This is a genomic window from Morganella morganii (assembly GCF_041099235.1).
Taxonomy (GTDB): domain Bacteria; phylum Pseudomonadota; class Gammaproteobacteria; order Enterobacterales; family Enterobacteriaceae; genus Morganella; species Morganella morganii_E.
Window position 1 is genome coordinate 428,453 of record NZ_JBFZSO010000001.1, and the last position, 230,686, is coordinate 659,138.

A 230,686-nucleotide genomic window follows, 5' to 3' on the forward strand; every position below is an offset into this window, starting at 1 on the left:
GTACTGACGATACCCACCGGTTTATTGAGGGCAATCAGCACCAGATCATCCTGCTCCCGCGCCTCAATCAGCTGACCGTTGACTTTAACCACATCACCCGGCATCACCTGTGAGCCGATAGCCGCACGTTTGCCGTTGATCAGGACCAATCCCTGCTCAATGTAGCGGTCCGCATCCCGGCGGGAGCAGATGCCGCTTTCGCTGATGTATTTATTAAGACGCACAGATGAACCCGTTTCCATATCTTCCCCCCTGAAAAGCGCGCAATATACACCAATTATCGTGCGATATCACCACCACTGATAAAAATGGTGAACCGGACCATGTCCGTGGCCCACTTCGAGGCTGTCTGCCGCCGCCAGCGCCCCGTGCAGATACTGTTTTGCCGCCTCCGTGGTTTCCGCCCAGTCCGCACACTGAGGCCGCAGCGCCGCCATTGCTGCAGATAATGTACAGCCGGTGCCGTGGCTGTTTTTGGTCGGAATACGGGTTGAGGTAAAGCGGTGACGGCCTTCCGGCAGAAACAGCCAGTCAGGGCTTTCAGCGTTATCCAGATGCCCGCCTTTCAGCAGAACAGCATTTGCCCCGGCAGCCATCAGTGCCTCGCCCTGCTGCTGCATCATTTTTTCATCTGTGGCGACAGCCGTTTTCAGTAATGCTGCCGCTTCGGGAAGATTGGGGGTAATAATCGAAACGTGAGGTAATAATTCAGAGATCAGTAAATCAACCGCTTCGGCTTTCAGCAGCGGATCGCCGCTTTTCGCCAGCATCACCGTGTCCAGCACCACATACGGCACAGAATACTGACGCAATTTCTCAGCCACGGTGCGGATCACGCCGCCGTCAGACAACATACCAATCTTGGCACTGTCAATTCTGACATCCGTCAGTACCGCATCCAGTTGCGCCGCAACAAATTCCGGCGGGACAGAATGAACAGAATTTACGCCGCAGGTATTTTGTGCCACCAGCGCCGTCATCACCGTGGTGCCGTAAACGCCCAGTGCGGAAAAGGTTTTTAAATCTGCCTGAATACCCGCGCCGCCGCTCGGATCTGTTCCTGCAATGGTTAATGCGTTGATTCTCACCTGATATCTCCTGTTTTGCTGTACCGCTCTGTATAGTGAATTATACGCATCCGGTGACAGGAAACCACCACAGAACAGGCAATAAAAAACCCCATGCCCGTAAGGGCACAGGGTCTGAATTTGCGTCAGTGATATACACTCGTTATTGAAACGGCTATCAGGCTGTCGCGTTGACCACGCTGGTAAAACCAACTATCAGAGGCAGTATTGCTGCCGGAGATAATTATGCTTTAGTGACGTTGGCAGCAGCAGGGCCTTTAGGACCATCCTGCACTTCAAATTCAACTTGTTGGCCTTCAGCAAGTGTTTTGAAACCATCGGTCATGATTGCAGAGAAGTGTACGAACACGTCTTTGCTGCCATCAGCTGGAGTGATGAAACCAAAACCTTTTGATTCGTTAAACCACTTAACGGTGCCTTTAAGTTTAGCCATTGATAAAATTCCTATCCTACAAATTTGCCGATAACCGGCGTATACAAACTAGTCGTTACTGCTTAAAAAACAGAAGCGTACCTCGTTTACCCATTTGAGTTATCACATAGGACAGGTCGGAAATCAAGCGATTTTTTCAGCGGGAAGATCTGGTGCACATATTTAGAAATATTAATAACATGTTCCGATAAATTTATACGCAAAATTGATAACCGCTTGTGTTTAAACATATAAAAAAATTACAACTTTGTTCTTTTCCTGCAAGAACGATAAGCTGCTTTACTTCATTATTACCACACTAAGAATCTGCCTGGTTCCGGCGTCCGTTGATATTTTGTTTAGATTTAAGCCGGATTGGCAGTATAAAAATAATATGAAATCTATGTTACTATAATTGCCATCTATTAATTAGCATCATTTGTTATGAGCAAGATAATCGTTTTAGGATAAATGATTATTGTCACACCAGGAGTCATTCATGAAGCTTTCTCTGAGCACAATCAGCACCCTGACGCTCACCTCCCTGCTGATGGCCGCACAGCCCGCAGCAGCACAGGAACAGGACACATTAAAAAGTGACAGCGTCACAAATGATACTGCGGCTTCAGAAGGACTGTGGGGAACGTTTAAACGCAACGTCACCAACGTCTGGCAATCAGACCAGTATGATTTATATGTTCCGTTCTGGACGTGGCATAACCGCCTGACCTACGACAAAGAAAAAACCGATAAATACAATGAAAAGCCGTGGGGTGCCGGGTTCGGTAAATCCTACTATGATGAGGATAATGACTGGCACAGCCTGTACGCCATGGCATTTAAGGATTCACACAATAAATGGGAGCCGATTGTCGGTTACGGGTTCCAGAAGATGTGGATGCCGCACGGGCAGGACGGTTTCAAAGCCGGTGTCGGCTTTACCATTGGTGTGACCGCGCGGGATGACTATCACTATATCCCGATCCCGGTACCGCTGCCGCTGGCATCGGTGGAATATAACCGCCTGGCGATTCAGGCCACTTATATTCCGGGCACTTACAATAACGGTAACGTCCTGTTTATGTGGGCCCGCTGGCAGTTTTAAGTACTTTTGAACATAAAAAAACCGGGGATTTTTCCCCGGTTTTTTATTATCTGCAGTTATGCTTTCGCGGCACGGCGGCGTTCATAATAGCGGTATGTCAGCCACAGGAAGCCAATCCAGAACGGCAGCAGGATCACTGAAATCCGCAGACCATCCATCAGGGCAATCAGCACCAGGATAAAGGCCAGGAACGCAAGACAGATATAGTTGCCCCACGGATACCACAGTGCCTTAAAGAACGGCTCCACGCCCTCTTTCATCTTCGCCTGACGGAATTTCAGGTTGGAGATACAGATCATGATCCAGTTAATCACCAGCGTGGTGACCACCAGCGACATCAGCAGCGAGAATGCCTCTTTCGGCAGCAGGTAGTTGATCAGGATCCCCACGGAGGTGACCAGGCCGGACAGAATAATCGAGTTCACCGGCACACCGCGCGGACTGATGCGTTTCAGGAATGCAGGCGCATTACCCTGACGTGCCAGGCTGTAGAGCATCCGGCTGTTGCTGTAAACACCGCTGTTATAAACGGAAAGCGCGGCAGTCAGTACCACCACGTTCAGCACATGAGCAATCCACAGATTGATATTGCCCTGCACAGAATCCGCAGCACCAAACGCATGGCCGATTTCACGGAAGATCAGCACAAACGGGCTGACGTTCTCGACAATTTTTGTCCACGGATAGAGAGAAAGGATAACGGTAATGGAGCCGATATAGAAAATCAGGATACGGTAAACCACCTGATTGATAGCTTTCGGAATGCTGTAACGCGGATTTTCTGCTTCCGCTGCCGCCAGGCCGACCAGTTCGAGTCCGCCGAAAGAGAACATAATGATCGCCATCGCGAAAATCAGTCCGCCCCAGCCATGCGGCATAAATCCGCCGAATTCCCAGAGGTTGCTGACAGAGGCCTGCGGGCCGCCGTTACCGCTGATCAGCAGATAGGCACCAAAGGCAATCATACCAAGAATGGCCACCACTTTGATCATAGCAAACCAGAATTCAGTTTCCCCGTAAACCTTGACGTTCACCAGGTTTACCAGGTTTATCAGCACAAAGAAGATCGCTGCAGAAACCCAGGTCGGAACATCCCACCAGAATTTAATATACTCGCCGACCGCCGTCAGTTCTGCCATGCCCACCAGAACAAACATCGCCCAGTAGTTCCAGCCGGATAAAAAGCCGGCAAAACCACACCAGTATTTATGGGCAAAATGACTGAATGACCCGGTAACCGGCTCTTCCGCCACCATCTCGCCAAGCTGGCGCATGATCAGAAACGCAATAAAACCGGCGACTGCATAACCGAGCAGGACAGAAGGCCCCGCCATCTGAATCGTTGTGGCTGTTCCCAGAAACAGCCCCGTACCCACAGCACCACCCAATGCGATAAGCTGTATGTGTCTGTTTTTTAATCCGCGCTTGAGCGTCTGCTCCTGCTGTACTTCTGACATTAGATCCTCTGTAACGGCTATATTATTATTCTGCGTCGTGCATCACTGCATCCTGAAAAGTTTAAGCCCGTTATTAAAACATCATTTTGCTGCCTTGAATACCGTTAGCAACAAGATAATCAGAGGGAAAAGGCAAAACTCAGCCCTTGTCTGACGGAATAAATTTCGTAATCTCACAGATTCCCAGCATAAAATCCTCGCGCTGATCACAGTACTTATCGAGCGCCGCAATATAAAAAAATACACCGGCAACAATCAGCAGCAGGATAATTATGATTTTTTTCATGTTTCGCCTATTTTCATCTGAATTATACCCGTTAACAAGATTTCGTTACATTCCGGTATCGTTACATACTTTAACGGAATGAGTGTGCTGTTTCACAAAAAAATTCATTTCATCAGCAGGAAGCGCATAAACAGATAACACCCTGTTTTGTCATAATGAAATAAACTTGTATACTTGGAAAACCCTGAAACTGAGCCGAAATCATCAATGCCGCAAGATAATCATGTCGCACTTGTGTGCGCACTTAGTAAATGGATAGAAAACCACACGGGTCGTGTTATCCACCTCGAAGAACTGGCTGCCTATTCCGGGTACTCGCTCTGGCATATGCAGAAAATCTTCAAAGAAGTTGCCGGGATCTCGCTCGGCAAATACATCCGTCAGCGCCGTCTGGCCGGTGCGGTTAACGCCCTGCGCCGGAGTGAACAGACTATCTTTGATATCGCCCTTGATTTCGGTTTCGGGTCGCAATCTCATTTCACCTATATGTTCCGCAAAGAATATAACATCACCCCTTACGACTACCGCCAGAACCCGGATATCACTCTGGATATCAAAGAGCCGTGGCATTTCAGTCACGACTGTAACTAAGGCAACTTAAACAATTAATAACAAAACTATATTTAGCCATATGATTTTAACTATCTTATTGTGCATTCGGATCGGCAGGACAAATCCCTGCCGCAGCACAACATATAGTGTATCCGGCTGTTTTTGATGAATAACGGCAATCTTATCCCGCAACAGGCGGTTTTATTGACATCGCCCCGAAATGGCGGCATAACATTTTAACTGTCTGTTATTTTGTTGCCGCTGTTTTCAGGAGCCTGCATGTCCGTAAAACTTATCGCCATTGACCTCGATGGTACCCTGCTTAACTCTCACCATCAGATTACCCCCGCTGTCAGTGCTGCTGTCACCCGCGCAAAAGAGAAAGGTCTGCATATTATCCTGACGTCCGGCCGCCCGTTTAACGGCATTCTGCCCTACCTCCGGGAGCTGGGGCTGGATAAGGAAAATCATTACTGTATCAGTAACAACGGCGCGGTGATCCATGATGCCGAAACCGGCGAGCCGGTGATTGAAACCCTGATGGACTTTGAGGATTACCGCTATTTTGAAGCGCTGGCCCGTGATATTAACGTGCATTTCCATGTGCTGAGTAACGGCGAAATGTTCACCACAAACCGTGATATCAGCTACTACACCCTGATGGATGCCTACCTGACACAAACACAGCTGTACTATCGTCCGCTGGCGGAAATGGACAGCGAAATGCAGTTCAGCAAATTTATGATGATTGATAACCCGGTGCGCCTGAATGAAGCCGCAGGGTATATCCCGCAGGTTTCCTTTGACAGCTACAATATTCTGCGGACAGCACCGCATTTTGTGGAGATTTCGGCCAAAAACGCCACGAAGGGACAGGCTGTTGCGCTAATCACCGAAAAACTGGGGCTGACACCGGACAAAGTCATGTGTATCGGCGATCAGAACAATGATATTTCCATGCTGGAGTATGCCGGGGTAGGTGTCGCCATGGGCAATGCCGCCGACCACATTAAGCAAAAATCCGGATATATAACGGCCTCAAATGATGAGGATGGTGTGGCGGCAGCCATAGAAAAGTTTGTGTGACCGGGATTATATTTTTTCAAATTCCCCTAATTAATGAATTTGTTCCGTTTACTCTTCTGAGTCTTTTAATCAATCTGCATTTTGTTACTATTTTAACGGTTTCATTTAAAAAATAACTAAATCACAGTATTTAATTTTAACATGTACAGGTTGTTTTATGTTTTCAACAAAAGACATGCTCGTTCTCGGGATGATGGTTTTTGCACTTTTCCTGGGTGCGGGCAACATAATTTTTCCGCCGATGGCGGGTTATCACTCGGGAACTGACTGGTTCAGTGCCTCCCTCGGATTTATCGTCACCGGCGTGGTTCTGCCGTTCCTCACCCTGATTACTGTTGCGGTCAAAGGCCGTGGTGAGCGGCTTTCTGTCGATCTGCCGCGCTGGGTTTCTGTGACATTCTGGGTGGCGCTCTATCTGATCCTCGGCTCAACATTCGCCATGCCGCGTGTCACCAACACCGCCTATGAGCTGGGTTTTCTGCCGCTCGGCTTCGTGGAGAAAAGCACCGCCAGCCATCTGATTTTTGCCTTTGTGTTTAACTTTGTTTCTATGTTTTTTATGCTTAAACAGGGAACGATGATCAGCGCTATCGGTAAGTTTATGACCCCGGCCCTGCTGTTCCTGCTGGTTGCCGTGGGGATCGCCGTGGTGCGCACCCCGCTCTCCCCGATTAATGAACCGATCAATCAGTATGTGGATTTTGCGTTCTTCTCCGGTATTGTCGATGGTTATCAGACCATGGATGTGCTGTCCGCAATGGCGTTCGGCGGTATTGTTGCCCGTGCTCTGGCCTCACGCGGGATCACTTCGCCGCAGGACGTGGTGGTTATCACTATCAAAGCCGGGCTGATTGCGGTCGGCCTGCTGGCTGCACTCTACATCTGCCTGTTTTATCTGGGTGCGACCAGTGATGCGGTTTCACAGACAGCCACCAACGGCGGACAGATTTTCTCCCGCTATGTCGATGCCCTTTACGGTGCGCTCGGGACCTGGCTGATGTGCGGTATCGTACTGCTCGCCAGTATGACCACCTTTGTCGGCGTGACCAGTGCCTGTGCGGACTTCTTCGCGACATTCAACCCGCGCCTGGACTACCGTTTCTGGGTGGTGGTATCCACACTGCTGACCACCATTGTCTCCACCTTCGGTCTGGATACGCTGCTGCGTGTCACCATTCCGGTGCTGCTGCTGATTTATCCGACCACCGTTGCGCTGGTGTTCCTGCAGTTTGCCCGCCGTAAAATGCGTAACCCGCGCTTTACCTACGGCTTTACTGTCGCGGTACTGGTGGTGATGAGTGCGTTCGACACCCTGAACAACATCGGTCTGCTCAGTGAAAATGTGCTGGCGGTGTTACACCGGATGCCGTTGTTTAAAGAAGGGATCGGCTGGTTATTGCCGGGCGTGATTGCCTTTATCATCTCGTTTGTTGCCGGCAACATGAGACCGGCAAAACCGCAGCCGGATGTGGCTGCGTAAGCACACAAAAGCCCGGTTATCTGACCGGGCTTTTTTTTTCCGTTATTCATGATGTGCGGCGGTTCAGTATGCTCCCGCCTGTTCCAGAGCAGCGGCCAGATTACGGTAGCCATGACGTTTTGCCAGGGTCAGTGGTGAATCACCGGAAGGATAACAGGGTTATTGTGCGCCGTATTTTTTCAGAAGGGCTTTCACCAGCGCCAGGGTCTCCGCATCCGCTTCCCCGCTGACTTTATGAGAACGGAAATGCATCTGGAACGCTTTGATCACATTGCGGGTTTTTCCGTCCGCCTTACCGGTCAGCGGGATCTCATAACCGTATTTTTTCAGTGCCTGCTGTAGCTCACCGACACTGATTTTATCCGACGGATGCCGGTTGCCGAGAAAACGTTTCACATCAGAAGCATCCGGCCAGGCACCGACCCCGCGTTTTGCCAGATATTCCCACGGGAACATCGGGCCCGGATCCAGTTTGCGCTGCGGCGCGATATCACTGTGTCCCACCACATTCTGCGGGGCAATGTTATGCCGCGCTATCACATCCTGTGCCAGTTTTACAATCAGATCTATCTGGGCAGTCTGATACGGCACCCAGCGCTGCCCGACAGACATTTTCACTGTGCCGGGATTGACAATTTCCACGCCGATTGAGCTTTTATTCAGGCTGCTTTCCCCGCGCCAGTGACTTTTTCCTGCATGCCAGGCTTCACTGCCCTCCGGCACCAGCTGCAATACCACCGGCTTACCGTCACGCACCGCAGGGATTGTCGGTACCAGATACTGAACACTCACCCCGCCGGCAGTCAGCACACGCAGCGATGCCTCATCATTCAGTGCGGTATAATGGAAAACCAGATAATTATTCGGTTTGGATAACCACGGCTCTTTGATATTTCGCTGATCAACAATAAACTCACCGCGATCAATATACTGGCTCTGATTACTGCATCCTGTTAGTATCAGCGCGCACACCAGACACACACTACGCCACATCTTTTTTTGTCCTGTACAATGTTATCCGGCACGATGCCGGTACAGCCCCTTGCCCGGAAAATATCACGACCGCATTATTCACAACGGACATAATATCACGGCTATGTATTATGACGACTTCACTGCGGCAGTGCTATGCTCTGAACGTGGATCATCATGATGTTTTTCTGCAACTGGCAGCTGAAAACGCACGATAAAAATACCCGCCGCAGCGGGTATTCAATCATGTATTTACGGTTGAATGCTGTTTTGCGCCTTGTCATACTGCTCTGATGCCGCTTTCAGCCCGGCCAGATCTGCGGAGCAAATCAGTGGCTTAAGGGCATCAAACTTCGCCTGCGGCCAGTCATAAAGCGACAGGGCCAGCAATTCGCTGATGGTATTTTCATCAAACCGGCTGCGGATAAAGGCAGCCGGGTTACCGCCAACAATGGCATAGGGTGGTACATCGCGGACAACCACACTGTTCGCGGCAATCACCGCGCCCTCCCCGATAGTCACACCGGCCATAATCATGGCCCGCATACCTATCCAGGCACCGTCGCCAATCCGGGTATCCCCTTTACCGATATAAGCCTCATCAATCATATCCGGAAACGGATAGAGGCTGAACCAGTCATGGCGGTGCGTATGATTACCGCCCATCAGGATCACGGCTTCAGCTCCGATGCAGACATAATCCCCGATATACAGCTCATCCACTTTCCAGCTGAGCTGCCAGTCGCGGCTGGTTTCATCGCCCTGTAAATAGCGGACAACGGAGGCTTCAAAACCATTATCCCAGCAATCGCTGTAATAACTGTGTGTACCTTTGATATGAATATTCGGGTTTGTGACGGTTTCATGCAGCCGTTCGCAAACGGACCAATGCTTTTGTTTCATGGTAAATCTCATTATTTAATGGATAGTTACCACAGAACGCTACTCTGTGGTGATGCACTCGCGTTCAAAGCACATCACGCCGGGTTATCCTCGCCCGTTTCAGCCGGGGATTGTCCATTATTCTCTCCCATACAGAAAAACACCCGCTTGCGCGGGTGTGAGATTGCAGACAAAGCAGGATAAAACGTGGTTTTTCCTGCTTTGTGTTATCAGCCGAAAATCAATGGATTGATTTTCCTCGTTTATTTTTACAACCTCTGTCGGTCGTCGCCACCCCCTGCGGGTTTGTCAACGGCCTGACACCCGCTTTCGCGGGTGTCATCATCAGTTAACCTTTTGTTCAACCAGCGGTTCCGGTATTTCTTCCCAGATACCGTCTTCGACCTGTTTACGGATTTCAGGATAAAGGTTGATATCAAACTGCGGTAATTTCCCCGTTTTGCGCTGTTGGTTATAATCTTTCGCCAGCTTAAATGCAACGCCGGATAACAGCAGAATCGCAATCAGATTCGTCACCGCCATCAGCCCCATCGAGAAATCTGCCATTTTCCAGACCAGCGGCATTTCTGACAACGCCCCGAACATCACCATTCCCAGCGCCGCCAGACGCAGCACAAACAGCCCTTTGGTGTGTTTATGCTCGAGGAACACCATATTGCTCTCCGCATAAGCATAATTGGCAATAATGGAGGTAAAGGCGAAGAAGAAGATAGCCACCGCCACAAAGGTGGATCCCCAACTGCCGACAACCGAGCTCAGCGCCAGCTGTGTGATCTCAATACCGTTAATATCGCCCGGCGGATTATCCAGCACCCCGGAGGAGAGAATAATCATCGCGGTGGCACTGCAGATAACCAGCGTGTCCATAAAGACCCCCAGCATCTGCACATACCCCTGAGAAACCGGATGCGGCGGGAACGGTGCCGCAGATGCGGCGGCATTCGGTGCAGACCCCATACCGGCCTCATTCGAGAACAGACCGCGCTGTACGCCGTTAATCATGGCCTGTGCCACACCGTAACCGACAGCACCGGAAACCGCTTCCTGTAACCCGAAGGCACTTTTGATAATCAGCATAAAGACGTCCGGCAGACGCTCAGCGTAATGCCCCATCACCCAGAAAGCGAGGATAAGGTATGCAACCGCCATCACCGGTACCACCAACTCTGCCACACGGGCAATGGAGCGCAGACCACCGAAAATAATCACGCCGCAGATAACCACCAGCAGGGCACCGACATAACCGGCATCCGCACCAAAGGCCATTTTGGACGCCTGGGCAATTGAGTTGGCCTGAACCGCGTTAAAGACCAGCCCGAACGCGATAATCAGGAAGACAGAAAACAGCACGCCCATCCAGCGGGCTTTCAGTCCGCGTTCCATATAATACGCCGGTCCGCCGCGATAATTTCCCTGATCGTCCCGTGTTTTATAGAGTTGTGCGAGTGTGCTTTCAATAAAGGATGTTGCCATCCCGATCAGGGCGACAACCCACATCCAGAAGATAGCACCGGGGCCACCTGCAGTCAGGGCTATAGCCACCCCGGTCAGGTTGCCGGTACCGACCCGCGCGGCCAGGCTGGTACAAAGCGCCTGGAACGGCGAGATGCCGGATTTATCCGATTTCTTACTGTGCTTTAGCACGCTGAACATGTGTCCGAAGTGACGGAATTGGATAAATCCGGTACGAAATGTGAAGTACAGTCCGATACCCAGTAATAAATAGATGAGCAGGTGGTTCCAGAGCAGTCCGTTTAATGTATTAATTATATCGGTCAAAGTTATACCTCTTATATTGCTGTGCTGATTTGCGGCGAATAAGCCCCTTAACGAATGACAGGTAATATCCGTATTGTCATATCTGACGGTGATTGTTTAAAAAAAAGACACCCCTTATTAAGAACCAGCCCGACTTTACCATAAGAAATATTTCCCTGTATATTTTTTTATTTCTTTTTTTTGTTCTATTTATCAGCGTTACTTTTTCGCATTAATACCGCGTTTAATCCGAACTATTAACTCAATGCAACCCATCCAAAAAAAGCACATAAAATCTTTATTTTCATAATGTTATGATTATTTTACCTTACTGTGTTTATTCATTCTCTGATACTTTCAATTTACCGCCTTATTCTGTTTTTGCACCTGACATTAAAACACCTGATTAAATCCGGATTAAAACACCCTGATTAATTAACATCTATTATTACAACATGGGGTAATTTAAAAAACCCCGTTAAACAGAACAGAAACTATAATAATGAAATTCAGATGATAAATTAAACCGTGAAATAAAAAACCAGGTTATTACAGAATAATATAATTATTTTTTATTACCGGAAACCTGCCGCAGCACCGGGGCTGCCCGTCATCCTGCCGATCACCGTTCATCTCAGGCAGGCTCTGATTCCGGGGCAAACTTTGCTCTGTGACACACTACGGTGAAAAAAAGCTTTCACCGCAGACCCGTTTCCGCTAACATAGCGCTATATAATCTGTTATATACCGGATTGTATACATTGCTCTTAATATATTTTTGCCGGTCAGCTGACCGGCAATTTTTTTGACTGCTGTTTCTGATTACGACGACTGAAAATGTGATCCCGCCCGATATTCAGCATAAAGACAGGAATAACCGTGTAGTAATTTTGTCATTAATCATTATTATCAGAACAGATAATCGTGCATTTCTTCGTTATTTTTCTTTATTTTTGCTCCCTTACGGGAGCATTTTCTTATCAGCCGGGCTCTGAAACGCCGCTGCCGGCACAGGAGATCATAAAAATTCCTGTACCGGCAGCAGATCCGCCATGATTTATCACGCGGGGTGAGGTACACTACCCGCATCAGTTTAACTAATGTAACCGTTATGTCCTCTGCACAAATTTTACTGACTATCTACGCAACAGGTGGTCTTCTTTCATTCATTCTGACTTTTTTCCTGACAAAAGATCCGAACCCGTTTTTCCGCCTGCTCAGTTGCCTGCTGATAGCCCTGACCTGGCCGATGTCATTACCGGTGGTCATTTTATTCTCTCTGTTCTGACAGGTTTTAAATCCACAATACTCCCGCAGCCATCACCAGACAAAAAAGCATCAGCCGCCCCCATGTCAGAGAACTGCCATGCTGCTGCCATAATGCATTTATTTCAGGTGCCAGTGCGTAGCCGCGCTGACAAATACGGCGGCGGATATGGCGGGTAAGGAAAAAACGGAATAATAAAAGAGAACCGCAACCACAAAAAGGGAGGAATTATGCGGCAGAGTTCTCCTATACTCAGAATTATTACTGATAGCAATCAGTCCAGTGCATTAATGGCTTTTTCATAGATGACATTCATAAAGTCATCATTCTGCTGTTCCCAATATATTTCCAGCATCACCTGAATGGCTTCTTTAGTAACCGGCTCGCCACTTTTGCATAAAAGGACAGCGGCTCTGCCGATTGCCTGGCAAATTTCGCCATAAACATATGCGTCGCTAACTCGTTCTGAAATCATATCTGTGCCTTATTATTTTAATATAACTACTACCCGTCCGTCTTTACTTAAGACATCAAGGCATTGCTGTTGACTGACACCCCGGTAAGAATTATCTAAAAATTCCCTGTGATTTATTATCGTCACATTACGTTTAATGTTCAAAGAAAAACATATTATTCCGGAGAATATTTTTTTAAAAACATCGAAAAGTGACTAGTATCAAATAGTTATGCTGGTTTCGTATTATCATTGCTACGAATTGTTACTTTTCCGTTGTTTATTGGTTAATACTATATCATGCGATATGTGCTTTTTCGCTATTAAAATACATAAATTTATAAATTTTTACCTGCATAAATAACGTCCTTTTCATCCGGAAAATAAAATATATTAAATCACTTCACCATACTCATTTATGGATTATTATAATCATATAAAATCTCAATGCTCCCTCAACAGGCAGTGATTCACATTATTCCTTTACTCTTTGTGTGGAAATAAAGGTATTTACACAATATACGCATATAAGTATTAACCGATATATGCAACTCGTTTAATACGTAGTTATGATGATTTATTTAATCATTCTTTTATTAATAACAGTAATAAATAAATCGTGCCATGCTATTATTTTTATTTCCTTATTTAAATAAGATAATAAAATGTTTCATCGTAATTACGCCTAATCATAATTTGAATACTCTTATTACCGGTCAAAAAAACAGGTTATTTTGATCAGCGGACAACCCCCTGATTCGCCATATTTTTAAACAAATCTGTCGTAAACAAGACATCTTGTTTTACAAAATATTAATATTTAACATTTACCCTGCAAAAATCAGTTTTTTATAGTTGTATTTCTGTACATTTCCCCTTATCATCCGCGCCTTTGAATAGTGTGTCTCTCCTTTATTTATCTGATTGAGGTTCTATGAGCTCTGACCGTATTGCGAATCCAGGCCCGCTGGGCTTACTGGGATTTGGTATGACGACTATCCTGCTGAATGTCCACAACGCCGGATTCTTCCCGATGGCTTCTGTTATTCTGAGCATGGGGATTTTCTACGGTGGTATTGCGCAGGTCATCGCGGGTATTTTTGAATTTAAGAAAGGAAATACGTTCGGTGCGACTGCCTTTACGTCGTATGGCTTTTTCTGGATAAGTCTGGTCGGCATACTGCTGATGCCGTCAATGGGATTCGGTGAAGCAACCAGTCATGAATTCCTTGCTGTCTATCTGGCACTGTGGGGCATTTTCTCGTTCTTTATGTTTATTGCCACACTAAAAGCAAACCTGACACTGCGCGCGGTTTTCTTTTTACTGGTGATTTTATTTGCCCTGCTCGTTATCGGTAATGCTACCGGTAATGCCGCATTACTGAAATTTGCCGGTTATGAAGGTATTTTATGTGGTGCGACTGCATTTTATCTGGCAATGGCTGAAGTTCTGAATGAACAGTATGGCCGGACAATTTTACCAATCGGTGAACGTCACGCCTGATAACACGATTTCTGTATAAAAAACCCGTTCAGTGAACGGGTTTTTTTGTCTGTGAAACGGGGATCAGAAACTCAGACCCGCGCCCAGATAAGCGCCATCCGCGATACGGTTTTCATGACCGTTATTAGATTCAACTTCAATCTTACGGTAACCGGCTTTCACATTCAGCGGGGCAAATACAGTCCAGTTTGCACCGACATCTGCTTCTTTATAAGAGTCGTTACCGGAAGTCAGACCTGACGGTGCGCCGTAAAACTCACCATAAACACGCACTGACGGCAGGATGCTCCACGCCACACCGACACCCGGTGCAACGGCCATGCCTTTTTTACCCACTTCCGGATCCAGATAAACAGCTTTACCGCCGACACTCGCAGAAACCGGGCCCAGCGGGAAAGCAAATTTGGCACGTGCGCCGCCTAACTGTCCCTGGTGATCACTGCGTGCCCAGTTACCGTCAAATGACAGACCTGAGTACGGGTCACCAAAGCCCACATTGATATCGGTAAATTTCTTACCGGCTTCAACATCCATAGAGATTGCGTTTGCAGCGCCTGCCGCAAACATCAGTGTTGCAGCCACAGCCGCTTTATATTTTTTCATTTTTGCCACCACATAAATTCAGACAGGGTTTCGGGCATTCTCCCCGAAACTGTCACCGTTTGAAAGTTAATATTCTGATTTTTATGTAAAGTTATCTATATCTCCCATCAATAGGTCACACCAATCCATCAAATCGACACATTCTTTTTATGACAGTGCTATATTTTATACCAGGTCATAAAGACAGATAAAAACAACAACCCTCAGTGCAATTTATGACTCACCATGCTGATTTTGCACATCGCGCCAATTTCTGCAATCAGTGCTTTTTTCCTTTACCGACTGGAGATATGTGATGAAAAAGAAAGGATTAACAACGGCTGCGGGCGCACCCGTCGTTGATAACAACAATGTCATGACTGCCGGAAAACGCGGCCCGATGCTGTTACAGGATGTGTGGTTTCTGGAAAAACTGGCGCATTTTGACCGAGAAGTGATCCCTGAGCGCCGCATGCACGCCAAAGGCTCCGGTGCGTTCGGTACATTTACCGTCACCCATGACATTACCCGTTTTACCCGCGCAAAAATTTTCTCTCAGGTCGGTAAAAAAACCGATATGTTTGCCCGCTTCTCCACCGTGGCCGGTGAGCGCGGCGCGGCAGATGCAGAGCGGGATATCCGCGGCTTTGCCCTGAAGTTTTATACTGAGGAAGGTAACTGGGATATGGTCGGTAACAACACGCCGGTGTTCTACCTGCGTGACCCGCTGAAATTCCCGGATCTGAACCACGTGGTAAAACGTGACCCGCGTACCAATCTGCGCAATATGGCGTATAAGTGGGATTTCTTCTCTCATCTGCCTGAATCCCTCCACCAGCTGACCATCGATGTCAGTGACCGTGGTCTGCCGCAGAGCTACCGCAATATGCACGGTTTCGGCAGTCATACTTACAGCTTTATCAACGGTAATAACGAGCGTTTCTGGGTGAAATTCCATTTCCGCTGCCAGCAGGGTATTGCCAACCTGATGGATGATGAAGCAGAACAGTTAATCGGAAAAGATCGTGAAAGTTCACAGCGTGATCTGTTCAATGCGATTGAAAAAGGCGATTATCCGCGCTGGAACCTGCAAATTCAGGTGATGCCGGAAACCGATGCGGCAAAAGTACCGTATAACCCGTTTGATCTGACCAAAGTATGGCCGCATGCAGATTATCCGCTGATGGATGTCGGTTATTTCGAGCTGAACCGTAACCCTGAAAACTATTTCTCCGATGTGGAACAGGCGGCATTCAGCCCGGCCAACGTGATTCCCGGCATTGGTTTTTCGCCGGATAAAATGTTGCAGGGGCGTCTGTTCTCCTACGGTGATGCTCACCGCTACCGTTTAGGGGTCAACCACCATCAGATCCCGGTCAATAAACCGCGCTGCCCGTTCCATAACTATCACCGTGACGGCGCAATGCGTATCGACGGTAACAGCGGTAATGCGGAAACGTATGAACCGAACAGTGCCGGTCTCTTTCAGGAACAGCCTGATTTCAGCGAGCCGCCGCTGTCTGTTGACGGTGCCGCCGACCACTGGAACCACCGCGAAGATACCGATTACTTCAGCCAGCCGCGTGCGCTGTATGAATTACTCAGTGACGCCGAACATCAGCGTATGTTTGCCCGTATCGCCGGGGAACTGGTGCAGGCAGCCGAAGAAACACAAGCCCGCCAGATAGCGCTGTTTAAACAGGTGCATCCGGAATACGGTGCCGGTGTGGAAGCTGCGATCGCAAAACTGAAAAAATAATCGTGTGATAACACAACAAAACCGCTGCAGTCAGTGACCGCAGCGGTTTTTTTATATGAACTCAGCGGGTATGAAAACGATCCTGCGCCATCTGAATCAGTGGTGCACGGGTGCGTTTGATACCGCTGCCCGCATCCGCTTCCGGTAATGCATAGCAGGCCGCCGGACGCATAAAGGCAGGCAATTCCGCCAGACACCAGTCACTGAAATGCTGCCGTTGTTCGTCTGTCCAGTCATCATAATCACGGATCAGATACACAGGCACAGCACCGAACTCGTCACTGCTGACCGGTACCACCAGACACTCCGTGATCAGCGGATAGTGCATCAGCTGTTTTTCTGTCACTTCCGGCTGCACATTCTCGCCGCCGCAGCAGAAAAGATTATCCAGCCGGCCGTCGATCACCAGCTCACCATCCTGCATATGGCCTTTGTCACGGGTCGGATACCAGCCGTCATGGGACGGCAGTGTATGCAGAGCACCATTCAGCCGGATACCGGCGGCAAAGCTGTCGCCTTTGATCAGGATCTGCTGCTGTTCATCCAGACGGATGTTTTTACCGGACAGCGGATTTCCCACCCCGGGTTTGCCGTCTGCCCGTTTTGCGCAGACTGTCGAGGCAAATTCTGTCATGCCGTAACCACACCAGCAGCGGATACCCCTGGCTTCTGCCGCTTCTGTCAGCGCAACAGGAATAGCCGCACCACCAAGCAGAACATCCCGCAGCGGCGGCAGAGTTTCCGGTGATTGCAGCAGACGCCATAGTTGTGTCGGCACCAGCGAGGCGTGCGTGCACCCGCGCAGTGATTCTGCCAGCGTTTCACCGTCTGCCCGCACCACCATTTCACCGCCCTGTAACAGCCAGCGCCAGAGAATCCCCTGCCCGGAAACATGACACAGCGGCAGCGATAACAGCCAGCTGTCACCCGCCTGATAGTTCAGCAGTGAGACCACGCCCTGTGCCGCAGCCAGATGCGCGACCGGACGGTGGGCAATGGCTTTCGGTAACCCGGTGGATCCGGATGTCAGAATCAGTGTTGCCAGCCGTTTCGGATGAGGGATCACGTCCGGCGGTGCTGTGCCGGTCACGGACGGATCCAGTGTTTTCAGCGGCAGCGCGATTGTGCTGTCGCTCCGGTCACACACATAATCCGCATCGAGTGACGCGACCAGTTCTGTCTGTAATCCGCGCGGCAGTGCGGGATTGAGTGTCAGAATCACCGCCCCGCAACGCAGCAGCGCCAGAAAATCAATCACCAGTTCTGTGCTGTTTTTGCCGCGCAGCACCACGCAGTTACTTTCCCGCAATCCCTGCTGATAAAACCCGGCGGCGCGGGCATCCGCGAGAGCCGTCAGTTCTGTCCATGTCAGCGATGAGTCCGCACAGCGCAGCGCCGTTTTGTCCGGTGCCTGCTGAGCATGTGCAACCCACGGCCATTGTGCTGCCGTCATTACCATTGTCCTGTCTGAGTTAATTGATCTGCGGTTATCAGTGCCAGTGTGCTGCCCGGCCACGGACGCACCAGTTGTGATTGCATCAGAGAGAGCGTATCCAGCCCCGGCAGAGTGTCCGGGGTCAGCCATCCGGCGAGACGCGCCAGTTGTGTCAGGCCGAAACTGCTCTCCACCGAGGAGCTGATCACCGCCTGCAACCCTTCGCGGTGCGCCGCTGTGATCAGTTCACGGCAGCGGGCGATACTGCCCGTCAGCGTGGGTTTGATCACAATTGCTGCCACACCGGGCTGTGCTGTTACCGTAAAACCCGGTTCACGGACAGATTCATCCCAGGCAATGGCAATACCGGTGTCCTGCGCATAACACAGGGATTCTTCCGGCGTTTTGCACGGCTCTTCGAGAAAATCAATCCGGGCGCGGTGTTCCGGTGCCACATATTTCGCAAAGCCGTCCGCTTTGGCACGGGTCCAGCTGCGGTTGGCATCCAGGCGCAGACGCAGATCCGGCACTGCCTCCAGAAGCAGATTCACCACCATCCCGTCCCTGACAGCCTCATACAGCCCGACTTTCACTTTGGCAATTTTCTCACCGTCCATGGCATCGAGCGCAAGGATCAGGTCATCCGGGTCACCGGTACAGAGCGGCGCTTTGCGGGTATTGAGGATCTGCGGTAGCGTATCGTCCAGCTCGGCGAGTGCACAGCTCAGCCCGAATGCGACTGACGGCAGCGGACTTTCCGCCGGATCACTGCCCTGACACCAGGCCGCTACCCACGCTTCTGCCGCCTGATGTGCTTCGGCGAGGGTTTCACGGCTGAATTCCGGCAGCGGGGAGATTTCCCCCCACCCTTCGCGGTCATCCTCCCGCAGACAGACCAGCAGTCCGTCGCGGGTTTTCAGGCGCTGATTACGCAGAATAACGCCTGCCTCCATCGGCAGGCTGAAACTGTATAATGTGGCGTGGCGCATTACGGGTTACGTTTGAATTTAGAGAAATCCGGTGAGCGTTTTTCGTTGAATGCGTTACGCCCTTCCTGACCTTCTTCGGTCATGTAGAACAGCATGGTGGCATTACCCGCCAGCTCCTGCAGACCGGACTGACCGTCACAATCCGCATTGAGTGCCGCTTTCAGACAGCGCAGCGCCATCGGGCTGTTTTCCAGCATCTCACGGCACCAGCGCACGGTTTCTTTTTCCAGATCCGCGTAAGGCACCACGGTGTTGACCAGTCCCATATCCAGCGCTTCCTGTGCATTGTACTGACGGCACAGGAACCAGATTTCACGCGCTTTCTTCTGGCCGACAATCCGCGCCATATAAGAAGCACCCCAGCCGCCGTCAAATGAACCGACTTTCGGCCCGGTCTGACCGAACACCGCATTATCCGCCGCGATGGTCAGGTCACAGATCATGTGCAGCACATGGCCGCCACCGATAGCATAACCCGCCACCATCGCCACCACCGGCTTCGGACAGGTACGGATATCGCGCTGTAAATCCAGCACATTCAGGTGATGTGTACCGCTGTCATCACGGTAGCCGCCGTAGTCACCGCGGATTTTCTGGTCACCACCGGCGCAGAAGGCTTTTTCGCCCTGTCCGGTAAAAATAATGGTACCGATGCCGTCATCATAACGGGCATTCGCCAGCGCACTGATCATCTCTTTCACTGTTAACGGACGGAACGCGTTGCGTACCTGCGGACGGTTAATGGTGATTTTGGCGATACCGTCTTTTGATTTATGAAACAGAATATCCTGATAATCGCCGGTGCAGTCGACCCATTCAACCGGGGCAGAGAGCTTTTCTTCGCTCGGATACATCATAGCGGTGAGTTCCTTAAACAGAATGTAATGATAAAAATGTCCGGACTGCCTCCGCAAACGCGGCGGGATTTGCCTGATGGGTGTTATGCCCGGCATATCGGATAGTCCGTAACGGAAAATGGTGTGCCTCCGCAATGGCGCGGAATTTGCTGTCCCGTTCACCACAGAGATAGAGCAGCGGCAGATTCAGGGCGTGCAGTTTTTCCGCCAGCTGCGGCTGATGCCCGAGGGAAGTGTCCGATAGCATATCCGCGATCGCAAAAGCATTATGATGCAGATGCTGTTCCACCCGCTGCTGCCGCTGAACCTCATTGAGATCGGCAAAGACGCCCTGACGATACCAGTCATACAGGACAGACGCCAGCGGGCGTTCACGTAACTGTTGTGCCTGGCGGTTATCATGCAGCAACCGGGCATTGCGCTCGTCCAGTGTGGCAAGTCCGGGATTTCCGGCTTCAATAATCAGCCCGCGCAACCCTGCCGGGTCGCCGTAAGCGGCGTGATACATAGCCAGCCGCCCGCCGAGGGAATAACCGATCAGCCAGTAGTCATCTATCTGATGCGCGGCCAGTGTCTCCGCAATCAACTGACTGACATGCGGAAAGTTTTTGGCGCGGACGGATTGTGAGCCGCCGTGGCCGGGTAAATCAATCAGTAATGAGGGAAAGTGTCCGGCTTCTTCTGCCGCCGTCAGCCACTCTTCTTTATTTCCCCACAGACCGTGCAGCCAGACCAGCCACGGGCCGGGCCTGTCCGCATAACAGCGCTGTGCGGCCAGAACCGTCATTGTGCTGCCTCACGGACCAACTGCTGAAGGTATTTTGCCCCTTCGTCGCCGTTTGTCACCACCTCAATCACTGTCGCGGCATGCTGTGACCAGGCTTTGCTGACCGCGGCTTTCAGTGACGGCCAGTCCTGCGGGGCACTGTAGCTGAGGCCGAACATCTGCGCCGCACCGGCAAAACTGACCGACTGCGGCATACAGTAGAAGCGCTGACGCTCCTGCTCCGGTGTCGGCAGCATGGAGAAAATTTGTCCGCCGTTATTATTGACGATCAGCAGCACAAACGGCCCGGAGGTATAACGCAGCAGTGCCAGGCTGTTGAGATCATACAGCGCGGAGATATCCCCGACGACAGCAAGTGCCGGTTTGGCACTGCCGCGCTGAACACCGGCAGCGGTGGAAATCAGGCCGTCGATACCACTCGCGCCCCGGTTGCTGTACACCGGATAGCCGCACGGCAGCTGAGCAAAAGCATCAATCAGCCGGACAATCAGGCTGTTCCCGGCAAATAATACCCCCTGTGGCGGCAGCAGTTCCGGCAGGCGGCAGGCAATCTGCGCTTCGCCCCAGCCATCGCCCAGAGTTTCTGTAACATGGATGTTCAGTGCCCGCGTCCATTCCGCCAGTTGCGGTGCCCACGGTGTGCGGGTTTGTGCCGGGTGGTCATCCAGCCATTCGCTGACACTGCATTCAAATTTGCGGCCCCGGTGATTTGCCGGGTCCAGCCGTCCCGGAATGGTATCCACAATCCAGTATTCCGGCGGTGTACACGCAGCCTGCCACTGTAAAAGCCGTTTGCCGGTCAGGCTTGAGCCGAACTGGATCACCACATCTGCCTGAGCCAGTACTTCGCGGTAACGCGGGGACGCCAGCCAGAGATCGGCATGCGGCAACAACTGACCGGTCTGGGAGAGCACGTCGCTTATCAGCGGCCAGCCGAGGCATTCCGCCCACTGGCGCAACTGTTTACCTTCGGCGGCCTGCATACGTCCGGCAATAATTACACCTTTTTTCTGCCGCCAGAAGAACCAGTCATCCACGCTGATCACAGAGGTACAGCGGGTCTGCTGTAACCACGGCTTATCACTCTGCCACCAGTTGCCGAGTTGTGCCTGCCATTCCTTACCGGTCTGTCCGTCATCATCATACAGCGGCTCGGCAAACGGGCAGTTAATATGTGCTGCGCCGTGCTGAAGACGGTTCATGATGTCATCGAGGGAAGAGACCAGCCAGGACGCGGGGATATCAAAAACCGGACGCGGCAATGCCAGTGCGGCAAACGGATGAGAGGAAAAAATACCGGGCTGGCGGATAGCCTGGTTTGCGCCGCAGTCAATCAGTTCCGGCGGGCGATCTGCTGTGAGAAAAACAAGGCGTTCGCCGGTCAGTCCGGCCTCAATCAGTGCCGGATAAAGATTTGCCACCGCCGTACCGGAAGTGACAATCACCGCCACCGGCAGCCGGGTGCTTTTCGCCAGTCCCAGCGCCAGATGCGCGAGCCCGCGCTCATCAAAATGGGTGTGACAGATAAATTTGTCATCGGCGGCAGCAGCCAGTGTCAGTGGTGTTGACCGGGATCCCGGCGCGATACAGATATGGCGTAACCCGTGACGGCTCAGCGCCTCCAAAATCACTTCCGCCCAGCGGCGGTTCAATGCACTGTTTGACATAGCTCACCTTTCCTGACCTGTAGTTCTCCGTAGTCTACGGATTGACTCAGGAAATACCTTAATGTAGTTCAATAAACCGGTAGATTATTTCACGGTTTCTGCCCCGGTAAGCAGAAAGTTGCACAATCAGTGAGCGTCGCTCTCCAGCAGTGTTCTCAGACCCGCCGCTTTATTTTCGATTTCACACCACTCTGCCTGCGGATCCGAACCGGCGACAATACCTGCCCCGGCATACAAATCCACCCTGCTGCCGCTGATTTTCGCACAGCGCAGCGACACCGCAAATTCGCTGCGGGACGGGCTGCAATAGCCGCCGCTGCCGGCATACCAGTCACGGTCAAACGGTTCGTTATCCCGCAAAAAGGCCAGTGCGGCACTGCGCGGCAGACCGGCAACGGCGGCCGTCGGCTGAAGACGCTGTAAACAATCGCTGTCACGGGGGGCATATAACGCGGCAGAAATAACACGGTAAAGATGCTGCACTTTGCGCAGGCGGATCACCGCCGCCGCACTCACATCCAGCGCACTGACCGCCCCCTGCAGGCGCTGACAAATATCATCAACCACCACACTGTTTTCATGCACATTCTTTTTATCAGCCAGAAGCCATTGTGCCGCTTGTTCCGCACGGTCATCTTCCGGATAATTCGCCACTGTTCCCGCCAGCGCTTCGGTATACAACTGAGCCCCAGCTCTGAAATAGAGGCGTTCAGGCGGCGAAGCCACAAAAGCCGTGTCCGGTCCGGTGGCAAGCATATAGTGAAAACAGTGGTGATTGCAGTCACAACTGGCCTGCATAAAGGCTGCCGGAGAGACCGGCGCGGAGAGTTCCAGTGCGGTTTTGCGGGCCGTCACCACTTTTTCCATCTCTCCGCCGGTAATGGCAGTCACCGCATCCGTCACCAACTGTGTCCAGCCCGCTTCATCCGGCTGGTGCCGGGCACTGATAACCGTGCTGTGCAACGCCGGAAGTGCAGTTTGCCAGACCAGTGAATGCAGAAATTCCGTGGTTTCTTCCGCCGGGCGGCGGCTGTCAATATTAACCAGAAAGTGTGTTTCACTGCCGGATATCCGCAGTTCGGCGCGGGGAACAAACAGATAACTGCCGCCGGTGCCCTGTGCCGGAGACGGGGTATCAAACTGCCAGCTGTTCAGCCCCCAGATCCGGATTTGACTCTGTGCCGGTAAGGTATCCAGCAGCGCCTGTGCCCCGCTGATATGCGTGAAACGACACACTTCCCCGCACACCGCTGCTGTTTCTGTGCCGTCGCGGTGCTGCCAGTAAAACTGCGGCCAGCAGGTCTGGGCATTCAGCCAGCCGGTCAGAGCCGGCGGGGATAATACTGCCGCCAGTGACGGCGGCAGAGTCACCGCGTACTGATAAATACCATCGGGTTTATTTTTGTTATTCGTTATTTCAGTACAGACCTGAGAAATAAAATCAGAAAAAAGAGTCACTGCTTGCTCCGGATATGCAAAATGCGCGGGTCACTGTGATTATACGGTGAGATAAAAATTATTAAAACCATCCTTCTTTTTTATCCTTGTCACCGCTGTGCATTTTAAGCAATTAATGCGGAAACCGATGCTGTTTCGGCCCCATTCACCACGGAGTTATGTATCTCATCACAGGGAGATATTTATGCACACACAAACCATGCCGGCTGACCGGCTTATTACAGCTGATGAAATAGGCCCGGCCACATTAAAGTTACTTCTCAATGAAGAGGAGGATACTTTCCGGGCTGCAGGTATATTCACACATAATGATCTGGTTCATATCAAACGCTACATTAATTACGGGATGACACTTCCCCGGGAAAAAGAAGATATTATTGAGTTTATAGGCTACCGCAATACTGATCTGCCGGGATTTGAACCCCATAATATTCAGCGTCTGTTTTCTCATATTTATCAGCATGCACTGAGCTGGGAACAGGTTGAATCCATGACCAAACAACAGGCGATTGATCTTGAAATTGCCGGTGCCGGTATCACGACGACCGGGGATTATATTCTTAATGCAATAAATGAAATGCCGGTTATTACCCAGGCAAACATAATGATGCAGGATACACCACCGTCAAATTTAAAAGATATTATCTATAAAAGACAGGACCGGATTATTTCCGGTGAACTGACAAAGATATTAACCGTCATGCGGGATGATATCGCGGAAGAAAGAAAAAAGACACAGAGGGTAAAAAATTGTATCGCCAGATTCCGGCTGGAACTGATCGGGGGTATTGATGATTCCGGCAATGAAATTCCGTCGCTGATCTATGAAGTAAAACGTAAACAGAAAGTCTTATTAAAAAATCAGACTGACGATAACACCTCAGATTTGCAGTCACAAATCCGGGTCAGAAACGATGAGATTGAGATCCTCAAACGGGAATACAGCCAGTTTGTGAAGCTGTCCTTCGCCGGACTGGTCGGCGGTATTATCGGGCTTATCATCACCGGCGGTATTTTCGGCTACCGGGCCGAACAGGTCAGGCGGCGTAAAAATAAGCTGATTGAGGAAGTCGCGGATCTGGAAGAGCAACTTATCACTCAGCAAAACATACAGAAACTGATTATTAAGCTGGATAAAGAACTGAATACCCTGGACAGCTATTTTGCTGATGCCCATATTGCCGTCGATCATCTGGATTTTATGTGGCAGGTCATGCTGACTGAAATTAATGAATCCCTCAATACCTTTATGCAGATAAATGATGCATACAGCCTTTTACAATTTTCATTACAGCTGAAAAAAATCACTCTTCCCTGGCAACGGGTCCGAGGTTATGCCAGAGAACTCATTGCTATTTTTGATACCGCTAATCTGGAAGCATAATAAGGAAAATCACATGACGCATTCTGACATTAATCCTGAACATATTACTCTTACACACTTAAGAGCTAAAAATCATGATATCAGTACCGATGCCGAAACATTATCATTGCCCGCAGCGGATCTGCATTTTCAGATCCGTGATATAAAAAAATGGCAGACCAGAATACTGAATATGATTTCCGCTGAGTCTGCGATTATTTATTCTCATCTTCATAATTTTGATCTTGAAAATTTACTCGGCACATTTCCTCCGGATACGGGGATGAATCTGTTTTCACTTCCCCATGAAAAACAAATTTATGAATTTTTAACTAACCAGATGAATACGATTTATCATTCGGTGAACAGCATTAATACCCTGTTTAATACTGAATTTGATGCCACCGCTATTCCGCTGTTACAGGGCGGGCTATTGCACCATCAGTCTTATCTGGACAAGGCTATCAGCAATGCACTGCCGGATATTGATAAATTTAAATGCGATAAACTCTATTGGGAGGAAAAACTGGCAGTCATTATTCAGTCTGAGGAAATTATTCATCAGCGCGGATTCCAGTCACTTTTCGGCACCACCACGCTGCCGACAACCGAACAGCTGAAGAATGTGGAGATGTCCTCTTCCGAGCGGTTTATTATGGATGAGCTCCACCGGATTATTTCAGCGGTTATCAATACATTAACCGAAGGGCTGAGTTATGTTCAGCTGGTCGAAACCCGGACGACACTCAGTCAGCGGATCTATGACCTCAGCAAACTTATCCGTAATCTGAAAAAAGACCTGAAGCAGTTGCAGGATCATATGCAGGAAATCAGCAGTGCCCTGACATTGCTTCCGAAACTGCGGGAATTTAACAACCGGATCAGTGCGGTACTGTTATTCTGGCTGCAAAGTGTCAGACAGTATGAGCCGTATTTCAGTCAGGATGAGCCCCTTCCCGGGCTGGATGATCTTATCCTTGCCCAGCGCCGCTACTTTTCGGCATTTATCGGGATGGCATAAAAAAACCGGGCTGATTTCAGCCCGGTTTTTCTCAGTACAGATATCAGTAACTCAGTACTGCGTAGCCGGTCAGGGTGATAAACGGCTGCGGCCAGATACCGAGCACGACAACAATAATCGCGGAGAGCAGCACCACAATACCACCGGCACTCATCGCCCAGTTGGACGGTGCCATACGGGCCGGTGATTCCGAACCGCGGATATAGAGGCTGATCATCATTCGCAGATAGTAATAAAGACCGATTGCACTGCCGAGCACCACAGCGGCTGTCAGCCACCACAGTTCCGCATTCACGGCGGTTGCCACCACGAAGAACTTACCGATAAAGCCGAAGGTCATCGGGATACCCGCCAGGGACAGCATCATCACGGTCATGACCGCAGCCAGAACCGGCTTACGCCAGAACAGACCGCGATAGGCATGCAGGGAATCCGCATCCGGCCCGGTGTACGGACTGGACATCAGACTGACCACACCGAACGCGCCGAGGCTGGCAAACAAATAACCGGCCAGATAGATACCGGCGGTCTCTTCCGCCAGTTTCGGATCATTCACCGCGATAAAGGCCACCAGCAGATAACCGAGGTGTGCGATCGAAGAATAACCCAGCATACGCTTGATGCTGTTCTGGGTGATCGCCATCAGGTTACCGAACAGGATTGAGGCAATCGCAATCACCGTCAGGACAATCTGTAATGTCCCGGAATCCGCCATCGGTGCCAGTACCAGCAGGCGCAGCACAGCGGCAAAAATCCCGATCTTGCTGGCGGTCGCCAGGAAGGTGGAGACCGGTGCCGGGGCACCCTGATACACATCCGGTGTCCATAACTGGAACGGGAACAGTGACAGCTTAAAGCCGATACCGACAATCATCATCCCCAGACCGGTCAGAACCAGCGGCTGGTGAATCTGACTGTCCGCCAGACTGCGGCCTAAACCGGCAAAGGATAAATCACCGGATTCCGCGTACAGCAGCGCCATCCCGAACAGCAGAAAAGACGACGCCGCCGCAGACATCAGCATATATTTGATGGACGCTTCCAGTGAGCGTTTCTGGCGGAAGGCATAGCCGATCAGCCCGAACAGCGGCAGTGTCAGCAGTTCAATCCCGATAAAGAAGGACGCCAGGTGATCCGCCCCCGACAGCAGAATGCCGCCGAGTGTGGCAATCAGTACCAGCAGATAGAACTCTTCTTTGTTATCCGGATAGGTCTCCAGCCACGAATAGGCAAAGGTCGTGGTGGCCAGTGACGAAATCAGGATAAGCCCGGTGTAAAACATGCTGTAGCCGTCGATATGCACCAGCGGTGTCACATCCATCGGCTGCTGCTGCCCGACAAAGTACAGAGACAGCAGCGCAAGGTTCAGACCAACGACGGTCAGTGTGGCATTAATAAAGTGATCGCGTCGCCACGCAATGGACAGCATCACAACCACCACTGTCAACCCGATAATCAGCAGTGGTGAGAGTGCGATCAGTTGTTGAGGAGTTATTGTCATGGCGCGTTACAACCCTGTATTTGAAATTGAAGCAGTGTACCACTGCTGAATGTTTGCCATCGCCGCTGACGAGGTATCCAGCACCGGCTGCGGGTAAACACCCAGAATCACCAGTAAGACCACCAGCAGCATCACGATGGAAAATTCACGCAGATTCATGCCCGCGATAGGCTCTTCCGACTTCGGTGCACCGTAATACGCCTGCTGCATCATCCACAGCGCGTAAACGGAGGCAAACACCAGACCCGCCGAGGAAATCACAGTGATCAACGTGTAGCTGCCGAAGCTGCCGAACAGGATCATGAATTCACCGACGAAGTTACCGGTGCCCGGCATCCCGAGCGTTGCCACCGCAAAGAACAGTGACAGAGCAGGCAGGAACTTAATCCGCTTCCACAGACCGCCCATCTGGCGCATATCACGGGTACCGAGGCGCTCATATAACTGACCGCACAGAATAAACAGACCCGCCGCAGACAGACCGTGTGCAATCATCTGCACTACCGCGCCCTGATACGCCAGCATACTCGCCGAGTAAATCGCAATCAGCACGAAGCCCATATGCGACACACTGGTGTAGGCGATCAGACGCTTGATATCGGTCTGCTTAAACGCCATCCACGCGCCGTAGAAGATACCCGCGACACCCAGCCACATCGCGATGGGTGTGAAGTCCGCAGAGGCTTCAGGGAACAGCGGCAGACTGAAACGCAGCAAGCCATAAGCAGCGGTTTTCAGCAGAATACCCGCCAGGTCGACAGAACCGGCCGTCGGCGCCTGACTGTGTGCATCCGGCAGCCAGCCATGCAGCGGCACCACCGGCATCTTGACCGCGAACGCGATAAAGAAGCCCAGCATCAGCATATACTGCACACCATAGCTCATCGGCGTGTTCAGCAGATCTTCATACGCGAAGCTCCACTGGCCGGTGGCGTTATAGTGAACAATCGCCAGTGCCATAATGGCAATCAGCATCACCAGACCGCTCGCCTGGGTATAGATGAAGAACTTGGTCGCTGCCCCGATACGGGTTTTGCCGTCGGAACCGCTGTGTCCCCACAGTGCGATCAGGAAGTACATCGGCACCAGCATCATTTCCCAGAAGAAGAAGAACAGGAAAAGATCCATCGCCAGGAACACGCCCATCACACCGCCGAGGATCCACAGCAGGTTCAGATGGAAGAAGCCCTGATACGGCTGGTTTTCACCCCAGGAACAGAGGATAGCCAGCAGGCCGAGCAGCGCGGTCAGCACCACCATCAGCAGTGACAGACCATCCAGAGCCAGATGAATATTGATGCCGAAACGCGGGATCCACTCCAGGAAATACTGCTCCTGCCAGTCCGGAACACCTTTCGGGTTAACTAAGCTGTAGTTCCCCTGCATCCACAGATACAGAGAAAGAAATAACGTGATCCCCATCGCCAGCAGCGCGATCCAGCGCGGCAGCTTAGTGCCGAAGCGCTCAGCCTGCCAGCACAGCAGGCCGCCGATGAAGGGAAGTAAAATCAGCCAGGGTAATAGCATGGCGCAATGTGTCCCTTATTTAAACCAAAAACAGCAGAGCGAGAACCAGCACTGCACCCAGCCCCATAGAGGCGATATACCAGCGGACCTGTCCGTTTTCACTCAGGCTCAGTCCTTTGTTACTCCAGCGGGCAAACAGCGCAGGCAGATTCATCAGGCTGTTCAGCGGGTCACTCTGCAGCAACCAGCCCACCGCTTTGAACGGCTTAACAAAAATCGCATCATACAGGTCATCAAAGCCCCATGCGCGGAACCACCAGGCCGAGAAGAAGCGTCCCGGCGCGGAATTCGCGACCGCTGTCACCAGCGTGCGACGACCCAGCCAGAGCATTGCGGCCAGCACAATCCCTGCCACAGCAACCACACCGGAAATAATTTCGGTGGTCAGTTTGCCGTCGGCAGAACCGGTCAGGGTTTCCGCCGGGAACACGCCGTGCAGCGGCTGCGGGATAAAGGCACCGGCTGCGGTGGACAGCACCATCAGCACCAGTAACGGGAAAGTATGGGTAAAGCCTTTCACCGCATGCGCCTGTGTATGTTCTTTGCCGTGGAACACGATGAAAATCATCCGGAAGGTATAGAGCGATGTCATAAAGGCACCGACCAGACCGGCGATAAACAGCGGATTCTGCCCCTGAACCACCGCACCCCACAGGATTTCATCTTTACTGTAGAAACCGGCGGTGATGAGCGGCAGTGCGGCCAGTGCGGCACCGCCGACCAGGAAGCAAAGATAGACAAACGGAATTTTTTTCCGCAGTCCGCCCATCTTAAAGATGTTCTGCTCGTGGTGGCAGGCCAGGATCACCGAGCCGGAGGCCAGGAATAACAGGGCTTTGAAGAATGCATGGGTCATCAGGTGGAAAATCGCCGCATCCCACGCCTGCACACCGAGCGCCAGGAACATATAACCAATCTGGCTCATGGTGGAGTATGCGAGAACACGTTTGATATCCGTCTGCACCAGCGCAGCAAAACCGGCCATCACCAGAGTGACAGCACCGACCACACCGACTAAATGCAGCACTTCCGGCGATAACAGGAACAGCTCATGGGTACGGGCAATCAGATACACGCCCGCGGTTACCATGGTCGCGGCGTGGATCAGTGCCGAAACCGGTGTCGGACCGGCCATGGCATCCGCAAGCCAGGTCTGGAGCGGTAACTGCGCCGATTTACCGACCGCACCGCCGAGGATCATCAGGGTCGCCCAGAAAATCAGGTCAGAACCGGCCGCGATATGCTGAGGAGCCAGAACCGCCAGTTCACGGAAGCTCAGGGTGCCCAGTTTATCCCACAGGATAAACATGCCGATCGCCAGGAACACATCACCGATACGGGTGACGATAAAGGCTTTCATCGCCGCCGCGCCGTTGGCCGGATTGGTGTAATAGAAGCCGATCAGCAGATAACTGCACAGCCCCACCCCTTCCCAGCCGAGGTACATCAGCAGCATGTTATCGGCCAGCACCAGAATCACCATGCTGGCAATAAACAGGTTGGTGTAGGCGAAGAAGCGGGAGTATCCCTCTTCACCTCGCATATACCAGGAGGCATACATGTGGATCAGGAAACCGACGCCGGTAACCACGCCCAGCATGGTCAGCGACAGGCCGTCCAGTACCAGGGTGACCGGGATGGAGAAGGAAGCGGTATCCATCCATGTCCACAGTGTCTGCTGATACACCCCGCCGCCGTTGGCGAAGAAATCCATCCCCGCCCACAGCGCTGTGAGTGCCGCCAGTCCCACCGAACCGGTACCGATGGTGGCTGACACATTTTCTGACCAGCGGCCGCGTGAAAAGGCTAATAACAGAAAGCCAATCAGCGGCAGCAAAATGGTTAAAAAGAGTAAGTTCATCCGCGCATCTCACTGACTTTATCAATATCCAGATCCTGACGCTGACGATGCAATTGCAGCAACAGTGCCAGCCCGATACTCGCTTCAGCCGCCGCCAGACTGATGGCCAGGATATACATCACCTGTCCGTCCGGCTGGTTCCAGTAGCTGCCGCCGACGACAAACGCCAGAGCCGCCGCGTTAATCATCACTTCCAGACCAATCAGCATAAACAGCAGATTGCGGCGGATCACCAGACAGGTGAAACCGAGGATGAAGAGCACAGCCGCGAGAATTAATCCGTGGTGCAGAGGGATCATGCTTTTTCCTCCGTGTTGCGCTGACTGACAATATCGCCGCCCGCTTTTTCGTCACGCCCGATGTGGTATGCCACCACCAGACCCGCCAGCAGCAGGAAGGAGGCCAGTTCCACCACCAGAACATACGGGCCGAACAGACTGATACCCACCTGTTTCGCGGTAACCACCTCACCGGCGATACCGTTATCTTTCAGAGAGCTGATGCCGTAAATCATCACGCCGAGCAGAACCGCCGAGAGCAGGCCCGGTCCCATCCAGACAGACGGGGACAGCCATTTGCGCTCCTGGTCGGCAACTGCCCGCCCGAGGTTGAGCATCATCACCACAAACACGAACAGCACCATGATGGCACCTGCGTAGACGATAATCTCCAGTGCCCCGGCGAAATAGGCGCCGAGGGCAAAGAAGACCGCAGAGAGTGCCAGCAGTGAGGTGATCAGATACAGCAGCGCATGCACCGGGTTGGTCTGTGTGATCACACACAGCGTGGCCAGAATGGCGATCAGTCCGGCGACATAAAAGGTAATTTCCATGTATGTTCTCCCCTTATGGCAGCAGACTTTTCACATCAATCGGCCTGGCTTCATTGTCGGCTTCGCCTTTGGCTTTGCCCGCAACCGCCATCCCGGTTTTGTGATAGAAGTTATAGTCAGGATATTTACCCGGACCGGAGATTAATAAATCCTCTTTCTCATACACCAGATCCTGGCGCTTAAACTCACCCAGTTCGAAATCCGGCGTAAGCTGGATTGCGGTGGTCGGGCAGGCCTCTTCACATAATCCGCAGAAAATGCAGCGTGAGAAGTTGATGCGGAAAAATTCCGGATACCAGCGGCCGTCCTCATGCTCTGCTTTCTGCAGAGAGATACAGCCGACCGGACATACCGCGGCGCACAGGTTACAGGCAACACATCGCTCCTCCCCGTCCGGGTCGCGCGTCAGCACAATCCGGCCGCGGTAGCGCGGCGGCAGGTAAACCGGCTCTTCCGGGTACATCTGAGTTTCGCGTTTATGGAAGGCATGAAGCCCTATCATCCAAATACTGCGTACCTGGGTGGCGAAACCAACCACTAACTCTTTCAATGTCATGGTTCAATCACCCCTTATTGAGCTATCAGGATCACGGCTGCTGTTACCAGCAGGTTTATCAGTGTCAGCGGCAGACACACTTTCCAGCCGAATGACATCACCTGGTCATAACGCGGTCGCGGCAGCGACGCACGGATCAGGATAAACATCATCATAAAGAAAGCGGTTTTCAGCGCGAACCAGACAAACGGCGGCAGGAATGGTCCGTGCCAGCCCCCGAAGAACAGCGTCACAATCAGGGCGGAAACTGTCACGATACCGATATATTCCCCGACGAAGAACAGACCGAACTTCATCCCCGAATATTCAATGTGATAACCGTCCGCCAGTTCCTGCTCAGCTTCCGGCTGGTCAAACGGGTGACGGTGACACACTGCCACACCCGCAATCGCAAAAGTGATAAAGCCGAAAATCTGCGGAATGACGTTCCAGACTGTGGTCTGGGCGTTGACGATATCCAGCAGGTTAAACGACCCTGCCTGCGCCACCACACCAAGAACCGAGAGTCCCAGGAACACTTCATAACTGACCGTCTGAGCCGATGCACGCATTGCGCCGAGCAGTGAGTATTTGTTGTTACTCGACCAGCCCGCAAACAGCACGGCATACACCGCCAGTCCCGCCAGCATCAGGAAGAACAGGATCCCGATATTGAGATCCGCCACCACCCAATCCGGGCTGACCGGCACTATCGCAAAGGCCAGCAGCAGCGAGGTAAATGCCACCATCGGTGCCAGGGTGAAGATAAAGCGGTCAGCGAATTTCGGTGTCCAGTCCTCTTTAAAGAACATTTTGATCATGTCCGCGACCAGCTGGAGCGACCCGCCCCAGCCCACACGGTTCGGCCCGTAGCGGTTCTGGAACAGCCCCAGCAGGCGGCGTTCACCGAAGCTCATAAAGGCACCGCAGGTCACAACCACCAGCAGGATCACAACGGCTTTGAGAACATTAATCAACACATCGATTAATTCAGGCGTAAACCAGCTGCTCATTGTGCCACCTCCTGCAGATTAACCACCGCACCCGCCAGTACCGGCGAAATGCCCGGCATGCCCAGCGGCAGACCGATTTGCCCGGCTGTCAGTTGTGTGCTGATGCGCACCGGCAGTGTCAGTGTGCCGTCAGACAACTGTACCGACAGAATCTGACCTTCCGCCACATTCAGTTGCAGAGCATCCTGTGCATTTAACATCACGTAGCTGTCCGTCATCCGTTCCTGAATCACCGGTGCCCGCTGTGATAACTCCTCACTGCCGAACAGGTGATAATACGGTGCAACCGTCCAGACATTCTGCTGCGGCACAAATGCCGCCGGAATGGTGCTGAAGTAATCCATACCGCCGTCTTTTTCGCTGAACAGACGCACCCCCGGATCACCGAAACGCAGATGACCGCCCACTTCCGCCTGGAATTTGTTCCATGCCTGCGGTGAGTTCCAGCCCGGCGCCCAGGCAAACGGAATTTGCTGACGCGGTGCTGACGGGCTGTTGTTCCCTTCCATCGAGAAAGCAAACGCCGTGTCTTTATCCTGCGGCTGACGCTGCTCATGAACACTGATATTCGCCAGCATCGCGGTACGTCCGCTGTAGCGGTGCGGCTCACGGGCCAGTTTCTGTCCGCGGATACGGAATGCAGCATCCGGTGCGGCATCTTTGATCCCGGCCAGGTGCGGCATCTGCTCAATGCAGGCATCAATCACATGATCCAGCTGTGACCAGTCACGGGTGTTTTCATTGAGGTCATTGTACAGCGCCGTCAGCCAGCGCCAGCTTTCATGCATAATGATCGACTTATCGTAGAAGGATGGCTCATAGACCTGGAAGAAACGCTGCGCGCGGCCTTCGTGGTTGATGAGTGTGCCGTCACTTTCCGCAAAACTGCTGGCGGAGAGGATAAGTGAGGCTTTATCCATGATGTCAGTGCGCTGATGATCCAGCACAATCACATTCGCGGCGGCATCCAGTGCGCGGTCAACGGCGGCTTTATCCGCATGGCGGTAAAGGTCGTTTTCCATCACCACCACGGTATCCGCACTGCCGTCTGCCAGCAGAGCCAGTGCTTTATCCAGCGGCTGTGCTTCTGTCATGGCAACACCAAAGCTGTTGGCTTCCGCGCCGACAAAAGTCAGTCCGGCGTCAATACCTTTATCTTTCAGTGCCCAGGCCACGTTTGCCGCCGCCTCAATCAGGGCATCACTGCCCGGGTTGCTGCCGCTGATGATCAGCGGTTTTTTCGCACCGTTCAGCGCCTGTGCAATCATTTCTGCCTGTGCTTTCACATCCGCAGGTAAATCCGCCACAGCCGGCGCGGTGTTATCAATGATATTGGCAACGGCAAAGCCCAGACGCGCCTGATCATCCACCGGAGCGTTGTAGTGCAGTGCCGCCACGTCTGCCAGACGAGTGGTATCCACCGCCGTGACAAACAGCGGGTATTTCGCACGCTGGCCGATATTCTGGATAGCGGCAATCTGCCAGTCCGCCACTTTCTGTGCAGCAGCCATTTCGCGGGCTTTGCCCTTCACGGCCTGACGGACAGAGAGTGCCACACGGGCAGCGGTTTGAGTCAGATCTTCACCCAGTACCAGCACCGCATCATAGTTTTCCATCTCACGCAGTGACGGCGTATAGATTCCGCCCTGCTGTAAGATTTCCAGCATCATTCCCAGGCGGTGCTGTTCACCGGCTGACAGGCCGCTGAAGAAGTTTTCCGCCCCGACCAGTTCACGCAGTGCAAAGTTGCTTTCCACGCCGGCACGCGGCGAACCGATACCGATGGTGCGTTTCGCGTGATACAGCATATCTGCCGCCGCACGTTCTGCCTGTTCTGCATTGATGGTGATCCAGTCATCACCACGACGCTGCTGCGGCTGACGCGGACGGTCATCACGGTTGACATAACCGTAACCGAAGCGGCCTTTGTCGCACAGGAAGTAGTGGTTGATGGTGCCGTTATAACGGTTTTCGATACGGCGCAGTTCGCCGTAACGCTCGCCCGGGCTGATGTTACAGCCGACGCTGCACTGCTGGCAGACACTCGGTGCAAACTGCATATCCCATTTGCGGTTATAACGTTCAGAGTGGGTTTTATCGGTAAAGACCCCGGTCGGACAGATTTCGACCAGGTTACCGGAGAATTCACTTTCCAGCGTGCCGCTTTCCGGACGCCCGAAGTACACGTTGTCGTGTGCGCCGTAAACCCCGAAATCCGTACCGTCCGCATAATCTTTGTAGTAACGGACACAGCGGTAACAGGCGATACAGCGGTTCATTTCATGTGCAACAAACGGCCCCAGCTCCTGATTCTGATGAGTACGTTTTGTGAAGCGGTATTTGCGCACTGAATGCCCGGTCATGACGGTCATATCCTGAAGATGGCAGTTACCGCCCTCTTCACAGACGGGACAATCGTGCGGGTGGTTGGTCATCAGCCATTCCACCACACTTTCCCGGAACTGTCTGGCTTCTTCATCATCAATCGAGATAAAGGTGCCGTCCTGTGCCGGTGTCATACATGACATTACCAGACGACCACGGGTGTCATCGGCATTCTGATATTGCTTTACCGCACACTGGCGGCAAGCGCCGACGCTTCCCAGCGCCGGATGCCAGCAAAAATACGGAATATCAAGTCCGAGCGAAAGACAGGCATGCAGCAGGTTATCCGCGCCGTCGACTTCATATTCTTTGCCGTCTACATGTATTGTAGCCATAGTCAGCATGCTTCCAAAAGGCCTGCTATGCAGGCGTTAAACGAAAATCCGTAAGGGATCACCAGCGCTGCTTCAGCAGATTCGGCTGGATCCCGGCAATGGTCTGCACGTTGCCGTAAACCGGCTGTACGATCCCCGCTTCAAATTCATCGCGGAAATATTTGATCGCACTCTGTAACGGCTCTACCGCGCCCGGCGCGTGTGCGCAGAAGGTTTTACCCGGTCCCAGGAAACGACATAATTGCTCTAATGTCTCAATGTCTCCCGGCTGGCCTTCCCCTTTTTCTATTGCGCGCAGAATTTTCACGCTCCACGGCAATCCGTCACGGCACGGTGTACACCAGCCGCAGGATTCGCGGGCAAAAAACTCTTCGAGGTTACGGGTCAGTGACACCATGTTGATTTCATTATCCACCGCCATTGCCAGCGCCGTTCCCAGACGGCTGCCCGCTTTGCCGATATGCTCAAAATCCATCGGTAAATCAAGATGATCCTGTGTCAGGAAATCGGTTCCCGCACCGCCCGGTTGCCAGGCTTTTAAGGTCAGCCCGTCACGCATGCCCCCGGCGTAATCTTCGAGGATTTCACGGGCGGTGGTGCCGAACGGCAGTTCCCAGACACCCGGATTTTTCACGCGGCCGGAAAAACCCATCAGTTTGGTCCCGGCATCGGTACTTTTGCCTTCACTCAGACCGATGTACCACTCTTTGCCATGTGCCAGAATCGCCGGTACGTTACACAGGGTTTCGACGTTGTTGACACAGGTCGGTTTTCCCCACACCCCGGAACTGGCCGGGAACGGCGGTTTGGAGCGCGGATTGGCGCGGCGGCCTTCCAGGGAGTTAATCAGCGCGGTTTCTTCCCCGCAGATATAACGCCCGGCACCGGTGTGCACAAACAGCTCGAAATCAAACCCGCTGCCGAGGATATTTTTCCCCAGCAGACCGGCGGCTTTCGCTTCTTCAATGGCATGACGCAGGTGTTTCGCTGCCTCAATGTACTCGCCGCGCAGGAAGATATAGCCCCGGTATGCTTTCAGGGCGAAGGCGCTGATCAGCATCCCTTCCACCAGCAGATGCGGCAGTTGTTCCATCAGGAGCCGGTCTTTGTAGGTACCCGGTTCCATTTCATCGGCGTTACACAGCAGGTAACGGATATTCATGCTCTCGTCTTTCGGCATCAGGCTCCACTTCAGACCTGTGGAGAACCCCGCACCGCCGCGGCCCTTCAGACCCGCGTCTTTGACAAGACTGGTGATCTCATCCGGTGCCATGCCTTTCAGGGCGCGTTCCGCCCCCGCATAACCGTTTTTGCTGCGGTATTCATCCAGCCACACCGGCTGATGGTCGTCGCGCAACCGCCAGGTGAGAGGATGCGTTTCCGCAGTACGGCAAACCGTTTTCACTGTCATGGATACTGCTCCAGTAACGTTTCAATGGCTTCAGGCGTAACGTGACTGTGGGTATCTTCATCAACCATCATGGTCGGCCCTTTGTCACAGTTCCCGAGGCAGCAGGTCGGCAGCAGCGTAAAGCGGCCGTCGGCGGTTGTCTGTCCCGGCTGAATATTCAGTTTGCGTTCGAGTGCCGCCTTGATCCCCTGGTAACCGGTGATGTGGCACACCACGCTGTCACAGTAACGGATCACATGGCGGCCGACCGGCTGACGGTAGATCTGGCTGTAGAATGTCGCCACACCTTCCACGTCACTCGCCGGGATACCCAGCACATCGCTGATGGCGTAAATCGCGCCGTCTTCCACCCAGCCACGGTGCTTCTGCACAATTTTCAGCGCTTCGATGGAGGCGGCCCGCGGATCTTCGTAATGGTGTTTTTCCGCTTCGATTTCGGCGCGCTCTTCGTCACTCAGCACAAAATCAGGTTGTTTTCCGGCTGGCTGCGCCGCATTCACTGCGCCTTGCAGTGCTTTTTTTGCTTCAGGGTTCAGTTCTTGCATAATCAGCGATCCACATCCGACATAACGAAATCGATACTTCCGAGGTACACGATCAGGTCAGAGACCAGGCTGCCGCTGATCACCGACGGGATCTGCTGCAGATGGGCATAACTTGGTGTACGGATTCGGGTACGGTAACTCATGGTGCTGCCGTCACTGGTCAGGTAGTAACTGTTAATCCCTTTCGTGGCCTCAATCATCTGGAAAGATTCCTGAGCCGGCATCACCGGACCCCATGACACCTGAAGGAAGTGGTTAATCATGGTTTCAATGTGCTGTAACGTGCGCTCTTTCGGCGGTGGCGTAGTCAGCGGGTGATCCGCCTTGAACGGCCCTTCAGGCATGTTTTTCAGACATTGTTCCAGAATGCGCAGACTCTGGCGCACTTCTTCCACTTTCAGCATCACGCGGTCATAGCAGTCGCCGTTGGCGGCAACAGGTACTTCAAAATCGAAATTCTCATAACCGGAATACGGACGCCATTTACGCACGTCGAAATCAATCCCGGTGGCGCGCAGACCGGCACCGGTCACACCCCAGTCGAGGGCTTCTTTCGCGTTGTAAGCGGCCACGCCGACGGAACGGCCTTTGAGGATGGAGTTTTTCAGTGCGGCAGTGACATAGGATTCCAGACGTTTCGGCATCCAGTCGAGGAAATCACGCAGCAGGCGATCCCAGCCTTTCGGCAGATCGTGCGCCACACCACCGATACGGAACCAGGCCGGATGCATACGGAAACCGGTAATGGCTTCCACCACATCATAAATTTTCTGGCGGTCGGTAAAGGCAAAGAAGACCGGCGTCATCGCCCCGGTATCCTGAATAAACGTACTGATATACAGCAGGTGACTGTTAATGCGGAACAGTTCAGACAGCATCACGCGGATCACATCCACACGTGCCGGAACCTCAATCCCCGCCAGTTTTTCCACCGCCAGCACATACGGCATTTCATTGACGCAGCCGCCGAGGTATTCGATACGGTCAGTATACGGAATGTAGCTGTGCCAGGACTGACGCTCACCCATTTTTTCCGCGCCACGGTGGTGGTAGCCGATATCCGGCACACAGTCGACAATCTCTTCACCGTCAAGCTGAAGGATGATACGGAAAGCACCGTGAGAAGACGGGTGGTTCGGGCCGAGGTTCAGGAACATAAAGTCCTCGTTCTCGTTGCCGCGCTTCATGCCCCACTCTTCCGGTTTGAAGGTCAGCGCCTCCATTTCCAGATCTTCTTTCTGTTTGGTCAGGACAAACGGATCAAATTCCGTTGCCCGCGCCGGATAATCTTTACGCAGCGGATGCCCTTCCCAGGTCGGCGGCATCATAATACGGCGCAGATTCGGGTGTCCGTCGATAATGATACCGAACATTTCCCAGGTTTCACGCTCATACCAGTTTGCGTTCGGGAATGCGGAAATCACCGTCGGCACATGCAGATCGTTTTCACTCAGCGCCACTTTGAGCATGATATCGCGGTTACGCTCAATGGAAATCAGGTGATAAAACACGGAATAGTCCGCCGCAGGCAGACCTTCGCGGTGGGTGCGCTGGCGCTCATCCGTCCCGTGCAGATCAAACAGCATCACATACGGTTTCGGCAGCGATTTAAGATAAAACAGTACTTCCAGAAGCTGCTCACGCTTCACCCAGACGACCGGCATCCCGGTACGTGTCGGCTGAACCGTAAATGCGTCAGGACCGAACTTACGGCGCAGCTCCTCAATTACCGGATCATCCAGGTAATCGTGAGTCTGCCACGCGGGACGCTGTGCGGTCTGCGTATTACTTTCTGTCATCATTCTTCACCACAACAGTTGTTCAGGGTTCAATGGGCGCAACACATTGCAAATATTGCGCCCGGTGGCCCGAAAGCCTTAAATTTCGTCCGGGGAGCGCAGATTGGTCACCGCAATCCGTTCACCGCGTTTTCGTTCTTTTTCTGACTGCATATTGGCGCGGTAAACGCCCTGATCACCGACCACCCACGACAGCGGGCGGCGCTCTTTTCCGATAGATTCCTGTAACAGCATCAGTGCCTGCATATAGGCTTCAGGACGCGGCGGGCAGCCCGGGATATACACATCCACCGGAATGAATTTATCCACACCCTGCACGACAGAGTAAATGTCATACATACCGCCGGAGTTGGCACAGGAGCCCATAGAGATAACCCATTTCGGTTCCAGCATCTGGTCATACAGGCGCTGAATTACCGGGGCCATTTTGGTAAAACAGGTTCCGGCCACAACCATAAAGTCCGCCTGACGCGGGGAGGCACGCAGCACTTCCGCACCGAAACGGGCAACGTCGTGCACCGCCGTAAAGGAGGTCACCATCTCTACATAACAGCAGGAAAGACCGAAGTTATACGGCCACAGGGAGTTTTTACGGCCCCAGTTAACCATATCGTGTAATGCATGTTCGAGTTTCCCCATATACACGCTGCGGTGAACGTGCTGCTCAAGCGGGTCACTGACAACCTCTTGTTTTTGCAGGGGATAACGGTCATTCTCACCGTTTGGATCGATGCGGGTGAGCGTATAATCCATCTTGTGCCTCACTATTGACTACGGTTGATTGTTATTGATTTTGTTCACAACGCTCGGGTGTTTCACCTCGCGGCGCGAACGTGCAGGTGTCCAGTCCAGCGCGCCGATACGTGCCAGATAGAAAAGACCTGCCAATAACACCAGAATAAAGATCGCGGCTTCGGTGAACCCTATCCAGCCCGATTCTCTGACCGAAACAGACCAGGCGAAAAGGTATAAGGCTTCAACATCGAAAATCACGAAAAACATGGCAACCAGGTAGAACTTTGCAGACATCCGCAGACGTGCGCTGCCGACCGGGTCAATACCTGATTCGTAAGGGAGATGTTTGGCGCGTGCTTTTGCACGGCCCCCGAGATAACGGGCGCCCAGCAACATAAATGCACATAACCCGAGAGCACCTAAAAGATAGATGGCAAATGCCCAGTTATGGGCCAGAACTTCAGTGGCTGTTGACATACTCATTGCTTACTCATTAAAGGTGGTGTTGCCTGCCGTACCTGCATACAGCACCACAGCGACACACGAGAGGAACAACTCAGTGGCGGATACAGCACTTATCGTGATGAGAAAGCCGGTAACCCGGATTGTTCCCCGCTCTTCCCAATTTTGTTACAAACCGTCAACTTAAGATTAACCCGTTGTGCGACTTTATCGCTAAAACGTGTCAGTAAGTAACTAAATTGAAAATTAACTTTATTATATTAACGGATACATCGCTTTTACTAACCCATTATCTCAGGAAAAACCTGTCTTTCCATCGGTAAACAGGGGCAATATTTTTGATCTCAATCACAGTTTGGCTGAAAATTATTTAACAAATGATTAATTCATAACCATTTATAAAAACCTGATAAATACAGTCAGGTTTTTAACAAAGTTTTATTGCAATGTAATGAGCGCTGTTAATTTTGGCAATCACAGAACATGAGTTTTGTTAACATTGTAACAAACAAGTAAATAAAACTGCGATGCGGCGCTTAAAACGGCATCAAAAACCTGAACACGGCGTGATGCTGTTAACATTTATATGATATTTCCGCACAGGGGGGAGAGGATACAAAAAAGCCGGGGGAAATGATCCCCCGGCGGTGTGTCTGACTGTCACAAATTATGTCAGCTGCACGTCAGATTATGACAGCATTACTCCGCTGTTTTGTCATCATCAACCGGCGTGACAGTATACGGTGTCTTCTTGTTTTCAATGGCCTGATACACCGTCAGTACTGACTCGCTCTGTTCGTCACTGTTACGGTATAACCAGTACTGAATTTCCGGCAGGCGCGGCAGCCCTTCGCTGACACTCAGAATGCGCAGGTCGGCATTCTGCATTTCCAGCGGACGGGCGGTGATCCCGACTTCGGCATTCACGGCTGCGCGGACAGCAGAAAGTGATGCGGCCTCGTAAGCAATCCGCCACTGCACCCCTGCCTCATCCAGGGTTTCAGCCGCGAGATGACGGAACGGGTTGGTTTCGTCCATCACCACCAGCGGAATCGGCTCATTCGGCTGTAACTGAAAATCCGGCGCACAGTGCCACAGCACCGGCGCGGTACGCAGAGCAGTACGCGGGTGATGGGCAATACGCGCGGTGGTCAGCGCCAGGTCAATCTCGTGGTTATCCAGCATACCTTCAATGTACTGGCTGCGTTTGATGCGGACATCAACCGCCATACGCGGGTATACCGATGCAATACGGTTGAGTAAGAAAGGCAGCAGTGAGTCAACGGAATCATCGGATGCACCGATGCGTAACTCCCCTTCTGCGTCGTTGTAAGCCAGTGATGCGGTGGCATCATCATTTGCCCGCAGGATCTGACGGGCGTAACCTAACAGTTGTAACCCATGGTCGGTCAGTAATTTGTTACGACCATGACGCGCAAACAGTTCGCGCCCGACAAGCTGCTCGAGGCGCTGCATTTGCTGACTGACGGCAGACTGGGTGCGGCATACTGCCGCAGCTGCCGCTGCGAAGGTATTCAGATCCGCGACTGCCACGAACGTCCGCAGCAGATCGAGATCCAGGTTTAATACTGGACGGTTTGAATTTATCATTGTTTTTTCTTCACTAATTTTGATTTTTAATAACTACCTGGTGTTTATTGGCGTGAAAAATTGCTTCGCCAACGAAGACATTACCCTATACATCAGGGTAGAGTAAAACATAACTAACACTAACAAAAATACGTAACTGTGAGTAACTCCATTATGTAATGCTGCATACTAAAACAGCAGGCCGCCTGTACAAACACACAAATTTTTCGTATCTTACAACACTGTTTTCCGAATATTACGAAATAAGACAATTTGTAACTGACGAAAATGCATGCTGCCAATAAGCCTTGCTGCAATATAAACCTGATTATTCTGCAACTTTAAGGTCAAATACTCTGAAAACCACATTATGCCGTAAAATCCTATTAGTTATACTACTAATAATTACCAGCATCAGGGTTTAATATATAAGAAAAGATTATACAATTTCAACAACTGCTGACTATTTAGTAAAAACACTGTATTACTTTACCAATTATGATCTTCCGATAGATAACTTTACAAAACTCAATACCCCTCCTCCCACCAGCTTTAAGCTCTGTATTAATCACAATTCCAGGCATGATAATCTGCCATATCAGTAATTAACCGGCACTCCCGATCCTTTCCAAAACAAATCCTGTTGTTTTTAACCAAAAGACGTTTACTGTCTTCAAAACCCCGTACGGTAAGAGTAGAGTGGGTTATAACGGGTTTTACCTGATAAAATATAAGATTAACGCGCTAAGGTCCTGAACAGATGAATATAATAAAGAAATCCAGCAAACTCGATAATGTCTGTTACGACATTCGCGGGCCGGTGCTCAAAGAGGCTAAACGTCTCGAAGAGGAAGGCCAGAAAGTTCTCAAACTGAATATCGGTAACCCGGCGCCGTTTGGTTTTGATGCCCCGGACGAAATTCTGGTTGATGTTATCCGTAATTTACCAAGCTCCCAGGGTTACAGCGATTCAAAAGGCCTCTATTCCGCCCGTAAAGCCATTGTCCAGTTCTACCAGGAACGCGGCATGCGCGATATGACGGTGGAAGATGTCTATATCGGTAACGGGGTTTCTGAACTGATTGTGCAGTCCATGCAGGCGCTGCTGAATAACGGTGATGAAATGCTGGTGCCGGCACCGGATTACCCGTTATGGACCGGTGCGGTCTCCCTCTCCGGCGGTACTGCCGTCCACTATATGTGCGACGAAGAACAGGGCTGGATGCCGGATATTGAAGATATCAAAAAGAAAATCACCCCGCGCACCCGCGGTATTGTGGTGATAAACCCGAACAACCCGACCGGGGCTGTCTACAGCAAAGATTTGTTACAGGAGATTGTCGAACTCGCCCGTCAGAATGACCTGATCATTTTTGCTGACGAAATCTACGACAAAATTCTGTATGACGATGCCGTCCACCACTCTATCGCCGCGATGGCGCCGGATCTGCTGACCGTCACCTTCAACGGCCTGTCAAAAACCTACCGTATCGCCGGTTTCCGCCAGGGCTGGATGGTACTGAACGGGCCGAAGAAACACGCCAAAGGGTATATCGAAGGACTGGAAATGCTCGCCTCCATGCGTCTGTGTGCCAACGTGCCGATGCAGCATGCTATCCAGACCGCAATCGGCGGTTACCAGAGCATCAACGAGTTTATTCATCCGGGCGGCCGTCTGTATGAACAGCGCAACAAAGCCTGGGAACTGATTAACCAGATACCGGGCTGCTCCTGTGTCAAACCGATGGGCGCACTCTATATGTTCCCGAAATTTGATGCCAAGCGCTTTAACATTCACGATGACCAGAAGATGATCCTCGACCTGCTGTTACAGGAAAAAGTGCTGCTGGTACAGGGTACTGCCTTTAACTGGCCGGAACCGAACCACTTCCGTATCGTGACACTGCCGCGCGAGGATGACCTGGAGATGGCAATTAACCGCTTCGGGCGTTTCCTCTCCCACTACCATCAGTAATCGTTTCTGCTGTCAGCGGCTTCCCCCGGGAAGCCGTTTTTATTTACATCCGGCCCGGAACACCGCAGAATATCCGCTCTTGTTATCAACAGATTGCCGCCAGGAATGTTGTCTATGAGTTACTTTTTTGCCCACCTTTCCCGTCTGAAACTAATCACCCGCTGGCCGCTGATGCGCAATGTGATTCAGGAAAACGTGTCTGAACACAGCCTCCAGGTGGCGTTTGTGGCACATGCACTGGCCGTGATTAAAAACCGCAAATTCGGCGGCACACTCAATCCTGAAAAAATCGCCCTGCTGGCGATGTACCATGATGCGAGTGAAGTGATCACCGGCGACCTGCCGACACCAATCAAGTATTACAATCCGCAGATAGCCCATGAGTACAAAAAAATTGAGCGCATGGCGCAAAAGAAACTGATTGCCATGATCCCCGAAGAGTTACAGGCGGATTTTGCTCCGCTGATTGATGAAGATGCCCACTCACCGGAAGATGCGGCAATCGTCAAACAGGCCGATGCCCTGTGTGCCTATCTTAAGTGCCTGGAAGAAATTGGTGCGGGTAATACCGAGTTTCATCTGGCGAAAGCACGGCTGGAAAAAACCCTCGGAGAACGCCGCAGCCCGGAAATGGACTATTTCCGCGACGTGTTTATTCCGGGATTCAGTCTGTCACTGGATGAAATCAGCCAGTAAAACCGGGCAGTTGCGCTTTCATCAGGACACGCCGTCAGAACGGAAAGAGTAACGGGATCACCGCGATACTGATTGCCATGACCACCAGCGTAAACGGCACGCCGATTTTGACGAAATCCCCGAAGGTGTAATTTCCCGGCCCGAGCACCAGCGTATTAACCGGCGAAGACACCGGTGTCATAAAGGCCGCCGAGGCCGCCACCCCCACCACCATCGCAAACGGCAGCGGCGACACCTGCATTTCATATGCCGCCTGGATAGCAATCGGTGCCATCAGAACCGCTGTTGCGGTATTCGAGATAAACAGCCCGATAGTCGCACACAGCACAAACAGCGCTGTCAGCATCACATGCGGCCCCAGATCACCGGCCACATCCATCAGCCCGCTGACAATCAGCGTGATCCCGCCGGTTTTCTGTAACGCCAGCGCAAACGGCATCATCCCGACAATCAGAATGATGCTTGGCCAGTGGATCGAGCGGTACGCACTTTCCATATCGATGCAGCGGAATTTCCCCATCAGCAGACAGGCAATCAGTGCGGCGATAAAATTCGGGATTTCGTTGGTGACCATCATCGCCACCATCAGCGCCAGACAAAACAACGCATGCGGCGCCTGGGAGGCGGCCGGTACGACAGCTTCCGCTTCCGCCGCCAGGTTGAGCACTATAAAGTGACGCCGTTTGGTCGCCAGCACACGGATAATTTTCCAGTCCCCGACCACCAGCAGGATATCCCCGAGCTGCAGCGGTTCATCCACAATATTGCCGTCAAGCGCGGCCCCGCCCCGGCGCAGACCCAGCACATTCAGCCCGTAACGGGTACGGAAGCCGATATCCCGCAGACTTTTGCCGATAAGCTCACTTTCCGGGTTCAGGGACACTTCCGCCATACCCACGTTACGGGAGTGTTCGGAAAAATATTCGCCGCGCAGGATCATCGGCTCCAGCATCTGCTCGGCACAAAATTCGCGTAAATCCATATCACTGGCTGACATATCAATCAGCAGCACATCGCGATCACGCAGTTCCATACCACCGGTTGCGCCGACCATCACCCGCCGGAAACGCCGCCAGCGCTCAATCCCCACCACATTGGCACCATAACGGGTACGCAGATGCAGTTCATCCAGTGTTTTACCGATCAGCGGTGAGCCGTTACGCACAGCAAGACGCCGTGCACGACCGCTCAGTTTGTAGTCACGGATAAGATCACGAAAGGTACGCTGTACATTATCCCCTGCTTTCTCCGGCTGTTTGCTGCCCAGCCAGTGGCGGGCAATCAGCATATAGCCGACACCGGCCAGCAGGATCAGTAGTCCGATAGGGGTAATCGAGAAGAAATTAAAGCCTTTGATGCCTTCCATTTCCAGGACACTGTTCACCACCATGTTCGGCGGTGTTGCCACCAGAGTCATCATGCCGCTGATAAGCCCGGCGAAGCCGAGCGGCATCATCAGCCGTGAAGGGGAGATTTTCATACGTGCGGAAACACTGAGCACAACAGGGATAAAAATGGCTACCACGCCGGTCGAACTCATAAACGCGCCGAGCCCGGCAACACTGACCATCAGGAATACCAGCAGGCGGGTTTCACCTGAACCGGCCACCCGCACCAGCCAGTCACCCATCTGATAGGCAACCCCGGTACGCACCAGCCCTTCCCCGATCACAAACAGAGCAGCAATCAGCAGAATATTGGGATCACTGAAACCGGCGACGGCTTCATTAACCGTCAGCGTGCCGCTCAGTACGAAGGCGGTGATCACCAGCAACGCCACAACATCCATCCGGACTTTGTTGGTGGTAAATAAAACAATGGCGATAAACAGCAGGGTCAGCACCCACACGAGTTCCGTATTCACCAACGTCCTCTTTCGTCAATGCCCGGACAGCGAACATCCTGTCTCATCGTTTTTGTTAACGCACAACCCGTTTTCCCTCATCGTCTGATCGGTGCTGTGCAGCGGTGTTCCGGCCGTCAGCCGGGACGGCGGGTCAGTGTTACCGTACCGTCCGCCGCTTTCTCAACCTCAATTTCTGTCAGTGAATCCACCCGCATTGCCAGTTCATCCGTGCGCGGTGTTCCGGCCGGAACATGCACGGCAATCACCTGACAACCGGCATCCAGCCCGGAAAGCAGACCGGCGGTAGCATCCTCAAACACAAAACAGTCGCGGGGAGCCAGCCCCAGCTTTTCCGCGCCCAGCAGATAGGGCTGCGGATCCGGTTTGCCGCGGGTGATATTATCCGCCGTCACCCAGGCATCCGGCTCCGGCAGATTTGCCGCACTGTGACGCGGACGGGCTATCGCCACCGAACCGGAGGTGACTATCGCCCACGGAATTTCAAGAGAAACCAGACGCGCCAGCAGTGCCTGCGCACCGGGCAGATCCGTGACCTGATCACTCTCCCTGATTTCCTGCTCTGTCACCCACGCCAGCTGTGCGGCGATTTCGTTCTCATCCGCATCCGGCAGAAAATGGCGGATGGACTCAACCGCCGGTTTGCCGTGAATAAAATGTTTTACTTCATCCTCATCCGCACCAATACGGCGGGCAAACGCCAGCCAGGCACGCTCCACCACATGCAGGGAATCGGCCAGTGTGCCGTCCAGATCAAACAAAAAACCTTTTGCAGTCAGTGCCATGCGTGCCTCGCCGTTGCGGATGCCGGAATATTATGCGTTAAGGATCTGATTAATTTCCACTTCACTCAGGTGATACTGGCGCGGGCAGTTATGCCATGCACCCAGCATACGGACATATTTATCCCACATCGGCGTCTGGGAGTTAAAGCCGTGACTGCCGCTGTCAAAGTGGGTATAACGCCCTTCCGTATTTACCAGAAAACGCACATAACTTAAATAACGTGCTTCAGTCGCCGCATCAAAACCTAAGAAGTGGATACGGCGCGGGTCGATATCTTTTGCTTCTTTCAGGTTATCGAAGGAGATACGCAGTGCGTGGTACATTTCCATCATATCAATCACACGGCGGCAGATTTCTTCCGGCAGCTCGCCGAAATCGCGATCCAGTTCGCGCATCTGCAGCCCGAAGCCGCGCTCAATAATGGTCTGCTGGCGGCGGTAGCGCTCGGCATTATCCGGATCCAGCATAGCCATCATTTTATACTGGTTAGAGAGGATAAGGCGTTGTGCGTTGGTCATTTCCATGGTGTATCTCCTGAAAAAGTAATCCGGGGTATGGTCAGAATCATCGCATTACTCAAATCTATAAGATAGTGAAATACACACCTTTTTTGATCTCAGCGGGGAATTTCGCCCGGGTAATTTTACGGAGAGGAAAAACAGGAGGTTACAGAAGCTGAATCGATTAATAAAGGAAGGGGTTCTTCCGCCCGCAGCCGCGGGCGGAAAACAGCGCAACTTACAGGTCATCCAGAAAAGAGTTATCCAGCTGCTTAAAAGCGCGTTTCAGTAACTCGGCCAGTGCCATATAATCCGGTGTGCCTTCAACCGGCGCAATCGCGATCCCGGCTTCGGCAAATTTTGCGCGGATTTCGTAAAACCAGCTGAGCAACCCGGCCGGTAAGGGCGTGGCGGCGCGCCGTCCCAGCCACCATAACCCCTGCAGCGGCAGCGAGCAGGCAAACAGTGCGGTGGCGACTGCGGAACCTAATGCCCCGCCGAGGGCTATCTGCCATGTCAGGGTAAACACCGACAGCGGCGGCATAAAACGGATACCGAACTGTGTGGATTTTATGACACGATTCTCCGGGAAAACCGGGGCGAGCTGCTTCACGGCCGGCCAGGTGGCGGCGTAACGTTTGCCGAGACGCAGTGCGCGGAACAGACCCGGTTTTGCCGGTGTGTTATCAGGCATTATGACCTCAATCAATAAAAAACATAATAATTAAAATATGGCTACATTCAGTCAAAATATTTTTGTAGGATTAAGTATATTTTGAAATTGCTGTCATCTGCGGGTATGCTACGCCCGTTTAATCACGGTGAAATAATCCTGAGTTAATTATTTTGTCTGATGCCGCCTTTTTCAAGGGCAAAATGTGTGTTTTTACACCATCCGGCGTCAGACAACAGATTGCAGCGATGATTTATCGTTCAATATAAAAATTGCATGATGTTAATCATGAACGGCGCTGAAATATTGCGCTACGCTTAGTTAGATTACGTTTTAACCACTGTCTTAATACATAAGACTTATCCACAACAAGATTATAGGTAATTCCATGTCAAGTAAGCTGGTACTGGTACTTAACTGCGGTAGTTCTTCACTGAAATTTGCGATCATTGACCCTACAACTGGTGATGAATATCTGACGGGTCTGGCAGAATGCTTTAACCTGCCGGAAGCACGTATCAAGTGGAAAATGGATGGTGCTAAACACGAAGCACAATTAGGCGCGGGCGCTGCTCACAGCGAAGCACTGCGTTTCATCGTGAAAGATATCATGGGCGACAAGCCTGAGCTGTCCGCACAGATCGGCTGCATCGGCCACCGTCTGGTTCACGGCGGTGAGAAATTTGCTCACTCTGTTATCGTCACTGACGAAGTTATCAAAGCAATGGAAGAGTGCTCTGCCTTTGCTCCTCTGCACAACCCGGCTAACCTGTTAGGCGTGGAAGAAGCACTGAAAGCCTTCCCTCACCTGGCTGATAAAAACGTTGGTGTTTTCGATACCGCTTTCCATCAGACCATGCCTGAAGAAGCTTACCTGTATGCCCTGCCGTACAGCCTGTACAAAGACCACGGTATCCGCCGCTATGGTTTCCACGGTACAAGCCACTACTTCGTCAGCCGTGAAGCCGCTAAAATGCTGAACAAACCGGTTGAAGAACTGAACGTGATCACCTGCCACTTAGGCAACGGTGGTTCTGTTGCAGCTATCGTTAACGGCGAGTGCGTGGACACCTCTATGGGTCTGACTCCGCTGGAAGGTCTGGTCATGGGTACCCGTTCCGGTGATATCGACCCGGCTATCATTTTCCACCTGCATGATTCAATGGGCATGAGCGTTGAGGAAATCAACAAAATGCTGACCAAAGAATCCGGCCTGCAGGGTCTGACTGAAGTCACCAGCGACTGCCGTTATGTTGAAGAAAACTACGGTAAACAAGCTGATGCGACCCGTGCAATGAACGTATTCTGCCACCGTCTGGCGAAATACGTCGGTGGTTATGCAACACTGATGGAAGGCCGTCTGGACGCTATCATCTTCACCGGCGGTATCGGTGAAAACGCAGCGATGGTTCGTGAACACACTCTGGAGAAACTGGCTCTGCTGGGCTTCAAACTGGACAACGAACGTAACCTGGCTGCCCGTTTCGGTAACGCAGGTAAAATCACCACTGACGACAGCAGCATTGCCCTGGTGATCCCGACTAACGAAGAATTAGTCATCGCACAGGATGCAGCCCGTCTGACTGCATAATCTTTGCTCTCCGCCGGCCCCCGCCGGCGGATTTATTTTGAACACCGAATTGTGAAAAAATAAGAGGTTCATGTGTCCCGTACTATTATCCTCATTCCTACCGGCACCAGTGTCGGCTTAAGCAGCGTCAGCCTCGGGGTTGTCCGCTCAATGGAACAAAAAGGCGTCAGCCTGAGTTTCTTCAAACCGGTTGCACAGCCGCGCCGTGCAGGTATTGAAGATCAGACCACCCAGATCTTACGTGCTCACTCTTCCCTGAAGATGGCAGAGCCGCTGGATATGGATTATGTCGAAACCATGCTGACCACCAATCAGAAAGATATTCTGATGGAAGAAATCGTTGCCCGTTACCACGAGCATACTCAGGGTGCGGAAGTGATCCTGATCGAAGGCCTGGTACCGACCCGCAACTACCCGCATGCTCAGTCCCTGAACTACGATATCGCCCAGACTCTGGGTGCGGAAATCGTATTCGTGACAGCACCGGGCAATGACACCGCAGCGGAAATCAAAGAGCGTCTGGAACTGATCCGCAATGAATTCGGTGGTCACAAGAACACCAACATCGCCGGCGTGATCGTTAACAAAGTTAACGCACCGGTTGATGAGCAGGGCCGTACCCGTCCTGATCTGTCTGAAATCTTCGATGACTCATCCAAAGCGACTATCGCTCACCTGAGCGCGGATGATCTGAAATCCCTGCCTCTGCCGGTTGTCGGCAGTGTACCGTGGAACTTCGAACTGATTGCCACCCGTGCAATCGACATGGCGAACCACCTGGGCGCGAAAATCATCAACGAAGGCGATATCAAAACCCGCCGCGTGAAATCTGTGACTTTCTGTGCACGCAGCATTCCTCATATGCTGGAGCACTTCCGTCCGGGTTCTCTGCTGGTGACCTCTGCTGACCGTCCTGACGTGCTGGTTTCTGCCTGCCTGGCAGCGATGAACGGCGTGGAAATCGGTGCGATCCTGCTGACCGGCGGTTATGAAATCGACGACAGCATCGCCAAACTGTGCGAACGTGCGTTCGAAACCGGCCTGCCAATCTTCACTGTGAACACCAACACCTGGCAGACCTCGCTGAACCTGCAAAGCTTCAGCCTGGAAGTCCCTGCTGATGACCGTGAGCGCATCGAACTGGTTCAGAACTACGTGGCAAGCCACATCGATACCAAATGGATCGATTCCCTGGTTGCGGATTCCGAGCGTCCGAACCGTCTGTCACCACCGGCATTCCGTTACCTGTTAACCGAACTGGCACGCAAAGCGAAAAAACGCGTTGTTCTGCCTGAAGGTGATGAGCCGCGTACTATCAAAGCCGCCGCTATCTGTGCTGAACGTGGTCTGGCGACCTGCGTACTGTTAGGCGATCCGGAAGAAATCCGCCGCGTTGCAGCTGCACAGGGCGTGACTCTGGGCACCGGTATCGAGCTGGTTAACCCGGCTGACATCCGCGAGCTGTATGTTCCGCGTCTGGTTGAACTGCGTAAAAACAAAGGCATGACCGAAGTCGTTGCCCGCGAGCAGTTACAGGATAACGTTGTACTGGGTACAATGATGCTGGAGCAGGATAAAGTTGACGGTCTGGTTTCCGGTGCGGTTCACACCACTGCGAACACCATTCGTCCGCCGTTACAGTTAATCAAAACTGCACCGGGCAGCTCACTGGTTTCTTCCGTGTTCTTCATGCTGATGCCTGAAGAAGTGCTGGTCTACGGTGACTGCGCAATCAACCCGGCTCCGAACCCTGAACAGCTGGCAGAAATCGCAATTCAGTCTGCTGACTCTGTTAAAGCATTCGGTATCGACCCGCGCGTTGCGATGATCTCTTACTCTACCGGGACTTCCGGCCAGGGTGACGATGTTGAGAAAGTCCGCGAAGCGACCCGCATTGCTCAGGAAAAACGTCCTGACCTGTGCATCGACGGTCCGTTACAGTACGACGCTGCTGTGATGGCTGACGTTGCGAAAACCAAAGCACCGAACTCTCCGGTTGCAGGTAAAGCAAACGTCTTCATCTTCCCTGACCTGAACACCGGTAACACCACTTACAAAGCGGTTCAGCGTTCAGCAGACCTGGTCTCTATCGGACCAATGCTGCAGGGTATGCGCAAGCCGGTTAACGACCTGTCCCGTGGTGCGTTAGTTGACGATATCGCGTACACCATCGCACTGACTGCTATTCAGGCAGCGCAGGACGAAGCGAAGAAAAAATAAGTTCTGCTGACTGAAAAGTTACAGACAATAATCCCGGCCGGGTTTCCCCGCCGGGATTTTTTTATACATCCTGTCAGAAAAACCGCCTTGCGGCGGTTCCCTGTATTTCAGCAGAAAAATTACTGCCGCAGCTCGTGCTTCACATGTGCCGTCTGCAACTGGCTGTGCACCAGTTCCGATAATTCCTGAAGGGATAATGATTTGCCCTGCCAGATCCGGACACCCGCCATCACAATCATCAGTTTTTGCTTTTTGGCATCATATTTAAAGAAACGGCTTTTTACTGCCATGCCCGGTGCAGGTGCCCCGTCAGCCACATGCAGTGTGAGTGTCGCCACACCGGAGGTTTCCGCAATGTCATAATCAACGATGTAGTGCAGCGGATACGGCTGTGTCAGCTTATCACTGACCAGCTGACCGTGACGGAAAGCAAACAGTGGTGCTTTACCTCTGTCGCGGTACATAAAGGCCACACCCCAGAACAGCAGTAACAGCCAGAAGCCGTGAACCGCACCGGATGCGATCAGATTTTCCGCACCGAGTTTCACCGTGGCAATCCCCATCCCGGCCGCAACCACCAGGCCAAAGATGAACATCATCCGGAACATTTTCCGCCGCTCGGTGATGATCACTTCCTCTGCCGCATCAGATTCATGCAACATGGTTTCCAGTGCCGCTGTCCGCTGGGTGGTGTACTCAGCGACCATGCCGGAAAGTGACGCCGTCAGCATCATGGAAATCGCTTTGGCATCCGTGAACAGATCCGCGATATTGCCGTAATCATCTGACTGCACTTCACGGGAAGCAGCGGCCAGCAGATCATCACTGATATCCTGAGACAGCGCTTCAATACGGGTACGGGTCTGCGGATGCGTGTCGCTCGGGTGACTGGTTGCCTCATTCAGGAACTGTCCGGCTTCCGGCATACCACGCTCACGCAGTCGCGCCATCACCACCGGCAGTAAATCATCCGTTTTCAGGGTGCCTTCATACAACTCACCCAGCGTTTCCGAAATCACTTCACTGACCGCAGAGATACGCAGCAGTGACGATGCCACCGCCGCCGGTGAGCTGACCGATGCCCCCGCTTTATCCGCTTCCAGCTCACGGATACGGCTCCAGTGACTGACAGCGAAATCAAACTGCTCGAGGAAGAAGATCCCGAGATACACCGACGGGCTCATAATCACTTTACTGTAGTAATCCTGTACCTCGCTGGCCACCAGCGAAATACTGTGGCTCATTCCGGCATAGATTGGCGCAAAGTTCAGACTGTAAGTGGTATCTTCGCCGGTGAAGTGCCCCAGTTCGTGCCCGATAACCGCACTGGCTTCCTCACGGTTGAGCAGTGCGGAATAGAGCAGCGGGAAGTACAGCGTTTTCCCTTCAATCAGCTGATTTTCATTCAGGCTGATACTGTGGGATGTCACATAAAAACACTCTGTCATACCAACAACAATATGATCCGGTGACGACGTGCCGACTTTCGCGGCAATGTCATCCACCCACTGCCACAGCCCCGGCGCTTCCTCCCGGCTGACGGCATGCCCTGTCACATCCGACGGTTCGCTGCGGAACATGGCAAAGCTCTTGCGCAGCTTAAACAGCCCTTTGATGATGTACCAGATAATCAGCAGGATACTGATCAGAATAAAGATCATGATCTTCGCACCGCCGCCGCTCAGCACGAAATTACCGGCGAACCACAGCGCTTCATACGCCATCACACAAATGATACTCAGGCCGACCAGCGTCATCTGCCCGGTCAGGATAAACGGCAGCATTTTGCGGCAGCGGGCAAAGACGTTCAGCAGCGTATCGCGGGAGCGCCGGGCAGCCCGGCCGCTGCTGATGCAGAGATAAATCGCCCCTGCACCAAACAGCAGCGATAAAATCCCGGTGGCGATAGTCCCCAGGCTGACACCCGCCCCGGCCAGAATCATGGCAATCTCACTGCTGTATTTATTCAGATCACGGTTAATCATGCCCAGTTGCTGACCGGCAGACACGGTTTCCCCGTCATCGTAGGTAATCTGTGTATTCGGATCTTCAGCAATCAGACGCTGAAGCTCCGCTTTTTCTGACATAATATACTGGTAAGCCTGATATTCATCGCTGATGCGCCAATACTGAAATGCACCCCATGCGGTGAGCAGCAGTGGTAATAACAACAGCCATCCTGCTAATTTATTTCTCATCATTATTCTCGTTCAGGTTGTATTTTATTATCTTCCGTTTATTTCCGGATAATTCTTATTAACCGGGATTTGTTATTTAATGTTTCTTTAATAAAGCATAAATAAAATTACATAAAATCATTGTAATTCATATAGTTAACGGACATTTTTATGGTTTTAAATTATTATCTGTACTCAGAACGGCATTCTACAGGAAAATGATTAAAGCCAGAAACCGGAATAACAAAAATTATACTGAACTATCTCTGATGATATTCTTTTTTACCGATATATTTACTGCCTGCGTTTTATTTCACCCTGTTTTAAATATAAAAAAGCCTGCATATTGCAGGCTTCTCCGGTTTTTATTCTTTTTTTATTCGCTGTCGCTGCTCATTTCAGCTTCAGGCGTTGCAACCGGCTTCTGCCGCTCTGCCGGGGTATAATTCTGATTATTCCGGGTCAGCCAGAGAGAGAGAGCTTTCAGTGAATCGGCCGTAAATTCGTCACAGCGGGCTGTGATTTCAGCCGGAGTCAGCCAGGTAACCTCCGATACTTCACTTTCCTGAAGTGCGAACGGCCCGTGTGTCACACAGCTGAATAACCCGCCCCAGACACGGCAGACCGGCTCTTCATAATAAAACAGGCCGTGCTCGGCAAACGGCACACCGGCGATCCCGAGTTCTTCCTCTGCTTCGCGCCGGGCAGAATCGAGCATCAGCTCGCCCTGCTGCACCACGCCGCCGGCAGTGGCATCCAGCAGACCCGGGCAGTAGTCTTTGTGCTCAGTCCGGCGCTGGACAAGAATTTTTCCCATGCCGTCATGCACAACGATGTAGGTTGCCCGGTGACGCAGGTTTTCCGCCCGCATCTGCTCGCGGGTCGCCTGGCCGATGACATCATTATTTTCATCGACCACGTCCACCCACTCGATAGCGCTTTCTTGTTCCATCCTCTAACCTTTTCTTTTTATCAGCATTCCGGATGCTGTTTCTGTTTTTTTCAGTGACACACGCTGTTAATCCGCGGGCCGCTGCTTTATACCGCTTTTATATACCAAACTAATAATGATAGTGTGCCATTATGGTCATTGAATCAGTATATCAAGAATTGATAGCGGTTCTATGATTGTTTTTCTTTCTTGCCGATCACATCCCCCGGCGGCAAAAACTGCTATAGTCAGAGAAATCTACCGGCAGAAGGAGCATCTATGCGTATTCTGATCACAGGCGGCACCGGGCTCGTCGGAACCCCGCTGGTGCAGGTACTGATTGCCCGGAAATATCAGGTGGTGGTTCTGAGCCGCTCACCGCAGAAAGTTTATTCCCGTTTTTGCTCAGCCGCAGAAAATCTCAACTCACTCAATGATATAACACATCTGAACGACATCGATGCGGTGATTAACCTCGCCGGTGAGCCTATCGCGGATAAACGCTGGAGTGAAGAGCAGAAAAAGCTGCTGTGTGAAAGCCGCTGGCAGATAACCGAACGGCTCAGTGAGCTTATCAATGCCAGTGAAACGCCGCCGGCGGTGTTTCTCTCCGGCTCTGCCGTGGGCTGGTACGGTGATCAGGGACAATCCGTCGTGACGGAGGATGATGAACCAAATCCGGAATTCACCCACACTTTGTGCGACCGCTGGGAATCCCTGGCGATGAAAGCACAAAGTGAGAAAACCCGGGTCTGCCTGCTGCGCACCGGTATTGTGCTCTCCCCGGAAGGCGGCGCGCTGGCAAAACTGCTGCCGGTCTACCGCGCCGGTCTTGGCGGCCCCATTGGTAACGGCCGTCAGTATATGCCGTGGATCCATATCAATGACATGGTCAGCGCTATTCTGTTTCTGCTCGACGATCCCGCACAGAACGGCCCGTTCAATATGACCGCACCTTATCCGTCTCATAACGAGCAGTTTGCGGCGGTACTGGCGCAGATCCTGCACCGCCCGCATCTGCTGCGTGTTCCGGCATTTGTGGTGAAGGCGCTGATGGGAGAAGCGGCGGTACTGGCACTCGGCGGTCAGAATGCCCTGCCGAAACGACTGGAAGAAGCCGGGTTCAGCTGTCAGTTTATTAATCTGGAAGAAGCTCTGCGGGATTTGCTGGACAGTCCGGCGGACTATTAATACAGAACCCGGCCGGAAACAAACGGCCGGGTGATTCAGATTACGGCTGTACAGAGCGGGGATTTTTCGCCCCGCTCCAGCGGGTAAATAAATCTTCCGGTAATTCAATATCAAACTGATCGAGTACCCGGTTGACCGTCTGGTCAATAATATCCTGCACGGTTTCCGGCTGATGATAAAACGCAGGCATCGGCGGCATAATCACCGCACCGATTTCCGCTGCCTGTGTCATCAGCCGCAGATGTCCCAGATGCAGCGGCGTTTCACGAACGCCCAGCACCAGTTTGCGCCCTTCCTTAAGCACCACATCCGCGGCACGGGTCACCAGGGTGTCCGTGTAACTGTGAACAATCCCTGACAGGGTTTTCACCGAACAGGGCAGGATAACCATCCCCAGTGTTCTGACAGAGCCGGAAGATATACAGGCGGCGATATCACGCTCATCATGTACCACATCCGCCAGTGCCTGCACATCACGCAGACTGTATGCTGTTTCCAGCGCCAGTGTCTGCCGGGCCGCCTGACTGACAATCAGATGGGTTTCCACTTCCGGCACCGTTTGCAGGACCTCCAGCAGCCGCACACCATAGACAGCACCACTTGCGCCGGTCAGCCCCACAATCAGTTTTTTCATAACATCACCTGACAAAAAAGAGATTAACCCTCATTATATATCTCAAGGTTCTCAATTTCGTTATGATCCCGCAACTTTAATTCATCATCCTTGCGCAGGTTTTCCACATAGTCGAGATAATCCTGGTCGATATCTTTGGTGACATAGATACCATCAAACACCGATGCCTCAAGACCGCGGATATCCGGGTTCTCTTCACGCACTGCATCGATAAGGTCACTCAGATCCTGGAAAATCAGGGCATCCGCGCCAATCAGACGGCAGATTTCATCTGCTTCGCGACCGTGAGCGATTAACTCGTTGGCATTCGGCATATCGATACCGTAGACATTCGGGAAACGCACTTCCGGGGCCGCAGAAGCGAAATAGACTTTCTTCGCCCCGGCTTCCCGTGCCAGTTCCACAATCTGCTCTGACGTGGTGCCGCGCACAATGGAGTCATCCACCAGCAGCACATTTTTCCCTTTGAATTCGGTGCGGTTGGCATTGAGTTTGCGGCGGACAGATTTTTTCCGCTCCTGCTGACCCGGCATGATAAAGGTACGTCCCACATAGCGGTTTTTCACAAACCCCTGGCGGTACGGTTTATTCAGCATATGGGCGATTTCCAGTGCGCTGTCCATCGAGGTTTCCGGGATCGGGATCACCACATCGATATCCAGGTCTTCCCACTCGCGGGCAATTTTGGCACCGAGCTTCTGCCCCATACGCAGACGGGCGTTATAGACAGAGACTTTATCGATAACGGAATCCGGGCGGGCGAAATAGACAAACTCGAACAGGCACGGTGTCAGTGACGGATTCGCCGCACACTGGCGGGTGTAGAGCTGCCCGGTTTCAGTGATATACACCGCTTCACCTGGTGCCACATCGCGCAGATATTCAAAACCGAGGGTATCCAGCGCAACACTTTCAGACGCAACCATGTACTCTTCGCGGCCATCATTCAGGGCACGTTTACCGAGCACCAGCGGACGGATACCGTTCGGGTCACGGAACGCCAGCAGGCCGTGGCCGATAATCAGTGCCACACAGGCATAAGCGCCGCGGATTTTGGTGTGCATCGCGCTGACAGCAGCAAAAATATTGTCCGGCTCCAGCGGGTGCGCATCAAAGCGATCCAGCTCATACGCCAGCACGTTGAGCAGGATTTCAGAATCGGAGGTGGTATTAACATGACGGCGGGCTGTTTCAAACAGCTGATGTTTCAGCGTGTGCGCATTGGTCAGATTGCCGTTATGCGCCAGGGTGATACCGAACGGTGAATTGACATAAAACGGCTGTGCTTCCGATGCACTGGAGCTGCCTGCGGTCGGGTAGCGGACATGGCCAATCCCGAGTGTGCCCTGCAAACGCAGCATATGGCGGGTTTCGAAAACATCTTTCACCAGTCCGTTGGCTTTACGGAGCCGGAAACCATTGTTACTGTCAATGGTTGCGATACCGGCTGCATCCTGGCCCCGGTGCTGTAACACCGTGAGCGCGTCATAAATTGATTGATTGACTTGCGTAAAACCAACGATACCAACAATACCACACATGTAGTTTTTTCCTCATCAGCCGGGCGGAGAAGGAAAATTCTCCGGCAGGAAACTTGACGCATTCTGGAGGTAGTCAAAGAACCACCTGATAACATGACTGAATTGGGGGATGAGTTGTGACTGCTGCCAGTCGCTGCTCTGACTCATCTGCGTGAAGCTGTCGAGGAAGAACAAAATTGCCGCCACGATCAGCACCCCGCGCAGAGCACCAAAACAAACCCCGAGAACACGATCTGTGCCTGATAAGCCTGTCCGCTGAACCAGTGAACCGATAACATGGTTAATCACCGAGCCGACAATCAGTGTCGCAACAAATAAAATCGCAATGGCGATTCCGTTGCGGACCAGCGGGTCATCAAAGCGCGTAAAATAGTCCGCCAGCAGCGGGAAAAACTCGCTGGCCACATAAAACGCACAGACCCAGGTCACTAACGATAAGGCTTCGCGAACGAAACCACGAACCAGGCTGACTAATGCCGAGAAAGCAATAATTGCAATAATTGCGTAATCAATCCAAACCATATCACTATCCAAATTGATGCCCCGGCATCAGTGACGGGCGCATTCTAACAGAAAACGAAAACGTTTGCGTAACGGATTTTTGCTCCATCCGAAAATAAATTGCGGCGAAATAAAAAATTATAATCGCCGCAAAGAGTTAACTGATTTTATTAACGGATATTGCTAATTCCTTAAATTCGCTACGGTTTATAAGACTGCACCCGGCCATCCAGCCCGGTAAGCTGTCTCAGTTCCCCCAGCGAGGACTTCAGCTCAGCCTGCGAGGCTGACGGCCCGACCATAATCAGCGTCAGTTTGCCGCGCGGCACGGTATACACCTGATAACCGGATAACCGCAGTGTGGCGACAATCTCCTCCACCTTACGGGCATTGGATAAAGCACCCAGCTGCACAACATAAGCCTGTCCCTGCGGTGCTTTTTCCGGTTTGGGTTCCGGTTTCGGCTCAGGTTTTGGTTCCGGCTTAGGCTCCGGTTTTGGTTCAGGTTTCGGTTCCGGCTTAGGCTCCGGTTTCGGCTGCGGTTGTTTATCCGGGATCACCACCGGCGGCAGCGGATCCGCACCCGGCGGCACATTAGAGGTGGTACTGCTGCCCGCAGATGCTTCCGCAGGGGCTTCTTCCGTCCCGGTTTGTGCCGCTTCGGTAATCATGGCGCTGGATGCCCCTTCTGACGGCATCGTCGGCATAGTCTGATTGATCGGATTCACCGCATCAATCTCATCCTGCTCCCCTTCTTTCGGGATAAGCGGGATGGCTGCGAACTGGTCTTCGTTATATTTCTTATCGCCGTCCAGCAGCACCGGCAGGACAATCACACCCACCGCCACCAGGATAATGGTTCCGACTAAGCGATTCTGAAATTTACTGGCCACCCGCACCTTCCTTCGCTAAAACATCCATAACATGAGCCACTGTGTGGAATGACCCGCACACCACCACGATATCCTCCGGTGAGGCATCACGGCGCGCCTGTTCCCAGGCACTTTCCACATCGGCAAACTGCTGCGGGTTGGTCAGATGCTCCGCCAGCTGTTCTGCCGGGGCTCCGCGCAATTCGGTCAGCGGCGCGACATACCAGTCCGTCACCTGCTCACCCAGCACCGCCAGGGTGCCTTTGATATCTTTGTCGCCCAGCATACCGATCACCGCACGGACACGGCTCTGCGCAGTGCGCGGCAGCTGTGCCAGTTTTGAGACCAGATAACCGGCAGCATGCGGGTTATGTGCCACATCCAGCACGGTCAGCGGTTGTTGTGAGACAATCTGAAAACGGCCCGGCAGTTGTGCCTGACGCAGCCCGGTATCAATCGCCTCACGGGTGATGGCGCGGCCGGTTTTGTCTTTCACCTGACGCAGATTGTGGATCACCGCAAGAGCGGTCGCGGCATTTGCCAGCGGCACATTCGGCAGCGGCAGATTTTCGAGGGTTTCATCCTCACACTGCCACGTCCAGTGGTCGCCCTGCTCTTTATAAGACCAGTCATCGGCACGGCAGAACAGCGAGGTTTCCAGCTTATTTGCCACGTCGGCGATGGTATAAGGCGCGTCCGGTTCACCGATCACCGCCACACAGTGCGGGCGGAAAATCCCGGCTTTCTCGCGGGCGATATGCTCGCGGTCAGCCCCGAGCCAGTCGGTGTGATCCAGTGCGATACTGGTAATAGCCGTGATATGAGAATCGACGATATTAGTGGCATCCAGACGCCCGCCGAGGCCGACTTCCAGAATCACCACATCAAGGCTGGCTTCGCGGAACAGCTGCAGTGCTGCCAGTGTCCCCGCTTCAAAATAGGTCAGAGTGATATCGCCGCGCTGCGCGTCAATATCCGCAAAGACACGGCAGAAATCCGCCTCAGGCGGGTTTTGCCCCTGAATCCGCACCCGTTCGGTGTAATTCACCAGATGCGGGGAGCTGTACACCCCGACCCGCAACCCTGCAGCCAGCAGGATGGATTCGAGCGTATGGCAGGTGGTGCCTTTGCCGTTAGTTCCGGAAACGGTAATGACTTTCGGGGCGGGATAGCGCAGATTCATGATATCCGCCACCGCACCGACACGTTCCAGTCCCATATCAATAACCTGCGTATGCAGATCACCCAGATAAGAAAGCCACGTCATCATCGATGACGCGGCTGTCGGTCTTTCTCGCTTATCAGACATCGTGTTTTTTGACATCAGTCTCTGTTTCGGAAGATAAGTCGGTATCAGCTTCATCCGCGGTCAGGATTTCAATGATTTCACCTTCCTGCGGGAACTGATAGTTCGTCAGTTTTGACAGAATTTCCGCGACGGTATCACGCATTTCCGGGCGGCGGACAATCATATCGATCGCCCCTTTTTCAATCAGGAACTCACTGCGCTGGAATCCCGGTGGTAATTTCTCACGGACAGTCTGCTCGATAACACGCGGACCGGCAAAGCCGATCAGGGCTTTCGGCTCGGCGATATTGATATCACCCAGCATAGCCAGACTCGCGGAGACACCGCCCATGGTCGGGTCAGTCAGCACAGAGATATACGGCAGACCGCGCTCCTGCATTTTGGCCAGCGCCGCACTGGTTTTGGCCATCTGCATCAGCGACATCAGCGCTTCCTGCATACGGGCACCGCCGCTTGCGGAGAAGCAGACCAGCGGGCAGTTATCTTCCAGCGCCTGTTCAACCGCGCGGACAAACCGTGCACCGACCACAGAGGACATTGAACCGCCGATAAAGGCAAATTCAAACGCCGCCGCGACAACCGGCATGGTTTTCAGGGTGCCTTTCATCGCAATCAGGGCTTCTTTTTCCCCGGTTGTCTTCTGTGCGGAGACCAGGCGGTCTTTGTATTTCTTGGAATCACGGAATTTCAGGACGTCTTTCGGCTCCAGATCAGTTCCCAGTTCCGTGGTGCTGCCTTCATCCAGAAACGTCAGCAGGCGCGCACGTGCAGGGATCCGCATGTGATGATCACATTTCGGACACACCTCAAGATTACGTTCCACCTCCTGGCGGTACAGTACCTGACCACAACTGTCGCACTTCGTCCAGACACCTTCAGGAATGCTCGCCTTGCGTGTCTGGTTCATTGGGGTCTTATTCAGAATTTTTTCAATCCAGCTCATTAATGACCTTTCCGTCTGAAATCTGGCTCAGCCAGTGTAATTATTATCTGCCATTAAACCACATTGCTTATGCACTGTGGATAAAAAACTGCTCAAACCACTCAGGCGTCATCACGTTTCTGTGCTTTTTTCGCCGCACGGCGGTGACGCCATACCTCGATAATACCGGGCAGCATGGAGATGAAAATAATCGCCACGATAAGTAATTTCAAGTTCTTCTGTACAATCTCGGTTTCCCCGAAGATATACCCGGCATAGGCAAATAATACCACCCATACAATTGCACCGATAACGTTAAACATCGCAAAATGGCGGTAGGACATTTTACTCATACCGGCCACAAACGGGGCAAATGTCCGCACGATCGGAACAAATCGCGCCAGAATAATCGCTTTACCACCATGGGTTTCGAAGAACGCATGGGTCTTGCGCAGATAGCTCTGACGAAAGATTTTTGAGTCCGGATTGCGGAAAAGCCGCTCCCCGAAAAAGTGCCCGATAGTATAGTTAACCGCATCACCGATAATTGCCGCTGCAATCATCAGCAGCACCATGATATGAATATTCAGGTCGTTAGTCGGCAGTGCCGCCAGTGTCCCGGCCACAAACAGCAACGAGTCTCCCGGCAGGAACGGCGTGACCACAAGCCCGGTCTCACAGAACAGGATCAGGAATAAAATCGCATAAACCCAGATTCCGTATGCCGCGACCATCTCCTGCATATGCAAATCAATGTGCAGAATAAAATCAATCAGAAATTTAATATATTCCATATTTCACCCCGCCGGATGCAGGCTTCTGCTTCTCCGGCTAATAAATTAATCTGCCAGGAAAAGCGGCCCCATCGCCGGTGACGGCAGGGCAAATTCTTCCGGGTAATCCACAGAAACCAGATACAAACCTTCCGCCGGTGCTGTCGCCGGTGCCAGTGTCCGATCTTTCAGTGCCAGCAGTTCCGCCATCCGGCTGACCGGTAAATTACCGCAGCCGACCTCCAGCAGAGCGCCGGTGATATTGCGCACCATATGATGCACAAAAGCATTGGCTTTGATATCCACAATCACATACTGCCCCTGACGGGTGACGTTCACATGCATTACATTACGCCACGGGCTTCTGGACTGACACTGCGCCGCGCGGAAAGAGGAGAAATCATTCTCCCCCAGCAGGCTCTGTGCCGCTTCATGCATCCGCTTTTCATCCAGCGGATAATGAAAGTGGGTCACACCCTTACTGAGAATAGCCGGACGAAAGCGGTGATTGAAAATCACATAGCGGTAACGCCGCGCTGTGGCACTGAACCGGGCGTGGAAACTCTCCGGCACGGTTTTGACCCAGCGCACCGCGATATCCGGCGGCAGATGAGTATTCACGCCCATCGTCCAGGCCGCATCTTTACGGACAGCTGCCGTATGAAAATGCACCACCTGGCCGGTGGCATGCACCCCGGCATCGGTCCGGCCGGCACAGAAAACCGAGATCGGCTCTGCGGCCACTTTTGACAGGGCTTTTTCCAGACAGCCCTGCACACTCGCGACTTCTGACTGACGCTGCCAGCCGTAATAGCGGCTGCCATCATATTCAATACCCAGCGCGATCGTGGTTTTACCCTCTTCCGCCGGCAAAATCACCGCTGACATCAGTAAAACTGCTCCTGCGTCAGACGTTCGGCAATTTCGACTGCCATCAGTGCGCCGCCGAACTGAACGTTATCCGCCACTGACCAGAAATGCAGAATTTCCGGGATACCGTAATCATTACGCAGACAACCAATATTCAGCAGATGATTGCCGGAGGCATCTGTCACCTGAGTCGGAAACTCCTGCTCGTCAGAGAGCTGAATATCCTCTGCCCGTTCCAGTTCATCACGGGCTTCCTCACTGCCGAGCGGGCGCAGTGTTTCCAGCTGCACGATCTGCGCGTTGCCGTAAAACACCGGGGACTGCACACAGCTCACGCTGATCGGCAGACCGGCATCCTGCAGGACTTTGCGGGTTTCTTCCGCGATACGACGCTCTTCTGACACACTGCCCTGCTCATCGGTCAGCAACGGCAGCAGATTAAACGCCAGCTGTTTACTGAAACGACCGGCTTCCGGCGGGATACCGTTAAGGAGTTTTGCACACTCCCCGGCCAGCTCTTCCACCGCACTTTTCCCGAAACGGGAAACAGAGAACAGGTTGGTCAGATTGATACGGGATAACCCGGCGCTTTCCACCAGCGGACGGATAGCAGTCAGTAACTGACTGACGGTGCTGTCTGCCAGCGCAATCAGGTTACGGTTACGGTATTCGCTCAGTGCCTGCGGGTTCACCGACGGCACCACCAGCGGCACGTCAGGCTCCAGCGCAAACAGGCCGCTGCTGTCAATCACAATACAGCCGCTGTCTGTCGCCGCTTCATAATACGCAGCGGTGGCTTCCGCACCGGCCATGAAAAAGGCCAGCTGCACCTGTGACCAGTCAAAATCACGGGCTTCGGTAACCAGATAGCTTTTGCCGTTCATGCGCACCGATTCTCCCGCGCTGCGCTCCCCGGCCAGTAAATACAACTCTCCCACCGGAAATTCACGCTCTTCCAGTAATGACACCACGGCGCTGCCGACAGCACCGGTCGCACCCAATACGGCAATATTCCAGCCTTCTGACATAGTTATCTCCGGAACAAAGACTGCACCGCGTCAGCGCGGTACAGTCAGAAAAAGAATGATGAAAAAAATGATTTTATGCGCGGTATTCTGCCGTGAAACCCAGGTCAGACAACAGCGCCGCACTCTGTGCATCATCACAAATAACAGTCAGTGATGACCACTCGCGGCGATCCGGGTAAAACTTACGCAGTTTATCAAACTCACCCGGCACACCGGCCACCACGCGTAATGCCGCATCATCACGGCGGACATCATAAACCAGATGCATTAAACGTTTGAGAATACTTTGCGTTACTTTACCTGACAGTGTGATACAGCCGAATTCCGGTGCCGGTAACAGTTCGCTCAGCGCAACCTGCTGCGGTTGTCCGGTAAATTCCGCAAAGGCTTCAAAGACCTGCGTAGTACCACGCGCCTTGCCTTCCAGGGTATAACCGGCAATATGCGGCGTACCGATATCCGCCAGTGAAAGCAGTTCAGTTGACAGATCCGGCTCCGGTTCCCACACATCCAGTACCACACTCAGCGGCTTGCCGCCTGCCAGTACTGATAACAGCGCCCGGTTATCCACCACCGCACCACGGCTGGCGTTGATCAGAATGCCGTTGTCTTTCATGGCATTGAGACGGGTTTCATCCATCAGATGCAGTGTGGTGTACGGCCCGGATTTATTCAGCGGGGTATGGAATGTCAGGATATCAGCCTGTGCCACCAGGGTATCGATATCATAAAATTCCCCGGCATCGCCGTTATCCGCACGCGGCGGGTCACAGATAAGAATATTAACACCCAGTGCTTCCAGACGCTTCGCCAGACGGCCGCCGACATTCCCGGCACCGATAATCCCGACGGTTTTATCCGTCAGCTGAAAACTGTCGCGCTCCGCCAGCAGCATCAGGGCGGAAAAGACATATTCCACCACAGCAATCGCGTTACAACCCGGTGCGGAGGAGAAACCAATTCCCTGCTCTGCCAGCCAGGCTTTATCCACATGGTCAAAACCGGCGGTTGCGGTTCCGGTGAATTTCACCGGGGTATTTTCCAGCAGCTGTGCATTCACTTTCGTGACAGAACGCACCATCAGTGCGTCAGCATCATCCAGCACCCCGTCCGGTAACGGACGTCCCGGCACCGCCACCACGTCCCCGAGACGGGAAAACAGGGTTTCGGCGTAAGGCATATTCTCATCTACAACGATTTTCACGGGCTTCACCTTCATACTGTCGGCGGCCGGCGGAGACCTGTCGGTGCGGCGGCACAACCGGAATTGAAACGGATGGCCGCTATTTTGCCACTTCTGCGGGATAAAACCTACGCCCGGAACACCGATTGTTGCTAAAGAGAGCAATTAAGGCTGATGACGAAAGCGTTCCGGCGTGACACCGGCCAGCTGGGAAAACATGGCAATAAAGGCGGAGGATGAGCTGTAACCCACATCCAGCGCGACATTCTGCACGCTGCGGCCTTCCTGTAATAACGCCACCGCCCGCAAAAAACGCAGGCGCTGACGCCATTCGCTGAAAGACATTCCCAGTTTCTGCTGACAGCGTCTGGATAATGTCCGCTCTGAAGTAAAGCGCCGCGCCGCCCACTCCGCCAGCGACGTATTATCAGACGGATCGTTCTCCAGTGCACTGAGTACCGGAGCCAGCAGTTTATCATCCGTGACCGGCAGATAGGTCGGCTGACAGGGCGACAGCAGCAGTTGATCGGTCAGTACCAGCGCCAGCCGTCTGTCCGCGTCAGTTTCAGGCTCCCGGACTTTGCGGCCGAACAAATCCTGCATCACGGCACTGAACACCGGCGTCAGCTCTATCACACAGGCCATCTGCGGTAACTGCGGCGCCCACTGCGGCGAGATATCAATAATTTTGAAAGAGGCGCAGGCTTTGTTATAACTGGCATGTTCCGTTCCCGGCGGGATCCAGATACAAAAGCCGGCGGGGGCAAGATAGCGTTGTCCCTCAACGGTCATCTCCATCACACCACTGGCGACATACAGCAACTGGCCGAAGGGATGATGATGAAGGGCAAATTCCGTTTCCGAATAAAACTGTTCATGACGGCAGATTAATGTCACCGGGTCTTTCACGCCCAGTGATGAAATATCTGACTTACGGGCCATCTTGTCAGATCCTCTCTATAAATTGGCGGGATATCGTTATATAGAATAATTAAGACAGATTACACTACACCACCTGCCTGATAATGAAAATGAGTTTAAGAATGAAAAACCTGCTTTTACCCCTCGGGGCTGTATTAATCTGGTCTGTGAATGCCGTGGTGAATAAACTGGCCGCCGGTGCCATCGCCCCCGGAGCGATTTCCTTTTACCGCTGGGCACTGGCGCTCGCCGTGATGACGCCGTTCCTGATTATGCCAATCTGGCAGCAGCGCGCGGTGATCAAACAACACGCATGGAAACTGTTTATCCTCGGTTTTCTCGGCATGGGACTGTATCAGAGCCTGGCGTATTACGCGGCGTATACCGTCAGCGCTACCTTTATGGGGATTATCACCTCGCTGATCCCGCTGCTGACCGTGGTGTTAAGTATTCCGGTACTGCGGATCGCACCGACCATCGGTATTGTGCTCGGCACAATTCTCTCCCTGAGCGGCCTGACCTGGCTTATCAGCAAGGGACATCCGGCAGATTTACTGCATCAGGGGCTGGGTCAGGGTGAAATGCTGATGTTTATCGCCGGTCTGGCTTATGCTTTCTACGGCGTGCTGACCAAACGCTGGGCGATCCCGCTGTCGAGCATTCACTCGCTGTATATGCAGATTGTGTTTGGCGTACTGCTGCTGATCCCGGTCTTCCTCAGCGCCGGGGATGTGACACTGAACCGCGATAATATCGGGCTGGTATTGTATGCAGGGATTGCAGCTTCTATTTTCGCACCGCTGCTGTGGATCCTGGGCGTCACCCGGCTGGGCGCAAACGCCGCTTCTATCTTTATGAATCTGGCGCCGGTACTGACTGCCATTATCGCCGCAGTCTTCCTGAAAGAGGAACTGCACAGCTACCATATTATCGGCGGCGGCGTGGTACTGATCGGGGTCATTATGGCGCAGCGTCTGCGCACACCACTGACACAGATTATCCGCCGCAAAAGCAGGAAATCGCAGCCACAGCGATGTGAGGCCGGGGAATAGGTAAAAACAACGTCAGGGCCCGGCATTTCAGGGATAACCAACAAAAATAAAAAGCATTAATTCATTGATGAATCATATAATTTTCTTTTGTTGTTATCCCTTTTTTACTAACTTTATCAATGCGTTATTTTTACTCTGCTATTTTTTAGTATCTTTGCAATTTTTCATATCCGTCACAAAGTGACAAAACAGCATCAGTATTGATTCTTATTATCATATATGACTATGTTAAAGTCCTGTCAATGGCACACCAAACGACGGAATACCATACAGTGACTAAAAAATATTATATTCAAAATATGTGCTGGGGCTGGTTTTATACTTCTATTTTCTTTTACTATTGCTGGAATGATAATTTTAAATACAGACTGATCTTTTTGCTATTATCCATATTTGGATTTATTTTTTATCCTGTTGCAAAATGGATAACTGAATACTTTTTCCTTAAATTCACGACACCACAATTCTGGAAAAGTGGTTTTTTCATTGATACACCGGGAAGAACTGGTTTATTGGCCATATATGGTTGCTCTGTATTTTTATTATCACTGCCTATAATAATAATTTTTATTATTGCTATTCTTATAAAAAGGCTACCACAGAAATAGGCAGCCTCTGTTTTTATAAATTAAATCCCCCAAAACAGATTAGCTTTTTCAGCCAGTTCATCATCAATCAATACTCCGGTGCCGGCCATTATCAAGCCATAGCCTATAAGGCCGACGGGATTTCCCAGCAATACACTGAAGATGAATGCAACTACAACAGTCGCAGCATTCCCGGCTGCGATGACTTCGGTTTTAACAAAAAATGGCCGCCAATTATCTGTTTTTACAGATTTAATCAATTCACCAACCCAATCAAATGCATTGATTGCATGACTCAGAACTCCCATACCCTTGCTGAATTTTGTAAAATTTTTTGCGATTTCTGCTGACTTGATTGACTCTAACGCCGCGACAATAGCCCTGCGATCTTCAGAATTCATTTTCTTATTAAAGTTATTCCTATATTTTTCGTAAGCTTTCAATGCATCATCAATATCCCGGATTTTCTTCCCTTTTGCCTGCTCTGCCAGAGTACCAGCTAATTGTTCCGCCTTGTCTCCGTATACACTGAACACTTCTTTATAAAAATCTGCTGTAAATTTCACGGCTGTTTTAACCTGGCTGAACTCATCTTCTTCTTTTATTACGTCATTTTCTGCTGCTTTTATTCGTTCATCCTGTAAAACAATTTCTTTTGTTATACTCTTTCCTTTTTCCCATTCTGTTTTTATCTCACCCAGGGTTTTATCCTGCATACGCCTGTTAAGCTCACTGTTATAAAACCATGCCTCATCACTTAATCTCTTTCTTTCAGCGTCAGATTTTCTTTTTCTTGCTTCATTCAGTAAATTAATTATCTTTTCTTTTTGTAACTGAAATTTTTTCACAATAACGTTTAGTGTGGCACTTTCCAAAACATCACTTGCGTTCTTTATTTTTTCATTTACCTCAGTTATATTTTTTATTATCTCACTGATGTCTTTATTTATATCTTCTTCAAGCTTTGTTAAGTATTTTAATTTCCTTGCCGACCCTTCACGGCGTTCCTTTCTGATTTCTTCATCCACCGGATGCATCCAGCCATCATCGGCATCATCCCATACAGGATTGGGGGATGTGTTCATATCCGCAATATTCTGATCCCAGATATGCGTTATCCTGCTGCTGTCTGCCGGGATATCGTAATAAGAACTGAAATAAGTTATCCGTAAGGCTCAGCGCAATCCCCGGGTATGCGTTTTCGCTGACCAGCTGTATGTTTCTGTTCCGCTGCCGGGTTTGATTTTATCCTTTTTTTTCTGTGCTCTGACTTTGGCGGCAGCGGCATCCACTTCTTTGGAAATCTCGGTGATAATCTGATCTTTGACTTTATTCTGCTCCGCATTAGTCAGCGGACGCCCCAGTTTTTTCTGTTCCTGAGCCAGCCGGGTGCGGACACGGATTTTCTGCGGCTCAGTCATCTCTGCGATAGTCAGCTTTTTCATTCATCACCCCTGTGGCAGTAAAAAGATAAACAGTACGGTTATACCCTGACAGACTTTGCCGCAAAAGAAAATGCCCCGGTGATTAAACCGGGGCATTTATCTGATCAACAGGGCAAAATCAGTTCTGATATTTGCGCATAACCAGTGTGGCGTTGGTGCCGCCGAAGCCGAAGCTGTTGGACATCACAGTGGTCAGTTCGCGTTCGGTCGGTTCGGTGATAATCGCCATACCTTCCGCTTTCTCATCAAGGTTTTCCACGTTGATGCTCGGCGCGATAAAACCGTGCTCCAGCATCAGCAGGCTGTAGATAGCCTCGTGAACACCTGCCGCACCCAGTGAGTGACCGGTCATGGCTTTGGTCGCTGACAGTGCCGGGGTATGGTCACCGAAGACTTCACGGATAGCTTCCAGCTCTTTGGTATCACCGACCGGTGTGGATGTGCCGTGGGTATTGATGTAATCAACCGGCGTATCCAGGCCATGCATCGCCATCTGCATGCAGCGGACCGCACCTTCACCGGATGGGGCAACCATGTCCGCGCCGTCAGATGTCGCGCCGTAGCCGACCACTTCCGCGTAGATATGTGCACCGCGCGCCAGTGCGTGCTCCAGCTCTTCCACCACGACCATACCGCCGCCGCCTGCGATCACGAAGCCGTCACGGCCCTGATCATAAGTACGGGACGCTTTGTCCGGTGTTTCGTTGTATTTGGTGGACAGTGCGCCCATAGCGTCAAATTCGCAGCTCATTTCCCAGCACAGTTCTTCACCGCCACCGGCAAATACCACATCCTGTTTGCCCAGCTGGATCAGTTCCACCGCGTGGCCGATACAGTGTGCAGAGGTAGAGCAGGCAGAGCTGATTGAGTAGTTCACGCCTTTGATTTTAAACGGTGTCGCTAAGTTTGCGGACACACCGGATGCCATTGCACGCGGCACCAGGTAAGGACCGACACCACGCAGACCTTTGGCACGCATGCCGTCAGCCGCGATAGCCTGAGTGCGCGGGGAACCGCCGCCTGAACCGGCAACCACACCGGTACGGTAGTGAGACACCTGCTCTTCTGTCAGGCCGGCGTCTGCAATGGCCTGCTCCATGGAAAGATACGCATAGATAGAAGCATCACTCATGAAACGGACAGTTTTACGATCAATAAGACCGGCAGTATCCAGTTTGACGTTACCCCAAACCTGGCTGCGCATGCCGATCTCTTTAAATTCTTCTGAGAATGTGATCCCGGAACGACCTTCTCTCAAAGAAGCCAGTACTTCCTCCCGGTTATTACCGATACTTGAGATAATCCCCAGACCGGTGATTACTGCACGCTTCATTCAATACCTCTGTCATTTTAAGTAGTACGGGATTTTAGCGATACTTTAGCTTACACCTGTAAGCTGAACAAGTCCGATCAGACGTTTTTTCGCATCTTTACATACCGATGTTGTGCTGTGTCACATCCGGCATGGCAGTACAGCGCAAAGCAGAGTAAAATCAGGGAAAACTGAACAGAATCCTCAGGCCGTAACGTGAAAAAAACTGCAATTGAAACTGCACATTTAACCTGGAATGAACAGGGTACACCTGTTTCGCAACATTTTGATGACGTCTATTTTTCGAACGATGACGGGCTGGCGGAAACCCGCTATGTGTTTCTTAACGGAAACGGTTTTCCGGACAGATTTGCACACATGACCACCACGGTCTGCACTGTCGCAGAAACCGGGTTTGGTACCGGACTGAATTTTCTCACGTTATGGCATAGCTTCCGGGCGTTCAGGAACACCAATCCTACGCATCCGCTGAATCGTCTGCACTTTATCAGTTTTGAAAAATTCCCGCTGACCGTGGCTGATTTACAGGCCGCCCACCGCCACTGGCCGGAGTTCGCGGATTTCTCCTTACAGCTGTGCGCTCAGTGGCCGCAGCCGTTACCCGGTTGTCACCGTATTCAGCTGTCCGGCGGTGAAATTACCCTCGATTTATGGCTGGGAGATGTTAATGAACTGCTCCCTTCCCTCACTCATGCGCTGGACAACAAGATCGATGCCTGGTTTCTTGACGGTTTTGCGCCGTCCAAAAACCCGGATATGTGGCAGCAGTCGCTGTTTGATTTGATGATTCGTTTTTCAAAACCGGGCGGTACCTTTGCCACCTTTACCGCCGCCGGGTTTGTCCGCCGTGGTTTGCAGCAGGCCGGGTTTACCGTTGAGCGCCGTAAAGGCTTTGCACATAAGCGGGAATGCCTTGCCGGGATAAATCACCGTAAAGCAGCACCGTCCGTGACACCGTGGTTTGATCGCCATCCGGCTGCCGCCCGGCAAAAGATAGCGGTCATTGGCGGCGGGATCGCCGGAGTACTCTCTGCCCTCGCCCTGCTGCGCCGTGGTGCGGAGGTGTCCTTATATTGTGCGGATGCAGCTCTGGCACTTAATGCCTCCGGCAACCGCCAGGGCGCGCTTTATCCGCTGCTGACCGGACGGGATGATCCGCTTGAGCGCTTTTTTACCGCCGCATTCCCGTTTGCCCGCCGTACATACGATGCACTGTCAGTTCAGGGCGTGAAATACGACCATGACTGGTGCGGCGTGATCCAGCTGATGTATCACGAAAAAAGCAGTAAAAAAATCAATAACATTTCATCTGTCACATGGCCGGATGAGATGGTGCAGCGCCTGTCACGGGAACAGCTTTCTGAACTTGCCGGAACCGATGTCAATTTTGACGGCCTGCACTATCCGCAGGGTGGCTGGATCTGCCCGCAGGAACTGGTGCGCAATACCGCAGAACTGGCACAAAAAGAAGGACTTCATCTGCATTTAAACTGTGAGGTGAAAGCGCTGATCCCGGCAAAACAGGGCTGGCAGCTCCGCTTTGCGGATAACAGTACGGCAGAGGCGGATGTAGTGGTACTGGCCAACGGCCACTGCATCACACAGTTCCCGCAGACCGCTCCGCTGCCGGTCACGCCGGTGCGCGGCCAGGTCAGCCATGTGCCGTCGGTACCGGCGATTGCCGGGCTGAAAAAAGTGCTGTGTTATGAAGGCTATCTGACCCCGGTGAATCCGGCTGACGGCCTGCACTGTATTGGTGCCAGCCACCAGCGCAATGATTTGGGCACGGAATACCGCGAAGAGGAACAAACTGCCAACAAACAGCGGCTGCTCACCTCGCTGCCCGATGTCAGCTGGCCGGAGATGGTGGATATCAGCGCCGGGGAGTCCCGTCAGGGGATCCGCTGCACATTACGCGATCATCTGCCTCTGGCCGGAAATGTTCCTGATTTTGCAGAATTAACAGCGCGTTATACGCATCTGGATGAACAAAAATCATCCCCGGAAACCGTATGCAGTGTTCCGCATCTGCCTCAGCTATTTTTGCTGGCCGCACTCGGCTCACGCGGATTATGCACCGCTCCGCTGGCGGCTGAAGTGCTGGTGGCACAGATTTTCGGTGAGGCGCTTCCGCTGGATGATGAAACACTCGCAGCCATCCATCCCGCCCGTTTCCATGTCCGCAAATTACTGAAAGGCCGTCCGCTGCCGCAAAAATCATAATCCGCACCTGACCGGCCACCGGGCCGGTCTTCATCACATTATTGATATTTTTTCCGCCGGTGAAACGGAATTTCATCAGCAGACTTTATTGATCACCGCCACAAACCCGGGTCATTTTGTGTTCATTCTCACAAAAACCGGCTCAGTTCGCCTGTCAGCGGCAATTTCTCTTGCCCAATGATCAATTTACAGAAAAGTCAGTGCGCCTATACGCTTCATCCGGAAATAATAACCGGAGAAGATTATGAAGAATAAAATAGTTATAGCCTTAACCTTTTCGCTGTTTTGTTTTACCTCTGCCTACGCAAAGAACAATAATATTCCCGATAATACTGTTCGCTACGATACGATTGCTGAGCAGGCATATCAGAAATTCAAAAGCGAAAAAACCGGTGACGTGGCGGATTATATTCCGGCTCTCGCCAAATACAGCCCCGATAATTACGCCGTTGTGATTGCCACGGTAGACGGAAAAATCTACAGCGCCGGGGATAAAGATAAGCTGTTCCCGCTGGAATCCCTGTCAAAAGTCTTTACCCTCGCAATGGTGATGGATCAGCAGGGTTCAGAGGTAGTTCTGGAGAAACTGGGTGCCAATGCCACCGGGTTGCCGTTTAACTCAGGACTGGCGATTGAGCTGCGACCGGATCGCCCGCAGAACCCGCTGGTCAATGCGGGGGCTATCAGCGCAGTCAGTCTGATTAAGGCCAAAAACCCGGACGACCGCTGGCAGCAGATTATGGAGAACATGGAAGCTTATGCTGACACAAAACTGACGGTGAATGATGAAGTATACCGCTCCGAATCCGAAACCAACCAGCACAACCAGGCACTGGCGCGGCTGATGCAATCTTACGGTATGTTATACGGCAATCCGGATGAAGCGGTTGACCTTTATACCCGCCAGTGTTCTGTGGATGCCACAACGGTTGATCTGGCAAAAATGGGAGCTGTGCTGGCTAATCACGGTAAATCCCCGTACAACGGCAAACAGTTACTGAGTGCCGAAAACACCGGCAAAGTACTGGCAGAGATGGCCATTGCCGGGCTGTATGACGGTTCAGGTACCTGGTTGTATCAGGTCGGTATTCCGGCGAAAAGTGGTGTCGGCGGCGGTATTCTGGCCGTGGTTCCGGGTAAATATGCCGTGGCGGTCTATTCCCCGCCGCTGGATAAAGCAGGCAACAGCGTCAGAGCACAGGCGGCTATCCGCTATATTGCTCAGGAAACCGGCGCTGATTTGTATCAGTAATGTGACATAGAAAAAGGATCATCAGCATTGCTGCTGATGATCCGTGATCGTCTCTTCTTTATATTTATCAGTCCGCGTGACGCGATCCTGTTTCTGTCAGGCGTTCAGAGCAACCACGCTTTTCGCGCATTTATCCTCTGAACGGTACAGCGAATCTAATTCCCGTTTGGCATTAAAAATTATTAATCCGGTAAATAAAATCATACCGATGGAAGGGACTGCTCTTTCAATGACGCTCATTCCGTCAAGTTTAAACCAGAAAGAAAATAACAGTGCCAGCAAGACCACCGCAGCAACCGCTATCTTGGTGTAAATAGTCACAGCCTGTTGTGCTGCGTTTTTCGGTTGTAATTCAAACATAATCAATACCTGTGTTTTGTGGGGACGAACACATTCTGACACAACCAATGTTAATAGCAAGTTAATAGTTTATGCTATTTACTCAACATATCTGCGTAGTTGTTGACTTTATAGCAACAAAAGAGACTGTGGTCTCAGAAATAAGCATCATATTGTATATACGGAAAACGATTAAAAATCATTCTGTTGAACAGAAAAATCTATAATCTGATACAAAACTCAGCGCTGAGACATAAAAAAACGGCACTATTTTCGCCGTTAATATCACAATCACAAGTTCTTTTATTATTATCTGTTCACATGTTAATAGTTAGATAATTAACCCGCTATAAATAAAAAAGGCCACATATTAATGCGACCTTTTCTCATTACTTCCGATATTCAACTTTTTCAAAAAATCCGGTAAATCATGGAACAGCGATCACAGAATTGCAGCCCGTATTCTGCCTCTTTCAGCATAACAGCCTCAAGTGCCGGAGCGCGGGAAACATCGCACACCTCGAAACCAAGATGCTCATAATAAGGCCGGTTCCAGGCCACATCCCGGAATGTGGTCAGCGTAACTGCCGCACAGCCGCGTGCAATCGCCACATTCTGTACCCGCTCAATCAGCTGACGTCCCAGCCCCTGCCGCTGATGCGCCGCAGAGACAGAAAGCTCATCAATATGCAGCCCGGTACCGAGGTTGGAAACAAGCACAAACCCGGCCGGCTGATCCTGACTGTCCGCCACCACCCACGCATTACCGTTGGCGATATAATTGCGGAATGCCGTTTCGGAATGGCCTTCACTGTGCGCTATCCATTCATAGCCCGGCACTGCCGCAAATAACGCACCGGCAGAGGATTCAACAGCCGGTAACAATGCGGCGTCCGCCGGACGCGCCTGCCGGATGCGGTATTGCGGTTTGGTTGTCATTCCCGCTCCTGCGCGGTTTTCAGCAGGCGTTTCCAGGTTTCCAGCACCAGCACCTGATCCGGAGGTGTCAGTTCTCCGGCACTGATTGCCTGACGGATACTCTCCTCCACCCGGTTGTGAAGCGCCTCAACAGAGTGATCACCCGACTGTTCCAGTTCTGCCACCGCGAGGGTCAGATGCCCCTGCAGATAGCCGCCCGCAAACAATTCATCGTCTGTGGCATGTTCGACCATGTCATCAATCTGGGCGAGGATACGCGTTTCATAATCCGCAAGCATGTTTGTTCCTTAAAGTTCAGTCACCGGAATCGTTTGTCAGGCAAACGGATCTTCCGGCCATGGAAATTGGTCCGCAGTCAGCGGCGGCGTATTGTAGAACGATTGCAGGGCATTAATAAACCTTGCTGCACGCGGGGGTATTGAGTTCTGTGCCAGATACTCCATCACCTGCCCGTGGACAATACGCCGGAATTTGACGCGATCAGGCTCGAAATCGCCGTCAAGATTGTCACAACTGACGTTAAACGGATAACCGGCAGCCTGACAAAATAACCAGTCCAGCGCCTGTGGTTTTATTTCGACAACCTCAAATTCTGACTGCGTTTGTGCGTCCCGGCCATCCGGACAGTACCAGTAACCAAAATCGACCTGCTTTCTGCGCTCTTTCCCGGCAATGCACCAGTGCGATATTTCATGGATCGCACTGGCATAAAAGCCGTGAGCAAACACGATACGGTTATAAGGCGCTTCATCATCTGCCGGCAGATAAATCGGCTCATCGTCGCCTTTAATCAGGCGGGTATTGAAATCAGCAAAAAATTCGTTATCAAAAATTTCAATTAACTGCTGATATTGATGTGTACTCATTGATTATATGAACCACTAATAAAAATTAAAAAAGCTGAGACAGCCACGTACTGATAGTATCGCCGTGATTGTCATAAATCAGTTTGATGCTCATCAGGAAAGAGACAGTTACCAGCATCGGCCTGATCAGTTTTTGTCCGCGGCTCAGCACCATACGGGCACCGAGGCGGGCGCCGATAAGCTGTCCGCCCAGCATGGCAAAGCCCATCAGCCAGATAACATGACCGCTGAAAATAAAAAATGAGAGTGAACCGACGTTGGAGGCAAAGTTCAGCACTTTGGCGTGAGCCGTGGCTTTTGCCAGATTAAAACCGGCCAGAGTCACATACGCCAGTGCATAGAAAGAGCCCGCGCCCGGCCCGAAAACACCGTCATAGAAACCGATGCCGATACCGGCGGTACAACCGAAAGCAAACGGCATCAGGCGCTGTTTCTGGTCAGCGGCACCAATGGAGGGTGTCAGCAGGAAATAGAGGCCGATGGCAATCACCAGCAGCGGCAACAGCTGACGGAGGAATTCCGGGTTCACAAACTGCACCAGCCCGGAGCCGATAACAGCGCCAATCAGCGTCATCATTATCGGCACCCGTTGCCCCACAAGATCCACTGCTTTGCGCCGGACAAAATAGAAACTGGCAGAGAAAGAGCCGCCCACCGCCTGTAATTTGTTGGTCGCCAGTGCCTGCACCGGCGGTACGCCGACCGCCAGCAGCGCCGGGATCGTCAGTAATCCGCCGCCTCCGGCAATCGCATCAATAAACCCGGCAATCAGCGCAACAAAGAACAGCAATACATAGATTTCAACACCGAACTGAAACCATTCCATTTTTTACCTGCCAATAAAATCCCGGGCGCAATACCCGGGACGTCTGTTTAAATCATGACCAGGCCGGTAACGGCGGCGTGACGTCCGCACATTGTCCGCGGTGACGCAGAAGGTGATCGAGCAGCACAATCGCTGTCATTGCTTCGGCAATCGGCACAGCACGTATCCCGACACAGGGGTCATGACGCCCTTTGGTGATCATAGCCACCTCTTCGCCCTGCCGGTTCAGCGTATTACCGGGAACGGTAATCGATGATGTCGGTTTCAGGGCAATATGTGCGATGATTGGCTGGCCGCTGCTGATGCCGCCGAGAATACCGCCTGCGTGATTGCTGGTAAAGCCGGTCTGATAAATTTCATCCCGGTTTTCGCTGCCTTTGAGGTTAACCACACCGAATCCGTCTCCGATTTCGACGCCTTTCACCGCGTTGATGCTCATCAGCGCATGCGCCAGATCCGCATCCAGACGATCAAAGACCGGTTCACCCAGACCCGCCGGGACGTTCTCCGCCACTACCGTGACTTTCGCACCGATGGAATCTCCCTCTTTTTTCAGGCCGCGCAGTAATTCATCCAGCGCATCCAGCTGACGTTCATCAGGACAGAAAAACGGATTTTGCTCCGCCAGTGCCCAGTCGCGGATATCACATTTGATATCCCCCATCCGGGTCAGACAGGCCCGGACTGTCACACCGAATTTTTCGTGCAGATACTTTTTGGCGATAGCCCCGGCCGCCACGCGCATCGCCGTTTCACGGGCTGATGAGCGGCCGCCGCCGCGGTAATCACGAAAGCCGTACTTCTGCTCATAGGTGTAATCCGCATGCCCCGGCCGGAAGAGATCTTTGATGGCACCGTAATCCTGTGAGCGCTGATCAGTATTTTCAATCAGCAGCCCGATACTGGTTCCGGTGGTTTTTCCTTCAAACACCCCTGACAGAATTCTGACCTGATCCGGCTCACGGCGCTGCGTGGTATAGCGGGATGTGCCCGGACGGCGGCGGTCGAGATCTGCCTGCATGTCGGCCTCGGTCAGCGCCAGTCCCGGCGGTACGCCGTCAACAATACAACCCAGCGCCGGGCCGTGTGATTCACCAAAGGTGGTTACGCGAAAAAGTTCGCCGATACTGTTTCCGGCCATCGTGTTATCCTGTCTCTGATTGTATGCAAGTGAATGGTTTTAACCTGTTTTTATGTTTCTATTCCTACAGGAGGAACGGTTATTTGAAAAGTTTAAAAGCGTCATGATGTTCTGCTAATTGATCACGAGTTAACATAAAGACACCGTCACCCCCGTTTTCAAACGACAACCAGATAAACGGCACTTCCGGGAATTCGGCCATCAGATGTACCTGACTGTTACCGACTTCACAAATCAGCACCGCATCTTCCGACATATAATCCGGTGCATTGGCGAGGATCCGGCGCACCAGTTTCAGTCCGTCACTGCCCGCAGCCAGCGCCAGCTCTGGTTCCACGCGGAATTCATCCGGTAAATCACTCATATCTTCCGCATCAACATACGGCGGATTGGTGACAATCAGGTCATATTTCACCGCCGGCAGATCGTTGAACAAATCTGAACGCATCGGCACCACACGGTGAGATAAGCCATGATTCTCAATGTTCATTTCTGTGACTTCCAGCACATCGGCTGAGATGTCTGCCGCGTCCACTTCCGCATCCGGGAACTCATACGCACAGGCAATTGCGATACAACCGCTGCCGGTGCAGAGATCGAGAATCGTTTCCGGTTCAGCATCCAGCAATCCTGCAAAGTGATTGTTAATCAGCTCACCAATCGGTGAACGCGGGATCAGCACGCGCTCATCAACATAAAATTCATGACCGCAGAACCAGGAACGGTTAGTCAGGTACGGCACCGGCACCCGTTCGGTGATCCGGCGCAGTACGCGCTCCACAATGCGGTGACGCTCTGAGGAGGTCAACCGGGACTGATACAGTTCAGCGGGTAAATCCAGAGGCAGAAACAGTGTCGGCAATACCAGCTGGAGGGCTTCATCCCAGGCATTATCTGTGCCGTGGCCATAGTAAATGTTGGCCGCATTAAAACGGCTCATTGCCCAGCGCAGCATATCCTGCAGCGTGTGAAGCTCACTGACGGCTTCATCAACGTAAATTTTATCCAAAGTGCCTCCGGCGGGGTAAAACAAAATAAAATATCTGATAGCGTAGTTTGCCATGAAGTCGCTGCTAAATCAGCATATCTTGTGAAATGCGCGGCAATTTTCCGGTGACTCCCGTCAGCTGTGACCGGCAGTATAGCGTCAACATCCGTAAAAAAATCAGTTACACTATGGAAAATACTGAGTGATGAGATGTTATGAAAAAGAAGACGCCCCTGACTGATGATGACCTGAGCCTGTTTAAAGAGGCCATCAGCGGGACACGTAAAATCAGACAGGATATTGTGGTGCACCCGAAATCACGGACAAGTGTGACCAAAATTGCGCCTGAACGGCTGTTGCAGGATCAGATTGATGCCAGTTTCTATTTCTCTGATGAATATCGCCCGAACCTGGATATGGACGGCCCGGCGCGCTATCTGCGGGAAAATGCCAGCCCGTATGAGCTGAAAAAGCTGCGTCGAGGGGATTATGTACCAGAGCTGTTTTTGGATCTCCACGGACTTACTCAGCTTCAGGCCAAGCAGGAAATTGGTGCACTGATAGCTGCAGCCCGCCGCGAAAACACCTATTGTGTCTGTATTATGCACGGGCACGGCAAGCATGTACTGAAACAACAGACACCGTTATGGCTGGCACAGCACCCGGATGTGATCGCCTTTCACCAGGCCCCTAAGGAATGGGGCGGTACTGCCGCATTACTGCTTCTGATTGAGATTGCTGAAACCGCCCGGCGCGAGTAATCAGCCGATCTGTCCGGGACCGCGGTGCCAGAGCAGTGTGCCGCGTCCGTCATCATCCAGTTCAATACAGGCAACAGACGATGTTGCAAACATCGGTGCTGTTTCCTGCGGACACAACGCCGCCACCAGATAACCGACCAGCGGCAGATGCGATACCACCAGCCCCCCTTTGTGCCCCTCTTCCGCCAGAAAACGGATATAATCCGCCACGCTCTCCGCATTCCCGGAGGGCGTCAGCCCCGGCATCACCTCTTCCTGAGCCGGTAAACTCAGCGCATCACGGATTTCGGTCAGTGTCTGCTCTGCCCGCAGATACGGGCTGACCAGAACGGTATCAATCTGAACGTGCTGCCCGGCGAGCCATTTTGCCATGCAGCGGGAATCTGTTATCCCTTTTGCGGTCAGGGGCCGGACTGAATCACTGGCGGCCTGCAAAGCAGCATCGCCATGTCGCATAATAAGAACTTGCATACGTCACCGTCTGAACAGGACGGATACGGTCATGTCTGAATCCCCGGGCCGTATCACATCAAAGAATGATCTGTTTAAAATTATCGTTATTTCTGTGTCCCCGTCAGGGGAGGTGAAAGGCATTCTGCCTCAAATTAATCATAATTAAAATGATTCAGCACAGAGATAAACCTGAATTTTGTTCAGAACCTGTTCAGAAAAATAAAACAACCGCCCCGTATTCTCAGTGGCTTCACAGCACTTTATCAGTAAAAACAGCGCTTATCCGCAGCCCGTTGCTGTAATGCCTCACACGGTGTGAAGCGATCACCGTAACGGGCAGCCAGTGCCGTCAGTTTTTCTGTCATAACGACGGCTGACATACTATCCATATAGTAAAACGGTCCGCCGAGGAACGGCGGAAAACCAATACCAAACACCGCACCGATATCCCCGTCCGCCGGTGAACGGATGACCTGTTCATCCAGCGCCCTGACGGCCTCATTTAACATCATCATCAGGCAGCGCTCTGTAATTTCCTGTGATGTCAGACGCTCCTGCACGGTGATATCCAGCAGCGGGTAAATCGCTTTATCCGCCTTACGCGGTGCCTTGCGGACACAGCGTTTCCACCACGGCAGTGGGGTGTAATCATAAAATCCGCGTTTGTTTTTCCTGCCCAGGCGGTTGTCACGGAAAAGCGCCTCCAGTTGCGGCGGCAGTGCAAACCGCTCACCAAATGCGGCTTCCAGTACCGGCATAATTTTCGTGCCGACATCAATGCCCACTTCGTCCAGCAGCGCTACCGGCCCGATCGGGAAACCGAAATCAGTCAGTGCCTTATCAATTTTTTCCGGCGGTTCACCTTCAGTCAGACAACGCAGCGCTTCCGTAATATAAGGAGCCAGAATCCGGTTAACATAAAACCCCGCTTTATCACCGACCACAATCGCTGTTTTTCCCTGTCTGCGCGCCAGTTGCAGCGTGGTTGCCAGTGTCATGGCATCTGTGCCTTCATGGGGAATAATTTCCGCCAGCGGCATTTTTTCGGCCGGGCTGAAATAGTGCAGTCCGATGACTTTCTCCGGCCGTAATGCTTTGGCGGCAATATCACGGATAGGCAGTGACGACGTATTCGAGGCAAAAATAGTCTCCGGTGATGTCACTGTCTCGATCTCAGCAATCATCTGTTGTTTAAGTGCCAGGGATTCAAACACGGCTTCTGCCACAAAATCAATCCGGTGAAATCCCCGGTAATCCGTGGTGCCGGTCATGCCGCCCGCCAGTTGTGTCCGCTCCCGCGGGGAGAGTCGTCTGCGTTTAACCTGTTTGCTCAGGTGCTGCCAGAAAAAAGCCAGAGCTTTATTTGCCCCTTCCTGCGAAACATCTTTGATTCTGACCGGTAACCCCGCACGCTGACGGGTAATCGTGGCAATTCCCGCCCCCATCAGCCCGCCGCCCAGCACCGCCACATGATGCAGTTCTGCGGGTTTCACGCTATCCGGTGCCTCTTTTTTCAGTGCGGTTGAGGCAAAAAAGAGATGACGTAGTGCACCGGATACCGGAGTAACCACCAGTTTACCGAATGCAACGGCTTCGGCTTTATACCCGGCCTCCCGGCCTTTTTCAAGGCCGCACTGCACCACGTCAATAATCTGTTCAGCCGCCGGATAGTGTCCGCCGCTGCGGCGGTGAACCTGTTTGCGGGTCATACGGAAGATGATATCCCGCAGCCCCTTCATTTTTTCCAATTTCTGCCGGAAAGGTACCGGAGCCCGTTGTGCCGGGTTTGCCGACAAAGCACGGGTTACCGCGGTTTCCAGTAAAATGTCCGGCGGAACAATATCATCGGCCAGCCGAATTTTGACTGCCTGTTTTGCCCGTAACTGCCGTCCGGTCAGCATCATATCCAGTGCAGCCACCAGCCCGACCAAAGCAGGAAGACGTTGTGTACCACCGGAACCGGGTAACAGCCCCAGCTGAACTTCGGGCAGCCCGAGCCGGGTTTTATCGCTGTCAGTGACAACACGGCTGTGGCAGGCCATAGCCAGCTCAAGTCCGCCGCCGAGACAACTGCCGTGAATCGCTGCCACAACCGGCAGAGGATAGTTTTCAATCAGATTAAATAACCGCTGCCCGGATTCCGACAGTGCCTGCGCCTGTGCGGCCTCTGTGCATCCGGCGATCATATGAATGTCCGCACCGGCGATAAACATATCCGGCTTACCGGAGATAATCACCATTGCCCGTAACCCCGGAATTTGCCGGGCATCACGCAGTACGGCCTCAAACTGTGCGGCAAACTCCGCCTTCAGGGTATTCACTTTTTCACCCGGGACATCAATCGTGATGACCCCGGTGTGATCCGGACGCACAGTCAGGCGGAAGGCCGAAGGTGTTTCATCATGTTGTGTCATCATCAGTCTCCCGTCTTATTCTGTTTCCCAGATCATCGCCACGCCGAGTCCGCCCGCAGCACAGGCCGTGGTCATTGCAAAACCACCGCCCCGCCGCTGCAACTCCCGTAATGTCTGCGTCACCATCCGGGCACCGGTAGCCGCAAAAGGATGCCCGTAAGCAATTGACCCGCCGAGTACATTAAACCGCGCCGGATCCACTTCTCCCAACGCGGCTGTCCGGTTGAGTTTTTCACGGGCAAAGTCCCTGCTGGCAAAACAGTGCAGATTAGTCAGAACCTGGGCTGCAAAAGCTTCATGCATATCAATCAGTGTCAGATCAGATAATGTCAGACCAGCGCGATCAAGAGCCAGCGGTGCGGCATACGATGGTCCCAGCAGCATATCTTCCTGCACTGCATTGCCCGTGAATGCATAGCTGCGCAGGTAACCCAGCGGTGTCAGCCCGAGTTCACGTGCGCGGGTTTCAGTCATCATCAGTACGGCTGCCGCGCCGTCTGTCAGTGGTGTGCTGTTTGCCGCAGTCACCGTGCCGTGACGTTTATCAAATGCCGGTTTCAGTTGTGCATAGCTGCCGGGCAGTGAATTTTTCCGTAACGTATTATCTTCTTCACAAACCCGGCTGAACGGCGGGAAACGGGCTGTCATCACCTCATCGCGCAGGACACCCGATGTCCACGCCTGCGTGGCGGCCTGGTGTGAGTGATGGGCAAATGTATCCTGTGCCTGACGGCTGATATGGTAACGTTTTGCCATCTGTTCGGCGGTATCACCCATGCGCAGGCCGGTGGAGTATTCCGCCACCGCAGGGGCAACAGGCAGGAGATCACGCGGCCGCAGTGAGGCCAGCAACCGGAGTTTCTGCGATAATTTTCGGGCTTTACTGAGATCCAGCAATACACCCGCCAGTTTGCGCGATACACCAATAGGGAGCACAGAGGCAGAATCCGCCCCGCCTGCGACAGCTATCTGGTTTTGTCCGCACTGTATCGCCTGTGCCGCATTAGCAATAGCCTGAAAACTGGTGGCACAGGCACGGGTCACTGAATACGCATCGGTGGTCACCGGCAACCCGGTACTGAGCACAATTTCACGGGCAATATTAGGCGCGGCAGGCATTTGGATCACCTGACCGAAAACGACAAGGTCAACCAGCTCTGCCGGAAACGACTGGCGAAAAAGAAGTTCCTGCACCACCGCCCGGCCAAGTTCAACCGCCGGGATATCACGGTATACCGTGGACTGCCGTACAAACGGCGTCCGTAATCCGTCAACAATTGCAATGCGTTCTGCCTGTGCCTGCTTCATTCGTTCATCCTTACATGATGAGAGGTTATCACGAACCGCCGGTGGTCTGACCTGCTGACATTGTTAACATCGTGTTGCATTCACGCAATGTGAATAACTGAAAACTGCGAGGTGGCTCAGGGAAATAAACTTTTTATAACAAAAAGACAATAAAAAAAGGCCCCCGTATTCACCGGAGGCCTGAATTCAGTTTGCGTATTGTTCTGATGAATTAACGCAGACCCAGTTCAAAGATCAGTGTTTCAGCCTGGCAACTGAACGTGAAATCCGCTTTCAGCTCAACGCCGTCAGCCGTTTCTTTATATTCGCTGTGGATTTTGCATGGCTCAGATGCTGCTGCATTTGCTTTGGCAGTCAGTGCTGCCATCATCTGCTCAGCATCTGCTTTAGATGCAAATACGCGCTCGAAAGAAGAAGTGCAGCTTTCGTTATCAATAATCGTGCCTACATCCACACAGCAGCATGCTGCGGTTTCTTCTGCGCTGCACAGTTTTTTTTCGTCAGCCATTTCAGTCTCCCGTTAGTTAAAAATAGCCTGCAGTCTTAGTACTGAATCATACCATTTATCAAAGTAAACCATAAAAATTCAATCTATTGTTTGATCTACTCGGGCTAAAGCCACTTTTCGCCCTGAAAAAAACCACAAATGTTAAAATTTTGTAATCCAAATCGCATTTTCACATCTCAATTCGCTTATTTCAGTACAAAAAAATAACATTTCAGTGTACTGATTCTATACTCTCTCAACTGGTCTGATTTGTCATATTCACAAGCAAACATACAATCCAGCGCTACTTCTAACTACCAAAGTAGTACATAAACAAAATAAACAAGAGGGTTTTGGTCATGAACCAGAAAAACCTGTTCACTCGTTCAGCATTAGCAGTGGCAGTTTCATTAACAGCAACTCAGGCTTTTGCGGCGGGTTTTCAATTAAATGAGTATTCCACGTCTGCACTCGGACGTGCGTTTTCAGGGGAAGGTGCCGTGGCAGATGATGCCAGCGTCGGCAGCCGCAACCCGGCAGCAATGACATTATTTGATCGCCCGTCCATGTCCGCCGGTGCGATCATGATCAATCCCGCAGTAGATATCAAAGGAAAATCCCCGCTGACCGGCAACAGCACGGATGCCAAAGATATCGCACCAAATGCGGTTGTCCCGAACCTGCATTTTATTACACCAATTAATGAAAAATGGTTTTTTGGTGCCTCCGCCACATCCAACTTCGGTCTGGCGACAGAGTTCAAAGATAACTATTCGGCCGGTGCTATCGGCGGCAAAACCGATCTGATGACTGCTAACTTTAATATGGCAGGGGCTTACCGCCTGAATGACAACTTCAGTTTTGGTCTGGGATTGAATGCGGTTTACGCTGATGCGGAAATTTCGCGTCATACCGGTGAGATGGGTCCAGTGGCAGGCGGTGTACTACAAAAAATGGCTGCGCAGACACCTGATCAACTCAAAAGAGAGCGATTGCTTGCAATGGCAAAAGGTATGGCAGCAGTCCCGGCGGATTCAAATCTGGCTAAACTCAAAGGTGACGGCTGGGGCTATGGCTGGAACGCCGGTATGTTATATGAACTGGATAAAAACAATCGTTTCAGTCTGACATATCGCTCTAAAGTGACTGTGAAATTTAAAGACGGTGATTTCACCCAAAACATTCCGGGGGTGGTTGACCGTTCCACAAAAGGTAAGCTTGATCTGAATTTACCGGATATCTGGGAATTCTCCGCTTATCACCGCGTTGCACCAAAATGGGCGGTTCACTATACCTTTGCTTACACCGGCTGGGATTCATTCCAGGAGCTGAAAGCAACAGATAAAGGAAACGGCAACGTTCTGTTTGAAAAGCATGAAGGTTTCAAAAATGCCTACCGGGTGGCATTAGGTACCACTTATTATCATGACGATAACTGGACTTTCCGTGGTGGTATTGCCTTTGATGATAGCCCTGTCCCGGCAAACAACCGCTCTATCTCTATTCCGGATCAGGATCGTATCTGGTTCAGCCTGGGTTCAACCTATGCATTTAATAAAGACGCGTCTGTTGATGTTGGTGTCGCCTATATGCACGGACGTAAAGTCAATATTTCTGAACCGTTGTTATCAAAAGATCAGCTCAACACATTGGGCAGCAAAGTGCCGGGTATGGCTGATATGCAGTTACCAAACTACGAATTCAGCTCCTCCGGCAAAGCCTGGTTATACGGTGTTAACTTTAACTACAGCTTCTGATTTTCCGGTCTGAATGCATAAAAAAAGTTCTGGTCACTGACCAGAACTTTTTTATTTGTCTGCCACCAGCACATTATTCGCTGTCGATAGAATCCAGTTCATCAGCAATCGCTGCCGCATTCGGGTTTTCCTGCACTTTCAGTGCGCCACCGGAAGCCAGGAAATCATTACGCTGGAAGTAGGCTTCACGCATCATCAGATACGGATCGCTGGAGTTATGCAGCACCCCTTCCGCATCCAGTGCCTGAGCACGGTTATCAATCCCTTCGATAGCCCATTTACCGACCCCCATCCAGATAGTCAGATAACTCAGCATCGGATATGTGGTATCCAGCCAGTCGCCGCCATCCACACGCGGCGTTGCGCCACCATAACCCGGAATCACCACATACGGACCATAACCCATACCATAATAACCCAGGGTATTACCAAACCGGGCCGGTTCTGTTTTCGCCAGTTCAGGGTTCGCCATAGACGCGACATCAATCAGGCCGCCCAGGCCAAAGACCGTGTTGAGGAAGAAGCGGTTAAAGTGCTTAAATCCCTGGTAAAAATCCCCGCGCAGAAAGTTGTTGACCATACTGGCCGGTTCTTCGAGGTTACCGAGGAAGTTGATGGTGCCGTTTCGTGCCGGTGTCGGCACATAATCACGCCAGGCAACCGCCACCGGTCTGAGCACGTAAGGATCCAGCACGTTATAGTTAAAATTGAACATTGAGCGGTTAAATCCTTCGAGCGGATCACTGCGCGTTCCCGGTGTCTGATCCGAACTTGCGCACCCGCCAATCAGCAGCACCGCAGCAAGTGTCAGGCCACTTACCTGATACTTCATATGTTTCTCCATGCCAGAACGTGAGCAAAATTTACAGTTTCACGTATTTATAATAGGTCAATATTACCCGGATTTTGTATATTTGTGTATGTAAATCATGCCGAAATTACCGGGTTACCCCGGCGGTGCAGAGTGGTATCCTGCTCTTCCGGTCAGTCTTTATCAGCAATACAGGAGCCATCATGAATAAAAAAGTCGGATTTATTGGTTGCGGAAATATGGGGAAAGCCATCCTTAACGGCCTGATTTCAGGAAAAATTATTTCTCCCGATACTGTTTTTGTGCATAACCACAGCCCGGCCAGTACCGACCGCGTGGCGCAGGAGTTCGGTGTTCACGGCGAGGCACAGGCTCAGCGGGTGGCGGAACAATCCGATATTATTTTTATAGGTGTAAAACCTTATGCCGTTCCCGGTGTATTGCGTGATATTTCCCCTTGTCTGAAAGCGGATACCCTGATTGTTTCGATGGCCGCCGGTGTCACACTGGAAGTTCTGGAAGCCGCCCTGCCGCCATCATCCAAAGTGGTCCGCCTGATGCCGAACACCCCCGCGCTGGTCAATGCCGGGATGACATCCGTTACCGTGAATGGTTATCTGACAGATGCAGAAACTGAGCTGGTGATGTCACTGTGCCGCAGTTTCGGCCGCGCTGAGTTAGTACCGGAATCACTGATTGATGCCGTGATTGGCGTCAGCGGCTCCGCTCCTGCATATGTTTTCATGTTTATTGAAGCAATGGCAGATGCGGCTGTGGCCGGCGGTATGCCGCGTAAACAGGCCTATGAATTTGCAGCACAAACCGTTATGGGCGCAGCAAAAATGGTTCTCGAAACTGGTAAACATCCGGGTGAACTGAAAGATATGGTCTGTTCGCCGGGCGGCACCACAATTGAAGCGGTCACCAAACTGGAAGAAATGGGTTTACGTCAGGCGGTGATAGCCGGTGTCCGCAGCGCGACAGAAAAGTCACAGGAAATGAGCCGTAAATAATCACCTGATACCGGAACCGGCAACAATTACGCCGGTCCCGGTCTGTTCAGTTAATCACCGCCCTGTCAGTTACCTCTGGCCTGTGATAAATATTTCTGCATCTCATCTTCCGGAACCATGCCGCCGCCGGTTGCCCAGACCAGATGCGTGGCATTTGCCATCACTTCCGGTGTCAGGGCGTTAGCCTGTAAATAGGCTTCATTCCGGGTCACATGCACACAACCGGGCATGCCCGCTAACGCGGAAGGTTCCAGCCTGATGGCTTCAGTCTGATCAAGCAATCCTAACAGGCTATACATTTCCGCATCATCAATAGTGTAATAACCGTCGATCAACCGCTCCATTGCCCGGCCGACAAATCCGGATGCCCGGCCGACCGCGAGACCATCTGCCGCAGTAATATTATCAATACCGATTTCCTGAACAGAGACGGCATCATGAAGACCGGTATGCACCCCGAGTAACATACAGGGTGAATGCGTCGGTTCTGCAAAGAAACAATGTACCGCATCCCCGAATGCCAGTTTTAATCCGAAGGCAACGCCTCCGGGCCCCCCGCCGACACCGCAGGGCAAATAGACAAACAGCGGATGCTGCTCATCAACGGTAATTCCCTTTTCGGCAAATTGCTTTTTCAGCCGCAGCCCCGCCACCGCATAGCCCAAAAAGAGTGTGGAGGAGTTTTCATCATCAATAAAGAAGCAGGACGGATCTTTTTCCGCCTCTTTACGCCCCTGCTCCACCGCAATACTGTAATCCTGCTCATACTCAACAACATTGACACCATGAGAACGTAATTTGTCTTTTTTCCATTGTCTGGCATCCGCAGACATGTGCACACTGACACTGAAGCCCAGTTTCGCACTCATAATACCGATGGACATTCCTAAGTTACCGGTTGATCCGACGGCAATACGATACTGACTGAAAAACTGCCTGAATTCATCAGAAAATAACACCGCATAATCATCACCGGTTGACAGCAACCCGGCTTCCAGCGCTAATTTTTCCGCATGAGTCAGCACTTCATAGATCCCGCCGCGCGCTTTTATTGAACCGGAGATTGGCAGATGACTGTCTTTTTTGAGATACATTTTCCCTGTCAGCGGAGTCTGATAACGCGCCGCAAGAGCGGCCTGCATATCAGGAATCGCTACCGTGTCAGATTCAATGATCCCCTGCATGGCCTGCGTTTCAGGAAATGCTTTCATCAGATACGGGGCAAAGCGGGCTAAGCGGGCCTCCGCGTCCTTCACATTCTCAAGCGTCAATCCCACATACGGTAAACCCGCTTCCGTGGTCGTTACGCCGGGGTTAAACCATGCCACCTGTTTTAAATCAATCAGTTCCTGAACTAATGGATAGTCAGCAATTAACTTTTCAATATTAATCTGAGTCATCATTACTCTCTTTTAAATCACATAGGAAAGTGCAAAAGTGCCGGCCAGCGCGACAACGGACGCAATCAGCGTGGCAACACTGTAATAACGAAACGTTTCCGTCAGCGTGGCATTGCAATATTGTTTAACCAGCCAGAATAAGGAATCAGTCACAATGGTGCAGCCGATTGCCCCGGAGCCGATAGCCAGCGTCATAATTTCAGGGCTGATGTGCGGGTACAGCGGCATCAGCGGAGCCACGATTGCAGTCGCGCCCATCATGGCAACCGTTGCTGATCCGACTGCGGCATGAAGAATGATAGCCACCAGCCAGGCAAGTAAAATAGGATGTATATCGATACCGGACAGCACCAGCGCGAGAGAATCACTCAGCCCGCTGCCTTTCAGGATGCCGTTAAATGCACCTCCCGCCCCGATAATCAATAAGATATTCGCAATCGAGCTAAAGCTCTCTTCCGTTTTGCTGAGCAGCACGCTCATTCCCATATTTCGGCGGATACCCAGGACGTAATAAGCGGCAAACGCGGCGATAAACATCGCAGTTATCGGATTACCGATAAACTGTAAAAAGGTGAATAACGGGCTATCTTTGCTCATGTTTAAATCAGCGGTTGTTTTAATCAGCATGAGCACAATCGGCAGCAGAACCGTAAATAGCGCCGCGCCTAATGAGGGTAAATCTTTTTCTTCACGCACTTTCAGGTCAGCAAACGCAGCCGGCACAACTTTGAACGGTAAACGATCTCCCAAAAATTTCAGGAACAGCGGTCCGCCAATCAGTGAAGCAACCAGCCCCACTGCTAACCCGGCCACAATAACGGTGCCGATATCCGCACCGAGCTCATTGGTGACAAACAACGCTGCGGGATGCGGCGGAATAATGCAGTGTACGGCCATCAGCGCTGTACATAACGGAATCGCCAGTTTTAATAATGAGGTATTTGTTTTTTTGGCAATCGAAAATGCCAGCGGGATCAGTAACACAACCCCGACCTCAACAAACAGCGTGATACCACAGATAAGGCCGATCAATATCATAGTGACATCCGGACTTAACCAGCGGCACTTTTCCAGCGTAATCCCGATTCGCTCAGCAGCGCCGGATATTTCCATCATCTTTCCGAGTATGGTCCCCAGTCCGATAATCGCCGCCAAAAATCCGAGTGTCCCGCCGATTCCGCTTTCGATGGCGCTGACCATATCCTGCGGTTCCATATTCATGGCGATACCGACAAAAAAGCTGGTGAGCAATAATGCTAAAAACGGATGAAACTTAAATTTAATAATTGAAATAATGATCAGCAAGATACTGAAAACCAGCGTGCCGATCATCCACATTACAGAGTCCATATCCTACCCCTGGTTATATTGTTGTTGTGCATTCATTGGATAATAAATATTCAGGAGTGACAAACGATGAAACCAGGGCTTTGGATTAGCTGTATTAACTCAAATGCGTGACATTCGTCAAAATCAGCACTTTTTTCGTGAATTGCATCATATAAATTCACCTTAAACGCAGTATTCTTTATGCAAAAAACATCCTGCGTAATAAAAAGAGAGCGAGTATGTCATCAGATATAAACCGGTATGAACCATCAGGATCCCTGCGGCGAAACAAGCGGGTATCAAGCCATCAGCTGTCACGTCTGCATACTTTCGAAGCGGCGGCACGGCACAGTTCATTTGCTCTGGCAGCACAGGAACTGGCGCTGACGCCTGGTGCGGTAAGCCACCGTATCAACACCCTCGAAAGTGAACTGGGTTTCCGGTTATTTGAGCGTTTTCACCGGCGGGTTGAACTCACATCAGATGGTGAACGCATCTACTGGGCATTACGGAAAAACCTGGATGATATAAACCAGGAAATTATTGATATCAAAAATCAGGAAATTTCCGGCGAGTTAACGGTCTATTCCCGCCCGTCACTGGCGCAATGCTGGCTGATTCCGGGGATCGCGGATTTCACAGAGCAGTATCCTGCTATTCAGCTGAACCTGCTGACAGGCAATGATGATGTCAATTTTCGCGGCTATGGCATTGATATCGCAATTTATTACGATGATATATCAAGACCTAATCTCTGTTGCGAAGATTTGATGTCAGAATCGATCGTGCCGGTATGCAGCCCGGAATATGCAAAACGCTATGAGCTGCATAACAATATTCATCAGCTCAGGAACTGTATGTTATTGCATGACCGCCAGGCATGGAGCAGTAACTCGGATTACGACGAATGGAAAGCCTGGAGTGAACACTATCAGCCTGATTTATTCCCTCACCGGCGCAATCTGTGTTTTGATCGTTCAGATTTGGCGATTGTGGCCGCGATGAATCATGCCGGTGTCGCGATGGGGCGTAAACAACTGGTGGAAAAACGTATCCGGAGCAGGATGCTGGTAATGCCCTTCGGCGATATTTCACTGACATGCAGTCAGCGATATTACTTTGCTATGCTCGGAGACAGGCGCAATCCGAAAGCAGATATTTTTATTTCGTGGCTAAAACAAAAGGTTACGAAAACATTACCATAAATATAATCAGACACCCCGGAGCCCGCAGGTAATGCACTCAATCTGTACATCCGGGACCGGCGCACCACATAAAAAATGCACCGGTAACCGGAAACGGAGAAAAAACAAAGCGGAAATAAAGACTTGATAGAATGCGGGGTTGAGCGTTAACATATGACCCGCCGCAAAACCGGCCATACCATCAGACATCATGTCCTCTTAGTTAAATGGATATAACAAGCCCCTCCTAAGGGCTAATTGCAGGTTCGATTCCTGCAGGGGACACCAGAACACCATTCCTCTGTCCGTGATCCGGCAGTTATAATCTATCCTCCGGATAAAAAAGCCCCGCTGTTTAGCGAAGCTTTGCTGATTTAATGCTTAAAACTATTGCTGCATCAAAAATCGATCGTAATCCCATCTGTAAATGTTGGTGTTGTTGGTGTCAGCGGTGTCTCCGGTGACGGTGTTGTTGTTGCCCACGGTGTATCCGGCGGTGTACATGTCGGCGTTACCGGCGGACACGTCGGTTCCGGTTTTTCCGGCTCTTTACATTCACACCCGCATTTGCAGCAGTTATTAACAACAATGCTGATAACCGTTTGCCCATCCTCACAGCACATTTCCTTTGTCACTTCTGTCATTTTTTAGTCCTCAAATAACATTGTTCAACATTGAACTGTTTAAATATACAGCATCATTGAAATGCCTTATAATCCGCTCCGGAAGCCCGTATTTGCTCAAACTCCCGTATCGCCCGCTTATCGTGATTACAGTCCGCGATTGTTTTCATCGCATCCGTCAGCAACAGGATCGCGCCGCCGTAAGTCAGTTCATCGGGGATAACCGGCAGCGGGCAGTCAGCGAGAAGATGAGCCGGAACCGGCACCACCGGCGCGGGTACGAATATCTCTTTCGTATTGCTGCAACCCGCCGGTAATGCCACCAGGCACAGGAACGGCAGCACATTCATCCTCTTTAAGTACGGTTTTAATAATTGTCTTAACATTGATATGTTCCGCCTCCTCCGCCTGCTTTGCTCTGATATTGCTGAGCGCAATATGATGCCCGGCCATAAACATCATCCGGGTCAGATTATTGACAGCCAGTTGCCGGTCATACTGATCTTTCAGTATCAGGTAATTACCTTTTGCACCGCTGTACAGATGCAGTGTCAGCAACAGGCCGGTCAGTATCACAATGCAGAGACCGGCCAGTATTTTTGTCAGCATATTCATAGGGTTTCACACTGATAGTGGATAACAGCCGCCTGCGGATGTCCCGGCAGCGGCTGACAGTATGAGAATCGCAGCAATGATCAGCACTACAGGGTTGCACGACATACCGCATTCTCCGTTTCACGCCGGTTAATCAGCCCCTGCCACTGCCGGCCGCCGGCAAATGTCCAGCGTTTCATTTCCTCACAGGCACCGGCAATATCACCGTTGTTCAGTTTTCGCAGCATCGAAGAGCGGGAAAACGCTCCCGGACCGACGTTGTAAACAAAGGAATAGATGGCCGCCCGGGTGGTGTCATCAACCGACACTTTGATCATCGGATCAACCGCACGGCGGATTTTATCCAGATCACGATGCAGCAGCGCCCGGCATTCATCCGCCGTATAAATCTTTCCGGCCTGAATATCACTGCCGGTATGCCCGTAACAGACAGTCAGCACCCCGGCCACATCGCGGTAAGGCCGGTATTCCACCCCTTCATAAGCCGGAATCAGCACCAGAGCGGCAGAAATTGCGCCGCCTGCTGCTGCGGCAATCACTTTTTTGCTCAGATTATTCTTCATGGTGATCTCCGGCTTTTATCTGAAACTCTTTCCGCCGGTAATACCAATTGATAAAAAATGTACCGATGGTGCAGATAATCCCGATAAGGACTGCCCACTGATCCAGCGATAACACACCCAAAACGGAAGTGATAAGCCCCCAGGTATATGCTGCGGGCCCGGAATATTTATCTGACATGCTCATATACACTCCCTTGCAGAGTGTTCCGTAAATATTATTGAAAGGTAAACTCAGATAATGTATGAAATATAAAAATTAATGTAAAATCGTTTCCGGTTCTTTATTTCTTACTGCTTTTAACCGTGAATCAATATCGGTAATTGCAGAACGTCCGAATCCCGGTGAAATAAAGGCTTTATTTACCACCCGCCCGCAGAATTTAATCCGTTTCATTCCCTTTGACGGACATTTCATTACCGGTTCGGGTTCAGGTTCTCCTCTTATTTCAAGGACATAGCGGTACAGACGCGTGACAGCATACGGTGCCACCGCATATTGTGGTATATAATGCCGCCCCTGCTTAACCATCCCTATTTTTATCAGACTGCCGATTTTATGCAGGATCGTGGTATATGTGCGGATAAAGATTTCAGATGTCTCCGTATATCGCGCAGCATCACTGTTGGTAAAACAATCATAATCCCGGCAGGCCCGGATAATATTGACGTATATTTTAAGTTTTTCCTCAGTCATAATATATCCTCTGAAGTATCATCCTGTAATTACCGGTTGCGCCGCATATTAAACGAGGCCGTGCCGGATGTTATTAAATAAAAATAATGTGCAGGGCAAATTTAAATAAAGTTACTGAACATAAATAGTGCCGGAGAATACCGGCGACCATCCCGCTTACGGGATGCTTTTTTGATAGCGATGCATTCAGCATCGCCGGAGCCTGTTCACACCTGTGGCGTGATTCCGGCTGTTGGTGCGCATTTTTCAGCGCAGTCTGTTAAAGAGCGGGACAACATCACTGTTGACAGACAAATAATACCATAACTATTAAACATGTCAATATCTTTAGTATTGACAAAAAATCTGATTTTGGTATTAATATTGTATGAATGAAAAACGACAACTGACGACAGAACAGCTGGCAGACTGCCGAAGACTGAAAGCTTTGTATGAGTCAAAGAAAAAAGAGCTGGGTATCACCCAGCAGAGCATTGCTGACATACTGAATATCAGCCAGGGCGCCGTCGGTCACTATCTTAACGGCCGTAATGCATTGAATTTACAGACAGCAAGTGTGTTTTCCGCACAACTCAATGTCCCTATTTCTGATTTCAGCCCGTCTCTTGCCGCAGAGGCACAGGCACTGAGTGCCGCTATTGACAGCAATATTTCCGGCCTTCGCCCTTACAAACCCTCCCCGAGATATCCGTTAATCAGCTGGGTACAGGCGGGTGCCTGGAATGAGGCGAATGAAGCTTACGGGTTGGATCAAATCGACGAATGGTATGAATCGGAAACCCATGTTCAGGGAGCCGCATTCTGGCTGAGAGTCGAAGGCGAATCCATGACCGCACCGACCGGCAAGAGTGTGCCTGACGGTTCACTGATCCTGATCGACACCGGCAAAGATTCCGAAAACGGTAGCCTGGTCGTCGCAAAGCTGACGGATTCCAACGAAGCAACGTTCAAAAAACTGGTGATCGATGGCGGCAACTGGTATCTGAAAGGACTCAACCCGACGTGGCCGGCCATGAAAGTTAACGGTGACTGTAAAATTATCGGTGTTGCCGTTCAGATGATGATGAAACTGTAATCATCTCCTGCCGCCCTCCCGCCGGAGGGCATTTTACTGATTACAACCAATATCTTTAGTATTTATTTTTCAGGAAAAATAATACCTCACAATAATACCATAAGTATTTTTATACTGATAACTCAGAAATAGAGGGAGGTAAAAATGAGTTGCCGCGGATATCAGTGCGCCAGAGCCCGCCGGGCTGCACGCAGACAACAACTACAGGCGGAATACCGGCTCAATGCAGCGCTGAAAGCCGCCATCAACGGAGAATGCAATGAAAAACCGCCGGTCTTATCTCTGAACAGACATCCGATGGACAGAGTCACAAAAGCACTCTCTGTCCGCCGCACTTAACTCTGTAAATTCGTCCGGCATTGACAACATTACCCGACCGAATGCAGTTTGACGTGTGAACCGGGATATTCCCGCTTACGCTGGTTATCAGCTGCTTTGTAGCATTCAGGATACAGTGCCATATCAAAAGCGACCCGCTCTACCGGATTATATTCTGGTGAAAAGATTTTATTTGGCATATTATTGCTTCGTTTATCATTGATAAATAACAACATGCATTACTTATCATTATGCAGGCTTCCGAAATGAGTATATCGGAATATTTGCCTGAACAGGTCAGTAACTGCGTATTTGTTCAATACAACGGCCATTTTCCGGTTTGCTATATTCTTTTTTTCTCATCATGATAACTTTCGGATATTAATGTGCGATCTGTCACACTTTGTCATGGTTTGCTGACAAATCCCGATAATACATTAATCAAGCTTTAAAAAGCCGGACACTACTACACATCCGCTCCGGTATAGTAAGTTCATCCAAGTAGAGAGTACCCTGAAGAAATGTTGTGATTATGCCCGCGGATTGCGGGCTTTTTTTTATTTCTGTCAAGATGAAATTTTTGCATCACCCTTCCCGTTGACCTTTCTTTCATTTTACCGCTATTTACTGGTACATACTTTCAGTAAACAGAATGGTGAACATAATGAAAAAGCAACTCTCTCTGTTTTTTTCCGGTGCCGTTTTAGCACTGGGATTTTTACTGTCAGGTTGTGATAAGGGCACAACTGACATGACAAAAATTAAAGTTGGTGTGATTAATGGCGCCGAGCAGGATGTGGCTGAGGTCGCCAAAAAAGTGGCCAAAGAAAAATACGGGCTGGATGTCGAACTGGTCGGTTTCAGCGGTTCATTGTTACCGAATGATCCGACGGCCAATGGTGATCTTGATGCCAACGTCTTCCAGCATCGTCCGTTCCTGGCTCAGGATAATAATGCCAGAGGTTATAACCTGGTCGCCGTGGGGAATACCTTTGTATTTCCGATGGCCGGTTATTCCGATAAAATTAAAAATATCAGTGAATTAAAAACCGGGGATACCATTGCCATGCCAAATGACCCGACAAACCTGGGTCGCGCATTATTATTAATGGAAAAAGAGAAGCTGATTAAATTAAAATCCGGCACCGGTTTATTACCGACCGCGCTGGATATTACCGAAAATCCGCTGAAACTGAATATCATGGAGCTGGAAGGCGCTCAGTTACCCCGTGTGATTAAAGATCCGAAAGTTACAGTCGCCATTATCAGTACCACCTATATTCAGCAGACTGGTTTATCACCGGTAAAAGACAGTGTGTTTATCGAAGATAAAGAATCACCATACGTTAATATTATTGTGACCCGTGAAGATAATAAAGACGCGGAGAATGTACAAAAATTTATTAAAGCTTATCAGTCACCGGAAGTTGCCAAAGCCGCAGAAACGCTGTTTAACGGCGGCGCCGTTCCCGGCTGGTAATCACGACAATACAGTGCCGGATACTCTCCGGCACTGTCATTCACGCCTCATCCAGTCCCAGTGCCCGGCAGGAAAGCAGTACAATCTGACCGGTGATTTCCGCCAGTTCATCCTCACTGACAGATTCCGCTTCACTGCGGCGCAGATACGCTTTCTGTGCCACCACAAACCCCAGAATCTGCCCTATCAGAGCATGCGCCCTGATAATGGTTGCTTTTGTTTCCGCCTGAGGATCCGCAAGCTGTGCCAGCAGGGAGAGACGCTGATGAAAAGGTTCAATAAATGACTGATAAATAACATCATAATTTTCAGTCTGCTCCAGCTGTTCCCGCAGGATCAGTGTGCCATACAGAGCGTGTTCAGGCGATAACAAGGCCTTGCACAGCCCTGTGATCATACTGACCAGTACTGTTTTCAGTGCTGTTTTGCCCGGCTGCGCCTGTGCCGTCAGTGCCTCTGTGGCAGCATCGATCCTGCTGACATCCGTCACCGCGGCCAGGTCATCAGTGATTTTCCGGATCACTGCCGCATACACGCCTGACTTACCGCCCAGATGATACGGAATAGCTGACTGATTCACACCCGCCTCTTCCGCCAGCTGCCGGGTCCGGACACCACTGACACCACTGAGGGCAAACAGGCGGATCCCCGCCTGTATCAGTTTTTCTCTGGTCTGCTCTGAGGAGAGCGTATGTTTATTCATCTTTTCCGTCATCTGCGGGATTCACCGGTTTAATCAGAGATCAGCACGCATCAGCCGGGTGGAATTATCATTAAGCTCAATTCCGCCGTTTTTCCCGACAATGACCGTACCGCCAAGGTTACACAGATGATAACCAAAGGCACAATTCGGTTCAAATGCAAAGCTCATCCCCGCTTTCAGCACCAGTTCCCGGCCGGGATTCGGCAAACGCTCCACTTTACGGTAACGGGATACCAGCGGCAGAGACTCAATGCCCGGTGCAGTACCGAAACCAATCGGGCCGTACGGATTGATACTGTGAATAAGCGGGTGAACGTGCCATCCTCCGGAGGCCAGCAGCGGTTTTTCCATTTCATCCACCACTTCTCCGAATGTCACCCCCTCTTTCAGATACGACACACCAATGTCATAACATTCCCGGGCAACCTGTGCAGCTTTTTCCAGTTGCGGGTGAATTTTTCCGACCGCAACTGCTGCCTGATGCTGCGTTTCATACATTCCGTACAAAGCAAAGATCTCTGACAACACAATATCACCGCGCTCAATTTCTCTCGGTTTTTGTGAACGGTACTGCCAGGCAGGCTGTCCCCAGCCGATATATTCCGGGCCGGACCCCATCAGGATCTCTGCGGTAAACCCTCCGGCGGATAAACAGGTGGCCGTCACCGCCGCTGCAATATCCGCTTCACTGCTTCCGGGAACGGCTGTCATACGCATCGCTTCGCTCATGGCTTCACCGATAGCCGCAGCGTGACGGATATGAGCCAGTTCTTCTTCACTTTTCACCGACGCACGGACAAAAAAGTCACGGTAAACCGGCACAATCGCCGCCTGCGGATACGCTTCTTTAATTCCGGTCAGGGTATTGAACGGCATCGCACCATCAAAATAGAATGGCGGATACGGCTCCAGCCCGATCACCCCGATTTGCGCCGTCGCCGGTACATTCATCTCCCGGAGCAGTGCCCCGATATTACGTCCGGTTTTACCGACCATAATCTGTGACGGCGACAACCACTGATTATCCCCGCGTAATGCGGCCTGCATATGATCGGCAATCATCATCGGCGCAAATGTCACCACAACCGGGTCATTGTCCTGATAAAAGATCACCACAGATCCGAGGCGGTCATTGGTAAAATAGTGATCCACGCAGAACGGTGCCGGAGCAGCAGATTCCCGGTCACCATAAACAATCAGAACATCCAGATTACGCTGGCGCATGATGTCACGCGCCAGATCCCAGCGGCGATCCCGCTCCTGTAAAGAGAACCCGGCCGGTATTGCTGTATTAACTGTTTTCATAAGTCACCATTATTAATTCATTTGAATGAATTAATATAGTAGTGAGTGATCTGAAATACGTCAATGACAAGATCCGGATCAACACCCGGCTTCCCCGCTACGCGGTGCTCGTTCACCCGATGGAAATGCGCGAAGGCGGATTATGCAATGTGGAAAAACGGATTTTCTTATTTAACTTTTCACAATAATCCTCTCCGGAAAAAAGAAAATGAAGACTCCCTTAATTCTTTATGATGAACCGGATTAATTCAATTTAAGCTATTAATTACTATTTTTTCTGATAATAGTAATAACACAGGCGCTGTAAAGGAAAAACAATGAATACAAATCAGAGTGATATCGATAAAGCCGCAGCAAAAATCATCAAAGGCATGGAGCGCATTAACCGCTTCGCGGATAATTACACTGCATATCTTTCAGAAAAAGACAAGATGCAACTGGTCCGGCTGACAGAAGAATTACAAAAAAAACTTAATCCGGGAAAGTAATAAATTTATTTCCTGTTGATGATTCGTTTAAACTCCAAAAAACACCAACATAACAAACTGATTTTAAACAAAAAACCTCAGATCATTAACTATGGTGAAATATCAGGATTTGTCAGTTTTTTGGAGATTTGAAAATATTGCCACTGTTTATGTATATCCCGTTGTGCGGCGAAAAAAACAGGAATATGTTTCATCCATACCCGCTGAGCAGGTATAAATACTCCCGTAATCCTGAGGATATCATAATGAAACATTCAGCCCTTATTGTTGCAACTCTGGCCGGTTTATTCTCTTTCGGTGCAATGGCATCGACTCCGGCACCGGCAGTTTCCGCTGCGCATTCCGGTATTACCGCCACTAAAGCGGACAGCCATGCGAAAGCCGTAAAACATGAAGCAAAAGTAAAAAGTGAAAAAGGGAAAAAAGCGAAAAAAGTTAAAGAGGAAAAACAGGGCGCAATCTGATCATTATAACGGTGTTATCCGCGGATTAAACCGGCGCCATACCGGGGCCGTAAAAAAACCTCCCGTTCACGCGGGAGGTTTTCCTTTCTTCTTCATTACCCGTCATCAAATCACTAACGCAACAATAAAGATAATGAGTGCCATGCAGGTGAAGAAACCAATAGGGTATACCATCGTACTTTTCGTCATTGGTGACATGATCGAATCTCCTGTAAACCTTACTTAGTATCTGACAAACAAAGAACCCGCAGATATTTAAGGACATCCGGAGATATAAGTAAAGCTGATAGATCACAAAATCAACCGGCAACCCGTACTCTGTTAATTTGCTGCATATTATTACTTTTCGGCGGAGATATCCTGCTTACTGTACAATCACCATCACCAGCAGCACAAATATCAGCAGTGCCAGATAAGATTTAGCATAGAGTTTATCCGGGATCCGGCCAATCAGCGGCGCACTGAGTTTCTGCCCCAGCCAGGAACCGGCAATCAGTAAAATAAAAGCCTGAATATCCACATAACCGGCAAAACCGCTGCCGAATCCCGCCGTCTCATGGCGGGCCAGCAAAATATAAGTCAGTGTACCGGTCAGTGCCATCGGCAAAGACAGCGGATTGGCCATTGCTGTCGCCTGTGCCATTTCCGCACCACGGCGGCGCATAAGCGGAACGGTCATCACACTGCCGCCCACCCCCAGAAACGCTGCCACCACACCAATCACAGTACCGGCTGCCGCAGTAGTACCCGCTGACATTATCCGCAGATGAGATTCTGACTGCGTCATAAACCCGGGGCGGAAAATACTGTCCAGAATAGTGATGGCAAGGTAAGCAATAAACATCCACTTAACCCATATCCCCTGAACCGCAATCGCCAGCAATGCACCAGCCACGGCACCGGCAGCAATATATCCCGCCAGCGGCCGCACCTGCGGCCAGTTAATCATTCCGGCGCGGTGCTGACGAAGGGTTGCCATTGATGCGCTGAATATCATCACCCCGGTGGATGTCGCCACTGCAATATGCATGGCCGCCGCCGCGGTATGGTTGTCTGCCGTGGTTGTTAACAATGCATAAAGCAGCGGAACAATAAAAAATCCACCACCAAAACCAAACAATACCGTTGTCGACCCGACAATACAGCCACACACAAATAAGAGTAAAAACACAGAAACCGCCCCGCTGAACATAATTGGTACCCATACTATAAACAGCTGACGGGCAATCTGCTTTTGCATGCGGGACAACCGGTATTGTATTTCAGCCAGGATGAATTCAGCAGAACAGGAAAAAGAAAAGGCCCGCTGATGTGCTCAGGGGCCTTAATAAATCTGCTGCTTATTGATCAGGTCAGATCTTTAATGACTTCAGAAGGGCCATTTTTCTGTACAGACGCGATACCATTCATTGCCCCCTGCTTTGAGGCATACATTTCGCTGGTGGCGATAATTTCATGGTTTCCGGCTTTAAGAACGAAATAGTACGGCTGCGGTGTATCTTTGGTTGATTTTTTTAACTCGTAATACCCCATAACAAGCTCCTCGGTTGAAAATCATGTTAATACGGCAAATCATAATGACGATTTCAGTATAGTCACTAATACGTAAAAACAGGAAATAAAAACCGGAAAAGATAAAATCCGCTGATATTCAGCGGCCAATCATCAGCAAGTAAGGGGTATTATCACAGATAAAATGACCGGCTTCTTTCATACCGGATTTCAGATGTGCACGAACCGAACGTTCATTATCCTGATTAATAAAGGCGACCGGTTTTCCGCTGTTTTCCGCACATAACCGCTGATACAGCGCCGGTAAAATGCCTTGTCCGCGATAATCCGCCGCAATACAGACCGGGCCGTAAAACCAGTTATTTTCCAGTAACTCACCGAATTGCCGCGAAATCACCGCTGTCACCGGCGATATTTGTGCGGACTGCACCGGAAAACTGAACACCACCCCGGCAATCACGTCATCATCCTGCGCAATAATCACCGTCAGTGCATGCGCAAACATATTTTCAACTTTCTTCAGGGGATATTCCCCCAGCAATCCGCCCTGCCGCGACTGCGCATTCTCCTGCAATAATGCCGCTACCTGCCCGCAATCTGTATTAACCATCTGCCGGTAACAAATCATTTATTCCTCCTTTTTTGTCGCTGTAAACAAAAAGCCACCGGATTAACCGATGGCATATTAAGGAAATTCAGTCATCTTCCGGCGGATCTTTAAGAAGCTGGTGGATTTCTTCTTTCAGGCGTAATTTCTGTTTTTTCAGTTCCACCACTTCCTCACTGTAGCCGCTTCTGTCTGATTTTTCCAGACGGGCAATTTCATGATCGAGTTGGTTGTGTTTATCAAACAGCGTGCGAAACTGATGACTATTCTGGCGAAGATGGGAAATCAAATCACGGTATTCCGGAAACATAACAACTTACCTCCTGTCAGTGACTATAGTGCCATCATCTGCGATTTCAGTTCGCAAATCAAAGGCCGGATTTAAAAAATTTGACATAGGTTTGCGGTTTAATACCGTATCCGTTTTGTACGAAGATTATGCAGCGACCGGCCGGACAACAAATCAGGTGGTTATTGTTAAGGTCATGCTGGCTGATGGTTTTACTTCATAGAGCTGTTTTTCACTATTCCAGACAAATTCCGGCGATGCATACTGGCCATATGCATAAGAAGGAAATTTCGCAGGCTTATAAGAAAAATCACTATCGATGCCGGTATTTCTGCTCTCCTTTAATCCGGCTTTAAAAAGTTCATTCTGTTTATTTCGGCTTTTCTCTGCATCCTGTTCAAATTTCGAATGCCCGGCAAGCATATAGGTCGGCTTACCGGTCGGCTTATTCATAAGATTTTCAGGTGTTTGTTTGGTGGCGACGGTTAATTCCGCGTTAGTTTTATTGCCTGCTTCAGCACATCCGACAAGAAGACATAATGACAAATGAGATATAACTACATAATGCATAAGGTTAATTCCTGATAATTGAACCCAGGCATTATTACATAAGATTATTTTATATGTAAACACAATGAAAAATAACATCACGTTATCAACTGATAATACCACCTGATGCTAAGTAAAATATAAAATGAATTCCACCACCATTACTTCTATCTATAAAACAAATAACTTAAGCTTATCCATTTAGCAGACGATTGCTTCGCAAAAATAAGTCTTTTAATATTTTAATCAGTTATAAGGATTTCCTGTTCCCGCTTGTGAGATTATTGCGTTCTGCTATACGCCCGCACAAACATATTCGTCATATATAAGCTGATACTGATAGGCCTGAGCATTCCAATGCTGTTTATTTCAATATGTTGCGGGATTATGGGGGCACTTGGCTACGGTACTGTATTAATAAACGGGGAGCCAGTCACCGGTATTACGGCTCTGCCGGCTTCTGTGCTGATTGGGCGGTGTTTATTGGTGCGTTTACTGTTATTTCCGTCCTTTAAAAATAACCGTTATTGACTGATGTAAAGCCGGATAAGACACAGAAAAAGCCTCACCGAAAGTGAGGCTGATTTCTGGTGTATCGATGACGCTTACGGATGTTTTGCAGGACATCCGTTTGTCATGGCAAATTCGGCCAGAATACCATCAACGTCATTAATAAATTTTTGTCCGTCCGCGAAAACTAATACAGGCAATGACTGGTTTTCTTCCCCGATAAGCTCCACCAGCAGTTTTCTTGGTTTTTCAAAATCAACATAAACAACATCTGTTGATTCACGCAATTCAGGATTCGTGGCAAGAACGCCTTCTAACAGCGTGCAGTCAGGGCAAAGAAAGAGACTACCGGGATAATTTAAGTCAGAAAATCCCATTTTTAAAAGATACAGTGTATTTTTCATGTGTTCCTCCGGTTTGTTATAGAAATAATCTACCATTCATCCGGCGGAAATAATTTCCATAACTCACTCAGATCCAATGAAAAAAAGGATAAATATTCTCTTTCCGCAAAACAGGTTCAGTAGCGGTCAAATACCTCATAATCAGGGCGCTCCCCTCTCATAACAGCCCGCTGCTGTTCATGCACCGGTGCCCTGTCAGCCCTTTTCTGCTCCGCTGTACGTGAATTTTTATGGGGTTGCGGCCACTCCGTTTTGTTGTGCCCGACCTCCGGCCAGGTGGAACATCCTGTCAGCACGGCCAAACAAATCAGTGAAACAGCAGCTTTATGCATAACATATTACTCATTTTAAGATGTATTCCGGAAATTTATCAGACCCGGATGGTTATAACAACCATATGAATAATAAGGAATAATATAAATTGCATTTCAGGAAACTGAAAAGACAGTTCTGAATATATTAAGCAGCGCCGGAAACTCAGTATATCCTTCCCTGTCCAGAAAATGTCCGGCGTTATTTTCAATAATAACCTGAGTCTGCAACGACTCCGCCAGCGTTTTCGATGCCTGCGGGCTGACCACCCAGTCGTCAGAAGATATGACTGAAATTCTTTTATCGGAAATCGCAATCAGTTTAGTGTAATCCGGCGGATACTGAACATGCGCCTCCAGCTCAGGTAATGTTTCCTGACTGCAATCAAAACCGGAGACTAAAATATAGCCACCTAATTTTGTCCCTTCCGGAATATGTTCAGCGATATATCGCAGTACCGTAATACAACCAAGACTGTGTCCGACAAAAATTGTATTTTCATCCGCGATTAGATTGTTGCCGATAAGGCATTGCTGCCATTTTTGCGGATCAGGAGAATGCGGTTCCGGCATCGCAGGAACGGCAACTGTGGCACCAAGCAATTCCAGCTCTTTTTTTAACCACGGAAACCAGTTATCTGCCGGTGATGCAGTATAACCGTGAACAATAATAACGTTTTTTCCTTTCACTCTCAGCCCCGGTCTTCAGGTTGAATTTTCAACATACTGATTTTATCAGATTGTTTTAATATAACATTTTCTGTCATATTTTTAATTGCTTCAGCTAAGAGATATAAAACTATTTTCAATGAAAATTTGTTGTGATTCCGCCTGTAACAGGTAATCAGCAAAAGCCTGAGCTACCGGTGATATTAAAGCCATACAATATATTGCCTTAATATTATCTGCCTCCGGGATAGCTATGGTCGCGAGCCCGGGAAGTTCTGACGTTTTTTTCTGATAGTGCCGGTATCCAATAAATACATCTGCCTGATGAGAATAAATCAGCCACTGAGACGCCATTTGTCCCGCAGGGATCACAGGGGAATTTTTTCCGCCCACCAGATGCCGTGTACGATTGCGGATATTTTCCGCCAGTTCCGGATGGTTTTTACTGAGCTCCGAATAGAACTGCGCCACATAATCCCCGCAGGGATCATCAACCGGTGTTGAAGTACCGATAATTAAATCCGGAGCACTGAGTAATTGCTGCCAGTCCGGATACTGTCCGGCTAATTCAGTAGTGGTGGTAATTCCCAGGTAATTGGCAATAAAAGGCTCAACCCTGAATGCTATCTTATTCCGGAGTAATGCTTCCGGATGTGCCCGATCCGCAGACAAAAACAGATCGCACTTTACCCCGGATTCAATCTTTTGCCGCAATAAGCCGGCCGGACCAAAATCACAGGTTACCGGTGGTATTTTATTAGCAGAATAACGGGCTAAAATGGCAGTCAGCGCTCCCCGCAGACTGCCGGCCGCCATAATATGCATTAATGACCGCCCTGATATTGAGTGCGGTAGAATTTCTGATACCAGTTATTAACATCAGTATCCACGTCAATATCGGCAAATTTCTGCGGATACAATTTAGCCGCCATCCATAATTCACCAATCGCCATCGCTTCCGGCATCGGATATCCCCATGCTTTGGCATATTCCGGCATTAAATAGACACGTTTATTTTTCACTGCATCAATAACCTGCCAGCGGGGATCGTTATTAATTTCGTCAACAACACCCGGGTAGCGATCCTGAATAAAAATAACTTCCGGGTTCCAGCTGATAACCTGCTCGAGAGAAACCTGTTTATACCCTTTAATGGTCGCAGCGGCGACATTCATTGCGCCGGCGTGCTGCATCATTAAACCGGTATATTTTCCTGATCCGTAAGTGGTTAAATCCGGGTTTGCCATATAAGCCCGGACACGCTGATTTTCAGGAATATCTTTCAGGCGACGGGCAACTATATTCCTGCTGTCAAAGGTTTGTTTAATCAGCTCTTTTGCATTGTCCGGCTTATTAACGATATCACCTATCAGGGTAATCCCTTCTTTCAGCCCGTCATTGTAGGCTTGCTCTTCATTATCAAGCTCAGGATTCACATTATTTTTGGCGTGGCTGCTGTTGTCTTTCTGTAATGAGATGGCAACAACCGGGATGCCAACCTGCGTGATTTTATCGATCATTTCCTGTGGCGCATAATTAGTAACAAAAACCACCTGTGGTTTCAGCTGTACCAGACTTTCAAGATTGACACTTTTCAGATCGCCCACATTGGGCACTTTCACTAATTCAGGTGCCAATCGTTCATAATTCTGACCAAGCTGCTCACGCCAGTTTCCCATCACGCCCACAATTTTGTCTGTTGCATCCAGCTGAACCAGTAAATTCAATGTCTGATGCTGAAGAACAGCTACCCGCTCAACATGATCATCAATAACAACCTTGCGCCCCAGTTGATCTGTAAACTCCCGCGCCGCCTGGCCGGAGAACGAAAAAATGACAGCAATAAAACCAATCAGATACTTTTTCATCATTATTACCCACCCCAATCGATATATACTTTGTTATATATCGATTGATTTCATGGGTCAACTGTTTCCGGGGGTATTACCAGATGTGCGGACAAAAATCGACACATCGTTCTTATATTAAGGGATAATGTGGTGGTTTATACAATGGCATCGGGAATGAAAAAGGTCACATAATATGTGGCCTGAATAATAATCACTTGAAACAACCCCTGTAACACCCACGTTAATTTCTCAGTTCTACATTTGTTATTTCCCAATAATCATTATAATAGCTGAAATAAATACACACCGGATGCTTTAACATATACGCCAGGTTAAGTACTTGTGCTATATCTTTGTCTTTAGCTGTAAATGACCAGTCATTGCTTTTTTTGATATTTACTCCGGCCGCATCAACAACACGGAACCTGTAATTACCATTTTTTAATTGGATACTTTTAATATAAGCCGAGCAACTATTACCCTTATCGCGAGCATAAACTGAAGACGGAGAAATATAAAACAATAACAAAATAATCGTGATAATATTTTTCATGTAAACCTCGATTGTCAATTTTTAATCTATAGTACTTATTTTTTCAATTAAGTTGAATTTATTCAACCCTGCCGCATATTCTATCTCTATTGATTTCTTTTGTGTGTATACTGTAAAAATATATAACAAAGCATCACTTGATTTTTTCAGATAAAACTCAGAATCCGTTGTTGCAGTACCAACAGGCGTTTTTATCCAAATATATCCGGGACGGCTATGAGCTGAATCATATCCAAACTCTATGATCCTGACTTTATCTCTGATTTTTCGGGAATTATCCTGAGAAATACTATCAGCGAATACAGAACTTACCGAAAATACAGTAAGAAAAAATATAAGTGTAATTTTATTCATAGTTCATCCATTAGTTATGCACTAAGAAAAAGAATAAAAAGACGACCATTCAGCTCATCTATTATACTTTCCCTGAATAAAGAGTAAGATACGCTTTTACATGCAGAATCTTTCTTAGGTAAATTAAGGCAACCATCCAACGAAAAAGGCAAACTGGTCGGGTCATCTTCATAATCTCTGAAATAACCAACCGACAGATTGGTAACCTCCTGATTAGGCACTAAATAATTGGCATTGAGTGTGGGAAATAAATTATCGCCGACATTTGGATTATCTCTGATTTCTCCGTTATGCATATCAATCGAACCATTAACCCATCTGATCTGCCTCGCATTAATTATGGTGCTGCGGTCAATATGTCCCGCAGCATTCACATATTCATGTTACCAACCAAATCGGGTATGCATATTCAGACTCTGATTACGAACAGATTCAGGCAGATTAGGATTGCTGTACGCATTTAATAATGAACCATTTATTTCATAAAAATTGTCTCCCGGAACTGTCGTATATAACCAGACAACATCATCATCCAGAGGCATGATATATTGTGCTATTCTTTCAATAGCACTTACATTTGATGATGTGGATATTAATCCATCAGTGTGGTTCCTGGATGAATCCCCGACAAGATGTGGCTATAACTCTCTGTTATTCCACCAGGAACTGAATCCGGAATTAAAAATTTCATCCGGAGATCTTGAGTCCAGGCGATAAACTACTTCAGGTACCGGTGGCACAGCAAAAGATAAGGCAGAATTTATTGCTGAAAAGAAAAAAAGTAAATAACTAATCAATCTATTCATCATGGCATTTCATTTCCGTATTTTGTCCGTACTATATAAATTACATAACACGAAATATAAATATATTCAGTGCCAGTCAGCGTCATAGCCCATATAGGTTCTATTCGGTTTCAGTACTCTCTCTGTCACATAGAATTTAATAATGTTTATTACAGTCACCTCCTCTTATAAAAAAATATACAATTCGTATTTATAAATTCACAGCGAAATGACAGCAAATAATAACCTACCACAGAGATATACCGGATACTTTTTCATTATTTATAATTACATTCTCTTTTTATATGATTTTAAAACTACCGGAGAATTACAGCAGTAACCGGGCACACGAAAGTCTGAATAATCTTCTGCCTGAGCTTTACCGGAAGTAACCTTAAAACTCTAATCCGGACTGTTTCAGATAAGGGGAAGTGAGTAATAGTGAAAGTTATAATACTGGACGACTCAAAGAGCTATTTAAATTATTCGCATACAAGCCCATTCCGAGCTTGTATATCTATGTTTACACAGTTAATTATAGCATCCTCGCCCACCATCTGAGTATGAATCCTTGTACACCTTTGTATACTTTCCTGAATCAACATCACTGAGCGGTAATCTATCAATCTCTATTGCAAATGTAGTGAACGCCTGGCTAAAACTTCCATTTTTGTATTGATAAATATCAACTTCTGTTTTGCCATCATCAGAACGCCATATTGTAGTTGTGAGTTTAGCGGTTGGATCAGCCGCATTCGCCCGATACAAGCGATATGTTTTTCCCTCGATAACCAAATCCCCGCTTCCGGTAACATGCTGTGGCAACGGAGACACATCAGGACACACAAAAGGCTTTGTAAGGCTAACCTTCGAAGCCAGAGTCATTGAGCTAAACAGCAATGCACTCATAGTTAAAATTAAAAAAGTTATTTTTTTCATTACAGTACCTATAAAAATTAATATCTGACAGATACTACGCCATATTCATCGTAGTTGTAACCCAGTCTTTAGGTTTTACGTTAACAGCATTTTTTGTGCCGGTTTCTATATTAGTCAGAACGATTCCCAATGTGATTGCCGGATGCCGTGATCTGTATGTCAGCAAATATTTAGTTCACTACACACGAAACACATCACAGTCACAGCCCGGCGGCCAGGTAACCGCAAATACCCTGACCACCAACTTTAAAAAAGCCAGGGATAAAACCGATATCGATTGGGGAGAAGGCACTCCTGCAACATTTCATGAAATGCGATCATTGTCAGAACGTTTATACCGGGAGCAAGGCATTAATACCAAAAACCTGCTGGGTCATAAAAACCAGCAGCAAACGGATGAATATCATGATGATCGTGGCAAAGATTGGATCAGGGTGTTGGTATAGTGTTTTATATATCTATAGTTAAGTCTGTGTCTTACTCTCGGAGTTATATACTGAATTTCCACCATCATCTGACATTAAAGCATCACAATGTATTCATTAGAACTGTACGGAACAGTCACTTATTTCAGATTACATATACTGAATTTGACTAATGGGTCATTTCGATTGATAATTCACATAGATACATGATATCCGATATATTACTCTTGATTATGATGATTTTCACCACACTCTACTTCATGCTGTGTGGTGACAGAGAGGCAGGTATTTCTTGATTGATATAATAAGAGTTTGGCTAATTTCCCAATCTTGGTTTTGGAAGTTAAGAACTAGACTTGTAAAAATTAGCTTTCTTGTCGAACGTAGCGCGTACAAACGCCGTAAGTATATTTCCAAAGGGAAGGCTAATGTACGAATCCTTGGTTCCTTCACATGGATTGGCTTAAATAGCCTATTCTGGGTTGCATTAGCATTATCAATTCTGGGTTTCTCTGAGGATTACATTAGGAAAAATACAACCTTACTTAATTCATTTAGTTCATATGATAAAAAGTTTATTATCGAACAGCTCAGACTATACGCACAACTACTTACAGCTATATTCTCCATTTACTTTGCAACTATTGGCATCATACTAAGTACTGGTTACACCAAACTCAGGCGGGACATTATACAACTACTCACCACCGAACAAGTTGGCAGTGTTTATTCGCAGGTTCTGGTACTTTCAGCGGCTTTCTGTCTCAGTGCAACTGCTCTCCAGTTGTTCGGATTTGAACCCGGCATCTTTATTTATATTCTGGGTACATTTTTAACACTTATAAGCTCTCTAGCTTTATTTCCATTAGGTCAAAGGCTATTCAATTTTTTTAATCTGAACCAGTTGGTGCGCAGTGAAATACTCCCAAGAATTGCACGTCACATTGAGGGAGCGGCCAATCCCAATAACTCAGTCTCCCTAGCTAATCATCATTCGAAAGCAGCACACTCAGCTATTGAGCAACTCTGCTACATTGATGACCGTATGAAAGGAGATAAAGCAGGGCTTGGTGACAACCTGCCAGCTTTGAGTGATAACTATATAGCATTGCTTTTACACTATCTTCATCAAAAACACAGAATCAATAATAAAAGTTATTGGTTCCCCAGACGAAAAAAACATAAACAATGGTTCTTAGTTGGTGATACTGCAACGACTACAGCTTTAAAAACAAGTAGCCAATTAATGATCGAAGAAGATGCAGATCACCAATGGCTAGAAAATGTGATCATTGAAAGATTAACCGGTCACATCGAGCTTGCATTCGAAACTGGCAACTTTGAACTAGGATTAAATCTTATCAGTCGACTATCATTGAGAATATCAACTTATGCTGAGCAATTCCAGTTCGATATTGGGATGCAAGAACTTCAGAGAATAAAAGAGCTTATTGAGAAAGCTTTTTATTCGGAAGGTATTGCCACGAATAATGAAAAAACAACCCTGCAGATTGAAATTGCAGATTCGTGGGCCGCTCTAGGTAGCAATCTTTGTCTTGAAACATTGCGCCGCATGATAACTTTTGAAAAGGAACTGAGACAGTTTTTTGATGACGATGTCTGGACGACAACATCCCTACAAATTCTACCTCCTTTTTTACAAGTTGAGCTAGAATTTATTATTGAACATATCGATTTTGAACGAAAGATCGAAGGGCAAAGGTTGTCTAAACCAAAATATATCCAGCAGTTGGCAGTCCAAAAATTATTACAAAAATACGCCAAGTTACTACCAAAAATATGTAGTTTTTACGAAAGTATGGTGCCGAGTTTTATTAACTCACTGACAAAAATGAAGATGTCAGAAGCTGCAACTCAAGTGATTCTCGCCAGCCTACATAGTCATTGGAAATTACCGCACTGGTTTGATGATATTTCCCAAATTCTTATAAGATATGAGGAGTACGAACACTATTCCGAAAAATACTACTTGCTGCCAAAAATTGATACTACTGATATGATCAACCGCCTTGTATCTACACGCAATGAAGCAATTATAATGCTTAGTAAAGCAGAAATTATTGAGCATATTTTTGAACAAAAATACAATGATAAGATACCAGACCATTTTGGGCAGATATACTTCGAGTTAGCAGAAGCGTGTATCCACGCACTTGAGCTGAACGACGAAGATAGATTCATAAAAATTTTCCCAATGTTCATGTCGCTATCCTTACTCGCCTCAGACAACAAATTTATTGACCCTGAACTCAATGTAAGTGAAGAGTTCCGATTGCATCTTATTTCAACAACGTTCAACGATTTAGCGTCAGTATTAGGCTTTGCCATTCTTTATAGTGCTTACTTTGATAATCCTAAATTGTCTGAAGTAGCAGTCAAACAGTTCGAATTATTTATCGCTCAAAGAACAGATAAACAACATTATCTAAAGAAAATGATCCTATTATCAAATTCGTACAGTTTTAGCTGGAGTACCTCACCTAGAAATATAATTCGGTTAAACTGGAAAATGGCATTTGAGCAACGAGCACAACACGATGGATTCTTAGATCGAATCGGAATTAGTAGTGAAAAAATACATAAAAATAAGATTGTTAGAGAGTTTCTCATTTCTCGTTCAGATGCATCTCATTTATTTTTTGCCTTACAAATTCTTCCACAACTTGACTCAATTGACTTTACGGTTGACGATAAAATCACCTCCCTATCCCGTCGTTTGAGCAAAGAAAATAAAGAGGATTCGTAATGAAGGTTATCAAAGCAGCTCCAATTTACCGATATCACTTTGATGATAATCATCTCAATTTTATAGACAAACTTTTTATCCAATCTAAATATAACTCTTCTGATTTCTATCAAAGAATGTTTAATGAAGATTTTGTAAACATTTTTCGTTCGACATCCAGACAAAAAGAAAATATTTTCAGTATCGAGTCTAATGACAATGAATTAATACAAAGATTGTTTGAAAATATACGAACAAGATATAACACTAATTGTATTGATGAAATAGTGCGTGAGTTAGTTGAAGAAATAGCTCAGTCATTGGTTTGGTTTGGAAGAGCTTACTATTTTCTTCAAGATTTACCTGAAAAGAAAAAGATCTATATCAAATCATTCAATACTAACGGTATCTTCCGTTTTTTTAAAACCTATTGTCAATGGATACCGAAACGACGTGAAGAATACCATAATAGTAATATAGAACTGTTACCCAGAGAAATACGTATCTTGGATAAAAATAAATTGATGTGTTTTAGTATGCCAAAATCAATTAGACAAATACTTTCTGCACAGAATCGAACTTTGGCTGCTTTGGATAAACACCAATATGATGGAATTCAATTCTATCCTAAAGCAACACATGAAAACCCAACCCCAAAGAACGACTTTGATTTTCGTGTCTGGCAAGATACGAAAGAGCAGATATTGTATCGAGCCACACGGGATATGGGATGGAATGGCAGGAACTCTGATTCGTCAAAAATTTCAGAATTCTTCGTTTATCAACGCTTAATCCGGTTTCGGAGAAATCAATTGATTTTGCGTAACCATATACTAGGTCAATTAAGTAGCGAATTTACAAGGGTAGGCCGTCAATACAATGCAGAATTCCACATTACGATTCTACCGACAAATAATCTTCCTCAAGTCGATAAACTTGATGATCTTGAAATTCGGCTGTCGAGAGAAGAAGTTAGTTTCACCGAAGTGTTAGACTTCTGCTACGAACGCAAAACGTACCATAAACCTCCCTCAAATAACTAATGGATAACCAATGCTACATATGAGATAAAAATTCGAACAAAGGTAAATTGCCTCTAGGTCTACTAAATAAGCGCAGTTCTAATAGTGTTAATACTTACTCTTCACACAAAGCACCTCCTTAATTAAAAACCCTACACATCTCAATCTCAAACCACCCACAATCTATACAAATTTCATACAATTTTGCTAAATCATTTTGCAAACTTTTTGATAACCATTTCAGGCTGGACAATAAAAAACGGGAACTAATAAGTTCCCGTTAACTATTTCGCCGTAAACTTAATTACATGTGTTTGATGATTGCGTCACCAAACTCTGAGCATTTCAGTAGCTTAGCGCCTTCCATCAGACGTTCGAAATCGTAAGTAACGGTCTTGGCAGCGATTGCCCCTTCCATTCCTTTAACGATTAAGTCAGCAGCTTCAAACCAGCCCATGTGGCGCAGCATCATCTCGGCTGAGAGGATTTCTGAGCCCGGGTTGACTTTGTCCTGACCCGCGTATTTTGGTGCGGTGCCGTGGGTGGCTTCGAACAGTGCGCATTCATCACCGATGTTCGCGCCCGGTGCGATACCGATACCGCCGACCTGTGCCGCGAGGGCGTCAGAAATATAGTCACCGTTGAGGTTCATACAGGCGATAACGTCATATTCTGCCGGACGCAGCAGGATTTGTTGCAGGAACGCATCCGCGATCACGTCTTTGATAATGATCTGTTTGCCGGTTTTCGGGTTTTTCAGGCTTAACCACGGGCCGCCGTCCAGTAACTCGCCGCCGAACTCTTCACGTGCCAGTTCGTATCCCCAGTCTTTGAAGGCACCTTCGGTGAACTTCATAATGTTGCCTTTATGCACCAGGGTGACGGAATCACGGTCGTTATCAATAGCGTAGTTAATCGCAGCGCGGACCAAGCGTTTTGTCCCTTCTTCGGAGCACGGCTTGATACCGATACCGCAATCCTGCGGGAAGCGGATTTTGGTTACGCCCATTTCGTCCTGCAGGAACTTAATCACTTTGTCTGCTTCCGCAGAACCGGCTTTCCACTCGATACCGGCGTAGATGTCTTCCGCGTTTTCACGGAAAATCACCATATCAGTCAGTTCAGGCTGTTTTACCGGGCTTGGCGTGCCGGCGTAATAACGCACCGGCCGCAGACAAACATACAGATCCAGAATCTGGCGCAGTGCCACGTTCAGGGAGCGGATACCGCCGCCGACCGGGGTGGTCAGAGGGCCTTTGATAGCCACGCGGTAGTCACGGATAAAATCGAGGGTTTCATCCGGCAGCCAGACATCACTGCCATACAGTTTAGTGGATTTCTCACCGGTGTAGATTTCCATCCAGGAGATTTCACGCTTGCCGCCGTAGGCTTTTTTTACAGCAGCATCAACAACTTTAATCATTACAGGCGTTACATCAGCCCCGATTCCGTCCCCTTCAATAAACGGGATAACCGGATTGTCCGGAACGATTAATTTGCCTTGTGCGTCAATGGTAATTTTAGCGCCTTTCGCCGGAACAACTACTTTGCTTTCCATCAACCTCTCCTTAATGTTATGTAAGCGCAATGCTTTGTTAATTTTTTGTAATGGCCCTGTCAATACTACTTGAATAATTGCATCACGCAAATCCTAACTGTTTTAAGCTATAATGTAAGTCTCATTTTTTATAAAAAAGATATCATGGCTGTCAAAACTCCCCGAATCCGTACGACCGGAAAAAAACATTCACACCCGGCGGCACAGCGCCATCTGAATAAACCTGTCCGTCAGCGCGGTCCGCGTAAAATGGTTTTGTTTAACAAGCCGTTTGATGTACTGCCGCAATTTACCGGTGAACCCGGGCAGAATACGCTGAAGGACTATATTCCGATCAAAGATATTTATGCCGCCGGTCGTCTGGATCGCGACAGCGAAGGTTTATTAATCCTGACTAATGACGGTGTGTTGCAGGCCCGGCTGACACAGCCTGATCATAAAGCAGAGAAAGTGTATTACGCTCAGGTGGAAGGGATACCGGATGAGGATGCGCTGAATCAGTTACGTAACGGTATCACTCTGAATGATGGCCCGACCCGCCCGGCAGGGGCGGAGATTGTTGCTGAGCCGGAATGGCTGTGGCCGCGTAACCCGCCTATACGTGAGCGTAAATCCATCCCTGTTACCTGGCTGAAACTGACACTCAGAGAAGGCCGTAACCGCCAGGTGCGGCGGATGACCGCACATATCGGACATCCGACTCTGCGTCTTATCCGCTGGCAGATCGGCGACTATACCCTGAACGCACTGAAACCCGGTGACTGGAGAAGTATTAATGACATTTAAGCCTCATATTACCGTGGCCTGCCTGGTCAGCGCCGGTGAGAAATTTCTGGTGGTGGAAGAAACCGTTAACGGCAAAGCGACCTGGAATCAGCCCGCCGGGCATCTGGAAGCCGGAGAATCCCTGATTGCCGCCGCAGAGCGCGAGCTGTATGAAGAAACCGGGATCCATGCAGCGCCCGATGCCCTGCTGAAAATCCATCAGTGGGTTGCGCCGGACGGCACACCATTTATCCGTTTCCTGTTCCGCGTGCAGCTGGAGAGTGAGTGTGAAACACACCCGCAGGACAGCGATATCGACTGCTGCCACTGGGTCAGTGCGGATGAGATTATTCACAGCCCGATCCTGCGCTCCCCGCTGGTAAAAGAAAGTATGTTTGCCTGGTTTGCCGCCGAACCGCAACCGCTGTCTCTGCTTGGAACGTTCGGCGACGGATTCGGGGAACCGGTCACACCGTAATACTTTGCGAAAAAAGTGCCGAACCCGCACCTGAGTGATGCGCCGCTGTGCGTATCATGGTAAAGTACGGCGCTTGTTTTTTTCCCCGGTTCTTCTTCGCGTCACTGTTTGCGGAGCAGACCGAATCGCCGCGAGATCAGCCATGTCAGATAACAGCCAGAAAAAAGTCATCGTCGGAATGTCCGGCGGTGTGGATTCCTCCGTCTCAGCCTATTTACTGCAACAGCAGGGTTATCAGGTGACCGGGCTGTTTATGAAGAACTGGGAAGAGGACGATGATACCGAATACTGTTCCGCTGCCGCCGACCTGGCAGATGCGCAGGCCGTTTGTGATAAACTCGGCATTGAGCTGCTGACCATCAACTTCGCGGCGGAATACTGGGATAATGTGTTCGAGCATTTCCTGGAAGAATATAAAGCGGGACGCACGCCGAACCCGGATATTCTGTGCAATAAAGAGATCAAATTCAAAGCGTTCCTGGAATATGCCGCAGAAGATCTCGGGGCAGATTATATCGCCACCGGGCATTATGTGCGCCGCCGTGATATCAACGGTACCACACAATTACTGCGCGGCCTGGACAGCAATAAAGATCAGAGCTATTTCCTGTATACCCTGAGTCACGATCAGGTGGCACAGAGCCTGTTCCCGGTCGGAGAACTGGAAAAACCGGAAGTCCGCCGCATTGCGGAGCAATTAGATCTCATTACCGCGAAGAAAAAAGATTCCACCGGCATCTGTTTTATCGGCGAACGCAAGTTCCGTGACTTCCTCGCCCGCTATCTGCCGGCTAAACCCGGCCCGATCATGACCGTTGATGGTCAGGAAATCGGTCAGCATGACGGCCTGATGTATCATACGCTCGGCCAGCGCAAGGGGCTGAAAATCGGCGGAACCCGTGAAGGTTCAGACGAGCCGTGGTATGTTGTCGATAAAGACGTTGAAAACAATATTCTGATTGTCGCACAGGGCCATGAACACCCGCGTCTGATGTCTGCCGGGCTTATCGCACAGCAGCTGGACTGGGTATCGCGGGAGCCGCTGACACAACCAATGCGCTGTGTGGTGAAAACCCGTTACCGTCAGGAAGATATTCCCTGTACTGTCACCCCGCTCGGTGATGACAAAATCAGTGTCCGGTTTGATAATCCGGTTGCTGCGGTCACGCCGGGTCAGTCCGCTGTCTTTTATCAGGATGAAGTCTGCCTGGGCGGCGGCGTCATTGAAGCGCGTATTACGGAGTGATTATGGCTAAAAATTACGAAGACATAACCCTCGCCCTGGCCGGGATCTGCCAGGCCGCGCGCCTGGTGCAGCAGCTGGCGCATGAAGGTCAGACAGATAATGATGCGGTTGATGTGATGATCAACAGCATCATCAATAATAATCCGTCCTCTGTCCTGAATGTCTACGGCGACAATGTGCAGAACCTGCATACCGGCCTGTCCGCGTTTGCCGGGATGTTCAATATGACCGGTTCTCAGGGGCTTAATGCCGAGCTGACCCGCTATATGCTGGGTGTGATGCTGCTGGAGCGCCGCCTGAACAAAGCGCCGGGCGCGATGGACGAACTCGGCCGCCGTATTGATAACCTTGAACACCAGCGCGACCATTTTGGTCTGTCACAGGAAGCGATGCTCAATACCATCGCCGGTATCTATGTGGACAACATCAGCGGCCTCGGCCCGCGCATCCAGGTGACCGGCTCGCCGGAGATCCTGCGTAACACCCTGATTCAGGCTAAAGTCCGCTCACTGTTACTGAGCGGGATCCGCAGCGCCGTGCTCTGGCGCCAGGTCGGCGGCAACCGTTTACAGTTGCTGTTTTCCCGTTCACGCCTGGTGGACACCGCTAAATATCTTCTCGCTCAACACTAAAATTACCGGGAGTTGCAACCAATGGAATTATCCTCACTTACCGCCGTTTCCCCTGTCGATGGCCGTTATGGTGACAAAACACGCGCACTGCGCGATATTTTCAGTGAATACGGTTTACTGAAATTCCGTGTACAGGTCGAAGTGCGTTGGTTACAAAAACTGGCGGCGTGTGCAGACATCCCCGAAGTTCCGGCTTTTGATGATGACGCAATCGCTTACCTGGATGCAATTGTCGCGAATTTCGGCGAAAAAGACGCAATGCGGATCAAAGAGATTGAGCGCACCACCAACCACGATGTGAAAGCGGTGGAGTATTTCCTCAAAGAAAAAGCCGAAGCCGTGCCTGCCCTGCACGCGGTGTCTGAATTTATCCATTTCGCCTGCACATCCGAAGATATCAATAACCTCTCTCACGCCCTGATGCTCAGCACCGCCCGTGAAACCGTGCTGCTGCCGGCATGGCGTCAGATGATCGATACTGTCCGTGCTATGGCGGCGGATTACCGCGATCTGCCGCTGCTCTCCCGTACCCACGGGCAGCCGGCAACCCCGAGCACCGTCGGTAAAGAGTTTGCCAACGTCGCTTACCGGATGGAGCGTCAGTACCGCCAGTTACAGCAAACCGAAATCCTCGGCAAAATCAACGGCGCAGTCGGCAACTATAACGCGCACTTATCTGCCTATCCGGATATTGACTGGCATAAATTCAGCGGTGACTTTGTGACCTCGCTGGATATTCAGTGGAACCCGTACACCACACAAATTGAGCCACACGATTATATCGCCGAGTTTTTTGACTGCGTGGCGCGTTTTAACACCATTCTGATCGATTTCGACCGTGATATCTGGGGTTACATTGCCCTCAATCACTTCAAACAGAAAACCATTGCCGGTGAAATCGGTTCTTCCACCATGCCGCACAAAGTCAACCCGATTGATTTTGAAAACTCAGAAGGTAACCTGGGTCTGGCTAACGCCGTACTCGGCCACCTGGCGACCAAACTGCCGGTGTCCCGCTGGCAGCGCGACCTGACAGACTCCACCGTGCTGCGTAACCTGGGTGTGGGGATCGGTTACTCGCTGATCGCTTATCAGTCCACGCAAAAAGGTCTGAGCAAGCTGGAAGTGAACGAAAAACATCTGCGTGATGAACTGGATCAGAACTGGGAAGTACTGGCAGAGCCGATTCAGACCGTTATGCGCCGCTACGGTATCGAAAAACCGTATGAAAAACTCAAAGAGCTGACCCGCGGTAAACGTGTTGATGCGCAGGCGATGCAGGTCTTTATCGACGGACTGGATCTGCCTGACGCAGAAAAAGCCCGGCTGAAAACCCTGACTCCGCAAAACTATCTCGGGGACGCCATCCGTCTGGCAGATGAGTTATAATTATTAACTCACTGATAATTAATCACACAGAGGCAGAAGATATCTGCCTCTTTTTTTATGATTAAACGCATATCGCGCGTATTATTTGGCGTACAAGTTCCCTATCCTTCATGTAAACTGTTACAATTCACATCGTTTCCTGTTGGGATATCTGTCTTTGTAAGGAATTATGTATGCGCGTGCTCATCGTGGAAGATAACAATTTACTCCGCCATCATCTGACGGTTCAGATCCGCGACCTCGGACATCAGGTTGATGCGGCCGAAGATTCAAAAGAAGCAGACTATTTTCTTCAGGAAAGTCAGCCGGATATCGCGGTGGTTGACCTCGGTCTGCCCGGTGAGGATGGCATGGTGATGATCGCCCGCTGGCGTCAGCAGCAGGTCAAAATCCCGATTATGGTGCTGACTGCCCGTGAAAGCTGGCAGGAAAAAGTCGCCGCGCTGAATGCCGGGGCGGATGATTATGTAACCAAACCTTTCCAGCTGGAAGAGATTGTCGCCCGTATGCAGGCGCTGATGCGCCGTAACAGCGGCCTCGCCTCCCAAACCCTGGAACTGGGTATTTTTGTTATCGACCTTTCCCGCAAAGAATTTCTTGTTGATGGTAATGCCGTTAAACTCACCGCGTTTGAATACACCATTATTGAAACACTGATGCGGAATAATGGTAAAGTCGTCAGTAAAGATTCCCTGATGCGCCAGCTCTATCCGGATGCCGAACTGCGTGAAAGCCACACCATTGATGTGCTGATGGGCCGTCTGCGCAAGAAAATCCAGGCAATTACCGATATTGATGCCATCGTCACTGTCCGCGGACAGGGCTACCGTTTCGACGCCGGGAAGTAACAGACGCCACTTAAGCCACTGAGGTATTGCGCATGACCAGGCGGACAACGCGCCCTTTCTCTCTGCGGACCCGGTTTTTACTGGCAACGTTTGCCGTGATCCTCGCCATGACGCTCTCTTACGGCGCTGTGGCACTGGTCGGTTACCTGGTCAGTTTTGATAAAACCACCTACACCATGCTGCGCAGCCAGAGCAATCTGTTTTACAGCCTGTCGCAGTGGGATGACGGTAAACTCAATATCCGTTTTCCGCCGAATTTCTCCCTGAATGCCCCGTCCGTGGTGCTGATTTATGATGACAATCAGAATCTGCTCTGGCGGCAGTATCATATTGACGCGCTGGAGAGAGCCATTCCGGCCAAATGGCTGACCAAAGAGGGGTTGTATGATCTGAATACCTCGCTGGAAGCCACCAAATCCCTGCTGGTGAATACCCCGCTCTTTGCCACGGAAGATATCCGGATTAATGACCTCGATGATGATCACGACGGGCGGATGATCCACTCCGTGTCTGTCAGCCGTTACGGCAAAACCGACACCCTGCCGCCGCTGACGATTGTGGTGGTGGATACCATTCCGCAAAATCTGCAGAAGACCTTCCGTGTCTGGGAATGGTTCGGTTACGTGGTGCTCGCCAACCTGTTTCTGCTCACACCGCTGATCTGGCTGGCGGCACACTGGAGCCTGCGGCCGATTAATGCCCTCAGCGGGCAGATCAGTGCTCTGGAAAAAGGTGAGCGGGAAGATCTGGATGAAACCCCGCCCAGCGAACTGCGCGGATTGGTGCGTAACCTGAATCTGCTGCTGCACAGTGAGCGGGAGCGCTATACCCGCTATCAGCGCACGCTTTCTGATCTGACACACAGCCTGAAAACCCCGCTGGCGGTGTTGCAGAGTACCCTGCGCTCACTGCGCGGCGGTAAAGATATGACGATTGAAACCGCCGAGCCGGTTATGCTTGAGCAGATCGGGCGGATTTCCCAGCAGGTCGGTTATTATCTGCACCGCGCCAGTATCGGCGGTGATAATACCGTGCTGATGCGGGACGTTTCCTCCGTTCCGGCGCTGATCGACAGCCTCGCCAGTGCACTCTCTAAAGTATATCAGCGCAAGGGCGTGGATATTACCGTCGATATTCCGCCTGATATCACCTGGCTGGGACAGCAGAATGACTTTATGGAAGTCATGGGCAACATTATGGAGAATGCCTGCAAATACTGTCTGGAGTTTGTCGAGGTGACGGCGCAGTGGCAGCATGATGCAGTTATTCTGATCGTCGATGATGATGGCCCGGGTGTGCCAGAAGAGAAACGGGAACTGATTTTCAGCCGCGGTCAGCGGGTTGATACCCTGCGGCCGGGTCAGGGGCTGGGGCTGGCGATTGTCACCGACATTCTGGAGCAGTATGACGGCGGCGCAGTTGTCACCGAAAGCCCGCTGGGCGGTGCCCGTATTACCGTGACGTTCCGGCGTCAGACTGTTCACGACGAAGACACAGACTGAGAGCCAGTCTGTTGTTGCCGGCAAGTTATGAATATATGCATGAATATAATATGTCTTTTTCCGTTATACTCCCTTCATCTGCCTGATCACGGCGTTTATTGAGGACGAACACATGGATTATGAACTGAATTTAGACTGGCAGACCTTTATGGAAAGCCACTGGCAAAAACGTCCGTTACTGATCAAAGGCGGTTTCCGTAATTTCCGCGACACCATTTCCCCGGATGAACTGGCGGGTCTGGCAATGGAAGATGAAGTCGACAGCCGCATCGTCACCCGTTTCAGCGGAAAATGGGATGTGCGCCACGGGCCGTTTCAGGCGTTTGACGGGCTGGGTGAGAAAGACTGGTCTATTCTGGTTCAGGCCGTTGATCACTGGCATTTTCCGTCCGCTGCACTGATGAAGCCGTTCCGCTGCCTGTCTGACTGGCGGATGGATGACCTGATGATTTCCTATTCTGTGCCGGGGGGTGGTGTGGGTCCGCATCTGGATCAGTATGATGTGTTTATTATTCAGGGCCAGGGCCGCCGCCGCTGGCGTGTCGGGGAAAAAATCCCGATGAAACAGCACGCACCGCATCCGGATCTGTTACAGGTGGATCCGTTTGATGCCATTATTGATGATGAAATGGTGCCGGGCGATATCCTCTATATTCCGCCGGGATTCCCGCACGAAGGCTATGCCATTGAGGAATCACTGAACTATTCTGTCGGCTTCCGCGCCCCGAACGCCCGTGAACTGTTCAGCGGCTTTGCCGATTATGTGATTGCCAATGAACTCGGCAGTTACCGCTACAGCGACCCGGATCTGGCGTTCCGTGATAACCCGGCACTGATACAGCAGGGCGAACTGACCAAGCTGCACGGTATGATGCAGGATCTGCTCGACCAGCCGGATGTGTTCCGCAAATGGTTCGGTGAGTTTATTTCCCAGTCCCGCCATGAGCTGGATCTGGCACCACCGGAACCGGCGTACAGCCCGGATGAAATTCAGGAACTGCTGTCACAGGGGGAATCCCTGTTCCGCCTGAATGGCCTGCGGGTACTGCGTGTCGGTGATACCTGTTTCGTTAACGGCGAAGCCCTGATAACCCGGCATATCGAAGCGGCGGATGTGCTTTGCCAGTATGATGAAATCAACGCCGCCATGCTGGGGGATGCGTTCAGTGATCCGGAATTTGTCACCCTGCTGACGCTGCTGATTAATAATGGCTACTGGTATTTTGATGATTAATCAGCCATAAAATAGTCTTCACTGTTCAGATAAAAGCGCTGCACCTGACGTGCAGCGCTTTTTTTACTGGTAACGGATGGTGTAATTCAGGATCGTTTCCGCTGTGCCCGGCCCGATATTATCTTTCGTCTGCACAAAGGCAGCCTGCAACCGGAGCACAGCCCGCTGAGCAGTGACTTCATCAAACAAAAGCGGCTCGCCGAACGTGACCGGTCTGCCTTTATGCAGCAACCTGACACCCACACCTGAGGCACTGCCGTTTTTCCGCAGCAGCTTTAGTGTTCCGGGACTGTTACGTGCGGCAAATGCATTGCCGGTCAGACGAATATCCGCCTGTGTCAGTTTGCTGCACCGCAGTGCGATGGCCAGATTACGGACACTTCCCGGTGCAACAGTGCCTTTACCGCTGAAGTCTGTCCGCGATACCGGTCCTAAATCCATCTCTGTGTCTGTCTGCGGATCAAGATCACAGGAATTTTGCCGGACCGTAAATCCGCCCAGATGTAACCCGGATTCAACAATATGATACCGTTCCCACGGCCATTGTCCGTCAACACGCATTGAGACCTGCCCCAGGTAGCCCCCGGGATGATGTGCCGTTATTTGCGGCTTCAGCTTATAAAGGGTGACCACAACCCGGACCCGGTATGGCTGAGACGGATCCATTCCGTTGCTGATCGTACACAGCCGTTTATTGGCGGTGTTGTTGTCCGGTGAATCACGACCGTCCACATAGTGCGACGATTTCATACATTCCGGATGCTCCGCCACCGCCCCCAGACTGTAGCCGATCCCTCCGGAGAGTTCATAAATCGTGTGTCCGGATACATTTTGTGTTCTGTTACCCGGCATGCCGCCCACCAGCACAAATTCAATATTTTTACCGGACTCAATCCGGCACTGATAAATATCAATACTATCAGACAGTATTATCTCCCCGATAACGCCGCCAACCGGCACATGATGTGCCGCGTTGATAACCCCGCCGGGAATACGGAGTGTGGTTTCCGGTGTCATCAATGTACAATTTTCCTCTGCGGTGGCAGACAAGCTCAGTCCGGCTGTCAGACACAGAAAAAGCCCGGCACGGCATAATGCGTTGATCTGAATAAACATTGAAATTCCTTTACTGACACATCAGCGGGAAAGTGATCAATCCCTGCTGTTCCGGCGGGATTGAAAAATCCGCTTCACACTGTTCGTGCACTCCTTTACCCCAGACAGCCTGTAAGCGCCCCTGCGCCGGTAATCCGCTGAGATACACCTCCCCGTCCTCACCGGTAATACCACTGACGCTGCTGCCGTCTGCTTTTCTGATTTTGACACGGGCAGCGAACGGTACGGCACCCTGCGGGGTTCTCAATGCAAAAATTGCACGGAAACCGCTGTTCACCGCAAAACGGACTGGTACCACTGCACCTTTTGACGGGATCACCTGAACGACCGGGTCATCCGCATCCGCATTATCCGGCAGGGTTTCCGGATCGATACGGACAATATTCTGATGATAATGATTCAACTGAGGAATGACGCTGAACCCGGCATGGTCAGTCCGTGCGGCTGTCCGTGAGGTCAGGCTTACTCCCCCGGTGCCGCCGGTATCCACCAGTCCGCTGGTTTCCCCCGGCGGGCGTGACAGCGTGATCCCGTTGTCATGAATAATCAGGCCGCCCTGAATATCCCCGCTCAGGGTATTGTGTCCGTGACTGTGACTGATACGCCCCCGGATATCCGCCAGATCATGTCGCCAGCGCAGTTCCGCCCCCCGGTAATGTGCTGTACTCTGCTGCTGATAACTGTGTGTAACTGAGTACGCAAAGCGCTGCTCTTCACCCAGCAAACCATTAACAGATGTTTGCAGAGAGGATTTACCTGCCCGCCGGTGGTAATGAAAATGGCTGCGCGCCTGCTGACCGGCAAAATCCAGCGGTACTGACAACGAAAAAGAGACTCGTTTATCCGCTTTCCGAAACTGCCCGCCGGTACGGTATTGTGCATGCACACCATAATGTACCGGGCCAATATGACCGGAATAGCCGGCATCCCTGCTGATCAGTACCCGGTATCCGCGCCCGTCATGGCCGGTACGGTTGTAGTCATATCCTGACGATAACGCACCGTTATCTCCCGGCAGCGGTTGCAGCAGCCTGACCTGCCATTGCCTTGATTGCTGATCATGAGTCGCCCCGCTATTAAGTAACGTTCCGGTCAGCGGAAAAAAATTCTGATAATTCAGCCGGTAACGCGGATAGTGTTTTGCTGTTGTGTGATGCATCAGAATATCAGCGGAAACCCCGCCTGCCGCTCCCATATTGACACCCGCCCCCACACCGCTGCTCAGGGCATGCTGTGCCGCATAACCACCACCGTACAGCGTCAGGACAGAGTTAATGCCGTATGCCGCCGTACTTTTCACAAACAGATCCTTGTTATTATTTCTGTTCCCGCTGTATCTTCCTGCATCCAGCGTGTAGCTGAGCCTGCCTTCCCGTTGCATGACAGGAACTGCGGCTCCGTGCCGGGTAAAATGCTGTACAGTGCCGTCAGCCTCCTCAATGGTGACATCCAGTTCCGTTCCCTGAAAAGACGTGTTCAGATCATCGATAACAAACTCACCGGCCGGTAGTGTTTCACGGCGGATAACCATACCCTGCTGCCTGATAGTCAGTTCCGCACTCTGCCCGGCGATACCACTGATAACCGGTGCATACCCCTGCTGATTCAGCGGATACATATCCCCTTGTGAAGCCAGCCTGATCCCTCTGAATGCGCGGCTGTCAAACAACACATCACCGCTGAACAGCTCCCCCAGCTGTAACTCACTGCGCAGAGGTGCAATAGCGCGGTACATCCACAGCCGTTCTGACTGCCATGTCATTTTCCGGTTCCGGTATTCTGCTCTGCTGTGATGGCGAAGCCGCCAGAATCCGGTATTAAAACCACTCTGCAGTAACAGGGTATGTCCGGTGTGATCACTGAATCTTCTGCTCTGCCGGGAGACACGGTAATCATAATTGAGCATAAATGCAGTAATCCCGGGTTCCCATAATGAAGCATCCGCTGCCCGTTGTTCATCTGTCAGAAAAAATCGCTGCGGGATCGTAATATCCAGAGCCTGTTGTACCGCATCAAAATTCAGCACAACACCGCTGACCAGCCCGGTAATATCCGCAACCGGTGCCGTGTTTTCCGTTTCAGCAAATGCCGGCGATGCATCAGGCCGTAATCCCCAGATCAGCCATTGTTTTCGGGTGACTTGCGGCAGCAACTTTTTGTGTTGCGGATGATAATGAAATTCCAGCCAACCGCTGCTTACTCTGCGCTGATTAACCCTGACTGACACAAAATAGCGCCCTTCTTCCTGAAACTGCCGTTCACGCAGATACTGAAACTGCACGGGATCCATCACCGGGTTATCACCGTTCAGACCCAGTGCCGCCGGATTAAAATACGGTGCCGCCCGGGTCTTTCCGGAAAAAAAAACAGGAAGCAGCACCAAAAGAAAAAAATAAGGTGTTTTCAGTTGCATAATAATATTATTATTTTTTAAACGTCACTGGTTTAGAAATAATTCCGCCGAAATCAGAAATATAACTGGCTGTGATCGTGTCATTATGATGAATAGCCGTTACCGGTACAGTTAATGATTCAAATGGAACAATCATGTCTGAAACAGTATGTTCTTTATTATTAACGGTGATATCTCTGACAGTGATATGAAAAGGTGTGTTATTAATGATTTTAATTTTATTTCCTTTTCGTTCATATATCAGGTTATTATAATCAGGCTCGGTTAATTCTGCCGGGCGATAAAAAAATTTAAATTTTGAGTTGATAACAACCTGAAGTTTATTTTCTCTGTGTTCGTCAGTTTCCGGGATCCCGCGGACATTCAGCCAGAGTAATGTTTCTCTGTCATCCGGAAAAGCAGCTTGTTTAAGCATGACACGCAGGATACCTTTTTTTCCCGCATCCAGCTGAAAAATAACCGGAGTGAGAATAAAATCCTTGCTTTTTGTAATGCCATCCTCTTTTTCAATCCAGCCCTGGATTAAATACGCTGTTTTTTTATCGGTATTATCAACAGGGATAGTGATCATTTTTTTATCCTGAGGATAAATAAACCGGGTTCCGCCAACGACGACCGCTGCGGTTGCCTGGCTTATTGAAAGGTATATAAGAATAAAAAAAGTGAAATAGTTTTTCATGGTGCGCGTTATCCGTGGCGGCAATAATAATTGCCGCCGGTATCAGCTGTTACTCGTAAGAAACGGTGTAATTAATGGTAGCATTACCTGTGCCCGGTGTTGCCAGTCCGGTAGCCTGATAGGCTGCACGATAGGTCAGCGTGTAGTCCCGTGAATCATTTTTCAGTGTAATATCCTGGTAAGCCGCGCCCGGTATTACCGGCTGATTCTGCTTGTCGATTACAATAATACCGACGTTACCGGCACTTTTCTCACCGGCATCCAGCGCATATAATGTCGCGTTATCTCCATGCGCAGTACCGGTCATTTTAATTTTTAACGATGTCATTGATAATGAGCAATCAGCCACAACAATATCAAATTCTTTTTCCGGTGTTCTGTCATCTCTGGTTTTCAGCAACTTTGCGGAATGGGTACCGAGGTCAATCTCAATATCCTTTTGAGCGATATCACAACTTGAATCTGTAATTTCGCCCTTAAATATAATATTACCATTAATCTCAACAGGATCTTCAGCAGGCTGTTCACCCAGAATTCCATCACCATCTGCAGCGAATGAATTAACTGACAGTAAGAATAAAGAAGAAATAAATAATTTATTTTTTAACATAGACATAAATAATTACCTTTAAAGTATATCAATTATACATAATTTTAATGACATGAATTATCTTATTAAGATTATCCGCACCGAAATATGACAGGCGTAAAAACATATCAGCATCAGTTAAACAAATACAAAACAAAAGTCAGATAATGAAGAATAAAAAATGTAATATCACCGGAAAGGATTTTACTGTTTTATGAGGCAACTTTATTTAATAAAAAAGCCACCTTTTATTCAGGTGGCTTATTGATATTTAATTGATATGCGAGTTATTTATTTCTTCATATCCAGTGCGGTTAATTCTGCAATCCGCATAATCACAGAAACAGCCTGTTCCATGCCTTCCAGCGAAATAAACTCATGCTTACTGTGGAAGTTATACCCGCCGGTAAACAGGTTCGGGCACGGCAGACCACGATAAGAAAGTTGTGCGCCGTCAGTACCGCCGCGGATAGGTTTGATATCCGGCTCAATATCACAGTCAATCATCGCCTGTTTGGCCAGTTCAATCACATGCGGGTGTTTCACCACATGGTCGCGCATATTGTAATAGCTGTCATCGATCGTCAGCTCAATATAGCAGTCCGGATGCAGACCTTTACCGACTTTCTCGGCAATCGCGATCATGTTGCTTTTACGTTTTTCAAAGTTGTTACGGTCAAAATCACGGATAATATAGTTCATTTCCGCGCGTTCAACAGTGCCTTTGATGCTTTGCAGATGATAGAACCCCTCATACCCTTCGGTATTCTCCGGGGTTTCTTCCGGCGGTAATTCGCTGTGGATGCGGGTTGCCAGCGACAGTGCATTCACCATCACCCCTTTGGCGCTGCCCGGATGCACATTGTTCCCCTCAATACGGATAGAGACTGCCGCCGCGTTGAAGTTTTCATATTCCAGCTCACCGACACCACCGCCATCAACGGTATAAGCCCACTGTGCACCGAATTTTTTCAGATCCACATACTGCGCACCACGGCCGATTTCTTCATCCGGTGTGAAAGCAATGCGGATATCCCCGTGCGGAATATCGCTGTTTTTCAGACGCACCATCGCGGTGATGATTTCCGCAATACCGGCTTTATCATCGGCACCCAGCAGGGTTTTACCGTCTGTCATAATCAGGGTTTTACCCAGCATGGTATGCAGCACCGGGAACATGACCGGCGACAGCACTTCGTCACCGATGCCGAGTGCGATATCACCACCACGGTAATTTTCCAGAACCTGAGGATTCACATTACGTCCGGAGAAATCCGGAGAGGTATCAAGGTGAGAAATAAAACCGATCACCGGCACCGGCCAGTCAACATTCGCCGGTAACGTTGCCATCACGCAGCCGTTATCATCCAGCGAGACATCTGATAACCCCAGCGTTTTCAGCTCTTTTTCCAGAGCACGCGCCAGCCTTAACTGACCGTCGCTGCTTGGTGTCAGCTTGGCTGACGGCTTCGACTGCGTGTCAAAAGAGACATAACCGAAAAAGCGCTCTAATAACTTATCCATGTGTTCCCCCAATAACATTGATTTCTTATTATCGGGGAAACATAAATTGAGTTATTGCGTCAAATCAGATTTAGTGTTGTTAATCTGCGCGAGTAACTGACGGACATACTCAGGCACCACCTGTCCGGCAGGCCCGTAGTGACACTCCTCAAACTCACTCTGCACTTTGCTCGGTTCCAGATTGAGTTCCACCGTGTGTGCGCCGCACAGCCGCGCCTCATGGACAAACCCGGCCGCCGGATAGACATGCCCGGAGGTGCCGATGGCGATAAAGATATCCGCATCATTCAGCGCCTGATAGATTTCATCCATACCGAACGGCATTTCACCAAACCAGACAATATGCGGGCGCAGCGGTGACGGGAACTGACAGCAGTGGCAGCGCTCATCGGCAGACAGATCACCGGTACACGACTGAACCTGTCCGGACATCGCACAGCGGATTTTGAGCAGTTCGCCGTGCATATGGATAATCCGCTCACTGCCTGCCCGTTCGTGCAGGTTGTCAATATTCTGGGTGACCAGCAGGAAGTTATCCCCCAGCACCTGTTCCAGCTCCGCCAGCGCGAGATGTGCCGGGTTCGGTTTCACCTCAGGGGACTGTAACTGTCGGCGGCGGTCATTATAAAACTGCTGCACCAGACGCGGGTTGCGGGCATAGCCTTCCGGTGTCGCCACATCTTCAATATTGTGCTCTTCCCACAGTCCGTCTTCCGAACGGAACGTGCGGATCCCGGACTCGGCGGAAATACCCGCGCCGGTCAGCACAACAACTTTCGGTTTAAACTGATCCATTTTTCCGGCCATCCATTTATCGCGATAGAAAAAGCGTAAGTGAAAACGCTGGCGCAGGATCCGCCGCTGTTTGCGTAACTTTCTTAATCGGTGCGTTCTGCGCATAATCCGGCCTTTGTTCATCACTGTCTCCGTTCAGGGTAATGCATCCGAACCTCGGATTCAAAAATCATTACAATTCCTGCGGGCTTTACTGCCCGCTCAGAATACGTGCCGGTTCAAGGCGGCAGGCGCGTCTCGCCGGATACCAGCTTGCCAGCAGGCTCAGCACAATGGTGGTCAGAACCACATACAGCAGATCTGTCAGCCGCAGCTCCGACGGCAGGAAATCAATAAAATAGACATCACCGGACAGCAATTTATGCCCGATAAGGAATTCAATACCGCGGATAAGCGGTGTCAGGTTCAGTGCTGCCAGTGTGCCGAGTACCGCCCCGCTGATACAACCAACCATGCCGGTCAGCAGTCCGTACCAGAGGAAAATGGCGCGGATCAGGCTGTCTTTCGCACCGAGGGTACGCAGAATGGCGATATCCCCGCTTTTATCTTTCACTGCAATAATCAGGGTGGAAACGATATTGAAGCACGCCACGCCAATCACCAGAATCATGGCCAGATACATAATACTGCGCACTAACTGAATGTCGCTGTACATATAGCCGTATTCGTTGATCCAGCTTTTATAAAAGACATGTTCACGGCTGGCTTCCGCCGCCCGCAGCACCACGTCATTGGCGTTAAAAACATTATCCACGCGGATTTCAATCCCGGTGACACCCTCACCGTAATCCAGATACTGCTGTGCATCCTCCAGCGGCAGCAGCGCCAGCCGGTGATCCAGCATCCCGCTTAAGCGGAAAATCCCCGCGACCTGCAAACGGATGCGTTTCGGCTGTAACAGACGCTCTGTGCTGTCGTGATTCGGGATCATGATGGTGAGCCAGTCTCCCTGCGCAACACCGAGGGATTTCGCCGCGCCGTCACCGAGGATAATCTGATTTTTCCCGGCCTGAAAATCCGCCCAGGCATTATCCGCAACAAATTCCGGCAATCCGCTCACCGATTTCTGAGTGACCGGATCCACCCCCATCAGCTGCATGGCCTGTAATTTGCTGCCTTTTTCCGCCAGTCCGGTAAATTCAATATACGGGCTGGCTGCCACGACACCCGGGGTATTTTTGATCCGCAGCAGGCTCTGCGCCCAGGTATCAAACGGCTGTTCAACGGTGGAGATCTGCCCCTGCGGCACCACGGAAAGCACCCGGTTCTCCAGCTCGCGCTCGAAGCCGTTCATGGCACTCAGCCCGATAATCAGTACCGCCACCCCGAGCGTGATCCCCAGGGTGGAAATGACAGAAATCAGCGAGACCATCCCCGCCCGTTTCCGTCCTTTGCTGAAACGCAGCGCAGTCAGTAATGACAGCGGTAGTGCATTCATAGCGCCGTCTCCGGCTGTGCATTCAGAATACCGTCGCGCATTTCCATCTGGCGTCCCATTTTCGCCGCCAGGGCGAGGTCATGGGTAACCACCAGGAAAGCAGTGCCGAGGGTTTTATTCAGTTCGGATAACAGGTTAAAAATGCTCTGCGCATTGCGCTGATCCAGGTTACCGGTCGGTTCATCGGCCAGCACCAGTGACGGCTTATTCACCAGCGCACGGGCAATCGCCACCCGCTGACGTTCCCCGCCGGAAAGCTCAGACGGGCGGTGATGAGCGCGCGCGGCCACACCGACCTGCTCCAGCATTTCTCCCGCCTGCACCAGCGCTTTATCCCGCGCCATACCACCGATCAGCAGCGGCATTGCCACGTTTTCCGCCGCCGTAAAATCAGGCAGAAGATGGTGGAACTGATAAATAAAGCCCATTTCTTCATTGCGCAGCGCCGACAGGGCGTTCTGGCTCATGGCGGAAAGTGCCGTACCGTTGAAAATCACGTCACCGGAGGTCGGGGAATCCAGTCCGCCGAGCAGATGCAGCAGTGTACTTTTCCCTGAACCGGAACTGCCGACAATCGCCAGCATGTCCCCGCGCCGGAGTTCAAAATTGACCTGTTTCAGGACATCAGTTTCCACTGTGCCCTCATGATAGGATTTGCATAACTGACGACATGCCAGTAATAACTCACTCATAACGTAAAGCCTCCGCGGGTTGTACCGCTGCCGCCCGCCACGCAGGCCAGAGTGTGGATAATAAAGAGATAAGCATGGCAGCCGCGCCGATAGTGATTACGCGCAGCGGCTCAATGACCGTCGGCAGAGCGATTCCTTTCGGGATCAGCCCCAGCAGCGGCATCAGAATATTCAGTTGTGATGAAAGCAACGTGCCCAGCAGAACGCCGATCACCGAGCCGAGGATCCCCGCCCCTGCGCCCTGAATCATAAAGATCAGCATAATTTTGCCGCGTGTCATTCCCAGGGTTTTCAGGATGGCCACTTCGGTCTGTTTTTCCATCACCAGCAGCGCCAGTGAGGTAATGATATTAAAGGCAGCCACGGCGATAATCAGGCTGAGCAGCAGCCCCATCATATTTTTCTCCATGCGCACCGCCTGGAAAAACTCGCCTTTCTGCACGCGCCAGTCTGTCCAGACCAGACCTTCCGGCAATGTCTGCTGACTGAGGCTGTCCACCTGTAACGGCTGTGACAGATAGAGACGCCAGCCGGTAATATTACCCGCCGGATAGCGCATCAGACGCGCCGCATCCTCCTGATTCATCAGCACCTGAGTGTTATCGGATTCACTGCCGGAGGAGAAAAAGCCCGCCACGGTAAACAGGCGCTGACTCGGGATACGTCCCATCGGCGTCAGCTGTGACACATTCGGCACCAGGATACGGACACTATCCCCGCGCTTAAGTCCCATGCGTTTTGCCACGCCTTCGCCAACCACCACATGATATTGTCCTGCCGCCAGGTCGGACGGCCGGGTATTCACCAGATAATCCAGCAGCGGTTCATCCCCCTGCGGATCAATTCCGGTCACGGAGGCGATCCCCACATTGCCGGTGCTCTGCAAAACCACGTCACCGGTCACTATCGGGGCGGTTTTTACCACATCACGCAACCCGGCTAACTGTGAGACCGGATGCGTCTGCGGATCCAGCACGCCGTTTCCGGTGGTGATTACCGCCTGCGGCATAAAATCGAGGATACTCTGCTGCAATGAGCGTTCAAAACCGTTCATCACGGATGTCACGGTGATAAGTGCTGTCACCCCCAGCGTGATGCCGATGGCGGAAAGCAGCGAGACAAAACGGGCAAAGCGATCCGTGCCGCGTCCCCGCATGTAACGCAGACCGATTAAAAATGAGACAGACTGAAACATGAAATCTGAACGCCCCTGTTGCCAAAGCGAAGTGTTCAGGGATAATAAAGGCTCCGGTTGATGAATGGAACCACTCCCGCCCGTTTGCGGCAGTTTTTTTTCATTGACGGTCAGCGTGTTGCCGGTATCAGACCTCCTCCGGACCGGCAGCGCGGCGGCCTTTTATTGCCCGGACAAGCCACTCCGGTATGGCAGAACCTTGTTACCTGACAGAAACACGCAGCCCGATGGAAAACCGAATGTCGCTGAAAACACGCTATGAACTCCCGGCCCGTGCCGCAGACACCCGCCAGCTCGGTGAAATGACCGGCGCAGCCTGTGCGGTGGAAACCGCGTCGATAATTGAACAACACGACGGCCCCGTCATCCTGGTAACCCGCGATATGCAGAATGCCCTGCGGCTGCGGGATGAAATCCGCCAGTTTACCGCACTCCCGGCAGAAACCCTTGCCGACTGGGAAACCCTGCCGTATGACAGCTTCTCGCCGCATCAGGAGATTATCTCCAACCGGTTATCCACCTTGTACCGTCTGCCGACTCTGGAAAAAGGCGCACTGATCCTGCCGGTCAATACACTGATGCAGAAAGTGTGTCCGCCTGAATTTCTCACCAGTCACGCCCTGGTGATGGCAAAAGGGGAAAAACTGTCACGGGACAAGCTGCGTGAAGAGCTGGTTCAGGGCGGTTACCGCAGTGTGGAACAAGTGCTGGAGCACGGCGAGTTCGCCATTCGCGGCGCATTGCTGGATCTGTTTCCGATGGGCAGCGAACTGCCGTTCCGGATTGATTTCTTTGATGATGAAATCGACAGCCTGCGTACCTTCGATGTCGATACCCAGCGCACCCTCGATGAAGTGAATGCGATCAATCTGCTGCCCGCTCACGAATTCCCGACGGATAAAGACGCTATCGAGCTGTTCCGCAGTCAGTGGCGGGAAACCTTTGAGGTACGCCGCGACCCGGAGCATGTTTATCAGCAGGTCAGCAAAGGTACCCTTCCCGCCGGTATCGAGTACTGGCAGCCGCTGTTTTTCACCGCGCCGCTGGTACCTCTGTTTGACTATCTGCCGGATAACACCCTGCTGGTGACCCAGGATTTACAGGAATCCGCCGACCGTTTCCGCCGTGATGTGCAACAGCGTTTTGAAAGCAGGGGTGTGGATCCGATGCGGCCGTTACTGCCGCCATCACAGCTGTGGCTGACGCCGGAAGAACTCAGTCAGCGGATGAAAACGCTGCCGCGTGTGCAGCTCAATAATGACAAACTGCCGCGCAAAGCCGCCAATACCAACCTCGGGTATACCGCGCTGCCGGATCTGAAAGTCAATCCGCAACTGAAATCCCCGCTTGACCCGCTGCGCCGCTTCCTGGAAAGCACCGACGCTGCCGTGATTTTCTCGGTGGAAAGTGAGGGACGGCGCGAAAGCGTTCAGGAACTGCTGGCGCGCATCAAAATCAAACCGGCGGAAATCCGCAGCCTGCAGGATGCAACCGTGCCGGGCATTTATGTCATGATCGGTGCCGCTGAGCACGGTTTTGTTGATAATGACCGTCAGCGCGTCCTGATCTGCGAAAGCGATATGCTGGGTGAGCGTGTGGTGCGCCGCCGTCAGGACACCCGCCGCACAATTAACACCGATACCCTGATCCGCAACCTCGCGGAACTGCGCCCCGGCCAGCCGGTGGTGCATCTGGAGCACGGGGTAGGCCGCTATCAGGGATTAACCACCCTGGAAGCCGGAGGGATCAAGGCGGAATACCTGATCCTCACCTATGCCGGGGAAGATAAACTGTATGTCCCGGTATCCTCGCTGCATCTGATCAGCCGCTATGCCGGAGGCGCGGATGAAAGTGCCCCGCTGCATAAACTCGGCGGTGAAGCCTGGAGCAAAGCGCGTCAGAAAGCAGCGGAAAAAGTCCGCGATGTGGCGGCACAGTTACTGGATATTTATGCACAACGGGCTGTCAAACCCGGCTTTGCCTTTAAACATGACCGCGAACAGTACCGTGAATTTTGCCAGTCCTTCCCGTTTGAAACCACCCCGGATCAGGAGCAGGCTATTAATGCCGTGCTGAGTGATATGTGTCAGCCGGTGGCGATGGACAGACTGGTGTGCGGTGATGTCGGTTTCGGTAAAACCGAGGTCGCAATGCGGGCGGCCTTCCTCGCCGTCCATAACCACAAACAGGTTGCTGTGCTGGTGCCGACCACTCTGCTCGCGCAGCAGCACTATGATAACTTCCGTGACCGTTTCGCCAACTGGCCGGTGCGGATTGAAGTTCTGTCCCGTTTCCGCAGCGCCAAAGAGCAGCAGCAGGTGCTGGATGATACCAGAGAAGGAAAAGTGGATATCATTATCGGCACACATAAGTTGTTGCAGAGCGATGTGCACTGGCATGATCTCGGCCTGCTGGTGGTGGATGAAGAGCACCGCTTTGGTGTCCGTCATAAAGAGCGCATCAAGGCAATGCGCGCCAATGTGGATATCCTGACACTCACCGCCACCCCGATCCCTCGTACCCTGAATATGGCCATGAGCGGCATGCGGGACCTTTCTATTATCGCCACCCCGCCGGCAAGACGGCTGGCGGTGAAAACCTTTGTCCGTCAGTATGATGAGCTGGTGGTGCGGGAAGCGATTCTGCGTGAGGTACTGCGCGGCGGCCAGGTCTATTATCTCTACAATGATGTGGAAAACATTGAAAAAGCCCGCGACCGCATTGCGGAACTGGTGCCGGAAGCCCGTGTGGCAATCGGCCACGGACAAATGCGTGAGCGCGAGCTGGAGCGGGTCATGACCGATTTTCATCATCAGCGTTTTAATGTACTGGTATGTACCACGATTATTGAAACCGGTATCGATATTCCCAGCGCCAATACCATTATCATCGAACGGGCCGATCATTTCGGGCTGGCACAGCTGCATCAGCTGCGCGGCCGTGTCGGGCGTTCACACCATCAGGCCTATGCTTATCTGCTGACGCCACACCCGAAAGCCATGACCACCGATGCCCATAAACGCCTGGAAGCAATTGCTTCTCTGGAAGATTTAGGAGCCGGGTTTGCCCTCGCCACTCATGACCTGGAAATCCGTGGTGCGGGTGAGCTGCTGGGCGAGGATCAGAGCGGCCAGATGGCCAGCGTCGGTTTCACACTCTATATGGAAATGCTGGAAAGTGCGGTTGATTCCCTGAAAAGCGGCAAAGAGCCGTCACTGGAAGATCTCACCCAGAGTCAGACCGAAGTGGAGCTGCGTATGCCGGCCCTGCTGCCGGAAGATTATCTGCCGGATGTAAACATGCGCCTCTCCTTCTACAAACGGATTGCCAGCGCGCGCAGCGATACCGAACTGACCGAACTGAAAATTGAGCTGATTGACCGCTTCGGTCTGCTGCCGGATGCCGGTCGTCATCTGCTGGCGGCAGCGGGTCTGCGCCTGCAGGCACAGGAACTGGGGATCCGCCGGATTGAAGCGCAGGAAAAAGGTGGTTTTGTCGAGTTCAGTGAGAAAAACCATGTTGACCCGGCGTATCTTATCGGGCTTTTGCAAAATAACCCGAAACAGTACCGGCTGGACGGCCCGTCAAAACTGAAGTTTATCTGTGACCTGACCGACCGCACCAAACGCATTGAGTTTGTCGCGGATTTACTGACTGCATTTGCCGCTCATCCGGTATAACGTACAACGTTCGCTCTGTCAGGTGCCGGTTTTGGCCGGCACCTTAAAATGAATAAAAATCCATTTATTGTGAATATTAATTTGCAAGGAGATTATTAGTTCGGTTAGTATTTACCAAAATATAATGACAACAACAGGGTAAATACTATGGATCGTCGTTCGTTTCTCAAATCAACAGGGATCGCATTCGGTGGCTTAACGGCTGCTTCTCTGATCAGCACCAGTCATGCCGCAACTGATACCGTTTCTCCCGCTGTTAAAGCCGCACCGCTCAGTGCAGAACATCCGCTGCTGCTGAACTTCAATGAAAACTCACTGGGGATGTCGCCGAAAGCCCGTCAGGCAATTATTGATGCCCTTCCCGGCGCGTTCCGCTATCCGGATGCTGCCCGCGAAGCGCTGATTGAGCAGATTGCCGCTCATTTCTCACTGACACCGGAACACATCAGTCTCGGAAATGGTTCCTCAGAAACCATTCAGGCAGCTGTGCAGATGCTGGTGGCGGATGCACAGAAAAAACAGCAGCCGGTGCAGCTGATTGTGCCGGATCCGACATTCAATTATGCCGAACTGTATGCTGAGCCGCTGGGCGTAAATATTGTCAAAGTGCCGCTGAAAGCCGATCTCTCTTTCGACCTCGCGGCAATGCAGGCGATTGCGGATAACTTTGCCGGTCATTCCGTTATCTATATCTGTAACCCGAATAACCCGACCGCCATGATCACCCCGGCATCACAACTCGCACAGTGGGTAAACCGGGCACCACCGCAGCAGAATTTTATTATTGATGAGGCGTATGCGGAATTTGTGTCTGATCCGCAATTTAAAAGTGCGGTTGAATGGGTGGCTGCCGGAAAATCCAATATTATTGTGACGCGGACTTTCTCGAAAATATTTGCCCTGGCTGGGCTTCGTGTCGGTTATGGTATTTCCGTACCGGCAGTGACAGAACAGGTAAATATTTTCAATTCTATCGATAATACTAATATAGCTGGTGCCGTTTCCGCACTGGCATCCCTGAATGATAAACCGTTTATTGATTACAGCCGTCATTCAACGGATGTGTCGCGGGAAATTGTGGTTGCCGCACTGAAGGAATTAAATCTGCCTTATGCCCCCTCGCAGGCTAATTTTATCTTCCATAAGGTGACCGGGGATGTAAAAACCTATCAGCAGCGGATGAAGGAGAACCATATTATGGTCGGCCGTGAATTTCCGCCGGTGACCGGCTGGAGCCGCCTGACATTAGGCACGCCGGAAGAGATGCAGCAATTTGTGGCGGTATTAAAGCAGTTTCGTCAGAAGGGCTGGGTTTAATTTTCAGTTACATTAAATAAAACGTGGTGCACACCGGTTTATGACATAAACCGGTATTCTTTTTTTTTGTCTGAAACACACTTTATTTCACTGTATTCAGCCCGGGTAAAATGATCAGCCGCCCGGTATTATCCACCGGCATGACATCCCCCGGATTATAATTGATTCTGACCTTACCGACGGTGTCATTGATTTTATACACCACATCATAGCCGACAATCCGGTGCTCATAGGTGTATGCCGTCGTACAGGAGCGGTATGTCGGGCCGCCGTACACTCTCGGTTCATGCAGCAGGGTTTCATACAGCAGATACGGCGTGCAGACCTGCTCAGTCGGGTGGACGATATCCAGGAGTTCACGCTTGTACGGACCCGGCATGGTTGTCAGGTCACAGTATTCATGGCGTACCGGTACCGTTGCCATGATAGGTTCGGATGAGAGAACCTCAGCAACAGCGGGATGCTTATTCTTTGTCACAGCAAAAGAAATGATTACCGCAAAAATAACAAACAGAAGCACAAGTCCTGTGAATGTTATTCGTGATAATGGTTTTCGTTCATTTTTATTCATTGTCAAATTATATAAATATCCAGCGGCAATAATTAGGACTATTCCTATCTGACCCGGTTTTATTTTTAACGACTAATCTTACCGGACTATATTCCCACAGCACCGCTAAATAAAAGTTAAATAATAATGATGATGAAACAATAATTCTGTCCCTGTAATTTATTAATTCAACCTGACTGTGTGTGTACTGACAACGATCAACAATAATTAATAAAGAGCAGTATCTGCCTTATTTTGTTCATTACCACCGGAATTATCTGTTAGTGATGGTACTGACTCCCTGTTAAATAATGCATTTTCCGGCTTTATATCAAATCTGTGCAATATGTATTTCCCTGTTCTGAGCAGGGTTTATTATTATAAAAAAATGACGCCCGCAGGCGCCATTTCGGATGAGATCAATTAATGTAATTTCAGCCGCGGACGGATAATCCGGTTTATACCACCAACCAGCATCATCAACCCGGTTTTAATATAACCGTGCAGCGCAATCTGATGCATACGATACAGTGAAATATACATCACACGGGCGATACGCCCTTCAATCATCATATTGCCGCGCATCAGGTTACCCATCAGGCTGCCGACCGTACTGAACCGGGAGAGAGAAACCAGCGAGCCGTGATCTTTAAACACATAATCCTTCAGCGGCTTATCATTGAGTACCGCAAGGATGTTGTGATAGCAGCGGGTGGCCATCTGGTGTGCTGACTGCGCACGCGGCGGAACAAATCCACCCTCTTTTTTCGGGCAGGATGAGCAGTCACCGATAGCAAAAATCGCATCATCACGGGTGGTCTGGAGTGTTGGTTTGACCATCAGCTGATTAATACGGTTGGTTTCCAGCCCGCCAATCTCTTTCAGGAAATCCGGCGCTTTGATACCCGCCGCCCAGACCATCAGGCTCGCGGTGATATGCTCGCCGTCTTTGGTGTTCAGACCGGATTCATCGGCGCTGGTGACCATGGTCTGCGTCATCACACGCACACCCAGTTTGGTGAGCTCCTGATGTGCGGCACCGGCGATTTTCGGCGGCAGTGCAGGCAGGATACGCTCACCCGCCTCCACCAGCGTCACATTCAGTGCATCGGTATTCAGACCTTTAAAACCGTAGCTGTGAAGCTGCTCAACGGCATTATACAGTTCCGCTGACAGTTCCACCCCGGTCGCCCCGCCGCCGACAATCGCGATATTCACTTTGTCGCCTTCGCCGTGGCTGGCGGAGTATTTCAGGAACAGGTTCAGCATCTCATTATGGAAGCGGTTCGCCTGTGACGGGCTGTCGAGGAAGATACAGTTTTCTTTGATCCCCGGGGTGCCGAAATCGTTTGAGGTGCTGCCCAGCGCCATTACCAGAATGTCATAATCCAGGTTACGCTCCGGTACCAGCAAGTCGCCGTTGTTGTCACGGATTTCTGCCAGGGTGATATTTTTACTGTCGCGATCCAGTCCGGTCATTGAACCCAGCTGGAAATTGAAATAGTGATTGCGGGCATGTGCCAGGTAACTCAGGGCATCCACGCCGTCATCCAGAGAACCGGTCGCCACTTCGTGTAACAGCGGTTTCCACAGGTGGCTGCTGTTGCGATCGACCAGAGTGATTTCCGCTTTTTTCTTCTTACCTAATTTGTGGCCGAGTTGCGTTGCCAGTTCCAGCCCGCCTGCGCCACCGCCGATAATCACAATCTTCGTATTCGGTGTAGTCATAACATCCTCTGAAAAATAATCTAACGTTATCTCAGGGCTCTTCAGGAAAAACAGTGAGATAACATCAGATAAAACTGAATCGTGTCACACCATGGTATACCACAACAGGTAATTTGGTCATACCATATTTGATCATAATCAAATTCTGGGTAATCCGGCGGAAAAATGCAAACATTATTTTAAACTTAACAAAACTATTTTACTTTTGGTTTACCTCTGATGCTTTCTTTAATCACCGGATTAACTTTTCGTGACCGCAGATGAAAAAAGCCTGTTATCTTGCTGATTCAGCACCAGAAAGTTATTGATATAACGCAATGACCGGAAAGATACGTAAGATAAAGATCACAGGAGAGGCAGATTTGAGACGGGAATCGCTTCAGTTGCAGGGAAAAAAATACCGCGCCTTCCGCAGGCGCGGCCGTTTTACAGAGAGGCGGTGTTATCAGGCTTTTTTAAACGCGGTTTTAAACCCTTTGATTTCCTGCAGATGACGGGACAGATCCTTAAATTTGTGGGTCTGTTCTTCATCCCAGATAACCTGATAGTACGGTGACAGCGTGTCATGCGCACGCTGGTTATCCAGCGCCTCATCATTGCGGGACAACAGCACCAGGCAATTCTGCCGGTTCAGTTCGCGGAAATCCGAGATACACTTGGTCATGATATCCAGATACTCTTCCGGGCGGTCGATTTTGCCTTCCATATTTTCATACGGGAACAGGTTCGGGTTTACCATTACCTGGCGGATCCCGCACAGATATCCGACACGCTCAGCCCAGAAGCCCCCCAGACCCACGCCCAGTACAATAGCCGGTCCTTCGCTCTGTTTTACCGCTTTATCCACTTCAGTCAGCAGATATTTCATGTCATAACGCGGATGAAGCGTGCTGTAACTGATAAAACGGACATCCGGATCCGCAAATTTCAGTTGCATCACTTTTTCATGATTGCCCGGGCTGGTTGAATCAAATCCATGAAGATAAATAATCATGCTCGCTCCTGCCATTGTTCGTGTAATACGGATAGGGTTTTGTTTGCCTGCTGCCAGCGCTCACTGCGCTGCAGTTCAGCCAGATCATAACCTTTACCCCGATGATACAACTTATCAATACGTTGTGCCGTGATAACAGGCAAATTATCAAGGATAGCCACAGCACCTTTACGGTTATTACAGACCAGGATCATATCACAGCCCGCATCCAGTGATGCCTGACCACGCTCCGCATAGCCGCCCATCACCGCTGCCCCTTCCATTGACAGGTCATCGGAGAAAATCACCCCGTCAAACCCGAGTTGCTGACGCAGCACCGATTTCAGCCAGTAGGATGAACCGCTCGCCGGACGATCATCAATCTGCGTGTAAATCACATGTGCGGGCATCACAGCATCAAGCAGTCCGCGCTGGATAAACTCACGGAAAATCGCCATGTCTTTACCGCGGATCAACGCCGGATCGCGCTCATCACGCGGCGTTTCTTTATGGGAATCCGCACTGACCGCGCCGTGTCCCGGGAAGTGTTTACCGGTGCTCGACATCCCGGCACTGCGCATACCGCGCACAAAGCGTTCCGCCATCTGCGCCGCAATGTCGCCGTCCTCATGGAACGCACGTGAGCCGATAGCCGCGCTGCCGTGCCCCAGATCCAGCACCGGTGCAAAACTGATATCAATATCCATGGCGATCATTTCCGCCGCCATCAGCCAGCCTGCCTCTTCCGCCAGCGCAGAGCCGGTAAGCAGGTCATTAAACTGTGCAAAAGACTGTGCCGCCGGCAGACGGGTAAAGCCTTCTTTAAACCGCTGGACGCGGCCGCCCTCCTGGTCAACCGCAATCACAACCCGGTTGTCGCGGGTAGCTTCACGGATCTGCCGCGTCAGTTCACGCAGCTGCGCCGTGTCATGGAAATTACGGGTAAAGAGAATCACTCCCCCGACTGAAGGGTGGCGCAGGATCTCGCGCTCTTCGCTGTCCAGCTCATACCCTTCGACATCTAACATTACAGGACCCATGGTGAAACCTCGTTATATTTACCTGAGCCCGGCGGCGGCTTTCAGCGCGGCCGGGTATTGCAGAAACTGCGGGTCGCCGGTTTGTCCCCAGCGGCTCTCAAACCACATAACCATCATATAATCTGCCCGTGCCTGCCAGCGGCAGGTCTGCGCCAGTACGCGCTGCGGACAGTGATAAGCAGAATAATAACGCAGAAAAGTGTGAATTAACGTCAATGACCAGTGATTGGCACGAAAAAGTGTGGCGAGAGACAGACCGATATCGGTATCAGCGGCATATTCCCAGTCAATCAGATGCAGCTCTCCCGCTGCCGTCACAATGTTGCCGGGGTGGATATCCATATGAGCAGGCGCCAGTTTCAGCGGCTGAGGCTCTGCTTCGCGCATAAAGTGACGATGAATACGCAACAGCTGCGGGGTGCGGCGGCGTTTGTCGGTCAGGTGAAAGTGCCGGTCTGCCTGCGCTTTGAGCGGCAGACGATACCCGGTAAGCGGCTGATTATGCAGATTGCTGACCAGCGCCGCCAGCTGCGGGATAAAGTCCGGTTGCTGCATCCGTTCCGGCGGGAGTGTTTCACCCTCCACACGGTACAAAAGCAGCCAGCCGTGGCTGAACCCGGCAACGCGCGGGGCAAGGCCGCTGTCGCGCAGCCGGTGCAGGATATGCGCCTCTTTCTGACGGCTGACACCGATATCCGCACTGTGTACGGTCTGTGCTCTGCCAATCAGAGACACACCTTTTTGTTCAATACTGACACTTTCCCGCGTCAGCCCGTTCAGCGGACGGATTGTCCAGCCTGCGGCAGGCAGTGCGGGAAAGTGTTCAGCGAGGCATAACAGTAACGCGCGGTTACTGCTCAAGCACCGCGCCCTTACCGGACCACATGATTTCTCCGCTGCTGACAGACATCAGCTGCATCTCCATCTGACGGGCATCACGGGTACCGGTTACCACACTGTACAGCACATAGTCGGCATTCAGATAACGCGCCAGACCGATAGCTTTACTGCGCAGGGTCAGTGTATCGTTGTCTCCCATGCCCAGCACCGACATGGCGCTGCTGACCGCCCCGGCCGGGATCACATTCAGTACCCCGGTTTTTCCGATGGTATTCATCAGCGCACCGGTCGCAACGCTGGTTTGCAGGCTGCTGTTGGTTTTATTACCGACTTTATTCACCAGCAGCGTGCTGCCCTGATTCACGCCGTCGCTGTGAACCATTTGATTAACCAGTGGTGTAATACTCTGTTCCCACTCGATTTTTTTCATTTTCGGCGGAACCGGCACCGTATCCGGCGGCGGCAGTGGCGGCGGCGTGGTATCCGGCGGCGGTGTTACGGTACCCACCGGTACCGGAGGTGTTACCGGCGCCGTTGAAGGACACCCGGCGAGCAGCCAGACTGACGCTATCACACATAAAAGACGTTTCATCACTGTTCTCCTGTCCGCCGGTTATTTCGCCAGCATCGGCCCCAGATGATGGCCGCCGAGCAGATGCATATGAATATGGAACACTTCCTGTCCGCCATGGCGGTTACAGTTCATGATCAGGCGGTAGCCGTCATCCGCAATACCTTCCTGCTGTGCGATTTTAGCCGCAACCGTGATCATATGACCCAGAACCTGTTCATCTTCCGGTGTGACATCATTCACGGTAGGAATAAGATGGTTGGGAATAATCAGAATATGTGTCGGCGCCTGCGGGGAAATATCCCGGAACGCCGTCACACTGTCATCCTGATAGACGATATCAGACGGAATTTCACGACGAATAATTTTACTGAAAATAGTTTCTTCGGCCATAACCTGCTCCTGTAATTAATCAGCCTGACAGATGTGTGCGGATTTACCGGACAGACACCTGAAACAGACGGCAGAAATTGTCAGTGGTGATCTCAGCAAGCGCCTCAACGCTCACCCCTTTTAATACCGCCATATACTCCGCCACATCGCGCACATACGCGGGCTGGTTCTCTTTTCCGCGGAACGGCACCGGGGCCAGATACGGTGAGTCGGTTTCCACCAGAATGCGATCCAGCGGTACAATACGGGCGGCTTCGCGGATCTGCTCCGCATTGCGGAAAGTCACAATACCGGAAAAGGAAATATAAAAACCTTCATCCAGCAGCGCTGATGCCGTCTCTTTGTCTTCGGTAAAGCAGTGTAACACGCCGCCGCACTCACCGGCCTGCTCTTCACGGATAATCGCCAGGGTATCTTCACGGGCATCGCGGGTATGAACAATCACCGGTTTATTCAGCTCACGTCCGATACGGATATGCTCGCGGAAAACATCGCGCTGAAGCGCGGCATTCTCTTTCTGATAGTAGTAATCCAGCCCGGTTTCGCCGAGAGCCACCACGCGTTTATCCGCTGCCAGTTCACGCAGCTGTGTAAAATCATACGGTTCATCCAGATTCAGCGGATGAATACCACAGGAAAAAGCCACATCCGGGCGCTCGCCAATCAGCTCACGCATTCTTGTGTAACCCGGCAGGGTTGTTGCCACTGCCAGCGCGTATTTCACATCACGCTGCGCGGCCTTTTGCATAACATCCTCCACACTTTCATGCTTTTTTTCATAATCCAGGCAATCGAGGTGGCAATGGGAATCTACTAAAAACATAATTAACTCATTATTTTAAATTAGGTGATGCAGAAAACAGGGTTTCCTGTTGTAACAATTGTTCTGTCAGCAGCAGTTCCTGATTCACGCCGGTGATGGTCATCAGCCGGTGGCGGCAGGTCAGCCAGCTTTCCGCTGCATTCAGTAAATGTGCGCTGCTGTAATGTGCTGCCAGTTGTGCAATAAGAGCGGACTGATCCTGATTCAGACAGGCGGGTGCCATATTCTGCTGATATTTTACCGCATCCATAAACAGGGTGGTCAGCCAGCTGATGCGCTTTTCCGCATCCTGGTGATTCAGTTCAGATAACAGCGACAGAAAATCCCCGCTGCGCACAGATTCTGCCAGCCGGGTAAACAGATTCAGGCGGTTCTGCCAGTCAGCGGTGGTCAGCAGTGACAGTGCCGCCGCCGGCGCATTGTGGCAGAGATTCAGCGCCGTCTGCCGCGACACCGCATCAGACTGCGGATGCTCGCGCTGTAACCACTGTACCCCGGTATCCGCTGACGGTGGTGCCAGATGATAAGCAAAACAGCGGCTGCGCAGTGTCGGCAGCAACTGCTCCGCCCGCAGGCTCTGTAACACAAACCAGGTATTCTCTGTCGGCTCTTCCAGGGTTTTCAGTAAGGCGTTGGCGGCCGCTTCGGTCAGCAGTTCCGCCTGCGGAATATGCACCAGTTTGGCACCACTCTGCTGGGCGTGCTCATACAGTTTTTCTGTCACGGCTCTCACGGCATCAATCCCGGTGGCGGACTTGCCTTTTTCCGGCTGCAGCAGATAAAAATCCGGATGGGTGCCTGCCAGCATCAGTTTACAGCTGTGGCACTCCCCGCAGCTTTTGATGCCCTGCGGCTGCTGACACATCCGCAGCCGTGTCAGGGCATAAGCCAGCTCATCAGTGCCGGTGCCGGGAATGCCGTACAGCAGCAGAGCATGATGACCCTGACCGGACATCCACGCGGTTGCCAGCTGACGGTAAACAGGATTAAGCCACGGATACCAGTTCATTACGCCTCTTTCTGCTGTGCCAGCCAGTTCAGTACGGCAGTGCGGATTGATTGATGGACGTTATTCATTGATTGCGAAGCATCAACGGTCACAATACGCGGATCCGACTCTGCCAGCTCCAGATAACGGGCCCGGGTGCGGCGGAAGAAATCCAGTGATTCCTGTTCGATTCTGTCCAGCTCGCCCCGGCTGCGGGCACGGGCCAGGCCGGTTTCCGGCGGCAGATCGAGATACAGAGTGAAGTCAGGATAAAAATCCCCCAGTACGGTATCACGCAGTGACTCCATCAGTTTGCGATCGATACCGCGCCCGCCGCCCTGATAAGCCTGCGAGGAGAGATCATGGCGGTCGCCGATCACCCATTGTCCGCGCGCCAGTGCCGGTTTGATAACATTATCCACCAGCTGAATACGTGCGGCATATAACATCAGCACTTCCGCTTTATCAGTGACGGTTTCGCCGTCGATCCCGTCTTTAATCAGGGTGCGCAGTTTTTCTGCCAGCGGTGTGCCGCCCGGTTCGCGGGTATAGACCAGGTCAGTGATGCCGTTTTCACGCAGTGTATCAACAATCACCTGACGTGCCGTGGTTTTCCCGGCACCTTCCAGCCCTTCAATTACAATAAATTTGCCTGTCATTGTTTTTTTAATCCGTTACGGTAATCCGCAACCGCCCGGTTGTGATCCCGCAGATTCGTGGTAAATACATGTCCGCCTTTGCCGTCCGCGACAAAGTAAAGGTAACCGGTGGTGTCCGGTCTGGCCGCCGCATCCAGCGAGGCACTGCCCGGCATCGCGATAGGGGTCGGCGGCATGCCGTCAATCTGGTAGGTATTATACGGCGTTGCCCGTGCCAGGTCGCTGCGGTAAATCGTGCCCTGATAACGCTCACCCATGCCGTAAATCACGGTCGGGTCGGTTTGCAGGCGCATTTTCAGTTTCAGCCTGTTCATAAAGACCGACGCCACCTTTTTGCGTTCGCCGTCCACGCCGGTCTCTTTTTCAATCAGCGAAGCCATGATCAGCATTTCATACGGATCGGCATACGGTAAGTCGGTGTTACGGGTCTTCCATGCCGCCGCCAGTTTGGTTTCCATCTGCTGATGCGCCCGTTTCAGGATTTGAGTGTCTTCCGTTCCCGCTGTATAGAGATAGGTATCCGGGTAAAAACGCCCTTCCAGATGACTGCCGGCCGGCAGACCGAGCATTTTTGTCAGTTTATCTGCCGGTAAATCCGCGAGGGTCTGTTTCAGGTAAGGCGCTTCTGACAAAATCTTCTGCCAGTCCGCTAATTTACTGCCTTCCACAAAACGGATACTGAATTGCGCCTCTTTACCGCTGACAAACAGTTGCAGCATGCTTTTGACTGTCATATCCGGCGTCAGTCGGTAAGTACCGGCTTTGATTTTTGCCAGTTCCGGCTCCAGTTGCAGCAGCCAGTCATAATTATGTGATTCCGGGATGATCCCGCTTTCCGCCAGTTTTTTCTCCAGCGCCACACGCCCGGTGCCCGGCGGAATGGTAAAAATAGTCTCTTCAGTGACAGAAATTTTTTGTCCGGAAAATGCGTTCACCTGATGATAAAGCCAGTACGCTACGCCGCCCGCAACCGCAAGCAGCACCAAAAATGTCACAAGGAAAATCCGTGTTTTTTTCATCAGTCATTAACTCTGTTAATTCAGGGTATTGCTGCCGGACAATGCGGCAAAAGCCAGGTAAAGAGTGAGCGGGAGGTATAATGCCAGTGATGACGGGCATCCGCGCGGATATCATTGACCGGCATGACCGGCATCAGCGCGTTGCACATAATCACTTCATCCGCTTTTGCCAGCACCTGCGGAAAACGTTCGGTTTCATAACAGCGGTAACGGCTGCCTTTCAGCACATCCATGATATGTGCGCGCATCACACCAGCCACGCCGCATTTGCTCAGTGATGGGGTGAATACGTCATCACCGCAGCGCCAGAACAGATTGGCGCTGCATCCTTCGGTCAGAAGGCCGTCAGTATCACAGACAATGGCTTCATCGGCCTGCTGTTCTGCCGTATAACGGCGGATCAGCACCTGCTCCAGCCGGTTCAGGTGTTTGATACCGGCCAGATACGGATTGACGGACAACGGCACCGGGCTTTTCACCAGCGATAAACCGCGCTCCTGCAATGCCGGATAGCTTTCCGGATATGCGGAGCGGATCAGGATCACTACCGGCGGTACACCAGCACGCAGATAACCGCGCCCCTGCTCACCGGCGGAAACAATCACTTTCAGCACGCCATCCGCTGTACCCTCTGCGGCCTGCATTATCCACTGAACCAGCAGTGTCTCATCCGGCAGTGTCAGCCCCAGCCCGGCACAACCGCTGCGGAGCCGGTGCAGATGGCGTGACAGCAGCGACGGTTTGCTGTTGACAATACGCATCGTGGTAAAACAGCCGTCACCAAACTGCACACTGCGATCAGAAATCGCAATGGTGTGCTGCGGTACACCATTAACCCAGTAATGCGTCTGTTGTGTCATAGCCAACTCATTGTTTTAACGGTTATTATTTAACCGTCATTCAGTATGCGGACAGACCTGTATAATAGTACAGCTGTGATTTTTGTGCAAAACTGCGATAGCGTCACCCGTCAGGTAAAAAAAAAGCGCCGTCAGGCGCTTTTCTCTCAGAAAACAGACTCAGATCTTACGGAAAATCAGGGAACCGTTGGTTCCGCCGAAGCCGAAAGAGTTACAGAGTGCGTATTCCATACCTTCCACTTTGCGGGCTTTACCCGGTACAAAGTCGAGTTTGCAGACCGCTTCATCCTGATTATCCAGGTTGATGGTCGGCGGTACAATCTGATCACGCAGTGCCAGAATGGTGAAAATAGATTCCACCGCACCGGCCGCACCCAGCAGGTGACCGGTCATGGATTTGGTGGAACTGACCAGAACGTTTGTTCCTTCACCAAATACCGTTTCAACGGCTTTCGCTTCCGCCACATCACCCGCAGAGGTGGATGTACCGTGAGCATTGATATAGCCGATGCTGTCAGCAGGAATACCCGCATCCTGAATCGCGTTTGCCATGGCCAGTGCGGCACCGTCACCGTTTTCCGGTGGTGATGTCATGTGATAAGCATCGCTGCTCATCCCGAAACCGACCAGCTCCGCGTAGATTTTCGCACCGCGGTTTTTCGCGTGTTCGTACTCTTCCAGCACCAGCATACCGGCACCGTCACCCAGCACAAACCCGTCACGATCTTTATCCCACGGACGGCTTGCGCCCTGAGGATTGTCATTATTGGTGGATAAGGCACGCGCAGCACCGAACCCGGCAACACCTAATGGTGTGCTGGCTTTTTCAGTACCACCGGCAACCATCACATCCGCATCACCGTAAGCGATGATCCGGGCAGCATGACCAATGTTATGCACGCCGGATGTACAGGCAGTGGCAATGGAAATGCTTGGTCCGCGCAGGCCGTACATAATACTTAAATGTCCGGCAACCATATTGATGATAGTTGAGGGAACAAAGAACGGGCTCACTTTACGCGGGCCGCCGGCAGCCAGAGCGCTGCAGTTTTCTTCAATCAGTCCGAGACCACCAATACCAGAACCAATCGCAGCTCCGATACGGGTTGCATTGGCTTCTGTTACTTCGATTCCGGAATCCGCAATTGCCTGGATACCGGCTGCAATACCGTATTGAATGAAGAGATCCATCTTCCGGGCATCTTTGCGCGAAATATTAAAATCTTCGTGATTGAAATCTTTTACCATACCTGCGAATTTGGTCGCATGGTTAGAGGTGTCAAAATGATCAATCAGGCTGATACCACTCTGCCCGGCACACACAGCTTTCCAGGATGAATCGACTGTATTACCGACAGGAGATAACATGCCAAGTCCGGTCACGACTACACGACGCTCAGACACGCTTATCCTCCGGGGGGGAAAATAAAAGAAACAAGGCGGTCGGGTGACCGCCTGGACATGAGGGATGCTTACTTGCCTGCGTTCTCAACGTAGTCAATAGCAGCCTGTACAGTTGTGATTTTTTCTGCTTCTTCGTCTGGGATTTCGATGTCGAACTCTTCTTCCAGAGCCATCACCAGCTCAACTGTGTCAAGAGAATCAGCGCCTAAGTCATCAACGAATGAAGCTTCGTTTTTTACTTCTTCCTCTTTAACACCCAGTTGTTCAACGATGATTTTCTTAACACGTTCTTCGATAGCGCTCATACTATTAAATTTCCTATCAAAACTCGCTATATGCGATGGTTTTCGTAGTTTATAAAATACAGGAAAAGATGCAACCCAATCCCGGCTGGTCTAACCATATAAATACTCACTTTTGCGTGTGTTTACACAAAAACGGCAAATGGTTAGCTCAAACATTAAATCATGTACATGCCACCATTGACATGCAATGTCTCGCCTGTGATGTAAGCCGCTTCATCAGAAGCTAAGAAGGCTACAGCACTGGCAATCTCTTCAGCATCACCCAAACGGTTAGCAGGAACCTGAGATAAAATGCCTGCACGCTGGTCGTCTGTCAATGCACGAGTCATATCGGTTTCGATAAAACCCGGGGCAACGACGTTGACGGTGATACCGCGCGACGCGACTTCACGGGCGAGTGATTTACTGAAACCAATCAGCCCGGCTTTCGCTGCCGCATAGTTAGCCTGTCCGGCGTTCCCCATCGTTCCGACAACAGAACCGATGGTGATGATGCGCCCGCAACGTTTTTTCATCATGGCGCGCATAACCGCTTTGGACAGTCGGAATACGGATGAAAGGTTAGTGTCGAGGATATCCTGCCACTCATCGTCTTTCATACGCATCAGTAAGTTGTCACGTGTGATACCTGCATTATTAACCAAAATATCAATTTCGCCAAACTCAGCGCGAATATTTTCTAATACATGGTCAATGGATGCGCTGTCGGTCACGTTCAGGGCAAGGCCTTTACCCTTTGCGCCTAAGTATTCACTGATAGCAGCCGCACCGCTTTCGCTGGTTGCAGTACCAATCACAGTTGCACCGCGTGCTGCTAATTTCTCAGCAATTGCACGGCCGATTCCGCGGCTCGCACCGGTGACAAGGGCAATTTTGCCTTCAAAGCTCATCTCAACCTCAGCGATTTTCAAGTGCTGTTTCCAATGATGACATATCATTGACAGCAGATGATGTTAATGTTTTCACAATACGCTTAGTCAGCCCGGTCAGTACTTTGCCCGGCCCTGCTTCCAGCAGATCTTCAATACCCTGCGCGGCCATAAACTCAACAGTTTCGGTCCAGCGTACCGGATTATAAAGCTGACGGACTAATGCATCACGAATTGCATCGGCGGAAGTCTCTATCTTAACATCAACATTGTTCACAACAGAAAAGATTGGTGTATTAAATGTGATATTTTTTAGCGCAACGGCTAATTTATCAGCAGCCGGCTTCATTAATGCACAATGTGACGGCACACTGACCGACAACGGCAGCGCACGTTTCGCCCCGGCTTCCTTACATAATGCCCCGGCACGCTCAACGGCGTCTTTTTCACCGGCGATAACCACCTGGCCCGGCGAGTTAAAGTTAACCGGTGATACGACCTGCCCCAGGGCTGCTTCTTCACAGGCTTTGGCGATAGCATCATTGTCCAGACCGATGATGGCATACATTGCCCCGGTACCGGCCGGAACGGCTTCCTGCATCAGGCGGCCGCGTAATTCCACCAGTTTGATGGCTTCTTTAAAATCCATCACACCGGCACACACCAGCGCGGAGTATTCCCCCAGGCTGTGACCGGCCATCATGGCAGGCATTGCGCCGTTTTTTTCCTGCCAGACACGCCAGATGGCCACAGAGGCCGCCAGCAGTGCAGGCTGGGTCTGCCAGGTTTTATTCAGTTCTTCTTCCGGCCCGTTCTGAACGAGTGCCCATAAATCGTAGCCCAGTTCAGCGGATGCTTCGGCAAAGGTTGCCTCAACGACCGGAAAATTTGCCGCGAGGTCCGCCAGCATACCGACTGACTGAGAACCCTGTCCCGGAAATACCATTGCATATGCAGACATGATTTAGCTTCCTGAAAAATTAAAAACGAATTAATGCAGAACCCCAGGCAAAACCACCGCCGAAGGCTTCAATCAGAATCAGCTGACCGCGTTTGATGCGCCCGTCACGAACCGCTTCGTCGAATGCAGTCGGTACAGAGGCCGCAGAGGTGTTGCCGTGACGATCAAGCGTTACCACCACTTTATCCATGCCCATATTTAATTTTTTTGCTGTGGCACTGATAATGCGCAGGTTTGCCTGATGCGGCACCAGCCAGTCAAGTTCTGATTTATCAATATTGTTCGCCACCAGCGCTTCTTCAACGACGTTGGCTAATTCACGGACCGCCACGCGGAACACTTCGTTACCTGCCATTGTCAGGTACGCCGGTTTTTCACTGTCTTTGCGATCTTTATTCGGTAATGTCAGCAGATCGCCATAGCGACCGTCCGCATGTAAATGGGTGGAGAGAATGCCCGGCTCTTCTGAGGCTTCAACCACAAAAGCACCCGCGCCGTCACCAAACAGGATAACAGTACCGCGATCTTCAGGGTCCAGCGTTTTCGCCAGCACATCCGAACCGATCACCAGGGCTTTTTTCGCCATACCGGTTTTAATGAATTGATCCACCACGCTGATAGCGTAGCTGAAACCGGCACACGCCGCCGCCACATCAAAGGAGATGCAGCTGTCAATGCCCAGCAGTTTCTGGATTTCACAGGCCGCGCTCGGGAAACCGTGCGTGGAAGAAGTGGTACCCACAACGATCAGATCGATATCACCGGCAGGAATACCCGCCATATCCAGTGCGTTCAGAGCTGCCTGGTGCCCCATCGTAACAACAGTTTCATCATCACCGGCCAGACGGCGCTCACGGATCCCCGTACGAGTAACAATCCACTCATCGGTTGTGTCGACCATTTTTTCCAGATCAGCATTTGTGCGGATTTGTGCAGGAAGATAGCTCCCGGTTCCTAAAATTTTCGTATACATATTAATTAGTTACTCTTGGGTAATACCATAGCGAGGCGGGATGCGATTCGTTCAGGCACCTGCTTTTCAACAGTCTGAACCGCCTGCGTTATGGCAGCGTTGAATGCACTTACATTCGCCGCACCGTGACTTTTAATCACAATGCCGCGTAATCCTAACAGAGAAGCACCGTTATACTGGTCGGGGTTCAGGTGGCTGAAGCGTTTATTCAGCCATTTTGTCACCACTTTCTTCACAAGTTTGTACAGAAGGGATGAAGATTTGCCTTCATTTTGTGATTTAAACATAGAAAGGATCACACGAATCACCCCTTCCATAGTTTTCAGGGTAACGTTACCCGCGAAGCCGTCACAGACCAGCACATCAGTTTTACCGGTCAGAAGTTCGTTACCTTCTGCATAGCCGATATAATTGATGTCCGGTATCGATTTCAGCACCGTGGCTGCTTCGCGGATATTGTCGAGTCCCTTGGTTTCTTCTTCACCGATGTTCAGTAATGCCACACGCGGATGCGGGATCCCGGCCACATCTTCTGCCATCACCGCGCCCATGACAGCAAACTGCACCAGCATCTCACTGCTGCACTCCGCATTTGCGCCCAGATCAAGCAGCACCGTTTTGCCTTTCTTCTGATTCGGCACCACGGTCATCAGTGCAGGACGCTCGATGCCTTCAATCGATTTCAGCATCAGTTTCGCCAGCCCCATCAGCGCCCCGGTGTTTCCGGCACTGACGCACGCCTGTGCCTCCCCCTCTTTCACCAGTTCCAGCGCGATACGCATGGATGTGCCTTTGCTCTGGCGGATAGCCTGAGAAGGTTTGGCATCACCGGCAATTGTCTCATAGGCAGGGATCACCCGCAGACGACTGAGCAGCTCAGCATTCTGGTTTGCAAGCAGAGGAGAAATGGAGTCAGGGTGCCCGACCAGCAACAGGGTGAGCTTTGGATTAGATGCCAGTGCCTGCAGCGAGGCAGGCACTGTGACATGGGGGCCGATATCCCCACCCATGGCATCTAACGCGATGGTTAGATTAGTCAAGATATCAACGTGCTTAAAAAGCAGCAGATTACTTGTTGATTACCTTACGACCACGGTAGTAACCATCAGCGGTCACATGGTGGCGCAGATGAGTTTCACCAGAGGTTTTGTCAACAGAAACCAGAGTTGCTGACAGTGCGTCATGAGAGCGACGCATACCACGTTTGGAACGAGTTGGTTTATTTTGTTGTACGGCCATTGACCTTACTCCTTAAGTACTTTTCTTTAAACTGGCTAATGCGGCAAACGGATTTGGCTTTTCTGCTTCCGGAGGAAGCTCACCAAAGACTTTCACCGCGTCGGACACTTCACAGTGTTCAGAATCATGTACCGGAACCACAGGCAGAGAAAGAATTAATTCATCTTCAATCATTGCCAGTAAATCTGTCTCACCAAAATCATTTACGTCAATTGGCTCATACTCTTCCGGTAATGCCTCAGCCTGTTCATCGCTGACAACCGGGCTGAAACAATACGTTGCGCGGACATGAAGCGGGAAGATATTACCACACCGCTGACACTCAAGTGAAACATCAGTTTCTGCTGTTCCCTTAATGACTGTCAGACGCTGCGGATCGATTTCAAACGTCAAATCAACATCAACATCGCTGTCCACACTGACTACCGATTCGGCTAACCGCGTAACCTGCTCAGGTGCATAGCACCCCCGGTAATCCAGACGCTTCTGCGCGGCGCGCTTTGCATCAATAGTCAGAGGTAATTTTATCTTTTGCATAAGGCGCGCATCTTATATTCGTAAGACGATATAGTCAAAGAAAATATAGACAGCAAAGAGGGCGGTAACCTGCCTTCCCGCTAAAAATACACTCAATAAGCGGCGCATAGTTTAGAATGAGTTTATTCTTTTTACCACGACTTTCGGAATATTTATGATCTCACTGGTTCTCGCCTCCACCTCCCTGTACCGCAAAGCTTTGCTGGAAAAACTCGGCATCCCGTTTGTATCCGCCGCCCCGGGTACGGATGAAACCCCGCATCCGGCAGAAGACGCGCAATCGCTGGTCATGCGCCTGGCGCGCGAAAAAGCCCGTTCATTAACGCAGCAGTACCCTGACAGTCTGATTATCGGCTCTGATCAGGTCTGTGTGCTGGACGGGGAAATCACCGGCAAACCACATCATTATGACGCGGCCTTTGCACAACTGCGCAAAGCCTCCGGTCAGTGCATCACCTTTTATACCGGGCTGACCCTGTACAACAGCGCCACCGGGGAAGATCACACGATATGTGAACCTTACTGTGTGCATTTCCGTACACTGGATGATGACGAAATCCGTGCCTATCTGCTGGCGGAAATGCCCTATCAGTGTGCCGGAAGCTTTAAATCCGAAGGTTTAGGAATCGCCTTATTTAAAAAACTGCAGGGAGATGACCCTAATACACTGATAGGTTTACCGCTGATCCGCCTGACAGAATTGCTGATTCAGGCCGGATACAACCCACTGCGGATCCCCCGCTGACACACGCCGGGGCATCCGATAATTCTGAGGAACTGACATGAAGCTGAAAATGATCGCTGCCGCAACGCTGCTGTTCAGTGCTGCCGGTCTGGCTGCCCCGTCACTGGCGGATAAAACGACCTTTGTTGCCGACTGTACAAAAGGCGCTGTGACCAACCTGAAAAACCCGGAGAACCGCAGCAAAGTCCCGGCAGTCTGTGAGTGTGTGTATGACAACTCACTGGCGAAATTCGGCAAAGACGGGCTGGAAAAACTGGATGACCGGGTCCGCAAAGGTCAGACGCTGACCGGACAGGACTCTCAGGCTATCGGTGAGATTGCACAGAGTTGTACCACAAAGATTATCGGTGTACAGCCGCAGTAACCGCAGAATACCCTCTGTATAAGAAAAAACCCGCGTTTATCAGCGCGGGTTCTTTATTTCTGTTCTCTGCTTATTTTGCCTGTTTCGACCGCAGTACTGTCAGGCAATGGCGCAGTTTTTCATCCAGCGGTGCCTGAAGGCGCATCGCCTCACCGGTGGACGGATGAGTGAAGGCAAGTGCCGCCGCATGTAAAAACAGCCGGTTAAGCCCTGTCCCTTTCAGCTGAGCATCAAACTGCGCATCACCGTAGCGGTTATCAAACGCGATCGGATGCCCCGCATGCAGTGTGTGTACACGGATCTGATGTGTGCGACCGGTGACCGGACTGGCTTTGACCAGTGTGGCAGTCTCAAACCGCTCCTCCACTTTAAACCGTGTTTCCGACGGTTTGCCTTCCGGACTGACTTTCACCACGCGCTCACCGCTCTGGAGAATATTTTTCAGCAGCGGTGCCTGCACCACTTTTACGGAAGACTGCCACTGGCCGCGCACCAGTGCCAGATAATCTTTCTGCATCTGTTTCAGACGCAGTTGCTCATGCAGTGCCCGCAGAGCGGAACGTTTTTTGGCGATCAATAAAATGCCGGAGGTATCGCGGTCAAGCCGGTGCACCAGTTCCAGGAAGCGCGCCTCCGGACGCAGTGCGCGCATTGCCTCAATCACCCCGAAACTCAGACCGCTGCCGCCGTGCACCGCGGTGCCCGCCGGTTTATTAATCACCAGGATATGATCATCTTCATATAATACACACTCTGCGAGTGCAGATACTTTATCCAGTTTCGCTGATACCGGGGCATCATTTTTCTCAGCCACACGCACCGGCGGGATACGGATGCTGTCCCCGTCCGCGATTTTGTATTCCGGCTTAATCCGGCCTTTATTGACACGCACTTCCCCTTTGCGGATGATGCGGTAAATCATGCTCTTCGGCACCCCTTTGAGGCGCGCGAGCAGGAAATTATCAATACGCTGGCCGGCTTCATCGCCGGACACAACAACAAATTGAACTGTCTGATTATCAGTTTTCATGAAACGGGGGGCTATCCTCTGAACCGTTGCTCCGTAAACCGGCATATTTTTCCGGTGAAACAGGCGGCAAATGTGCATCAATGTTTTACGCGGCTATTTTCCCATTTTTTCCGGAAAAAGACCAAGGATTAACGTCATTAACAAATTTCTGCATAATTTTCACCGAAACATGCAATGTCACCTTGCTATAACCACACCGGCAATGGAATAATGCATGCGCCGATTTTGGCAAAACAGATATTTTATCTTTGTCTGACCGATGACAACGCAGCAATGGCGTAAGACGTTATTTCCGGTCAGATAATCAGCGGGCTGCGGGTTGCAGCTTACCGGGCCGGTATCGCGTATAAACGTGATTTTCAGCCGGCAACGGGGATTCAGACAAGACTGAACCTCACCGACACAATTTGCACCTCTATACGATCGACAGCCGTGAGGCTGACGGTGCGGTAAAAGCCACGAGGTCATCGGTTCCGGTAGCAACGAAATTGCCCGCAGCGCACTAATTAAATGAAAAAAATTGAGTAACTTATAATGAAAAGAATGTTAATCAACGCAACTCAGCAGGAAGAGTTGCGTGTTGCCCTTGTCGACGGGCAGCGCTTGTATGATCTGGATATCGAAAGCCCCGGTCACGAACAAAAAAAAGCAAACATCTATAAAGGGAAAATCACCCGTATTGAACCGAGTTTAGAAGCTGCTTTTGTTGACTATGGCGCAGAGCGTCACGGTTTCCTTCCCGTCAAAGAAATTGCCCGCGAGTATTTCCCTGCTAATTACCACGCTTCCGGCCGCCCGAATATCAAAGATGTCCTGAGAGAAGGTCAGGAAGTCATTGTACAGGTGGACAAAGAAGAGCGCGGTAATAAAGGCGCGGCACTCACCACCTTTATCAGTCTGGCCGGCAGCTATCTGGTTCTGATGCCGAATAACCCGCGTGCCGGGGGGATCTCCCGCCGTATCGAAGGGGATGACCGCACCGAGCTGAAAGAAGCCCTGTCTGCCCTGGATATCCCGGATGGTATGGGTCTGATTGTCCGCACCGCCGGTGTCGGTAAATCGGCCGATGCCCTGCGCTGGGATCTCGAGTACCGTATCAAGCACTGGGAAGCCATCAAAAAAGTTGCTGAAGGCCGCCCTGCTCCGTTCCTGATCCATCAGGAAAGTAATGTTATCGTCCGTGCGTTCCGTGATTACCTGCGCCCGGACATCGGTGAAATCCTCATCGATAACCCGAAAATTCTGGAACTGGCACGCAAGCACATCACCGCTATCGGCCGTGCGGATTTTGCCAGCAAAATCAAACTGTACCAGGGCGAAGTACCGCTGTTCAGTCACTATCAGATTGAGTCGCAGATTGAATCCGCTTTCCAGCGCGAAGTCCGTCTGCCGTCCGGCGGTGCGATTGTTATCGACACTACCGAAGCCCTGACCGCTATCGATATCAACTCCTCCCGCTCAACGCGCGGCGGTGATATTGAAGAAACCGCTTTTAACACCAACCTGGAAGCGGCGGATGAAATCGCCCGTCAGCTGCGTCTGCGTGACCTCGGCGGCCTGATCGTTATCGACTTTATCGATATGACCCCGGTCCGTCATCAGCGCGAAGTGGAAAACCGCATGCGCGAGGCTGTCCGTCAGGATCGCGCCCGTATCCAGATTGGCCGCATTTCCCGCTTTGGTCTGCTGGAGATGTCCCGTCAGCGTCTGAGCCCGTCACTGGGTGAATCAAGCCATCATGTGTGTCCGCGATGCAGCGGTACCGGAACTGTGCGTGATAACGAATCGCTGGCGCTCTCCATTCTGCGTCTGATTGAAGAAGAAGCGCTGAAAGAGAACACCCATCAGGTACATGCGATTGTACCGGTACCGGTCGCCTCTTATCTGCTGAACGAAAAACGCCAGGCTGTCAGTGCGATTGAAGCACGTCAGGCCGGTGTCAGCGTGATTATCGTGCCGAACAACCAGATGGAAACCCCGCACTTCCGTGTGGTCCGTGTCCGTAAAGGTGATGAAATCGGTACCCTGAGCTACCGCCTGCCGGAGAAATACGAAGCGGAATCCGCTGCCGGTGAAGAAGAGGAAACTCAGGAACGCCGTGCACCGGAACAACCGGCTATCAATGCCTTTGCTATCACCTCCGATGCACCGGTACCGGCACAGACTGCCGCTACCCGCAAACCGGAAAGCAAACGCGATAACCGTCAGGACAAGCAGGCACCTGCGGCTTCTGAAGGTGGATTCTTCAGCCGTCTCATCAAAAAACTGTTCGGCTCCGCACCTGCTGTACCGGAAGAAACTGAACAGAAAGAGAAAAAACAGACTAACGACAACAACCGCCGCGGCGGGAATGATCGTAACAAGCAGCGCCGTAACCGCCGTGACCGTAATGATCGCAACGGCGAACGTACCGAGCGTGGTGACCGCCCTGAGCGCAGCGAGCGCAGTGATAACGAATCGCGCAACAAACGCGATCGCGATACTGTGAATGAGCCGCGTAAAGGCCGTAACCAGAATACACCGAACGAAGATCTGACACCGGAAGAGCTGGCCGCCCGCGAAGCACAGCAGCAGTTACGCCGTGAACAGCGTGCAGAGCGTCAGCGCCGCCGCCAGGACGAAAAACGTGTACAGCAGGATGCGAAAAAACTGCGTGCCCAGCAGGAAGATCAGGATGCACTGAACAGTGACGGCAATACGGAAGATGATGATGCACCGGCACCGGTTCGTCAGCGCCGTACCCGCCGCCAGCTGAACGGTTCTGTCCGTATCACTGATGGTGAAACACAGACTAAACCGGCTGTTGCAGCACCGGTTCCGGTTGTTATCGATAATGCACCAGTGGCAGTTCCTGCGGATACCGACGTACCGGCAGCGGCTGAAAACAATGGTGATGAGGCACACAGCGATAACATCCTGCCGCGCCGCTCCCGCCGTTCACCGCGTCATCTGCGTGTGAGTGGTCAGCGCCGCCGCCGTTACCGTGAAGACCGTCAGCTGACACAGTCTCCGGTTCCGCTGGAAATGGCTGTATTCTCCCCTGAACTGGCTTCCGGTAAAGTGTGGATCCAGTATCCGGTTGTGACACCTGCTGCACAGGCAGAACAGGAAATCGCAGCTGAGACACCGGAAGTCACCGAAACAACCGCCGTGATGACAGAAACCGCTGTTGTTGCTCAGGTGATGGCTGAAACTACAGAAACCACTGTTGTGGCAGAACAGTTCTCTCTGACTGTCGCGTCTGAAGCGCCTCAGACCACAGCGCCGGAAGAAACACCGGTTGCGGATACGGTCACTGAATCTGTACCGGCAGAAGAGCCTGTACAGGAAACCGCTGACGTTATCGCTGATGAGCCTGTTGTGACTGACGTGATTGTTACTGAGCCTGTTGCTGTCACAGAACCTGTTGCACCGGTTGTTGTTGCAGAACCGGCAGTGATTGCAGAGCCTGAACCGGTTGTTGTAACTGAACCTGTTACTGCACCGGTTGCGGCTCCGGTGACTGCAACAACTGTCGTTGCTGCCGGCCGTCATGCTTATTCACCGATGACCAAAGCCCCTGCTCCGGCAACTACCGGTGAAGCCTTTGTTATCACCGAATATCAGCGTGAAGCCCGCGAAGCCTATGCGCTGCACGGTGCAGGCGGTCATGCGGCCACTAATCATGCTGCATCAGAGCCGTCAAAAACCCTGCTCTGATAATCCGCACTAAACTGAAAATGGCTCCCCCGGGAGCCATTTTTTTATCTTTTCCATAAAAAAAACCGCGAATACACGATTCACGGTTTCTGCTGTTCAGTGTATACGATTACTTAATATCTTTGATATCGCCCATCGCTTTGAGTTCTCTGGAGATTTCACGGCGCTCTTTTGACAGATCCGCATTCTTGATAATGTACTCATCCACACGATCTTCGTAGTCACTGCGCATATTGGCAATGATAGCCTGGATATCTTCAATGGACATACCCGGCTTGATGTATTCACTCAGGTTATCAAGCAGCAGTACACGTTTCTGGTTATCACGAATTTTCTTTTCGTTGTCAGTTATTTCACGCAGTATTTTGTTTTTACGGCGAAACATACGAACGAACTCCAGGACATTGTGAAAGGAAGGCTTGGTTGTGTTGTCCATTATTCTACCCTTAGTCATATCTGAAATGTGATTCATTAAACAATACAGGTTAACCATGACTGCCGACAAGCAATTCCGCCGGTTTTCTGCGGTTTTCTTTAGTGTAGCGTATTTCTGAGCGGAATTGTTTCAGCAGATGCAAATTCCGCACAAAATCCCGTTATTTCCTGCTGAAACCCTGCTGTCCCTGTCTCCGGAACATTCACCGGCGAAATTGGTATTTTTTCCCCGATTTGCTACCCTGTAGCCCATCATTTATCAGAAAACGGGCCATACGGTGTCTTCAGCACAATTTTTCTTTCACGATTACGAAACCTTCGGACAGGATCCTGCCGGTGACCGCCCGGCGCAGTTTGCCGGTGTCCGCACGGACAGTGAGTTCAATATTATCGCCGACCCGGTGATCGCCTACTGCGCCCCGGCGGATGACTATCTGCCGCAGCCTGCTGCAGTGATGATAACCGGGATCACGCCGCAGGAAGCATTGCAGAAAGGGGTTAATGAGGCACAGTTTGCTAAGCTGATTCATGACACCTTTACACAGCCGGACACCTGTATTCTCGGCTATAACAGCATTCGTTTTGATGATGAAGTCACCCGTAATATTTTCTACCGGAATTTTTACGACCCGTATGCCTACAGCTGGATGAACCGCAATTCCCGCTGGGATCTGATCGATATCACCCGTGCCTGCTATGCGCTGCGTCCGGACGGCATAAACTGGCCGGAAAATGACGAGGGACTGCCGAGCTTTAAACTGGAGCATCTGACCGCTGCCAACGGTATCGCCCACGAAAATGCTCATGATGCGATGGCTGACGTATACGCCACTATCGCCATGGCAAAACAACTGCGGGGTGCACAGCCGCGTCTGTTCGATTATTTCTTCAGTCTGCGTGATAAGCGCAAACTCGCGGCACTGATTGATATTCCGTCCATGAAACCACTGGTGCATGTCTCCGGAATGTTCGGGGCTGTCCGCGCCAATACCAGCCTGGTGGCTCCGCTGGCATGGCATCCGGATAACCGCAATGCCGTGATTATGTGTGACCTCGCCGGTGACCTGACCCCGCTGCTGACACTGGATGCAGATACACTGCGCGAACACCTGTACACCCGCCGTGATGAGCTGCCGGAAGGCGCATCTCCGGTACCGCTCAAACTGGTACATATCAATAAATGTCCGATCCTGGCACCGGAAAATACCCTGCGCCCTCAGGATGCACAGCGAATCGGACTGGATAAAGACCTCTGTGCCCGTAATGCAGAACTGCTGCATCAGCATCCGGAGATCCGCGAGAAAGTCGTGGCGATGTTCGCACAACCGCGTGAGTTTCCGCCGCAGAATGATGTGGATCGCATGATTTATCAGGGTTTTTTCAGTGATTCAGATAAAGCGGCCATGACAATTATCCGCGAAACAGATCCGAAAAATCTGCCGGCACTGGCGCTGAGCTATCAGGATGCCCGCCTGCCGGAGTTACTGTTCCGCTACCGTGCCCGGAATTTCCCCGGCACACTGGATGAACAGGAGCAGCAGCGCTGGCTTGCCCATCGCCGTGAGGTCTTTAATCAGGATAATTTAACCCGTTATTTTGAGCAGATTGGTGAAATGATGCAGGAATATCAGCATGATGCGAATAAGACAGAATTACTGAAGAAGCTGGTACAGTACGCGCAGCACCTGGCGCAATAATCAGAACAGACCGCCGGGAGGGAGACTCCCGGCGGTGAAATCATCCCGCTTTATTCGTGGTATAGAATACCCGGCACAGGGATTCCCTGTACTTCGGACAAACAGAGACCAGCCGTGTGCGGCTCTCTGTATCCCGCCCCAGCTCTTTCAGCACCCCTTTGGTGATCAGCGAATCCGCACTGCTGTGCTTAATACCGATACTGACATTTTCATCACGGGCATTCAGGATATACACAATCAGCGCCCGCTCATCCGTGCTGAGGTTATGCAGCACCTCTGCTTTATGGCACTTGACCTGAACCGCTTTGCCGAAGGCATTTTTGAGTCTTTTAAACATAATCATCAATAAACAGGGAGAAAAGCTGATTATAATAAAATTAATCCCTTATTAACATTACTGATTATACTTTCCGCAGCCACATCCTTCGTGCCCTTCCCCCCAATATTTTAACTTACTGGTTTTGCCCAGTCCCGGGTTCAGAGTATTGGTCGGATCGGTGGCTTTATAGAAGGCTTTCAGCTGGGGTTTGGCTTTATACAGATGACCGACATTGTGCTCTGCCGGATATTCCGCCCCGCGCGTGTTCAGGATTTCAAGCATTTCCTCTTTCAGCGCATGCGGATCCACGCCTTTCTTCACAATATAGTCCTGATGGAAAACGTGGCATAAAAAATGTCCGTAGTAGAGTTTATGCACCAGTTTGCTCTCAATTTCCGGCGGCAGGACTTCCAGCCACGCCTGATCATTACGGCGCAGTGCAATATCCAGTGCGAGGATATCCTCCACTTTGCTGCTGTTGACTGCGTGATAGCGGATGGCGGCACCGGCGGCCACAAAGCGGTGCAGGAAAGCATCCGCCCCCTCTTTGGCATCACACTCAAAGAAAGCACCTTCTGCATTGTCAAAGAAACTGCTCAGCCAGTTGCGGGCTTCATCAATCCCCTCTCCGGCCATTTTCAGCATCAGGTGATGCTCATATTTATCGCGGTACTCCTCCATCCGGCGCGGCAGATGGTTTGGCCATAAATGGCTTAATAACTGCATGGTGCGGTCAATCAGGTTTTTCGGCAGCAGCGGAATTTTATTGAAGATGGCATCCATCCGTCCTTTGATGGTGAACAGTTTCGGCATTTTTTCGGTGCCGAGCTTGTCGATCGTCAGGAAACTGTCTTTACCGTACACTTTTGCGATGTCATAACATTCGCGGTGCATATATTCACCGGCCACCGGCAGATGCTCAAACTCCGCAAGAATATGACGGCGGATGTCTTCCAGCACCGAAGGCGTATTGGTGCCGATATAGAAAACTTTGCTCTCTCCCTGAGACGGGAAGGTATCAAGGCGCACCGCAAACACCACCAGCTTACCGGCACAGCCGGAGGCTTCAAACAGGCGGCGTTCGTCGGCGTTGAAACGGGACGGGGTGTCCGCATCCACATCACGGATACGCTGATGATAATCATGATCAGAGGCCGGCTTATCCGTGTCCTCAATATCCGCATCCTGATACTGCCGGTATTCCAGACAATTCAGAATCTCTTCCGGGGTTGAACCCAAATCAATCCCCAGATGGTTGACCAGCTCTGCGGTACCGTCCGCATTAACGCGGCCGTACAGCGCCAGTTCCGTATAAGCAGGACCGCGCTGCACCAGCGAACCGCCGGAGTTATTACAAATCCCGCCGACCACCGATGCCCCGATACAGGAAGAACCAATGACGGAATGCGGCTCACGGCCCAGCGGTTTCAGCACTTTTTCCAGATGCCACAGGGTGCTGCCCGGCAGTGCCACCACCTGCTGCTGTTTTGTCAGTACCTGAATTTTATCCAGACGCAGCGTGCTGATAATGATAATTTCGCGGTCATAATCATCCCCGCTCGGGGTGGAGCCTTCAGTCAGGCCGGTATTAGCCGCCTGCATGATCACAATTCTGTTGGCTTCAACAGCGGCTTTAAACACCTGCCACAGTTCATACAGCGTGCCCGGGAACACCACCGCCAGCGCGCTGCCTTCTCCGGAACGGAAGCCTTTGCGGTATCGCTCCGTCTTACGCGGCTCTGTTAAAATGTGTTTGTGACTGACAATATCTGTCAGTGCCTGAATAAGACGTGCGCCGTCAGGTTGCTGATTGTTGATCATACTTTACCCCGATTCAGATTACTTATTGTTCATTAAGTAATTATGCCTCTTATTTTATTTATAATACAAATACTATTTTTAACAAATTTAACAGATTAACCACGAATCCGGCTTATCTGAACAGGTTGATCAGCAGCGTCACCATCATAATCCCGACTGTCAGGATCAGGATTTTACGGACAATTTCTCCGTTGGTGCGGATAGCATGCTGGCTGCCGAGGTGATTCCCGAGCAGACTGGCGGCGATCATCGGGATACTGAGCAGGAACGCGATATGCCCGGCCATAATAAAGGCGACCAGTCCGCCAACATTTGATGCCAGGTTAAAGATTTTCGAGGTGGCGGACGATTTCAGTAAATCCAGGTTATTGATCAGAAACAGACAAATAATAAAGATACTGCCGGTACCCGGCCCGAAAAAGCCGTCATAGAAACCGACAATAAAGCAGGTGAAAAAGACCAGCCATACGGATTTGCGCACGGCGCTGCCCTGTTGCGCACCACCCAGTTTGCCTTTAAAAAAGGCGGCCAGCAGGCCGATCGGCAGCATACAGATAATAATATAGGTAATCGTTTCAGACGGCAGATATATAATCGCTTTCGCGCCCACCCAGGCCCCGAAGAATGATGAAATAATCCCGGCCGGAATTATCTGCCAGTAAACCGATTTGTTTTTGATGAAATTAGAAATGGCCGCCAGCGTACCGACAGAACTCACTAATTTTTCCTGTCCCAGCGCCATATGCGGGGGCAAACCGGTCAGCATAAAGGCCGGGATCAGAATCAGCCCTGCGCCGCCGGCAATGGAATCAATATATCCGGCCACAAAAGAGGCGATGACCAGCAGTGCCAGTCCCGCATAAAAATAGTCTGCCATCAGACTGTGCTCAATATACATCTGCATCCCTTAATTATTATCATTTTCTATATTTTCAGCGGGTTACTATACGCGATTACACATAAAAAAACGGCGCACAGAATCAAACTGTGCGCCGTTTTCACGACATAACTGCTTAAAGACTTACTGTTCCGGCATCTGCGGCATCGGACGGCGGAAGCGGCGGGTCAGCCATAACATATAGATCAGACCCAGTGCACCCCAGCTCAGTCCTAATTCCATCGATTTCGCATCGAGGTTGAACCAGAGCACGGTCACTGTCGCAGCACCGATAATCGGCAGCAGCAGATAGTTGATCTGGTCGCCCAGCGTCTTGTTGCGGCGCTCGCGGATATAGAATTGTGAAATCACAGACAGGTTAACGAAGGTGAACGCCACCAGTGCGCCGAAGTTAATCAGTGCGGTCGCGGTAACCAGATCAAACCAGACTGCACTCAGCGCCAGCACACCCACCAGCAGCACGTTCAGTGCCGGGGTACGCCATTTCGGATGCACGTAACCGAAGAATTTCTCCGGGAACACGCCGTCACGGCCCATAACATACATCAGACGGGATACCCCTGCCTGTGCCGCCATACCGGAAGCCAGTACGGTCACGCAGGAGAACACCAGAATGATGGACTGGAAGAAGGCACCGGCCACCATGTACATAATTTCAGGCTGTGACTCTTCCGGATTGTTGAAACGGGACACATCCGGGAAATAGAGCTGCAGGAAATAAGACACCGCGATAAAGATCAGACCACCAATCAGTGCGGTCAGGAAAATCGCTTTCGGGATCACTTTCCCGGCATTCGGTGTTTCTTCTGACAGTGAGCTGATACCGTCAAATCCTAAGAAGGAGAAGCACAGTATGGTCGCCCCGCTTATCATCGGGATCAGTTCCGCATCAATGGAGGCAAACGGACGGAAGGAGAGCAGCGTACCCGCCCCTTCACCCGCAGACACACCACGGACCAGCAGACCGACAAACACAATCATCACGGCAACCTGTACCAGTACAATCCCGGTATTGAGGTTTGCCACGACATTGATGCCGCGCAGATTAAATAATGTCATCAGGAAAACCAGACCCGCAACGAAGATCCATGGCGGACAGTCAGGGAAGATTGCCTGAAGATAAATTTTTGCCAGCAGAATGTTGATCATCGGCATGAACAGGTAGTCCAGCAGCGATGACCAGCCAACCATAAAGCCGATATGCGGACTCATGGATTTCTGGGCATAAGTATACGCCGAGCCTGCGGACGGGAACCGTTTAACCAGTTTTCCGTAACTCAGCGCAGTAAAAAGAATGGCTGTCAGTGCGATAGCATAAGAGGTCGCAACATGACCGCTGGTAATTTCGGACACAATCCCGAACGTATCAAAGATGGTCATCGGCTGCAGGTACGCAAGCCCCATCATGACAACCTGAACGAGGGTAAGTGTTTTTGCGAGTTGTACGCGGTTATTGGCAGCTGTACGGTTCAGGCCAATATCAAGGGTAGTATTATGCGACATGAGCGAATCCTCCCGTAACACCGACAATCATACTGATACTACTATCAGATGGCGTGTTACCGGGAAGACTTCGCATCTGCCTGTAGGCAGTGAAGTAAGAAGGGGTTTGGAGTGCTGAGCAGGAGCGCCGTGCTCCGTAGTCGTCGTTGCAGCAGCCAGCGCCGATTGGCACAGGTGCAAAAGTGAAAAATTGCGCCATTTATCGCATCCTCATACCGGTGTTTATCGTCCGGTGTAATTCAGTAAACAGTTATCCGGCCTATCGGCCCCTTTTTTTGTCGGTGACAATATTTTAGTGCAAAAAAAAAACCGATGCGTATAAATGCATCAGTTATTTTTTTGGATGGCGCATTCTGCACCCCTCAGTCATAAATTTCAAGCTTTGTTCGCCCTGATCCGGTAATTTTTTTACATACCGCTTTACCGGCAGAATTTCCGTGATGAAACTTTGAATATTTATAGCTGAAACGTTAAAAAATCCGGCTGATCGTGTATTTCTCAGTCACTCTGCCTGTCATAAAAAAACACGGCGCCCGGAAAAGGACGCCGCGTTTCGACACATAATAATGAATGATGTTTACATCAGAAGTTATAATTCAGGCCGATGTTGTAACGACGACCATCGAGTGTGGCACCGTAGTTTTCATTATTAATACGGCGATCCAGCACGTTATACACCCCAGCCACAAAGTTCAGGTCTTTATTCAGCTGATAACTGCCGCCGATATCCACCGTGGCATAAGAGCCGGTTCCTGTTGCCATATTGGTGCGGGACAGATAATCAGACGTTTTGCCGCGGAAGTTAATCCGGCTCCAGGTTTTGATATCCTGCGTGGTATCCCAGTTCAGTGTGGCGTTAGCCATATGTTTCGGCATTTTGTTCAGTGCTTTGCCTTTGAAAGCACCACTCTTCTGCTCGGAATCGGTGAAGGTATAGTTCGCGGACAGATCCACAGACTCGACAATCTGCCAGTTCATAATCGCTTCCACACCGCGCATATTGGCTTTATCGACGTTGATACGATCACTAATGAAATCGTAATCTCTGTTATCCGGATCTTTTTCCGTACAGATAATATTGGTTCCTGTACCGCAGCGGCGTATTTCGGTGATCTTATCTTTAAAGTCAGTGTTAAAGACCGTCAGGCTCATATTGAGGTTATCCTGATTGTTCCACAGCACACTGATCTCTTCGGTGACACTTTTCTCCGGTTTCAGATCAGGGTTACCGAAAATAACACCGTTCAGACTACCGCCGCCGGTTACCTGACCCCATGAAGCCGTTGCCTGACGCAGATCCGGTGAGCGGTAACCGGTGGAAACACCCCCTTTCACTGTCCAGCTCTCATCCAGATGCCATACGCCGTAAACACGCGGCGTCCAGTGCGTACCGAAGTTTTCATCCTTATCCATACGCAGACCGCCGGTCAGGGTGAAATCATTGGTCAGCGCCCAGTCATCCTCTGCGAACAGTGCCCAGCTGTAGCGATCGAGTTTATTGCCGGCTAATTTATTGCCCTGATCTTTCAGCTCTTCGAAACGGTACTGACCGCCGAAGCTCAGCATATGGTCGCCGAGCGGCATAACAGTCTGATTACGGGCGATGGTATCGTAATATTCCATATTACGGCCCGGGTTTTTGGTTTCATTACGCTGAACATAGCTGTTCATGCTGCCCCAGTCATAGTTACCGTCATGGGTAATCGCATACTGCGACATTTCATACTTACTGAAGCTGCTTTCTTTACTGCGCGCTGAGGCACTTTTCCCGAGACGGGAATCACGATGCTGATTATCTTTTTTGAAATCAAAATCGATGCTGTTCTGCTCATCCGGCGTTAATGTCAGTGTACCGCCGCCGCTGGTCATGATCTGGCGGTTAAAGCCATTCGCAAAGTTATCTTCCCCGCGATGAGAATACTGGCCGTTCACTTTCATGCTCAGCAGATTATCCACCAGCGGACCGGCGGCGAAGAAGCTGCCCTGCCCGGTGTTACCGCTGTCTTTGCTTTCTGTGATAGTGGCATCGGTACGGACACTTGCGTGCCACTCACCCTGCGCTTTCCGCGTGATAATATTGATAACCCCGCCCATGGCATCCGAACCATACAGTGACGACATCGGCCCGCGCACCACTTCAATGCGGTCAATCGCAGTCAGCGGCGGCAACCATCCCTGTTCAATACCGGAGTTATCACTATTAGGGCGCGTTTCGCGGCTGGCGACCCGTTTCCCGTCCACGAGGATCATAGTGTATTTCGGGTCCATCCCGCGGATACTGATATCAGAAGAACTGCCGCCGCCGGTAACCACAACGCCCGGCACATCTTTCAGGGCATCTGTCACATCACGGTAGGCTTTATCTTCCAGCTGTTCGCGTGAAACAACGGAGATAGTCGCCGCAGCATCCTCAATTTTCTGCTGGAAGCCGGATGCGGTGGTAACCACAATCACGTCTTCTTTATTTGCAGCCTGAGCAGCCATCACCTGAGCGGCGAGTGCTGCCATAACACATACCGCCACTTTTCGTTTTGAAAAAATAACCATTCTTTTGATTCTCCAAGAGATAATATATTTATGGACAATCGACATTCGCTCTCAGGGATTTATATCCCTTTTTTTAAATAATAATGACCCTGCCATTGCAGGCATCCGCCATTATTTTATTATTACCTTTTATAAGGCTATTTTTTATAAGTTATAACTATACAGAAAACAATGTGTTATCAGCGCATAAAAATGTATGCGGTATGCAGATAATCACCCTCTGCGGAAATATATTCCGCAGAGAATAAAAAAGAATATGTAATATAAACCGGTTTAATTATGCCAGTGTCGCAACCGCGCGCGGCACCAGACCATCAATCACAACATGCGGTACAGACTGTGAGCAGTGCTCAATACGGCCGCGCACACCATAAACGGTTGCCAGGCTGTCCGGCGTAATAACCGCTTCCGGGTCACCTTCCGCAATTAAATTTCCGTCTTTCAGCATTAATATATGATCGCCGTGACGCAGTGCGATATTAATATCGTGCACAACCACCACAGTAATAATATTCCGGCGCTGAGTTTCACGGCGCACCAAATCCATTACGTGATACTGATAATTTAAATCCAGCGCACTTAACGGCTCATCCAGTAATAACAGAGTCGGCTGACGGATTAATGATTGCGCCAGCCCGACTAATTGTTTCTGACCGCCGGATAACTGATCCAGATAATTCAGCGCCAGATGTTCAATTCCTAATTGTGACAGCAGAGACATCACTTCCTGCTCACTGTCGCGGTCAGAAACGCCGCCGGATGCCCGTTGTGCAACAATCACGGATTCCAGCACATGCAGGTGTACTCCTGCAGGCAGTGTCTGCGGCAGATAAACCACCTGCTTTGCACGTTCGGCAAAATTCATCCGCGTCAGGTCATGACCGTCGAGCAGTAACTGCCCCTCCGCCTTGTTCAGCCCGGCCAGGGAGCGCAGCAGGGTCGATTTCCCGCTGCCGTTCGGCCCGAGCAGCACGGTGATTTTACCGCGCGGCAGAGGTTCAACATTCAGGTCTTCAATGATTTTCCGTTTCGGATAACCGGCATTGAAGTGTTTAATCTCTAACCCGCTCTGAGCAGACATTGCATTCAAGTCCATCTTACATGCTCCCTTTATGACGCAGGATCATGCTCAGGAAGAACGGCACACCTACCAGTGATGTCACAATACCAACCGGAATAATCACGCCCGGGATCAGGTTTTTCGAGGCAATGGATGCCATCGACAGTACCAGCGCCCCGATTAATGCACTCGCCGGCAGATAGAAACGGTGATCCTCACCGAACATCATGCGGGCAATGTGCGGCGCGACCAGACCGATAAAAGCAATCGGGCCGACAAAAGCCACCGCCAGCGCGGTCAGAATACTGATGCGCAGCAGCGTACCGAGACGCAGACGGCGCACGTTAATACCAAAACTGACAGCGCGATCTTCACCGAGGCGAAGTGCGGTCAGCTTCCACGAGTTACTCATGGAGATCGGCAGCAGAATGGCAAAGGCCAGCGTCATCACACCCAGCTTCACCCAGGTGGCGCGCGCCAGGCTGCCCATCGTCCAGAAAACCAGCCCCTGCAAGGTGTCTTCCGTGGCGATAAACTGCATCATGGAAACCAGCGCGTTAAAGGTAAAGACCATTGCGATACCGAATAACACCACACCGGAGGTTGCCACACGTGTCCAGCGGGTGATGCCGTCGAGCATCAGCGCGGAAAACAGGGCAAAAATAAAGGCGTTCGCGGAGACAAACCACTGATCCGGTACGCCGGGAATACCAATCCCGAGGACTATCGCCAGCGCCGCACCAAACGATGCGGCGTTGGAGACGCCGAGGGTAAACGGACTCGCCAGCGGGTTATTGAGGATGGTCTGCATCTCTGCCCCGGCAAGGCCGAGAGACATACCGACCACCACGGCCATCAGGGCATACGGCAGACGTATTTCCCAGACAATCACACGGGTGCCCGCTGATACACTTTCCGGCGACACCAGGGTCTGCCAGAGTGCATCAAGGGTCAGCCCGGACGGCCCCATGGTGAAATCGAGCACCACGGTACAGAGTATTACCGCAACCACCGCAAACATCCACATCAGCCGCCTGCGCAGTACACGCCGGTAATGTGATTTCACATCACAGCTTAATTCACTGCCTGCCTGTTCCGGCTTCGTCTGTAGCATTGCTTCTGTGGTAATACTCATTATTCAAATACCTGCTGACTACTTAAAATTATTTACCGCTGACCCAGTATGTGCCGGTTGGTTCGACAGCCAGGAACTGACTGTACATTTCATCCATGGTTTTCTTCGGATCCAGATCTTTAAACTGCTCCGGATAGAACCACTTGGCAAAGGCCTGCGCGGCAATCACGTTATAAGGTGAGTTATAATAGTTGTGCCAGATAGCATAGTCACGCCCTTCTTTCACTGCGGTCAGCGTATTAATACCCTTACGCTCAGTAATGGCTTTCAGGCTGGCTTTGGCATCCGCTTCTGTTGCCTGCGCACCCAGCTGAACACCCGCATCGGTGCTGCCCGGGGCTTTCGCACCGCTGACCAGATAAATATCCGGATCCGCCGCAATCACTTTTTCCAGGTTCATAGTACCCAGTGGTGTCGGCAGAACCTCTTTGGCGATATTTTTACCGCCCGCCAGATCGATAAAGTTACCGAGGTTACCGTTACCGGCAGTACCGCAGCAGTCAGGGAATGCCCCGGCGCGCAGATCGATAAATACGGTCGGTTTTTTCTCTTCCGGTATTTTGTCTGTCACGTCAGTGACTAACTTCATCTGCTTCTGATAGAAATCTTCAAAGGCTTTGGCTTTTTCTTCGCGGTGCAGCACTTTACCCAGCACACGCATGCCCGGCAGGGTATTTTTCAGCGGCTCGTTGCGGAAATCCACAAACACAACCGGGATACCGGCCTTTTCCAGTTGGCCGACCAGCTCGCTGTTTTTACCCGGCCCGTGACCGGCCAGACCGAAAATAGCCACATCCGGATTGAGCGTTAATACTTTTTCTGCGCTGACACTGTCTTCTGTCGTGTTACCGATCAGCGGGATCTTATCGATTTCCGGGAATTTAGCTTTGTAGACAGCATAGGACTGCGGGTCAAGTTTACGGAAGTCACCCTGCCAGCCGGCAATACGTGCCAGCGGCTTATCGCCCTCCAGCAGCGCCACCGCGTGGATCATACGCCCTTCCCCTAACAGAATGCGCTCCACTTTTTCCGGCACTTCCACCGTACGCCCTGCGGCGTCAACCACCGTTTCTGCCCATGCTGCGCTGCTCATCAGAACAGCCCCTGCTGCCAGGCTCATGGTCAGCCCTTTTGCTACAGATACTAATTTCACGTTACCGGCTCCTGTTATCTGTCAGAAATTGGCGTTAACAATAAAGCAAATAAGAACTCTTATCAATACGGAATAATTATCTTCCTCATTACAATATTCGTTATCATCAGGTGATAGCGATATATCGAAAGATAATCAGTAAGAAATATCCATTATTGACAGGTAAAACGACTGACTTAACGGATAAACACAGTTTCAACCCGTGGATACCCCCGCAAAGCCTGTAACGACAAACATAAAAAAACCTGACCGGGATCGTCAGGTTTTTTATCAATTTACGTGATATGTCACAAAACCGGGTCACGCAACCTTATTTATGGCTGGCCGGAAAGTCCATTTCGCCGTAGCGGACAAACTTAGTACGCTTAACAATTTTGTAACCAAACCAGATGGCGAAGAACAGCGGCAGACCGATATACGTCGCGACCACACCCACCCAGTCAATCTGATCCTGCAGGAAGGCTTCATAGTTCTGGCCGAGGGTGATGGTCAGACACAGAATAAAGGCGAAGATCGGGCCGACCGGGAAGAAACCGGAGCGGTACGGCAGATCGTTCAGGTCATAGCCCTGCTTGATATAGCCTCTGCGGAAACGGTAGTGGCTGATGGCAATCCCCAGCCAGGCGATAAAGCCGGTCATCCCCGAGGCATTCAGCAGCCACAGATATACGGACTGGTTGCCGAACATCGATGTCAGGAAGCAGAGAGCCGCAATCACCGTCGTGGCAATCAGCGCGTTACGCGGCACACCGCCTTTGGACAATTTGGCAAACAGTTTCGGTGCTTTGCCGGATTTTGCCAGTGTGTACAGCATACGGGTGGAGGCATACATCCCGGAGTTACCCGCAGACAGTACCGCTGTCAGGATAACTGCGTTCATCACCGCAGCGGCAGAGAGCAGACCCGCACGCTCAAAGACCAGGGTGAACGGGCTGACGCTGATATCGGTTTCATCATTACGCAGCAGGTTCGGGTCGGTGTACGGGATAATCAGACTGATCACCAGAATCGCCAGCACATAGAACAGCAGGATACGCCAGAACACCTTACGCACCGCTTTCGGAATATTTTTGGCCGGATCTTTTGATTCACCGGCAGCGATACCGATAAGCTCAGTTCCCTGGAAGGAGAAGCCGACAATCATCGCCACCCCGATCATTGCGGCAAACCCGCCTTTGAACGGTGCCTCACCGACAGTCCAGTTGTGCCAGCCCGCGCCTTCCCCGCCTTTCATAATGCCGGTGATCATCATCACGCCGACAATAATAAACAGGATAACGGTACTGACCTTAATTAAGGAGAACCAGTATTCCGCCTCACCGAATCCTTTTACAGAAATAAAGTTAAGCAGGAACATAATAGCCAGGAACGCCGCACTCCAGACCCAGCCCGGGATCTGATCCGCCGGGAACCAGTAGGTCATCACCAGTTGTGCTGCCACCAGGTCAACCGCGATAGTCACCGCCCAGTTGTACCAGTAGTTCCAGCCCAGTGCGAAACCGAAACCTTCATCCACATATTTGGCACCGTAGGTGGCAAATGAACCCGATACCGGCATATAGGCCGCGAGTTCGCCGAGGCTGGTCATCAGGAAATAGACCATCAGGCCGATAATGGCATAGGTTAACAGCGCCCCGCCGGGACCGGCCTGGGCAACAGTGGCACCGGAAGCGACAAACAGCCCCGTGCCGATAGATCCGCCGATGGCAATCATCGCCAGATGGCGCGCTTTTAATTCACGGCGCAGTGTCTGCGGTTGTTCACCCGCGGTTTGATTTGCTTGCTGAGACATTACAATCCTGTTTCATGTAGTTATTTTTCATCCACTGAGCGTGATTGTAGCGAAATCCCGGGGTAGTACCCAGCAAATATGCGGCATTATAAGATACCTGCATAATCGCAGCGGAATTATAAGCACCCGGCTTATAATTGCCTCAGCTGCCCGCCGGAAACCGGCGGCAGAAGAAACAGATGCCGCGTCAGCGGCAATAGGTCAGGAAGGTATTGAGGGCGTTGGAGATGTGTTTCTGGCGGTGATAAATCCGGAACAGTGCGCGGTTGAGGGTAAGCCCGGCAATCTTCACCTCTGACAGCAGCCCGTTACTCAGCTGTTCGGCAATCACCCGCCGCGACAGACAACTGACCCCGCGCCCGAAGCGTACCGCGTGTTTGACGGCCTCGGAATTCCCCAGCTCCATTTCCACGCGGAAACCCGGCAGACGGTTAAAGAGGATCTGATCCAGCACTTCCCGCGTACCCGAGCCGCGCTCACGCAGAACCCAGGCCACATCTTTCAGATCAGACAGAGTGAGATTGTTTTTCTGACTGAGCGGATTATCCGGACTGCAGAAAATCACCAGTTCATCTTCCAGCCAGGGTTCGGTAATCAGTTCCGGCGAATGGCAGACCCCTTCGATAAGCCCCATATCCGCGCGGAACTCCAGTACGGCTTTAATCACTTCCTCAGTATTGGCGATAAATAATTCAACCTGTGTATTTTCATGCACCGCACGGTATGCTCCCAGCATTTCCGGCAGCATATAGTTGCCGATGGTGGTACTGGCCGCAAAACGCAATGCCCCCGCATCGGATTTAAACAGCTGTTCAATTTCACCGGCCTGCTCGAGCAGGGCAATGGCTTTCGGATACAGCAGCCGCCCGTGCTCATTGGTCACCAGCCGTTTACCGACCCGGTCAAATAACTGAACATTCAGCTGATTTTCCAGATCTGTCAGAGAGGCACTCACGGCGGACTGTGAAAGCGCTAACTGCTGGGAAGCTTGTGTCGTCGAACCGGACTTCTGAACTTCTGTAAAGACTTCGAGCTGTCTCAGTGTGATGCGCATGGCAAAGCGCTCCCTTATTTCATTCCGATTATTATCATCATATTAACATTATACTTATAATTTAACATTGCCATTACCGCTAACCTGATTTTTAGGTTGATTATAGAATTATTATGAATTTTAAAAATATTACGCTTTCCGCTATGCTTTGCACATCGTTATTCCTTTTTGTGAGTTACTTATGTCTGAAAGTCATATCAAATCTGAAAAAGCCCGCCATACAGCAAAACCGATGTGGCTGAGACTGCTTCCGGGCTTTGTCCTGGCAGGGATTCTGACCACTGCCTCGATGCTGCTCGGGGAAATGCCCTGGTTTATCAACCTCGGGCTGGGCGCACTGACACTGGCTATTCTGCTGGGGATTATTGCCGGTAATACCGTTTACCCGCATATCAAACCGCAGTGCGAAGCCGGGGTCGGTTTTGCCAAACACTATTTTTTACGGGCGGGGATCATCCTGTACGGCTTCCGTCTGACATTTCAGCAGATTGCCGATGTCGGGATCAGCGGCGTGATTATTGATGCCGTAATGCTGACCAGTACTTTCCTGATCGCCATGTATATCGGCCGTAAATGGTTCGGGCTGGACAGAGAAACCGTCATTCTGATTGGTGCCGGCAGCAGTATCTGCGGTGCGGCTGCGGTGATGGCCACTGAGCCGGTGGTTAAAGCCCCGGCAAGTAAAGTAGCGGTTGCGGTCTCTACGGTGGTGATTTTCGGCACCATCGGCATTTTCCTGTACCCGTGGCTGTTCCATCTCAATGCCGCGCTGGGCTGGCTGCCGTTCAACGACATGAGTTTCGGGGTGTATGCCGGGTCTTCCGTGCATGAAGTGGCACAAGTGGTGGCGATTGGTCACACCATCAGCCCGGATGCGGAAAACAGTGCCGTGATCAGTAAAATGATCCGCGTGATGATGCTGGCACCGTTCCTGCTGATCCTGTCTCAGTATCTGAGCCGTCAGAAAAGCAGTGCCGGGGGCGCGGCGAAGGAAAAATCCAAAATCACCATTCCGTGGTTTGCCGTCTTCTTTATTCTGGTGGCCGGATTTAACTCCTTCCATCTGATCCCGGAAATTATTGTCCGCCAGATTATTGTGCTCGATACCATTCTGCTGGCCATGGCAATGGTGGCACTCGGCCTGACCACTCACGTCAGTGCTATCCGCCAGGCCGGTATCAAGCCGATGCTGATGGCGCTGGTGCTGTTCGGCTGGCTGATTGGCGGCGGTGCCGCGATTAACCTGCTTATCCCGCTGATCACCGGCTGATCATCCCTCCCTTTCTTTCAGTGATATCCCGGTTGTGCGACCGGGATATCCTGTCACTGCATTCTCCGGTTCCTTATGCCATAATCGGTACAAAGAAGGAGAAAAACCAATGAAATATGTCGGAGCACACGTCAGCGCCGCCGGTGGTGTTGATCAGGCGGTTATCCGTGCGCATGAACTCGGCGCCACAGCCTTTGCCCTGTTCACCAAAAACCAGCGCCAGTGGAAAGCCGCCCCCCTGCCTGAAAACGTCATCGCCGCCTTTAAGGCCAACTGCAAAAAATACGGCTACGGCCACGGACAGATCCTGCCCCACGACAGCTATCTGATTAACCTCGGCCATCCGGAAACGGAAGCACTGGAAAAATCCCGCGAGGCGTTTCTTGATGAATTGCAGCGCTGCGAACAGCTCGGGATCGACCGTCTGAATTTCCATCCCGGCAGCCACCTCAATAAGATTGAGGAGAAAGCCTGTCTGGCGCGGATCGCAGAATCCATTAATATCGCGCTGGATAAAACCCGCGGTGTGATTGCCGTTATTGAAAATACCGCCGGACAGGGCAGCAACCTCGGCTTCCGCTTTGAGCAACTGGCCGCCATTATTGACGATGTGGAAGATAAATCCCGCGTTGGTGTCTGTATCGATACTTGTCATGCGTTTGCCGCCGGCTATGATCTGCGGACACCGGAAACCTGCAAGGCAACGTTTGCGGATTTTGAAAGCATTGTCGGGTTTGAGTATCTGAAGGGCATGCACCTGAATGATGCAAAAAGTGAGTTCGCCAGCCGCGTTGACCGTCACGACAGTCTCGGTCAGGGTAAAATCGGCAATGCGCCGTTTGAGTTTATTATGAAAGATAAACGGTTCGACGGCATCCCGATGGTGCTGGAAACCGTAAATCCCGATATCTGGGCGCAGGAAATTGCCTGGCTGAAATCGCTGGAGAAATAACCCGGGTTATACCACCGGGCTGAGTTTGATTTTTGCCATCATTGCTGCCAGTTCGGCGCGGTCACGGACACCGACGCCGGGCTGGCTCACGGCCAGTGCAGATACTGCAGTGGCCATCCGCAGCGTGTGTTCGCTGCTCTGACTCATCAGCAGGCCGTATACCAGGCCGCCGACCATCGAATCCCCCGCCCCGACAGTACTCACCACCTCACAATGCGGCGGCAGTGCACGCCAGGCACCGGAGGCATTCACCCACAGCGCCCCTTCCTGCCCCAGCGAAATCACCACATGAGCAATGCCTTTATCACGCAGGGCATGGGCGGCGTTAATCACATCTTTCAGTTCCGGCAGCGGTTTCCCCGCCCAGATCTCAAGCTCATGACGGTTGGGCTTCACCAGCCACGGCGTGGCTTTCAGACCGGCCACCAGCGCTTCACGGCTGCTGTCAAAAATAATGCACGGGCACAACTGGCGCAGACGGCTCATCCAGGTGGTAAACCACGCCGGATCAACACCTTCCGGCAGGCTGCCGCTGACGACTACCATATCGAACTGCCCGAGCCAGGTCAGCGAATCGGCCATAAACTTCTGCCATTCGCTTTCGGTGATACGGAAACCGGAAAAATTCAGATCCGTCACCGAGCCGCTGTTTTCGGTCAGTTTCACGTTGATCCGGGTGCGTCCCGGGATCACATGGAAGCGGTTTGCCAGCCCGTTTTCACTGAAAAAATGCTGGAATTCTTCCTGATTATCTTTCCCCAGAAAGCCGCTGACAGTCACATCCACCCCGAGATCTCTCAGGACTTTGGCGACATTAATGCCTTTTCCCGCAGGATGTAACCCTACCGTTCTGACACGGTTCACCTCGCCCGGGACAAGGGACGGACACATCCCCACAAGGTCATAGGCCGGATTTAAGGTAATTGTGGCTACTCGACGGGTCATCAGCCGGGTGCTCCCTCTGTTATTTTTGGCTAACGGGTTATAATCATTAGTAATATTATGCAGCATGATACAACAGCTGCTTTTGAATCGTTTCAGTTATAACACAGACAGGCAGATATTCTATGCTCTGAATCATTCATTTTGCAGGAAGATATTGTCAAAAACAGACAGGCTGTCACTCCGGCGGGCAGCAGTGTACCATAGCGCCCGCAATCTGATTAAAAAGAAGGAAAAAATAATGTCAGTCGTCGTCGGTACCGGGGTGGTTATTGTCAACAGCAAAGGTGAAGTGCTGCTGGGTAAACGCAGCGGCAAACATGCGCCATACTGGTCCATTTTCGGGGGACATGTTGACCCCGGTGAAACCTTTGAAGCCTGTGCCATCCGTGAAATTCAGGAAGAAATCGGCATTACCCTTACTGATCCGAAAGTTATCGGGCTGTGCAATAACCTGGAAACCTATCAGGCGGAAGGAAAGCACACCGTATCTGTCTGCCTGCTGGCACAGTATGACAGCGATACTCTGCCGGTGATTCAGGAGCCGGATAAATTTGACGGTATTATCTGGTGCTCTCCGGACAATCTGCCGGAACCGCATTTTGAAGCCAGCCGCAACGCCATTCATCTGTGGCAGACCGGTCAGTTTTATCTGACAAAATAATCCGTTACATGCCGCACCTGAATACCGGGGCGGCAATTGCTCATTTATCACCCAATCACACACAATTACGCGGATTTATCAGTTTATCTGCTTTACAACCTTTTTTTGCCGCCGTATCATCAAGCTAGTACACGGAGCTGAGTAACCGGAGGATTTATTTAATGAGCAGCGACGCAATAACACAAACCAAACGCCCTTCCGTCCTGGGCGGTGCCATGATTATCGCCGGTACCGCTGTCGGTGCAGGCATGTTTTCCATCCCTGTGATGACAGCGGGTGTCTGGTTTACCGGCTCCGTTCTGCTGCTGATTTACACCTGGTTCTGCATGTATACTTCCGGGCTGATGATCCTCGAGGCAAACCTCAATTATCCGTCAGGCTCCAGCTTTCACACCATTACCAAAGATCTGCTGGGTAACGGCTGGTCAGTGATTAACGGGCTCTCCATCGCCTTTGTGCTCTATATTCTGACCTATGCGTATATCTCGGCGGGTGGTTCGATGTTACAGGAGAACCTGGCAGCACGCGGGTTTGATATCACCCCGGCGATGAGCGGGATTTTCTTTGCCGCCGTGGTGGCAATAATAGTCTGGATTTCCACCAAAGCCGTTGACCGCCTGTGCACCATTTTAATCGGCGGGATGGTGATTGCATTTGTGATGTCCGCAGGCGGTATGATCACCGAAGTGAAAACCGCGGTGTTATTTAACACTCAGGACCCGGAGGCCCGTTATCTGCCGTATGCGCTGGTGGCGCTGCCGTTCCTGCTGACCTCATTCGGCTTCCACGGTAACGTGCCGGGTCTGGTGAAATATTACCGTAATGACGCGAAATCCGTGGTACGCAGCCTGCTTATCGGCTCCCTGATTTCACTGGTGATCTATATCTTATGGCAGCTGGCCGCCCAGGGTAACGTCCCGCGCGAAAACTTTAAGCAGATTATCGCGGAAGGCGGCAATATCACCGCGCTGTTAAACCAGATGAAAGCGGCTATCAACAGTGACACTACGGTGCAGTTACTCAATGCCTTCAGTTATATGGCGCTGGCCAGTTCATTCCTCGGGGTGTCACTGGGACTGTTTGACTATATCGCAGACTTCTTTAAGTTTAAGGATAACGGCACCGGCCGTCTGAAATCCGCCGTGTTTACCTTTGTTCCGCCGGCGATTCTGGCAGTGCTGTACCCGAATGGTTTCCTGTATGCCATCGGCTATGCCGGGCTGGCAGCAACCATCTGGGCGGTGATTGTCCCGGCGCTGATGGCAAAAGCCACCCGCCGCCGCTTCCCGCAGGCAGCCTACCGTGTGCCGGGCGGCAATGCGATGATCATCTTTATCATTCTGTTCGGACTTCTCAACGCCGTCACACATATTTTATCCATGATGGATCTCCTGCCAGTTTACCGCTGATTTCACCCTGATATCACACCCGCTGCATTTCTGCAGGCGGGTGTGATAATTTGGGCTTGCACATTGGAAAAACTGCGAGTAATTTTGTCGCCAATCCGCAGGCTTTAAGGCCTGCTTTACTATTGATATTTATTATGTAACGGGACAAATTATGGCAAAAGCCAATGAAATTAAACGCGGAACCGCAGTGAGCTATAACGGCAAACTGCTGATGGTCAAAGATATCGATGTCCAGACGCCAAGTGCCCGCGGGGCCAGCACCCTGTACAAAATGCGTTTTACTGATGTCCGTACCGGTCAGAAAGTGGAAGAGCGTTTTAAAGGCGATGATATTATCGAGACCATTACCTTAACCCGCCGCGCTGTTCAGCTCTCTTATGTTGACGGTGATGAGTATGTCTTTATGGATGATGAAGACTTCACGCCGTATCCGCTGAAAAAAGATCAGATTGAAGAAGAACTGCTGTTTATTCCTGAGGAAGGTCTCCCGGGTATGCAGGTGCTGACAATGGACGGCCAGGTGCTGGCGCTGGAGTTACCGCAGACTGTCGATATGGAAATAGTTGAAACCACCCCCGGCATCAAGGGTGCATCCGCCAGTGCGCGGACCAAACCGGCAACCATGCCGACCGGGCTGGTGATTCAGGTACCTGAATACCTGAGTAACGGTGAAAAGATCCGCATTCATATCGCGGAACGCCGTTATATGGGCCGCGCGGATTAATTCCCGCAGCCGGTAAAAACTGCCTGTTACCGGGTTACCGGTTTTCTGCACATTGCGGAGACCGGCTGACCCGCCGTCCTTTTCCCGCCTTCAGAAATAATCCACCTGCAGATACGCTTCCCGGCGCTCTTCATTCAGCACCGAGTAAGACGTGCGCCCCATTGACTGCGGCAGATGCCCCTGCACAAGTTCACCTTCAGCGATATTGTCCTGCATGCTGGCGGGCTCTCCGTTGCGCAGGCAACGGTATTCAAATGACGGCTGATTGTTCTGCGGCTTTTCCGCCGCCGGGACACTGACCTCACAGGCGCTGTTCACCACACTGCCGGACAGCAGAATCGTCCCTTCACTGACACCAGATGCCGCACCCGGCGTGATAACTGACAAGCTTAACAACATACCACTGAAAATAGCCTTAAGATGATTCATCACAGGCACCTCACTGTTGTTTCGTCAGACTGACGACCAGCGTGTTAACGTTACCGCTGTCTCTGTTATAACGCGCCGGACACAAAAAAAGAAGAGGAAACAGGTGTCGTGGTGTGATACATCACACGATTTTTCCGGTTTCCTCTGCATGCATTAATTGTGATTCTCAGTCTGCATTAAAGATAACTGACAATAACCATCGCTATCAGCTTACTGTCATCTATCCAGTGAAGTTTTGCATCTCCCATATTGGCCGGTATCAAATCAGAAACTGACCGGGTATTACGGGTAATAGTCTGGGTATTCAGCCGCTCTTTTTTCATCCCTGAGCGGTAACAGCGGGAACTGATGTCATTGGTCTGAAAGTCCATTGCACAGGGGCCTTCAACAATCGCACCATGAAAGATGATCACACCCGATGCTGACTGGCTTTTACTTTCAGTTGCCGGAGCAAAACTGCTCATTAATAAGCCTGTAACAGCGATAAAGAACTGTAGCTTTTTCATAACGTACCTCTTCAGATAAGTATTCACGGAGGCAATCCGTTACCGCCGGGATGAAAAATATTCGCTTATTCTTTATCGACAATAGGTCACAAATCTTTACTGCGCTATAACAAACAGCCGTATTTTTAGTATACCGACAGCGTTATAATCTGAAATTCCTTATTTTATGATATACATTCGGCCTTATTAACTACATTACCCTCTTCACTTATGATTATAGACACCATCATAAAATTAACAACTTTTACATAAAAACAACATTAATCATTTCCCTTTTTCTGCATAAACCCTTATCTCTATTTCTGTCAGACTATTCAGTACTGTTTTCGTAAAAATATTTTATTATCATCAGGTTCTGTCATGGCAGTACAACGCATCACACTTCCGCTTTTTATCAGCCTCACCGGTATCATGGTGTTTCTTTCCTGGTATCTGCCGGTTGATCACGGCTGGTGGGCGGTACCTGACCATACTGTTTTCCGTTTTTTCAATGACCCGCTCGCCGGTAATCATTCACTGGCTGTATTTATTGCGGTTATTAACAACCGGGCATTTGATCTGGCGGCGCTTCTGCTGATGGGGCTTATCTATTATGCGGCTTTCCGCAAACAGGACAGCGACGGTAAACGCCGGCTGGTAATGGCGGGTGTGGTGATGTTGATAAGTGCGGTACTGATTAATCAGGCCGGACAGGCAATTCCTTTTAACCGCCTCAGCCCGACACTGGAGCTGGATTCTGTTTACCGTGTCAGCGATATCACCGGGATCTTTACAAAAGATGCCTCAAAAAGCAGTTTTCCGGGAGACCACGGGCTGATGCTGATCATTTTTGCCGCTTTTGTCTGGCGTTATGCCGGATTCCGTTATTTTACGGCAGCGGTTTTACTGGTCATTATATTTTCTTTACCAAGGATAATGGCCGGTGCACACTGGTTCAGCGATATTATGGCCGGTTCGCTGTCACTGACATTAATCACAGTTCCCTGGATTTTACTGACACCGCTGAGTGACCGGTGTGTAAATTTTCTGGTACGCCATATGCCCCGTTTATCCGATATTACAAATAAAATTTCACATTAGTTAAACATATTTGACATCACATTCTGATTGTTTTGCTGACAAATTTAAGGTTTTGTAAATAACAGGTTTTTTCCCTCGCCATTTCCGGCACCTTTATGTAGTATCAATCCGTCCGATTATTAGGAATTGATTAATTTCACCGATAATTACACCTTTACGGATGACTGATTAACTTTTCCTCAGTAATTGTTCATGGATATTAAACGTGTCGTTCCGCACGTTTTCAGAATAAACATATTGTGCACCACCGCAGATTTAATTAGTGTTGATATGTTTTGTTTTTTTAAGTGACGTTTGTCACATAAGGACTGCAAGGGAAAACTCACACATGGTCACATCTCAACCAATTCTGAGATATATCACCCGGATTGTTCCGGCATTGATTATCGCGGCGACATTGTCAGCATGCAGTACATCTCCAAATTCAGCCCGTCAAGTTCAATCTGAAACCCGTACAAACAGCTTTATCTTGCAAGCGTCTCAGGATGAATTCGAACAGTTAGTTAATAATGTCGATGTTAAATCCAAACTGATGTCTCAGTATGCCAGCTGGAAAGGCGTTGCTTACCGCCTCGGCGGCACTACCCGCTCCGGTATTGATTGCTCCGCGTTTGTCCGTCAGACTTTCCTCGACCAGTTCGGTATGGAACTGCCGCGTTCAACCGCAGAGCAGCAGTCTGTCGGTACCAGCGTAAAACGCGCTAAATTACAGGCCGGCGACCTGGTGTTATTTAAAACCGGAAAACGTCAGCGTCATGTCGGTATTTATGTCGGCAATGACAAATTCGTCCATGCATCCACGTCAAACGGTGTTATCGTCTCAAACATGACGGATAAATACTGGAACAACCGTTATTACGACGGACGCCGTTTAATTAAATAATACATTCACTCCCTTGCAGTGTATTATTTAAAAAGAAAAAGCTTCCTTTTCAGGAAGCTTTTTTTATGTCTGCATTTTATCAAAACCCGTCACACAGACCGGCGGTGTTACCTGTCAGAACGGGTAACGGGCAGAAATATTTTCCGCGATTGCCGCCCCTGCGGTTTTCAGGGCACACAGTGCAGTACTTTCATCATCACTGTGTAAAAACAGGCACGGCTCCCCTTCCCAGGTCAGGATCAGACTATCAATCTGTAATCCTTCCAGGTGCGACCGGATGGCGCACAATGCATCATATGTTGAATGGTGGCCGTGACTCAGTAATTTTAAACCGGTCAGGCTGTCTTCCCTGCTCTGCAAAGATTCCGGTAACGCCTCTAGCCGGCGGCCGTCATCATGACCGGCAAGCCGGTAATGCTGTGGCAGGCGGGAAACAACTGAAAGCGCATTACTATTCACACTATTATCCTGTCTTACTGTGCCGGTGAATCATCTGAAATAAATTTTCCGACCCAATCCCTCGGAATTAACGAACATTCTGTGTTCACGGATGATGAAACGCCGGTGATTTACTCCCGATCCGGTAATAAAACACATTGTGCTTTTTCGCCGGATGTTAACATCATCAATCCAATTGCCTCTATTTGTATACTGTTTTGTTAATTTTCTCAACTGATTTATTTTATATCATATAGCTGAAATTGAATGATGAAGGATATAATTCCGCATTGTAATAACCGGGATACCCGCAAATATGATGAAATATCAGTTAATTATACAATTAAGAGAAAGGAGTACGATATTATACGTTACTTTCTGCCCCGAAACGGAATTCACAATAGTGTAACTTTTCATGACTCAGATCAACCAAATGGCAACTGAGTAGTTGTCCGGAGTAATCATTCGACTATTACTGATATTGCGGAAATGACCGGCCCGGTGACGCCCGGACCGGCAGCAGAGAAAGGAAATCAGGCAAAACGTCGTGCGTACAGCACCAGTGAGGCGGCAATCAGAATACAGAGCGCCATCGCGCCGACCATCGGCCAGACCGTTGTCATATTAAATGAAGCCACCACCGCGCCGACACCCGCACCGATACCAAACCGCAGTACGCCGGCCAGTGACGAGGCGGTACCGGCCATATGCGGATAATCATCCAGAATCACCGCCATAGCATTTGATGTGATCATGGCAATATTCCCCACATAACAGGCCACACCTATCATCAGCGCCACAAAGCCGAGATCGGCGGATGCGGCCAGCACCAGCCAGCATCCGGCCAGCAACTGCACCACCAGCCCGGTGCGCAGCATATTCAGTGCACCGAAACGGCGGACATAGCGGCTGTTAATGGTGGTCATAATAAAGAGAAAAACAATATTCAGCGCAAAGCAGTAACCGAATTCCAGCTCCGTCAGCCCGTAAAGCTGAATGTAAACGAATGACCCGGCGGATAAAAACGAAAACATCCCGGCAAATGAAAAACCGGATGCCACCATATAACACAGTACCCGCTTCTGGCGGAACAGCGTCACAAACTGGCCGAGCATGATCCGCAGCCGGAACGGCTGGCGCCGCTCTTTCGGCAGGGTTTCACGGATAAAGAACAGCACCAGCAGTGCCGCGATCAGTGCGGCAATCATGATGGTCCAGAAAATCGCGTGCCAGCTGAACCACAGCATCATCATGCCGCCCATAATCGGTGCCAGCAGCGGTGCCACGGTCATCACCAGCACCACAAACGACATACTGCGGGAAAATTCATCTTTGGTGAACATATCCCGCATCAGGGCGTTGATCACCACACTTGCCGCAGCCGCCGCAAAGCCGTGCAGCCCGCGCATTCCGATAAACGTACCGATATCCTGTGACATAGCACAGCCCGCGGAGGCCAGCGCAAAAATCAGGGTTCCCCCGAGGATCACCGGTTTGCGGCCGAGGGCATCGGCCATCGGACCGTACACCAGTTGCCCGGCAGCAAAACCGATCAGATAACTGTTGAGTGTCATCTGAACATCACCTTCGGTAACGCCAAAGTCACGGGCGATGGTCGGCATGCTTGGCAGATACATATCGATAGCCAGCGGCATCAGCATCGATAACAGCCCCAGGATAAAAATCAGGCCGAAATAGGCCGAACGTTGCACTTGCACGCCTGTTACTCCGTATTGGATTCAGTAAAAAAGGTGTTCAGAGAACCGACTGAATCTCCTCATCAGTCAGCGGGCGGTATTCCCCCGGCTCCAGGCTGTCATCCAGCACGATACCGCCGATACGCTCACGGTGCAGTTCGTCCACATGATTACCGGCAGCAGCAAACATACGTTTGACCTGATGATAGCGCCCTTCGGAAATCGTCAGCCGCACATCCTGCGGGGTGATAATCTCGAGTTTTGCCGGTTTGGTCGGGTGCTGTTCGCCGTTAAGCATCACACCCTGCTCAAACAGAGCTGTGGTCGTATCCGCCACCGGCTCCGCCAGAGTGACACGGTAGGTTTTCTCGCAATGATGTTTCGGTGAGGTGATGCGGTGCGACCACTGTCCGTCGTCAGTCATCAGCACAAGCCCGGTGGTATCAATATCCAGCCGTCCCGCGGCATGCAGTTTATGAGCAACCGGTTCATCCATGAAATAGAGAATAGTCGGGTTAACCGGATCATCCGTTGAGCAGACATAGCCCTGCGGTTTATTCAGCATAAAGTAGCGCGGCCCGGTGACGTGTGTCATCACATTGCCGTCATACGCCACTTCGTTCTCCGCGCTGACTTTCAGTGCGCCGTTTTTCACGACCTCACCATCCACAGTCACCATCCCCGCACGCAGCTCTCTGGCCACAAGGTTCCGGCTGATACCCATCTGATGGGCAAGAAATTTATCTAATCGCATGAATGTCTCTTAAACCTGACGCGCCCGCAGCATGCTGCCGGCTGATAAGCAGATAAAATGAAAGAATTTTGTTTGATAATAACCACAGTAATCATTATAACAACAAACCGTCAACATCACAGCGCCTTTCTGACGGCGCTTCCGCTGTTTATCCGCCGTCATGCAGTCAATTGTCGCGCCCAAAGTGTGATATGCTGACACCCTGATTTTGTCTGTTCCGCCGGAGTTCCTGTGACGTTTACCCTGCGACCTTATCAGCAGGAGGCTGTTGATGCCACCCTGCTCTATTTCCGCAAACACACCACGCCTGCGGTGATTGTTCTGCCCACCGGGGCGGGGAAAAGCCTGGTGATCGCCGAACTGGCACGACTGGCTCACGGCCGTGTGCTGGTGCTGGCGCACGTCAAAGAGCTGGTGGAGCAGAATCACAGTAAATATCAGGCTTACGGCCTGGAAGCCGGTATCTATTCAGCCGGGTTATCACAAAAAGAGTCATCACAAAAAGTCATTTTCGGCAGCGTGCAGTCTGTTGCCCGTAATATGACGGATTTTGACGGCAAATTTTCCCTGCTGATTATTGATGAGTGCCATCGGATCAGCCTCAGCGAAGACAGCCAGTATCAGCAGGTGATACAGCATCTGCAGAAAAATAACCCTGCCCTGCGCATTCTCGGTCTGACTGCCACACCGTACCGGCTGGGCAGCGGCTGGATCTATCAGTATCACTATCATGGCATGATCCGCGGCGATCATGAATGCTTCTTCCGCGATTGTATCTATGAACTGCCGCTGCGTTATATGGTCAGCCATCAGTATCTGGTGCCGCCGCAGCGGCTGGATATGCCGGTGCTGCAATATGATTTTTCACAGGTGCCGGTCAGTGCCGCCGGGATGTTTGACACGCAGGTGCTGGCGCGGGAAGTGAAAAAACAAAAGCGGATCACGCCGCGTATTGTCCGCCAGATTATTGAGTATGCCGCGCCCCGTCAGGGCTGCATGATCTTTGCCGCTACCGTGGAGCATGCAGCGGAAATTGTGTCACTGCTGCCGCCGGGTGAAGCGGCGCTGGTCAGCGCGGATACTCCGTCTGCGGAGCGGGAAACGATTATCCGCAATTTCAAAGCGCGGGATCTGCATTATCTGGTCAACGTTTCCGTGCTCACCACCGGGTTTGATGCCCCGCATGTGGATGTGATTGCCATTCTGCGCCCGACAGAGTCTGTCAGCCTCTACCAGCAAATTGCAGGGCGCGGTCTGCGTCTGTCTCCGGGGAAAACGGAGTGTCTGATCCTCGATTACGCCGGAAACCCGCATGACCTCTATATGCCGGAAGTCGGCAATCACAAACCCAACAGCAAAAGCCAGCCGGTACAGGTGTTCTGTCCGTTATGCGGTTTTGCCAACCTGTTCTGGGGATTATGTACCGGCGACGGACATATCATCGAGCACTATGGCCGCCGTTGTCAGGGAATTGTTGATGCGGATGATGAATCAGCCCGTCATCAGTGTGACTTCCGTTTCCGCTTTAAACTCTGCCCGTCCTGTAACGGGGAAAATGATATTGCCGCACGGCGCTGCTGCCACTGTGATGAAATGCTCAGTGACCCGGATGATATGCTGAAAGCCGCACTGCGCCTGAAAGATGCCCTGGTGCTGCGTTGCGGCGGTATGGCGCTTTCTGCCGGGCAGGATAATCGCGGTGAATGGCTGACTATCAACTATTACGATGAAGACGGTACCACCGTCAGCGAACGGTTCCGTCTGACCACCCCGGCGCAGCGTTTTGTCTTTGAAAAACAGTTTCTGGCACAGCATCTGCGCGCACCCGGCGTGCCGTTTCAGTGGCAGGATGCAGAATCCGTGATCCGTCAGCAGGTGCTGCTGCGTTACCCGGATTTTGTTGTCTCACGCAAAAAAGAGAACTACTGGCAGATCCGCGAAAAAATCTTTGATTATCAGGGGCGATTCCGTAAATCAGACAGTCTGGCATAACCCGGCGTGCTGCTTTTTTGGTTTTATACCGGGTTTCGTTTGCCGTTTGTCCGCATTTTCGGTAAAATGCACGCCGCTTCACCACGGGTAACCCTGCTGAAGCCAAATACCGACTTTGCTGCTGGGTCGCCTGTAGCAGAGATTTTTTTACTCTTGTTAAAGAGAAAAGTTATGTTAACTATCAATGCTGAATTACGTAAAGAGCAGGGTAAGGGTGCGAGCCGCCGCCTGCGTCGCGCAAACAAGTTCCCTGCTATCGTTTATGGTGGCAACCAGGAACCTGTTTCCATCGAACTGGACCACGACGTCCTGATCAACCAGGAAGCTAAAGCAGAATTTTACGAAGTTCTGAACCTGGTTATCGATGGTAAAGAAACCAAAGTGAAAGTACAGGCTGTACAGCGTCATCCGTTCAAGCCAAAACTGACACACATCGATTTCCTGCGCGCTTAATTACGCCACCTATCGAGCTTTAATCGGGACGCCGAGTAAATAACGCCGCTTTTGCGGCGTTATTTATTTCTGCTCTCACTACCCTTTATTACCACGGCGCTGTAACTGATCCCGCAGGTTCGGCGGTGTCCCTTTAATCGTCAGGGTATCCGTGGCCGCATCCCAGAAAATACGCTCACCCAGTAACATCGCATCAAAATTAATGGTCAGCCCGCCGCCGCTGCCGGCAAATTTTGTCAGCTGACGTAATGTGCTGCGATCGGCCGGGAAAGAATCCTCCAGTCCGTACTCTTTTTCCTGAGTAAACTGCGCAAAACTCTGCTCACCCAGCGGGGGCAGTTCCGCAGACAGTTCTGTCAGCTGAATCTCTTCGCCGCTCTGTAACTGCTCCGTGCAGTAATCAAACACCTGTTTGCGGTAAGACTGGCGCTCCTGTTTGTCCGCCTGTGCTTCCTCACAGTAATCGTCCAGTGCCTGTAACAGGCCCTTGTTCTGGATTTTGGCATTAAAGCCTTCTGCGGCACCGAGGAAATCCATAAAGAAATCGGAGACTTTGCGCCCGACGCGGCCTTTGAGGAAGGTCAGGTAACGGCTGGATTCCGGATTGGTTTCCCATTCAGTCAGGTCAATACGGGCGATAATATCCGCATGCGGAATATCCAGATAATGGGTGCTGTTAAGCTCCAGGCTTTCATTGACCAGCATGCTCTGGCAATTGTCGAGTACCGCCACCAGCAGATATTCCACCGCCAGATAGCGGTAATGGGCAAATAACACCACGCCGCCCTGGGCAAACGGGTATTTTGCCAGCTCATCCTTCAGGCGGACGGTTGCCGCACGGGTAAAGGCATGAAACTCTTCCTCGCCCTGCCGCTGCAGACGCAGTGCCTCTGACAGTTCACTCTCTTCATTAAACACACCGTACGCTTTGCTTTTCGCGCTGTAGACCCGGTGCAGTTCAGCCATCATTTCCTCAACAATGGCGGTTTTTTCCAGTGGTGTGTCCCGCAGTACCACTTCCAGTGTCTGTTCGTCGCGTTTAATCAATTGATGCAACGCAATCTGAATGATATCCAGACTCATCTTTTACTCCTTCGGCCTCGTTTGCGCGTATTCAAACACCGTTGTAATCTGTGCGCAAGTCACAATCACAGGAGAATGTGACAAGACAGGATAATCAGCGGCGTGCATACTGAAAATGGCGTATTCCCTGCGTAACCGGATCCATAATTGAAATAATTTTCCGCAAAAAGCAGAAATACGGCCGCTCATCAGTTATGATATAGAGCTTTGTACAATCAGGATATCTACGTTTATGCCGCAATCATCCCGCTACAGTGATGAACACGTTGAAAAGTTACTGGCTGAGCTGGTCAGTGTGCTGGAAAAAAACCGGACACCGACCGACCTTTCTCTTATGGTGTTAGGAAATATGGTGACCAATCTCATCAATACCAGTGTTGCGCCGTCACAACGCGCTCATATTGCTGAATCCTTCGCCCGCGCCCTGCAATCTTCCGTCAGTGAAGATAAAGCGCACTGACCGCATTCCGGCTGACGACGAAATTCTATGGTAACGTATCGTCCGAAATACGGTGACAAAGTTTCCCAGATGATTAGCTGGGGGCACTGGTTCACCCTGTTTAATATTCTGCTGAGTCTTGCACTCAGCAGCCGTTACCTGTTTATTTCTGACTGGCCGGATACGCTGATTGGCCGTATTTACGCCATCACCAGCTGGCTGGGGCATTTCAGTTTCCTGGCATTCGCCCTCTATCTGCTGATTGTGTTTCCGCTCACTTTTGTGGTGATGTCGCAACGGCTGCTGCGCTTTTTATCCGCCGCCCTCGGTACAGCGGGGCTGACACTGCTGCTGTTTGATATCGGCATCTATGAACAGTTCCGCCTGCATTTAAACCCGGTGGTGTGGGATCTGGTCGTGAACCCGGAACAGGGGGAAATGGCACGGCGCTGGCAGTTTATCTTTATTGCGATCCCGGTTATTTTCCTGGTCGAAATGCTGTTCGGCACCTGGAGCTGGCAGAAACTGCGCAGCCTGAACCGGCAAAAATTCGGTAAACCTGTTGCGGTGGTATTTATCACCGCCTTTATTACCTCTCATATTATGTATATCTGGGCGGATGCTAATTTCTACCGCCCGGTGACGATGCAGCGCTATAACCTGCCGGTCTCTTACCCGATGACTGCGCGCAAATTCCTGGAGCGTCACGGCCTGCTCGACAGCACCAGTTATGAGCAGCAGCTGCTTCTGCATGGCGACCCGACTGCTCAGGGTGTTGAGTATCCGATCAACAAACTGACCTATGCAGACAACGGCAGCGGCTACAATTTACTGCTTATCACCCTCACCTCGCTGAGCCGGGAAGATATTGATAAGGCAATGCCGAACCTGAACCGGTTTGCACAGGAAAGCACGCAATTCACACAGCACTACAGCAGTGAAATTAATCCGGAACGGGCACAATTCGGGCTCTACTACGGTATCTCCGGCACCTATTATGACGGCATCCTCAACGGACGCATTCCGTCCGCACTGATGACGGCGCTGAGCGCACAGAATTATCAGTCAGGGTTCTTCTCCACAGAAAACTTTGCCTCCCCGCTCTTCCGCTATGCCCTGCTGGCGGATTACAGCCTGCCGCCGCTGCGTGACGGACAGGACAGCAACAGAACAGCTACCGCCTCTGCGGATGTGGCAGACCGCTGGTCAGTCTGGCTGAAGCAGACCCGCAAAGATCAGCCGTGGTTTGCACTGATTAATCTCAGCACGCCGTTACCGGATGGTCATTCCGCCCCTGATATGACAGATATTGATAACACGCTGGGCACACTGATTCAGGATATCCGGGCACGTGGTGAATGGGATAAAACCGTCATTGTTATCACCGCCGGTGCGGGTGAGAGCATGGCCAAATTACAGGACAACTGGGTCACTGACGGCAAATTTAACCGCGACCAGCTGCGTGTTCCGCTGATTATTCACTGGCCGGATACTCCGGCACAAACCATCAGCAAACTAACCGCACATCCGGATATTATGGCAACCCTGATGCAGCGCCTGCTGCACGTCAGCAATCCGCCGGGAGAATACACCCAGGGTGATGATCTGTTCACTACCACGCGGCGAAAACCACGGATATTCACCGGCGACAACAGCAATCTGGTCATTATCAAGCCGGACTCCGCCTCACTGCTGACCTCGCAGGGCAAATACCAGCGCTTTGATGAGAATAATGAGAAGATCCGCAATGCCAAGCCGGATATGGCGGAATTACTCCAGGTGCTGACAGAGCAGAAACGCTTTATCGATACCCACTGATCCCCGGATAAAAAAAGCGCAGCCGGTACAGTAGCATCTTGCTTTAACTAAAGAAAACAGTAGTATAGATAACATTCGGCATGTAGCGCAGCCTGGTAGCGCACCGTCATGGGGTGTCGGGGGTCGCAGGTTCAAATCCTGTCATGCCGACCAGTGTTTTTATAAGAAAACCAACTGCTTAGGGTTGGTTTTTTTGTGCCTGTAATTTCAGGTGGGGTAATCCGGGGGTAACTCAGGGGTAAAACAGGCGGCTAAATACAGCGGCTATTCCACCTCTTCCGGCAGAATTGGTTATATCAACATCACCACATTATCGGATTAATGTATAGATATGATCATCAAACGTTTTATTACCTATCACATAGTTGTTTTCAATGACTTCAGTAAGAATGAAGCCATTTTTCTTTAAAACGACCTCCGAGGCAGTATTCCCGCCTGTTACAACTGCACAAAACTCATTTAGCGGAGCCAGTTCAGGCAGTGATATCAACCTGGTCAGCGATCTGGTTGCTAACGATTTTCCGCTGAATTCCGGTGATATCATGTAGCCCACCTCTGCGATTCTGCGCCCGCCTTCACTGACAATTTTAAGACCTGTCAGTCCCATCGGGGTATTGTCGCCCGTATCACGGATAACAAAGCACAACCAGTGATGAGACATGATATCCCATGAAGGCAACCGGCTTCCGAAAGACTCCTTAATTTTATCTTCCGGCATCGGATCTGATATGAACCTCATAACGTCATTGTTCATATACAACTCTTTAAAAAAACACCAATCAGCCTGAGTTATTTTTGTTAAAACAAAATCCATAAATCCTCCTGTAATACGTATTACTATCATATCAACATGGAGAAGTCTGCCTGATTATTCCGGCGACGGCGGAATCAGTTATCCGGGATAACCGGATATGTGAACGACCCTGAAATTCCGGAGAGTTGAACCGGTAAGTTATCGTTATAAGCCGGATTTCAGGCAATAAAAAAACCAACCGCTCAGGGTTGGTTTTTTTATTCATGATATATTTCACATCTTAAGCAGCTTCACCGTCTCATCGATATCTATTTCATCTTCTGAGAAAATCAGGGTGGTGCCGTGCTGTGTGGTGATCGCCAGTTTTCTGAGTGTGCGCATTTCGGCCGGGCCGGCGGATTTTGGTTTGATGTTGTTCATCAGCACGCCGACAGACAGTACTACATTCTCTTTATCAATCCCGGTATCTGCTGCTTCTTCCTCACTGTAAACCACGAAAGACTTAATGGCCGTCAGCTTAATACGCTCACCGGCGATGAAAACATATTTACTTTCCGGCACCACTTTTACCGCATAGGCTGACAGCCCTTTATTATTGGTGCCGGGCTCAAATGTCACTGCGGCATTTTTCTTAATCAGGTCAGGATTGGCGACCTTAACCACATGAAAATAACGGTTATCCCCGTTCTCATCTTTGATAAACCCAAAGCCTTTATCTTCAAACCATGTTGTGATTGTTCCGTTCATCGCCATTACCACCTGCTTAATCATCTGTTACTGAGTCATTACAGCGCGCAGTATAAAGCACAATGCCTGTGCAGACTATGCCTTTGGCTGAGATCCGGCGTAATCTTCAGGCATCCTCTCACCTGACAACCGAAATTCCGGTTAAATAATAGCCGGACACCATAATTTACTGTTATCATCAAAATATGATTGGATATTAATATTATTAACTAACTATATTCCGGTAATCGAGATGTCCTGCAAACGTAAAATCCCGCTCGGAGAAAACGTGCTGGATGCAGCACAAAAGCGGATTAAATGGCTGTTTGATACTTTTGAACAAATCACCCTTTCCTTTTCCGGCGGCAAAGACTCCACCGTTCTTTTTCATCTGGTTGCAGCAGAGGCCAGAAGACAGCACCGGAAATTCAATGTCATGTTTCTCGACTGGGAAGTACAGTATTCAGCTACTATCAGCCATGTTGCTGCCATGAAATCACTCTATAGCGACTGTACTCAGCGGTTTTACTGGATAGCGCTGCCTGTTACCACCGAAAGTGGTATTTCCCAGTATGAACCGGCCTGGACAGCCTGGGAACCCGGTAAAAAATGGGTACGGCAACCACCGGAAGATGCCATTACTGACCCTGATTTCTTTCCCTTCTATCATCCGGGGATTATTTTTGAAGATTTTACCCCCGCATTTAATCAGTGGATCACCGGGAGTCATCACAGCTCTGTCATATTGCTGGGGATCCGCGCCGATGAATCATTAAACCGGTTTCTCGCCATCAGCAATAACCGGAAGCTGCGCTATGCAGATGATATCCCGTGGACAACCGCATCACCGGAAGGCTTTTATTATATGGGCTACCCGATTTATGACTGGCATGTGAAAGATATCTGGACTTATATTTCCCGCAGCAGACTACCTTACAATCCGATTTATGATCTGATGCATCAGGCCGGTGTCAGTCTCAGTAAAATGCGGATTTGTGAACCCTTCGGACCGGAACAGCGCAGGGGGTTGTGGCTGTATCATGTCCTGGAGCCGGAAACATGGAGCCTTGCCTGTGCACGGGTCAGTGGTGCGGATGCCGGTATGTTGTACACACGCCCCGGAAATAAAGCCGGTTTTTTCGGCTCCCGCCAAATCAGCAAACCGGCCGGTCATACCTGGAAATCCTATGCCCGTTTTTTACTGGCCAGCCTGCCGGAAAAAACCGCAGAACACTACCGGAACAAAATTGCTGTCTATCTGCACTGGTATTCAGAGCGGGATTATCCGGATGGGATCCCTGATGAACAATCCGGTGATACAGGCAGTAAAGATATTCCGTCCTGGAGACGGATCTGCAAAACCCTTTTACGTAATGATTTCTGGTGCCGCTCACTGGCATTCAGCCCGACCAAATCTCATTGCTATGACAGGTATTGCAGGCGCATACAGGCAAAGCGCAAAGACTGGCAACTGATATAGCTGACGGATAACATAAATATGAAAACAGTACTCTCTTTACTGGAAAACTATCTGAACGGACTGGATAATGAAGAACAACTAATTGAGGCACTCAACCGGATAAAACTTTTTTTACATCAGCGCAGTCCGTTTAAAGATGAACCGGTCGATTGTGTGCTGTGGGTAAAGCGGGCACAGGTGACCGCAAATGATTATAATCCGAACGTGATGTCACCTTCGGAGAAAAAATTGCTGGAAACGTCTCTGACCAAAGACGGTTATACCCAGCCGGTTGTTGTGCTGCCATCTCCGCACGACCGCTCGGACTTGCAGGTGGTTGATGGTTATCATCGTTATTTATTAAGCCGGAAAAATGTACTGAAAAAACGACTTAACGGATACCTGCCGGTAACGCTGCTCGATACGGAAAATCACGGAGTTGCTGAACAGATGGCCGTTACTATCCGCCATAACCGGGCCCGCGGACAGCATCAGGTCACCGCGATGTCAGATATTGTCCGGGACTTATCACGACTGGGCTGGAGCGATGAAAGAATCGGAGAGGAACTGGGAATGTCGCCGGATGAAGTGTTGCGGCTTAAGCAAATCAGCGGTCTGGCTGAACTCTTTTCTGAGCGGGAGTTTTCTGAAGCCTGGACAGTAAAATAAATCATTCCTCTGTTATCCGATCCGGATGCGGTTTACCGGAAATATCAGCGGATAAAAAACAGATTATGGCAATATAGTTACCCCCTGCTGACGGAGATCATTTTGCTGAGATATTCCCTGCTTTTGCTTTTAATAACGATGTCTGCCGCACAGGCGAAAATTGATATTACGGCTATCGGACAGTGTAAATACAGCAGGCAGTTAACCCCTGAAGATATTGCCGGGCAGCCCGGCGACGGTGAAATTCATCTTATTTACCGGACAGACACCACGGGAAGAGCCTATCCGGTAAAAATAACCAAAAATACCTGTGATGAAAGATGTAATGCCCGGGATGCTGTGCGTATTTTGCGGAAAGTAAGATGCCCGCCGGCTCCTCCCCGTTATAACCGCAGAATGATTATTAAATTCTACAGTGATACAGAAAAGCACACTGACAAATTTACGCCCCGCAATCTGATGGTTTGATATTTATCTGCATCACCCGGGTGCCGTCCGAAAAATAGTTATGCTGTAACCCCGACGGGAACGCCAGTTGCCATAACCGCATGATAGCCGAGTCCTGACAATATTTCCCTGTCAGAATGCCCTGCATTTTATTTATCGATTTTTCTTCTCTGAACAATTCCGGCGGCAGACCGGTGACCTGATAATTCAGGATAATCACGTTATTTTCCCGGGTGACTTCTGTCAGAACGGTGAAAGGGTCAAACCGGATCGGCAGCAGCTGACTCTCATTTTTAATGATCATCGCCTGAAGTGCGTCGTATTCTCCCGGTGATTTTGTCCCTGCGTCTGTATCTGCCTGCGCCGCACAGAAAAAAGAAAGAGAAAAAAATAACATCCCTGCTTTGAAAATAGCTTTATTCAACATTGTCCTGTCCCTGTTAAAAATACATATCAAATAACATTTTGGTGCTGATCCCGGCAGAGACCAGAATAATCATCGGTTTTATTACTTTCAGCCCGGAACTCAGTACCACCCCGGCACCCAGCCGCGCCCCGATAGCCTGCCCGGCAAACATCAGTAATCCCAGCGACCACATCATTTTGCCGCCCGCGATAAAAAAGATAACGGACGAGGTATTGGAGGCCAGGTTCAGAAAATTGGAGTGAATTTGTGCTTTATCGATCCGGTATCCTAACAGCAGCATATAACTGATGGTATAAAATGTCCCGGCACCGGCACCTAAAAATCCGTCATAAAACCCGACACCGCCGCCGCAGATAAATGAAAACAGGAAAAAGGAAACACGCTGTTTTTCTTTGGATTTAGTGATATCAGGAGCAAAGATAAAGTACAGCGTGACACTGATAATTAATCCCGGCAGTAATTTTTTCAGAAAAGTCGGATCAATAAACTGAACAAAAATCGTGCCGGATGCGGCACCGAAAAATGTCGCGATAAATACCCATTTGTTATTTTTTAAATCAATCCTGCCCTGACGCAAAAAATAAATACCGGATGTTAATGAACTGCCCAGTGCCTGCATCTTATTTGTTGCCAGTGCGTTAGCAGGTGGTAACCCGGAAATCAGCAGTGCGGTAATCGACAGAAAACCTCCGCCGCCTGATACCACGTTGATAAATCCGGCGGCCACGGCGACAAAAAACATGACAATAAGAAATGTTATGCTCATGGAAAGACACTTTAAATGGCAGGGATATTCAGTATATAAAAAGTACGCATCCGAAAAAGTGATACCGCCCCTGCTGCCGGATATTTGGTATAATAAAATGTCATCTTTCTGAACAGGATACTGGTATGTTGCGCTATGGTATTCGCATTACTCATATTTTTCGGCACGCTTTTCACTCGCGTCCGCGTTTTATTATCTCCCTGCTGGTCGCGGTTGTGACTTTTTTTGCCCTGTTACCCGTGCAGAGTGCACTGATGTGCCTGATCCTCAGCTGGAATGCCTTCTCCTGGGTGTATTTGCTGTTTCTTTTTGAGCGGATCATTAATAAGAAAGTAAAAGATATCCGTAAGCTGACTAAAATTGAGGATGAAAGCGCCCGCATGGTGATGTTTTTCCTGCTGGCCGGGTGTTGTGTCAGTTTACTGGTGCTCTTTTTTGCCCTCGGCGGACACGGTAATCTGACCGGTAATGATAAAGCCTTCCAGTATATTCTGACCGCATCCACATTAGTGTCCTCCTGGCTGTTATTACCGGCCGGATTTACCATGCACTATGCACACCTTTATTACACCAATCCGCAACAGGAAAAACCGTGGTTATTATTTCCGGACAGACCGGCTGAACCCGCTTACTCTGATTTTATGTATTTCTCATTTACGATTGCCGTCGCCTCGCAGACTGCTGATGTCGAAATCGCCTCTTCCCCGATGCGCCGCGCCGTATTAATGCAATCCGTCGTCTCTTTTATTTTTAATATGGCGATACTGGGATTATGCATTAATATCTCCGCCGGTTTATTTTAAACGGAGTGGCGGATGGAAACATTACTGACACACTGGATTACAGAATACGGCTATTGGGCAACTTTTTTCGGTACCATGATCGAAGGGGAAACCGCCGCATTTTTATCCGGCATTGCCGCACACCATCAGTTATTATCCTACCCGAAAGTGATGCTGGTGGCCGCACTGGGCGGAATTATCAGTGACAATGTTCTGTTTTTTACCGGTTATTTTGCCGGAAACCGGATCCTGCCCCGTATTCATAAACATGCGGATAAAATAGCCCGTGTTCAGGAAATAATACATAAGCGACAAGTGCTGATCATTATTGGTATCCGGTTTGCTTATGGCCTGCGTACACTTGGTCCGGTTATTATCGGTGCCTCACGTGTAAACCCGATTTTGTTTATTATTTTTAATATAATTGGTGGGTTATTATGGGGAAGTGTCATTGTCTCTGCTGGTTACTATATAAGTTCGTATATCACATCATTACCTGTTCATAAATATATCATTTATCTTATCATCACACTCTTGACTATAGTCTTTATTTTTATACGAAAGCATTCTGTTAATAAAATTAAAGATAAGTTATAACCCCCTCATTACGTAATTTATCATTTACGCATCCATAATAGTGCACTACGCTTTTATCTCTGGCATATAACCAATACAGACAAGGAATCGCCATGAGGTTGAAACTTATTATTACATTCCTTTTATTTATCAGTATAAATTCACATGCAAATACAGAGCGTGCTGATGAAAAAACAACAACATGTGATGTAAAAATAGTAAAAATGGCACGCGGAAATAGTCACAGATTAACATTATATTACTATGGAATAAAAGCCGGGAAATATATTCCATTATATGAGCACTTATCTTTTCAGCTTCAACCATCAGATAAAGCATATACTTTTGTAAAATTTGCTTATCTGTATAACAGAAAATTATGTGTCAGATACCGGACTGAAGGTAATATCAATTTTATCGCTAACTTATATGATGATACATCAAATTAATTATTAACAATAGGATACTTATGAAAAAAACAATCATGTTTTTATCGTTAACTGCCGGTTTTTTATTATCCCAACCAGGTCATTCCGCAACATTCAATGACCGGTGCAATGCTTATGTCAATGCGTCAAATATTGATGCTTCTTCATTTTATCGCTTTAATTTAGTTCAAAAAGATGGTTCGTTTTTTGATAACAGCCGTCAGTGGAGTTTCTCAGCATCCAATCCTAATATTATTGAAATGCTGAATATGGCTATGTTATCAAAATCCCCGATATGCATAACTTACAGAACCTACAAAGACTATTGGGAAATAAATGCAATAAAATTCCAATAAGCATGATTATATTTAATAAGGATACCACATGATTAATAGATTGATTATCTTATTTATCATAATGTTCCCTGTTCATTCCTCAGCAGTCAGCATATCAATAGAAAATAAAGACATTTACTTTGATTACAGTAATGACTCAAAATATATGGACTCTATATCTGCCCTTAGAAAAACACTCAGTGACAGTACTAATTTATACGGAACAACCATTGTAACTTCTGCAAAGAATGACAAAATATATAAAGCAAAAATCACAAGTGGAGGTAACGAATTTATACACATGGTTTTTAATGCAAAAAATGCTTATATGATAGGATTCATTGTTACATCAAAAGAAAATAATGGAAAATTGAAAGAAACATATTATAGATTCAATGAAGATCGTAAGAATGATATATTGGATATTAAAGATTACGAAAATATAACATTGCCATTTACAGGACATTACAATGATCTGCAAAATAAAGCTGTCAGTATAGAGAAAATATCAGCCGATCCTGAAGTAATAAAAAATTCAGTAATCACACTCAGCAAATATGATTCCAGAAAAAAATATGATGAAAAGGGAATTAAGGATTTAAAGAAATCATTGTTAAGTCTTATCTTAATCACATCAGAGTCAGTCAGGTTCCCTGATGTCAGGGAATGGAGCAAGGGGCACTTCAAAAAAAATAATGCTCAACTAACAGTATTTGGCATGGCTTTGTCAAAATTAATTAGGGACTGGAGTAAAATCAGTAAAGAACTTAAAATGTTATACAACACACCAGGAAAGAAAGGTAGTTCATATTCTTATATGAATGGTTCTATGACAACAAAACCTCACCCTTACAATATAGAAAACGCCTATGAATTATGCGATTATGTATTATATATGCCGGATAAAAAAAGCAAGAAAACTGATTCAGATGAAGAGCATCATGAACTGTATCATATTAAAACACTAGGTAATGATATTTATTTTTCATTCGACCAACTAATGAACATATATTACTCTATAAACTACTCAAATTAACAAACAGGATTATGCATTATGTTTAAATACATCTTATTTTCTCCTTTGATATTTTTATTACTATCATCACCACATTCTAAAGCCGCGAATGATTTTAAAACAAAATGTCGTATTAATATAAAAAAATTCATACAGTATGATAACGAGTATAGAATGACGCTCTATATTAACGATAAAAAACATGGCTACGATTATATATTTGACTCTGACCTTTCATTTACTCTCCCATTAACTACCTTAGTATATAATTACATAAAAACCTCTTATATTCTTGGGAAAGATTTATGCATTCAATACCGTGTCGAAAATAACACTAATAAAATAACCAGAATGTATGATGATTATCATATGGATGAATGATTAACTAACATTTAAGCGAGTTTATTATGGAAAAATTAATATTTATATTATTTACAATTTCAATGTCCTTCAGTGCCAATGCCAAAGTGTTTACAGATAAGTGTGATTATTATGTTTTTGCTACTGCTGTTGAGCGTGGTGGTTATTATCGTTTTCAGATACACGATATACATAATAATCTGTATCCCGGCAGTTATATATGGAGTTTTTCAGCCAGCAAGCCAGAAATTATTGAAATACTGAATATGGCACATCTTTTCCGTACTCCCGTCTGCATAAGTTACAAAACCTATGCTGATTACTGGGAGATATTTGATGTTGCCATGCAGGAAGGTGAAGCTCCGGTTTCGCTGTTCAGACATAAAAAAACCTCACCGGAGTGAGGTTTTTAAAATCTGTTACTGACAGCGGTGATTACAGAGCAACCACGTTAGCTGCAGCCGGGCCTTTCATACCATTTTCGATGGTGAAAGAAACCTGCTGGCCTTCTGCCAGAGATTTGAAGCTGTCGCTCTGGATTGCAGAGAAGTGAACGAACACGTCTTTGCTGCCGTCAGCAGGAGTGATAAAGCCAAAACCTTTATCATCGTTAAACCATTTTACAGTACCGGTAATTGTTGCGGACATATGAATTTCCTTTAGATTAATTTTGTTGCCATAAGGCATATAAGCGGTTTGATTACGTTTTTACTTATGGGAACTATCAGAAGGAATTCGCTATGAAGTGGTATCTTGGATAACGCTTGACGGAGAACAACTTAAAATCGGACTGACATAAATAGGTCTGTACTTCCAAACCAATGCTGCTATTAAGCCATATATTTTGTTATCCGGCAAGCTCTTTTTGATTTACCTCAAACGACCACACCCGCCAAAGGCATCAGTTTGCCAGCCCCATATAGCCGTGGATCCCCATGTAAAGCCCGACCAGCGCTATCAGTGCCGCCGAAAAATACGGTGCTTTTTTGGCGATATCACCCAGCCCCTGCCAGCGCCGGCTGACCTGGCGTAGCCCCACCGCTGTCACCACGCCGACCGTGACCAGTGTCAGCGCCAGCCCGATACTGAAACTTAGCACCATGGTTGCTCCCAGGGTAAAGGCTTTCAGTTGCAGACAAATCAGCAGAACAGTAATCGCCGCCGGACACGGAATTAACCCGCCGGTCAGGCCGAACAGTAACACCTGGCTGTTGGTGGCTTTACCGCCGCTAAACCGGGTTTTGATTTCATGAGCATGTGCTCTGGCATGCGCATCCTGATATTCGTCATCATGGTGGTCGTGATGACCATGATGATGCTCTGCATGATGGTAATGATGGTCGTGGTCATGTTCATGGCTGTGATGATGATCATGCTCATGATGATGGTCACTGTGTGTCCGGCTTTCCTGCTGCATTTCTGACAGCCAGTTTTTTTCACCACGGTATGTCCGCATAAACATCCAGAACGCAGTTGCCAGAATAATCACCGCCGACACCATCTGCAGCCACGGCTCTACAACTTCCGGCGTGAAGCGGGCACTGATATACATCCCGCCGAGGGCAATCAGCCAGACAATCAGGGTATGCGACAACGTCGCCGCCAGTCCCAGCATCACCGCCTGTCTGACCGTCCCTTTCACTGCAATAATAAAGGCCGCCATCATGGTTTTGGAGTGGCCCGGCTCCAGGCCGTGCAGCGCACCCAGCGCAATCGCGCCCGGGATAAAAAACCAGGCATTTCCCTGCTGCAGTAACGAGGCAAAATCGGTCATGACATGTGATCCCTGTTTTCAGAATGAAGAAAGCGTGAATTGAGTATACTCCCCCCCAGTATAATTACACTACCTCTTTGTATCATGAAGATGCTACTATTTTGCCCGTCACTTTCTTTTTACCTTATTTCACGGGGTTGCCATGTCACATACCATCAGGGACAGACAGAAACTTCAGAACCGCGCCAGTAAAATTCAGGGGCAGGTCAACTCACTGAAAAAAATGCTCGATGAACCGCATGAGTGCTCCGCCGTGCTGCAGCAGATTGCAGCTATCCGGGGCGCGGTAAACGGATTAATGCGGGAAGTGATTAAGGGCCACCTGATTGAACACGTGGTTCATGAGGAAGATGAGGAAAAGCGTCAGGGTGATCTGGATATTGTCCTGAAAGTGCTGGATTCCTATATTAAGTAAAGAAAAATTAAGCCGGTGTTGTAAAAATCCCCGGCGCCGACCCTGTAAGTTTTGAATATCCTTTTTTGATATAAAAATAATATCCCTGTATCTCTCAGAAACTCACTGAACCCCCTTTTTATTCATCTCCCGCACAGAGACTGAAAGTAAAGAATGCTGTTAATAATCAGTTAATTTACAGCGCCTGAAATAATCTATGATAAAACGACATCTTCTTTTATTTCACTGCTGAAAAGGCTGTTATGACTATAAAACGGATTAATCCGCCCTCACTGTTTAATTCCCTGCAATACGGTTTCAGTCAGGCCGTGGAAACAACCGGCACCCGGCAGTTATTTCTGTCAGGGCAGGTCGGCGTTGATCACAATGAAGTGACTGTCGCAGGCGGTATGCGGGAACAAGCCGCACAATCTGTGGACAATATCGTCCGTGCCCTCGCAGCAGCCGGCGGTTCTTTGTCTGATGTGGTTATGCTGCGGATCTATATCCGCGCCGGCGCAGATTCGCACGATGAACAAACGGCAATTGCGGATGTGCTGAAAGAAAAATTTGCAGATAATGCCCCCGCCTCATCATGGATTATTGTCAGCGGATTATCGCTGCCGGAATGGCTGATTGAAATAGAAGCTCACGCCGTGCTGCCGTGATCGGAAGGCGCTGTACAGCGCCTGATTTGCATGATATTGATTACGTGAATATTAAAAATAAAATAAAAATACTGAGAATGTCACCATGCAAGCCGCCACCCGTTCCACCATTGCTCTGCTCGCTTCCTCATTCTTAATTACTATCGGACGGGGTGCCACTATCCCGTTTATGGCGATTTATCTCAGCCGTCAGTATGGCATGGCGGTGGATCAGGTCGGGGTGGCACTGACGGTCGCACTGACAACCGGCGTGTTGTTCAGTCTCGGTTTTGGCATTATTGCGGACAAATTTGATAAAAAGCGCTATATGCTGATGGCAATTCTGGTTTATATCGCCGGATTTATCGCCATACCGCTGACTCACAATATCGCACTGGTCGTTGTCTTCTTTTCACTGATTAACTGTGCCTACTCCGTTTTTGCTACGGTGCTGAAAGCCTATTTCGCCGATACGCTGCCACCGGCGCGCAAAACCAAAGTCTTTTCCCTGAACTACACCTTCGTCAACATGGGATGGACTGTCGGTCCGCCGATTGGCACCGGCCTGCTGATGTACAGCGCGGATCTGCCGTTCTGGCTGGCGGCCTGTACCGCCTCCTTCCCGATATTCTTTATTCAGCGTTTTGTCCGCAGCGTGCCGCCTTCCGCTTCCGGCAGCAACAGTACCGCCTGGCAGCCTTCTGTCATGCTGCATGATAAAGCTCTGCTCTGGTTTACATTATCCGCCTTTCTGGGATCGCTGGTGTTCGGTTCGTTTTCCGCCTGTATTTCCCAGTATGTCCTGACGGTAGCAGATACCACGCTGGCGGAAAAAGTGATTGGTGTGGTACTGCCGGTCAATGCGGCGGTTGTGGTGTCGCTGCAATATATGGTCGGCCGCCGGATCAGCACCGATAACCTGCAACGCCTGATGACACTCGGCACCCTCTTTTTTATGGCCGGACTGGCCGGGTTTATGATGTCGGGAAGTAACCTGGTATTCTGGGGGATCGCGGCCTTTGTCTTTACACTTGGTGAACTGATTTATGCGCCGGGCGAATATATGCTGATCGACAACATTGCGCCGGACGGCATGAAATCCAGCTACTTTTCCGCTCAATCCCTCGGCTGGCTCGGTGGTGCCTTTAACCCGCTGCTGACCGGCGGTGTGCTGACCTATTTCCCGCCAAATACCTTATGGCTGCTGCTGATTGGTGTTTCCGCCTGCGCCTGGTTGTGTATGATGCGCGGCCTGCGGATCAGCAGAAACCGGCTCGTTCACCACTGACAGCGGATACGCTGATTTCCGTCAGTCTGTACTGCGGGGAATGGACGTGGTTACGGCCTGATCTTTGATCCGGCACAGTGCGTCCCGGTGCGGACTGTGCCATTGTGAAAGTCCTTATGTCATCTGCGGAGCAGGAAGCACCGGTGAGAATATTACTGATTTTGCCGTTTGACAGGACTTACCGCTACCGGAAAAGCGCGTTTTCCGTGGCGATCAGCTATGCCCCGCTGACCCTTATCACCCTCGCCGCCCTGGTTCCCCCGCATCTGAATGCTGAACTGACCCTCTGTGATGAAGGCGTTTCCCCGCCGGTCACCGCCGGGGATTTTGATCTGGTGGTGATCACCGCCACCGCCTCCTCTTCCCCCCGCGCCTATGCGCTGTGCCGTTACTGGCGCGAACGCGGGGCAAGAACCGCAATGGGCGGCGCGCACGTCACCCTGCAACCGGATGAAGCAGCGCAACATGCTGATACCGTACTTATCGGTGCCGGTGAATATATCTGGCCGCAATTTCTGCAGGATATGGCTGACGGCCACCCTAAGCCGTGTTATCAGCACCGCCCTGAGCGCGGCTTTCTGCCGATGCCGGTGCCGCGCCGTGATCTGCTGCCGTCCCGCGCCTATATGAATATCGCCACTATTATTGCCGACCGTGGTTGTCCGCTTGCCTGTGAATTTTGTTCTGTACAGCATCAGTGGGGACGCAAAGGCACGGCACGTCCGGTGGCAGAGGTGATTGACGAGATAAAGCAGAGCGGCAGACAGCGCTGGATATTTCTCGACCCTAATCTGTACGCTGACCGGCAATACAGTCTGGAACTGTTCCGGGCACTGATCCCGCTGAAAATCCGCTGGTCGGGACTGGCGACACTCAATGTGACGGATGACGACGAGGTATTCCGGGCTCTGTGTGACAGCGGCTGCGAAGGGCTGCTTATCGGGCTGGAAAACCTCAGTCAGCAGACTATGACGGCCACCGGCAAGAATTGTAATCAGGTCAGCGAATACCGCCGTCAGATCCGGCGGCTGCGCGATAACCGGATTGCCGCACTCGGCTGTTTTGTGCTCGGGTTTGATGAAGACACCCCGGAAAGCATCCGCGATACGATACGGCAGATCCCGTCTCTCGGGCTGGATCTGGTGCGTTTTTCTGTCCTCACCCCGCTGCCGGGCACACGGCTGTGGCAGCGGATGGCGGAAGACGGCCGCTTAATCACACAGGATCTGAGCCTGTATGACAACGAACATGTGGTTTTTCAGCCGCAAAATATGTCACCGGAAACCCTGCAATCCTTACTGCACGAGGCCTGGCGGGAAACATACCGTCTGACGGCCATTCTGCGACGGGTATTGCACCGTCCGGGCAGCCGTTTTATCCGCCTGGCGGCCAATCTCGGATTCCGGCTGTATGCCCGCCGGTTGCGCCATGAAGAAACCGGGCTGTTCAACCCGGCAATAGTGACGAATAACACAAGGAAAACAGACTGATGCGTCTTTTACTCAACAGTATTCTGCTGGTTTTTTCGATGACTGCGGCAGCGGCCTGTTTATGGGGAGTAAGCCATCTCGCCTGGTATTATGCGCTGCCTGCCCTGATTGGTTTTATGCTGATCAACAATATGCCGTTTGCTATTCTGCATGAAGCGGTACATGGCGTGGCCGCCCGTTCTGCCGCCGGTAACCGCGCCATCGGGATTATTGCCGCGTGGGCATTTCCGACTTCCTTTACCCTGCAACGCCGCGCGCACCTGAATCACCATAAAAATAACCGGACAGATAAAGAGCTGTATGATTATTACCTGCCAAACCAGCCCCGCTGGCTGCGTAATATCTGGATGTACGGCGGCAATCTGCTCGGCCTGTACTATTTTTGTGTACTGCTCGGTAATCTTCTCTGGTTTCTTGCGCCGGGCGTATACCGCTCACGGATGTTTGTCACCAAAATCGCACCGGCGCTGGGGTTCGGGTCACAGGTGCCGGAACTGGCAAAACTGCCGCCGCTGACTATCTGGTGTGAACTGCTCGGTGCATTTCTCTGGCAGTCACTGCTGTTTTGGGCGCTGAATTTAAGTGCGGCGGGTTATCTGCTCTGCCTGTGGGCTTTTGCGCTGCACTGGTCTGCTCTGCAATATGCAGATCACGCCTGGAGCCGCCGCGATGTGATGAACGGCGCGTGGAACCTGAAAGTACTGCCGGTATCCCGCTGGCTGGCGCTGAATTATCACTGCCATCTCGCACACCACCAGCACCCGCAGGCACCGTGGTATGAACTGCCGTCGCTGGTGGATGACCAGCCGCGCCCGACTTTCTGGCGTGTCTATTTCACCATGTGGCGCTATGGTGTGCGCCCTGCACCGCAAATGGGAGCGGCGGCTGATCTGGATTTTCTGTTTCCGCCGGAAAAATAAAAAAGATGGTGATTTCTGTCAGTCCGTGCAACGTCTGATAACGGGCAAAACGAAAAGTCGCTGTAAATACATCCCTGTACGCTCAGGCGCGTCATCCATGACGCGCATGCTTTTCGTTCGCCTGCCCGTTACCCGACGACTCACATAACTTTATGATTTATTAAGTTATTATTTCTTTTCGGTTTCTGCCACCGGTTTTACCGCACTTTTACGGCGGAACAACACAATACCGGCCAGCAGACCAATCACCAGACCACCCGCTCCGTACATCATGCCCTGTAAGGCATTGCGGGTTTCATTCAGCAGCGGGTTATCCGTGAAATCGGTGCCGATATGAATGGTGCGGATTTTCCAGGCACCGTCCTCAAGCGCAACCGTCGCTGTCCAGCGGGTCGGAAAATCGTAGGTACGCCCGTCACTGAGCTGATATTTTTCCATCCCTTTACCGTAAGCGACACCCCAGGTCTTATCCGGAGATAACTCTGTCACCACATCGGCGTTAAAACTGATATTCAGTTTTTTCAGGAATTTATCCGGCCCGAACCAGGATTCAAAATACGGTTTTATTGCTGCTTTGCCGGAAATAAACTCCTGGGTGATGGGCGTGGCGCGCAGATTTTCACTCATCACCGGCAGCATTTTGTCATAATCACCGCTGTTGATAGCATTTTCCACGGTACCGATCACCTGCCGCAGTTCATCGTGGACAGCACCATCCTCTTCTCCGGGTTGTGCATACACCGAAAAACTGAATATCATTAACGCACTGATAATTATCCTTTTCATCACTATTTCCTCATCATATATGAAACTGTTACCGCCAACAGCAAACCGGTGACCACATCCGCCACATGGTGCTGATGAACCAGCAGTACAGACAGTACAATCAGTACCAGCCACAACAGAAACAACAGTGTCAGCCCGCGTCCGGTATGGCGGATAATGGCCAGCACCGCCGCACATGACCAGGCCACATGCAGCGACGGCACCAGATTATGCGGGTGATCCAGTGCAAACAGTGTCGTGTACATCGTCCGGTACAGCGGAGACTCCGGCACCTGCCGTACAAAGCCGAGCTGTGCCGGAAACAGAAAAAAGATCACGCCGCCCAGTAATGTCATCACCATAAAGGTGAGTGCCAGCTGCCGGTGCTCCCGGCGCGGCAGAAACAAAACCGGCATCAGAATAATCAGGTAAAACGAGCAGTACACCCAGATAAAACCGGGTACAAACGGGATGTGAAGTTCAGCCGGAAACCACAGGGCATACAGGCTTTCGCGCCCGGCAGTATACGCATTCATCAGCGGGTAAACCGTGAAAAACACCACACTGACCGGAATACACCACAGCAGATAACTGATCACCCGGCGGGAAAAAGAATCCGGATCGGTATTCATTCACCCCCCTTATTTTAAACCAAAACGCATCCGGTGTTTTTTATGCACCTCTTTACGGAATAACAAGGTATAACGCCAGAAAGTTGCCATCCGTGATAAGGATTGCAGCGTCAGACGCAAATCAGAAAAACGGCGGATAATCGACGGTACACTGTTAAAACGGCTGCGGGCGGCATGGCACAGTTCTGTCAGGGTTTCGGGGCTCATATTGGCAGGCTGAAAGGCGGCCTGATTAAAACGGTATTCCGGATGCAGCCACCATTTGCCGTCAAACAACAGGCGGTTTTCCTGCTCCAGCTGCTGATACAGCGGTGTGTTAGGATACGGCATCAGTATGTTATAGGCGGCGAAAGCAAAGCGGTTTTTCAGGGCAAATGCGACGGTATCTTCCACGGTTTCTGCCGTATCATGGTCATACCCCAGGGTAAACGCCGCCCAGGTCTGCAATCCGAAGTCCCGTAATACAGAAATTTCCTCACGATACTGTGAAAATGTCCGCATGTTCGGCGATTTTCGCGCATCACGCAGACTGTCCGGGTTGATGGATTCAAATCCCATCACATTACCCCAGCAGCCGCTCTGCTGTAACAGCGACATCAGACGGCGGTTACGGGTCATATCCAGACTTGCCTGGCTTATCCAGTGCACATTCAGCGGGATCAGCGCACTGCACAGTTCACTCAGCTCGCGGTGATCGGACGCGATATTGTCATCAACAAAAAAGATAAATTTCGGTTTCTGTGTTTCTATTTCCCGCACCACTTCATCGATCAGGCGAATATAGTGCTGCCGCCCGAAATAACGGCTGACCGCACAGAAACGGCAGGCGAAGCGGCAGCCGCGGGTAAACTGCATCAGGCTGATCGGCAGATAGCCTTTCCCCCGGAAAATATCCCGGCGCGGCAAACAGCCGCACAGATTATGATCGACCTGGCCGACCCCGGCCGGGGCATCATAGCGCGGCTTCAGACGGCCTTTCTCCGCATCACGGATCATCTCTGTCCAGCGGGTTTCCGCGTCACCGGTAAAAATACTGTCACAATGCTGCGCCACTTCCTCCGGCAGCAGTGTGGCGTGGATCCCGCCCATCACCACCCGCACATCACGGGCTCTGTATTCCGCCGCAATCTCATAAGCGCGGCGGGCGGTAAACGTTTCGACCGTAATAGCGACCAGATCCGCCGGTTCATCATAAGGAATGGCTTCCATCCGGTCGTCATACAGTACCACTTCCACATCCGGCGGCGTCAGACCGGCGAGAACACCGAGCATCAGCGGTTCCATCCGCCCCTCATCCACATACAGACTGTGCTCCTGACGGCCGATATTCGGTTTAATCAGTATCAGTTTCACCCTTTTTCTCCAAGGCGTTTTCCCTGCTTGCGGGCGATATCCCGGTGCGAGGCAATATTGTAAAGCCAGGCGACCAGCAACGTGCGCCAGCGGCTCCGGCTGCCGGAACGACACAGACGCCGGATAATAGACGCATAACGGTAAAAGCGGGTGCGGGCATAAAAACATCCGGCAGCCAGTTCTGAAGTGCTCATTCCGCCCGGCCGGAAAACCGGTTCGCCGTAGCGGAAATCAGGATCAAGCCACCAGGCCGGATAAACCAGCCGCCCTTCCGCCTCCAGCCGGGCATACAGCGCCGTGCCGGGGGTAGGGATCAGCAGGTTAAAATTGGCAATTGCCAGTTTGTTACTCTCCGCAAACGCCAGTGTGCTGCGGATGGTCTCCGGCGTATCTTCGTCGTAGCCGAAAATAAAAGTGCCGTAGACACAGATACCACGCCGGTACAGCGCCGCCAGTACGGCAGCATAATCCCCCGCCGCATGGCTGCGGGATTTTCCCATCCGCCTCAGCGTGGTTTCATTCAGGCTTTCAAAGCCGATCAGCACGAAGCAGCAGCCGGCGGCGGCCAGTTTATCCAGCATTTCCTCATTACGGGCGATATCGATACTGATCTGGCATCCCCAGCGGCGTTTCAGCGGTGTGAGCATCGCCAGCAATTCATTCAGCGCCCGCTTACCGGCAAAGAGATTGTCATCCACAAAAATCAGAAAACGCTTTGCAGGCAGGGATAAAATCTCATCCCGCATCTCATCAACCGGCCGGGTACGCACTCCTTCCGGATAAAATGCGTGGATAGAACAAAAATCACAGGCAAACCGGCAACCGCGCGAGAACTGCACCAGCGACACCGGTGCGTAGCGTTTGCCTTCAAAAATGGTCCGGTCAATACGGTAACCGGCAAGCGGGCGATCATGCGCCCCCCGGTAACGGGGTTTCAGCGCATTGCGTTCACAATCCGCCAGCATCTGTTCCCACGCCCCTTCCGCATCACCGAGCAGCACACTGTCCGCATGCTGCAGCGCTTCATCCGGCATAAAGGTGACGTGGCAGCCGCCCATCACCACGGTTTTACCCTGACGGCGGAACCGGTCAGCCAACTGATAACTGCGCTGTGCCGTGAAGGTTTCCACCGAAATGGCGATCAGATCTGCATCAGGCAGTGCTTCCGGGATGTTATCCAGCCGGTCATCATAAAATATGACCCGGTGCCCCGGCGACAGGGCCGCCAAAATGCCGATCGCCAATGGTGTCATGGCATCTTTCGTGCGGTAATCCCCCATGTTCGGGTAGATCAGCACGATATTCACAGCAGCGCTATCTCCGGCCAGACAATGCGGCCGTCCCACTGTGGTGCGGCAGTCAGATCAACACCGTAAATCCGGGTGCGGTAAACGGATGCCCCGGTGCGTTTAATCACATCATTAGTGCAGATATGCCCCGACGGCAGCCCGACGGTCATAATCGGGGTGGTGCAGTGCAACAGCGCTTCCTCAATCAGATCGGGCAGTTTGGTATCATCGGTACAGGCCAGGAATGACAGGAAACTCTGCGGGATCACTTCCCCGGCCGCCGGCATCTGCGGCCGCCGGGTCATCCCGGCAAATGCATTGTAAAGCGGGCGCAGTATCTTCATTCTGCCGGAGTAACCGGCCACAATAACCTGTTTGAAAATACGCTGATCCCAGAGCATACCGCAGGCCACCAGCTGACCATTCTGATAACTGCCGAGCACCGTGATGCCGGTCTGCTGCATCGCTTTCAGGTTCAGTGCCGGTGCCAGCTGACGGGAAGCTGATTCCTGTGCAAAGAAACGGATGACATCGGTGTAATCCTCCGGCGGAACCACTTTCCACAGACCCCGGTCTTTACCTCTGCTTTTACTGATCGCCAGCGTGCTCATGCTGCTCAGAAAACGGTAGAGCGGCAGTCCTTCCACGCCCCGCTCCAGCAGGCGCCGGGCCAGTAAATTATTCTCCGCAATACTGGTATAGCAGTGATCCGGTGTCGGCAGCTGGCGCAGATAAGAAAATCCGGCCTGTAACACTTTCAGGTGATTACGGTATTTCGGCACAATACGCAGACTGCCGAGATAACCCATCCGCGCTTCTTCGCCGTTAACCCGGCCGGTCTGTATACTCAGCTGACACATGCCGACCAGGGTATCACCGTCTCTTGCCAGTGCCGGATAGATTTCGCCGAAATCATCCCGCGGGGAAAAATAACCGGGCCGCCGGGTCATCACCAGCTCCCAGTCCCCCTGCATGGCATTATCTTCAAGGAGCCTGAGTAAATCCGCGATATGCTCCGTTGTCGCGTCAATAACCTCTATCATTTAACCTCTGCTAATTTACCCTGCCAATTCTCATCACCGAGCGGATAGCCGTTGCGGCAGCTGATTTCGCGGTGATGCAGCCAGTTAATCGGGAAATAGTTGCGAAACATAAAGAAATCGCCCCGGTTACGCCAGCTGCGCTGAAGAATCGAGCGTGAACTGTAAAATGCCTTCCTTGCTGAGAGGCACCCCTGCGTTACTGCCTCCGGAGACAGCTGTGCCGGACTGAACGGCAGTTCGTTGTAGCGGTAGTGATCATCGAGCCACCAGTGCTCAAAGCGCAGGCGGTTTTCCTGCGCCAGCCGCGCATAAAGCGGCGTTCCCGGAAACGGCGTCATATGGTTGAATGCCGCGATATACATACTCTGTTCGCGGGCGTAAGCCACCGCCTCGCTGAATGAGTCCGGTGTATCATGGTCATAACCGAATACAAATGTGCCGTAAACGGCAATATGGTGACGGCGCAGATTGGCCAGAGCCTGACTGTAGCCGCCTTTCATGGTGTTAAAGCCTTTTTTCATCTGCCGCAGATTGGCTTCATTCAGCGATTCAAAACCAATCAGCACACCCCGGCAGCCAGCCTGTGACAACGCACGGACAAACTCCTCATCATGCGCGGCATCAATACTCATCTGGGTCACCCAGCGGATCCCGGCGTTCGCCAGTTCAGGCAGAAACTCACGGCTTTCCCGCAGACTGCCCGCAAAATTATCATCCACAAAGAAAAACAGATTTTTTGTCCCCTTGAGGCCCGCCAGCTCCCGCAGCACATGATCCGGATCGCGCCGCCGGTAACGCTGCTGATAAAACGACTGCACCGCGCAGAATTCACAGTGAAAACGACAGCCGCGCCCGGTTTCCACCAGACCTATCGGCAGATAACGTTTTCCCGCAAACAGGCTGCGATCAACGCGGATACTGCGCAGATCGGTCTGTGTTCCGTGATATTCCCGCTGCAGTGTGCCGTGGCGTAAATCATCAATCATGGTTTCCCAGACTGACTCGGCCTCTCCGGTGATAATGACATCCGCAAAGCGTTTCACTTCCTCCGGCATCAGTGTGGCATGGAATCCGCCCATCAGCACCGGCACACCGCGCTTCCGGTACTCACTGGCTATCTGATAAGCCCGCTTCGCAGTGTAGGTTTCGACTGAAATTGAGACCAGATCAGCCGGTTCATCAAACGGGATCAGTTCAAGGCGGTCGTCATAAAACCGTGTATCAATATCCGCGGGTGTCAGCCCTTTCAGTGCCGCGACCGGCAGCGGCTCCATCTGCCAGGAGCGCAGATAGGTTTCGCCGCGCCGGTGGCCGATCGCCGGATGAATAAATGTCAGGCGCATCAGTGGCTGCCCGACTTCGCCGGACGGTGTTCAACCGGCCAGTCACAGGTGTAATACTGATGCAGATGATGAGCGTAGAAGCGGTAACCCAGGTTTGCCGTCAGCGCCAGTGGTTTAAAGTTACGCGCCCGCCACAGCCGTTTCGCAATGCTGCGGTAACGGTACACTTTTTTCCAGGCGCGTTCGTGCCCCAGCTCCAGCTCATGCGCACTCATCAGCGCAGGACGGAACACCACATGCTGCGCGTCATACAGCGACCAGTCCGTGGTTAAAATCCGCTGTTCTTCCTCAAGGCGTTTAAACAGCGGCGTACCCGGGAATGGTGTCAGCACCGAGAAACGCGGTAAATCAATCCCGGCGTCGATAGCCAGCTCCACCGTGCGGTCAAACACATCGGTGGTATCGTGATCCAGACCAAACACAAAACAGCCCTGAATCGCAATCCCCAGCCGGTGCAGATCACCGATCAGTTCTTTATAATCCACCGAGCCGTTAAACTTCTTCCCGGCATCTTTCAGGCTGCCGTCACTGACGGTTTCCAGTCCCAGCAGAAGCCCTTTGCAGCCGCTGCGGGCCATCAGCTCCATCAGTTCGTGGTTATGAGCTATCAGCACGGTGGATAAACCAAACCAGCGGATATTAAGCGGGATCAGTGCAGTAAACAGTCGTTTGGCATAACCGATATCTGACACCAGATTCAGATCGACAAAAATCACTTTCCGTTTGCCGGTGCGCTCCACATAGCGGCGGATATCCTCAACCACCCACTCAACCGGATGCTGAAATTGCTTACGCCCCCAGGCACTCGGTGCAACACAGAACTCACAGTTGTGCGCACAGGAGCGTGTCGCTTCAAAAACCCCCTGGGTAAGAAAATGCTTTGCATCAAACCGTTCGCGTTCCGGAAACGGCAGATCCGGGATATCAAGCGTGAAATCTGCACCCTGTCGGTATTCGCGCTGCATATTACCCGCCATAAAATCACGGATCAGCTGCGGCCAGCTCTGCTCGGAATACCCGGTGCAGACCGTATCGGCGTGCTGCAGTGCCTCCTGCGGCAGCAATGTGACGTGCGGCCCGCCAAGCACGACGGGGATATTTTTCGCCCGCATCAGCGCCGCCAGTTCATAGGCACGCGGCGCATTCCCGGTGATCACCGTCATTGCAACCAGATCTGCCGTGAAATCCTCCGGCAGTTCCTCAATGCTTTCATCAATCAGGCGGATATTAACCGGCAGAGATTTCGGCACCAGTGCGGAAAGGGTGGTCAGTGTCAGCGGCTGATAACGCAGCGAGCGTTTGAAAATTCCGCCCCGTTTGCGGTACAGCGGCCCTTTAGGCGAAAGCAGCACCAGATCCAGCGGCCGCTGCGGCGTATAAACAGTCTGTGTCATCACGGAAACTCCCTGATCTCAAACATGGCACGCCAGTCAGACGAGGTCAGCAATGCCGGGATTTTAATCTCTCCCAGCCGCTTTCCCTGTTGCAGCTGCCGGTGAAAATAGTGCTCCGCCGGCTGATCCAGGCGGAGGAATGTCAGCGGTTTCAGCTGTCCGATACGGCGGGCGTAGTGATACTGCGGATTGGTGCACAGATAGCGCTCAGTTTCCTCACAATATGCCTGTGCCTGTGTTTCAGTACAGGTATCGCTGAGCAGCAGCACATAGCCCTGCTCATCCGCTGCCAGTACAGCAAAATCCTGCGATGGCGGTAAACCGGCACAAACAAACGGCTCGGTCAGTTTTTCCCCGACCAAATCACTGCATATACCCTCACGCCCGCAAAAACGCAGCTGCGGCAGCCCTTCCGGCGTGTGACCGGTACACAACACCAGATCATCGGTCTGATAGCGGTACAGCCCGCTGTTGGTGGTGACAATCACACTGTATGTTTCACCGGACAACAATTCATCCGCCAAATATATCTGCCCGTTATCCCGGCGGAATTCATAAAAATTACAGTCTGCGCTCAGCTGCGGGTCACCGCAGTCAGACGGAACGGTGATCACCGCTTCGGTGGAAAGCAGACCTTTACCCTGAAGTGTCACCCCGGGAAAGCGTATCATCAGTGCCTGTGCCGGTGAGGCAGACGCAGCCTGATCCCAGCAGCTGATCAGCGCCAGCTGCGGCCATAACAACGCGGTATTCTGCTCCTGCAGATACTGCCGGTAACGCATCAGCGCCGCCGGGTCAGCATTCAGAGAATGCCCGGCAATTTCCCCGCCGTTGCGCAGCAGTGCGGAAATCTCAGCCTGCCGGGTATCAAGAGCCGTGAGCAGCGGAAATAAAAACACCGGGCTCCAGACGGATATCAGACGTAAATCCGGGCACCGCAGCAGATAAATCAGGGTCAGTAACTGCCAGTCCGGCGCATACTCAATCTGCGCCAGTGTCAGCGGCACAGCCGATAATTCACTGAACGCTGCCAGATTATCCGCGCCCAGATAAAGCGCATCACCGCCGCCGACCGGAATACCGCAGGGCGTTTTTTTCATTCGTGTCACTGCCGGGCTGAGCGCCCAGTAAACATGGCCGGAGGTCAGATCAAAACGGCGGGTTACATCCCGCAGCCAGCCGGTGACAGCAAGACGGAAATCGGTTAACCCGGCAGAAGTATAAGGCAGCAGCTTGCCGCCGCTGTGACTGCCGCCGGTCAGTTCAAATGCCGGAACCGGCGCACTGCACAACAGGTTTTCTTCCCCGTCCGTCATGCGGGTGATAAGGGAGCTGAGCTCAGAATAGGTTGTCAGAGGGACGTTCTGCTGATAATCCGTCACGGATTTTACAGCGGAAAAATGATACCGCTGCCCGTATTCACACGCCGCATTCGCAGCCAGACAGGCGGATAACCAGCGGAACTGCCTCTCACGCAGCGTGCCCTGTGGCGGAACAGACGGCATTCCGGAACGGAAATGCTGCCAGGCATTATCCATAACAGAACTCAACATCAGGCTCTTCAAACAGTGACTGATAACGTTTTGCCACATTATCAGGTGAAACCTCACACAGGCAGACCAGTTCATGGCCGCAGACATAGTGCGGGTTTTTGTGCAGGAAAAAGGCGACATCCGGTTTACTGCGCTGCGCGTCAGTAACCGTTGCCATTGTGCGGTTCAGATAGCCGAACGCCGACGGGCATTCCACCACGCCGCGGGCAGGGTTATAGAGTGAGCCGAATTTATCTTTTGCCAGTTCCGCCGCCAGCCGTGCCAGTTCCGGCTCTTTGACATTGCCGTTCCAGTGCGGATAAAAGGTCTGCGCGAGTGTGCTCATGTACCGGTAAGTGCGCACGCCTTTCACCAGCAGGAACCAGAACACCCGTTCGCCGGGATATTCTCTGCGCAAAAGCGAAATACGCCGCAGCCAGGCACCGTGCAGCGTCTGCTGCTTCCAGTGGGCGGGATGCACAATCGTATCGCCGGAATAGACAATCCGGTGTCCGCGGAACGGATAAAACTGCAGGGTACTGAACCCGGCCATCTCATCCCCTGACATCAGAAACAGAACTTCCTGTTTATGATCGAGATCTGATAAAAACTGCCCGCCGTCACTGCCGGTGTAATACATAAAATAGAGTGAGGCCATTTCCTGACGCTGCGCCTGTGTCAGGGTTTTTACAGGCTGAAAAAATGCGCGATACGACATTCCGCCGTCTCCTCCGGTAGATTTACCCGCACTGCCGCTTTTCCTTAAGTGGAATGCCTATCTTAGCGACCTTCATTTCAGAAACAATCAGCGATGCCTGAATCTTTGTTTAATATCATGAAAAAACATTGCATAAGCCGTTTCAGTGCGTATATTAGCTGCGGGCCTGCTCTGTGCCCCCATCCGCGGAAAAGGCCGTTTTGCCTGAAAGACTGACTGATAAATCTGTTTACGACCCCCTTGCCTGTCAGAGCGGATCCGGGTAAATAAGGAAATCGTATGTCTGTTTTTCCCGATAACGGAATTATTTCCCTCAGCCGTCTGCGTCAGTCCGCCAAACAGCGCCTGCGCCGTATCAAAGCCGGTGAAGAGCCTGTTTCTCTGCAGCGCCTGCACCAGATGAATCCCTGTGCTGAACTGAATCTTGCCGCTGTTCAGTGGTTAATCGCCACCGAAATGGGGTTTGACAGCTGGCCTGCCCTGAAAGCACATACTGATGCCATCCGTTTTACTGCTCAATATCCCGGGTTTGAGGCCGGGGATGGGCCCCGTTCCCTGCATCTGCGCTGCGGGCATGATATCGGCCATGCACTGCGTATTGCCGGATTTCGCGGACAATTTCACCCGCTGACAGATCCGTACTGCATGGGACCGGTGACACTGTCGCCCCCTGAGCAGTTCCGCCGCTAACGGCTGGCATTTATCCGCATCCCGCATCCGGAACTGCCTCACCTTAACGACGCACTGAGCCGCGTGCTGCGGGAATTACCGGATCAGCACACCGGATTATCCCTGACAGAACAACTCGCTCTGCAAACCCTCAGTGAACAGGGGCCGATGGCCTTACCCGCGCTGTTCAGCATCCTTCTTTCTGAAAAAGAGCCACTGCCGTTTCTCGGCGACCGGATGTTTTTGCACAGATGCAACCCCTGATCACAGGAAGCACGCCGTTGTTAAAGGCCGATACTCAGGCGTTACCGGTTATCTCACTGACAGAAACCGGCAGACAGGTTCTGCGGGGTGAAAAAAACCGGCTGAACTGTATTACAAATGTGCGCCGGGTCGGCGGAGTCTGTATCACACCACAGCAACCGTACTGGTGCACCGGTGAAAATCTGACACCGGTTCTGACCTCCGCAACTCTCCGCCGGACATAATCCGGGTAACTCTTTTTATTTATAAAATAATGATAATTTCGGATTAATAAGATTTTCATTATTTTATTATGCGTCATTCTGCGTCAATCAGACTTCCCCCATATTTCAGCAGCCGGTTTTCGCAGTATCATTACTGAACAATTTCCCGGCATTCCGCTGTTCAGGGAACACTCCCGGCCTGTAACCGGTGCCGGAGCGGAAGCCCCCGCAGTTCCGTTCTAAAAACCGTGACAATCAGTGAGTCACAGAGGGAAACGTTAATGGAAATAACCTCCGATCAGAAGCGGACAATCTGTGTCATGCTGGCTGAACAGGCCGGACACCCTATCCGCAGCGCAGAAATCACGGCCTTGTGTGATGATGAAACCATCCGTGCCGCACTACTCGTCCTCAGCAGTCTGATTGACATAAAATATAGTGAAGTATCCGCCGCACTGGCGGCGGCCAGCGCTGAACATGAACGCAATAACCCGCAGATGAAGATGGGCAGTGCGCTCGCTGACAGTACCCTTCCTGCACCGGCGGATATGCCTGTCTCACAGCCGGACACAGCTCAGACTGTATTCCCGCCTGCTGCTGAGCCGGAATCCCTCATTATTCCTCCTGTACCTGAAGAGCCGGCTATCACGGATAACACCGTCTCAGCGGAAGAACAGGCTTTTGCGGAAATTGACCGTTTATCCTCAATATTTGGTCAGCATGCCTTTCTGCCGGAGGACCCCGCAGTCCCTGAACCGGCAGTGATCCATCCGGGTGCCCCGGAGCCTGAGTTCACTTTTGTCTTTAATGAACCCGCCGTGATTGAACCACTGAACTCTCCCGCTGATAACGATGCCGCAGAATTCACTTTTGTATACAACGAGCCTGCTGCCGCATCTGCAGAGCCGACAGCTGCAGAGAATACCGCTCTAACCCCCTCGGTATTCAGTGATAAGTCTCTGTTCCCGGAACCAGCAGCCCTCAGTGATCCGCTGAAAAGCGGCAACTGGCTGTTTGACGACCTTGATACAGATGATACGGATGAAACAAATCCCCCGGTTATCGGCGAACTCCCTGAATCAATACAACCGCTGTCTGCAACGGCATCAGGCAATACCATTATTGCCGACCCGCTGATACCGGAAACATCTGCCGGATCAATCAGTGATACCCTGCAGAATAACAGCTGGTCATTCAGTGCAGATACAACCCCTGCTTCGTTACAGGCAGAAGCCGCGGAACAGAGGCCCCGGGGGCTGACGGCGCTGTTTGCTGCCGGGAGAGAGGATGTTCTTCCGCAGGCATCACCGGCTCCTGTCGCGGAGTCCGCCGGAAAAACAGCGGTTACACCAGAGCCCTCACCTGACAATAAGGCTCCGGCAACAATGGCTCCGCCTTCCGGACAACCTGCCGTCCGCATCAAAATCGGCCGGGCCCGCTTGTCCGAGTCGTTCAGTTCACCGGTAACCGCAACGCTGGATGATGGCCGGACTGTCACCATTCTCGGTATTTATTTCCAGCGCAATATCGGCCTGAGTTTTAACGATAAAACCGGTATTCTGCAAGGTACCCCTACAGAATACGGTGAGTTTCCGGTGCGGGTAGTATGGGAGCTGGTACCGAAAAAACGGTTTTCCTCCGACATACATTTTGCTGTTGATCCCGGCTCACACAGCATAACTCCCGACCCTGCCGTTTTTCCTCCGCAACAGTAAGCTGCCGCCCCTGCCTGCTTATGTGCGGGGGCATTTCCGGCAGTGCATTATTTTTTTATCATAATTATTTCTGAGCTGCCGTTATGGCAGTAAACCACCTCAAAAGTGAGGCACTGTTGCCACCCTCCCGTTTTCAGTCCTCTTTTGACTCAATCCGTAGCAGGTAAACCGCCCTTCTGCGGCAGATTTTGCATCCAGTTTCCGGATAAAAAAAGGAAATGGCCGGTGATGCCTGCCTCCTGACAGAGATTGCGTCCAGATAAACGGCAGCGTTTCCGGGATAAATAACCGCCCGGCACACGCCGCCTGAGAGCGGCGTAATCCTTTTACATGTTCACGGATATAACTGACCGGTAACGTTTTTTCCGGTACAGGTAAAATCCCGCTTAACCGGATATACGGATAAAAAGCAGATAACCGCACAGAGAGCCCCAACTCCGCCAGAGAAGGATAATCTCCGGCCAGTAACCGCAGACGGTTCCCCGGTGTCTGTGACTTGCGGCAGTAATCCGGAAATGCGACAGCAACAGCGCTGCTGTTTTCATCTGTTTTGTTCTCTGCCAGTATCAGATGAAGCTGCTGCCAGATTTGCTGGCGGAGAAATACAGCCGATATCAGCACATCCGGCAAAATAGTGATTGTCTGATAAAATCGCATCCGCTTACCCCCCGCCACCGAAAACACCGCCGCGAATTAACACTGTCACGACATAATTTTCTTCATGTTCAGCGAGGTTTTTTCCGCTGACCCATTTTTCAAATAATGTATAAAAATCCTGCCCTGACCCCGGCGGACGGAATACGGCCCCCAGGTGTGTGACCGCGCCATAGGGATCGGCCGCGATAACGCCCGCCCCTGCAGTTAAATCAGAAAAGGCCGGATACCAGGTATCCACAGAACGCAAAGCATTGCCGATTTTTTGTGAATGCATCCCTGCAGTACCGCCAATATTGCAGAGTATCCGGCTGTTCCCGCCCTTTCTTTTATTCATTACGAACTCACTACTGGGGAAAACTTCCTGTCCTTTTCCGGTTATCACTCTGGCGGAAACTGCCAGCAATAATGCCCCCTCATTACGACTCAGTGCTGCGGCAATATGTTCCCCCAGGCCACTGACTGTATTATCCGCCTGCTCAAAATGACGAAGGCTGTATTTCCGTGCATCAAATACCCACTGCTGTTTTTTTTCCGCGCTGAGATTATCCACAACCACCTCAATATGCTCTGCGCCAACCAGGTTCCGCCACAAAAAACGTCCGCAGGCAATATTATGTGCATACCGCCGTGCAGGCTCTCTGCAACGTTCTCTTTCCAGATAATCCGTTATTACAGCCTGATAGCGCTGACGAAAAATTTCATTATTACAGGCAGCCGGATATTTCAGTCCGCCGGTAATTTTCAGTGAAAAACCGAATATAAACACATTCTGTTCAGCTCCCAGCATGCAGTAATCCATAGACTGAATGTTAGGGTCATGCATTTTCTGTCCGGCCGTTTTTTCATCTGTTCCCCGGTTTTTCCGGCGGAAAGCAAATGTCCCCCGTACAGTTCTCGCCTGTATAGTCAGCGGAGTAACCGGTGAATCCGGATGTTGTGATGTTCCGGAAAACACACCGTCAGAGGGGATCAGTTTTTTTGAAAATGATAAAACAGACGGTATATTTCTGAGTCTGGTCATTTTCTTTTTCCGTTAATCGTGTTTTTTCTGCTGACACAGATAAAGGTTCTCGTCAGGTAAATAGTGATAACCCCACAGCATATCCGAGGGATGCCGTAATTTATCCACCGGCCGGAATTCCCCTAATGTAATAATACTTTCCGCAAAACGATGTGGTATCCCTTCTGTTCTGGTATTTTTCGCTATTCCCGGCGGGGAAAGCCCCTGATATCCGGTGACAACCGGGATCAGCACCGTACCGGGATCAGTGGTATATTTCAGTAATGCAGCCATCGCATCCATACCGCTGTTCATTGCATTTATCATGACATCCCGCCGCTCCAGTAATGCATATCCCGGAGCAATACATTGCCGTAATTCAGACCACCGGGATTTACTGTCAGGAAAAGGGCCGGTCACCTGTTTACCAGAATCTGTAATATCTCCGCCGGCAATTTTCAGCATTTTTATTGCTTCAGATACCACAGTAACGAATTCCTTATTCTCATCCTGTATATTCCCGCCACAAATAAACAGTGAAACATTGAGATGACAATATACTTCCTCAATCAGCGATGGGTTTCTGCCTTTTTTATCCGGTGGTTTCCGCCTGTTTAATGCGGAGTACATCACCCCGCCGGGTTCTGCATACAGTTGCAAATGGCAATGGTGACAAATAATGCCGGTATAATTAAATCTGACTGACGGAAACCCTTGTTTCCTTACTTTTCGCTCAAGCGCATGAATAAATCCCAGCCAGGCAGTAACCGCCGGAAAACCGGCTATCAGTGCACCGGATAAGGCATTGGCATTCCGGATAAGAATATTTGTCAGCAGCAGATAATTAATGAACACCGTAACGACCTCCGGTAGTGACAACTCCCGGCGGGACCGATAATAATAAACAGGCTTTTCCTTTATTTTGCATATTAAGCGCAGAAATATTTTGTGGTTTAGACCCGCCAATATGAATAACAACAAGATGACCCGGAAATATAGCGGATTTACCAAGCCGGCGGTATAATTCAAATAATAACCCCGACGGTGTCAGAACTGACAGTAAATGATAACCCGCATTACATTCTTTACCCGGCACGGGGAAAAAAACCTGTTTTATCTTTGAGTTTGTTACCGGCACGCCCTCTCCGGAGAATATCTGTAAAAAACCGGCCCGCAGTTTCCGGTAATATTTACTGCCGAGAATTTTCTTTGCCGTTTCACTTTCCTCACACAAATGTGCCAGTAATGTTTTTCCATCCTGCATTTTCAGCATCAAAAACGTATATATTTCCAGTGCAGCGGCATTACCCTCAGCATCCGGCGGAACAACTACATTACCGGACCGCAGAAAGCCATCATTTTTCTTTTTAACCTCCGCCAGTACCGCACTCGCTTTGCCATCGCGTTCCCTGCGGGCACATGGATGCGTAAAAGCAAACGGATGTGTCGTCAGTGACAGCTGTTTCGCACGTCCTGCAGCATCGGACAGCCATTGCAGACGCGAAAACTCAGGAATTCTTTTCGACACCTGATATTTTGTAAAAAACGCAATAATTTCCGGTTCCGGCATAGAATATCCTTTTTCTTAAAATAATTTAATTTGATAATGATATTGAAAATTTAATCAGGTATTGAATTAATCTTCATCAACTGACAGGATATTTAATATGTCTTTAGAATGGATTTGTCTACCAGTATTGTGTTTTTTACGTACCAGCATATTTTTTTTGCGATCTGAATGGAATTTAATAACTAAAATTAACAGCGATAATGAAAAAACGGCATGTCTGAAAAGAGATGCCGTAATTATTATTTAATATTTATTTCTTTTCCGGCTTATTATTTTTAAGCCAATCCTGCATCTGCTTTATTTCCGGCCCCTGAGCGTCAATGATCTCCTGAGCCAGCTTACGCATTTCCGGATCTGAACCATATTTCAGTTCAATTTGCGCCATTTCAACGGCCCCTTTATGATGTGCAATCATACCTTCAGCAAATGCAATATCCGCATTTTGCTCAGACAATGTTTTTGCCATATTATCATGCATACGCATCATAGAATCACCCAGCTCTTTCTGCACCGGAGTGGTAACGGCATGCATATCACCACTTAATAATACCGGATTTGCCACTGCCCCGAATGTCATAACGCCGGATAACAGAGCAGTGAAAATAAGTGTTTTTTTCATGATTAATTCCTTTTTTGTATTTGGTTGATGGAATTAATCATAAAGGTTGCCCTAAGGGAAAGGTCAATGTGATTCGGAATAACTTTACCATATTTACATTTAATAAAGCTCTCTCCACAATGTCTGAACAATTCAGATATTATTCTTTCAGTCCGGCATCAGTATTAACGCGGGGACTAAAAAAATAATAAAAATAATAAGATAACCTAATACCGCACCAATACGGCTCTTCATCCCCACAAGAGAAGGCCTGACCAGACCTGCCGCCGCCGCAACAAGCGCCAGTCCCGCAATAACCATTAAACCATCTTCCATATATCCTCCGTTCACCTTTTCCTGCAGATAATTCTGCGTATGACATTGAACCTTGCCGTTAAGGCAAAGTAAAGTTCTTAAAAATCACAATATTTTGATGACGAAGCAAGAAGATGGTGATTAAAAACGCAGTCAAAGGAGTACAGAAAAGAAAAAACCGGGCGTTATCACCCGGTATTATATGTGCAGTTATTTTTCGTCCGGTTCTGCAGCAACCGGTTCCGGCATATTAACCCATTCAGCATCTGTCAGATGTTGTTCCCGGAGTGCTTCTTCATCCAGCCAGTTTATGACATATCTGGCGCTGTGCTGAGTAACAAAACCACAATTATCACAGATAAGACGATAATGATAATGGTTTATACTGTCTGCCGGGATCCCCGGAGTGTGGTAATAAAATGTGACGAATGTATGCGGAGGTTTGTTATCCAGCCTGTTCTGCGCTGTTGTATAGTTTGTTTCATCTATAACCTGTCTGCCATTATGCCCGCACATCTGGCACGTGGTTTTAACTTGCTTATCATTCAGATAATGAAAAAAACGCGATCCTGTCACCGTTTTTAAGCGTTCCACAAACTCCCGGATCTGAATATTATCCGGTGATGAATTATCCATCATACACCTCTGGCTTTGTATTGTTATTCCGTTTTTCAATATAAATACCATTGTGCATTATATGTTATTTATGCACTTATGACTGACTAAATTCAGACACATGATATTTTCATTCTCATATGTTTATTTTGCTATTTCTTTTTTTTCGGTATGATTCGCATAAAAACAATAAAATTACTTCACTTACGGATCAGATATTTACATAAGATCATTAATTGATTAATCTTAAGAAGAGATAATCAATAAAAGGCTATTTTTGCATAATGAAACAGTTATTTTCGGTGTTATTTCTGTGGAGCATGTCCCTTTCTGCTTCAGCTGATACCGGTCCGGCTGTACTGCGTTCCCCCCCTGATGCAGCAAATGCAAAATTGGTAATCTCCAGCCTCAGACAGGCAAAAATTACGCCGGATAATCCATTATTTTCAGAGTTTAACGAGCTGGCATTTGATGCGATGCATCATAAAAATTATACATCCGCTATCAAATTCTTTTCTGAGAATATGCTTCGTTATCCTTCACCTCAGATGATTATAAATTATACCGATGCAAATCTTATGATGCTGACGGATAATAAAAATACCCGGGGCAGCTGTGCACCTTCCGGTGAGGATTTACAAACAGCACTGCGTTATTACCACTCCGCTCTGCTCACAGATAATACCGTTAATTTATTATCCTGTGATGAAAGAAAAAATCTGACTGCGAAAATCACCTGCCTGGAAGCATTTCAGAAAACACCGGCACCTGCAGAATTCCGGTGCCGGATATTACACACTGGACCATAACAACCTGTAATCTTCGTGCCTGTTATAATTTTCTGACTTCATCAATAGCATTATAGAGCTCAGGAACAATCTCTTTTTTGTACCCGTCTTCTATCATCTCAAACGCTTTTTTTCTCGCAGCCGCTTTGGTCGCACTATCCGCTGAAATGTCCTCAACCAGCATATCCACAGCTCCATTCATTTGATTCTTACAATTCTTATATGCGTTATCGGTGATTTTAGTATTATGGCGATATTAGCAAAAAAATTTTGCGATATGGAATAGGATTTGACCTGATGAAAAGGCTGATACCTCTGTATTTTCTGTGTTTCATTCCGGTTCAATTCTGAAGAGATTTATGTCCTTTGAGCACACCGTTATCATCAAAGATAAATAACATTCCCTTCCCTGATGCATCCTGACAAACCATACCGTCTGCGTTCGTGCTGTCCGTAATAACCTGACAGGCCATGTTACTGACATAAGGCCGCAACTGACATTTCAGTGTCCTGCCATCCATGATTTTAAAATGTCCTGACGCTGCAATTTCATCAATGGATGGCTCCGGACAGGTACCGTTCCCCCAATTAATCCCATGATTATTATCAAACGCAGAACAGCCTGACAGTAAGGTACTAATCAAAATCGCCATAATGTATTTTTTTC

At 50.6% G+C, this 230,686-nt stretch carries 229 protein-coding genes, 2 tRNA genes and 1 pseudogene (1 of these 232 only partly in view); 75 read left to right on the forward strand and 157 right to left on the reverse strand.

Annotated features, from left to right (window positions below; translation table 11 throughout):
- The 3 genes from rluF to cspE (AB7038_RS02165) all read right to left on the reverse strand — a co-directional run.
- Positions 1–242, reverse strand: partial view of a 23S rRNA pseudouridine(2604) synthase RluF gene (gene rluF / locus AB7038_RS02155; RefSeq protein WP_368889160.1) — the 5' end (the start) only. It extends 655 nt beyond the left edge of the window; 242 of the gene's 897 nt are visible here — the first part of the coding sequence; its start codon is at positions 240–242; its stop codon lies off the left edge, out of view.
- Between the two features lie 48 nt (positions 243–290).
- Positions 291–1,088, reverse strand: coding sequence for a bifunctional hydroxymethylpyrimidine kinase/phosphomethylpyrimidine kinase (gene thiD, locus AB7038_RS02160; protein WP_368889159.1), 798 nt, complete (start codon positions 1,086–1,088; stop codon positions 291–293).
- A 223-nt stretch (positions 1,089–1,311) separates the two neighbouring features.
- Complete coding sequence (gene cspE / locus AB7038_RS02165; protein WP_004239901.1) at positions 1,312–1,521, reverse strand: transcription antiterminator/RNA stability regulator CspE; 210 nt, start codon at positions 1,519–1,521, stop codon at positions 1,312–1,314.
- 478 nt (positions 1,522–1,999) lie between these two features.
- On the opposite strand from cspE (AB7038_RS02165), the gene pagP reads away from it, so the two are divergent.
- Positions 2,000–2,605, forward strand: a complete 606-nt coding sequence (gene pagP, locus AB7038_RS02170; protein WP_368889158.1) for a lipid IV(A) palmitoyltransferase PagP — start codon at positions 2,000–2,002, stop codon at positions 2,603–2,605.
- A 56-nt stretch (positions 2,606–2,661) separates the two neighbouring features.
- Here the strand turns inward: pagP and AB7038_RS02175 are convergent, their stop codons facing one another.
- Together AB7038_RS02175 and AB7038_RS02180 are read right to left on the reverse strand one after the other, a co-directional pair.
- On the reverse strand, positions 2,662–4,062 hold the full coding sequence (locus AB7038_RS02175; protein ID WP_368889157.1) for an amino acid permease: 1,401 nt from the start codon (positions 4,060–4,062) through the stop codon (positions 2,662–2,664).
- A gap of 139 nt (positions 4,063–4,201) precedes the next feature.
- Positions 4,202–4,348, reverse strand: coding sequence for a PhoP/PhoQ regulator MgrB (locus AB7038_RS02180; RefSeq protein WP_025154858.1), 147 nt, complete (start codon positions 4,346–4,348; stop codon positions 4,202–4,204).
- Between the two features lie 207 nt (positions 4,349–4,555).
- Here AB7038_RS02180 and AB7038_RS02185 point away from each other — a divergent pair, with 207 nt between their 5' ends.
- The 3 genes from AB7038_RS02185 to brnQ all read left to right on the forward strand — a co-directional run bounded on the left by AB7038_RS02185 (position 4,556) and on the right by brnQ (position 7,466).
- Positions 4,556–4,939 carry a helix-turn-helix domain-containing protein gene (locus tag AB7038_RS02185; protein WP_015422774.1) on the forward strand — a complete coding sequence of 128 codons (384 nt, stop codon included), beginning with the start codon at positions 4,556–4,558 and terminating at the stop codon, positions 4,937–4,939.
- A gap of 240 nt (positions 4,940–5,179) precedes the next feature.
- Positions 5,180–5,986, forward strand: a complete 807-nt coding sequence (gene yidA, locus AB7038_RS02190) for a sugar-phosphatase (protein ID WP_072868571.1) — start codon at positions 5,180–5,182, stop codon at positions 5,984–5,986.
- Between the two features lie 157 nt (positions 5,987–6,143).
- Positions 6,144–7,466 (forward strand): branched-chain amino acid transport system II carrier protein, encoded by a 1,323-nt coding sequence (gene brnQ, locus AB7038_RS02195; protein ID WP_349418187.1) that lies wholly within the window; start codon positions 6,144–6,146, stop codon positions 7,464–7,466.
- Between the two features lie 159 nt (positions 7,467–7,625).
- Here the strand turns inward: brnQ and AB7038_RS02200 are convergent, their stop codons facing one another.
- The 3 genes from AB7038_RS02200 to AB7038_RS02210 all read right to left on the reverse strand — a co-directional run bounded on the left by AB7038_RS02200 (position 7,626) and on the right by AB7038_RS02210 (position 11,120).
- Positions 7,626–8,459, reverse strand: coding sequence for an N-acetylmuramoyl-L-alanine amidase (locus AB7038_RS02200; RefSeq protein ID WP_349418189.1), 834 nt, complete (start codon positions 8,457–8,459; stop codon positions 7,626–7,628).
- A 231-nt stretch (positions 8,460–8,690) separates the two neighbouring features.
- Positions 8,691–9,341, reverse strand: coding sequence for a CatB-related O-acetyltransferase (locus AB7038_RS02205; RefSeq protein ID WP_368889156.1), 651 nt, complete (start codon positions 9,339–9,341; stop codon positions 8,691–8,693).
- A gap of 324 nt (positions 9,342–9,665) precedes the next feature.
- The gene (locus tag AB7038_RS02210; protein ID WP_072868583.1) at positions 9,666–11,120 is read right to left on the reverse strand and encodes an alanine/glycine:cation symporter family protein; all 1,455 of its coding nucleotides are present in this window, start codon (positions 11,118–11,120) and stop codon (positions 9,666–9,668) included.
- 1,090 nt (positions 11,121–12,210) lie between these two features.
- Here AB7038_RS02210 and AB7038_RS02215 point away from each other — a divergent pair.
- Positions 12,211–12,387, forward strand: a complete 177-nt coding sequence (locus AB7038_RS02215) for a GhoT/OrtT family toxin (protein ID WP_004235197.1) — start codon at positions 12,211–12,213, stop codon at positions 12,385–12,387.
- A 253-nt stretch (positions 12,388–12,640) separates the two neighbouring features.
- Here the strand turns inward: AB7038_RS02215 and AB7038_RS02220 are convergent, their stop codons facing one another.
- A complete protein-coding gene (locus AB7038_RS02220; protein ID WP_004235196.1) occupies positions 12,641–12,841 on the reverse strand; it encodes a hypothetical protein in 201 nt (66 codons plus the stop codon).
- A 913-nt stretch (positions 12,842–13,754) separates the two neighbouring features.
- On the opposite strand from AB7038_RS02220, the gene satP reads away from it, so the two are divergent.
- Positions 13,755–14,324: an acetate uptake transporter gene (gene satP, locus AB7038_RS02225; RefSeq protein WP_004235192.1), complete on the forward strand. Its 570-nt coding sequence runs from the start codon at positions 13,755–13,757 to the stop codon at positions 14,322–14,324.
- Positions 14,325–14,387: 63 nt separating this feature from the next.
- Here satP and AB7038_RS02230 read toward each other — a convergent pair whose 3' ends face one another.
- Positions 14,388–14,927 carry a YfaZ family outer membrane protein gene (locus AB7038_RS02230; RefSeq protein ID WP_369452666.1) on the reverse strand — a complete coding sequence of 180 codons (540 nt, stop codon included), beginning with the start codon at positions 14,925–14,927 and terminating at the stop codon, positions 14,388–14,390.
- Between the two features lie 295 nt (positions 14,928–15,222).
- Between AB7038_RS02230 and AB7038_RS02235 the strand changes: the two genes are divergently transcribed.
- Positions 15,223–16,665, forward strand: coding sequence for a catalase (locus AB7038_RS02235; protein WP_368889154.1), 1,443 nt, complete (start codon positions 15,223–15,225; stop codon positions 16,663–16,665).
- A gap of 61 nt (positions 16,666–16,726) precedes the next feature.
- On the opposite strand, the gene menE is transcribed toward AB7038_RS02235, so the two are convergent.
- The 6 genes from menE to AB7038_RS02265 form a co-directional block, all read right to left on the reverse strand.
- Positions 16,727–18,118 (reverse strand): o-succinylbenzoate--CoA ligase, encoded by a 1,392-nt coding sequence (menE, locus tag AB7038_RS02240; protein WP_368889153.1) that lies wholly within the window; start codon positions 18,116–18,118, stop codon positions 16,727–16,729.
- Positions 18,118–19,089: an o-succinylbenzoate synthase gene (menC, locus tag AB7038_RS02245; RefSeq protein WP_369452667.1), complete on the reverse strand. Its 972-nt coding sequence runs from the start codon at positions 19,087–19,089 to the stop codon at positions 18,118–18,120. The genes menE and menC overlap by 1 nt, the downstream gene beginning before the upstream one ends.
- Positions 19,089–19,946: a 1,4-dihydroxy-2-naphthoyl-CoA synthase gene (gene menB, locus AB7038_RS02250; RefSeq protein ID WP_004235182.1), complete on the reverse strand. Its 858-nt coding sequence runs from the start codon at positions 19,944–19,946 to the stop codon at positions 19,089–19,091. The genes menC and menB overlap by 1 nt, the downstream gene beginning before the upstream one ends.
- Before the next feature lie 13 nt (positions 19,947–19,959).
- Positions 19,960–20,733 carry a 2-succinyl-6-hydroxy-2,4-cyclohexadiene-1-carboxylate synthase gene (gene menH, locus AB7038_RS02255; RefSeq protein WP_369452668.1) on the reverse strand — a complete coding sequence of 258 codons (774 nt, stop codon included), beginning with the start codon at positions 20,731–20,733 and terminating at the stop codon, positions 19,960–19,962.
- Entirely contained in the window at positions 20,730–22,400 is a 1,671-nt protein-coding gene (gene menD, locus AB7038_RS02260) for a 2-succinyl-5-enolpyruvyl-6-hydroxy-3-cyclohexene-1-carboxylic-acid synthase (protein ID WP_369452669.1), read from the reverse strand. Before menD ends, menH begins: the two co-directional genes overlap by 4 nt.
- A gap of 126 nt (positions 22,401–22,526) precedes the next feature.
- The gene (locus tag AB7038_RS02265) at positions 22,527–23,858 is read right to left on the reverse strand and encodes an isochorismate synthase (protein ID WP_368889149.1); all 1,332 of its coding nucleotides are present in this window, start codon (positions 23,856–23,858) and stop codon (positions 22,527–22,529) included.
- Positions 23,859–24,042: 184 nt separating this feature from the next.
- Between AB7038_RS02265 and AB7038_RS02270 the strand changes: the two genes are divergently transcribed.
- A complete protein-coding gene (locus tag AB7038_RS02270; protein ID WP_369452670.1) occupies positions 24,043–25,242 on the forward strand; it encodes an alpha-xenorhabdolysin family binary toxin subunit A in 1,200 nt (399 codons plus the stop codon).
- 262 nt (positions 25,243–25,504) lie between these two features.
- Positions 25,505–26,242 carry an alpha-xenorhabdolysin family binary toxin subunit B gene (locus AB7038_RS02275; protein ID WP_369452671.1) on the forward strand — a complete coding sequence of 246 codons (738 nt, stop codon included), beginning with the start codon at positions 25,505–25,507 and terminating at the stop codon, positions 26,240–26,242.
- 43 nt (positions 26,243–26,285) lie between these two features.
- Here AB7038_RS02275 and nuoN read toward each other — a convergent pair whose 3' ends face one another.
- The 14 genes from nuoN to hexA all read right to left on the reverse strand — a co-directional run bounded on the left by nuoN (position 26,286) and on the right by hexA (position 42,794).
- Positions 26,286–27,743, reverse strand: coding sequence for an NADH-quinone oxidoreductase subunit NuoN (nuoN, locus tag AB7038_RS02280; protein ID WP_108656815.1), 1,458 nt, complete (start codon positions 27,741–27,743; stop codon positions 26,286–26,288).
- 6 nt (positions 27,744–27,749) lie between these two features.
- Positions 27,750–29,270, reverse strand: a complete 1,521-nt coding sequence (gene nuoM, locus AB7038_RS02285) for an NADH-quinone oxidoreductase subunit M (RefSeq protein WP_123568598.1) — start codon at positions 29,268–29,270, stop codon at positions 27,750–27,752.
- Between the two features lie 19 nt (positions 29,271–29,289).
- On the reverse strand, positions 29,290–31,131 hold the full coding sequence (gene nuoL, locus AB7038_RS02290; RefSeq protein WP_004239868.1) for an NADH-quinone oxidoreductase subunit L: 1,842 nt from the start codon (positions 31,129–31,131) through the stop codon (positions 29,290–29,292).
- A complete protein-coding gene (gene nuoK, locus AB7038_RS02295) occupies positions 31,128–31,430 on the reverse strand; it encodes an NADH-quinone oxidoreductase subunit NuoK (RefSeq protein ID WP_004235168.1) in 303 nt (100 codons plus the stop codon). Before nuoK ends, nuoL begins: the two co-directional genes overlap by 4 nt.
- Positions 31,427–31,963, reverse strand: coding sequence for an NADH-quinone oxidoreductase subunit J (nuoJ, locus tag AB7038_RS02300; protein WP_368889145.1), 537 nt, complete (start codon positions 31,961–31,963; stop codon positions 31,427–31,429). The genes nuoK and nuoJ overlap by 4 nt, the downstream gene beginning before the upstream one ends.
- 13 nt (positions 31,964–31,976) lie before the next feature.
- Positions 31,977–32,519, reverse strand: coding sequence for an NADH-quinone oxidoreductase subunit NuoI (nuoI, locus tag AB7038_RS02305; RefSeq protein ID WP_024473345.1), 543 nt, complete (start codon positions 32,517–32,519; stop codon positions 31,977–31,979).
- A 14-nt stretch (positions 32,520–32,533) separates the two neighbouring features.
- The gene (nuoH, locus tag AB7038_RS02310) at positions 32,534–33,511 is read right to left on the reverse strand and encodes an NADH-quinone oxidoreductase subunit NuoH (protein WP_369452672.1); all 978 of its coding nucleotides are present in this window, start codon (positions 33,509–33,511) and stop codon (positions 32,534–32,536) included.
- A complete protein-coding gene (gene nuoG, locus AB7038_RS02315) occupies positions 33,508–36,240 on the reverse strand; it encodes an NADH-quinone oxidoreductase subunit NuoG (RefSeq protein WP_369452673.1) in 2,733 nt (910 codons plus the stop codon). The genes nuoH and nuoG overlap by 4 nt, the downstream gene beginning before the upstream one ends.
- Positions 36,241–36,289: 49 nt before the next feature.
- The gene (nuoF, locus tag AB7038_RS02320; RefSeq protein WP_004239866.1) at positions 36,290–37,642 is read right to left on the reverse strand and encodes an NADH-quinone oxidoreductase subunit NuoF; all 1,353 of its coding nucleotides are present in this window, start codon (positions 37,640–37,642) and stop codon (positions 36,290–36,292) included.
- Positions 37,639–38,187: an NADH-quinone oxidoreductase subunit NuoE gene (gene nuoE / locus AB7038_RS02325; protein ID WP_004235157.1), complete on the reverse strand. Its 549-nt coding sequence runs from the start codon at positions 38,185–38,187 to the stop codon at positions 37,639–37,641. The genes nuoF and nuoE overlap by 4 nt, the downstream gene beginning before the upstream one ends.
- Before the next feature lie 2 nt (positions 38,188–38,189).
- On the reverse strand, positions 38,190–39,986 hold the full coding sequence (nuoC, locus tag AB7038_RS02330; protein WP_025154951.1) for an NADH-quinone oxidoreductase subunit C/D: 1,797 nt from the start codon (positions 39,984–39,986) through the stop codon (positions 38,190–38,192).
- A 78-nt stretch (positions 39,987–40,064) separates the two neighbouring features.
- Positions 40,065–40,739, reverse strand: a complete 675-nt coding sequence (locus AB7038_RS02335) for a NuoB/complex I 20 kDa subunit family protein (RefSeq protein ID WP_004235152.1) — start codon at positions 40,737–40,739, stop codon at positions 40,065–40,067.
- Between the two features lie 18 nt (positions 40,740–40,757).
- Entirely contained in the window at positions 40,758–41,204 is a 447-nt protein-coding gene (locus AB7038_RS02340) for an NADH-quinone oxidoreductase subunit A (RefSeq protein ID WP_199914274.1), read from the reverse strand.
- Positions 41,205–41,882: 678 nt separating this feature from the next.
- Positions 41,883–42,794 (reverse strand): transcriptional regulator HexA, encoded by a 912-nt coding sequence (hexA, locus tag AB7038_RS02345; protein WP_004235149.1) that lies wholly within the window; start codon positions 42,792–42,794, stop codon positions 41,883–41,885.
- Positions 42,795–43,533: 739 nt separating this feature from the next.
- Here hexA and AB7038_RS02350 point away from each other — a divergent pair.
- Both AB7038_RS02350 and yfbR read left to right on the forward strand, forming a co-directional pair.
- Positions 43,534–44,748, forward strand: coding sequence for a pyridoxal phosphate-dependent aminotransferase (locus AB7038_RS02350; RefSeq protein WP_349418196.1), 1,215 nt, complete (start codon positions 43,534–43,536; stop codon positions 44,746–44,748).
- A gap of 114 nt (positions 44,749–44,862) precedes the next feature.
- A complete protein-coding gene (gene yfbR / locus AB7038_RS02355) occupies positions 44,863–45,444 on the forward strand; it encodes a 5'-deoxynucleotidase (protein WP_368889143.1) in 582 nt (193 codons plus the stop codon).
- Positions 45,445–45,478: 34 nt separating this feature from the next.
- Here the strand turns inward: yfbR and AB7038_RS02360 are convergent, their stop codons facing one another.
- From AB7038_RS02360 to yfbV, 4 genes are all read right to left on the reverse strand, one after another.
- On the reverse strand, positions 45,479–47,308 hold the full coding sequence (locus AB7038_RS02360; protein ID WP_072868858.1) for an SLC13 family permease: 1,830 nt from the start codon (positions 47,306–47,308) through the stop codon (positions 45,479–45,481).
- Between the two features lie 116 nt (positions 47,309–47,424).
- Entirely contained in the window at positions 47,425–48,093 is a 669-nt protein-coding gene (locus tag AB7038_RS02365) for a sugar phosphatase (RefSeq protein ID WP_275993610.1), read from the reverse strand.
- Positions 48,094–48,123: 30 nt separating this feature from the next.
- On the reverse strand, positions 48,124–48,618 hold the full coding sequence (locus AB7038_RS02370) for a YfbU family protein (protein ID WP_004235144.1): 495 nt from the start codon (positions 48,616–48,618) through the stop codon (positions 48,124–48,126).
- Positions 48,619–48,832: 214 nt separating this feature from the next.
- Positions 48,833–49,288: a terminus macrodomain insulation protein YfbV gene (gene yfbV / locus AB7038_RS02375; protein ID WP_369452674.1), complete on the reverse strand. Its 456-nt coding sequence runs from the start codon at positions 49,286–49,288 to the stop codon at positions 48,833–48,835.
- A 367-nt stretch (positions 49,289–49,655) separates the two neighbouring features.
- Here yfbV and AB7038_RS02380 point away from each other — a divergent pair, with 367 nt between their 5' ends.
- Both AB7038_RS02380 and pta read left to right on the forward strand, forming a co-directional pair.
- On the forward strand, positions 49,656–50,858 hold the full coding sequence (locus AB7038_RS02380; protein WP_349418198.1) for an acetate kinase: 1,203 nt from the start codon (positions 49,656–49,658) through the stop codon (positions 50,856–50,858).
- Between the two features lie 72 nt (positions 50,859–50,930).
- Entirely contained in the window at positions 50,931–53,078 is a 2,148-nt protein-coding gene (gene pta, locus AB7038_RS02385; RefSeq protein ID WP_369452675.1) for a phosphate acetyltransferase, read from the forward strand.
- A gap of 119 nt (positions 53,079–53,197) precedes the next feature.
- Here pta and AB7038_RS02390 read toward each other — a convergent pair whose 3' ends face one another.
- Positions 53,198–55,279: a M48 family metallopeptidase gene (locus tag AB7038_RS02390; protein ID WP_369452676.1), complete on the reverse strand. Its 2,082-nt coding sequence runs from the start codon at positions 55,277–55,279 to the stop codon at positions 53,198–53,200.
- 352 nt (positions 55,280–55,631) lie between these two features.
- On the reverse strand, positions 55,632–56,207 hold the full coding sequence (gene yfcD / locus AB7038_RS02395; RefSeq protein WP_368888839.1) for an NUDIX hydrolase YfcD: 576 nt from the start codon (positions 56,205–56,207) through the stop codon (positions 55,632–55,634).
- Between the two features lie 258 nt (positions 56,208–56,465).
- Here yfcD and AB7038_RS02400 point away from each other — a divergent pair, with 258 nt between their 5' ends.
- On the forward strand, positions 56,466–57,377 hold the full coding sequence (locus tag AB7038_RS02400; protein ID WP_369452677.1) for a TIGR01777 family oxidoreductase: 912 nt from the start codon (positions 56,466–56,468) through the stop codon (positions 57,375–57,377).
- 40 nt (positions 57,378–57,417) lie between these two features.
- Here AB7038_RS02400 and AB7038_RS02405 read toward each other — a convergent pair whose 3' ends face one another.
- From AB7038_RS02405 to AB7038_RS02455, 11 genes are all read right to left on the reverse strand, one after another.
- Positions 57,418–58,011 carry a UbiX family flavin prenyltransferase gene (locus tag AB7038_RS02405; RefSeq protein WP_072868643.1) on the reverse strand — a complete coding sequence of 198 codons (594 nt, stop codon included), beginning with the start codon at positions 58,009–58,011 and terminating at the stop codon, positions 57,418–57,420.
- Between the two features lie 23 nt (positions 58,012–58,034).
- The gene (gene purF, locus AB7038_RS02410) at positions 58,035–59,552 is read right to left on the reverse strand and encodes an amidophosphoribosyltransferase (protein ID WP_369452678.1); all 1,518 of its coding nucleotides are present in this window, start codon (positions 59,550–59,552) and stop codon (positions 58,035–58,037) included.
- Between the two features lie 15 nt (positions 59,553–59,567).
- On the reverse strand, positions 59,568–60,074 hold the full coding sequence (gene cvpA, locus AB7038_RS02415) for a colicin V production protein (RefSeq protein WP_004235126.1): 507 nt from the start codon (positions 60,072–60,074) through the stop codon (positions 59,568–59,570).
- Between the two features lie 179 nt (positions 60,075–60,253).
- The gene (gene dedD / locus AB7038_RS02420) at positions 60,254–60,946 is read right to left on the reverse strand and encodes a cell division protein DedD (protein ID WP_369452679.1); all 693 of its coding nucleotides are present in this window, start codon (positions 60,944–60,946) and stop codon (positions 60,254–60,256) included.
- Positions 60,936–62,234 carry a bifunctional tetrahydrofolate synthase/dihydrofolate synthase gene (folC, locus tag AB7038_RS02425; protein ID WP_368888843.1) on the reverse strand — a complete coding sequence of 433 codons (1,299 nt, stop codon included), beginning with the start codon at positions 62,232–62,234 and terminating at the stop codon, positions 60,936–60,938. The genes dedD and folC overlap by 11 nt, the downstream gene beginning before the upstream one ends.
- On the reverse strand, positions 62,227–63,177 hold the full coding sequence (gene accD, locus AB7038_RS02430) for an acetyl-CoA carboxylase, carboxyltransferase subunit beta (RefSeq protein ID WP_368888844.1): 951 nt from the start codon (positions 63,175–63,177) through the stop codon (positions 62,227–62,229). The genes folC and accD overlap by 8 nt, the downstream gene beginning before the upstream one ends.
- A 101-nt stretch (positions 63,178–63,278) precedes the next feature.
- Entirely contained in the window at positions 63,279–63,950 is a 672-nt protein-coding gene (locus AB7038_RS02435) for a DedA family protein (RefSeq protein ID WP_368888845.1), read from the reverse strand.
- A 45-nt stretch (positions 63,951–63,995) separates the two neighbouring features.
- Entirely contained in the window at positions 63,996–64,817 is an 822-nt protein-coding gene (gene truA / locus AB7038_RS02440; protein WP_369452680.1) for a tRNA pseudouridine(38-40) synthase TruA, read from the reverse strand.
- Positions 64,817–65,827 (reverse strand): aspartate-semialdehyde dehydrogenase, encoded by a 1,011-nt coding sequence (locus AB7038_RS02445; protein ID WP_108656800.1) that lies wholly within the window; start codon positions 65,825–65,827, stop codon positions 64,817–64,819. The genes truA and AB7038_RS02445 overlap by 1 nt, the downstream gene beginning before the upstream one ends.
- Before the next feature lie 73 nt (positions 65,828–65,900).
- Complete coding sequence (gene pdxB, locus AB7038_RS02450; protein ID WP_369452681.1) at positions 65,901–67,031, reverse strand: 4-phosphoerythronate dehydrogenase PdxB; 1,131 nt, start codon at positions 67,029–67,031, stop codon at positions 65,901–65,903.
- 144 nt (positions 67,032–67,175) lie between these two features.
- Positions 67,176–67,952, reverse strand: coding sequence for an AraC family transcriptional regulator (locus AB7038_RS02455; protein ID WP_004239847.1), 777 nt, complete (start codon positions 67,950–67,952; stop codon positions 67,176–67,178).
- 101 nt (positions 67,953–68,053) lie between these two features.
- Here AB7038_RS02455 and AB7038_RS02460 point away from each other — a divergent pair, with 101 nt between their 5' ends.
- Entirely contained in the window at positions 68,054–68,983 is a 930-nt protein-coding gene (locus AB7038_RS02460) for a DMT family transporter (protein WP_369452682.1), read from the forward strand.
- Positions 68,984–69,611: 628 nt separating this feature from the next.
- Here AB7038_RS02460 and AB7038_RS02465 read toward each other — a convergent pair.
- From AB7038_RS02465 to fabB, 3 genes are all read right to left on the reverse strand, one after another.
- Positions 69,612–70,655, reverse strand: coding sequence for a colicin-like pore-forming protein (locus tag AB7038_RS02465; protein WP_369452683.1), 1,044 nt, complete (start codon positions 70,653–70,655; stop codon positions 69,612–69,614).
- Positions 70,656–70,745: 90 nt separating this feature from the next.
- Entirely contained in the window at positions 70,746–71,015 is a 270-nt protein-coding gene (locus AB7038_RS02470; protein ID WP_045138115.1) for a DUF3811 domain-containing protein, read from the reverse strand.
- A 118-nt stretch (positions 71,016–71,133) separates the two neighbouring features.
- Positions 71,134–72,348, reverse strand: a complete 1,215-nt coding sequence (gene fabB / locus AB7038_RS02475) for a beta-ketoacyl-ACP synthase I (protein WP_368888850.1) — start codon at positions 72,346–72,348, stop codon at positions 71,134–71,136.
- 195 nt (positions 72,349–72,543) lie between these two features.
- On the opposite strand from fabB, the gene mnmC reads away from it, so the two are divergent.
- Both mnmC and glsA read left to right on the forward strand, forming a co-directional pair.
- Entirely contained in the window at positions 72,544–74,571 is a 2,028-nt protein-coding gene (mnmC, locus tag AB7038_RS02480; RefSeq protein WP_369452684.1) for a bifunctional tRNA (5-methylaminomethyl-2-thiouridine)(34)-methyltransferase MnmD/FAD-dependent 5-carboxymethylaminomethyl-2-thiouridine(34) oxidoreductase MnmC, read from the forward strand.
- Between the two features lie 244 nt (positions 74,572–74,815).
- Positions 74,816–75,823 carry a glutaminase A gene (glsA, locus tag AB7038_RS02485; protein ID WP_349418210.1) on the forward strand — a complete coding sequence of 336 codons (1,008 nt, stop codon included), beginning with the start codon at positions 74,816–74,818 and terminating at the stop codon, positions 75,821–75,823.
- Between the two features lie 96 nt (positions 75,824–75,919).
- Here glsA and AB7038_RS02490 read toward each other — a convergent pair whose 3' ends face one another.
- The 7 genes from AB7038_RS02490 to prmB form a co-directional block, all read right to left on the reverse strand.
- Entirely contained in the window at positions 75,920–76,183 is a 264-nt protein-coding gene (locus AB7038_RS02490) for a hypothetical protein (RefSeq protein ID WP_004239841.1), read from the reverse strand.
- A 390-nt stretch (positions 76,184–76,573) separates the two neighbouring features.
- Complete coding sequence (locus AB7038_RS02495) at positions 76,574–77,101, reverse strand: GNAT family N-acetyltransferase (RefSeq protein WP_369452685.1); 528 nt, start codon at positions 77,099–77,101, stop codon at positions 76,574–76,576.
- On the reverse strand, positions 77,098–77,379 hold the full coding sequence (locus tag AB7038_RS02500) for a YfcL family protein (protein WP_072868673.1): 282 nt from the start codon (positions 77,377–77,379) through the stop codon (positions 77,098–77,100). Before AB7038_RS02500 ends, AB7038_RS02495 begins: the two co-directional genes overlap by 4 nt.
- Positions 77,380–77,415: 36 nt before the next feature.
- Positions 77,416–77,967 carry an elongation factor P hydroxylase gene (locus tag AB7038_RS02505; RefSeq protein WP_072868676.1) on the reverse strand — a complete coding sequence of 184 codons (552 nt, stop codon included), beginning with the start codon at positions 77,965–77,967 and terminating at the stop codon, positions 77,416–77,418.
- A 25-nt stretch (positions 77,968–77,992) separates the two neighbouring features.
- Entirely contained in the window at positions 77,993–78,793 is an 801-nt protein-coding gene (locus tag AB7038_RS02510; protein WP_025154917.1) for a sulfite exporter TauE/SafE family protein, read from the reverse strand.
- Positions 78,794–78,845: 52 nt separating this feature from the next.
- A complete protein-coding gene (aroC, locus tag AB7038_RS02515; RefSeq protein WP_368888855.1) occupies positions 78,846–79,934 on the reverse strand; it encodes a chorismate synthase in 1,089 nt (362 codons plus the stop codon).
- A gap of 79 nt (positions 79,935–80,013) precedes the next feature.
- Positions 80,014–80,943 (reverse strand): 50S ribosomal protein L3 N(5)-glutamine methyltransferase, encoded by a 930-nt coding sequence (gene prmB / locus AB7038_RS02520; RefSeq protein ID WP_025154915.1) that lies wholly within the window; start codon positions 80,941–80,943, stop codon positions 80,014–80,016.
- A gap of 194 nt (positions 80,944–81,137) precedes the next feature.
- On the opposite strand from prmB, the gene smrB reads away from it, so the two are divergent.
- Positions 81,138–81,683 (forward strand): endonuclease SmrB, encoded by a 546-nt coding sequence (gene smrB, locus AB7038_RS02525; RefSeq protein ID WP_072868677.1) that lies wholly within the window; start codon positions 81,138–81,140, stop codon positions 81,681–81,683.
- Here smrB and sixA read toward each other — a convergent pair whose 3' ends face one another.
- From sixA to AB7038_RS02545, 4 genes are all read right to left on the reverse strand, one after another.
- Positions 81,684–82,154 carry a phosphohistidine phosphatase SixA gene (gene sixA, locus AB7038_RS02530; RefSeq protein ID WP_369452686.1) on the reverse strand — a complete coding sequence of 157 codons (471 nt, stop codon included), beginning with the start codon at positions 82,152–82,154 and terminating at the stop codon, positions 81,684–81,686. It lies immediately after the preceding gene.
- A 245-nt stretch (positions 82,155–82,399) separates the two neighbouring features.
- Positions 82,400–84,553 (reverse strand): fatty acid oxidation complex subunit alpha FadJ, encoded by a 2,154-nt coding sequence (gene fadJ / locus AB7038_RS02535; RefSeq protein WP_369452687.1) that lies wholly within the window; start codon positions 84,551–84,553, stop codon positions 82,400–82,402.
- Positions 84,554–84,565: 12 nt separating this feature from the next.
- On the reverse strand, positions 84,566–85,858 hold the full coding sequence (gene fadI, locus AB7038_RS02540) for an acetyl-CoA C-acyltransferase FadI (RefSeq protein ID WP_369452688.1): 1,293 nt from the start codon (positions 85,856–85,858) through the stop codon (positions 84,566–84,568).
- 211 nt (positions 85,859–86,069) lie between these two features.
- Positions 86,070–86,366, reverse strand: a complete 297-nt coding sequence (locus tag AB7038_RS02545) for a YfcZ/YiiS family protein (protein WP_025154911.1) — start codon at positions 86,364–86,366, stop codon at positions 86,070–86,072.
- Between the two features lie 338 nt (positions 86,367–86,704).
- Here AB7038_RS02545 and fadL point away from each other — a divergent pair, with 338 nt between their 5' ends.
- Positions 86,705–88,102, forward strand: a complete 1,398-nt coding sequence (fadL, locus tag AB7038_RS02550; protein ID WP_369452689.1) for a long-chain fatty acid transporter FadL — start codon at positions 86,705–86,707, stop codon at positions 88,100–88,102.
- Between the two features lie 73 nt (positions 88,103–88,175).
- On the opposite strand, the gene mlaA is transcribed toward fadL, so the two are convergent.
- The gene (gene mlaA, locus AB7038_RS02555; RefSeq protein ID WP_004239833.1) at positions 88,176–88,934 is read right to left on the reverse strand and encodes a phospholipid-binding lipoprotein MlaA; all 759 of its coding nucleotides are present in this window, start codon (positions 88,932–88,934) and stop codon (positions 88,176–88,178) included.
- A gap of 182 nt (positions 88,935–89,116) precedes the next feature.
- Between mlaA and proC the strand changes: the two genes are divergently transcribed.
- Positions 89,117–89,926 (forward strand): pyrroline-5-carboxylate reductase, encoded by an 810-nt coding sequence (gene proC, locus AB7038_RS02560; protein ID WP_369452690.1) that lies wholly within the window; start codon positions 89,117–89,119, stop codon positions 89,924–89,926.
- A 65-nt stretch (positions 89,927–89,991) separates the two neighbouring features.
- On the opposite strand, the gene AB7038_RS02565 is transcribed toward proC, so the two are convergent.
- Positions 89,992–91,326 carry a D-serine ammonia-lyase gene (locus tag AB7038_RS02565; protein ID WP_369452757.1) on the reverse strand — a complete coding sequence of 445 codons (1,335 nt, stop codon included), beginning with the start codon at positions 91,324–91,326 and terminating at the stop codon, positions 89,992–89,994.
- Positions 91,327–91,338: 12 nt separating this feature from the next.
- Positions 91,339–92,676, reverse strand: a complete 1,338-nt coding sequence (dsdX, locus tag AB7038_RS02570; protein WP_369452691.1) for a D-serine transporter DsdX — start codon at positions 92,674–92,676, stop codon at positions 91,339–91,341.
- A 218-nt stretch (positions 92,677–92,894) separates the two neighbouring features.
- Here dsdX and dsdC point away from each other — a divergent pair, with 218 nt between their 5' ends.
- Both dsdC and AB7038_RS02580 read left to right on the forward strand, forming a co-directional pair.
- Positions 92,895–93,860 carry a DNA-binding transcriptional regulator DsdC gene (gene dsdC, locus AB7038_RS02575; protein WP_369452692.1) on the forward strand — a complete coding sequence of 322 codons (966 nt, stop codon included), beginning with the start codon at positions 92,895–92,897 and terminating at the stop codon, positions 93,858–93,860.
- Between the two features lie 192 nt (positions 93,861–94,052).
- A tRNA-Arg gene (locus AB7038_RS02580) sits at positions 94,053–94,127 on the forward strand.
- A 409-nt stretch (positions 94,128–94,536) separates the two neighbouring features.
- Here the strand turns inward: AB7038_RS02580 and lysC are convergent.
- From lysC to AB7038_RS02595, 4 genes are all read right to left on the reverse strand, one after another.
- A complete protein-coding gene (gene lysC / locus AB7038_RS18170) occupies positions 94,537–94,812 on the reverse strand; it encodes an Rz1-like lysis system protein LysC (protein WP_072868703.1) in 276 nt (91 codons plus the stop codon).
- A complete protein-coding gene (locus AB7038_RS02585) occupies positions 94,700–95,077 on the reverse strand; it encodes a hypothetical protein (protein ID WP_349418220.1) in 378 nt (125 codons plus the stop codon). Before AB7038_RS02585 ends, lysC begins: the two co-directional genes overlap by 113 nt.
- Positions 95,078–95,163: 86 nt before the next feature.
- Positions 95,164–95,640 (reverse strand): lysozyme, encoded by a 477-nt coding sequence (locus tag AB7038_RS02590; protein WP_072868707.1) that lies wholly within the window; start codon positions 95,638–95,640, stop codon positions 95,164–95,166.
- On the reverse strand, positions 95,630–95,824 hold the full coding sequence (locus AB7038_RS02595; RefSeq protein WP_072868710.1) for a phage holin family protein: 195 nt from the start codon (positions 95,822–95,824) through the stop codon (positions 95,630–95,632). Before AB7038_RS02595 ends, AB7038_RS02590 begins: the two co-directional genes overlap by 11 nt.
- Before the next feature lie 877 nt (positions 95,825–96,701).
- Here AB7038_RS02595 and AB7038_RS02600 point away from each other — a divergent pair.
- Both AB7038_RS02600 and AB7038_RS02605 read left to right on the forward strand, forming a co-directional pair.
- Complete coding sequence (locus AB7038_RS02600) at positions 96,702–97,409, forward strand: LexA family protein (protein WP_186848860.1); 708 nt, start codon at positions 96,702–96,704, stop codon at positions 97,407–97,409.
- 144 nt (positions 97,410–97,553) lie between these two features.
- Positions 97,554–97,748: a hypothetical protein gene (locus AB7038_RS02605; RefSeq protein ID WP_368888868.1), complete on the forward strand. Its 195-nt coding sequence runs from the start codon at positions 97,554–97,556 to the stop codon at positions 97,746–97,748.
- A 29-nt stretch (positions 97,749–97,777) separates the two neighbouring features.
- Here the strand turns inward: AB7038_RS02605 and AB7038_RS02610 are convergent, their stop codons facing one another.
- Positions 97,778–97,927, reverse strand: a complete 150-nt coding sequence (locus AB7038_RS02610; RefSeq protein WP_369452693.1) for a hypothetical protein — start codon at positions 97,925–97,927, stop codon at positions 97,778–97,780.
- 464 nt (positions 97,928–98,391) lie between these two features.
- On the opposite strand from AB7038_RS02610, the gene nlpA reads away from it, so the two are divergent.
- A complete protein-coding gene (gene nlpA / locus AB7038_RS02615) occupies positions 98,392–99,207 on the forward strand; it encodes a lipoprotein NlpA (protein ID WP_368888870.1) in 816 nt (271 codons plus the stop codon).
- A 40-nt stretch (positions 99,208–99,247) separates the two neighbouring features.
- On the opposite strand, the gene AB7038_RS02620 is transcribed toward nlpA, so the two are convergent.
- Together AB7038_RS02620 and AB7038_RS02625 are read right to left on the reverse strand one after the other, a co-directional pair.
- Positions 99,248–99,910 carry a CerR family C-terminal domain-containing protein gene (locus AB7038_RS02620; RefSeq protein WP_369452694.1) on the reverse strand — a complete coding sequence of 221 codons (663 nt, stop codon included), beginning with the start codon at positions 99,908–99,910 and terminating at the stop codon, positions 99,248–99,250.
- Positions 99,911–99,943: 33 nt separating this feature from the next.
- Entirely contained in the window at positions 99,944–101,215 is a 1,272-nt protein-coding gene (locus tag AB7038_RS02625) for a M24 family metallopeptidase (protein ID WP_369452695.1), read from the reverse strand.
- A gap of 41 nt (positions 101,216–101,256) precedes the next feature.
- Here AB7038_RS02625 and AB7038_RS02630 point away from each other — a divergent pair, with 41 nt between their 5' ends.
- The 3 genes from AB7038_RS02630 (at position 101,257) to AB7038_RS02640 (ending at position 102,167) form a co-directional block, all read left to right on the forward strand.
- Positions 101,257–101,403: a hypothetical protein gene (locus AB7038_RS02630; protein WP_369452696.1), complete on the forward strand. Its 147-nt coding sequence runs from the start codon at positions 101,257–101,259 to the stop codon at positions 101,401–101,403.
- Between the two features lie 129 nt (positions 101,404–101,532).
- Complete coding sequence (locus AB7038_RS02635; protein WP_004235050.1) at positions 101,533–101,703, forward strand: hypothetical protein; 171 nt, start codon at positions 101,533–101,535, stop codon at positions 101,701–101,703.
- A gap of 245 nt (positions 101,704–101,948) precedes the next feature.
- Complete coding sequence (locus AB7038_RS02640) at positions 101,949–102,167, forward strand: hypothetical protein (RefSeq protein WP_004235049.1); 219 nt, start codon at positions 101,949–101,951, stop codon at positions 102,165–102,167.
- A 364-nt stretch (positions 102,168–102,531) separates the two neighbouring features.
- Here AB7038_RS02640 and AB7038_RS02645 read toward each other — a convergent pair whose 3' ends face one another.
- From AB7038_RS02645 to AB7038_RS02710, 14 genes are all read right to left on the reverse strand, one after another.
- The gene (locus AB7038_RS02645) at positions 102,532–103,407 is read right to left on the reverse strand and encodes a sulfite exporter TauE/SafE family protein (RefSeq protein WP_369452697.1); all 876 of its coding nucleotides are present in this window, start codon (positions 103,405–103,407) and stop codon (positions 102,532–102,534) included.
- A gap of 107 nt (positions 103,408–103,514) precedes the next feature.
- Positions 103,515–103,700, reverse strand: a complete 186-nt coding sequence (locus tag AB7038_RS02650; RefSeq protein ID WP_004235045.1) for a YegP family protein — start codon at positions 103,698–103,700, stop codon at positions 103,515–103,517.
- 118 nt (positions 103,701–103,818) lie between these two features.
- The gene (locus tag AB7038_RS02655; RefSeq protein ID WP_368888874.1) at positions 103,819–104,307 is read right to left on the reverse strand and encodes an N-acetyltransferase family protein; all 489 of its coding nucleotides are present in this window, start codon (positions 104,305–104,307) and stop codon (positions 103,819–103,821) included.
- Between the two features lie 67 nt (positions 104,308–104,374).
- A complete protein-coding gene (locus tag AB7038_RS02660; protein ID WP_004239807.1) occupies positions 104,375–104,596 on the reverse strand; it encodes a YdcH family protein in 222 nt (73 codons plus the stop codon).
- Positions 104,597–104,749: 153 nt separating this feature from the next.
- Entirely contained in the window at positions 104,750–105,145 is a 396-nt protein-coding gene (locus tag AB7038_RS02665; RefSeq protein ID WP_369452698.1) for a hypothetical protein, read from the reverse strand.
- 584 nt (positions 105,146–105,729) lie between these two features.
- Positions 105,730–106,038, reverse strand: a complete 309-nt coding sequence (locus AB7038_RS02670) for a DUF3088 family protein (protein ID WP_368888876.1) — start codon at positions 106,036–106,038, stop codon at positions 105,730–105,732.
- A 428-nt stretch (positions 106,039–106,466) separates the two neighbouring features.
- A complete protein-coding gene (locus AB7038_RS02675; protein WP_369452699.1) occupies positions 106,467–107,039 on the reverse strand; it encodes an RBBP9/YdeN family alpha/beta hydrolase in 573 nt (190 codons plus the stop codon).
- A gap of 90 nt (positions 107,040–107,129) precedes the next feature.
- Entirely contained in the window at positions 107,130–107,843 is a 714-nt protein-coding gene (locus tag AB7038_RS02680) for a substrate-binding domain-containing protein (protein WP_369452700.1), read from the reverse strand.
- The gene (locus AB7038_RS02685; RefSeq protein ID WP_369452701.1) at positions 107,843–108,889 is read right to left on the reverse strand and encodes an ABC transporter substrate-binding protein; all 1,047 of its coding nucleotides are present in this window, start codon (positions 108,887–108,889) and stop codon (positions 107,843–107,845) included. Before AB7038_RS02685 ends, AB7038_RS02680 begins: the two co-directional genes overlap by 1 nt.
- A gap of 220 nt (positions 108,890–109,109) precedes the next feature.
- Positions 109,110–109,421 carry a hypothetical protein gene (locus AB7038_RS02690; RefSeq protein ID WP_369452702.1) on the reverse strand — a complete coding sequence of 104 codons (312 nt, stop codon included), beginning with the start codon at positions 109,419–109,421 and terminating at the stop codon, positions 109,110–109,112.
- Between the two features lie 21 nt (positions 109,422–109,442).
- Positions 109,443–109,775: a hypothetical protein gene (locus AB7038_RS02695; protein ID WP_369452703.1), complete on the reverse strand. Its 333-nt coding sequence runs from the start codon at positions 109,773–109,775 to the stop codon at positions 109,443–109,445.
- A gap of 14 nt (positions 109,776–109,789) precedes the next feature.
- Positions 109,790–110,071, reverse strand: a complete 282-nt coding sequence (locus AB7038_RS02700; RefSeq protein WP_369452704.1) for a hypothetical protein — start codon at positions 110,069–110,071, stop codon at positions 109,790–109,792.
- A gap of 342 nt (positions 110,072–110,413) precedes the next feature.
- A complete protein-coding gene (locus tag AB7038_RS02705; protein WP_369452705.1) occupies positions 110,414–110,584 on the reverse strand; it encodes a hypothetical protein in 171 nt (56 codons plus the stop codon).
- Between the two features lie 507 nt (positions 110,585–111,091).
- Positions 111,092–111,499 (reverse strand): hypothetical protein, encoded by a 408-nt coding sequence (locus AB7038_RS02710; protein WP_369452706.1) that lies wholly within the window; start codon positions 111,497–111,499, stop codon positions 111,092–111,094.
- 131 nt (positions 111,500–111,630) lie between these two features.
- Here AB7038_RS02710 and AB7038_RS02715 point away from each other — a divergent pair.
- The 3 genes and pseudogenes from AB7038_RS02715 to AB7038_RS02725 form a co-directional block, all read left to right on the forward strand.
- Positions 111,631–111,945: pseudogene (locus tag AB7038_RS02715) on the forward strand (tyrosine-type recombinase/integrase); the annotation flags it as partial.
- A gap of 271 nt (positions 111,946–112,216) precedes the next feature.
- Positions 112,217–114,691, forward strand: a complete 2,475-nt coding sequence (locus AB7038_RS02720; protein WP_369452707.1) for a hypothetical protein — start codon at positions 112,217–112,219, stop codon at positions 114,689–114,691.
- On the forward strand, positions 114,691–115,713 hold the full coding sequence (locus AB7038_RS02725; protein WP_369452708.1) for a hypothetical protein: 1,023 nt from the start codon (positions 114,691–114,693) through the stop codon (positions 115,711–115,713). Before AB7038_RS02720 ends, AB7038_RS02725 begins: the two co-directional genes overlap by 1 nt.
- A gap of 283 nt (positions 115,714–115,996) precedes the next feature.
- On the opposite strand, the gene icd is transcribed toward AB7038_RS02725, so the two are convergent.
- Positions 115,997–117,250 carry an NADP-dependent isocitrate dehydrogenase gene (gene icd / locus AB7038_RS02730; RefSeq protein ID WP_004238119.1) on the reverse strand — a complete coding sequence of 418 codons (1,254 nt, stop codon included), beginning with the start codon at positions 117,248–117,250 and terminating at the stop codon, positions 115,997–115,999.
- A gap of 144 nt (positions 117,251–117,394) precedes the next feature.
- On the opposite strand from icd, the gene rluE reads away from it, so the two are divergent.
- From rluE to AB7038_RS02770, 8 genes are all read left to right on the forward strand, one after another.
- Positions 117,395–118,036, forward strand: a complete 642-nt coding sequence (gene rluE / locus AB7038_RS02735) for a 23S rRNA pseudouridine(2457) synthase RluE (protein ID WP_369452709.1) — start codon at positions 117,395–117,397, stop codon at positions 118,034–118,036.
- Positions 118,026–118,493, forward strand: coding sequence for an NUDIX domain-containing protein (locus AB7038_RS02740; protein WP_369452710.1), 468 nt, complete (start codon positions 118,026–118,028; stop codon positions 118,491–118,493). The genes rluE and AB7038_RS02740 overlap by 11 nt, the downstream gene beginning before the upstream one ends.
- 142 nt (positions 118,494–118,635) lie before the next feature.
- The gene (gene mnmA, locus AB7038_RS02745) at positions 118,636–119,739 is read left to right on the forward strand and encodes a tRNA 2-thiouridine(34) synthase MnmA (RefSeq protein WP_369452711.1); all 1,104 of its coding nucleotides are present in this window, start codon (positions 118,636–118,638) and stop codon (positions 119,737–119,739) included.
- A 2-nt stretch (positions 119,740–119,741) separates the two neighbouring features.
- Complete coding sequence (hflD, locus tag AB7038_RS02750; RefSeq protein WP_036405983.1) at positions 119,742–120,371, forward strand: high frequency lysogenization protein HflD; 630 nt, start codon at positions 119,742–119,744, stop codon at positions 120,369–120,371.
- Between the two features lie 21 nt (positions 120,372–120,392).
- Positions 120,393–121,760 carry an adenylosuccinate lyase gene (purB, locus tag AB7038_RS02755; protein ID WP_368888887.1) on the forward strand — a complete coding sequence of 456 codons (1,368 nt, stop codon included), beginning with the start codon at positions 120,393–120,395 and terminating at the stop codon, positions 121,758–121,760.
- A 173-nt stretch (positions 121,761–121,933) separates the two neighbouring features.
- Positions 121,934–122,608, forward strand: coding sequence for a two-component system response regulator PhoP (gene phoP / locus AB7038_RS02760; protein ID WP_369452712.1), 675 nt, complete (start codon positions 121,934–121,936; stop codon positions 122,606–122,608).
- Positions 122,609–122,640: 32 nt separating this feature from the next.
- On the forward strand, positions 122,641–124,110 hold the full coding sequence (phoQ, locus tag AB7038_RS02765) for a two-component system sensor histidine kinase PhoQ (protein WP_072870497.1): 1,470 nt from the start codon (positions 122,641–122,643) through the stop codon (positions 124,108–124,110).
- 112 nt (positions 124,111–124,222) lie between these two features.
- Positions 124,223–125,344, forward strand: a complete 1,122-nt coding sequence (locus AB7038_RS02770) for a ribosomal protein uL16 3-hydroxylase (RefSeq protein ID WP_368888889.1) — start codon at positions 124,223–124,225, stop codon at positions 125,342–125,344.
- A 63-nt stretch (positions 125,345–125,407) separates the two neighbouring features.
- Here the strand turns inward: AB7038_RS02770 and AB7038_RS02775 are convergent, their stop codons facing one another.
- From AB7038_RS02775 to lolC, 9 genes are all read right to left on the reverse strand, one after another.
- Positions 125,408–126,460, reverse strand: a complete 1,053-nt coding sequence (locus AB7038_RS02775; protein ID WP_368888890.1) for a fimbrial protein — start codon at positions 126,458–126,460, stop codon at positions 125,408–125,410.
- Between the two features lie 10 nt (positions 126,461–126,470).
- Positions 126,471–128,873 (reverse strand): fimbria/pilus outer membrane usher protein, encoded by a 2,403-nt coding sequence (locus tag AB7038_RS02780; RefSeq protein ID WP_369452713.1) that lies wholly within the window; start codon positions 128,871–128,873, stop codon positions 126,471–126,473.
- 10 nt (positions 128,874–128,883) lie between these two features.
- Positions 128,884–129,552, reverse strand: coding sequence for a fimbrial biogenesis chaperone (locus AB7038_RS02785; RefSeq protein WP_369452714.1), 669 nt, complete (start codon positions 129,550–129,552; stop codon positions 128,884–128,886).
- Between the two features lie 49 nt (positions 129,553–129,601).
- Entirely contained in the window at positions 129,602–130,168 is a 567-nt protein-coding gene (locus tag AB7038_RS02790) for a fimbrial protein (protein ID WP_368888893.1), read from the reverse strand.
- Positions 130,169–130,432: 264 nt separating this feature from the next.
- Positions 130,433–131,665 carry a peptidase T gene (gene pepT, locus AB7038_RS02795; protein ID WP_072870481.1) on the reverse strand — a complete coding sequence of 411 codons (1,233 nt, stop codon included), beginning with the start codon at positions 131,663–131,665 and terminating at the stop codon, positions 130,433–130,435.
- Between the two features lie 51 nt (positions 131,666–131,716).
- A complete protein-coding gene (cobB, locus tag AB7038_RS02800) occupies positions 131,717–132,565 on the reverse strand; it encodes a Sir2 family NAD+-dependent deacetylase (RefSeq protein ID WP_025154499.1) in 849 nt (282 codons plus the stop codon).
- Between the two features lie 85 nt (positions 132,566–132,650).
- The gene (lolE, locus tag AB7038_RS02805; protein WP_108656719.1) at positions 132,651–133,898 is read right to left on the reverse strand and encodes a lipoprotein-releasing ABC transporter permease subunit LolE; all 1,248 of its coding nucleotides are present in this window, start codon (positions 133,896–133,898) and stop codon (positions 132,651–132,653) included.
- On the reverse strand, positions 133,895–134,590 hold the full coding sequence (gene lolD, locus AB7038_RS02810) for a lipoprotein-releasing ABC transporter ATP-binding protein LolD (protein ID WP_369452715.1): 696 nt from the start codon (positions 134,588–134,590) through the stop codon (positions 133,895–133,897). Before lolD ends, lolE begins: the two co-directional genes overlap by 4 nt.
- On the reverse strand, positions 134,583–135,785 hold the full coding sequence (lolC, locus tag AB7038_RS02815) for a lipoprotein-releasing ABC transporter permease subunit LolC (RefSeq protein WP_072870475.1): 1,203 nt from the start codon (positions 135,783–135,785) through the stop codon (positions 134,583–134,585). Before lolC ends, lolD begins: the two co-directional genes overlap by 8 nt.
- Positions 135,786–136,024: 239 nt before the next feature.
- Between lolC and mfd the strand changes: the two genes are divergently transcribed.
- The gene (mfd, locus tag AB7038_RS02820; protein ID WP_369452758.1) at positions 136,025–139,465 is read left to right on the forward strand and encodes a transcription-repair coupling factor; all 3,441 of its coding nucleotides are present in this window, start codon (positions 136,025–136,027) and stop codon (positions 139,463–139,465) included.
- 147 nt (positions 139,466–139,612) lie between these two features.
- A complete protein-coding gene (locus AB7038_RS02825; RefSeq protein WP_369452716.1) occupies positions 139,613–140,782 on the forward strand; it encodes a pyridoxal phosphate-dependent aminotransferase in 1,170 nt (389 codons plus the stop codon).
- An 82-nt stretch (positions 140,783–140,864) separates the two neighbouring features.
- Here AB7038_RS02825 and umoD read toward each other — a convergent pair whose 3' ends face one another.
- The 20 genes from umoD to yceD all read right to left on the reverse strand — a co-directional run bounded on the left by umoD (position 140,865) and on the right by yceD (position 157,514).
- Positions 140,865–141,353, reverse strand: coding sequence for a UmoD family flagellar biogenesis regulator (gene umoD, locus AB7038_RS02830; RefSeq protein ID WP_368889135.1), 489 nt, complete (start codon positions 141,351–141,353; stop codon positions 140,865–140,867).
- A gap of 402 nt (positions 141,354–141,755) precedes the next feature.
- Positions 141,756–143,060 carry an NAD(P)/FAD-dependent oxidoreductase gene (locus AB7038_RS02835; protein WP_072870469.1) on the reverse strand — a complete coding sequence of 435 codons (1,305 nt, stop codon included), beginning with the start codon at positions 143,058–143,060 and terminating at the stop codon, positions 141,756–141,758.
- 445 nt (positions 143,061–143,505) lie between these two features.
- Positions 143,506–144,054, reverse strand: a complete 549-nt coding sequence (gene ycfP, locus AB7038_RS02840; RefSeq protein WP_004238088.1) for an alpha/beta hydrolase YcfP — start codon at positions 144,052–144,054, stop codon at positions 143,506–143,508.
- A complete protein-coding gene (gene nagZ, locus AB7038_RS02845; RefSeq protein WP_368888897.1) occupies positions 144,051–145,073 on the reverse strand; it encodes a beta-N-acetylhexosaminidase in 1,023 nt (340 codons plus the stop codon). Before nagZ ends, ycfP begins: the two co-directional genes overlap by 4 nt.
- Before the next feature lie 18 nt (positions 145,074–145,091).
- Positions 145,092–145,934: a hypothetical protein gene (locus AB7038_RS02850; protein ID WP_369452717.1), complete on the reverse strand. Its 843-nt coding sequence runs from the start codon at positions 145,932–145,934 to the stop codon at positions 145,092–145,094.
- Positions 145,924–146,505 carry a penicillin-binding protein activator LpoB gene (lpoB, locus tag AB7038_RS02855; protein ID WP_072870462.1) on the reverse strand — a complete coding sequence of 194 codons (582 nt, stop codon included), beginning with the start codon at positions 146,503–146,505 and terminating at the stop codon, positions 145,924–145,926. Before lpoB ends, AB7038_RS02850 begins: the two co-directional genes overlap by 11 nt.
- 21 nt (positions 146,506–146,526) lie before the next feature.
- Complete coding sequence (hinT, locus tag AB7038_RS02860; protein WP_036425636.1) at positions 146,527–146,877, reverse strand: purine nucleoside phosphoramidase; 351 nt, start codon at positions 146,875–146,877, stop codon at positions 146,527–146,529.
- Between the two features lie 43 nt (positions 146,878–146,920).
- Positions 146,921–147,700 (reverse strand): metal-dependent hydrolase, encoded by a 780-nt coding sequence (locus AB7038_RS02865; protein WP_369452718.1) that lies wholly within the window; start codon positions 147,698–147,700, stop codon positions 146,921–146,923.
- 10 nt (positions 147,701–147,710) lie between these two features.
- On the reverse strand, positions 147,711–148,709 hold the full coding sequence (holB, locus tag AB7038_RS02870) for a DNA polymerase III subunit delta' (protein WP_368888900.1): 999 nt from the start codon (positions 148,707–148,709) through the stop codon (positions 147,711–147,713).
- Positions 148,709–149,347 carry a dTMP kinase gene (gene tmk / locus AB7038_RS02875; RefSeq protein ID WP_368888901.1) on the reverse strand — a complete coding sequence of 213 codons (639 nt, stop codon included), beginning with the start codon at positions 149,345–149,347 and terminating at the stop codon, positions 148,709–148,711. The genes holB and tmk overlap by 1 nt, the downstream gene beginning before the upstream one ends.
- Positions 149,344–150,366: an endolytic transglycosylase MltG gene (gene mltG, locus AB7038_RS02880; RefSeq protein ID WP_369452719.1), complete on the reverse strand. Its 1,023-nt coding sequence runs from the start codon at positions 150,364–150,366 to the stop codon at positions 149,344–149,346. Before mltG ends, tmk begins: the two co-directional genes overlap by 4 nt.
- A 20-nt stretch (positions 150,367–150,386) precedes the next feature.
- Complete coding sequence (gene pabC, locus AB7038_RS02885) at positions 150,387–151,226, reverse strand: aminodeoxychorismate lyase (RefSeq protein ID WP_369452720.1); 840 nt, start codon at positions 151,224–151,226, stop codon at positions 150,387–150,389.
- A gap of 159 nt (positions 151,227–151,385) precedes the next feature.
- Positions 151,386–152,630, reverse strand: coding sequence for a beta-ketoacyl-ACP synthase II (gene fabF, locus AB7038_RS02890; protein WP_368888903.1), 1,245 nt, complete (start codon positions 152,628–152,630; stop codon positions 151,386–151,388).
- 68 nt (positions 152,631–152,698) lie between these two features.
- Positions 152,699–152,935 (reverse strand): acyl carrier protein, encoded by a 237-nt coding sequence (gene acpP, locus AB7038_RS02895; RefSeq protein ID WP_004238075.1) that lies wholly within the window; start codon positions 152,933–152,935, stop codon positions 152,699–152,701.
- 155 nt (positions 152,936–153,090) lie between these two features.
- The gene (gene fabG / locus AB7038_RS02900) at positions 153,091–153,825 is read right to left on the reverse strand and encodes a 3-oxoacyl-ACP reductase FabG (RefSeq protein WP_004240650.1); all 735 of its coding nucleotides are present in this window, start codon (positions 153,823–153,825) and stop codon (positions 153,091–153,093) included.
- Between the two features lie 7 nt (positions 153,826–153,832).
- The gene (gene fabD / locus AB7038_RS02905; protein WP_368888904.1) at positions 153,833–154,765 is read right to left on the reverse strand and encodes an ACP S-malonyltransferase; all 933 of its coding nucleotides are present in this window, start codon (positions 154,763–154,765) and stop codon (positions 153,833–153,835) included.
- 19 nt (positions 154,766–154,784) lie between these two features.
- On the reverse strand, positions 154,785–155,738 hold the full coding sequence (locus AB7038_RS02910) for a beta-ketoacyl-ACP synthase III (protein ID WP_049241106.1): 954 nt from the start codon (positions 155,736–155,738) through the stop codon (positions 154,785–154,787).
- A gap of 5 nt (positions 155,739–155,743) precedes the next feature.
- Positions 155,744–156,778 carry a phosphate acyltransferase PlsX gene (gene plsX, locus AB7038_RS02915; protein ID WP_071592728.1) on the reverse strand — a complete coding sequence of 345 codons (1,035 nt, stop codon included), beginning with the start codon at positions 156,776–156,778 and terminating at the stop codon, positions 155,744–155,746.
- Between the two features lie 28 nt (positions 156,779–156,806).
- Positions 156,807–156,977: a 50S ribosomal protein L32 gene (gene rpmF / locus AB7038_RS02920; RefSeq protein WP_004240653.1), complete on the reverse strand. Its 171-nt coding sequence runs from the start codon at positions 156,975–156,977 to the stop codon at positions 156,807–156,809.
- Positions 156,978–156,989: 12 nt separating this feature from the next.
- Positions 156,990–157,514 (reverse strand): 23S rRNA accumulation protein YceD, encoded by a 525-nt coding sequence (gene yceD / locus AB7038_RS02925; RefSeq protein WP_004238065.1) that lies wholly within the window; start codon positions 157,512–157,514, stop codon positions 156,990–156,992.
- 154 nt (positions 157,515–157,668) lie between these two features.
- On the opposite strand from yceD, the gene AB7038_RS02930 reads away from it, so the two are divergent.
- Both AB7038_RS02930 and AB7038_RS02935 read left to right on the forward strand, forming a co-directional pair.
- The gene (locus tag AB7038_RS02930) at positions 157,669–158,259 is read left to right on the forward strand and encodes a nucleoside triphosphate pyrophosphatase (RefSeq protein WP_368888906.1); all 591 of its coding nucleotides are present in this window, start codon (positions 157,669–157,671) and stop codon (positions 158,257–158,259) included.
- A gap of 37 nt (positions 158,260–158,296) precedes the next feature.
- Complete coding sequence (locus tag AB7038_RS02935; RefSeq protein WP_368888907.1) at positions 158,297–158,623, forward strand: hypothetical protein; 327 nt, start codon at positions 158,297–158,299, stop codon at positions 158,621–158,623.
- 70 nt (positions 158,624–158,693) lie between these two features.
- Here the strand turns inward: AB7038_RS02935 and rluC are convergent, their stop codons facing one another.
- On the reverse strand, positions 158,694–159,653 hold the full coding sequence (rluC, locus tag AB7038_RS02940; protein WP_369452721.1) for a 23S rRNA pseudouridine(955/2504/2580) synthase RluC: 960 nt from the start codon (positions 159,651–159,653) through the stop codon (positions 158,694–158,696).
- Positions 159,654–160,187: 534 nt separating this feature from the next.
- Between rluC and rne the strand changes: the two genes are divergently transcribed.
- Positions 160,188–163,352, forward strand: a complete 3,165-nt coding sequence (gene rne / locus AB7038_RS02945) for a ribonuclease E (protein ID WP_369452722.1) — start codon at positions 160,188–160,190, stop codon at positions 163,350–163,352.
- A gap of 109 nt (positions 163,353–163,461) precedes the next feature.
- Here the strand turns inward: rne and tmaR are convergent, their stop codons facing one another.
- Entirely contained in the window at positions 163,462–163,788 is a 327-nt protein-coding gene (tmaR, locus tag AB7038_RS02950; RefSeq protein WP_015422834.1) for a PTS system regulator TmaR, read from the reverse strand.
- A gap of 277 nt (positions 163,789–164,065) precedes the next feature.
- Between tmaR and sbcB the strand changes: the two genes are divergently transcribed.
- A complete protein-coding gene (sbcB, locus tag AB7038_RS02955; RefSeq protein ID WP_369452723.1) occupies positions 164,066–165,484 on the forward strand; it encodes an exodeoxyribonuclease I in 1,419 nt (472 codons plus the stop codon).
- 40 nt (positions 165,485–165,524) lie between these two features.
- Here the strand turns inward: sbcB and AB7038_RS02960 are convergent, their stop codons facing one another.
- From AB7038_RS02960 to yieE, 10 genes are all read right to left on the reverse strand, one after another.
- Positions 165,525–165,821, reverse strand: coding sequence for a hypothetical protein (locus AB7038_RS02960; RefSeq protein ID WP_247709340.1), 297 nt, complete (start codon positions 165,819–165,821; stop codon positions 165,525–165,527).
- A 57-nt stretch (positions 165,822–165,878) separates the two neighbouring features.
- Entirely contained in the window at positions 165,879–167,624 is a 1,746-nt protein-coding gene (gene dld, locus AB7038_RS02965) for a D-lactate dehydrogenase (protein WP_369452724.1), read from the reverse strand.
- A 112-nt stretch (positions 167,625–167,736) separates the two neighbouring features.
- Entirely contained in the window at positions 167,737–168,522 is a 786-nt protein-coding gene (locus AB7038_RS02970) for a sulfite exporter TauE/SafE family protein (RefSeq protein WP_024473441.1), read from the reverse strand.
- Between the two features lie 123 nt (positions 168,523–168,645).
- On the reverse strand, positions 168,646–170,025 hold the full coding sequence (locus AB7038_RS02975; protein WP_004240658.1) for an APC family permease: 1,380 nt from the start codon (positions 170,023–170,025) through the stop codon (positions 168,646–168,648).
- Positions 170,026–170,607: 582 nt separating this feature from the next.
- The gene (locus AB7038_RS02980) at positions 170,608–172,572 is read right to left on the reverse strand and encodes a ligand-gated channel protein (RefSeq protein WP_369452725.1); all 1,965 of its coding nucleotides are present in this window, start codon (positions 172,570–172,572) and stop codon (positions 170,608–170,610) included.
- 277 nt (positions 172,573–172,849) lie between these two features.
- Positions 172,850–173,668 (reverse strand): ABC transporter ATP-binding protein, encoded by an 819-nt coding sequence (locus AB7038_RS02985; RefSeq protein WP_072870430.1) that lies wholly within the window; start codon positions 173,666–173,668, stop codon positions 172,850–172,852.
- A gap of 1 nt (position 173,669) precedes the next feature.
- Entirely contained in the window at positions 173,670–174,767 is a 1,098-nt protein-coding gene (locus AB7038_RS02990) for a FecCD family ABC transporter permease (RefSeq protein ID WP_004238048.1), read from the reverse strand.
- 28 nt (positions 174,768–174,795) lie between these two features.
- Positions 174,796–175,887: an ABC transporter substrate-binding protein gene (locus AB7038_RS02995; protein ID WP_439958093.1), complete on the reverse strand. Its 1,092-nt coding sequence runs from the start codon at positions 175,885–175,887 to the stop codon at positions 174,796–174,798.
- Positions 175,888–176,230: 343 nt separating this feature from the next.
- Positions 176,231–177,712: an amino acid permease gene (locus AB7038_RS03000; protein WP_368888914.1), complete on the reverse strand. Its 1,482-nt coding sequence runs from the start codon at positions 177,710–177,712 to the stop codon at positions 176,231–176,233.
- 187 nt (positions 177,713–177,899) lie between these two features.
- A complete protein-coding gene (gene yieE / locus AB7038_RS03005) occupies positions 177,900–178,766 on the reverse strand; it encodes a DNA-binding transcriptional regulator YeiE (protein WP_369452726.1) in 867 nt (288 codons plus the stop codon).
- 181 nt (positions 178,767–178,947) lie between these two features.
- Between yieE and AB7038_RS03010 the strand changes: the two genes are divergently transcribed.
- Together AB7038_RS03010 and nfo are read left to right on the forward strand one after the other, a co-directional pair.
- Positions 178,948–180,036 (forward strand): YeiH family protein, encoded by a 1,089-nt coding sequence (locus tag AB7038_RS03010; RefSeq protein WP_072870418.1) that lies wholly within the window; start codon positions 178,948–178,950, stop codon positions 180,034–180,036.
- Between the two features lie 109 nt (positions 180,037–180,145).
- Positions 180,146–180,988, forward strand: coding sequence for a deoxyribonuclease IV (nfo, locus tag AB7038_RS03015; protein ID WP_368888915.1), 843 nt, complete (start codon positions 180,146–180,148; stop codon positions 180,986–180,988).
- Positions 180,989–180,994: 6 nt separating this feature from the next.
- Here nfo and fruK read toward each other — a convergent pair whose 3' ends face one another.
- Positions 180,995–181,933, reverse strand: coding sequence for a 1-phosphofructokinase (gene fruK, locus AB7038_RS03020; protein WP_036418649.1), 939 nt, complete (start codon positions 181,931–181,933; stop codon positions 180,995–180,997).
- Positions 181,934–182,171: 238 nt separating this feature from the next.
- Between fruK and AB7038_RS03025 the strand changes: the two genes are divergently transcribed.
- From AB7038_RS03025 to yeiP, 3 genes are all read left to right on the forward strand, one after another.
- Positions 182,172–182,594, forward strand: a complete 423-nt coding sequence (locus tag AB7038_RS03025; RefSeq protein ID WP_072870413.1) for a nucleotide triphosphate diphosphatase NUDT15 — start codon at positions 182,172–182,174, stop codon at positions 182,592–182,594.
- A gap of 161 nt (positions 182,595–182,755) precedes the next feature.
- Positions 182,756–184,003 (forward strand): tryptophan permease, encoded by a 1,248-nt coding sequence (gene mtr / locus AB7038_RS03030; protein WP_368888916.1) that lies wholly within the window; start codon positions 182,756–182,758, stop codon positions 184,001–184,003.
- A gap of 151 nt (positions 184,004–184,154) precedes the next feature.
- A complete protein-coding gene (gene yeiP / locus AB7038_RS03035) occupies positions 184,155–184,727 on the forward strand; it encodes an elongation factor P-like protein YeiP (protein ID WP_349467708.1) in 573 nt (190 codons plus the stop codon).
- A 90-nt stretch (positions 184,728–184,817) separates the two neighbouring features.
- Here the strand turns inward: yeiP and AB7038_RS03040 are convergent, their stop codons facing one another.
- Together AB7038_RS03040 and AB7038_RS03045 are read right to left on the reverse strand one after the other, a co-directional pair.
- Positions 184,818–185,156 carry a type 1 fimbrial protein gene (locus tag AB7038_RS03040; protein WP_368888917.1) on the reverse strand — a complete coding sequence of 113 codons (339 nt, stop codon included), beginning with the start codon at positions 185,154–185,156 and terminating at the stop codon, positions 184,818–184,820.
- Between the two features lie 176 nt (positions 185,157–185,332).
- Entirely contained in the window at positions 185,333–185,662 is a 330-nt protein-coding gene (locus tag AB7038_RS03045) for a type 1 fimbrial protein (protein ID WP_368888918.1), read from the reverse strand.
- A 360-nt stretch (positions 185,663–186,022) separates the two neighbouring features.
- On the opposite strand from AB7038_RS03045, the gene AB7038_RS03050 reads away from it, so the two are divergent.
- Positions 186,023–186,742: a phosphatase PAP2 family protein gene (locus tag AB7038_RS03050; RefSeq protein ID WP_368888919.1), complete on the forward strand. Its 720-nt coding sequence runs from the start codon at positions 186,023–186,025 to the stop codon at positions 186,740–186,742.
- A gap of 328 nt (positions 186,743–187,070) precedes the next feature.
- Positions 187,071–187,625 carry a bifunctional murein DD-endopeptidase/murein LD-carboxypeptidase gene (mepS, locus tag AB7038_RS03055; protein ID WP_004240669.1) on the forward strand — a complete coding sequence of 185 codons (555 nt, stop codon included), beginning with the start codon at positions 187,071–187,073 and terminating at the stop codon, positions 187,623–187,625.
- 114 nt (positions 187,626–187,739) lie between these two features.
- Here the strand turns inward: mepS and AB7038_RS03060 are convergent, their stop codons facing one another.
- From AB7038_RS03060 to rsuA, 3 genes are all read right to left on the reverse strand, one after another.
- A complete protein-coding gene (locus tag AB7038_RS03060) occupies positions 187,740–188,084 on the reverse strand; it encodes a hypothetical protein (RefSeq protein ID WP_036418621.1) in 345 nt (114 codons plus the stop codon).
- Between the two features lie 512 nt (positions 188,085–188,596).
- Positions 188,597–189,781: a Bcr/CflA family multidrug efflux MFS transporter gene (locus AB7038_RS03065; protein WP_024473455.1), complete on the reverse strand. Its 1,185-nt coding sequence runs from the start codon at positions 189,779–189,781 to the stop codon at positions 188,597–188,599.
- A gap of 37 nt (positions 189,782–189,818) precedes the next feature.
- Positions 189,819–190,514 carry a 16S rRNA pseudouridine(516) synthase RsuA gene (rsuA, locus tag AB7038_RS03070; protein ID WP_368888920.1) on the reverse strand — a complete coding sequence of 232 codons (696 nt, stop codon included), beginning with the start codon at positions 190,512–190,514 and terminating at the stop codon, positions 189,819–189,821.
- Positions 190,515–190,745: 231 nt separating this feature from the next.
- Between rsuA and AB7038_RS03075 the strand changes: the two genes are divergently transcribed.
- Positions 190,746–192,506 carry a DEAD/DEAH box helicase gene (locus AB7038_RS03075; RefSeq protein ID WP_369452727.1) on the forward strand — a complete coding sequence of 587 codons (1,761 nt, stop codon included), beginning with the start codon at positions 190,746–190,748 and terminating at the stop codon, positions 192,504–192,506.
- A 171-nt stretch (positions 192,507–192,677) separates the two neighbouring features.
- Positions 192,678–192,959, forward strand: coding sequence for a 50S ribosomal protein L25 (rplY, locus tag AB7038_RS03080; protein ID WP_049240257.1), 282 nt, complete (start codon positions 192,678–192,680; stop codon positions 192,957–192,959).
- A gap of 78 nt (positions 192,960–193,037) precedes the next feature.
- On the opposite strand, the gene yejK is transcribed toward rplY, so the two are convergent.
- Positions 193,038–194,042, reverse strand: a complete 1,005-nt coding sequence (gene yejK / locus AB7038_RS03085) for a nucleoid-associated protein YejK (RefSeq protein ID WP_036415203.1) — start codon at positions 194,040–194,042, stop codon at positions 193,038–193,040.
- Between the two features lie 232 nt (positions 194,043–194,274).
- On the opposite strand from yejK, the gene AB7038_RS03090 reads away from it, so the two are divergent.
- From AB7038_RS03090 to AB7038_RS03100, 3 genes are all read left to right on the forward strand, one after another.
- Positions 194,275–194,502, forward strand: coding sequence for a YejL family protein (locus tag AB7038_RS03090; protein ID WP_004238019.1), 228 nt, complete (start codon positions 194,275–194,277; stop codon positions 194,500–194,502).
- A 27-nt stretch (positions 194,503–194,529) separates the two neighbouring features.
- On the forward strand, positions 194,530–196,299 hold the full coding sequence (gene yejM / locus AB7038_RS03095) for an LPS biosynthesis-modulating metalloenzyme YejM (protein ID WP_369452728.1): 1,770 nt from the start codon (positions 194,530–194,532) through the stop codon (positions 196,297–196,299).
- 76 nt (positions 196,300–196,375) lie between these two features.
- Positions 196,376–196,452: transfer RNA gene (locus AB7038_RS03100), tRNA-Pro, on the forward strand.
- 157 nt (positions 196,453–196,609) lie between these two features.
- Here the strand turns inward: AB7038_RS03100 and AB7038_RS03105 are convergent.
- Complete coding sequence (locus AB7038_RS03105; RefSeq protein WP_368888924.1) at positions 196,610–197,113, reverse strand: GNAT family N-acetyltransferase; 504 nt, start codon at positions 197,111–197,113, stop codon at positions 196,610–196,612.
- A 213-nt stretch (positions 197,114–197,326) separates the two neighbouring features.
- Positions 197,327–197,806: a cold-shock protein gene (locus AB7038_RS03110; protein ID WP_368888925.1), complete on the reverse strand. Its 480-nt coding sequence runs from the start codon at positions 197,804–197,806 to the stop codon at positions 197,327–197,329.
- 226 nt (positions 197,807–198,032) lie between these two features.
- Here AB7038_RS03110 and AB7038_RS03115 point away from each other — a divergent pair, with 226 nt between their 5' ends.
- Both AB7038_RS03115 and AB7038_RS03120 read left to right on the forward strand, forming a co-directional pair.
- The gene (locus AB7038_RS03115; protein ID WP_368888926.1) at positions 198,033–199,259 is read left to right on the forward strand and encodes a phosphoadenosine phosphosulfate reductase; all 1,227 of its coding nucleotides are present in this window, start codon (positions 198,033–198,035) and stop codon (positions 199,257–199,259) included.
- 18 nt (positions 199,260–199,277) lie between these two features.
- The gene (locus AB7038_RS03120) at positions 199,278–199,907 is read left to right on the forward strand and encodes an IbrB-like domain-containing protein (RefSeq protein WP_369452729.1); all 630 of its coding nucleotides are present in this window, start codon (positions 199,278–199,280) and stop codon (positions 199,905–199,907) included.
- A 442-nt stretch (positions 199,908–200,349) separates the two neighbouring features.
- On the opposite strand, the gene AB7038_RS03125 is transcribed toward AB7038_RS03120, so the two are convergent.
- Both AB7038_RS03125 and AB7038_RS03130 read right to left on the reverse strand, forming a co-directional pair.
- A complete protein-coding gene (locus AB7038_RS03125; protein WP_369452730.1) occupies positions 200,350–200,781 on the reverse strand; it encodes a hypothetical protein in 432 nt (143 codons plus the stop codon).
- 13 nt (positions 200,782–200,794) lie between these two features.
- Complete coding sequence (locus AB7038_RS03130; RefSeq protein ID WP_015422839.1) at positions 200,795–201,547, reverse strand: TSUP family transporter; 753 nt, start codon at positions 201,545–201,547, stop codon at positions 200,795–200,797.
- A gap of 125 nt (positions 201,548–201,672) precedes the next feature.
- Here AB7038_RS03130 and AB7038_RS03135 point away from each other — a divergent pair, with 125 nt between their 5' ends.
- The 6 genes from AB7038_RS03135 (at position 201,673) to AB7038_RS03160 (ending at position 205,447) form a co-directional block, all read left to right on the forward strand.
- A complete protein-coding gene (locus tag AB7038_RS03135) occupies positions 201,673–202,350 on the forward strand; it encodes a DUF1345 domain-containing protein (protein WP_368888928.1) in 678 nt (225 codons plus the stop codon).
- A 12-nt stretch (positions 202,351–202,362) separates the two neighbouring features.
- Positions 202,363–202,926, forward strand: coding sequence for a DedA family protein (locus tag AB7038_RS03140; protein ID WP_369452731.1), 564 nt, complete (start codon positions 202,363–202,365; stop codon positions 202,924–202,926).
- A gap of 92 nt (positions 202,927–203,018) precedes the next feature.
- The gene (locus AB7038_RS03145; protein ID WP_368888930.1) at positions 203,019–203,354 is read left to right on the forward strand and encodes a hypothetical protein; all 336 of its coding nucleotides are present in this window, start codon (positions 203,019–203,021) and stop codon (positions 203,352–203,354) included.
- A gap of 20 nt (positions 203,355–203,374) precedes the next feature.
- Positions 203,375–203,689, forward strand: coding sequence for a hypothetical protein (locus tag AB7038_RS03150; RefSeq protein ID WP_186848917.1), 315 nt, complete (start codon positions 203,375–203,377; stop codon positions 203,687–203,689).
- 28 nt (positions 203,690–203,717) lie between these two features.
- Positions 203,718–204,704, forward strand: a complete 987-nt coding sequence (locus tag AB7038_RS03155; RefSeq protein ID WP_369452732.1) for a ribosome-inactivating family protein — start codon at positions 203,718–203,720, stop codon at positions 204,702–204,704.
- A 386-nt stretch (positions 204,705–205,090) separates the two neighbouring features.
- Positions 205,091–205,447: a hypothetical protein gene (locus tag AB7038_RS03160; RefSeq protein ID WP_368888932.1), complete on the forward strand. Its 357-nt coding sequence runs from the start codon at positions 205,091–205,093 to the stop codon at positions 205,445–205,447.
- Positions 205,448–205,478: 31 nt separating this feature from the next.
- On the opposite strand, the gene cspE (AB7038_RS03165) is transcribed toward AB7038_RS03160, so the two are convergent.
- Positions 205,479–205,691: a transcription antiterminator/RNA stability regulator CspE gene (cspE, locus tag AB7038_RS03165; protein WP_004240684.1), complete on the reverse strand. Its 213-nt coding sequence runs from the start codon at positions 205,689–205,691 to the stop codon at positions 205,479–205,481.
- A 253-nt stretch (positions 205,692–205,944) separates the two neighbouring features.
- Positions 205,945–206,817: a nickel/cobalt efflux transporter gene (locus AB7038_RS03170; RefSeq protein WP_369452733.1), complete on the reverse strand. Its 873-nt coding sequence runs from the start codon at positions 206,815–206,817 to the stop codon at positions 205,945–205,947.
- Between the two features lie 142 nt (positions 206,818–206,959).
- Here AB7038_RS03170 and rcnR point away from each other — a divergent pair, with 142 nt between their 5' ends.
- The 5 genes from rcnR (at position 206,960) to AB7038_RS03195 (ending at position 211,556) form a co-directional block, all read left to right on the forward strand.
- Positions 206,960–207,232, forward strand: a complete 273-nt coding sequence (gene rcnR / locus AB7038_RS03175; RefSeq protein ID WP_004238006.1) for a Ni(II)/Co(II)-binding transcriptional repressor RcnR — start codon at positions 206,960–206,962, stop codon at positions 207,230–207,232.
- Positions 207,233–207,474: 242 nt separating this feature from the next.
- The gene (locus AB7038_RS03180) at positions 207,475–207,879 is read left to right on the forward strand and encodes a RidA family protein (RefSeq protein ID WP_369452734.1); all 405 of its coding nucleotides are present in this window, start codon (positions 207,475–207,477) and stop codon (positions 207,877–207,879) included.
- 85 nt (positions 207,880–207,964) lie between these two features.
- Entirely contained in the window at positions 207,965–209,146 is a 1,182-nt protein-coding gene (gene ydeE, locus AB7038_RS03185) for an efflux MFS transporter YdeE (protein ID WP_369452735.1), read from the forward strand.
- 143 nt (positions 209,147–209,289) lie between these two features.
- Entirely contained in the window at positions 209,290–210,636 is a 1,347-nt protein-coding gene (locus tag AB7038_RS03190) for a radical SAM protein (RefSeq protein ID WP_368888935.1), read from the forward strand.
- On the forward strand, positions 210,636–211,556 hold the full coding sequence (locus AB7038_RS03195) for a fatty acid desaturase (RefSeq protein WP_368888936.1): 921 nt from the start codon (positions 210,636–210,638) through the stop codon (positions 211,554–211,556). The genes AB7038_RS03190 and AB7038_RS03195 overlap by 1 nt, the downstream gene beginning before the upstream one ends.
- 168 nt (positions 211,557–211,724) lie before the next feature.
- On the opposite strand, the gene AB7038_RS03200 is transcribed toward AB7038_RS03195, so the two are convergent.
- The 9 genes from AB7038_RS03200 to AB7038_RS03240 are packed head-to-tail and all read right to left on the reverse strand — an operon-like array spanning position 211,725 to position 221,625.
- On the reverse strand, positions 211,725–212,342 hold the full coding sequence (locus tag AB7038_RS03200; RefSeq protein WP_368888937.1) for a YybH family protein: 618 nt from the start codon (positions 212,340–212,342) through the stop codon (positions 211,725–211,727).
- Positions 212,343–212,344: 2 nt separating this feature from the next.
- On the reverse strand, positions 212,345–212,953 hold the full coding sequence (locus tag AB7038_RS03205) for a phosphatase PAP2 family protein (protein WP_349418279.1): 609 nt from the start codon (positions 212,951–212,953) through the stop codon (positions 212,345–212,347).
- 9 nt (positions 212,954–212,962) lie between these two features.
- Entirely contained in the window at positions 212,963–214,306 is a 1,344-nt protein-coding gene (locus AB7038_RS03210; protein ID WP_368888939.1) for a radical SAM protein, read from the reverse strand.
- Positions 214,303–215,613: a B12-binding domain-containing radical SAM protein gene (locus tag AB7038_RS03215; RefSeq protein WP_369452736.1), complete on the reverse strand. Its 1,311-nt coding sequence runs from the start codon at positions 215,611–215,613 to the stop codon at positions 214,303–214,305. Before AB7038_RS03215 ends, AB7038_RS03210 begins: the two co-directional genes overlap by 4 nt.
- Positions 215,610–216,638, reverse strand: a complete 1,029-nt coding sequence (locus tag AB7038_RS03220; RefSeq protein ID WP_369452737.1) for an N-acetyltransferase — start codon at positions 216,636–216,638, stop codon at positions 215,610–215,612. The genes AB7038_RS03215 and AB7038_RS03220 overlap by 4 nt, the downstream gene beginning before the upstream one ends.
- Entirely contained in the window at positions 216,635–217,981 is a 1,347-nt protein-coding gene (locus AB7038_RS03225; RefSeq protein ID WP_369452738.1) for a B12-binding domain-containing radical SAM protein, read from the reverse strand. The genes AB7038_RS03220 and AB7038_RS03225 overlap by 4 nt, the downstream gene beginning before the upstream one ends.
- Positions 217,981–219,375, reverse strand: a complete 1,395-nt coding sequence (locus AB7038_RS03230; RefSeq protein WP_369452739.1) for a B12-binding domain-containing radical SAM protein — start codon at positions 219,373–219,375, stop codon at positions 217,981–217,983. Before AB7038_RS03230 ends, AB7038_RS03225 begins: the two co-directional genes overlap by 1 nt.
- Positions 219,375–220,928, reverse strand: coding sequence for a GH3 family domain-containing protein (locus tag AB7038_RS03235; protein ID WP_369452740.1), 1,554 nt, complete (start codon positions 220,926–220,928; stop codon positions 219,375–219,377). Before AB7038_RS03235 ends, AB7038_RS03230 begins: the two co-directional genes overlap by 1 nt.
- Positions 220,906–221,625 carry a hypothetical protein gene (locus AB7038_RS03240; RefSeq protein ID WP_369452741.1) on the reverse strand — a complete coding sequence of 240 codons (720 nt, stop codon included), beginning with the start codon at positions 221,623–221,625 and terminating at the stop codon, positions 220,906–220,908. Before AB7038_RS03240 ends, AB7038_RS03235 begins: the two co-directional genes overlap by 23 nt.
- A gap of 279 nt (positions 221,626–221,904) precedes the next feature.
- On the opposite strand from AB7038_RS03240, the gene AB7038_RS03245 reads away from it, so the two are divergent.
- The 4 genes from AB7038_RS03245 to AB7038_RS03260 all read left to right on the forward strand — a co-directional run bounded on the left by AB7038_RS03245 (position 221,905) and on the right by AB7038_RS03260 (position 224,476).
- Positions 221,905–222,315: a hypothetical protein gene (locus AB7038_RS03245; protein WP_369452742.1), complete on the forward strand. Its 411-nt coding sequence runs from the start codon at positions 221,905–221,907 to the stop codon at positions 222,313–222,315.
- Positions 222,316–222,378: 63 nt separating this feature from the next.
- Complete coding sequence (locus AB7038_RS03250) at positions 222,379–222,558, forward strand: hypothetical protein (protein ID WP_369452743.1); 180 nt, start codon at positions 222,379–222,381, stop codon at positions 222,556–222,558.
- Positions 222,559–222,575: 17 nt separating this feature from the next.
- Positions 222,576–222,782, forward strand: coding sequence for a hypothetical protein (locus tag AB7038_RS03255; protein WP_369452744.1), 207 nt, complete (start codon positions 222,576–222,578; stop codon positions 222,780–222,782).
- Between the two features lie 260 nt (positions 222,783–223,042).
- Positions 223,043–224,476: a hypothetical protein gene (locus AB7038_RS03260; protein WP_369452745.1), complete on the forward strand. Its 1,434-nt coding sequence runs from the start codon at positions 223,043–223,045 to the stop codon at positions 224,474–224,476.
- A 99-nt stretch (positions 224,477–224,575) separates the two neighbouring features.
- Here AB7038_RS03260 and cas6f read toward each other — a convergent pair whose 3' ends face one another.
- The 6 genes from cas6f to AB7038_RS03290 all read right to left on the reverse strand — a co-directional run bounded on the left by cas6f (position 224,576) and on the right by AB7038_RS03290 (position 228,637).
- Positions 224,576–225,133, reverse strand: coding sequence for a type I-F CRISPR-associated endoribonuclease Cas6/Csy4 (gene cas6f, locus AB7038_RS03265; RefSeq protein ID WP_368888949.1), 558 nt, complete (start codon positions 225,131–225,133; stop codon positions 224,576–224,578).
- A 4-nt stretch (positions 225,134–225,137) separates the two neighbouring features.
- Complete coding sequence (gene csy3 / locus AB7038_RS03270; RefSeq protein WP_369452746.1) at positions 225,138–226,154, reverse strand: type I-F CRISPR-associated protein Csy3; 1,017 nt, start codon at positions 226,152–226,154, stop codon at positions 225,138–225,140.
- Between the two features lie 12 nt (positions 226,155–226,166).
- A complete protein-coding gene (locus tag AB7038_RS03275; protein WP_369452747.1) occupies positions 226,167–226,988 on the reverse strand; it encodes a type I-F CRISPR-associated protein Csy2 in 822 nt (273 codons plus the stop codon).
- Positions 226,978–227,703 carry a type I-F CRISPR-associated protein Csy1 gene (locus AB7038_RS03280; RefSeq protein WP_368888952.1) on the reverse strand — a complete coding sequence of 242 codons (726 nt, stop codon included), beginning with the start codon at positions 227,701–227,703 and terminating at the stop codon, positions 226,978–226,980. Before AB7038_RS03280 ends, AB7038_RS03275 begins: the two co-directional genes overlap by 11 nt.
- Positions 227,704–227,953: 250 nt before the next feature.
- Positions 227,954–228,322: a CopM family metallochaperone gene (copM, locus tag AB7038_RS03285; RefSeq protein WP_072870238.1), complete on the reverse strand. Its 369-nt coding sequence runs from the start codon at positions 228,320–228,322 to the stop codon at positions 227,954–227,956.
- Positions 228,323–228,469: 147 nt separating this feature from the next.
- Positions 228,470–228,637: a hypothetical protein gene (locus AB7038_RS03290; protein ID WP_175547155.1), complete on the reverse strand. Its 168-nt coding sequence runs from the start codon at positions 228,635–228,637 to the stop codon at positions 228,470–228,472.
- A gap of 878 nt (positions 228,638–229,515) precedes the next feature.
- Between AB7038_RS03290 and AB7038_RS03295 the strand changes: the two genes are divergently transcribed.
- Entirely contained in the window at positions 229,516–230,040 is a 525-nt protein-coding gene (locus AB7038_RS03295) for a hypothetical protein (RefSeq protein WP_368888955.1), read from the forward strand.
- 22 nt (positions 230,041–230,062) lie between these two features.
- On the opposite strand, the gene AB7038_RS03300 is transcribed toward AB7038_RS03295, so the two are convergent.
- Both AB7038_RS03300 and AB7038_RS03305 read right to left on the reverse strand, forming a co-directional pair.
- On the reverse strand, positions 230,063–230,209 hold the full coding sequence (locus AB7038_RS03300) for a hypothetical protein (protein ID WP_368888956.1): 147 nt from the start codon (positions 230,207–230,209) through the stop codon (positions 230,063–230,065).
- A 151-nt stretch (positions 230,210–230,360) separates the two neighbouring features.
- A complete protein-coding gene (locus AB7038_RS03305) occupies positions 230,361–230,540 on the reverse strand; it encodes a hypothetical protein (RefSeq protein ID WP_369452748.1) in 180 nt (59 codons plus the stop codon).
- Positions 230,541–230,686: the final 146 nt, after the last annotated feature.

Coding starts and splice junctions, on each gene's coding strand:
- AB7038_RS02365 (WP_275993610.1), bottom strand. CDS start 48,093: ATGGCACTGACTGCAAAAGGTTTTTTGTTTGATCTGGACGGCACACTG.
- AB7038_RS02995 (WP_439958093.1), bottom strand. CDS start 175,887: ATGAGCCTGGCAGCAGGGGCTGTTCTGATGAGCAGCGCAGCATGGGCA.
- AB7038_RS03230 (WP_369452739.1), bottom strand. CDS start 219,375: ATGACACAGACTGTTTATACGCCGCAGCGGCCGCTGGATCTGGTGCTG.
- AB7038_RS02775 (WP_368888890.1), bottom strand. CDS start 126,460: ATGTTTATTCAGATCAACGCATTATGCCGTGCCGGGCTTTTTCTGTGT.
- AB7038_RS02380 (WP_349418198.1), top strand. CDS start 49,656: ATGTCAAGTAAGCTGGTACTGGTACTTAACTGCGGTAGTTCTTCACTG.
- AB7038_RS02700 (WP_369452704.1), bottom strand. CDS start 110,071: ATGCATAACGGAGAAATCAGAGATAATCCAAATGTCGGCGATAATTTA.
- hexA (WP_004235149.1), bottom strand. CDS start 42,794: ATGATAAATTCAAACCGTCCAGTATTAAACCTGGATCTCGATCTGCTG.
- cobB (WP_025154499.1), bottom strand. CDS start 132,565: ATGCGCAGAACGCACCGATTAAGAAAGTTACGCAAACAGCGGCGGATC.
- AB7038_RS03235 (WP_369452740.1), bottom strand. CDS start 220,928: ATGTTGAGTTCTGTTATGGATAATGCCTGGCAGCATTTCCGTTCCGGA.
- AB7038_RS03150 (WP_186848917.1), top strand. CDS start 203,375: ATGAAAAAAACAATCATGTTTTTATCGTTAACTGCCGGTTTTTTATTA.
- nuoG (WP_369452673.1), bottom strand. CDS start 36,240: ATGCTGACTATGGCTACAATACATGTAGACGGCAAAGAATATGAAGTC.
- AB7038_RS03045 (WP_368888918.1), bottom strand. CDS start 185,662: ATGAAAAAGCTACAGTTCTTTATCGCTGTTACAGGCTTATTAATGAGC.
- lolD (WP_369452715.1), bottom strand. CDS start 134,590: ATGAGTGAGTTATTACTGGCATGTCGTCAGTTATGCAAATCCTATCAT.
- AB7038_RS03120 (WP_369452729.1), top strand. CDS start 199,278: ATGAAAACAGTACTCTCTTTACTGGAAAACTATCTGAACGGACTGGAT.
- rsuA (WP_368888920.1), bottom strand. CDS start 190,514: ATGCGATTAGATAAATTTCTTGCCCATCAGATGGGTATCAGCCGGAAC.
- accD (WP_368888844.1), bottom strand. CDS start 63,177: ATGAGCTGGATTGAAAAAATTCTGAATAAGACCCCAATGAACCAGACA.
- pabC (WP_369452720.1), bottom strand. CDS start 151,226: ATGACACAACAGACGCATTACTGGGTTAATGGTGTACCGCAGCACACC.
- AB7038_RS02785 (WP_369452714.1), bottom strand. CDS start 129,552: ATGAAAAACTATTTCACTTTTTTTATTCTTATATACCTTTCAATAAGC.
- nlpA (WP_368888870.1), top strand. CDS start 98,392: ATGAAAAAGCAACTCTCTCTGTTTTTTTCCGGTGCCGTTTTAGCACTG.
- AB7038_RS02625 (WP_369452695.1), bottom strand. CDS start 101,215: ATGAAAACAGTTAATACAGCAATACCGGCCGGGTTCTCTTTACAGGAG.
- AB7038_RS02935 (WP_368888907.1), top strand. CDS start 158,297: ATGAAGCTGAAAATGATCGCTGCCGCAACGCTGCTGTTCAGTGCTGCC.
- yieE (WP_369452726.1), bottom strand. CDS start 178,766: ATGCGCATCACACTGAGACAGCTCGAAGTCTTTACAGAAGTTCAGAAG.
- pepT (WP_072870481.1), bottom strand. CDS start 131,665: ATGGATAAGTTATTAGAGCGCTTTTTCGGTTATGTCTCTTTTGACACG.
- AB7038_RS02610 (WP_369452693.1), bottom strand. CDS start 97,927: ATGCCAAATAAAATCTTTTCACCAGAATATAATCCGGTAGAGCGGGTC.
- purF (WP_369452678.1), bottom strand. CDS start 59,552: ATGTGTGGTATTGTTGGTATCGTTGGTTTTACGCAAGTCAATCAATCA.
- AB7038_RS02635 (WP_004235050.1), top strand. CDS start 101,533: ATGAATACAAATCAGAGTGATATCGATAAAGCCGCAGCAAAAATCATC.
- AB7038_RS03225 (WP_369452738.1), bottom strand. CDS start 217,981: ATGCGCCTGACATTTATTCATCCGGCGATCGGCCACCGGCGCGGCGAA.
- menE (WP_368889153.1), bottom strand. CDS start 18,118: ATGACGGCAGCACAATGGCCGTGGGTTGCACATGCTCAGCAGGCACCG.
- AB7038_RS03010 (WP_072870418.1), top strand. CDS start 178,948: ATGTCTGAAAGTCATATCAAATCTGAAAAAGCCCGCCATACAGCAAAA.
- fruK (WP_036418649.1), bottom strand. CDS start 181,933: ATGACCCGTCGAGTAGCCACAATTACCTTAAATCCGGCCTATGACCTT.
- mtr (WP_368888916.1), top strand. CDS start 182,756: ATGAGCAGCGACGCAATAACACAAACCAAACGCCCTTCCGTCCTGGGC.
- AB7038_RS02620 (WP_369452694.1), bottom strand. CDS start 99,910: ATGAATAAACATACGCTCTCCTCAGAGCAGACCAGAGAAAAACTGATA.
- ycfP (WP_004238088.1), bottom strand. CDS start 144,054: ATGATTATTTATCTTCATGGATTTGATTCAACCAGCCCGGGCAATCAT.
- AB7038_RS02200 (WP_349418189.1), bottom strand. CDS start 8,459: ATGTGGCGTAGTGTGTGTCTGGTGTGCGCGCTGATACTAACAGGATGC.
- AB7038_RS02510 (WP_025154917.1), bottom strand. CDS start 78,793: ATGGAATGGTTTCAGTTCGGTGTTGAAATCTATGTATTGCTGTTCTTT.
- nuoC (WP_025154951.1), bottom strand. CDS start 39,986: ATGACAGAAAGTAATACGCAGACCGCACAGCGTCCCGCGTGGCAGACT.
- lolE (WP_108656719.1), bottom strand. CDS start 133,898: ATGAATGCACTACCGCTGTCATTACTGACTGCGCTGCGTTTCAGCAAA.
- truA (WP_369452680.1), bottom strand. CDS start 64,817: ATGTCAGCGGTGATTTTGCCGGCGGAAGAGGGTAAAACCACGATCGCG.
- fadI (WP_369452688.1), bottom strand. CDS start 85,858: ATGAAGCAGGCACAGGCAGAACGCATTGCAATTGTTGACGGATTACGG.
- phoP (WP_369452712.1), top strand. CDS start 121,934: ATGCGCGTGCTCATCGTGGAAGATAACAATTTACTCCGCCATCATCTG.
- AB7038_RS03295 (WP_368888955.1), top strand. CDS start 229,516: ATGAAACAGTTATTTTCGGTGTTATTTCTGTGGAGCATGTCCCTTTCT.
- AB7038_RS02215 (WP_004235197.1), top strand. CDS start 12,211: ATGTCCTCTGCACAAATTTTACTGACTATCTACGCAACAGGTGGTCTT.
- AB7038_RS03105 (WP_368888924.1), bottom strand. CDS start 197,113: ATGGATTTTGTTTTAACAAAAATAACTCAGGCTGATTGGTGTTTTTTT.
- fabG (WP_004240650.1), bottom strand. CDS start 153,825: ATGAGCTTTGAAGGCAAAATTGCCCTTGTCACCGGTGCGAGCCGCGGA.
- yceD (WP_004238065.1), bottom strand. CDS start 157,514: ATGCAAAAGATAAAATTACCTCTGACTATTGATGCAAAGCGCGCCGCG.
- AB7038_RS02705 (WP_369452705.1), bottom strand. CDS start 110,584: ATGATGAATAGATTGATTAGTTATTTACTTTTTTTCTTTTCAGCAATA.
- AB7038_RS02645 (WP_369452697.1), bottom strand. CDS start 103,407: ATGCAAAAGCAGATTGCCCGTCAGCTGTTTATAGTATGGGTACCAATT.
- AB7038_RS02670 (WP_368888876.1), bottom strand. CDS start 106,038: ATGAAAAATACACTGTATCTTTTAAAAATGGGATTTTCTGACTTAAAT.
- cvpA (WP_004235126.1), bottom strand. CDS start 60,074: ATGGTTTGGATTGATTACGCAATTATTGCAATTATTGCTTTCTCGGCA.
- AB7038_RS03025 (WP_072870413.1), top strand. CDS start 182,172: ATGTCAGTCGTCGTCGGTACCGGGGTGGTTATTGTCAACAGCAAAGGT.
- AB7038_RS02500 (WP_072868673.1), bottom strand. CDS start 77,379: ATGCTTGCGGATTATGAAACGCGTATCCTCGCCCAGATTGATGACATG.
- nuoH (WP_369452672.1), bottom strand. CDS start 33,511: ATGAGCAGCTGGTTTACGCCTGAATTAATCGATGTGTTGATTAATGTT.
- AB7038_RS02270 (WP_369452670.1), top strand. CDS start 24,043: ATGCACACACAAACCATGCCGGCTGACCGGCTTATTACAGCTGATGAA.
- AB7038_RS02685 (WP_369452701.1), bottom strand. CDS start 108,889: ATGATGAAAAAGTATCTGATTGGTTTTATTGCTGTCATTTTTTCGTTC.
- AB7038_RS03305 (WP_369452748.1), bottom strand. CDS start 230,540: ATGGATGGCAGGACACTGAAATGTCAGTTGCGGCCTTATGTCAGTAAC.
- nuoF (WP_004239866.1), bottom strand. CDS start 37,642: ATGACAGTGAAAACGGTTTGCCGTACTGCGGAAACGCATCCTCTCACC.
- yfbR (WP_368889143.1), top strand. CDS start 44,863: ATGAGTTACTTTTTTGCCCACCTTTCCCGTCTGAAACTAATCACCCGC.
- tmaR (WP_015422834.1), bottom strand. CDS start 163,788: ATGGACAACACAACCAAGCCTTCCTTTCACAATGTCCTGGAGTTCGTT.
- AB7038_RS02695 (WP_369452703.1), bottom strand. CDS start 109,775: ATGAATAAAATTACACTTATATTTTTTCTTACTGTATTTTCGGTAAGT.
- AB7038_RS03000 (WP_368888914.1), bottom strand. CDS start 177,712: ATGTCTCAGCAAGCAAATCAAACCGCGGGTGAACAACCGCAGACACTG.
- AB7038_RS02740 (WP_369452710.1), top strand. CDS start 118,026: ATGACATTTAAGCCTCATATTACCGTGGCCTGCCTGGTCAGCGCCGGT.
- AB7038_RS02710 (WP_369452706.1), bottom strand. CDS start 111,499: ATGAAAAAAATAACTTTTTTAATTTTAACTATGAGTGCATTGCTGTTT.
- nuoL (WP_004239868.1), bottom strand. CDS start 31,131: ATGAACTTACTCTTTTTAACCATTTTGCTGCCGCTGATTGGCTTTCTG.
- AB7038_RS02780 (WP_369452713.1), bottom strand. CDS start 128,873: ATGCAACTGAAAACACCTTATTTTTTTCTTTTGGTGCTGCTTCCTGTT.
- AB7038_RS03125 (WP_369452730.1), bottom strand. CDS start 200,781: ATGTTGAATAAAGCTATTTTCAAAGCAGGGATGTTATTTTTTTCTCTT.
- AB7038_RS03155 (WP_369452732.1), top strand. CDS start 203,718: ATGATTAATAGATTGATTATCTTATTTATCATAATGTTCCCTGTTCAT.
- AB7038_RS03145 (WP_368888930.1), top strand. CDS start 203,019: ATGAGGTTGAAACTTATTATTACATTCCTTTTATTTATCAGTATAAAT.
- AB7038_RS03050 (WP_368888919.1), top strand. CDS start 186,023: ATGGCAGTACAACGCATCACACTTCCGCTTTTTATCAGCCTCACCGGT.
- yeiP (WP_349467708.1), top strand. CDS start 184,155: ATGGCAAAAGCCAATGAAATTAAACGCGGAACCGCAGTGAGCTATAAC.
- yfbV (WP_369452674.1), bottom strand. CDS start 49,288: ATGCCTGATAACACACCGGCAAAACCGGGTCTGTTCCGCGCACTGCGT.
- nuoE (WP_004235157.1), bottom strand. CDS start 38,187: ATGCAAGAACTGAACCCTGAAGCAAAAAAAGCACTGCAAGGCGCAGTG.
- holB (WP_368888900.1), bottom strand. CDS start 148,709: ATGAACTGGTATCCGTGGCTTAATCCTGTTTACCGTCAGCTGGCAACC.
- AB7038_RS03240 (WP_369452741.1), bottom strand. CDS start 221,625: ATGTCGTATCGCGCATTTTTTCAGCCTGTAAAAACCCTGACACAGGCG.
- AB7038_RS02460 (WP_369452682.1), top strand. CDS start 68,054: ATGAAAAACCTGCTTTTACCCCTCGGGGCTGTATTAATCTGGTCTGTG.
- AB7038_RS02990 (WP_004238048.1), bottom strand. CDS start 174,767: ATGAGTATTACCACAGAAGCAATGCTACAGACGAAGCCGGAACAGGCA.
- aroC (WP_368888855.1), bottom strand. CDS start 79,934: ATGGCCGGAAACAGTATCGGCGAACTTTTTCGCGTAACCACCTTTGGT.
- sixA (WP_369452686.1), bottom strand. CDS start 82,154: ATGCAAGTTCTTATTATGCGACATGGCGATGCTGCTTTGCAGGCCGCC.
- AB7038_RS02545 (WP_025154911.1), bottom strand. CDS start 86,366: ATGGCTGACGAAAAAAAACTGTGCAGCGCAGAAGAAACCGCAGCATGC.
- yejM (WP_369452728.1), top strand. CDS start 194,530: ATGGTAACGTATCGTCCGAAATACGGTGACAAAGTTTCCCAGATGATT.
- nuoM (WP_123568598.1), bottom strand. CDS start 29,270: ATGCTATTACCCTGGCTGATTTTACTTCCCTTCATCGGCGGCCTGCTG.
- mnmA (WP_369452711.1), top strand. CDS start 118,636: ATGTCAGATAACAGCCAGAAAAAAGTCATCGTCGGAATGTCCGGCGGT.
- menB (WP_004235182.1), bottom strand. CDS start 19,946: ATGATGTATCCGAGCGAAGAAAAGCTCTCTGCCCCGGTTGAATGGGTC.
- menH (WP_369452668.1), bottom strand. CDS start 20,733: ATGACGGTTCTGGCCGCACAGCGCTGTTATGCGGACAGGCCCGGCCCG.
- AB7038_RS02600 (WP_186848860.1), top strand. CDS start 96,702: ATGAATGAAAAACGACAACTGACGACAGAACAGCTGGCAGACTGCCGA.
- folC (WP_368888843.1), bottom strand. CDS start 62,234: ATGTCTGATAAGCGAGAAAGACCGACAGCCGCGTCATCGATGATGACG.
- AB7038_RS02605 (WP_368888868.1), top strand. CDS start 97,554: ATGAGTTGCCGCGGATATCAGTGCGCCAGAGCCCGCCGGGCTGCACGC.
- nagZ (WP_368888897.1), bottom strand. CDS start 145,073: ATGGGTCCTGTAATGTTAGATGTCGAAGGGTATGAGCTGGACAGCGAA.
- dsdC (WP_369452692.1), top strand. CDS start 92,895: ATGTCATCAGATATAAACCGGTATGAACCATCAGGATCCCTGCGGCGA.
- AB7038_RS02865 (WP_369452718.1), bottom strand. CDS start 147,700: ATGTTTTTAGTAGATTCCCATTGCCACCTCGATTGCCTGGATTATGAA.
- AB7038_RS02835 (WP_072870469.1), bottom strand. CDS start 143,060: ATGACTACACCGAATACGAAGATTGTGATTATCGGCGGTGGCGCAGGC.
- AB7038_RS02335 (WP_004235152.1), bottom strand. CDS start 40,739: ATGGATTATACGCTCACCCGCATCGATCCAAACGGTGAGAATGACCGT.
- rluC (WP_369452721.1), bottom strand. CDS start 159,653: ATGAAAACTGATAATCAGACAGTTCAATTTGTTGTTGTGTCCGGCGAT.
- dld (WP_369452724.1), bottom strand. CDS start 167,624: ATGATCAACAATCAGCAACCTGACGGCGCACGTCTTATTCAGGCACTG.
- mlaA (WP_004239833.1), bottom strand. CDS start 88,934: ATGAAGTATCAGGTAAGTGGCCTGACACTTGCTGCGGTGCTGCTGATT.
- AB7038_RS02275 (WP_369452671.1), top strand. CDS start 25,505: ATGAATCTGTTTTCACTTCCCCATGAAAAACAAATTTATGAATTTTTA.
- yidA (WP_072868571.1), top strand. CDS start 5,180: ATGTCCGTAAAACTTATCGCCATTGACCTCGATGGTACCCTGCTTAAC.
- AB7038_RS02650 (WP_004235045.1), bottom strand. CDS start 103,700: ATGGGGTATTACGAGTTAAAAAAATCAACCAAAGATACACCGCAGCCG.
- AB7038_RS02495 (WP_369452685.1), bottom strand. CDS start 77,101: ATGACAACCAAACCGCAATACCGCATCCGGCAGGCGCGTCCGGCGGAC.
- AB7038_RS02235 (WP_368889154.1), top strand. CDS start 15,223: ATGAAAAAGAAAGGATTAACAACGGCTGCGGGCGCACCCGTCGTTGAT.
- AB7038_RS02465 (WP_369452683.1), bottom strand. CDS start 70,655: ATGAACACATCCCCCAATCCTGTATGGGATGATGCCGATGATGGCTGG.
- AB7038_RS02220 (WP_004235196.1), bottom strand. CDS start 12,841: ATGATTTCAGAACGAGTTAGCGACGCATATGTTTATGGCGAAATTTGC.
- copM (WP_072870238.1), bottom strand. CDS start 228,322: ATGAAAAAAACACTTATTTTCACTGCTCTGTTATCCGGCGTTATGACA.
- mepS (WP_004240669.1), top strand. CDS start 187,071: ATGGTCACATCTCAACCAATTCTGAGATATATCACCCGGATTGTTCCG.
- tmk (WP_368888901.1), bottom strand. CDS start 149,347: ATGACAGGCAAATTTATTGTAATTGAAGGGCTGGAAGGTGCCGGGAAA.
- glsA (WP_349418210.1), top strand. CDS start 74,816: ATGAAGAATAAAATAGTTATAGCCTTAACCTTTTCGCTGTTTTGTTTT.
- AB7038_RS03110 (WP_368888925.1), bottom strand. CDS start 197,806: ATGGCGATGAACGGAACAATCACAACATGGTTTGAAGATAAAGGCTTT.
- AB7038_RS03200 (WP_368888937.1), bottom strand. CDS start 212,342: ATGAAAAGGATAATTATCAGTGCGTTAATGATATTCAGTTTTTCGGTG.
- mltG (WP_369452719.1), bottom strand. CDS start 150,366: ATGAAAAAAACACGGATTTTCCTTGTGACATTTTTGGTGCTGCTTGCG.
- yejK (WP_036415203.1), bottom strand. CDS start 194,042: ATGAGTCTGGATATCATTCAGATTGCGTTGCATCAATTGATTAAACGC.
- mfd (WP_369452758.1), top strand. CDS start 136,025: ATGTCGCTGAAAACACGCTATGAACTCCCGGCCCGTGCCGCAGACACC.
- AB7038_RS02445 (WP_108656800.1), bottom strand. CDS start 65,827: ATGTCAGAAGGCTGGAATATTGCCGTATTGGGTGCGACCGGTGCTGTC.
- lysC (WP_072868703.1), bottom strand. CDS start 94,812: ATGAATGTGCTGCCGTTCCTGTGCCTGGTGGCATTACCGGCGGGTTGC.
- AB7038_RS02175 (WP_368889157.1), bottom strand. CDS start 4,062: ATGTCAGAAGTACAGCAGGAGCAGACGCTCAAGCGCGGATTAAAAAAC.
- AB7038_RS03090 (WP_004238019.1), top strand. CDS start 194,275: ATGCCGCAATCATCCCGCTACAGTGATGAACACGTTGAAAAGTTACTG.
- AB7038_RS02975 (WP_004240658.1), bottom strand. CDS start 170,025: ATGTCGCATAATACTACCCTTGATATTGGCCTGAACCGTACAGCTGCC.
- rplY (WP_049240257.1), top strand. CDS start 192,678: ATGTTAACTATCAATGCTGAATTACGTAAAGAGCAGGGTAAGGGTGCG.
- fadL (WP_369452689.1), top strand. CDS start 86,705: ATGAACCAGAAAAACCTGTTCACTCGTTCAGCATTAGCAGTGGCAGTT.
- smrB (WP_072868677.1), top strand. CDS start 81,138: ATGAAAAAGAAGACGCCCCTGACTGATGATGACCTGAGCCTGTTTAAA.
- nuoK (WP_004235168.1), bottom strand. CDS start 31,430: ATGATCCCTCTGCACCACGGATTAATTCTCGCGGCTGTGCTCTTCATC.
- nuoI (WP_024473345.1), bottom strand. CDS start 32,519: ATGACATTGAAAGAGTTAGTGGTTGGTTTCGCCACCCAGGTACGCAGT.
- umoD (WP_368889135.1), bottom strand. CDS start 141,353: ATGAATAAAAATGAACGAAAACCATTATCACGAATAACATTCACAGGA.
- AB7038_RS03170 (WP_369452733.1), bottom strand. CDS start 206,817: ATGACCGATTTTGCCTCGTTACTGCAGCAGGGAAATGCCTGGTTTTTT.
- AB7038_RS03280 (WP_368888952.1), bottom strand. CDS start 227,703: ATGCCGGAACCGGAAATTATTGCGTTTTTTACAAAATATCAGGTGTCG.
- nuoJ (WP_368889145.1), bottom strand. CDS start 31,963: ATGGAAATTACCTTTTATGTCGCCGGACTGATCGCCATTCTGGCCACG.
- AB7038_RS03115 (WP_368888926.1), top strand. CDS start 198,033: ATGTCCTGCAAACGTAAAATCCCGCTCGGAGAAAACGTGCTGGATGCA.
- AB7038_RS02505 (WP_072868676.1), bottom strand. CDS start 77,967: ATGAGTACACATCAATATCAGCAGTTAATTGAAATTTTTGATAACGAA.
- AB7038_RS03245 (WP_369452742.1), top strand. CDS start 221,905: ATGTCTGTTTTTCCCGATAACGGAATTATTTCCCTCAGCCGTCTGCGT.
- AB7038_RS02435 (WP_368888845.1), bottom strand. CDS start 63,950: ATGGAATATATTAAATTTCTGATTGATTTTATTCTGCACATTGATTTG.
- fabD (WP_368888904.1), bottom strand. CDS start 154,765: ATGTCTGCATATGCAATGGTATTTCCGGGACAGGGTTCTCAGTCAGTC.
- cas6f (WP_368888949.1), bottom strand. CDS start 225,133: ATGCGATTTTATCAGACAATCACTATTTTGCCGGATGTGCTGATATCG.
- icd (WP_004238119.1), bottom strand. CDS start 117,250: ATGGAAAGCAAAGTAGTTGTTCCGGCGAAAGGCGCTAAAATTACCATT.
- lpoB (WP_072870462.1), bottom strand. CDS start 146,505: ATGAAACGTCTTTTATGTGTGATAGCGTCAGTCTGGCTGCTCGCCGGG.
- AB7038_RS02660 (WP_004239807.1), bottom strand. CDS start 104,596: ATGTTTCCGGAATACCGTGATTTGATTTCCCATCTTCGCCAGAATAGT.
- AB7038_RS02590 (WP_072868707.1), bottom strand. CDS start 95,640: ATGAAGAATAATCTGAGCAAAAAAGTGATTGCCGCAGCAGCAGGCGGC.
- AB7038_RS02370 (WP_004235144.1), bottom strand. CDS start 48,618: ATGGAAATGACCAACGCACAACGCCTTATCCTCTCTAACCAGTATAAA.
- AB7038_RS02470 (WP_045138115.1), bottom strand. CDS start 71,015: ATGAAAAAGCTGACTATCGCAGAGATGACTGAGCCGCAGAAAATCCGT.
- csy3 (WP_369452746.1), bottom strand. CDS start 226,154: ATGACCAGACTCAGAAATATACCGTCTGTTTTATCATTTTCAAAAAAA.
- hflD (WP_036405983.1), top strand. CDS start 119,742: ATGGCTAAAAATTACGAAGACATAACCCTCGCCCTGGCCGGGATCTGC.
- AB7038_RS02640 (WP_004235049.1), top strand. CDS start 101,949: ATGAAACATTCAGCCCTTATTGTTGCAACTCTGGCCGGTTTATTCTCT.
- AB7038_RS03290 (WP_175547155.1), bottom strand. CDS start 228,637: ATGGAAGATGGTTTAATGGTTATTGCGGGACTGGCGCTTGTTGCGGCG.
- AB7038_RS03220 (WP_369452737.1), bottom strand. CDS start 216,638: ATGATAGAGGTTATTGACGCGACAACGGAGCATATCGCGGATTTACTC.
- nfo (WP_368888915.1), top strand. CDS start 180,146: ATGAAATATGTCGGAGCACACGTCAGCGCCGCCGGTGGTGTTGATCAG.
- AB7038_RS02910 (WP_049241106.1), bottom strand. CDS start 155,738: ATGTATACGAAAATTTTAGGAACCGGGAGCTATCTTCCTGCACAAATC.
- AB7038_RS02230 (WP_369452666.1), bottom strand. CDS start 14,927: ATGAAAAAATATAAAGCGGCTGTGGCTGCAACACTGATGTTTGCGGCA.
- yfcD (WP_368888839.1), bottom strand. CDS start 56,207: ATGGAACAAGAAAGCGCTATCGAGTGGGTGGACGTGGTCGATGAAAAT.
- AB7038_RS02790 (WP_368888893.1), bottom strand. CDS start 130,168: ATGTCTATGTTAAAAAATAAATTATTTATTTCTTCTTTATTCTTACTG.
- fabB (WP_368888850.1), bottom strand. CDS start 72,348: ATGAAGCGTGCAGTAATCACCGGTCTGGGGATTATCTCAAGTATCGGT.
- AB7038_RS02690 (WP_369452702.1), bottom strand. CDS start 109,421: ATGAAAAATATTATCACGATTATTTTGTTATTGTTTTATATTTCTCCG.
- rluE (WP_369452709.1), top strand. CDS start 117,395: ATGGCTGTCAAAACTCCCCGAATCCGTACGACCGGAAAAAAACATTCA.
- satP (WP_004235192.1), top strand. CDS start 13,755: ATGAGCTCTGACCGTATTGCGAATCCAGGCCCGCTGGGCTTACTGGGA.
- lolC (WP_072870475.1), bottom strand. CDS start 135,785: ATGTTTCAGTCTGTCTCATTTTTAATCGGTCTGCGTTACATGCGGGGA.
- proC (WP_369452690.1), top strand. CDS start 89,117: ATGAATAAAAAAGTCGGATTTATTGGTTGCGGAAATATGGGGAAAGCC.
- AB7038_RS02655 (WP_368888874.1), bottom strand. CDS start 104,307: ATGATTTGTTACCGGCAGATGGTTAATACAGATTGCGGGCAGGTAGCG.
- cspE (WP_004240684.1), bottom strand. CDS start 205,691: ATGTCCGCAACAATTACCGGTACTGTAAAATGGTTTAACGATGATAAA.
- AB7038_RS03135 (WP_368888928.1), top strand. CDS start 201,673: ATGTTGCGCTATGGTATTCGCATTACTCATATTTTTCGGCACGCTTTT.
- AB7038_RS02960 (WP_247709340.1), bottom strand. CDS start 165,821: ATGTTTAAAAGACTCAAAAATGCCTTCGGCAAAGCGGTTCAGGTCAAG.
- nuoN (WP_108656815.1), bottom strand. CDS start 27,743: ATGACAATAACTCCTCAACAACTGATCGCACTCTCACCACTGCTGATT.
- AB7038_RS02585 (WP_349418220.1), bottom strand. CDS start 95,077: ATGAATATGCTGACAAAAATACTGGCCGGTCTCTGCATTGTGATACTG.
- AB7038_RS02180 (WP_025154858.1), bottom strand. CDS start 4,348: ATGAAAAAAATCATAATTATCCTGCTGCTGATTGTTGCCGGTGTATTT.
- AB7038_RS02595 (WP_072868710.1), bottom strand. CDS start 95,824: ATGAGCATGTCAGATAAATATTCCGGGCCCGCAGCATATACCTGGGGG.
- AB7038_RS02405 (WP_072868643.1), bottom strand. CDS start 58,011: ATGAAAAAACTGATTGTGGGGCTGACCGGCGCAAGTGGTGCTGTCTAT.
- fadJ (WP_369452687.1), bottom strand. CDS start 84,553: ATGATGACACAACATGATGAAACACCTTCGGCCTTCCGCCTGACTGTG.
- AB7038_RS03140 (WP_369452731.1), top strand. CDS start 202,363: ATGGAAACATTACTGACACACTGGATTACAGAATACGGCTATTGGGCA.
- AB7038_RS02400 (WP_369452677.1), top strand. CDS start 56,466: ATGCGTATTCTGATCACAGGCGGCACCGGGCTCGTCGGAACCCCGCTG.
- AB7038_RS02770 (WP_368888889.1), top strand. CDS start 124,223: ATGGATTATGAACTGAATTTAGACTGGCAGACCTTTATGGAAAGCCAC.
- AB7038_RS02680 (WP_369452700.1), bottom strand. CDS start 107,843: ATGCATATTATGGCGGCCGGCAGTCTGCGGGGAGCGCTGACTGCCATT.
- AB7038_RS02825 (WP_369452716.1), top strand. CDS start 139,613: ATGGATCGTCGTTCGTTTCTCAAATCAACAGGGATCGCATTCGGTGGC.
- cspE (WP_004239901.1), bottom strand. CDS start 1,521: ATGGCTAAACTTAAAGGCACCGTTAAGTGGTTTAACGAATCAAAAGGT.
- AB7038_RS02340 (WP_199914274.1), bottom strand. CDS start 41,204: ATGAGTATGTCAACAGCCACTGAAGTTCTGGCCCATAACTGGGCATTT.
- rcnR (WP_004238006.1), top strand. CDS start 206,960: ATGTCACATACCATCAGGGACAGACAGAAACTTCAGAACCGCGCCAGT.
- rpmF (WP_004240653.1), bottom strand. CDS start 156,977: ATGGCCGTACAACAAAATAAACCAACTCGTTCCAAACGTGGTATGCGT.
- AB7038_RS02350 (WP_349418196.1), top strand. CDS start 43,534: ATGAATATAATAAAGAAATCCAGCAAACTCGATAATGTCTGTTACGAC.
- ydeE (WP_369452735.1), top strand. CDS start 207,965: ATGCAAGCCGCCACCCGTTCCACCATTGCTCTGCTCGCTTCCTCATTC.
- acpP (WP_004238075.1), bottom strand. CDS start 152,935: ATGAGCGCTATCGAAGAACGTGTTAAGAAAATCATCGTTGAACAACTG.
- AB7038_RS02725 (WP_369452708.1), top strand. CDS start 114,691: ATGAAGGTTATCAAAGCAGCTCCAATTTACCGATATCACTTTGATGAT.
- phoQ (WP_072870497.1), top strand. CDS start 122,641: ATGACCAGGCGGACAACGCGCCCTTTCTCTCTGCGGACCCGGTTTTTA.
- purB (WP_368888887.1), top strand. CDS start 120,393: ATGGAATTATCCTCACTTACCGCCGTTTCCCCTGTCGATGGCCGTTAT.
- AB7038_RS03205 (WP_349418279.1), bottom strand. CDS start 212,953: ATGAATACCGATCCGGATTCTTTTTCCCGCCGGGTGATCAGTTATCTG.
- pagP (WP_368889158.1), top strand. CDS start 2,000: ATGAAGCTTTCTCTGAGCACAATCAGCACCCTGACGCTCACCTCCCTG.
- AB7038_RS02980 (WP_369452725.1), bottom strand. CDS start 172,572: ATGGTTATTTTTTCAAAACGAAAAGTGGCGGTATGTGTTATGGCAGCA.
- dsdX (WP_369452691.1), bottom strand. CDS start 92,676: ATGGACTCTGTAATGTGGATGATCGGCACGCTGGTTTTCAGTATCTTG.
- AB7038_RS03040 (WP_368888917.1), bottom strand. CDS start 185,156: ATGAATCATCTTAAGGCTATTTTCAGTGGTATGTTGTTAAGCTTGTCA.
- AB7038_RS03130 (WP_015422839.1), bottom strand. CDS start 201,547: ATGAGCATAACATTTCTTATTGTCATGTTTTTTGTCGCCGTGGCCGCC.
- AB7038_RS02185 (WP_015422774.1), top strand. CDS start 4,556: ATGCCGCAAGATAATCATGTCGCACTTGTGTGCGCACTTAGTAAATGG.
- AB7038_RS02390 (WP_369452676.1), bottom strand. CDS start 55,279: ATGATGAGAAATAAATTAGCAGGATGGCTGTTGTTATTACCACTGCTG.
- AB7038_RS02970 (WP_024473441.1), bottom strand. CDS start 168,522: ATGTATATTGAGCACAGTCTGATGGCAGACTATTTTTATGCGGGACTG.
- hinT (WP_036425636.1), bottom strand. CDS start 146,877: ATGGCCGAAGAAACTATTTTCAGTAAAATTATTCGTCGTGAAATTCCG.
- AB7038_RS02490 (WP_004239841.1), bottom strand. CDS start 76,183: ATGTTTGAATTACAACCGAAAAACGCAGCACAACAGGCTGTGACTATT.
- AB7038_RS03195 (WP_368888936.1), top strand. CDS start 210,636: ATGCGTCTTTTACTCAACAGTATTCTGCTGGTTTTTTCGATGACTGCG.
- AB7038_RS02565 (WP_369452757.1), bottom strand. CDS start 91,326: ATGACTCAGATTAATATTGAAAAGTTAATTGCTGACTATCCATTAGTT.
- AB7038_RS02665 (WP_369452698.1), bottom strand. CDS start 105,145: ATGCATTATGTAGTTATATCTCATTTGTCATTATGTCTTCTTGTCGGA.
- AB7038_RS03180 (WP_369452734.1), top strand. CDS start 207,475: ATGACTATAAAACGGATTAATCCGCCCTCACTGTTTAATTCCCTGCAA.
- AB7038_RS03260 (WP_369452745.1), top strand. CDS start 223,043: ATGGAAATAACCTCCGATCAGAAGCGGACAATCTGTGTCATGCTGGCT.
- brnQ (WP_349418187.1), top strand. CDS start 6,144: ATGTTTTCAACAAAAGACATGCTCGTTCTCGGGATGATGGTTTTTGCA.
- AB7038_RS02985 (WP_072870430.1), bottom strand. CDS start 173,668: ATGGACTTGAATGCAATGTCTGCTCAGAGCGGGTTAGAGATTAAACAC.
- AB7038_RS02930 (WP_368888906.1), top strand. CDS start 157,669: ATGATCTCACTGGTTCTCGCCTCCACCTCCCTGTACCGCAAAGCTTTG.
- AB7038_RS02205 (WP_368889156.1), bottom strand. CDS start 9,341: ATGAAACAAAAGCATTGGTCCGTTTGCGAACGGCTGCATGAAACCGTC.
- AB7038_RS02455 (WP_004239847.1), bottom strand. CDS start 67,952: ATGGCCCGTAAGTCAGATATTTCATCACTGGGCGTGAAAGACCCGGTG.
- menD (WP_369452669.1), bottom strand. CDS start 22,400: ATGTCAAACAGTGCATTGAACCGCCGCTGGGCGGAAGTGATTTTGGAG.
- menC (WP_369452667.1), bottom strand. CDS start 19,089: ATGCGCCACGCCACATTATACAGTTTCAGCCTGCCGATGGAGGCAGGC.
- rne (WP_369452722.1), top strand. CDS start 160,188: ATGAAAAGAATGTTAATCAACGCAACTCAGCAGGAAGAGTTGCGTGTT.
- AB7038_RS03160 (WP_368888932.1), top strand. CDS start 205,091: ATGGAAAAATTAATATTTATATTATTTACAATTTCAATGTCCTTCAGT.